Source organism: Parabacteroides gordonii MS-1 = DSM 23371 (assembly GCF_000969825.1).
Classification (GTDB): Bacteria; Bacteroidota; Bacteroidia; order Bacteroidales; family Tannerellaceae; genus Parabacteroides; species Parabacteroides gordonii.
In genome coordinates this window covers 3,862,477-4,093,162 of the sequence record NZ_KQ033919.1, presented here as the reverse complement: position 1 = coordinate 4,093,162, position 230,686 = coordinate 3,862,477, and the positions used below count along the sequence as shown (strand labels likewise).

Below are 230,686 nucleotides of genomic sequence, written 5' to 3'. Positions count from 1 at the left end.
GCCGAAATCCCAGTTTTCCTATTCCCTTTTTATGGCCTGTTACTAAATAACGTGTATAAGTCGTAAAGTCCAAATGGTCCATCCGCACAGGATCCACAGGATTAAAGACCGGTATCAAATTGGTCGTTATCCATTGTTTTTCACTAATATTTTTATGTAAAACATCCGCTTGCATATTAACAAATCCGGCTAACTCGTCTGCCATAAACCGATTCATATCAAGCATGGCATGCGGATTCGGTTTCTCCGGCAATTCCTGTTGATTCGGTAAACGGATCTGGTCAAAATGCTGGTAGCTTTCACTCCAGAAAGTATTCCCCCAGGTTGCATTCAACTGATCTATGGTTTTATACTTCCGACGGAGCCAAAGACGAAATTTCTGTTGAGCATTCTCGCTATAATCGACTAAACCATAGTGTCCCGGCTCATTATCGATTTGCCAACCTATAACTGTCGGATTTTTACCATAACGTTCCGCCAGCTTCGTGACTATATTTTTCACAAAATCACAATAACGTTCGCTACTCCATGATGCATGCTGCCGACGTCCGTGTTGAATATTTACTCCATTATCCCTCCGGATAAGAATATCCGGATATTTTTTCGACAGCCAAACCGGAGGTGTCGGACTCGGTGTACACATTATCACTTTTAATCCATATTTTCCTGCCAAGGCAACTGCACGATCCAACCATTCAAAATCGTATATACCTTCTTCCGGTTCCAGTGTTCCCCAGGCAAATTCAGCAAAATGGGTAAACCGGATTCCTATTTCCGACATTTTTTTCAGATCTCTCTCCCACTGGGAAGAATCCCATTGCTCCGGATAATAATAGGAACCTAAAGCAAACATATTCTCTTTAGGAAAAGATATTTCAACCGGTGATTGGGCATAAACCCGCCAACACAAACACAGAGATAATAATAAAATCAGTTTTTTCATTTTTCATTAATTACATATTCAACTCCTTTATAAATCACCAGTAAACTTGCCGGGGCATAGCCGAAGGGCCGTCTGTATGCAATTTACCTTCTTCATCAAAAAATAATCGGTCCATACATACAACCCGATCCCAGTTCGGCTTTTGACAAGACGCATCGGCATGGCGATGGTAAATGATATAAAGGTCTCCATCCGGAGCTTCCACTACTGAGTTGTGCCCCGGTGCTGAAATACCATTTGATATGTCGGTAGCCAGTAGCGGGTTATCTCCACTTTTCGTCCAGGGTCCCAACGGATTGTCTGCATAAGAGACTCCTACTCCGTACGACTCATATCCCGTATCATTTGCGGAATAAGTCATATAATAAGTCCCGTTTCTCTTAAATACATAAGCGCCTTCGTTACACCTGTTCCTGCCCCAGTTTACTTTCTCCCAGGGCTGAGAAGCACCGGAAATAAAAACGGGCTCGCCAACAAAACCGGAAAGATCATCTTTCAGTTTTGCACCGTAAAGTTCACCCGTAGCTAAAGTATCCTGCATGCCGTTTTTGCTGAAATAGACATAAGGGGTTCCGTCATCATCCACAAATATGTCTGCATCGATGGCCGAATATCCCAAATCGAACCAGGGAGTATGGAGGTCAACAAAAGGTCCGCCTGGGTTTTCGCTGACAGCCAGACAGGTTAGCATACGGTCATATTCTTTCACATAACAACTATACGTCATATAAAACTTTCCTTTGTAGTATTCCACCTCAGGCGCCCAAAAACCAAAACTACCGATATGATTCTCCGGCTTGCGATACAAAAGTCCTTTATATTCCCACGTGATCAGATCGGAAGAGGTGTAACAAACAAAACCTTCTCCTTCCGACAAAGTGCTCGTACCGGTCAGATAATATAAATTCCCTGCCTTATAAACAAATGGATCAGCCACATACACGTAAGTGCTGTCTGTCGTTCTCAAAGGATTCGTATAGGTTCTTTCTTTTTTGATGCAAGAGAGTAAAGGTATAATTTCGGACTCTTCTTTTATCTCATAATCTGACAAAGAATAGCGGGTTTCCTTAGAAGGAGTAGGCATAAACAAGCCTGTCCCTAACAGGTCACTGACAACAGGAGATATTTGACTTCCTTCTGATTTCACCAATAATATACAATAAGAATCCTTAACCACATATCCAATTTCGAAAAATACAGTTTCCGAATCTTCCCTACAATAGCTTTTAATTAGAGGATCTTCTCCTTTCCTGAAAAAAAGATCCAACTCGACAGCGCAATCTTTCGAAAGATCGAGTCTCAATAAACTATGCTCCCCGGATGCCAAAATTGCACCTACAGGCATCCATTCGCCAGCAATAACAGATTGATTTTCCGGCAACACAACATCATGTCTTCTTCCTCTCACCCGTTGTGCCAAAGAAACATCCAATGTGTTCAATAACCGGGAATTTCTTAACGCACAATTTACAAATGAAAAATTGCCTTCAATATCCTCACTTATAAGAGAGGGGTTTATATCGAATATTTTATACCCTTTATTTGCCACTTCAATAATACTATTAGAAACTTTTACCTGAAATGGTGTCATGGAAGACGAATCTTTATAAAGAAAGGATGTTCCGAAATTTTTCAAATAAGAATAAAATATATTTTTATCCAGAATCAAAGTAGGATTCTTATCTGCTTCAATGACTATCGATTTGTCGATTGTATCATAATAAATCTCATTAAAAACAAAAAAGCCATCACTTTCCACACGTATACCTTCCGTCCGACGATAATTATCAGTACCAAGATCCAAACCTCCTCCTGTATGCATAGAAAGAATATGTACATTATTCAATATATGTCCAGCCGATTTTGTAACGAGACCATATTTTGTACCATATATAAACGTATTGGAAATTTTACAGTCACAACAAGAATGATCAATATAGATACCATAGACTTCTTCGTTGGAAGAAATTCCTTGTATGGTGATATTGTCAATTTTAGTATCGCTACTTCCAGTTCCTTTAAAATCATCTGAGACACAAATTCTGATATGGGTTTTACGTCCTTTAAACAAACTGATATACTTTAAAGACACTAATTGTTTTAAGCCATTCACCATGATACCGTTGTCAACATTAGAACAATCGAACATGCCTCCTTCTATATAAGAAAAACGTCGATGAGTGACATCCGGTGTCGACATTTCAGAATAACCGACTTTCAGCAAAGCATCTAATCTAAAATCACTTTTGATTAACGCATTTTTATCAAATACGATATTAACATTTTTCGTATAATCGAACGGTAATACGATCGGTTCCGACAAATTATAAGTTCCTGCGGGAAAATATAACGTTTTTCCATAACTATCCTTTACCAACCGATTAAGTTCTGCACCAATAACCGAACCGTCATTTTTGATTCCGAACCGAATAACAGAAATAATATCATTTTTTATCCCGATATTTTCCATTCCCCAAAGTTGTATGGAGAAACCCAAAAGAAAAAATAATAAAAAAAAGGAATTCCCTGCTTTTTTTATCATGATGATTAAACTTTGTATTTAAATAATGGAGGAGTACCTCTAAATAAGTTTTAAACAAAATAGCAGAAGAACAAAAGAATTATAATAACAAACAAATGCCTCTGATGTATCTTCTGTTCTTCTGCCTAAAAATAAATGTTCACTTCATCGCAAACGATCTATTCTTCTTTCCTCAACAAACATTTATTCATATCCGGGATTGTTTTTAACAATACCTCCTGATTCGATAATGACCTTCGGCGGAATCGGGAACAAAGTCATATAATCCTTGGCCGGATATCCCTTACTCAAGCCATATTCAATATATTTGCCAAAACGGATCATATCCTGACGTCTCCAACCTTCAAAATAAAGTTCACGTCCACGTTCAGCCAACAGGAACTCCTTAAACTTATCCTTGCTTGTCCGAATATCTGCCGGAATCGTATGCGTGACGCCCGAACGGTCGGTAATCTGCTTCAAATATCCCAAAGCCTTATCGGTCGGTCCGTTCAACTCATTTTCAATCTCTGCCAATGATAAAATGACATCTGCATAACGGCAAACCACCAACGGTATATTACCGGCTTGCGTCTGTTCCTTCGGCAACAGATACTTGACGATAACTGCACCATACGGCAAACGCTCTCCCTGATTGCCTTCACGCGAATACAAAGTTCCGTCCGTACCGATATAGCGGTCAGCAATACCAGCCAAACGCTTGTCTTCTTTCGCATACGTATCGTAAAACTCCCACGGCATCAACGTCACCCCCCAGTAAGGCGCAACCTTTATCCCGCAAACCTCGGCACAAGAAGGAGGAATCATATAAAAAAACCATTCGTTCCCCATCTGCTGCCCACTCGGAACCGACCATATGTTTTCATTATTGTGCTCTTCGCTGAACACTTTGCTGTAATCGTCGGACAGCGTATATCCCATCTGTGTCAGGCTTTCGGCATACGGGAGTGCCTTATCGTACTGGTGATCGTTCATATATAACTTCATCAGCAGCATGGCAGCAACCCCTTTGTTCACCCGTCCCCAGTTTTCTGTATTATTGGTCTTGTCATACAGATACGGGAGTGCTTCCGTCAGGTCCTTGACCATCTGGTTGAAGTATTCTTCTTTCGAAGGACGCGGTTCATATACGATATTGTCGATTTTGGCCGGATCGGTAACAACCGGTATCGGTCCATACATATCGTAAAAGCAAAACATCATCCAGGCTCTCAAACATTTCGTCTCGGCCATCAGTTCATTCTTCACGTCCTTATCCATATCCGTCAGTTTGCTGAAAACATCCAGTATATAAGTTGCACGCGTAATATTACGACTTACCGCATAAGTCGAATAGGTATCGAACGCGCTACCCCAATTGAAGTGGATTTCCTGATGTTCGATATTAAAGATTTCATCGGTCGTCATCTCTGATAGCCCGATCCATCCGCCATAACCGGTCGTGAAGAGCGGCCAAACCCAGGCACCGTTGCTATTATCATTCACCGCACCCGAATTACATTTAAAATAGGCATACAACCCAGTCAACATAGAGCGCGCATCCTCTTCCGTTTTCGGAAAGTTCGTTTCCGAAAACGAAGAGTAAACCTTAGAATCCAAATCGCACGAATTAAACCATGCGGTCATGCACAAAGCCAATAAAAAAGCTATTATTTTCGTTTTCATGATTCATTCAAATTAAATTAAAAAGTAATATCGACACCTAAAACGACTGTAAACGGAATGGGGAGCGGAGACGCGTTTTGCTCCATTTCCGGATCCAGTCCCTCGTAATTCGTCAACAACAATGTATTCTGCAAATCCAGATAAACCGAAGCATTCGAAGCAATCTTGCTCTTTTTCATCCAATCTTTCGGCAACAAATAAGTCACTTTGATATTCTTAAAGCGCCAATAATGCGTGTTCTGCAAAGAAAAATCATCGGTTCCCGACTTATTGCTGTTTGCTGCCGCATTAGGTGCAATACCTGGCCACCAACCCGATGTATTAAACGAAGTCCAGACTTCCTTATACCGATAACTCGTATTGATCTTGCTGTCGCACAAACCACGATGTATCCACTGGTCATACGTTTTTCGTCCCAACACCCCATAGGTATCGAGATCGACCATCACATTTTTGATCCGGAAACTCGTACCCAAGCCGAAATGCATCTTAGGCTCATTGTTACCCAGCTTCACGATATCGTCATCATTTAGTACACCGTCACCGTTGATATCGACAAATTTCTTGTTTCCGGCATAAGAATCCGGTTGAAGAACCTTACCATTGGAAGTATATTGTTGTACCTCCTCTGGCGACTGGAAAATACCGTTTGTCTTCCAACCGTAAATCGGACTCAAATCATCCTTCTCCTTAATCCAAGGGGCAATGTCTACTTCCGGATTCCGTTCCACCCAGTATGAATGGTTGTGACTCATGTTCAGATAAGCCGTCCAGTCGAAGTTTTTCTTCTCCATAATCACCCCTTTCAGGCCGATTTCAAATCCGGTACTTCGTGTCGAGCCGATGTTCTTTGCCAAAGTAGCCACCATATCAGTCGCAGGCAAAGATGTAAAATCAAGCAAATCCTTCGCCGTACGTACATAATAATCGAAACTACCGCTCAAACGATCATTGAACAATCCGAAATCCAACCCGGCATTAACCGTCACATCCGTTTCCCATTTCAAGTCTTTGTTTCCTTTCTGCTTCTGAACGATTCCCTTATGTAAAAGCCCATTGTAATAATAGAATGCACCGGTCGCCATGCCATAAGTCGTCAGGCTATAGTTTCCACCCGTCAAAATACTTTCATTACCGGAAGTACCGATACCGGCTCTCACTTTCAGGAAATCTACCACCTTCTGCTGTTTCATAAAATTCTCTTCCGAAACAGTCCATGCTGCAGAAACACCCGGGAACCATCCCCATTTGTGATTGGCAGCAAATACGGAAGAACCATCGTTACGTAATGTACCACCAATCGTGTACCGATCTTTGAACGTATAATTGAAACGTCCGAAATAAGACAATTTGTTCCGTTCCCATCTCCCCGAGTTGTAAGTCGTTTCATCTACATCAGACGACAATTCCAGATAATTGTTTTCAAGTGCATCTGACGGGAAATTAAAGACGGTAACAGAATAATTGTTGCCGGATGTCACATAATATCCCGTACCGAGCACAACATTCAAACGGTGATCCCGTCCGAACTGTTTGTCGTAGCTCAAATATTCTTCGATACCATAATTATTATTGTATGCGTTAGAATAACCACCGAAGTTACGCTGTGTCTGTTGAGGTAAAATCGATTTAGTCGGTGAGAATACATCACGATTTTCGTCTGTCTTATCGACAGAAATCTGCATATTCGCTTTTAATTCCGGTAAAATTCTGATTTCCAGATTCGGAGCAAACATCAAACGTTTGGTCGTTGTCTTGTCTCTCATATAGCTCCAGGCCAACGGATTCGCCGTCATCGCATTTTCAGGCAATGTCAGGTTGCCGTTTTCATCCTCCAACGGAAGGCGCGGAGAAAAATATAAGGCTGCATTCGTTTGGTTCGCCTCATTGGCATTAGCTCTCCAATGCCCCGAAGACGGGTTGTTCGCGCTCAAGAGCGAATACATACTTGCCACATTCAATTTCAAATATTTGCTGAAATCAGCCTCCACATTGATACGTCCGCTGAAACGTTCCAGATCGTTCGTTTTCATAACCGACTTATGATCGTAGTAATTGAAGGAGGCGTAGACTTTAAACCGCTCGCTACCAGCATTGAAAGAAACGTTGTGATTATGGATCAGGCCGGTACGGCTTATTTCGTCAAAATGATCATACGACTCGGTCTGCTTCAACTGATTCTCATCATACAACACAGCCCAACCGGAAGCAGGAGCTGGTGTCGGACCATACGGATAATACTTATTGATATACAGCCATTGCTCTTTCATGCCTAAATTTGCCACGTTCATGAAATCCTGAGCATTCAGCATGTCGAAATACTTATTTACGCCTTGTACAGAGAATGAACCGCTGTATGTCACTTTCGGACGTCCGCTCTGCCCTTTCTTCGTCGTAATTAAAATCACGCCGTTTGCAGCCGACGAACCATAAATGGCCGTAGCACTCGCATCCTTCAAAACATCGATCGAAGCAATATCGTTAGGGTTCAATGTTGCCAAAGGACTACGGTCCGAACCATCTCTCAAAGCCGTACCTAACAAGCCGGACGGCCCGACCTTTGACGCTTTGTTTGATTCGGAACTGATAATCACTCCGTCGATCACATACAACGGGCTGTTAGAACCATTCGGAGAAAGTGCACCTCGAATATTAACAGACATGCCTGACCCCGGTTGTGCGGAATTTTGTGTGATACTCAAACCTGCTACTTTCCCTTGTAACAAATTATCTGCACTTACGGCATTCGGAGCTTCCAATTCTTTGGCTTTAACAGAAGAAATTGCGCCCGTTACCGTCTTTTTCAATTGTGAACCGTAACCAACAACTACCACTTCGTCCAATACCTCCATATCCTCATCAAGAGTAACCGACAGAGATTGTTGGTTGCCAACCTTTACTTCAATTGCCCGATATCCAACAAAAGATATGGCCAATACTGCATTCGAAGAGACTCTCAGAGTAAACCGACCTTCTGCATCCGTGATGATACCATTCGTCGTTCCCTTCTCCATGACATTGGCACCTATTACCGGTTCGCCTTTCCGATCTTTCACTACTCCGGAAATAACGCGACCAGTCTGTTGATCTTTTTCAGATTTTGTTAAAGGCGACAAGATGATGTAGTTATCAGAGAGTTCATATTTCAAATTCCTCCCATGTAAGGCTTCATTCAATAATTCATCAACTTTCGCTTTTTTCCTATTCAACGAAATATCAAAGTTTGATTTGATTTCACTCGTACTATAAATAATCAGATAATCAGTCTGCTGCTCGATTTCTTTAAATAATTCTTCTATTGATAAGTTTTCAGACTGAAGGTTTACAACTTTATTTTGTGCCTCACCGTTGAAAGCAAATAACTGTGAAACGAAAATAAACATACATAAAAAGGTCATCTTCATAATCCTGAATGCTTTTTTGATTAATTTAGGGCATAACTTATGCGTTAACAAAGGATTTATTTTCATATCTTTGTTTTGTTAAGTAAATACTATTTTTTTTGATCACAAATGGGTTTGCTTTTCGCTAAATCGGTAGATACGCCAATATCTGCCGATTTTTTTAATTTGTCATGGACTCATACATATTACATTTAAAGGTTAATACTTTTTTTTACTTACTCAGAACGATCTGATTCAACTCATCATCTTTTTTAATATTAAATTTATGTATCCGCTGGATCAACCGGAGTATTTCCAGCACGCCATCCCTTTGACGGAATTTTCCGACATATTCATAATTTAATATTTCCGGGTCTTTCACAATTATTTTTACATCATAATATAATTCGAGTTTCTTTATAATGCTTCCTAACTTTTGCCTTTTAAATGTATAAATACCTTGGCGCCACAACAACTCATCCGGATCCTTCGTCGACAGTTCCAGCCGTTTCCCTTTCTGAACCAGATACTGTTCCGGAGAAAGTACAACTCCTTCCGACTCTAAAGACGGGAAATAAGCCTTCACAGACCCTTGCTGAAGATAAACACCGGTATAGTCACTCCCCGGGTAACAGAACACATTGAACTGAGTACCCAAAGCCTTTACATCGATCGTTCCGGTAGAAACAATAAAAGGTACTTTTTCGTTTTTAGCCACATCAAAAAATCCTTCCCCCGATAAAAAAACCTTCCGCTCCTTTTCAAAAAAAGAAGGATAAGATAATTTCGAACCGGCATTCAGCCACACTTTCGTTCCGTCAGGCAACGTCAGTTCCGCACGTTGTCCGGGCGGCACCACTAGCTCCTGCTGAAATGCGATCAGTTCCTGTTGTCTTGAAAGATTTCCTGCAAAATAATAAGACGCCAACATCCAGGCAGACACAAAGGCGATCACTAGTATTGCTGCATACCGGCTAAACGAGATCAGCCAAACTCTTCTTTTCCGGGAATTTACCAGTCTTCTAAAGCCAGCATAGCTTTCAGAGCCCTGCTGCGCATCTATTTTTTCCGGAACCAATTCCAACAGACTATGCAAGTGCTGATAACCTATTATTTGAGATTTCAGTTCAGGTTTATTATAAGCTTCTTTTAAAAGCTGGTCCTGTTCCTGCTTCGGTAATACTCCCTGACAATATTTTATGATTCTTTCATCCATTATTCACTGTTCTTTATATAGTAAACGAACAGAAAAAATAATCCCCCTAAAAACAATCGGACTTTTTTTCAATTTTCTCAAGAAGATAAAAGGAATAAGAGTAAGGGTAAGTAGTTTTTTAATTCTTCTCTTAGCTTTTTATAAGCAATAGTCATTTGACATTCAATGGTTTTTACAGAAACACCCAGTTCTTCCGCTATTTCCTTTTGCTTCTTTCCCTCTATTTTACTCATCACAAAAATCTCCCGGCACCTTTCGGGTAATGACTCAAGAGCTTTTTCAATTATGTTTTTTATATTATCTTCTGAGAGTCCCTCCAGATTAAAAGCTTCCAACGAATCAAATTTCATACGGAAAGACAAATCAAACTCTTCCTGCATTTTAGCAGCAGCTTCCTGCTCTAGTAGTTTGCGCCGCAGATAATCAATGCACCTGTTTTTTACAGACGTGAACAAATAGGCTATTACATTTATATGGAAATCAAGCGAATCTCTCTTTTGATAGAAATCAAGAAAAACATCTTGTGTAATGTTCTCCGCCTCTTCTTCAGAAAGGACATAGTCGCGTGCAAAGTGCTTAACACGCGAGTACCATGTTATATAAAAATTCTCGAAATCCATTTATCTGTTCAATATCTCACAACAACCGCTTTATTGTAAACAAAATTAAACAAAAACACTGGATATGCAATACTGTATTTCTTTAAAACTTATATCCAATCGTTACGAACGCAGATAAATTTTTAAGAGCATTATCTTCAAGCTCTTTCATATCTATTAGATCGGAAAATCCGTCATGTATCTTAACCAGCCCCAATTGTCCTTCCAAGCCCACCACAATTCTCCGGTACTCATAGGCAATTCCCAATCCGACCCCGGCGTCAAAGCGTTTGCACCCCATATTCCCATCGGTTATACTGCCAAAAGTATTGAGTTTATATTTTTGATGAACTTTCTGAAGACCTGTACTACTCGGAATCGGCAACCATACATCGACCGACGTTTTGCCTCCTACTCCATAAGACATATAAGGACCTCCTGAAATAACCAGATTAGATGTTTCCGTAAGATGTAAGCGGGCCGACAACATAACAGGCAATTCTAGGTAAAGCATATTCACCGTAGCCTTTCCCAAATCTTTTCCATCTTCATTAGCTCCCTTTGAAGCAAAATTCAGAAATGATTGTAACGCCCAAGTCTTATTAAAACCATATTCCATACCAACACCCACCTTATAAGCGAATTTAGCATTTTCTTCTGTATTCTTACCCCACATGCTCGCAATACCTGCTCCCGCCTTTACTTGAAAAGAAACAGGAGATTGAGCATAAGCTTTAGCACTCAAGATAATAAAAACAATACATACTCTTAAAACAAACTTCATATTCCGTCCAAACAATTCATTCATATTTATACTTCTTCTATTATAGACCTTGATTATAGAAACTAAATTAATAAAGTTATATTGTCCTATAGAACTGGTTCACCCTCAATTTGATCTATTTAGTATTCAAAATATCCCTTTATTCGAAAGACATAAACATCATCGAAACAAAATTGATATTTTATTTGAAGAAAAAAGACCTTTATACAAAAAATATTTATCTATTTGATTAGGTAAATTGATCCTTTTTGATTCTTCATTATCCAAAGAGGAATCTATTTCTATAAAATCCAACATCTTATCAGTAGGTAACAAAAAAGTATAATCTCCTTTTAATATTTCAAAACCAACCAAAGAATAATAATCAGAATATTTTCCTTTTGGTTGCAAAAAGACAAGATCATCTTTTAATGTACTTAATAAATCCTGACTTATCACATCATCATCAAGAGTATCACTCTCAAGTTTTTCATATATTAAAGTATCAAACAATGAGGCATAAACAGAATACAATGCATCATTCATAACTTCATTTTCTCGTTCACTAAAATAATCTACACTATCGGGCAAAACCTCCCATACATGATTATTGGGATACATACCTCCTATAAAGACATTCCATTTCACTACAGATGAATTTTCTTTACAAAAAGTATCTGCTTTATAACAAGTATTTCTTATCGATTGTGAAAAAGAAGGCAATGAGACTGTATTTTGATATACTTTAGGGAAATAAATATATTTATCGGACAAATTATTATATGTAATTTTTAAATAAGGAATACTATCTATTCCTTTATTTCGATATGAAAAACTTATACTTTTCATCCATTCTATAGATAGTTCAACAGAAAGTTGCTGTCCATAAGACTCAGTAGTCAGAAAAAGCGTTAATATAAATGCAAGCTGTTTTATCATGATTAAGATCAATATTTTAGTTATTAAAATATAACACTTAAAGTATCAGGAACAACATTTCCACAATATAACCTATATCCATTTTTCATACCAGGGAAACAATAGAACTTCTGATCAACCTCCATTATTGTAGCATTGCAAGGAATTTTATTATAGTAAAAGACATATTCACCATGTAATATCATAAATGCTACCAAATTAAAGCAATCTATCAAAGTTTCTCCAGGATTTAAAAACACATATCTTTCAGAATCATTCACTTCATCACTTGTGGACATATTATTTTTTGAGATATAGTTAAATCCATTTTTATAAGCTATATATCTCTGAATCATTTCCACACGCATATTGTAAAAGGAATTTGACTCTACCTCTTCAGCTTCTGTATATTCATTTATATCTAATGTATACCTAAATTGATCCACTTGAACATCATATTTCCCAGCACTACAACTTCCTGCGATTTTTTGTATTATAGCATTCAATCCATTTTTATAATAATCTATATTATTGGATGGGAACTCCCAAGATAAAATTAGCGGTAATTCGTTACATCCATAAATAGTCCTTGGTATATAAATTGAATCTTGTGTAAGATTCGAATACTTTACAAACAAATAGGGATGTGATATTGTATCATACTCTGCAGAAATACTTAATTTACTCTTAGACCATGACAAGGATAAATCTACTTTCACTTCTTGTGAAAGTAGACTTTGAACACTGAATAAAAATAATAATATATACGTTTTTTTTGTCATACTAAAATGGATATTTATATTTTGCTGTTGTAGTAAAGTTAAAATTACTCCAATTCATACTTTTAAATTCAACTGGATATTGAGTCATCATCGCTGGTATATCAGCCTTAAAACCATTAAACGACTTTCCACCTAAAGTTCCTTCATAACTATAAGCATGATATTCTACTAATTTATTAAACAAATCATTCTCAAATGTTTGTGCTAACTGTCCAGCTAATGCTGCATATTGAGATACATGAACAAATTCATGCCCCATCGTATAATACAAATTCTTTGCACTTATAAAAGCAATATCTTTATTAAAATACACATTAGACATTCCAGTAAATTTCCCAGATATTTTACCTTTTAATGGCATTGTTCGTGCCCCCGCTTCGTTTATCGCCATACTTTGCTGAATATCATCAGGAACATTTTCTACTGTAAATTTTTTCACATTTTCCATTGGAGCATCCTTAAACCAAGTTTCTTGTGCTTCTTTTAAAAATTTATCACTCACTGGAAGTTTTTCCTTTTCATTTATATTCAATTCTGCACAACCCTTTCGAAATGTCTCTAACTCTTTACCATGCCGATACATACCTTGAAGCCCTCCTATTATTCCACTAATAGCACCACTTATTCCGCCTCCTACAAAACCGGCCTTTAACCCTTGTCCAAAACCAGCTCCGGCAAGCCACGCATTACCAGCGCATCCAACAAAGCCACTACTGAAACCACCTGCCATACCTGATAAACTACCCTGAACAAAACCTAGAGATGTTATTGAACCCGCAACAGCACCACCAGCCCATGCACCCGCAGCTCCAGAAGCGGCTCCTACAAACAAGCCTTTAAACATATCCCCTGCCAATCCCCAACCACTCTTATCGCTGGAAACCATTGCACTACCCATGCCGATCCATCCACCAATAATTGCAGCAACGAGGATAAAGCTTTCACCATTAGGATCTTTATACGATAACGGATTATTCAACGCATATGAATATCCATTATAAGACTGTGTAAAATCAGGAACCTGGACTATTGGATCGGGACTTAAGAAACGACCTAACACCGGATCATACAAACGCGCATTCATATTAATCAAACCAAACATCTCCAAATGTTCATGCCCCGTAAAGCCACGATCAAATTTCATCTCCGGCAGATTCGTATAATTATTCCAGTTCGAAGCATCCCGTCTACGTCCCCAGGCATTAAAGTTCAGACGTTGCACTTCACTACCCGAAGCATTCGTTATCAACCAGGGAGAACCTAAATGGTCATTATGGAAATAATACATGCCAGCATCGGATGCACCTTCCGTATAAACAGCCGCTATTTCTCCGCCGGCGTAAATATAATAATTTTTACGGGTTATAGAACCTTTTTGGATTTCTTCATAAGGACCGCAATAGTATTTTGTAAATACAGTCGAGTTATTTTCTACATATTGACTTTTTATACGACTGTTTCCTCCATTATAAGATATTGTATAGATCTTATTGTTTTCTGTAATTCTAACAGGTAAACGTACGCTGTTATATGTTACTGACAAATTAGTATTATCCAACCCCATATTATTTCCGGGAGACACTTTGTTGACTGCATGTGGATGATTTGCAGCGTACTGATACGTTCCGGCATCCGATTTGAATGTAATGTTTCCATTTTCACTATACTCAACTCCAGACGTAAGTCGATTCATTCCGTCATAGGCAAAATACTCCCCCTGCGACTTATAGAAATCATGTCTGTTTTGAATATTTCCACGGGAATCAATATCACGATAAGCGACATTGAATAAAGTCGATGTCCCTTTTACTGCTTGAATAGAAGTTGGTATTCCGATAGTATTATAAGTAAAATTATTCTGTATACTATTGCCTGAATTTACCGACAAAATCTGTCCTTTTGCATTTGCGTCACTTTTCTGCCAGACTATCGTTGTACTCGGTTGCCAAATAATTTTATAAAGATCACCATTTGTATACTCATATTTAATTGACTTTGAGTTTGGATAAGTTATCGTTTCCAATTGTCCTTTATTATTGTAACTATACGAAAATCGGAAAGATTTGTTATCGACAGTTTCCGTCTTCGAGTCTAACCGACCATAAGTTCCATAAGTACAGGTTGTTTTCACACCACCATAAGCAATAGAACTCACCAGCCCTTTATATTTAGAATCATAAGTATAGGAAAAAGATTCCCCTGCTCCTCTTTTATACGTTTGAAGACGCCCGCTACCATCATATACATATTCTTCCGCTTCACCTCTGGCATCTGTTTGCTTTTTCAGATTACCCCAACCGTCATATTCATAAGTAATTGTACCGGCATTCGGATCTTTTAGTTCAGTTCGACGTCCTAATAGATCATACTTCATAGTAGAAGAGGTTGAACCACAGACAACTTTAACCGGATCCCCCGATGGTCCATAGGTATAAGTTATCTTACCGCCCGGATCTGTTACCGATTTTAACTTCCCGGCAGTATCAGTTTCCCGGACAGTGGTATAACCTTTAGTTCCATCATTAATCGTTGTTTGATTACCAGAATAACTATAGGCTATTGTACCCAAAGGTGTCACTAACTTACTTATTCTGCCATAATTATCATATTGACTGGTATGATATTGGATTGCAGACGAAGAGCTCCCTGAGAAATAAGGTTCGGAAACTTTTATCGCACGTCCCAATGCATCATACTCTGTTGTAGTATAAACTTCTTTATTTTGAAAATTCTTATGACTGGACTGGATCTCACGTCCTAGAACATCATACCAGGTTTTGATAATTTGACCGTCTCCTGTTGTTTCTGTACGAAGTACGACAGATTTCGAAGGGTTACCATTCGTCCATGTCCAATTTGTTGAAACCTTATTTGCCGATGCAGAACTCAAAGATTGCGTCTTTATTTTACCAAAACCATCATAAGTAAAAGTCGACTCGTCACCAGCTATATCCGTTTGAGAAGACAACAAACCAGAAACCGGATCATAAACAAAAGACTCCACTTGTCCCAAAACATCTGTATGAGTTTTAATAAAACGTCCTTTCTCATACGTATAAGATTCCACTCGTGAAGTGCTACCAACTTTTTTTGTCTTTGTTGCAACATTTCCATATCCATCATAAGTATAAGTTGTTATAGATTTATAGGAAGATTGATTCGGTTCTACTGTTTGTGTTTGCAACAAACCTGTTGTATTGTTATAAGCATACTCTACCGTATTAGTCTGCGAACTACCGTTCACTGTACTCGTACTCACACTTCGGGTCAATAACCCTATAATCCAATCCGTTGTGTTGTTGTCGTATGTATTTGTTACTTTTTGTACATCTCCATTACCATAAGTCGCAGTTTGCGCCAACAGATTTCCATAGTTATCATAAGAATAATTCGTTGTAACAGATTGAATGACTTTATTTGCCACCGGCTCATAAGTTTGTTCTGTTACAGATGTAGGTTGATAAACAAATGTACCATATACATCCGATGGCTTCGTTAAAGCATTGATATAATCCGTTTGCATCAATTTTCGATTCTGCGAAGTGTATACCTTTTCTATGCTCTTTACTGCTGCCTGATAATAGGTCTCTGAAAAATCCTGCGTAATTGTTGTCTTAACAGAAGTACTCAGGTCATTCATTATAGTTCTGGTAAAGCCCAAAAAACCGCGTCCCCGTTTAAAAACCTTCGCATTCTCATAGTTATATGCAATACTATTTGTCCCTCCAATGCCATTACTAATACTTACATTTGATACCAATTTGAATGGAGCAGTAAAAGACAGGCAATCATATCCGGAAACGGCTGCAGCTCCTCCTGTCGGAGAAGTTTTTGTATATATGGAAGGATCCGCCATTTTTTTATAAGAAACAGTTGTCACATTCCCATGAGAGTCTGTAGCCGATTTCAGTAAATTTGAAAATCCGGCATTTGACATATACAATTGATACCCTTTCCAGGAATTAGATGCAGATGTTACCAAAAAGCCTAACTTACCGTCACCTCTTGTATCTAAAGGGAAAAAGTTCCATTTATCAGATCCATATGTATTTACACTTGTATATTCTTTAAAGTTACGCCCATTATCATATCCAGTAAAACATCTGAGGGAACTCATATTATCCGAAGATTTATCAACGGCAAAAAAATCATCATTCCCATCACCATTCAAGTCACAGACATAAATATCTTTAGAAAAAGTATTGAACTTTTTTGGAAAAGAGTAACTCTTAAACCCGACACCTGTTGATAATAAAGTCTGCCACTCACCCCATTCCATATTATTCCAACCTGTCAATAATATATCTATTTTTCTGTCACCATTAAAATCTCCGAAGCTCATTTTATGATTCTTATTCGGAAAAGTTCCGGTTCTGCTTCTATGTAACGAACCAGCTCCGTTATTCTCCATATAATCATAACCGCCATCATGAAAATTAATAACTTCAGCCAATCCATCACCATTAAAATCCCATACTTCCACTTGATCCCAATTCATTTCTGAAAGGATAGGGCCTGTTTTAATTGTATTAAATGCAGTTAAAGTACCAGAAGAATAACCGGACATGCATATTTTGTAATCCTGAGAACCACTCTTATTTTTATAATACACAAATAAGTCCATTGCTCCATCCCCATTAAAATCTGCGACTCTCACACCATGCGGACGAGATTCAGTAGTTATGCACGGTCCGGCTGTAAATCCACTACCCGTACCATAATAAACAAAATAATTATAATAAGTAACAGATGCTTTATCTAGCTGATCCCCCAAGGTATCTGATACCGAAACTGAGTCAACTCCATCAAGACTATTAGCAACAGTCTCTCTGCATGCCAGAAAATCAGTAATGCCATCTCCATTATAATCGCCAGGAACCGGTTCCTTAAACCTTTCCGGAAGAGTCCCTGATCCGGAATAGGTTAGTTTATTACCATCTGTATCAGCCAAAAACAATCGCCAGCCAGTCCATCCGGCATCATCCATAGGTGTAGCCAAAAGGTCTGTTCTACCATCTCCATTGTAATCACCCAGAGAAATATAAGCTTTATTTATATAATTTGTAGCACTTGACGATTGGTCATATATAACTTGTTCATGTTTAAAATCCGTATTTTTATACCAATTGAACACTATTGGTTTAAGAGTTTCATTATCTAATCCGGTAACTGTAATTTTAGATAAAAGATAAGTAAAATCATTTGCGTCAAAATTATAAGTCATTGCATATTTTCGATACAAAGAGATCCCATAGTAAACACCTATCTCACTCAATAACTTACTTTCTTTAAATTCACTACCTACAATATAGTTCAAATTAACAGCATTATTACGATTTGAATAAACAAATTTCACAGAACAATAAGGTGCAGAGCCTTCATTTCCTGTATAATCTATTTGTTTTAAACGGATTTCTCCATTGCTATCATTCTTTTCATATATATATGTATAATAATTACCTATACGATCCTTTACTTTATTAAGCATCCAAAATGCAACCTGACCTTCATGAGGAGACTGAGCATATAATTTGGAATCTGAAGTATTACCATATTCCATAATTAAACCTTCTTTTGTCCTTACCTCAAAATGTGCAGAAGAAGTATTCGGTGAGATACATTTAATCTGCGAATAAGGATTCATTTCTGTACGATATTGCCCCATTGTTACATTATACATCAAACGATTGCCGTCAAGCATATAATTATCATTATTATTGAACTTTATATCGCTAATACTACCATTATGAAAAACAGTTGTATTGGCACGGGCAATAGAAGATATAGCTGATAACGAGAAACCTTTTCCCATGATACCATCTCCCGAAAAACTATTATAAACTATTGATATATCAGGTTTTAACCCTGATATACCAGGAGGTAAATCAACCGGAATATTATATGTAGCATTTCCAACAGGACCAATATCAAATGAACCGGATATATTCGAAGTATTCTGTGCCAGTCCCAATAAAGGAACGATTAATAATAATATATGGAATATGTATTTATTCATAATTTATGTCGATATAATTAAGATTTCATTCAACAATACTAACTTGTCGCATGATTCGATTACCGGAATCATCATAGATAAATTCGAACATCAGTTGAGATTGCCCTATTTTTATATTCAATATACTTCCTAATTCTCCCACAAAAGGACCATTTAATGTAATATTTTCCGGAGCAACCAGTGTCAAATTACCATTATTAGTAATTGTCACATTCTGTACAACAAGAGTATTACATCCCTGAACAGAAACCATCGAAGAGACTGTCCGGTTTTCAAAAGTATTGACACATGAACCTGTAACAAAGACAGATATGCTATCTGAGTGTTGTTCTTTTCTTAGACTATCAGATACAATCTGATTTGAACTATCACTTAGTTCTTCCCCGTTTTTGAAATCTTTTGAAGATATGAAATCCACAAATCCAAACAATAAGAAAGGTAGCATACATATCTTTACGTATGCCATAAACATATTTTCTCTTTTCATAGAAAAATCAGTTTACAAATTTCTTCAGTGTATCCGCTTTCTGTCCATCCACATACAACACATAGATAAACGTACCCAAACCGATCTCGGTCGGATTTATTTCCACTATATCATTTGCGGTTGTCAAGGTTATTTTCTTCAACATCCTTCCTGCAATATCAAACACCTGCAAATATGCATTGGCAAAAGTAGAAGGTAATGTATAAGAAACTGAGGAACCAGCTCTGTTATATAATTTTGCACCTTCTATAACGATATTATCTGTAGAAGTTGAACGCAATAGCGACTTACTTTCCTCTGGCAAAAGGCTCTGCAAAATATCTATTTCGTTCTGCTGTGCCTGAATAGTCTGTTGCATTTCTTTGAGACTTTCTACGATCAGAGGTATAAAACCTATATAATCAATCGATTTGATTCCATTTTCATCTGTCTGTACCAGTTCCGGTAAAACCTTCTCTATATCTTGTGCCAGGAAACCGATTCTCTTGCGACTGGCATCTTCCGCTTCTTTTCTATCAACAGCATTTTGATAAAGTTTGTCATCATTCTCTTTACCTGTCAAGGCTGCATTAGAAGAAACACTTGCACTATTCTGCATATTCTGAGCTTCGGTAAACTTTGATGCATCCTGTTCGCGATATTTATTAATTTCAGAAAGTTTATAATTATAGCTAACTCCATTTAGCTGACTTACAATATTTAATGGATTTTGAAGTGTCTGAACATTCTCTTTCAACCGAGCATCGGAAGTTATATTCACACCATTTACCCGAAGATTCGTATTGAAAACAAAATTACTATTCGATGCCGGAGCATAATATGCTACAATATTATTTGCTTGACCACTTGTAGTTAAATAGATACCCCTTTTCCCATGTAACCAAAGTTGATCCGTATCATCCGACCCATATTCCCCAATAAAGACATTCCATCCTTGATTTGGGTATTGTCCAAAATCACCGAACGTTAATTTTGAACCGGAACGCATATCACCATAAGGGCCAAATACCTGCATGGTTGTTACATTCAGAGGGTCTTCTGTCGGATCTGTTCTAAGCGTCCCCACTTGGACACGACCATTTTGTAGTAATCTCAACTGAGCATTTGAAGTAAAACACAAACAAGTAATTAAAACGGTTAATAGGTAAATCTTCTTTTTCATATCAATAGAGTTTATTTATTTTTTCATTCTACAGTAAATATTCCTGTTAATTCTCCCCCCTTGGAATCTTTCAATTTAACAGTATAACTGCCATTTAATGATTCACTCAGTTCAATTAATGATTTAGAACTTTTGAATACAGATATTACTTCTGAATAAATAATCATATTTTGGTCATTAGTAATTGTAATTTCTATTTCTCCTAATACATCTAAATAATAAACCATTAAAGCATTATTTTCCTGAAAAACTTCAATTAATTTAGAACTACTTCGCGTTGTCGGAGTAGACAAACGTCCTTTCAAATATACTTTTGAAGAACTCGTCACTGTACATAACTCTTTATTGCCAGAAGCAAATACATTAGTTGGAACACAAGGCATAAAAAAAGAGCCTACTACTATTAATGTTCCGAATAGTGTTTTAGTCAGATTCATACATTTATTCTTTAATTATGTTAATCTGAAAACAAATTTAGTTACTATTCGCTATCACACTACACGCATATAACTTTTCACAGAACACAATCAAAAACAACCAACTGATAATCAAATATATAATAAATATACAATATAACTTTTCAACTAATAGAAAAGGTTTATCAATTCAATTTTTCATTTAAGAAATCTCGTAAATTAGTAAAAGCTACGATACCTAAACTTTTTCGTATAGCAGAACGTTTCATATTTATTGTATTTACACTCAAATTTAATACAATTGATATTTCCACTGTTGAAAAACCAGAATAGGTCAAACAAAGAATACGATATTCTATTTCTTTCAATTGAGGATATAATTCTTTTAACCTGATAAAAAAATCATTATGCAATTTATTCATTACATCATATAAGACATCCCAGTTCAAAGCATCCTGACCATAGATTATCTCATTTATTTTTTTTATCCAAAATTCATCTTTATGAGATACATCTTTATTCATATAAATCTTTAAACTTGACATTTTCTTTAAAACATTAAAATGTTTAACTAAGTAGGAAGTAAATGTTTGTTCCTTTTCATCATATTTTTGGGATAAAATATTCAAACTCGTTATTTTTTCTTCTAATTCTAATATCTCATTTTTATGTTTTTTATATCTTCTGAATAATAAGAATATCAAAACAATAAAAAACAATATTCCTAATATTAAACCGATAAAGATATTTGCTCTTTCCAGTTTTAAACGAATATTATGTAATCGAATCTTTTCATAATCGTATTTTTTCTGAAGTTCCAACAATCTTTTATCCTGATTAACATCAATTATCTGCAAAAGATTCTCAGCATACATTTTATAATATGTCAAAGCCTCCGGATAATTTTTAAGGAGTTCCTCTCTCTCTGAAAGAAGCTGAAATAAATTAGCCTTTACATATACATCCTTTATGCTATCTTTCCTTTGCAACAAATAGCTCATATAGACATTTGCCGAATCTCCTTGATGACTTGCAGTATACAAATCTAACAAAGACACATATATTTTTATTTGATTATCTTGATTGGATGTGTATTCCAATGCTTCTTTCAAAAATCGAATAGCTTTTGTTAATTCTCCTTTCTGAGCATATAATACACCTAAGTTTTGTCGAACGATAGATTTCTCCTGGCATAATTTTTCTCTATCAACTAAATGCAAACATTCCATATAATAAAAAAGAGCACTATCCGGTTGTTCCAAATACTGAAAGCAATCACCTATTTGAATATAAGTAATAAGTTCACTTTTCAAATTTCCAACCTGTTTATAAAAAGAAGCAGACTTTCGAAAACTTAATATTGCTCCCTCACTATCAAACTGATTTAATAAAAGAACTCCAATAGCGTTCCGAATCAGTCCCCTCAAATTTATATTACCGCCTTTTTCCGCATACCCATCAGCTTCCAGAAAACATCTCATTGCATTTTCGCCGTTTCCACACTCCTTGTAATAACAACCACAATAATATAATGCCAAAGCGATATTAGGATTATCGTTCTTTTCCAAATAATAATCCCGTACGGAAAGAATAGTCGAATCAGATGTGATATCCTGATACAATTTATATTCAGCCTGAATTTTTAATAGGATATATCGATTATATTCTTCTGCGTTCAATTCCTCAGGGTAAAGAATAGAGCCCAATATATACAAAACACTATCAGGATCTGTTTCTAAAAGTGATTCTGATTCCGAGAATATCATTTCATTTTTTCCAGATCCGCAGGAAAGACACAATAGGATCTGAATGAATAAGATAGGTAGTATATATATTTTCATAACTGTATATATTATTTGCGTTGTCCTTTTGTTTTTCCGGCATTCTCTCTAATCGTAAAATTACACAAACAAAATTACTCAAACAATATATACAGCCATTATTTTTCAATAAGATTTTATCTTTCAATCATATTTGTCAATCCTAAAAACTTATAAGTCCAATCAACCTAAGAAATTGAAATGTGATAATAAAACACATTTTCCCCACATAATAATGGCAAATACAGTAATTTATCCATTCTTTTCATCGTTCGCCAGCAAATACATCACTTTATTCCGATATCCTACTCTGACTAACACACCTTCCTCTACAAATTTTTTCAGATCGGCCTCAGCCCGGTATCGGGAGCAACCGATAGCTTCTGCATAGCTGCGAGGACTGATACTGTCCCAGATAGCAATATGACTCAACAGTTTCTTTTTACGTTCTTCCCAACTATCCGGTTTCTTTTTGTCTTTTACATGTACCAAATCGATTTGCCGCAACTTTTCACGCAAAGAAGTGGAACAGCGATAGTTGATCCCGTCTACATATACCGTATTATTATCGGTTTTTTTCTTATTCGGAACAGTTCTCAATGATGGAGAGAAATATCCCAAATCATCCAACTCGACATGACAGCCATCTTCCAGAGCCAACTCGATCACCCAGGCAAACGAATCCAGAACGCTTTTCACTTCCGCCGATGAGACAGCCGAGCGTTCGCTTATCAGCCTGCATACTTTCTCCAGATTATATGTGCCCTGGCTGATTGCACGCGCATGGGATAATTTACTTCCTTTCCGGCCATTCGGTTTCGGTGTTGAATAAACTTTAAATTTTATAGCCATGATATTATTTATTAGGTTACGTACTATTGCTACTTACATGCCATACTAATTTGAATTACTACCGCGACTAATCAACGGTTGATAACCGTCCGCCGTATGGCTCATAATTATCGGTCATACGGCTCACATCCATCAACCATACGGCCGATAATTATAAGCCATTGAATTCATCCCGTTCAAAGATACGAAAGAATGAGGGAAATTATTCTCTTGAACGCTTATTTTTATAGCATCTTTGCGTCCTTTCAGTAGAAGCATACATATCCGGTTTAATGCAATACTTATTATTTACGATATACATGAAATTCTTCATGAAAAAGTAAAAAGTTTACGGTATACATGATACTTTTCGTATATTTGCTGATTATATACGATATACATACAACTTTTATAATTATGGAATATATATCACGTCCCACATACATTGAGAAAATAAAACCTTTTATCAACAAACAGATCATAAAGGTATTAACCGGACAAAGACGTGTCGGGAAAAGCTATGTTATGTATCAACTAATGGATGTTGTTAAAGAATCAGATCCAGAAGCCAACATTATATATGTAAATCGGGAACTGGAAAATTTCTTGTGGATACATGACTATACGGATCTATTGAAACATGTAAATGAGCAACTGACAGAAAAGAAAAAAAATTATCTCTTCATTGATGAAGTTCAGGATATAAGCTCCTTTCAACTGGCTCTGCGCAGTTTATTCGCAGAAAACAAATGTGATATTTTCTGCACCGGAAGTAATGCTAATATGCTATCCGGAGAACTGGCGACTTATTTAGGAGGACGATATATCGAATTCCCTATTCATGGACTGAGTTACAAGGAGTTTCTGATCTTCCACCAATTAACGGATTCCTATGAAAGTTTGACAAAATATCTGACTTATGGCGGTATGCCATATCTGGTAAACATCGGTTTAACAAATGAACATCCGTTCGAATATTTAAAAAGTATTTATTCTACCATCCTGCTGAAAGATGTAGTGGCTCGTGAAAATATTCGTAATATTTCATTCCTTGAAAATCTGGTATGCTTTTTATCCGACAATATCGGGAGCCTGTTCTCTGCCAGTAATATCAGTAAATTTCTGAAATCGCAGCGAATTGATATATCCCCCCAACTTACACTCAATTATTTGAAAGCTTTAGGAAATGCCTTTTTTATTTATAAGGTAAACCGAGCTGATATCGTTGGTCTAAAATTGTTTGAGATCGGAGAGAAATATTATTTTGAAGATTTGGGTATTCGAAATGCAATCAAAGGGTTCAATTTGCGCTCAGATATTCATAAAATCATGGAAAATGCTGTTTTTCTGCATCTTATTCAAGAGGGTTTTAATGTGTATGTCGGAAAATCCGGTGATAAAGAGATTGATTTTATCGGAGAAAAGAATGGTTCCAAGATTTATGTCCAGGTCACTCTGCAAATTACAAATGAAGAAACAGAAAAGCGGGAATTCGGAAACCTATTGGCTATCAACGACAATTATCCTAAATATGTAGTCACTCTTAACGATCTGATAGTTGGTAGCGATTACAAAGGTATCAAACAATTCAACCTGAATGACTTTTTGCAACGAGACCTTAATAAGAATTAATAATTCTGATTATCGCAATATATTTCTTACTTTTGCAGGTTAGAAATGGTAGGAACACCATAAGAAGTAAAATGGAAAAGGAAAATAATCCCATATACGAACATAACACGCTGGAGTTTGTAACTGTAGCGCTAGAGTTTTGCACATTTGTTGAAGCAGCCGGACAAAACGGCCTTTTTGATTTTATGGACAAAGCTGTAAAGATATTGCCCTTGCTCTATCTGAAGGCAACGCTTTTGCCGGAAGTGGAATCTGATGAAGATGCCGAGCCGGAATTGTTCGTAACAGAAGACATGTACGAATCTGTTCGTACCCGGATCGCAAGCCTGTTGGGAGAAAAAGATACCTATCTGGAAACTTTCCATCCGGATATGCAGTACAGTGACACGCCTATCGCTGCATTTATCTCGGAAAACCTGGCAGATGTTTATCAGGATGTCGGTAATTTCGTATCTCTTTTCCGTCAGGGATACGAAGAAGTGATGCTTCAGGCTATCGCCTTATGCCGTACTAACTTCCGGGAGTTCTGGGGACAGCAACTCCTGAATGCACTGAAAGCTCTTCATGCTGCCCGTTACAGTGATGATGAAATTATAGAAACGAACGAGGAATGATGACACAATATACACACACAATATCAAAAGAAGAAATATCACTTCTTGAAATAGAAGAATTTCCCGGTAGGATTATCGTTATCGACACCGAAAAAGATGCAGATAAAGCGGTTGAATACCTGTTACAATTTGAGGCTGTCGGTTTCGATACGGAGACACGTCCCAGCTTTAAAAAAGGTACGCGCTATAAAATCTCGTTGATGCAGATATCAACAGACGAGGCTTGTTTCCTGTTCCGCCTGAACAGGATCGGTATTCCTCAACCGCTCGAAGACTTCATGGTAAACGACAAAATATTAAAGATCGGCCTTTCCCTGCGCGACGACTTCGGCGCCATACGGAAACGGACAGATATCAAACCGGCGAACTTTCTGGATCTGCAAAATTATGTCGGACAGTTCGGTATCGAAGATGCCAGCCTGCAAAAGATATATGCTATCCTTTTCGACAAGAAAATATCGAAAGGCCAGCGCCTGAGTAACTGGGAAGCCGATGTACTGACCGAACAACAGAAGAAATATGCAGCCCTCGACGCCTGGGCCTGCCTGAAGATATACAACCAATTGAATCAAGATAAATAATAATGAACTATTGTAAAGTCTTTCTCAAACCTAAAAAGGAAGAATCGTTGCTGCGCTTCCATCCGTGGGTGTTCTCCGGAGCTATCCAAAGCATTGAAGGTAACCCGGAAGAGGGCGACCTGGTAGAAGTGTACGGAACAAACCAGCGTTTCCTGGCTATCGGCCACTATCAGATCGGTAGTATTGCCGTACGCATTTTATCGTTCAAGCCGGTCACTATCGACGCAAAATTCTGGGAAGAACGTATACGCGTTGCTTACACTCTCCGCAAGGAGCTGGATCTGGCAGAAGTAGAGAACAATAATACATATCGTCTGATTCATGGTGAAGGGGATAATCTTCCCGGTCTGGTGATCGATATCTATTCTCATACGGCTGTTATGCAGGCTCACTCGGTTGGTATGCATTATGCCCGTCATGATGTAGCCGAAGCATTAAAGACCGTCCTGGGAGATACTTTACAGAATATTTATTACAAATCGGAAGCGACTCTTCCCTACAAAGCCAATCTGGGAAGTGAAGATGGTTATTTGTTTGGCGGTGAAGTAGAAGATATTGCCATCGAGAACGGATTAAAATTCTGTGTAGACTGGCAGAAAGGACAAAAGACAGGTTTCTTTGTAGACCAGCGTGAAAACCGTTCGTTACTGGAAAAGTATGCGAAAGGCCATTCCGTATTGAATATGTTCTGTTACACAGGCGGTTTCTCATTCTATGCGATGCGCGGCGGAGCAGAAATCGTTCATTCGGTAGACAGTTCAGCCAAAGCGATATCGTTGACTAATAAGAATGTGGAGTTGAATTTCCCGGGCGATCCCCGTCATAAGGCCTTTGCGGAAGATGCTTTTAAATATCTGGAAAAGATGGGAAGCAATTATGACCTGATCATTCTGGACCCACCGGCGTTTGCCAAACATAAAAATGTTCTTCGCAACGCACTGCAGGGATATCGTAAATTGAATGCGATCGCTTTCGAAAAGATCAAACCGGGAGGTATCCTGTTTACATTCTCCTGCTCGCAGGTTGTCAGCAAAGAGAATTTCCGCCTGGCTGTATTCAGTGCTGCCGCCCAATCCGGCCGTAGTGTACGCATCCTGCACCAATTGACACAGCCGGCCGATCATCCAGTCAATATTTATCATCCGGAAGGGGAATATCTGAAAGGACTGGTTTTATATGTAGAATAAAAAAACTCCCCTTATAAAAAAACGTATCGACACCCTACAATGTTCGATACGTTTTTTTTTACACTCCCCCTTTTTATGCACATACACCACCCAATAACTATTAGAAATTAAGAAAAAATCACTATCTTTATCCGCTACGAACTATTAATATTAAACTCTACAACGACATGAAACAATATCTAATACTCGTCGTGCCAGCTTTACTCGCTCAAGGCTGCCTAAGCTCTAAAGAAGAAATAAAAGAGCAACCATTAAAAATGATTAAGCAAATTGATTTCTCCCATGTGAAAATCAATGACAATTTTTGGTCACCCCGGCTAAACAAACATGTCTCCACCACTCTGCCCGTTTGTATCGATCAAATAGAAAATCAAACCGGTCGCATTCGCAATTTTGAAAACGCAGCAAAAGGAGAAGGAAAACACTCAGGCTTCTTCTTCGACGATTCCGACGTTTACAAAGCACTGGAAGGCATTGCTTACAGCCTGATCAACCATCCTGACCCCGAACTGGAGAAAAAAGCCGACGAATGGATAGACAAAATTGAAAAAGCACAACAACCCGATGGGTACATCAATACCTTCTACACACTTACCAACTTGGAAAAACGCTGGACAAACATGGACAAGCATGAAATGTATTGCGCCGGACACATGATAGAGGCCGCAATAGCCTATTTCCAAGCAACTGGCAAACGCAAACTACTTGACGCCAGTATCCGTATGGCCGACCACATGATGAGGCAATTCGGACCAGAAAAAGCACATTGGGTTCCGGGGCATGAGGAAATTGAACTAGCTCTCGTAAAACTCTATCAAATTACCCAAGAAGAAAAATATCTAGATTTTGCCCATTGGCTACTGGAAGAACGCGGACACGGACATGGCAGCAAGGATGGCAAAGGTACATGGGATCCGGATTACTATCAAGACAACTACCCGGTCAAAGAACTTACCGACATCTCGGGGCATGCTGTACGAAACATGTACCTCTACTGTGGTATGGCCGACATAGCTGTCTTAAAAAACAACACCGAATATATGGCAGCCATACATCGATTATGGGACGATGTCGTATTGCGAAACATGTACATTACCGGAGGAATCGGTTCATCCAAACATAATGAAGGCTTCACAAAAGATTACGACTTACCGAATTTGAAGGCATATTGCGAAACCTGTGCTTCTGTCGGTATGGTACTTTGGAACCAACGTATGAATCTAATTACAGGCGACGCGAAATACATCGATATACTGGAACGCTCCATGTACAACGGCGTGCTTGCCGGCATCTCCCTAAGCGGTGACCGATTTTTCTATGTAAATCCCTTAGAATCGAAAGGAGACCATCACCGGCAAGAATGGTACGGCTGTGCCTGCTGCCCTAACCAACTCTCCCGTTTCCTGCCAACCATAGGTAATTACATCTACGCTATTTCTGACGATGCGCTCTGGGTCAACCTTTACGTAGGTAACACGACCCGGTTTACCCTCAACGACGATAACGTCATCCTACGGCAAGAGACCAATTACCCTTGGGATGGCTCCGTTAAACTCACAGTATCTTCCACCAAAGACCTGGATAAGGAAATCCGGCTCCGTATACCCGGTTGGTGCAAAAATTACACCATAACAATAAACGGAAAGGAAGTGGGCTTATCTCAAGAAAAAGGATATGCTATCGTTTACGACTGGAAATCGGGCGACGTGATCTCGTTAGACATGGATATGCCCGTCGAAGTTGAATCGGCCGATCCTCAAGTGATGGAAAACATAGGCAAACGTGCCATCCAACGCGGCCCTCTTGTTTACTGTGTGGAAGAAACAGACATCCCCGGCCATTTCGACCAGTTAACACTTACCCCCGACACCAAATTCCAAACTTCTTTCGAGAACGATCTTCTGAACGGAGTGAAAACCGTCAATGCCAAAAACGGGCAACAATTAATCACCTTCATCCCCTATTACGCATGGGACAACCGGGAAGCGGGAAAAATGAAAGTATGGATAGATTATAAGGAATAAATATATGTCGAATAAAAAGAGGTATAATTTTAAATATATTCAAAACATTACCTCTTAAAAAAATACCTGGATTTACAAAATTTAACGTACATCCGGATATTTATATATATATTTGTGAGATTTTTATAACAAAGAGTTAATAGAATCGTAACAGAAAAGGAGAAGGCTAATACTATATTTGCAGCATTTTTAGGATGAATGTAATTTTGAAATAATTCAGGAATGTATCAAAAAGCAGATGAAATAATATGGAATCTTTGCCTCAAAGGAGATCGTAAAGCTTTTGAAGTTTTATACCGGAGGTATTATCCTATATTATATAATTACGGTAAGATATATTCAAAGGATACGGATCTTGTAAAGAATTGCCTGCAAAACTTCTTTGTCAAACTGATGTCCAATTACTCCGGTTTATCTCAAACCGCTTCCGTCCGTTGTTATCTGCTGAAAGCCTTCCGGTATGCCTTATACAATGAATTAAAGTCTGAGCAGATCCGTAATGGCATCCTTATCAGTTGCCCCGATGATGTTTTGACAGTCAAAGCTGATCAATTCTTAGATGAAGAAGATCTGTCTCCTAAAAATGTATTTATAAGTTCGGCTTTCAGGAAATTGTCATCCAAACAGCAAGAGATATTGTACCTCTATTATATCAGGGAGCTGAATCATGATGAAATATCCGATTTGCTGAACATCAACTACCAATCCAGTAAAAATCTTCTTTTCAGATCAATCGCCAAATTGAGAAGTTTACTTCTTTCCGATTCATTTATGGATGAAGAATAATGTATTGCTATCACCCTTTTTTGATATTAAATGTTAAACAAAGCGTTTAATTTGTTAAATGCATATTCTATTGAGTACCGCGGGTAGTGATGAGTTGTAATAATTATAAAAGCACAACTTGTATGGCTAAAAATAAAATACAAAAGACAGATTTTGACAACGAGATGAAACAATTTATTTCACTTGTCAAAAAGCACGAACAGGTTACCGATATGGAAGTACAGGATTCGTGGGCAAACGTGAAGGAATTGTCATCTTCCGGAAAGAGCGGGAAGAAAACGCTTCGATACCTTCTTGCCGGATTATCCGTTGCTGCGTCTATAGCCATTCTTTTTATGATCTCCATGCATTACTTCGAGCCGCAGGAAGAATCGACCTTCCTTACCGAACTGCAAAAAGTGGCACCTGTGGATAGCCTAAACGAAATACATCTGGTTATTTCTGAAAACCGGCAGGTGGTATTGGAAAATGAAGCAGTCGTTAATTATGACGAAGAAGGTAGCATAACCGTAAACAACCAATTATCAAAGATTCCTGAAGAACCGGCTACTAAAGGGAACAATCTGAACCATATTATTGTACCTAAAGGGAAACGTACATATATCACTTTGTCGGATGGTACAAAAATGTATGTAAACGCAGCCAGTCACGTAATTTATCCATCGGTTTTCGGCAGCGACAAACGTGAAATAGCCGTAGAGGGAGAAGTGTATCTGGAAGTGGCCCATAATCCGAAAGCTCCGTTCATTGTAAAAACGAAAGGATTGGATGTCAAAGTGCTGGGAACGGTTTTCAATGTTACCGCCTATGAAGAACAAAACATCTCCGTTGTATTGGTGAACGGACGTGTCGAAGTAAACTCTTCTGCAAAAGAAAAGATACTGTTAAGTCCTTCCCAAATGGTTAGTCTGAAGGATGGCATTATGAAAAAAGAAAAGGTCGATGTAACGAAATATATCTGTTGGAAAGACAATATTATGCTTTTAGAAAAGGAAACCGTATCGAAGGTGCTGGATAATTTATCCCGTTATTACGGAGTGCCTATCTGGTATGATAAAAGCATAGCCAGCCGGAAACTCTCCGGCAAGCTCGATCTTTGTGAATCTATCGATGAAGTCCTGGATATCGTAAAAGTTTCAGCTTCATTGAACGTCGAAAAAGCAGAAGGCGGAGGATATCACTTTCTGGAATAAAAGAAACGGGAGAATAGATAAATAGAGTATTAACAAATAACAGATTTGCCTATGAAGATATAAAAAAAACAAAAAAAGATCGGACACTGTTGGCGCAATTGTCCGATCTATCAAGAGATAATCCTTAGTCGTTTAAAGAATTATAATACAAAGGTATGGAAAAAAATACAGCAATTAATCGAAAAAAGATTAATTACATAAAATTAGCATGTTTATTGATATCTTTAATATCATATCCTGCGTTAACCACACATGCATCAACTCCCCATGAAATGCTAGGGGAGAAATTGACTGTCCAGATGCAAAACAAGACATTAAAAGAAGTCTTTTCATATATAGAAAAAAACAGCAAGTACGTGTTTATATATGAAGAAGCGGTAGATCTGGGAAAGAAGGTCAATGTGGATATTTTAAACAAATCCATCGATGAAATTATCAAAGAGGTCTTTTCTTCAAATGGTTTTTCTTACGTTATCAAAGGCAGACAAGTAATTGTGAAGAACGAGAAAGAGACCGCTTCAAAACAGGCACCTGTCACAACACAAAACGGTATTGCTGTCCGGGGCACCGTCACTGACCATACAGGTATGCCGCTCGTCGGAGTAAACGTAGTTGTAAAAGGGACAACGATCGGTACCGTTACAGATATCGACGGAAACTTCGACCTGACGAACGTTCCACAGGGTTCCATCCTGCAATTTTCCTACATAGGCTACAAGAATCAGGAAATGAAAGCCCAGGCTAAAGTGACCGTTGCCTTGAGTGAGGATAACGAATTGCTGGATGAAGTGGTCGTTGTCGGTTACGGTACGCAAAAGAAAGTCAACATGACCGGTGCCGTTTCTTCGGTGAAGGTAGGTGCACTCGATAACCGTCCTGTAACAAATGCCACCAATGCATTGGCAGGTCTGGCAGCCGGTCTGTCTGTAACCAATACCGGGGGTAGCGTACCGGGATTAGAAAGCCCGACAATCCGTATTCGTGGTCAGGGAACTTTGAATAATTCAGATCCGCTCATCGTTATCGATGGTATGGCCGGAGCCAGTATCAGCGATATTAATCCCCAGGATATCGAGTCTATCTCTATTCTAAAAGATGCTGCTTCATCTGCTATTTATGGTTCCCGTGCCGCTAACGGTGTTATCCTGATCACGACAAAGAAGGGAACAGAAGGGTCTGCCAGAATTACTTACAACGGGAATGTTTCATTTGAAAAAGCGGCTAAACGCTTAAACCTTGTTACCGATTATGCCGATTTCATGGAGATTCAAAATGCCGGTTTGATTGCCAACGGGCAAGCTCCCCGTTTCTCACAGGGCAAAATTGACGAATGGCGTAACGATGGAGGTAAAAATCCTACGATATACCCCAATACCGACTGGCAAGACCATATCTACCGCAGCCCCTCGGTCGTTCAAAATCACACTGTAACAGCCAATGGAGGTACTAAGTCTGCCCGTTACAACCTCTCTTTCGGTTATATCAATAATCCCGGTATGATCTATCACTCCAACTACAAACGTTATCAGATGCGTGCCAACGTAGATGTGGATATCAAGCCCTGGCTGACAGTTGGTGCCAACGCATACGGTTATGTGGATTACAATAATCCTTCTGCCGATACTGCCGGTGCCGGTGGCGATGTTATTTGGGGATACGGTGCCTTCAACACGGTGCCGGGAATGACTCTTTACGATCCGGCAACAGGATTGTACGGTGGTATTCAAAATCCGGAAGAGGAAAACGTCAGCAATGCAAACCCGTATCGCCGTATGTGGTTCTACAAAGAAGACTTCCCTACCATCTCCCGTCGTACAGTGGCCAAGATGTATGGCCGCATCACTCCGTTCAAAGGTCTGACCATCGATGCATCATATACTTATAATGCCTGGGATCGTCGTATAGAACATCATTTGACCGACCGCGATCTGTATCGCTTTACAGCAGACGGGCCGGTTTTGCTCCGGGCCGGCACGGTTCGTACTTATATCAGAAGATACAACTATCGCAATGACTTCCGGGCATCGGATATAACCGCCCGTTACGAATTTAAGCTCGATAAGTTAGATGCTTCCGTCATGGCCGGTGCCAGCCAGGAATATAATAAGTACGACCAGGATTATTACCTGAAATATGACCTTGTCGATGAGTCGCTGACAGCTCTCGATGCAGCCTCTACACTCGGACGTATTACCGGTAACTACAACGAATGGGCCATGCGTTCTTACTTCGGCCGTATCAATTTGGTTTGGGATGACAAATATATGCTGGAAGCTAATTTACGCGCCGACGGTTCTTCCCGGTTCGCTCCTAACAAGCGTTGGGGTTACTTTCCATCCGTATCTGCCGGCTGGCGTATCTCGCAGGAAAAATTCATGGAAGATTACCAGGATTGGTTGAGTTCGTTAAAGCTTCGTGTTTCTTACGGTTCGCTGGGTAACAATGCGGCATCGAACAATTATATGTACCAGTCACTTTATGCAGCAACAAATTATGTTTTGGGTAACACTATTACCGGTGGTCTGTCGCAAACAACGTTATCCAACACCCAGTTAACCTGGGAAAGTACATATGTGACCAATGTCGGTCTCGATTTCGGTTTCTTCAAAAATCGGTTAAGCGGATCTTTCGAATGGTTCAACAGAGATACCAAAGGCATCCTAATTTCACTTCCGGTTCCACTGGAACATGGTACGTCTTCTGTTCCTAACCAAAATGCGGGGGAAGTAAATAACCGGGGCGTTGACCTGGAGATCAACTGGACGGATCAGATAGAGAAAGTGGGGTACTCCGTAGGTTTCAATATGGGTTTTGTCAGCAACAAGGTAACAAAGTTCCAGGGCGATGTAGCATCTATCAGCGGAGTTAATAAGATACAAGAGGGAAAACCGATCAATCAGTATTATGTACTCAAGGTAGACCGCATTGTCCGCGACCAGTCCGACCTGGATTATGTACAATCGTTGGTTGATAAGAATCCCAACTATTTCGCGACCTATCAACGTCCTGAACTCGGAGATTTCCTGTTTTCCGACGCCAACGGCGACGGTAATCTGAATGCAGACGACCGCGTTGAAATCGGTCACGGAGACAGCCCGCGACTTACTTTCGGTGCAAATCTGGGACTGACCTGGAACAACTTCGATTTCAGTATGCTTCTCCAGGGGGTAGGCGATTATAAAGTTTATTACAACAACCAGGCTTTCCGCTTCACGACTGTTATGGGGCAATCGCTTATCAAGGATATTACAGACAATGCATGGACTCCTGAAAATCCATACAATTCCATCTATCCGCGGTTGCGTAATAATGCAAACAGCAAAAACAATATAGCCAGCGATGCGTTCATTCATAACGCAGCCTATCTCCGTTGTAAGAATATCCAGTTGGGTTACACGCTTCCTAAGAGTATCTCCCAGAAGTTCTTCGTTGAAAATCTGAAGATCTATACGAGTATCGACAACCTGTTCACCATTACCAGTTTCCCCGGACTGGATCCTGAAATTGCAGCAACTGTCGGCTATCCGGCAGTCCGTCAATATTCTTTAGGTCTTAATGTTTCATTCTAAAATCAGAGTACAATGAAAGGTAAAAATATAATTTCCGCATTTTTGGGTGCTGTTCTCCTGCTCAGCAGTTGCGAAAGCCTGGACTATACCCGCCCTGACCAGTTGTCAAGCGCAACATTCTGGAAGACAGAAGCTCATGCCAAGCAAGCAGCTGTCGGTCTGTACCAGGCCATGATGCAAACCTGGTGTTTCGGCCTGGAGTTTGCATTCGATATGTGTACTGACCTAGCTGACGGTACCAGTCCTTTTGCCGATATTTCGCGCGGGACATCATTCGCCTCAACCAGCGGAGCCGTACAAAACCACTGGCAATATCTGTATGAATTGGTTCACCGTTCGAATACGGTAATCCGTAATGTCTCCGCAATGAATATCGATCAGAACACCATTAATCAAATAGTCGGTGAAGCTAAATTCCTTCGTGCTATGGCTTACTTCCGTATGCTTAATTGTTGGGGAGGAGTACCTTACTACGATGAAACCTGTATTATCGAAGAGGAATTTGCTACGGTTACCAGTCCGCGCAGTTCGGCTGAAGAAATCCGCCAGCATGTGATCGACGATCTGACCGATGCAATCGCCAAGTTACCTGTCAACTGGGAAAGCAGTGATTATGGCCGTGTGACCAAAGGAGCGGCTTACGCACTTCGCGGAAAGGTTTATCTCTTTAATAAAGAGTGGTCTAAAGCTATTACGGACTTTGAAGAGATCGTGTACAACAAGAGCAATAACTACGGTTATGCCTTACATTCTAATTATGAGAACCTGTTCCGCCTTTATAATGGTGCACGCAGTAACGAGATGATTTTTGCTATACAGTCTATCGACGGTAACGTTGCCGGTTATGCTTTGAATATTGTCGGTTATTTCGGTAACAAAGCAACCATGCGTCTGATTGCCAGCAACTGTATCGTACCTTCAACCAAAATGGTTGACTTGTATGAAAAACCTGATGGCCAGAAGTTCAACTGGGACGAAGTATTTCCCGGCTTCAATAACGGAAACTCACAATTCCGCCGTAAATGCCTCGCTGTTGCAATTAATGATGCCAGTACCGAGATAACCAGTACATTAGACTGCGATACCGCAAAGGTTTCAGCTGTCTATAATGACCGCGACCCACGCTTATGCTGGAACGTGATCACTCCGTTCTCCCATTATCTGGGTACAGATGCCGGTTCGAATCCAAGAGACAAGCAATTTGTCATCGTAGATCCGACAAAGGGTGGTGCACCAATGGAAGCACAATCGTTCATCCGTAACTCCGAAGGCTGGAACTCCTACTTCTGGCGTAAATGGATCCCAACCGGTAACCTGGATGGTTATTGGGGGGAATACAACCGTACTCCCTATGAATTTCCATTGCTTCGCCTTGGCGATGTGATCTTGATGCTTGCAGAGGCTTACAACGAAAATGGTGAAACAGACAAGGCCATTGCAGAAGTCAATAAGATACGTGCCCGCGTCGATATGCCCGGCCTGAACTCCGGCCCTACCTGGATGGCAGTAAACAGCAAAGACGAAATGACACAACGCATCCGTGACGAACGTGCCCGTGAACTTGCCGGCGAAGGCCAACGTTATTGGGATCTCCGTCGTTGGGGAATACTCCAGTCGACTGTAAAAGATGCAACCGATATTCTCGGCGACCTGATGTATGAACGCGCTTACCAGTCACGCCACGAAATCTGGCCGATACCATTTGTTGAAATGGAACGTAATACAAACCTGATCCAAAATACGGATTGGTAACCTGATCATAGACAACACACTTTTAAACAGACCTGTGTATGATAGACCAGGTCTGTTTTTAATATGGTTCTTCTATTGATATTCAGGCTTGCACTTTTAAATTAAAAATTATGGATGGAACAACAAAAGTTTTCATGCTTGTTACTTTGCTGATAAGCTTGATGTCGGGAGCATGTACCGGAAAGAGCGGAAAAAGGGAAGTGAACGTTTATCCCATCCCCCAGAAAGTTGAATTATCGGGTGATTGGATCAAGATACCAGATACCGGTTACCGGCTAGAAGGGATCAGCCACACCGATACCGATGCAGTTAATTTGTTGAAACAATCTTTCCTGATAACGGAAAAGGCTAAACAGGCAATTACTATCCGCCCGTTGGGAAAGATGAATAATAAAATGCAACGTTCGGGGGCTTATACATTGGCTGTGACCGGAAAAGGTATCGATATAGGTATTTATGACGACCGTTCGCTTTTTTATGCAGCTCAAACCTTGTCGCAATTGACCAGAGACAATAAGAGGATCCCTGTCTGTACGATATGGGATTATCCGGATGTTGTTTTCAGAGGGGTTGTGGAAGGTTTTTACGGAACTCCATGGTCTTTCGAAAACAGGGTCGAACAGTTGCGTTTCTATGGACGTATGAAAATGAATACTTACATTTTCGGCCCGAAGGATGACCCTTACCATCGTTCTCCTTATTGGCGTGTGCCCTATCCGGAAGAACAGGCGAAAAATATCCGTGAGCTATTGGCTGAAGCTAATAGAAACAAGGTGGATTTCGTCTGGGCCTTACATCCCGGAATGGATATCCGCTGGAATGATGCAGACCGGCAAGCGGCAATAAAAAAACTGGAAAGTATGTACGACCTGGGTATTCGTGCGTTTGCAGTCTTTTTTGATGATATTGAAGGTGCCGGAACGGATGCTGCCAGACAGGCTGCCTTTATGAACTATCTGAAACGGGAGTTTGTCGATAAGAAAGGAGATATTCAGCAATTGATCCTTTGTCCCACCGAATATAATAAGGACTGGGCGAAAACTGATTACCTGGATATCCTGGGCGAAAACCTGGATCCGTTTATCCATATCATGTGGACTGGCGATAAAGTCGTGAGCGACATCACCCGCCAAGGGCTCGAATGGGTTAACAACCGGATTAAACGTCCCTGTTACGTCTGGTGGAACTTCCCGGTAAACGATTATTGCCTGGCTCATCTGTTAATGGGCCCGGTATACGGCCTGGATAAAAATACGGCTTCCGATATGTATGCCTTTGTATCGAACCCGATGGAGTTTGCCGAGGCCAGTAAAGTGGCTCTTTGGAGTATTTCCCAGTTCACCTGGAATATGGATCGGTTCGATCCGCAACAGAGCTGGAACATAGCCTGCGAGTCTCTTGTTCCCGAAGCCCCTGATGCATTCCGCCTTTTCTGTGAACATAATGCGGATATCGGCCCCAATACATGGATGTTTTTCAGGAAAGAGTCTTTCAGTTCGACTGATCTGATCGACAGGTTCGAGCAATCATTGATTACCGGGAAGTATTTGAAAAAGGAGGCCTTTGAGATTGCCGACCTGTTTATCCGGATAAAAGAAGTCCCGGGTACGATCGAAAGCAGTTCTTTGAACAAGCAATTGATAAAGGAAATCCACCCCTGGCTGACACAAACAAGAAATGTTGGAACAGCCGGTTGTGCAACCATGAGAATGTTGGATCTGGCCAGTAAACAAGATACCGAAGCATGCCAGAAAGCATATAGGGAAGTAAAAGAAGCACTGGATGCAATCGCTGTTTTTAGCCGGCCTTATCGCCGGGGAGAGCAAGACGGAGTCAGAAGCGGTTCGCAGGTTTTACTACCATTTATTCAAAGGATGTTACAGCATGTGGAGAATACCTTGTTGACGGACGAACGTCCCAAAGAACTTCCGGAAGTTCTGGCCGGTTCAAAAGCGATTGACGAGTTGGCCTGTTATTGCGAAGATGATGTAGTTGGCCTGATCCCTCATTTCCCACTGGTGACAATAGCACCCGGAGAATACTTCGGATTTCGGATTGAGAAAAGCAAACAACCGGTCGCATTGGTATATGATTTACGCAAAAGTAAATCCAAAGGACGTGCTTTACAGGGTTCTGTGGATGGAAAAGTCTGGTTTAACCTCTTGAAAACGGGAGCAGACCGGATGGATACTATTCCCATTCATGAGCCACGCGTGCGTTATATCCGCTGTATCAATCAATCACAGTCGGACATGTCGATAGGGATTGGCAGATTTGCTGTATTAACAAAAACAGGAACATTCAGTTACACACAGGAATAAAGTATTATTAAAAACTAATCACAAGATGAAAACGCTATTTTATACATTATTATGCATGGAAGGTTTCTGCGCCTCTCTATTGATCCCCAGTGGTGCGAAAGCCCAGGAAAAGAACACGATAGAAAAAAGTGCTTTCTGGGGGAACTCGGAAGCCTATCTGAACAAGCAGGCTTTCCAAATGTTCAACCTGATCGATCAGGCATTGACTGAAAATCCGCCCGTACCCGGAGCTCCGATGGTCAGAAAATTGGCTCTTTACAATCTGGATGCGATGCTGCATGAAACCAAATATGACGATAGCGAGCCGCTCAACGGATTTATCACTTCCAGGATAAATAAAGTGATAGCGGATCTTTCCTCTCCTGTTAAGAAAGGAATGAAAGTTTACAAAATATATAACGATGGTTTTATCGCCCGTACCGGCTCGGTTACTCTGGCATTCGATGTTGTCAGAGGTGCATGCAAAGGAAAGAATTTGATTTCCGATGCCTCGATCCAACAGATTGTCGACCATTGCGACGTTTTGTTCCTCACACATAATCATGGTGATCACGTCGATCCGGTAGTTGTCGACATGTTCCTGAAAGCCGGTAAACCGGTTGTTGCCCCAACAAATATATTACCGGAAAAGAAAGATATACAACATGAACGTTCTGATAAAATGATCGATAAAAAGATGAAACTGGATAAAAACAAAAATATCCGGGTAAAAATATTCCCCGGTCACCAGAGTGAGTTGATAAATAATCTTTATGTGGTAACGACCGATGAAAAGAAGACTGTCGCCCATATCGGCGACCAGTACAACAAAGAGGATATGGAATGGATTGTCAATATCAGCAAAGATATTCCTCAACCGGATGCATTGATCGTAAATTGCTGGACTCACCGGATGAGTGACCTGGTAGATGGTTTTAATCCGAAACTGGTGGTTACGGGGCATGAAAATGAAATGGGACATACAATCGACCATCGCGAAGCCTTTTGGTTAACCTTCCAGAAAATGGAACAAATCAGTAAGGATTATCTGGTCATGGGTTGGGGAGAATGGTATCAATGCCCTTAACCGGGAGGAGAAAGATGAATCAGAAATAAACAAACAAGCATAACTATAATTTATGACAATACTAAAAACAAACATAATAGGCTTGGTTGCCGCCGCTATGATCGTATCAGTTCCGGTCAGTGCCAAAATTCCGAAGCTGAAGGCAAACAATATCGACGAAGTCATCAAAGCCATGACGATCGAAGAGAAAGCAGACCTGATTGTAGGTGCCCGCATGTATCACCAGGATGAGAACGCGGCTCCCCACATAAAAGAATCGTGGAAAGTTGTTCCCGGTGCTGCCGGACGCGTTAACCCGGTTCCCCGTGTCGGAATTCCTTGTGTGGTTCTTTCTGACGGGCCTGCCGGCTGCGGCATCCTGCCTGTCGAAGGGGAGGAGAATTACTTCTGTACCCATTTTCCCATTGAAACATTACTATCCTCGACCTGGGATGTCGATCTGGTTAAAAATGTAGGGGAAGTGATTGGCAATGAAGCGAAAGAATATGGGGTAGATGTGCTCTTGGCTCCCGCTGTCAATATCCACCGCCATCCGTTGTGCGGCCGCAATTTTGAATATTTCAGTGAAGACCCGCTGTTGACCGGCAAGATGGCGGTAGCCTATGTAGATGGTGTACAAAGCAATGATATCGGTACTTCGGTAAAACATTTTGCCGCAAATAACCAGGAGACTAACCGGATGAACAATAACACGATCGTCTCTCCCCGCGCACTGCGCGAAATCTATCTGAAAGCTTTCGAAATGGTGGTTAAAGAGAGCCAGCCGTGGACTATTATGAGTTCGTACAACCGTATTAACAATGTATACGCTTCAGAAAATCCGGAGCTGATCACCACTTTACTACGTGACGAATGGGGATTTAAAGGTGCCGTGATGACCGACTGGTGGGGAGGCGCTGACGGTGCCGCCCAGATGATTGCCGGAAACGATATGATCGAACCGGGCACAAAGGAGCAGGCAGCCCATATCATCAACGGTGTGAAAAACGGTACACTCGATGAAGCGATAGTCGACCGTAATGTCAGACGCATCCTTGAACTGATCGTTAAGACACCCCGTTTCAAGGGTTATAAATACGCTAACAATCCCGATATGAAAGCTCATGCCGCCATAACCCGACAGTCGGCAACCGAAGGAATGGTTCTTCTAAAGAATGATAATCAGGCTCTCCCCTTGTCTTCCAAAGACAGAAACGTAGCTCTGTTCGGCGCTGTCTCCTATAACTTTTTCTCTGGAGGAACCGGTTCGGGCGATATCAACCGCCCTTATGTCGTATCGCTGCTCGACGGATTAAAAAACCAGCATATCGTTGTTGACGACAATATCAAAGCGATCTACCAGGCCTACAACAAACCGAAAGAGCAGGGTGAGCAAAAACGTGTCGAAGAAATGCCAATGGATACTGCCATCATCAAATATGCAGCCCAAAACAACGATATGGCTATCATCACGTTCGGTCGTATCTCCGGTGAGTATATCGATCGCGTTTCTTCCGACTTCTTCCTGTCTGAAACGGAACAGGAATTAGTCAAGAATGTAACCCGTATCTTCCACAATGAAAATAAGAAAGTAGTTGTCGTACTCAATATCGGCGGTGTTATCGAGACTCAAAGCTGGAAAGACATGCCCGATGCTATCCTGCTTTCATGGCAAGCCGGACAAGAGGGGGGAAACTCGGTAGCCGATATTCTCACCGGCCATGCAAATCCATCCGGCAAGCTGCCTATGACCTTCCCGGTTACACTAAGCGATCACTGGAGCTCACTGAACTTTCCGATCGATCAGAAGATCGACCGTCGCTGGTCGGTTAAGACAGGTTTAACCCACGACACTAAAAATGTGGATTATACTGTTTATGAGGAAGGTATCTATGTCGGTTACCGTTGGTTCGACACAAAGGACTTGCAGGTGAGTTATCCTTTTGGTTACGGTCTGAGCTATACCACGTTTGAATATGGCAGGCCTTCGGTGAAACGCGATGGCGAAAAGGTGATCATTGAAGTTGCCATAAAAAACACCGGGAAGGTAGCCGGAAAAGAGGTTGTACAGCTTTATGTGGAAGCTCCTCCCGGCAAATTAGACAAGCCGGTACACGAACTAAAGTCATTTGGTAAAACCAAACTGTTACAACCCGGCGAAAGCCAGATGATTACTCTCTCTGTCAACCCCGATGATCTGGCTTCATTCGACGAAGAAACGAGTGCCTGGGTAACCGATGGGGGTAAATATAAGTTTGTCGTAGCTGCCTCGTCCCGCAATCCCCGTGGCGATGTGATGGTTGATGTCAGTCCTTCGACACGCAAGGTTAACAATGTACTCAATTTACCTGCTGCATTTAAAAAGTAATCAGTAACCAACAGGTAATACAAATAAAAAAGGGAGTCATCCGACTCCCCTTTTTACATGACCAAATAACCACAGAATGTTCATTTGGCAAACAACTCCTTATTTATAATTCAGAATATCACTGATTACAGGATACCCTGTGCCATCATACCTTTTGCAACTTTCATGAAACCTGCAACGTTTGCACCTTTCACGTAGTTGATATAACCATCCTTTGAACCGTATTTTACACATTGTTCGTGGATAGACTTCATAATACCTTTCAGTTTTTCATCAACTTCTTCTCTTGTCCAGCTCAGCTTCATGGCATTCTGAGTCATTTCCAGACCCGATACGGAAACACCACCAGCGTTAGCTGCCTTACCCGGAGCATACAGGATCTTAGCTTCCAGGAATGCATCGATAGCATCCGGAGTAGAAGGCATGTTTGCTCCTTCAGATACTGCGAAACAACCGTTTGCCAACAATGCCTTTGCATCGTCACCAGTCAATTCATTCTGAGTAGCACTCGGCATCGCGATATCGCATTTTTCACCCCAGGGGCGAGCACCTTGTACATACTTGCAACCATATTTTTCTGCATATTCGCGGATACGTCCACGGTATAGGTTCTTCAATTCCATGATATAATCCAGTTTTTCGCGGTCGATGCCTTCCGGATCATAGATATAACCGTCAGAGTCTGACATGGTAACCGGTTTAGCACCCAGTTCGATCAACTTTTCAACCGTATACTGAGCTACGTTACCAGAACCCGATACAGCTACCACTTTACCTTTGATATCGATATTACGAGTCTTCAGCATTTCCAGCAGGAAGTAAACATTACCGTAACCTGTTGCTTCCGGGCGGATCAATGAACCACCGAACTCAATACCTTTACCAGTAAATGTACCTGTATTTTCACGAGCCAGTTTCTTATACATGCCATACATGTAAGCCACTTCACGACCACCTACACCGATATCACCGGCAGGAACATCTGTGTCCGGGCCAATATGACGCCATAATTCCAATACAAATGCCTGGCAGAAACGCATGATTTCAGCATTTGATTTGCCACGCGGGCTGAAGTCGGCACCACCTTTACCACCACCCATCGGAAGTGTTGTCAGTGAGTTCTTGAAAGTCTGTTCGAAAGCTAAGAACTTAAGGATAGACTGATTTACCGAAGCATGGAAACGGATACCGCCTTTGTACGGGCCGATCGTGTTGTTATGCTGGATACGATAACCCATGTTTGTCTGTACCTGTCCTTTATCGTCTGTCCATGTTACACGGAAAGAGAAAATACGATCGGGGATACAAAGACGTTCAATCAGGTTGCTTTTTTCGAATTCGGGATGTTCGTTATAAGCTTCTTCGATTGTGCCTAAAACTTCGGCTACTGCCTGATGATACTCGGGTTCGTTAGGAAATCTTCTTTTTAAGTTGTCTAAAACTTCATTTGCCTTCATAGAACTGTTTATTTAGAATGTTATACCATTTTGCTATTTCACGCTGTTCTTTTAACAACGTCGCAAAGGTAAGCCATTTTTTCACACCAGCAAATATTTGAAAGAAAAAATGATAAAAAAATATCATTTCGATATTTTAAGAGGACAAATGTGACTAAATGCTATTCATCCCTACGCTTTATGTTCTTATAGACAGGAACGAACACAATGATAGCTGATGCGACCAGGGCAAAGATGACATCAAAGGTTATCTTTTCACTGTATGTAAGCAGCATGTAGGCCAAAACGCCCCATAATAAAGTGAGACATACCGCCTGACTATTTGTTATCTTTCTACGAGCCATTAATTACATTTGTTTAGTTAGAGGATAGTTCTGATCCCAAAAAGATCAATAATGCCAAAAACACAGCAATAACCACCAATAAGATGACAATTTGTTTCTCCAGCGTGAAGTTCCGCAGAAAAGGGATATGTCGCGCCCATCCGGCAACGGCACGTATCTGTTCGGGTTCCTCGTCTTCTGCAGGGATATCATAGCCACCCTCCTTCATAACCTCCAGAGCACGTGGCACATCGCTTTCCAATATTTCCACACGGGCACCGCCAATATCCATATAACCGGCAAACATCTGACTACTGTATTCGTTCCTCAGATAGCATTCGATCTCCTCCGATTTGAGCAAAGCCATCAATGTCTGAGCTTCCGCCGGATATTGGAACCGGGCTATTTCTACCATCTTATCCATGAGCTTGTCTTTTGTGCAAAGAAAGTGATTTTGACTTACATAAGCAAGTTTTCAGCGATACCCGTTGCCTGGCGGATACGATCTGCCATCCCGATACCGCCTTTTATATTACCGCCCAGAATCAATCCCGGGTATTGCGCTTCCAGTTTGTCGATCGTTGCAAAACGTTCACCGCTACTCAACTCATACTGAGGAATAGCACGCGGGTGACGAAAGATACGGATCATATCCGGCTGCACATCGATCGGAAATTTCAGCATGGCATGGAACTCGTGGATGATCAATGCTTTTAGTTCATTATCTTCCAGGCGGGTAAGCTTCTCATGCTTCACTCCTCCGATAAAGAATGAAAAGAGAGCGCCCTCTTTCGGAGCACGGTCATCAAAACAGGCGGCAGGGAAAAGAATTCCCAGGACATCTTTCTGCTCACAGGAAGGAACCAGGCCACCAAAGGCGTTGAAACGGAGTTTTCCGGTATTCCGAATGCCGACACTCGCCTGTACGACCGGCGCATATTTCAGGTTGCTGATCTTATTCATATCTTCTTCCGCGATAAAAGGAAGCAGTTCCGGCAAGGCATATGCTCCGGTTGTCGTTATCACCTTATCCGCACGGATCGTTTGCTCTCCTTCAGAAGTGGTATAGGTGGCTATCCATCCTTTCTCTACCGGACGGATCGTTATACCGAAGGCAGACAGGGTTATTTTACTTTCACCGATAGCACGGGCCATTGCACGGGTCAGGTTATCCAGACCTCCGGCTGCGGAAAAGACCTTTTTGGTTGCCAATCGGTCACGGTCGGTCTTGGGCAGGCGGGCTTTCGCAATCGTTCCTTTGATAAAACCTCCGTACTGCTGCTCCAGATTATAGAGTTTGGGCAAAGCATAACGGGTGACCAACGTCATCGGGTTGCCGGCATATACGCCCGACAGGAACGGATCGACCGCATAGTTCAGGAAGGATTTACCTAACCGACGGGCGGCCAGTTCACCTACCGACTCATCCGGATTGGTTCCTTTTGCCCGGAAAGGTTCACCCAGGATACGGAATTTATCTCCCAGCGTGAACAAAGGGGTGGTAACTGCACTGAACAGGCCGGAAGGAAGTTCACGAAAAGAGTTGCCTTTCCAGATCAGGCGACGCTTGGCTTCTTCATGGGCTGTTTCCAACTGACAAGCAGGAGACAAGGCCATGAACAGCTCCGCCACCTCGGGATAAGACACCACACCGGTATTCGGCCCGCTTTCAAAAACAAAACCGTCTTCGCGGAAAGTGTGGATCTGCCCTCCCACCCGGTCGCTACATTCCAGTATATGCACCTGCTTTCCTCCGCGAACCAGATGGAAAGCCGTGGTCAATCCGGTCAGGCCGGCACCAATGATCAGTATGTCCGTATTCAATTGTCCCATATCAGACAGGTTTAGAGAATGTTTTATCAGAATGAAGCATCAGTTTATCCAGCGAAGCGGCTACGTTGCGAACGAAAAGGCTCCCTTCGGAAGTGATGCGGATATGATCGTTGTCGAACTCGATCAGGCCGTCTGCCGCAAATTCACGGAAACGGTTTTCGTCATAGGCGGTTGCAGATTTTACTTCCGTGACGGAGAGAGACAGGCGGGCGGCCAGTTCTTTCCAGTCGAGGGAGTAGTTACACATCAGTGTCTCGATCACTTCACGGGTGATCTGCTCGTTCCGGTTCAACGTGTATCCTTTGGAGATAGCAAAGGTTCCGCTTTCTATCCGTTCGATATATTGGTTGATATCTTTGCTGTTTTGCGTATAGGCGGAACTCAGCTGGCTGATACCGGTCACACCGAAGGCATATACCTGCCCTGTTGTGCGGCGGGTACAGTAGCCCTGGAAGTTACGATGCAACTGGCCGTTTTGCAAAGCGGTGTACAATTCATCGTTTTCAAGGACAAAATGATCCAGTCCGATTGTCTTATATCCGGCAGCGCCTACTATTTCTTTAGCTGAACCATACATGCGGCTTTTCTCTTCACCGGCAGGAAGTCCGGCTTTTTCCAGGATAAGCTGTTGTTTGTTTACCCAGGGGACATGCGCATAAGAGAAAGTGACCAGCCGATCGGGACGCAAGGCTACCGCTCTCGTTATCGTTTCCGAGAAACTGTCGACTGTCTGGAAAGGCAATCCATAGATGAAATCCATATTGATACGCGCCCCTTTCGAGCGGAGTATCTGAAAAATCGTCTCCACGGGAAGCAAGGAAGGACGCCGGTTGACCGTCTTCAGCACCTTCTCATTGAAATCCTGCACACCGAGACTGAAACGGTTGAAGCCCGCTTCGGTAAGCGATTGCCAGTAGGCCTCATCCAGATAACCGGGATGGCACTCGACAGCAATCTCCGGTTGTTCGATCGTATCAAAGCCGGAAAGCAAATGCTCATTCAGTTCTTTCAGATAGTGCGCCGGCATAGCCGTCGGGCTTCCTCCCCCGTAATGGATCTGGGAGATCTTACGTCCCGGAGCCAGACGTTCCTTCACTTTGTCTATTTCCTTATGCACAGCCGAAATATAACGTTCCACTACCTCCGGCTTCATCATCGGAAATGAGTTGCATCCGCAATAATGACAAAGATGGCGGCAGAACGGGATATGTACATAAAACGAAATATGCCCGGGCAGAGCCTCATTAGAAGCTTCTATAGCCGACTCATATTCCTTATTGGTAAACGCATCCGTAAAATAGTTTGCCGGCGGATAGCTGGTGTATCTCGGCACCGGCACATTATATTTTTGTAATAAATCCTGTATCATAATTATACTATTTCTTTCTCCTTTCTGAATACGATCAATATATAGATCAACGATAACGTAGCCAGGCTGACCTCAAAGAAAAACAATCCGTGATAGCCGGTATGATCGGCAATCTTCCCGCTCAATATAGCCATCAGCATTCCGCTCAGATGGGTGATTACGGTCTGTATCGTAAAGTCCGTGCCCTCGCGTCCGGGACGTACACAATCCATCGCTGTGGTATAAACCACGATCGTAGCCATTCCATAACTTCCCCAAAGCAGGGCGATACCGGCATACAACAGTTCCGTGGTCGGCGTTGTATAAGACAGCCCCAGGAAATAGAGCGTCGCCAGCAATACGAATACAGAAAACAGCAGTCGTCCCCGATGGCGTCCGATACGGCGAACGATAAACCCTCCGGCAAACGATGCCAGAAAACCACAGGAAGTCCCTACCACGCCACTCATCACCCCGATCTCTTTCATCGAATATCCCAGGTCGACCAGATAAGGTTTCAGCATAGCCAGTGTCCCGATCAGTCCCGAATAATACAGGAAAAGGAAACCGATCTGCTTCCATATCTTCTTTTGGGTGAAAAAGTAGAAGACATCGGCCTTCTTTGCCCGCTCGTGGGGTTCCTTCGGCTGGATCACGATCCCCTTGTTAAAGAGTAACGGAAGCAGAGCCACAATAACGAACAGAGCCACACACGGCAGCAGGCTGTTCCATCCCAACTGCTTAAACAACAGCAACAATACACCGCCCCCGATCATCGAACCGCCGAAGCTACCCATCGATTGCATACTGTTCGCCAGACTCTTATCTTTCCGGCTAAAGGAAAGTACCGCCAGGGCATCCGTTGCAATATCCTGCGTGGCGGAAGCGATAAATGAGATAATGATCAGGACGATGATCATATAAAAATCAGTCTTGAAATCAAGGAAAGCCACGGCAAAGATCAGGACGGCATAGATCAGTTCAGAAGAGAATATCCAGCGTTTATAATCGCCTGTCGTCACGGCATGGCGGTCTACCATCGGCGACCAGAGGAATTTCAGTATCCAGGGTAACTTGATCAGCTGAAGAAGTCCGATAGCGGACAACGAAAAATTCTCCTGCCGCATCATAACCGGGATAACGGTGGAGAAGAAACTCATCGGAATAGTCTGCGCAATATAAAGGCAGAAGAAGGTTCCGAGGTTGAATATTTTGTTTTTTTGCATCATATTAAAGTGCTATCGCCACACTTCCCCCGATCGTAAACGGCCGACCCAATTGCGCCAGCCCTTTTCCTCCCGACTCGAAATAGAAAGCGTTATAGTGGGTATTCGTGATGTTTTTAGCCCAGATTGCAAAGGTAGCAAATCCTTTGGTTGCAGAAACTTTTCCGCTCAATTGTCCATAGTAAGGCTGGGAAACTTTATTGTCTTCCTTCCAATGAATACGCCCGGTTCCGGTATAATTCAGACTGACCAGAAAACGGTCGATGTGGGTACAGGGATTCGACAGCGTGTAGTCGGCTCCGACAGCGAACGTATGCGAAGGAACCATCGGCAGGTAATTGCCGGAGTAATCGATGTTTTTCTTTTCATCGACGTATTCTTTAAATGTGGCATGCGTAAAGCCATAATTCACCTGCACCATCAGACCATTCACCGGGTTTCCCTGCAAAGTGACTTCCACGCCTTTGCTTACGCTGCGCCCGGCATTTGTCAACATCGATCCGCGACCGGAAGGGAGTGTCTGGCTGATCTGCTGGTTCTTCCAGTCGATCCAGAAAAGGGCGATCTCGGCACGCAGGCGGTTGTCCAGAAAGGGGTGCTTCCCACCCAACTCATAATTCCAGCTGCTTTCGGGGCGGAACGAACGGTCTTCTTCACGCTCGAAGGAAGTATTGAAACCACCGGTCTTGTAGCCTTTCGTCACCGTTGCATAGAGCAGGCCGGTAGAGGGGAACATATATTGCAGGGCGATCTTCGGGGTCAGCTGGCTAAAGTTCAGTTTACTGTAAAAAGCATCCGTCTGATTACTACTGCCGCCGGCATCTTTATAGGCCAGATAATCGGTTGAAGCCCGCTCATAATCGTATCGCAGTCCGAAAGTAAGGGATAGGCCGTCCGTCAGCAAGCTATCCAGAGTAGACTGGTGATAAAGGGCAAAGCCGTAAGTAGGAGTATCGTATAATTTCCGAGTACTGTATTTGGCGGAGAGGTAATCGAGCGTCACCGTATTATCGATCCCCTGCCAGAAACCGAAAGCACCGAACAACCATTTATAACGGTTGGCAGTAGTAGATTTGATATTGAACTCTTCCGATACCATCTTCTGTTTCTGATCCTGCTTGGCAAAATAGACGCTTGCCGCAGAAAAGTCCTGGTCGATCCCCTGATGATCCGAAAGATATTGGAATGCGGTTTTACTGCTCAGGCTGTAACCCTCCCCTTTATATTCAACCGTCAGGCCGGTGGTGGACATGGCTCGTTTGTAGAAACTATAATCGTTGTAATTGACATCGCCCGGCTTATGTGTCAGCGAGTCGCAAACGGCATACGGGTAGCCGCCCTGTTTGGAATAATCATACGAACTCATCAGCCCCAACGACAACCGATCCGTCGGCTTCCATTCCAGGCGGATACGGCCTGAACCGCTTTTCTGATCGTCTGCTTTCTTATCGGTAAACAGGTTGGTGAAGTATCCGTCGCTCCGGTTATAATTGGCGGAGAGGGCATACCCGAAGGTATCGCCGATCTTGGCGTAACGGGAAAGGGCATAATCGCGGTTACCATAGGTACCGTTAGAGATGAAAGCGTTCATCCCCTGATACTTCAACGGCGATTTGGTATATACGTTAATGATACCTCCCATCGTGTTGCGTCCGTAAAGTGTCCCTTGCGGGCCGCGCAGCACTTCCATCCGGTCTATCTCGGTGAAGTTGAAATCGAAAGCCGACTTTTCAAAGTAAGGGATGCCGTCTACGTAAAGCCCCACCGAAGGGGCATTGATCTTCGAGCCGATCCCACGGATATAAACGGGAGAAGTCAGCTTCGAGCCATAGTCGGGCATGAAAAGGTTAGGGATAAAGGAACTGAATTCCTTGATATCGGTAATGTTCTTATTTTGTATGGCCGTCCCTGTTACGGATGATGCCGACAACGGCTCCAACCGCAAATCCCTGTTTTGCTTGAATGATTGAACAACAACTTCGTGCAGATCGACCTGACGGACTTTCACTGTATCCTGATCTTCTGCTCTGACAGCTAAAACAGATAAGGATAAACAACAAGATAGGAATAATATCTTCATAACTTAAAACGCTACCGTAACTTCTGCCCCGATCTGGAACGGTTTACCTTTTTGTATAAATGAGTTATCGAACGATTCAAAATAGAATGCCTGATAATCCGTATTCGTTATATTGCGGCTCCATACATTCAGATTGACAGCTCCTTTACGGACACCGGCTTTACCGTTCAGCACGCCGTAGAAATCCTGGCTAAGATTATTTTCTTCTGTCCAGAAGATCTTTCCGGCTCCGGTATATTGAGCTGAAATTGTAAATTGATCGAACCAGCAATTATGAAGCAGTTTAGTATATTGAAATCCCAAACTTACCGTATGACGGGGTGTATACGGAATAAAGTTATTTTTATAATCCTTATCCACTAACTCTCCATCTTCTTTTACCTGCGTCATATAATCGCGGAAAGTAGCACGGGTAAAACCATAATTAAGATCAGCTGTTAAACCTTCAGCAAGAAGACCTCGCAAACCAACTTCAACACCATAACTATCCGCTTTACCTCCATTGGTAATCATACGGCCACTACCATTCTGAGCGAAAGTTGTCAACTGGATATCCTGAATATCCATATAAAAGAGCGTCAGCTCCATATTCAGACGATTCTTGATAAGTTCACTACGAACCCCCATTTCATAGTTCCAACTATGCTCAGGCTTAAACGACGCAACATCAGATACAGGAGGTAACTCCGGATTTTCAAACATACCACTCATTGCCGGCGGCATCATATTTTTTATTTCTTCTTTAAGATCATACTGAGCCTGTGCCTGTACCAGATCTCCAAACATCTGTACATTATACCCCCCTGTTTTATATCCCTTTGCTACAGAAACATAAGTAAATGTCCCCGGTGAACATTGATAACGCAAAGACACTTTAGGCAAAACCTGCAAGAAATCCTGAGACTCCTCTCCCTGTAAATGGGCTGTCACCGGGAAATCCTGATTAATTGCCGGCATGCCCGGAGCCATACTCGGCATAAATATATTCATCGTCATCCCCTTTACCGATGAGTCATAATTCAATTTCGCATGTTCGTAATCTAAGCGGATACCCGCCGTAACAGATAGACCTGGAATAAATAAATCATTATAAGTTGATTGATGAAATAATGCTAACCCATAAGTCGGTGTTTCAAAGTATCCAGGGAAATAAATTTGATTATTCTCACCTTTAACGGTAATCTTAGGCATAGGTATTTTATCAAATTGAGCTTGAAGGATTTCTTTTATACCATCTTCCTTAAACATCACCGGCCCATCCGTTTTCAAACTATTATAAAAACCATACGCCCCGAAGCTCCATTGATAATTCTTCTTATCGTTTGATTTAATCGCAACTTCTTCGCTCCAGGCATATTGCTTCTGTTTCTGATTCAATGTAAAGATAGATTTCTCCGTATAATCCTGATCCATCTTCATATCATCTTTCAAATACTGGTAGGCAGTAGTGGAAGACAACAGGATCTTATCTGTTTTCCATTCCAGATAAAGACTATTATTCAACATATTACGCAGATAAGAACTGGGATCGTTTATGCGGATCGGCTCAACAACACCTGATTCCTTATTATACAATCCATAGGGAAAGGCGCCCTGATCTACATGATCGTAGTTGAAAGTATATTGCGCTTTCAGGTTCGGATTGATCAGCCAGTCCAGTTTGAAGCGTCCGCCGGCCGACTGTTCCTTATCCGCACGGGTATTATCATATTCATTGACAAAGAACCCGTCATTACGGTCATAATAACCGCTGAGTGAAATACCGACCTTTTCGCTCAGTTTCCTGTAATGGGATGCCTTAGCCTTAAAAGCGCCATAATTACCACCCGAAAGAGTCAGCTTCGTCCCCTGATAGTTGAATGGCGACAAGGTATAAATATTCACGATACCTCCCATCGCATTACGTCCGTACAACGTACCCTGGGGGCCACGCAGCACTTCGATACGCTGGATATCGTTCAATTCAAAATCGAATGCACTCTTATCCAGATACGGCACATTATCCACATAAAGTCCGATCGACTGCCCGCTGCTTCGTGCACCGATACCGCGGATATAGATAGCCGAAGTCATTTTGGAACCGTAATCCGGCATATAAAGATTGGGAACATACGCACTGATATCTTTCAACGCATCGATCTGACGTCCTGAAACAGCTTGCGGGGAAAGGATAGATACAGATCCTGGCAACAAACGCAGGTCGTTCGTCTCCTTCGTCGACGAAGTGATGATAACCTCATCGATATTATATGTCTTAATAGTATCATTTTTGTTTACATTCACCTCATCGGCTTTCATCGTTTGCAAACAAAGAAAAGAGCCTGCGACCAGGACATACAGGTAGCGTTGTTTCATTGTATTTCGAACTATTAGTATTTTACGATTGCAAAGAAACGGGAAAGAAACAAGGTCCGCAATCACTAGATGTAGTGATTTTACACAGTAGTGTGACCTATTATAACACTATAGACCTACATATATCAGCACTATAGTATTAACCGAAGTATCACTATAGTCCTAAACAGAGATCACTATAATTCTATATCATCCCCCGAAATAATCCCGTTCATGATGGCATAGAAGGTAAGGCCGGAAACGGTTTTGATGCCGAGCTTGGCGGTAATGTTTTTACGGTGGGTAAGGACTGTGTTCAGGCTGATACTCAGCTTGTCGGCTATTTCCTTGTTGGTGATGCCTTTTACTATCAGTTGGAGGACATCCGTCTCACGGGTGGAAAGGTCTTTGTTGGTTTCACCGGAAAGATTAGCGGAGTTATCGTTGGTCATTAACTGCTGCAACTGCTCGATGATGATCTCCTGCGGAGCTTTTATCGTGATATGGTTGGTAGTGGAAACTCCACCTGCCCCTTCTCCCCCATCGATCAGTACGGTTGTTTTGCTACGGCGGGGAAGGAAAAAATCGGCATTCAATACCAGGGTTTCCGGTGATGTAAAATAGTAGTCGAACGTGTCGTTGCAACCCGAAGCATTAAACGCTTCGAAGGTAGGGAACCAGCATACTTCTACCGGCGGGAAATAGTCGGTAAGCAAGCTCTGAAGGCCAATGCTTTGCAAAGTATCGGATAGAATGATCGCTATTTGCCTGGTTCTGTGCATCAACAAGGATTATTTACATAATTTCTCCATCGCGGAAACCATCGGAGTAAGAATACGGTAACGGATGCGGTTGTGCTGCTTGATATCTTTCTCAAGACTGCTGATACCGAAGATCACAGCATAGCATAAATTCTCATTGTAATCGCCCGACAGATGCTTAACCATGATCCCTTTCAGGTCTGACAGCAGCGCTTCGATAGGATCTTCCAGCCGCTGCTCACCACCGAGCTGAAGCACTCCGGTTTCGCCCGAAGCTTGGCAACCGTTGATCTTTTCACTTAAAGACAGGCAATAGGGAAACCACAACTCATCGTCTTTCTGAATACGGCTGGTCAACTCTTCCTTGAAAGAGGAGAAAAATTTACCGATCAGGTTCAATGTATTGTTTCCCGGCGTACTCATAGAGATAAAAGAGGTAAGATGCCGCTCTATGTTCGGCAATTGATAACGTAAATAATACTGGTTGGTCTTGGTCAGGTAATCGATGATCTGTGATGTATGGAATGTCTGCAACTTCCGCTCCGGGAAGTACTCTTCGTTGAGGAACGTATTGATCACCGTCAGCAGGAAATCGGTATCCAGCTGATATTCATCACAGATAGTCTTCACCGACTTGTCACCCAATCCCAGACGGATACCAAACCGGTTGATCACAGGAATGAGTGAGGGATGTTCTTCCACCACCTCACTCATTTGCATATTAGGATATACTAAAGGCATAGTTTATGCTTCTTCCCATTGTTTGCGTAATAATTCAACTGCGGCCGGAAGCACCGTGTTACGGTCACCCTGGCATCCGCATTCGAAACTTACGTATTTATCATAACCTATCATCTTCAGGCCTTTGAAGCCGTCTACATAGTTATCCGCATCACCGTCTTCACCCGGCATGCTGCGTCGTTTGCGGCTTGCCACGTGTACGTGTTGGAGATAGTCGCCCGCCGAGAGGAACGCTCCCATGTCGGAAGTTTCTTCCCAGGTCATATGCCAAAAGTCACCCATGCAGCGAACACCCGGATTGTTTATATCCCGGCATACGGAAGCTGCATCGGCTACCTGACGCATATAGAAACATTCTTTACGGTTCAATGGTTCAAAAATAACGGTCGTTCCGTTCTGAACCGCATGGTTACCCATTTCGTTGAACTGTTCGCAAAGGAAATCGCGCGTTTCCTGGTTATGAGGAAGCGCCGGTACTTGTCCGTTGAAAGCAGGAACAATGATAACACCCGTAGAACCAAGCTCACCGGCTGCCGTGATGATCTCTTTCATCGTATCCATACATTGCTTACGGATAGCCGGATCGGTAGAGAGGATAAAACCTTCGAAGCCTGCACAGATGGCACTGACTTTGATATTGCGTCCGTTCAAAGCCTGTTTGATCTCACCCACACGGTCTTTCAGTCCGCGTCCGCCCGGTTCGAAACCGACAATACCCATCTTTTCCATATAGTCGAACTTCTCATTGAGGTTTTCACCCGGAGGAGTCCCTTCCTGAAAAGAAAGGTTCAGTTTCGCCTTGCTGTTACAGCAGGATTTAGTTTCCGGACATGTTTCCGGAGAAGAAGCCTTGCCGGCACAGGAGGCCAATGCACCGGTGCTTACAGCAGCTACTGCGGCACCGGACAATGTTGTTCTTAAAAAGTTTCTTCTATTCAGAGTCATATCTTATTTCTTTTGTTCAAGAGGTTTGCCAGGAACCGGAACGGTAAACGTACTCATATCCATCTTACCCAGATTCAGGTCTTTCGGAGTATAATCCAACGGAGAAGCAGTCATTGCATCCCAGGTTGTTTCAGCACCGGTATATGCCGATTCGCGTCCCATAATAGCAGCCATATTGGAAACGGCTGTTTCGGATGCCTGCTGAAGCGGTTTGTTACCACGAATACTGTTAATCCAGTTCACATGTTCCAATGTATACGGGTCAGTCTGCTTGAAGTTTGCTTTCTCTGCTTCGTAGTCGTATTTCCATATCACATTACCGGCAAGGTCTTTGATCTCCATAGTAGAGCTATCCCATGAACCTTTTGTCCCCTGAATAAATTCGCTTACATTATTCACGCAACCGTCGATCTGGCGGCACATACTGTGCATGTGGATACCGTTCTCCATCGTGAAGTCGATACTGAAATTATCATACTGGTCACCTGTAACACGACGATGGCGGGAACCGAAACCGACAGCCTTAACCGGTTTCAAACCGCTGAACCAGGTGAATACATCGATGTTGTGTACATGCTGTTCAACGATATGATCACCTGACAACCATTTCCAGTTTACCCAGTCTTTGATCATATATTCACAATCATTCCAGTCTTTCTGACGTTCGCGGAACCACAACATATTCTGGTTCCAGTAAACCGTACCACCGGTAATTTCACCGATCATACCTTCCATTACCTTCTTATAAGATTCCACATAAGGACGCTGGTGATGACGTTGTGTACCTGTGATTACACGCAGGTTCTTGGCATCCGCCTGTTTAGCAGTAGCCATGATCGTACGATAACCTACCGGGTCTACACAGATCGGTTTTTCAAGGAATGAATGTTTTCCTTTTTCCGTAGCATATTGGAAATGTACCGGACGGAACACGGGAGGAGTTGCAATGATCACAACATCTACCCCACTATCTATTACTTGTTTATAAGCATCCAAACCGACAAAACGCTTATCGGCGGGAATATCTATGTTTTTATCTTTTTTCAGCTTATCAGCCAGTTCATCCACTCTTTCCTGGAAAGTATCACCCAGTGCAACGATTGTAACACCGTTGGCGGCATTCAGGAAGTTGAAAGCTGCACCGGAACCACGTCCGCCACAACCGATAACACCGGCTTTCAGTTCCTGTCCGTCGGTTGCCAGATCCGGCAATTCGGGAACGTAGTACGTTCCGGGTTCTTTCAGCGGTTTCAAAGCATTCGCCTTGCTTCCACCGTCACAAGAAGTTAAAACACTAGCCGCACTACCTGTACCGATTGCACCCAGTGCACCAGCCATAGCCGAACTTTTTAAAAATGATCTTCTACTGATACTGTTTTCCTTTTTCATGATATAGCAAATTTAAAGAATTGATATAATTTTTACACTAGTCTACTTTACTGATGCATCCGGCTCGCATACTACACGGAAACCGATGCCGCGTATGTCTGAGTACCACCAGATACTTTTAGGTTGCTGCGGGTCTGTCTTCAACCACGCATCATGTTTGGTATAGTCGCGGGCTGCCGAACGAAGGTCTGCCGCATCCGAAGTATAGTTACCTCCGCGTACTACCCATTCCGTTCCTTCAGTCACCAATGGATTTGTAACAGCATTACCACCCTTGCTGTAAGCTTCGGGATCGTATTTATCTGCACAATATTCCATGACATTACCCAACATATTCTTTAATCCGAACGGATTGGCTTTCACCAGATCCGGTTCCTGTGTCTTATTCTTACTGTTCTTGCTGTAAATGACGAACGAACTGATACTGTCGGTCTTTGCATCGAAGAACTTACGCCAGAAGCCCTGATCCGAGAAATCTTTCGGACTGCCGGAGAAGAAGTAAGGAGTTTCCGTACCACCACGGGCTGCATATTCCCATTCGGCTTCAGTTGGCAGACGGTATTTCTTACCGGTCTTTTTCGACAGCCACTGGCAGAATGTTTCAGCCGCATAATGTGTCATCGTGATAGCCGGACGGTCGCCGCCACCCCATCCCTGGTCGGGGAATCCGAACGGAGGAGTCGGGCCGGAGATCGCATCTACATCCGGATTACTGTTGTTCGCATATACAGTTTCGGGAGGTGTACGTCCTTCACTCATCGTACTGCCGTAGAATGCCCAGTACTGATCCCAGGTCACTTCCAGTTCAGCCATAAAGAACGGGCTGACAGTTACGTCACGTACGGGTTCTTCATCCGGTTTATGGAACGGTTCTTTCGAGGTGCTACCCATCTTGAATGTTCCGCCCGGAACAGCCACCATCTTAAACGACACCGGAGTGCCGGGGATCTGTTCCTTATAATCAGCAAAAGCTGTTACCGTCGTCGGTTCTTTAAAATACAAGCTTGTATCGATCGCTCCGGAACCGGAAGCCATACCCGGAACACCCGTCATCTTCGAGTGATTGTAGTTCGGGTTATAGTGTCCTGCATCCAGGTGGCAGCTGATACACTGCAAGTCCAGTTTCTTTTCATTCTCATCATAATAAAGGTGTGCTGTGATACCATCGTTTGTAATTCCTTCCGGAAACAAATTCTGGTGACACTCTTTACATGATTCGTTAGGGATATACTTTACGGCATGTTCCAACTCTGACTTTGCATTCCAGTCAAAATCGGCGCTGTCCTTTGTCATAAAAGACCACACATCTTTCAGACCCAGCTTTGCTTTTGCCGTATAATGGTTCCAGGTGTCGTTTTTAGGCGGAAGGTGACAGTCTACACAATGTACTTTCACACCACTACCGTTATTTACGTGTTTGGACAGTTTCCAGCTATTTTCCACATGCGGGTGTACATGACACATCATACATGACTCATCGGAAGAAAAATAGACAGAAGTATTGTAAGCCAGGATCATAACCCCGGCACCAAAAATCACTCCCAAAAGAAGCATAAAAGTCTTTCCTTTAAAGAAGCTCTTCTTTTTTTGGTCTGATGAATATCGATTAGAATTTTTGTTAGTAGCCATCTGTATTTATGGTATTCAAATTTTACACTTAGTCTAAGATTAGATTTAAAAATCGGCAATAAAAGTAGTATTTTCCTTAATATAAAGAAAGCATAACCGGCCTATTTAACGTTAATCGTAAACCGATTATGCTTTTTTTAATAATTTTCAGTTTACAGGTTCGACTGGATAGGCGTCATAATAAAAGTGAACTCATAATCGCCGTAAGGCAGACGATATTTTTCCAGAGGAAGTGCTCCCCAGCTGTTCACACAACCTAATCCCATCTGTGCCTTATCGATACACAAATTCGTATAATCGACCTTTTGAACCAGTTCAGAGTGTCTCTGATCTTTCTGCACACCGTCGTCAAGCGATTCGATCGAATAATTCAATGCAGAAGCGGAGAACGGAGCCTCAGCTACGAACATCAAACCATTGCCACCCTTATTGGTTTGTTTCCACCAGCGGATATCGGTCTTTGTTCCGGTTTCCTGCGGACGGATATAAGAGTAGAACTGTTCGTCGACCGTCTGGCAGAACTTACCGAGGTCGGTTACATTATTACGGTCTGAATAGTTTTCCAACGGGCCGCGTCCGTAGTATTTGATCAGTGCCATTTCTTCCGGCATCTGCATCTGCATACCGAAGCGGAACATGTCAGATACTTTGGCCGACTTATCGGCAACCATCTTCTGTGATACTTTCACGGCACCTTCGTTGTTGATCGTATAAGTGATATACAATTTAGCGGAAACAGCATCCATTGTATATTCGGCATTTACGACAGCCTGGCCGTTTTCGATCTTATTGGTCAGCGAAGTCAGTTTCAGGCCGGGTTGTTTCCAGGCTGCATATTTGTTTTGTAGGCCGGCACCCATATCGTTATCGGTCGGGGCACGCCAGAAGTTAGGTGTCAGTTTGCCGCCTTCATCCATCATAGCCTGTCCTTTCACATCGTATTTGCAAAGGAAGCCGTCATGTTTGTTGAATTCGATACGGAAGTTCTCACCCAGTACGATCAGATAGTTGTAATCGTTTTCCTTTATAGTAGGGATAACCGTTGCGATATTTACTTTTTCAACATTGGCCAACTTCAGTTCCGGAGCTTCGTACGGACGAACTACCAGTTGATTCTTAGCAACTGTATATCCGGCAGGAAGCATTGTTTCCGCTTTCTTCAGCTTGAACGCCACATTCAGCAGGAGTTCTTTGCATTTACAAATACCGTCCGTAGTGTAATCCAGTTTAACAGACTTGGTTTGCTGCGGAGCAACATCCAGATCCTTGATCACACCTGTTTGAAGCACTTCTCCGTTAGCCAGCAATTCCCATTCAGCATAGTAACCGCTCAAATCGCGGAAGAAGTTTTCGTTGTAAACATTCACTACACCATTAGCCAGGTCAGAAGGAGTTACCCAGATAGACTGGTAGATATGGCCAACTTCGTGCATGTGAGGATTCGGTTTACGATCCGGGCTGATCAAACCGTTATCGAGGAAGTTGTTGTCTGTTGCATCATAGCGGTTGAAATCGCCACCATAACCATATATATCTGTTCCATCTTTCTTCCAACGCAAGGATTGATCCACAAAGTCCCAGATGAAACCACCCTGGTATTTCGGATACTTACGTACAAGATCCCAATATTCCTTAAATCCACCTTGTGAGTTACCCATCGCGTGTGCATACTCGCACTGGATAAGCGGTTTGTCGATATCGCCTTTGCAATATTCTTCACTTCTTTCATAACCCAGGTACATCGGGCAATAGATATCCGTGAACTCATTCGTACGGGCTTGTTCATACTGAACCGCACGGCTCTTGTCTTCGTTCTTGATCCAGGTATAACATGCTTCGAAGTTAGGGCCGAAACCGGCTTCGTTACCCAATGACCAGAAGATAATGGACGGATGGTTGAAACCACGCTGTACATTACGCTGGTTACGTTCCAGATGCGCTTTGGCATACAACGGGTTCTTAGCCAGTGTTTCTTCACCGTATCCCATACCGTGAGATTCCACGTTGGCTTCTGCCACTACATATATACCATATTCGTCACACAGGTCATACCACAAATTAGCATCCGGATAGTGACAGGTACGAACCGCATTGAGGTTGAATTCTTTCATTACTTTGATATCCTGCAACATGCGCTCACGCGATACTACATAACCGCCGTCCGGATCCATTTCATGACGGTCTGCCCCCTTGAACAGTACAGGCTGACCGTTTACCAGTATCTGACCGCCTTTCAGTTCGATCTTGCGGAAACCGACTTTTACAGGGATCACTTCCAGGTCTTTGCCGCCGTCTTTCAATGTAGCAACCAAGGTATACAGATTAGGTGTTTCAGCCGTCCATTTCAACGGATTGGCAACAGCCATATCGGCAGAAATCTTGCCCGATCCTTTCAGGGTCGTTGTTGCGACCGACTTACCATCCTTATCCAGTAATTTCACATCTACCACACCACTGCCTTTCAGGTTCAGTGCTATATTTAATGTAGCATCCTTATATTGTGCATCCAGATCCGGAGTCACGCGGATATCCTGTATCTGTTTCGGATTGCGGGCATACAGATAACAATCACGTCCCACTCCCGACAGACGCAGGAAGTCCTGGTCTTCAAGATAAGTACCGTCGCACCAGCGGAATACCTGGAATGCGATCAGGTTCTTCCCGGGTTTCAGGTATTTGGTCAGGTTGAATTCAGCTTCCAGTTTGCTGTCTTCACTATATCCTACATATTGTCCGTTCACCCACAGGTACATATTTGAGGTCACAGAACCGAAATGGGCAAAGATCTCTTTCCCTTTCCAGTCTGCCGGAACAATAATTTCTTTACGGTATGAACCGACATGGTTATTTTCTACAGGGATTTCGGGGGGATTGTTCTTAAACTGGTTTCTCCACGGATATCCTACATTTACATAGATAGGATCACCGAAACCATTCAGTTCCCAAACACCGGGCACAGGCATATTCGCCCAACCTTTGTCGTTAAAGTTCACCTGATAGAAGTCAGTCGGACGGGCATCCGCATCCTTCACCCAGTTAAACTTCCAGGTTCCGTTCAGGGTCATAAAATTTCCGGACGATTCTTTACATCCTTTCAACGCTGCATCTTCCGTTTCATACGCAAAATAGTTGGTATGCATCGGAGCACGGTTTACCTCATTAACGTTGGGATCCTTCCACTCATTCTTTTGAGCGAATGCTGTCATTCCGATTAAGGAACAACAGCAAGCTAGCATTTTTAATTTCATTTGATATTAGGTTTTCAATGTATGTGCATAATCAATCGACCCACTTCTGCCATTTCACATTTTCATTGTAGCCGGCTTCCACCATTGTTTCAATGAATTGCATACCTCTTACGCCATCGTATACGGTCGGGAAGTCCAGGCATTCTTCACATGGCTGTTCTCCTTTCTTGATGCTCATTACGGTATGGGCGAAGTTTCTGTATATGTTGGCAAAAGCTTCGATGAAACCTTCGGGATGACCGCCCGGTGTACGGGTATTCATCTTGGCCGTATCGCCTATAAATCCGTTGTTTCCCATCCGGATAACCTCGGTCGGTTTATCAGTCCATTTGGCAAACAGGGTATTAGGTTCCTGCTGTTGCCATTCCAACCCGCCTTTATCTCCATAAATACGGATACGGATATTATTTTCTTCTCCGGCAGCGATCTGTGAGGCTGTAAGTGTACCGACCACGCCATTTTCATAGCGCATAAAGGCGGCACCGTCATCGTCGATCGGACGTCCGGGAACAAAGGCATTCAGGTCTGCACAGACTTCCTGCACCTTAAGACCTGTTATATATTCACTCAGGTGCCAGGCATGTGTACCGATATCACCGATACAACCGGCTTTCCCCGAACGTTTCGGGTCAGTACGCCATCCGGCATTATTACCTCCTTGTAATTCGATGCGGTCGGACAGCCATCCTTGCAGGTATTCCACATATACACGACGCAGTTTACCCAGATCACCTCTGGCGATACGGGCTTTCGCCTCTTTTACAGCAGGATAGGCTGAATAAACATGGGTAAGAGCCAGAACGAGTCCGGTTTCCTCCACCTTCTTCTGTAATTGCTTCGCTTCCTCCAAAGAGAAGGTCATCGGCTTATCCACTACGACATGGAAACCTCTTTCCAAAGCCATCATAGCCGGTTCGAAATGCCAGCGGTTGGGAGTCACGATAGTTACAAAATCCATCCGTTCTCCTTCCGGCAAAGTCATTTCATGCTCGAACATTTCCTGGTAAGTACTGTAAATACGGTCTTCCGGCAAGAAATAAGAGAGTCCGGAACTTTTTGATATTTCAGGGTCTACGCTGAAACATCCACAAACTAATTCAATCTGATTGTCCATAAAGGCCGCACGACGATGGATAGCTCCAATAAAAGCATCGCTGCCACCGCCTACCATGCCCATTCTTAGCTTTCTGTTTTTCATGATAATACTATTTTACAAATTACGAATTGAGAGATTGCCCAAAGTTACAAAATGCTGTAATATGTACAATAAATTTCGTAATATTATTATTATATCGATCAATATACAGCTACAGATCTGCCCCTCTTACCCCCTCAATAATCGCATGCAATCTACCTGATAGAACAAGTACGTTTCACCCGTTATCTCCGACAATACTGCTGATTGACAGCAAGAATGATTACGGTGAAATGTGAATGATACAAGAGTTATTTAAAATGGGTCGGCAGCCATAAAAAATAGCTACCGACCCATTGGATAACCGATGCCTACCTTTTCGGGAAAAGCCTTAAGCCTTTTTCCGAAAAGCTCTACTCTTTACCTTATAAAAACCAGTACTACTTAAACCCGGGGTTCTGCTCCAAGGCCGGATTACGCAATGTCTCTTCCAGTTTGATTGGAGCAAAATACATTTTGTTATCCCATTTACGCTTCTCTATATAGTTCAGATTGAGGACAGTCCAGGTATAATCATATACCTCTTCATCATGTACATAAGGTAAAGTCGCCGTCTTACCGGGTTTCAGACGACCTACAATAGTAATACCCGTCAACTTCTTGCTACCCGCTTCCGGAGCGATCATCCAGCGGCGTACATCATAATAACGTGATTCCTCGTAAGCCAACTCTACACGACGCTCCCGCCGCAGGAATTCACGTAAGTCGTTTTGGTTGAATGCCTGTCCACGAACCGCCAAAGTGGCTTTTGTGTCCGGGCGACCGATACGACTACGAAGAGCATCCAGATAAGTGACTGCTTCATCCAACTTGTTCAACTCAAGACTTGCTTCAGCCGCAATCAGATACATTTCGGCCAAACGGATATACGGCATCGGATTGGTCTGGAAATTATGTTCGGTCGCAGAGACTGTGCCATCTATTAATTTCTTCTCCAGATAACCTGTATACGTACCATTCCAGTTTTCGATATTCGACATACGGGAATCTACCCCCACCATACCGTTAAAGGACTGCGTTTTGATCGGATTATTCTCATCATCCACAGATTGTATGGCATCGACTTTTGAACCACCGCTACTCAATTCGTAATAACCGAACTGCAGATTACCCAGCGGGGTGGCATCGAACACGGCTCCATCGGCAGCTCTGGGACGTCCCCACTCTGCACCGTCATAACCTATTGTAGCATAGAAGCGCGGTTCACGGTTTGCATACGGATTCACAGTCGTTTCTTCACCGGGTTTCAGCAGTTCATCAGGAAGTTTTCCGTCTTCCACCTCGAATGCCATAACCAAATCATGTGTCGGAGCAGTTCCTGCCCAGTTATGATATCCGTTCGGCCCATGCAGCAAAGCGACACGGTTGCGAACCCAGTTATCGGCATTCTGATCTTTGTTTACATACTGTTTTGCCCAGATTGTTTCCTCATTATTCGTAATAATGATATTGTGGAAGTTGTTTGCTATATCCTTAATAGTAGCTGCATTGCAATCGACCAACGAATAAGGGCCGTTATTAATCACCTCTTTAGCGGCATCCAAAGCTTGTTGATACAAAGCCTGACGGTCGCCGGTGTATTGATTACATGCCAATGTATTAACAGAACGATCTGCGAACAACGGACTGGCTACATGCAACAATACACGGGCCTTTAAAGCTTTGGCAGCCCCTTTCGTTGCACGGCCTAAGTTCGCACCCGACTGTTCTTCGGGCAATAAGCTAACAGCCTGCTCGATATCTTTCAGGATAAAATCCATAACATCTGCTACATCAGCACGCGGCAGGCTCAACTCGGAAGCCTCTTCAATAGAATACACCTTATCTACGATAGGCACACCGCCGAAGCCACGAAGCAATTCCGTATAGATATATGCCCGAAGGAAATAGATCTCCCCTTTCAGGACATTCAGGTCTACACCGGTTTTCTCAGGTACATTATCGATATTTTCCAATACCAGATTGGCACGGTAGATACCTTTGTACTGTTTACTCCACTTGAACGGACAGTCATCACGATCATAAGCCCCCAGGTTACTTGGGGAAACTGTTGCTTCATTGATATCACGGCATCCATACACATGTGTAAAGAAAGCATCGTCCGACCATGCAGAAGTATTCACCTCTTGTGCGATGTCGCATACATACGAGTAGACATCATTGACAACCGATTTAGTCAAATCTGCATCTGCCCAAACGGCTGTTTCATCATATTGGTCTTCCGGTGTCAGATCCATGAAGTCAGAACAGGAGCTGAGTGAAAGTGTCAGCCCGGCGACTGCCGAGAGGCAAATATATTTTAGTTTCGTTTTCATAATAATTACGTTTTAAAATGTTGCTTGAACTCCGAAGTTGATAATTTTTCTCAATGGATAACCACCGATACTGCCATCACGCTGTTCCGGGTCGGCATCCTTTACACCATCGATAGTAAACAGGTTACTACCATTTGCATATAAACGCAAATTAGAAAAACCTACTTTCTTCAGTCCTTCAAAACGGAAAGTGTAACCGAGTTCTGCATTTTTCAAACGGAGATAATCTGCATTTCTCAGGAAGTACGTATTATCATTGTTAATCCAGTACTGGTTTTCACGGTCCCAGGCACGCGGTCCTTCCGAATTGGGATTTTCCGGTGTCCAACGTTTTTCATAATCGCTCTTCAGATAGTTGCCGACCAGGCCCGACCAGGTTTCGATGTACACCTGAGCACCCGTTGCACCTTGGAATAACAACATAACATCCCAGCCTTTCCATTTAGCAGTCAGTGTCAACCCGGCAACGAATCGCGGCTCCTGATTCTTTTCCGGACGGACACGGTCAAGACCATCAATCTTGCCATCCCCGTTCATATCTTTAAAGCGGATATCACCCGGAACAGTATTGTCTGAATATAACAATCCCTTTGCCCGTGCCTCATCTACTTCCGCCTGATTGCGGAAAATACCATCCGAGACATAGTACAGTAGGTTACGGCTACCTACCGGCCGGCCAGTTGAAAACTGATACTCCGGTACATTCTGTACTTCATCCCAGAAAGTGATCTGGTTTCTGGCATAAGTCATGTTCAGAGCCACTCCATATTCTACCTGACCGATCTTATCCTGCCAGCTGACCAAAGACTCAAAACCACGGTTTTTCATTTCACCCAGGTTTTCACGAGGCAAGGTGATACCGGTAATTTCCGACAACGACGCATTACGCGAGATCAACATGTTCGTACGTTTATGGTAGAAAATATCCGTTTCCCAACTTAAGCGATTCTGTAAGAATTTAAGATCTAAACCGACATTGTAAGTTGTACCGACTTCCCATGTAATATTCGGATTCGGAGTACGGCTTGGATACAAACGTTTGTTCTCAATACCGCCAAATGTCGTACCGGCATTGTTGAATGCATAAGTCGTCAGATATTGGATGGAATGATCGTAGTTACCATCTGAATCCACAAGGGCGTCATTACCGGTTTGTGAGACAGAACCACGCAACTTAAAATAGTCGATAAAACGGATATTATCTTTCCACCATCCTTCTTCGGAAGCACGCCATGCCAAGGAAACGCCGGGGAAGAAACCGTAACGTTCATCTTTCGGGAAGCGATAGGAACCATCCACACGCCAAACGAACTCAAATAAATAACGTTCCAGATAGTTGTAAGACACACGACCGAAGTAATTCAGACGAGTTTCTTTCCAGGAATAGCCATTCGCCATTTGCCCTTCTTCACCACCGAGGTTCAATTCCGGTTTGCTGTCGGAAATGAAACCCTGGCGGTAAGCCAATGTTTCTTCATATTGTTTCTTCTGACCTTCCATACCGAATGTTACACCAACTGTATGTTGTCCGAATGTGCGGTTGTAGTCGATCAAGCCGTTGAGCATCCAGCCGAGTTGTTCGGTGTGTTTGCGTTCCAGTGTCGGTGCATCGATCCACTGTTTCGAAGCGCTCAACCCTTCACTGCTTTCGTTCACGCCATCCCATGAATACAGATAAACCGGTTTCTGCATTTTTCTACGATTCATGAAATGGATATCGTAAGAAGCATTACCACGCAAAGTAAGACCTTCGATCCAGGGAACTTTGACGTTGATAGAAAAGTTGTTCTGGATATACTGGTTTTTGTAATGGTCGAAACCTGCAAGATCCGTACTGGTTACTGCCGGATTATCACCACGCTCGATAGCCGGCCCCGGTTCACCTGTCGGCCACCAGGCCGGTTGATCCGGACGGGTACGCCGTGCGCTACCGAAGATATCACCGGCTCCTTTTGCCGGATATTTGGTATCTTCCAAACGGGCCGTTGTTCCAACCTGGAAATCTACATATTGACTGGTCTTGATATCCAGATTCGCACGCAAACTATACTGGTCGTAGCGGTTGGCTGAGTTTTTGTAGAGTCCATCCTCACCGTTGGCACCGAAATTAACATAGTACTTAATTTTGTCCGTACCACCGGATACACCTATATCAGCCCGATACAAAGGAGAAGCGGGTTTAACAATTTCACCGAACCAGTCGGTATCCGGATATTTCCAGGGATCAGCATGTGTGCGGAAGCCTTCGATCTGCTCATCAGAAAAAGAGCCCGGAAGCACTTCGTTCAACATGGTCGCATATTCATAGGAGTTTGTCATTTCCGGCAGGCGGGTTGGCTTCGAGAAACCGGCACTTGCATTAAATGAAACAACCGGCTTACCTTCTTTACCACGCTTGGTCGTAATCAGAACAACACCGTTAGCAGCACGGGCACCATAGATAGCAGCAGCGGCATCCTTCAAAACAGAGATAGATTCAATTTCTGTCGGATTCAAACGGTTCATACCGCCATCACGGTCGGGCACACCATCGATTACTACCAGCGGATCATTACTTCCCAGCGAGTTAGTACCACGTATACGGATTGTTGTTCCTCCGCCACCCGGTTCGTCTGCTGTCTGAAAACCGATAACACCCGGCATACGACCAACCATACCATTCGATAAGTTTGTTGTTGGTGATGCTTTCAGTTCTTCACCGGATACGCTGGCTACAGACCCCGTAACAGTTACTTTCTTCTGTACCCCGTAACCTACTACTACCACCTCTTCCAATTTCTGAGTGTCTTCTTTTAATGTTACATTGATCGATGATTGATTACCGACAGCTATTTCCTGTGTTTGGTATCCGATATAAGAAAAGAGAAGCGTAGCATTGGCCGGTACTTCCAATTGGTATTTACCATCCATATCGGTAATAATACCGATCGTGGTTCCTTTCACAGAGACATTTACACCGATAAGGGATTCACCTGAGGCGTCGATAACAGTACCCCTGATATTTTTCTGTTGTGCAAATGCAGTCGTTGTGAATAGTGCAAAAAGCAATAAGGTTAACATTCTGAATAAATTGCTTTTAGCTAGACATTTTCCTGAATGTACATCTAAAATAGATTCTTTCATTTTTGTTTGTTGTTAAATGAATATAAGGTTAAAAAACACAATGGATATAACTAAATATCCGATCTAAAGCATTGGATTTAAAAATTCATAATCATAGGCAATCAATATTAAAATGAATACTATCGAATTATAAAAAACTTAGATTTTATCATCCCCATAACTTAACAAAGTGCAATCTTTATTACGGAGAGACAATAGGAACGTTTCTTGCAAACTACCTCATCGAAAATAACCGACCCGTTTATACATATACCAGGCAATTAAATCCACAGGCAAACGCAACTCACTATATATCAATATCATATTCAGACATATTTGGTTAACAATTAGACTTAATACCGAAATGTTTCAAAACAGGAACAGACGGTCTATTAAGAGAATTAATAAAATCACAGGGGCAAAGATATTGCATTTCGTTATATTAGTAAACAAATGTGCAATTTTTTATTACGGAGATCGCTTATTTATTCAAACCACAAATGTTAAATTGCTTGTATGAATGATATACTAAGGAATATAGATGCAATTCGCAGGAACAAAGGGTATTCGCAAGAATATTTAGCTAGTCAGATTGGGATAAAACAGGCTGGCTTAAGTCTTATTATGTCGGGAGAACGGGAGTTAAAGTATAATACATTATTGCAAATGCATTACAGGAATCAGTCATAGATATTATTGCATATCCTGAGAAATACGTCCTGAGTAGAGACAATAATATATCGACGGAAACGGTATTACAAATTAAGTTGGATAACGACAAAAAAGAACAAGTATTAAAAATCGTGTTCGGGAATGAAGGGGCTGAATTATTAAGAGGGAAATAGCTCTATTTTTCCGGGATATAAATAAAAGAATCAGAGCCGGCTTCTTGAATAAATGAGCCGGCTCTGAGCATTTACTGATTACATTTTGTAATCTATCATAAATTAGTAGAACAATTAAGCACTAGAAATTAGTTATTAACAGGTTTCAGTCCCATCTTTGCCGCCCGTTCCAGCATAAACTGTTTAGCAGCTTCGTACTCATTGGGAATGAGACCATCCAGGATAGCATTTTTTATCGCCTCCTTGATAATTCCTACCGGTTGAGAAGGCGGAAGACCGAATATCTCCATAATTTCTTCTCCCGAAACCGGCGGCTGGAAATTCCGTACCCGGTCTTTTTCCTCTATTTCTGCCAGCTTCTCACGAACCAACCGAAAGTTATTCAGGAAACGCCGTACTTTCTCAGGATTTTTACTGGTTATATCTGCTTCACAGAGTTTCATCAAATCATCTATATCATCTCCGGCATCGAAAAGAAGGCGACGGATAGCCGAATCGGTCACTTCATCATCGGCCAGGACGATGGGACGCATGTGCAGGGTCACCATCTTCTGGACATATTTCATCTTTTCATTCATCGGCAGCTTCATACGACGGAAAATACCCGGCAACATACGCTCTCCGATAAAGTTATGATTATGGAATGTCCAGCCCAAACGAGGATCAAAACGCTTAGTAGCAGGTTTGCCTATGTCATGAAAAATAGCACTCCAGCGAAGCCATAAATTATCTGTCGTCTTGCTCAAACGATCCAATACCATTAAAGTATGGGCAAAATTATCTTTATGCCCGATACCTTCCTTTGTTTCTGCACCTTTCAAAGCACAGAGTTCCGGAAATATCAAAGGTAACAATCCGCATTTGTCCAGCAGTTCAAAACCGACCGAGGGTTTAGGCGAAAGAACTATTTTATTCAGTTCATCGACAATCCGTTCCTTGGATATGATAGAGATCCTTTCCTTATTACGCTCGATAGCATCAAATGTATCCGGGTGGATAAAAAATCCCAGCTGGGAGGCAAAACGGACGGCACGCATCATTCGTAACGGGTCGTCGCTGAAAGTTATATCCGGATCGAGAGGGGTACGGATAATCAGGTTATCCATATCTTCCAGCCCTCCGAAAGGATCGACCAATTCTCCATAACGCTCTTTATTCAGACAAAGAGCCAGCGCATTGATCGTAAAATCACGACGGTTCTGATCGTCTTCCAGCGTACCATCTTCCACGATCGGTTTCCGACTGTCATGGCTGTAAGATTCTTTCCGGGCACCGACAAATTCGATTTCCAGGTCACCCGATTTCACCTGAGCCGTACCGAAATTCTTGAATACGGACAGATGCGTCCGTTTACCTAACTTGCTGGCTACTGCTTTTGCTAATTCAATACCGCTGCCTACAGCAACTACATCTATATCTTTTGAAGGACGGTATAAAAAAATATCCCTGACGTAACCACCAATCACATAGGCTTCAACTCCTAATTCGTCTGCTGCCTCTGATATTAAATGGAACGGCTTTGCCGATATATGATTTAAAATATCTTCCTGATCTATATACATTCGCTTTATTTATCTCACTCATTGAGACTGCAAAGATAAAAAATATATCTTTGCAGACAGAACGAATAAGCTAAACAACATGAAGAAGTCAGCAATATGTATCGCACTTGCCGCCATCACACTGGCTGCATGCAACCAAACGGAAAAAGAGGCGCAAGCCAGATTGAACAATGCGAGAAGCATGTACGAACGGAACGAATTCTTCGCTGCAAAAAGTGAAATAGACAGTCTCCGGGCTCTTTATCCGAAAGAATACAAGGTATTAAAGGAGGGCCTGGCTTTGATGCGCCAAGTTGAATTAAAAGAAGCAGAACGAACTATTGCTTTTTGTGACAGCTTGCTCCCTATTAAAATAGAAGAGGCGGAAGCTCTGAAAAAAGGATTCAATTTTGAAAAAGACAGCGTTTATGAAGAGATCGGTAATTACATCTGGAAGCAACAAACGATAGAACGGAATGTGCAACGTTGTTACATCCGGAGCGGAGTAAACGAAAAAGGCGAGATTTATCTTGCCAGCGTTTTCTATGGGGGTGCGCCGATCAACCATACAGGAATAAAGGTCAGCACACCGGATGGCCAGTTTGCCGAAACTGCATCGATCGCTTATGATGGTGGAGTGAATTACCGCTTCAAAGATTTAGGAAAAACGACCGAAGTAGTGACCTATAAAGGAGAAAAGGGTCTTGATGCGGCCAAATTTATTTCCACAAACGCAAAAGAGCGTATCAAAGCGGAATATACCGGGGGTAAACCTTATACAATATATATTGCAGACGGTGATAAAAAAGCAATTGCCGCCACTTTCGACCTGGCAACCGTTCTTAGCGATCTGGAAAACCTGATTAAAGAAAAAGATAAATCAACAAACAGGATCGCTTATTTGAAGAATAAGTTGGAGAGTAATACGGAAAACAAAGACTGACATAACCCCATAAAAAAGAGACTGCCATTAATTGGCAGTCTCTTTTAGTTTATATCCACTCATTATCAATTCTGCGTCAATCGTATCGGATCATCATATTTTTCCTGCAACCGGAGCAATTCCTGTTTCATGTCTTTTACCACCGGTTCATATTCCTTTTGACCATACACATTATTCATTTCATGAGGATCATTCTGTAGGTCGAACAACTCCCAGCTATCAATATCGTTATAGAAATGGATCAGCTTATAACGATCGGTACGCACACCATAATGTCGTTTTACCATGTGTTCGGCCGGATATTCATAAAAATGATAATACATGGAAGTCCGCCAATCTGCCGGATTTTCCCCTTTCAACAAAGGCAACAGAGATTCCCCCTGCATATCGGCAGGAATTTCCGCACCGGCCAGCTCCAGAAATGTCGGAGCATAATCGATATTCTGAACCATTTGCGGAATATCCCCCCGTTTATCAAAACCTGCGGGCAAACGCATGATCAAAGGTGTATGCATTGATTCTTCGTACATGAATCGTTTGTCAAACCAACCATGTTCACCCATATAGAAACCCTGGTCGGAAGTATATACCACCAACGTATTCTCCAACAGATTCTTTTCTTTCAGATAATCCAGTACGCGACCGACATTGTCATCCAACGATTTAACAGTCTTGGCATAGTCACGCATATACCGTTGGAACTTCCACTCTGCCAGTTCTTTACCCTTTAAATTCTTTGCATAAAAGTCTTTTATAATCGGTTCATAAAATTCATCCCAGGCAGCCTTCTGCCCTGCGTCCATACGTCCATAATACTTTTCATACAAGCTTTTCAAACGACTGTCTTTATCCGGACGCAGCATTTTCAAATCATAAATAAGATCCATATCCTTGATAACGCTCATTTCCTGGGCTGCAGCCGCCAGACGTCCTTTATATGTATCATAATAATTGTCAGGAAGCGGGAATGTTTTATCTTCATACAATCCCAGATTACATGTATCAGCCATCCAGTTACGGTGAATAGCTTTATGGTGGATAAACAAACAGAATGGTTTACTTGTGTCCCGTTGATTCTGCATCCAGTCGATACTCATATCCGTAATAATATTGGTCACATACCCTTTTTTACGGATCGTATCATTATCTGAAGTGATAAAATCAGGATTGTAATAGTCGCCTTGTCCGGGTACGATCTCCCAGAAATCAAATCCGGTCGGCAGACTCTCCAGATGCCATTTACCTATAATCGCCGTCTGATAACCGGCTTTTTGCAACAACTTAGGCATTGTTTGCTGTGAACCGTCAAAAACACAGTTCGTATTATCAGTAAAACCATTTTTATGGCTGAACTTTCCCGTAAACATACAGGCACGACTGGGGCCGCTTAACGAATTCGTAACAAAACTGTTAGTAAACCTTACCCCGTCGTTTGCTATCATATCCAGATTAGGAGTCCGGATAAAACGGGTATCATAACAGCTCATCATTTGCGCAGTATGATCGTCCGTCATGATATAGACTATATTATAAGGCTTTTTTACATCTTCCTTCTCTTTCTTCTGAGAGCAGGAAGCCACAGATAACAAAGCCGCAGTACCTGTTAATGAATAGAATAAACCCGATTTCATATCGTTGACATTTGAAAAATTAATAATTCGAATAAGCAAAGCGGGGCACAGACCAACTGCGCCCCACCTTTATACAATTCCAGGTAAATCGACTAATACCAATGCGTTATTTAATACCCAAAATTGTTATCGGAGAAATCTATAGCCGAGTTTGTATCGATTTCGTTTTTCGGAATAGGCAACAGCAAATTCTTCTTCAGGAAGTCTTCACTTAAATCGCCGTTGTTATAATAACGATCTCTAAAATTATTCACACCTGTTGCAGTATTTGCATTATGCAATAACACCAGTTCATGATTATTATTCAGTTCCAAAGCTTTCTTCAACATCTCCGTACCACGTGAACGAACGATCTGATACATACCCGGTTCACCGGAAAATTCAAATATACGTTCAAAATAGATCTTCTCTTTAATCTGATCTTTCGACAATGAAGAATTCCAACGGGCAGGCTGTTCAGATGGTTGGCTACCCGACTGGCGTGCACGGGACAACACTTCATCTGCCAAATCGATCGCTTTGTTTTTATCACCCAATTCATTATATACGTCAGCCATCATCAACAGCATATCGGCATACCGATATATAAAGATGTTCTTATGACTGTTTTGTGCAGAAACAACCTGATCGATAGGTTTCTTAAAATAAGGCCACCCCTGGTTATCACCTGTATTTTCCGAATATTTCTTAACCAATTCATCCATACCAGCATATTTACCGGAACTCAACTCTTTGGCACTCGGGTTGGCAGGATCAGGCAATTGCTCATAAGGGATTTCAGCAACCAACAATTTTGATTTGCTCCAGCCTTCCGGTGTTTCTTTCGAATCATAAGATACCAACGGATAAGCATACGTCGTATCACGGGCGGAAGGAACCGGTTCTACCTGTGCAGCTACCTGACCATTCGCAGTATAATTTCTCCACTTCGACTGGAAAGTAACTTCCAGACGTGCATCACCCGGATAAGTTCCTCTGAAATAATCATATAAAGCTTTTGAGGCACGTATACGGCTCCAGGATTTACCGGTAGTAGAATTGGTTGGAGCAAAAAGCCAGCTACCACGGTTACGACTTACACCGGATACCGCATAGTTCATCTGAAAGATCGATTCCTTGGAGCCTGTTACATTATTAGCAAACAGATCGCCAAATTTAGGCTGCAAAGCATATATACCTTTATTATATACTTCATCGAAACAAGCTTTAGCTTTTTCCCATGCAGCTTGATCCCCCTGGGCGGCAATAGTATAATACAATTTACCCAAGAATGCTTTTGCCGCCCATTTGGAAGCAAAGCCATCTGTTGCCTTTTCCGGCAGATCATTAAAAGCATCCGTCCAGTCCTTTTCCACCTGTGCCAGTATAGTTGCTTTTTCAACACGTGGCAATGCTACGGCATCCGAAGCGGAAGGAGTTGTTTTGAAAGGAGCGTCTCCCCACGTTGTCACGACATTATAATACGCCAACGCACGCAGGAATTTAGCTTCGGCAAGCATACTTGTTTTCACACTTTCATCCAATGGACTTTCTTCCATATTAGCAATAAAAGCATTTGTTTCGCCAATAACTTTATACATGCCTGTCCATGCCATATTGATCAATGTAGAGGCCGGAATAGCACGAAGGGATGTATAATCATCCTGATCGTTACCATTTGTCTGATACCATCCGAAACCGGAAGCAGAAATCATCAGCTCTTGCCAGGCCTGTCCATACCCATTATCGTTTGCCATATAGCCATAACATCCTTGTAAGGCCATCTGGGCGCTTTCCTTTGTTGCGAAAGCCGTGTTCGTATTGATACTATATTCCGGATCTTCATCCAGCCAGGAATTACAGGCTGAAAAAGAAAGAACACCGGCAAATAATAATATATATTTCAATGTTTTCATTTTATAGCAGATTATTTAAATTAGAATGTGACATTTAAACCGAATACATAAGAGCGGGCACTTGGATACGGGCTCATATCGATACCCGGACGCAAACCGTCGAAAGCGAAGCTGTTTACTTCGGGATCATATCCGCTATAGCTTGTGATAACAAATGCATTCTTTAAAGAAGCAAATACACTAATATTTTCAAAGCCGATCTTATTAGTCCAAAGCTTTGGCAAGATATAATTAAGTGTAATATCCGAGCAACGCAAATAACTTGCATCTTCTACATAACGATCCATTACCACACCGTTCGGGATCAGATAACCAGTGCCGGGATACAGATTTGAATGATTTTCGGCCGTCCATGAATTCAGGAATGCTTCCTGCGTCAGATTTCCTGCATTAGTAGCCGGAGTCATATTATAACGAATATTCGTATTTAAACGATCTGCGCCGTAAACACCATTAAACGAAGCCGACAAAGACAGGCTCTTCCACGAAACGCGTGTTTGGAAGCCATAAGTGAAATCCGGATTCGGATCACCGATAATCGTTTTATCATTTTCATCGATAACGCCATCACCGTTCATATCCACATATTTAACGTCTCCGGCATGAGGTTTTACACTACCTGAGCTAGGATCTTTCGTATAATATTTCGTACTTCCGTCCGGTGCTGTATATTTTACCCCTTTACCATCTGCAATGTCCTCTTCCTGAACGATACCGTCGGTCTTATATCCAAAGAACAAACCGGGAGCTTGATCAACCAGGAAGATGTTGGCTATACCAAAATGGTCGCCAATAGAATTACCCAGATAACCTCTCACCTGTTTCAGGTCGCCGAAATCAGCCGGTTCAAAGCCCAGATCACCAATTGTCGATTTATTAAAACCGATATTCGCTCCAATATTCCAACTCCAATCCTTTGAATGAATAATTTCACCATTCAATGAAATTTCAATACCCTTATTTGATAAAGACCCTTGATTAAGCATCACGCTGCCAAAACCGCTGGAAGCAGGTAATGTTCTGGAGATCAAAAGATCGGTTGTTTTCTTATGATACAAATCAACCGTACCGGTAAGACGTGAATGAAGAAATCCGAAATCGACACCGGCATTCCATGAGGTAGTACGTTCCCACTTCAACCCGTCATTTTGTAATTTATCCACTCCCAAAGCCAGCAGACGATCACCTTTTGCGGTAGCATAATCGATTACACGCGCATAATCGGAAAAAGTAGAATAAGGATCGATACTCTGGTTACCCGTTTGTCCGTATCCGACACGTACTTTCAACTGATCCAGCCATTCCGTATTTTTCAGGAACTCTTCCTGTTCCATTCTCCATGCCACAGAAGCAGAAGGAAAATAAGACCAACGTTTTCCTTCACGGAACTTACTGGAACCATCGGCACGTACAGAGGCCGTTAATAAATACTTTTCGTAGAAGTTGAAGTTTACACGTCCCAGATAAGACAACAACTGGAAGTCTTTTTGTATCGGCTGTTGGTTATCCACCTTTGATGCCAGCTGCAGACCTTTTGTACGCAAGGTCTTGATCTCAAAGTCCGTCCCTTTCGTATTCTTTACTACGTTTCCGTAATCATCATACGTAACACCGACTGTTGCACCGAATGTAATATCTTTACCTATATTCGAATTCCAATTCAGCAGATTTTCTACCGAATAGTTATTTTTATCCGTATTGGTCAGCGACAATATACCATTATCATTGGCACCGAGAGTCAACTGCGTACCCCACCAACGTGAACGGTCATTTATATTCATGTTACCACCCACACGTAAATTATAAGTCAAATGTTCGATGATATTCCAGGACAGATCCAAACCGACTTTAAAAGTCTTATCATTCGTGATATCGTCATAATCATCCCGCCAACTGAATACAGTCGTTTTCAAATCGGGACTTGTCAACATATTCGGGTCATCATCCGGCACCTGATAAGGAGAATAATCCAGAGCCGTACGTGAAATAGAACTGGTAGCACCACCAATCGTGTTACCACCGGCCATCATATTGTTCTGGCGTAAAGATCCGTTCATCGTCAGGTTCAGCTTGACAGTCTTTGAAAGGTCGGCCGTCAGGTTTGTACGCAAATCTCCCTGTTTGAAACCCGTACCGACAGTAATGCCATTCACATCCTTAAAACTGGCAGAGACATAATATTTAATCTTATCTGAACCGCCACTGACAGAAGCCGAATAATTCTGTGAAAAAGCAGATTGGTAAATTTCTTTTTGCCAGTTACGATATTCCAACACACGATAGTTCTTCGGATCATTCGGATTTTCCAGATAAGTGCCTACATTGTCGGCAAACACATATCGTACTTGTCCGTCTATCAGATAAAACTGACGTGATTTTTCATCTTTCTGGGAGTTCTTGTACATTGCGCTCTGCTCCAGGGTCATCATATCGTACAAATTACGGGCATTGGCCACAGTGAAATTGGCTGTTACATTTACTTTCGGTTTACCCATCGAACCTTTTTTAGTAGTAATCAGGATAACACCGTTAGCACCACGCGAACCGTAAATTGCCGTAGCAGAAGCGTCTTTCAATACAGTGATATTCTCAATATCCGCCGGATTCAAAGAAGATAACGGATCTTGTGCAATCTGAAAGTCTCCACTCAATGCAGATGATGCAAAATCACCGGTAGAGGCCTGCGGTACATTATCAATAACATACAACGGCTGATTATCACCACGCAGGGAGTTAGCACCACGAATTGTTACCGAAGAAGCTGCTCCCGGAGCCGAAACAGAAGATGTTACATTCAAACCGGCAACTTTACCTTGAAGTAAGTTGTCTATTGAAGACGCTTTAGCCGCATCATTTGCGTCGGGACGCAAAGTCGTCAATGCACCTGTTAAATCGCTTTTACGCGCACTACCGTAAGCTACAACCACAACCTCATCCAGATTTTGCGTGTCATCTTTCAGTTTAACGGTAAGTTTCGTTTGATTGCCGACAGTTATTTCCTGTGTAGCATAGCCGATAAAAGAAAAAATCAATACTGATTTTACATTCGGAACAGTAATATTAAAATTACCATCCGCATCAGTAACGGTTCCCAACATAGTACCTTTGACCTGTACATTCACACCAGGCACTGTCTCGTTAAAGTCATCAAGGACTTTACCACTTATATTCTTTTCTTGTCCCATTGCGGAAAGGGAAGAAAAGAACAGACAGCATACCAGAAAAACTTTCCATAGGTTTTTCATAAAACTAAATTTAAATTGATATTAAAAAATTATTATTCCTTTTTGTTTGTTCTCAAAGTTTCGGAAGCAAATATAGGATACGAAAGAATATTCAAGCGTTCGATAAACTCCACGAATCATCCAAAATCTTCCAACGATCACACAATCAGCAATTAATGGACATTTTTGGAGGCTAAATAGACAAAAATGGACTTCACTATATCGATTTGACTACAACTCTGGAATGTTAACGGCTGAATAAAGTTCTTGTATTTTTGGTTATCTTCACACAAAAAATATACATTTGTTACCAATCTTATTTTTAAAATCAGCCAAATGAAAAAGCCTTTAGCATATTATATAGTAAATATCCTTTTACTTTCATTCATTATTTGCTTACCTTCACAAGCAAGTCATTATTACTTCAAGCAAATCTCATTGAAAGAGGGACTTCCGTCAACTGTAAAAGTAATCTTTACTGATTCTAAAGGGATCGTATGGATCGGAACCAGGGCGGGATTGGCTAAATTCGACGGATACGAACTGCAAAAATACCAGCACGAGCAGAACAATCCACTATCGTTACCGAGCAATACGATCATCAAGATTACAGAAGACAAACAACATACTATATGGATACTGACTGAAAAAGGATTAACCTGCTACAAACAGGATACGGACAATTTCTCTACAATAAAAAATAAAGATGGTAATCATATATTCGCACATTCCGTCTGCCAGGTCGCAGACGGAATGCTATTTGGTTGCCGCAACCAAATATACAAATATAGTTATAAAGACCAGGAGTTAACCTTATTTGCCAGGTTCAACTACCGCGACGGTTTTATGATCTCATCCTTAAGCCTTTGGAACGAGAATACATTATTATGTGCCAATCGCTGGAAAGGTCTTGTTTTACTAGACCTGCATACCGGAGAAACCAGTCCTGCCCCATTCAGTTGCGGAGACGAGATCATGTCTATGTTGATCGATTCAAAAGAAAGAATATGGATATCTCCTTATAATAAGGGAGTTCAATGTTATGATCGCAATGGAAAACTGCTGGCTGCATATTCAAACCAAAACTCAAACCTTAATAACAATGTAATCCTTTGCATGGAAGAAAAAGATTCTAAAATATGGGCCGGAACAGATGGTGGAGGCATCAATATCATAGATCTTGAAAAAAAAGAAATCCGGATTCTGGAACATATATCCGGTGATAATTATTCATTACCCGTCAATTCGGTTCTTAGCCTGTACAGGGATAACAATAATAATATGTGGGCCGGAACCATCCGCGATGGACTGATCAATATCTGCGAAGTGCACATGAAAACTTATACACATTCACTTTTGGGAAACGAAAGAGGATTGAGTGACAACACGGTATTAAGTCTCCACCAGGAAGCATCGGGAAACATCTGGATCGGGACAGACGGCGGAGGCATAAATAGCTTTAACCCGTCTACCAAAAAGTTCAAGCATTACTCCTCTACCTGGGGAGATAAAGTCGCCTCCCTAACCGATGGTTTTACGGACGAAGAGCTGCTGATTTCTGTTTTTAACCGGGGAGTATTCCGATTCAACAAACAAACGGCCGATTATCAGCAAATCGTGATTATTAACGATAGTATCAACCATCAGCTATGCCATACCGGAATGGCTGTTAACATATACAGAAACACACCCGAAACGATCCTGTTTTTATCCGATCATATACTCACATATACTATATCATCCGGCCACTTCGAGTCGGTGGAAGAAGATTTCGAAGGAGAAATTGCCAGCCTTCTCAACCCGATCTATCATAATTCTTACCTGACCTATCTGAATGATCTTTACAATATCTATGAATTCAATCACAGAACCAACAAACTTACCCGAATTTATAAATGTCCGGAAGAGACCCGGATCAATGCTGTTTCACGCGATCAATACGGGACATTCTGGCTCGGTACGAATTACGGGCTGATCAGCTACAATCCTATTATCCAGCAATCCCAAACAATACAAACCAGCTTGTTCCAAGAGGTTAATTCTGTTATCTGCGACCAACAAAACAAAGTATGGATAGGAGCCGACGGTATGTTATTCGCCCACCTGATAAAAGAAGATAAATTCATTATTTTTGGCGAATCGGACGGTGTCTTGCCCAACGAATACATGTACAAACCCAGATTGATCTCCCAAGATGGTTCTGTCTATATAGGTGGGATCAAAGGTCTATTATGCATAGACAAAGACATACCGCTTGAAACGGATGAAGTCCCTCTATTGACGCTCAAAAATATTATTATCAATGGAGAATCTGCAAATAATGAAATAAAGGGGAATCCACCTGGTATATCCGTGCCCTGGAATAATAAATCAATAACCATCAAAGTACAATCCCTGGAAAAGGATATTTTCAGAAAGAAAGTCTATCGGTACACGATAAAAGGATTAAGCGATCAGAATATAGATTCTTATAAACCAGAATTGGTTATCCGTAGCCTCCCGCCGGGCAGCTATACCATTACAGCTTCATGCAGTAAAAAAGATGGGGACTGGACTGCGTCGCAAGAGTTACTTTCTATAACAGTTATGCCTCCCTGGTATAAATCATGGTGGTTTATTTTATGTATACTGATTGTCATAGTATCTGTACTAGCATGGCTTTTCCATTACACGATCAAGAAAAAAGAATATGAACTAAAATGGAGCATGAAAGAGCATGAACAAAAAGTATATGAAGAAAAAGTTCGTTTTCTTATAAACATCAGCCATGAGTTGCGTACTCCTCTAACGTTGATACATGCACCGTTAAAACGGATCCTTCAGGCTTTACCGGAATCAGACCTTAATTTTGTTCCGTTAAAAAGCATCTATAACCAGGCTCAACGAATGAGGAATATTATCAATACAGTCCTTGATGTCCGCAAAATGGAAGTAGGAGAAAGCAAACTGCAAATAAAAAAGCACCCACTAAATAAGTGGTTACATTCTGTATCGGAGAATTTTATCAATGAATGCCTGAACAGAAACATATCCCTTACCTATCAATTGGATGAAAGGATTAACGAAATTCCATTCGATGAGCACAAATGTGAGATCATACTGACAAACCTCCTGATCAATGCATTGAAATACAGTCCAGACAATACGGAGATCAATATTTCATCCGAACTATATGAGAATAACGGAAAAGTCAGGATCACTGTTACCGATCAGGGATATGGCTTGAAAAATGTGGACACCAACAAACTGTTTACCCGTTTCTATCAAGGGAATAATGAACAGGGAGGCTCCGGCATCGGATTATCATATTCAAAAATACTGGCTGAACTTCATGGAGGTTGCCTGAAAGCAAAAGACAGGGAAGATGAAAACGGAGCCGTCTTTTTCTTTGAACTCCCAATCGAACAAACTCAAACAAATGAAGAGCAGCCATCAAAACCTTACCTGAACGAATTAATTTCTTCTTATGAAGAAGAGGATAATAAACAATCCGGCGAAAACTTCAGCACTTCAAATCATACGATTCTTCTGGTTGAAGATAACACAGAGCTAATAAACTTCCTGGACGAATCGCTAAATGGTCAGTTCAAGAAAATATATACGGCTACTGATGGAATGGAAGCTCTCCGGATTGCGAAAGAGAAGCAGCCGGATATTGTAGTCAGCGATATTATGATGCCACGAATGAATGGTTTCGACTTGTGCAAATCGATTAAAGATGATTTAGAAATAAGTCACATCCCGGTCATTCTTCTCACTGCCCGTGACGATGAGAACAGCCGTCTGCATGGATATAAAAACGGAGCTGACAGTTATTTGATAAAACCCTTCGATATCGATACATTGCAGGAACGAATACGTAGTTTGCTGGCAAACCGGGAACATATAAAAAACCGGTATCTGAAAGCCGGATTTATACCGCAACCACAGGAAAGCACATTTAGTAATACAGATGAGAAATTCCTTTTAAAACTAAACAAAGTAATTACGGATAATCTGGCAAATCCGTCATTGGATGTACCTTTACTATGTAAAGAAATCGGAATGAGCCGTTCTTCTTTATATGCCAAAATGAGAGCCATCACCAATATGCCGGTCGGAGATTATATTAATAAATTAAGGATGGAGAAAGCCATTAACTATCTGACAACAACTGATCTGAATATAACAGAGATCACAACAGAAGTAGGTTTTTCTACGGCACGTTATTTCAGTACGGCTTTCAAACAATATACAGGTAGCACTCCTACACAATACAAAGAGAATTTCAAAAACGAAGCAAAATAAAAAAAGCGGATGAAGTTATTCATCCGCTTTTTCTTATATGTTTATCTGTTATAGCTTATTACTTCACAATCACCTTGTAAGCCTTGTCACCTTCTACAGATACAATCACAACACCTCTTGTTGTCGGAACTGTAACATAATCAGATGAAACAATACGGGTAGCGATTGTCTGACCCAGGATGTTTGATACAGTAATCTTCTTTCCATGTGCATTACGGATACTGAATTCACCAACACCACCAATTACCTTTACAGTGGTAGGAGCTTCGATTTCTTCGTTAGCAACAGGAGCCGGAGCAGTTTCAACTGAGAACTCAACACCGTCTTTTGTCATAACTACAACGTTATTTATGATACCTACATATGGTGCACCTCCATCAGCACGATTCAATTCCTTCTGATTTTCTAGCAAATAGTTACCGCTTTCTGTCACTTTCAACGCAAACAAAGCAGGATTGTTAGCATTATCCTTCATTGTTTCAATTGTATCGTTTTTAATAAAGTGAACACGATAATTCTTATCTGCAGATGTATCTACTAATGAAGAATCGCGACCAGAAACCATATAAAAATAATGTCTACTAGCATTCGGATCTCCATCTACAGCCAACGAAGTCATAATGAAATACAACGGTTTTTCTGCAGTAGAAGCCTTTGATTTACTCAACCACAAGCTGAAGTTGTCTTTTTCATAAGTCGACTTAACAATCTCCTGTCCTTCCTGTTTTGCTTCTGCAAAGAAGCTCAACGGATTCATTGTTAATGACTTCAAATCTGAAGTAAATCGTTTGTTACCGGAATCGAATGTACCATATTCTGGAGCTTCCATTTCAACGAAATTGAAATAAGCGGGAGTTTCTGATAAAACCATGTTTGAAGAAGCTAAATCAGCAGTAATAAATTTACCATCATTATCACCTGTTGCTATTTCCATGCTATATTTTCCACCATCAACATTTATATTGAAGAAGAAATTAATAGCGTTAGCAGAGCTAGAAACTTTCAGGCTTTTCTTTTCTGTATCATAAGCCACATATTTATCGCTAAACTGAGACTTCAACTGATATTGCACAATAGAAACTGTATCTTTCAATGCTTGTGCACCACCGATTTCTAATGTATCAACAGCTACAATTTTAAAAATAACAGCATCTTTTCCATCTACAGATTTAACCTGAAGAATGGAGTCAGCCGTAACAGTATAAGAAGAACTTGTTTCAGCACCTGCAGGTATCAGATTTAAGGCATAACCGTTGTTTGCCATTTCTGCTGTTGTGAAATTGGCCGATCCTAAGAACTTGTCATCAAGATTTACTTTCTGAGGTTCAACAGTGATAGAATCTGCATTGCCACCGAATGTAAATGTATTAGCCATTCCCTGAACTGCAAAAACTTCACCTTTCAGCAACATAGATGTATTACTTTTACGATCTACAATGCTATACATTCCATTATCTTCTTTAATATACCACTGTCCTTCAAGTTGATTTACCGAAGGGGTTCCAGTCATTATTTTGATTTCACTATCTTTATAAGCTGCAATATACTTTCCGCCAGTGGTAGTCTTACTTGCACTCTTCAGGAAGTAAACACCTGTACCACCTTCGATTTCGGCAGGAGTTCCTTTTTCTACAGAGATAAATGGTAAAACACCTTGAGTAGGTTCTTCAACATCAGCAACAGTTAAAAGGCTTTTATTATCTAACCGTGCATAGACTATTCTTACTTTTTCTGCATTATTCACAGATTCTTTTACTCCTGGTGCATCTTTCACGTAAACAGTCAGTGAGTCATTTTTCAAATCGACTGTAAATTTAAACTGTTTATACGCTTCATTTTCCTTACCTACTGTTGTACGAATTGAATCTAATGAAAATTTAGCTCCATAAGCACCTGTCGCACCAGAAATAGATGTTTTCAATGTATCAATACCCAAATATTTCTCTTTTCCATTTTCATACGACTCATCTCCTGAAACTTGTAATTTAATATAGCCACCTGCATCAGTTGAAGCAATCAAGTCTTTCCCATCAAAGATATTCCCTTCAAATTCACCTCCAAAAGACAATCTAAAAACACTAAATCCACTACCAAGATCTTTTGGTGTTAAAGACATCTTATCATTAGGTTTAATTACTTTAAACGGTGTACCTGTTGATCCACCAAAAACAATTCCACCGGCCTTTGAGTAAGAGATTTTTATTTCCTTATCTCCTGCTATATGCGCACTTATTACATCATTTTTAAAAATCCATTTATGCACACCTTCTGCCAAAACTGGCTTTGCATTCAGAGATGCTTCAAAAGACAATAAAGCCTGTGTTTTTTTATTCTTAAACTGATAAACAACACCTGCAGTTTCAGTTCCTGCAGTAGTTATTTCCCATAAAGCAGAATCACGAGAAGCTTTTGTTAATTCATTAAACGATTTAACAACAACAGAATCCGCTTTTATTCCAGATAAAGATAGATACATATCCTTATTATCTTCTTTTTCCGTAGATTTCAAATAATAATAATTCCCTGCAGTCCAGTCTTTCGGATCAACCTCATCACCTGTTGCTGCATTTGCCGTAAACGAACTTACCGCCATCAAAGCAGCGGCTAATAGAGTAGATTTTTTATTCATATATTCTTCCTTTTGGTTTATACATATTATTAATACTAACGACAAAGATAGGATATTTTCAATTCGGAGTTGCTATAAGAAACGCTAAAGATACTTATAATCACGTATATTGTACAAAACTAGTTGTTTTAATGCCAACATGTTTCGACCGCTATTAATGCTTTCTTTATACAAACATTCAATAATGTATACACCCATTTTCCTATACTGAAGTAAAAAGATACCGCTTTCCATATAAAATCACACCGATATTACGTATCTTTCCACCCTTACTCTTTTCATTTTCCTCCCTTAGTTTTTTGTGGCTGATAATTATCAGCCATATGGTCGACAGTTATCATCCGTATGCCCGACAATTATCAACCATACGGCAGACGGTTATCAACCACTGATTAGTCGCCATAGTAATCTGAATTTGTCCGTATAGTAACTCCGATTACATCGGCATAAAAAACAATCGCGAAAGTGAATGTTTTTAATTAAGTTTCCTCCCCTGACAAAAAAGACTTACCTTAGTGCCGTAATTAACGAAATATGGTAACAGAAGAATTAAAAAGACTCTACTACGAATATACTGGTTCACAGGCAGAAGACGTGACCGAACTACCTTCATCCGGTTCCAACCGCAGGTATTTCAGAATATCGGGGCCTAAAACTTTAATCGGGGTCAGCGGATCTTCCCAGGAAGAGAACAAAGCTTTTATTTATATGTCCGGATTTTTCAGAGAAAAAGGTATTTCCGTTCCGGAAGTACATTACCACTCTGACGATCATTCTTTTTACCTACAGGAAGACCTGGGAGACACAATGCTTTTCAACGCCATAGAGAAAGGGCGCAGAAGTTGTGTTTTCGATGAAGAAGAACGCCGGTTGTTACATAAAACGATCACGATGCTTCCTTCCATCCAGTATGCAGGAGCCGATGGATTCGATTATAATGAATGTTACCCCCAGCCGGAATTCAACCAACGTTCCATCCTCTGGGATCTGAATTACTTTAAATACTGTTTCCTGAAAGCTACCGGCATGGAGTTTCAGGAAGACCGTCTGGAAGATGATTTTCAGAAAATGAGCGATGTCCTGTTGCGTGACACCTCTCCTACGTTCCTGTACAGGGACTTCCAGTCGCGTAATGTTATGGTGAAAGACGGAGAACCCTGGTTCATCGACTTTCAGGGTGGACGGAAAGGGCCGGTTTATTACGACGTAGCCTCTTTCCTCTGGCAGGCCAAAGCCAATTATCCCGAAGATTTAAGAAATGAATTGCTTGCAGATTATCTGCAGGCTTTACGAAAATATACAGATGTAGATGAAGAACATTTCTTCAGCCAACTACGTCATTTTGTCCTGTTCAGAACTTTACAGGTATTAGGCGCTTACGGTTTCCGGGGATATTTTGAAAAGAAACCACATTTCATCCAAAGTGTTCCTTTCGCGATCAATAACCTGCGCCAGTTATTAAAGAATGAGTATCCGGAATATCCTTATCTGTGTTCCGTTTTAAGGGAACTGACCGGACTGACACAGTTCAGGGACGATATAAAAAAGCGGATGCTGGAAGTTAAGATCGTCAGTTTCTCCTATAAAAAAGGAATACCCAACGATCCGAGCGGAAACGGCGGAGGCTTCGTATTCGACTGTCGGGCGATCAATAACCCAGGTAAATACGAGCGATACAATCATTTCACAGGACTAGATGAACCGGTTATCCGTTTTCTGGAAGAAGACGGCGAGATCACCTCTTTCCTCGAACACGTTTATACGATTGTGGATACCTCGGTAAAGCGCTACCTGGATCGCGGTTTCACGAACCTGATGATCTCGTTCGGTTGTACCGGCGGACAGCATCGTTCCGTCTATTCGGCACAACACCTGGCAGAGCATCTGCATGCCAAATTCGGAGTGAAAGTGGATTTGACCCACAGGGAACAAAATATAGAACAAATCTTTGACGCAATATTATGAAAGCTATGATTTTCGCGGCCGGTATGGGAACTCGTCTCAAACCGATAACCGACAATACCCCGAAAGCATTGTTACCGATAAATGGGAAACCGATGTTGGAACATGTGATCCTGAAACTGAAGGATGCCGGGTTTCACCAGATCGTTATTAACATTCACCACCTGGGAGACCAGATCATCGACTTCCTGGCTGCCAACAACAACTTTGGAGTCCAGATCCATATCTCCGATGAACGGGGATATCTTCTCGACACGGGAGGCGGGATAAAGAATGCAGCTAAATTCCTTCAGGGAAACGAACCTTTCCTGGTGCACAATGTCGACATCATGTCGAACGTCGACCTGAGAAAGCTATACAACTGCCATCTGGAAACAAATCCGATCGCCACCTTACTGGTCAGCAAACGGAATACCTCGCGTTATCTACTTTTCAACAACGAGAACCGCCTGTGCGGATGGAGAAACCATGAAACCGGAGAGGTAAAATCTTATTATCCCGATTTCGATCCGAAGCTATATAATGAATATGCTTTCAGCGGTATCCATGTATTATCTCCGCAGATATTCGACTGGATGGAAGAATGGACTGGTAAATTCCCGATCATCAATTTCTATCTGTCTATTTGTGCCAAAGCAAATATCCACGCTTACGCAGCCGAAAACCTGCGATTACTCGATATCGGTAAGCCGGAAGCTTTAGCTAAAGCGGAAGAATGGGTGAAAAGCTTGTAATATAAAAGGATGGCTTTAGCCGGAAGTATTTCATACAATTCTGACTAAAGCCATTAACAAAGGCAAATAGTCTTTCAACTCCACACGCAAGAGTTTCAATGCCTGCTGAATACGGTAATCGACCGTTTTAGAGGAGACATTCAGTTTTTCTGCAATCTCATTATAAGTCATGCTTTGGAAACGGTTCATTTCAAAAGCCTCCCGATAGGTTTCAGGCAGGCGGGACAAGGCGTTTTCAATGTTCCGGGTGAGTTCTTCCACAATATAGAAATCCGGATCTTCATATTGCGATTGCTGGTTTTCGTACATGGAACTGACTACCCGTTGTTTCAGCTCATTACGGTTTATCAATGTCAGGCATCTGTTCTTTACCGCTCTGAACAAATAGTTTTTAGGAGAAGACTCGATCACCTGCATGCTGCTGTTTTCCCAGAACCAAACCATCACATCCTGTACAATCTCCTGTCCGTCATCAAAATCGACAAATTGTTTCGCATAAGCACACAACAGAGGATAATAACGCATAAACAGGACATCAAACGCTTTCACATCACCAGCCTGGATCTTTTCAAAAAGAACCTCGTCAGTTATAATATCTGTGATTTTTGAAAGCATCTGGTAAAAAAGGATTAAGTTCTAGTAAGACTATGTCAATTATGCATGTTAAATTCACGTTTTTGCACTTTACAGCCTATTACCAATTGATGTAGTTTTTATTCAAATAAAAATCATGCCTTTATAATATGTTGTAATGTGGAAAAACAGGCAGTTTGCATACATTTTTACCATAGTCTTACTAGAACTCTTTCACTTCATTAAAAAAATTATCTCAAAAAAACACTTTTTCATTTAGGAGGTATCTCTGTTCGTTAGTCTTTAATATAAAGAGACAAAATGGACATGCAAAAACATATAGACGAACATATACTTCTACGTTATTATACCGATTCACTTTCCGCTGATCAAAAGCAGGAAGTAGAGCAATGGCTACAGGAGTCTGAAGAAAATAGAAAACTAGCCCGGGATGTTCAGTACATCTATATGGCGACCGACACTCTTAATACAATTAAAGAAGTAAATTCAGCAGAAGCGTTAGAGCAAGTAAAGAAAAGATTCCGCAAACCGAACAAAACGAATTATCTTGTCTGGTTTCAAAAAGTCGCAGCTATCCTTATTCTACCTTTACTGCTCAGTACTATTTATTTCGTTACTAAAAAAGAGCCGGTCGAATATATTGAAATCAAAACAAATCCCGGTATGGTCGCAGCCTTAAATCTGCCGGATGGCAGTAAAGTGTGGTTAAACTCCGGATCTTATTTAAAACATCCCCAGAAATTTACCGGCGACACCCGCACTGTCGAACTGGATGGAGAAGCCTATTTTTCCGTGCAGAAAGATAAATCAAAGAGATTTATCGTAAACACGCCTTTCGACCTGAAAGCTGAAGTGCTGGGCACAGAATTTAATATTGAAGCATATAAAGAAAGCAACCAGGTGACAACCTCTTTGATTTCCGGTTCGGTCAAACTTTCTTTCCGAAACAAGAAGAATGAAGAAGAGTCGTTTATTATGAAGCCGGATGACGAAGTGGCTTATAACATAAAAACCAAGGGAATCAAGACAAACGCATCTTATCTACCGACACAAATAGCCTGGAAAGATGGTTTGGTTGTTTTCAGAAACACCTCTTTCGAAGAGGCTTTAAAAATACTGGATAAGCGTTTCAATACCCAATTTATCGTAAAAAACGATTTGTTGTATGAAAATTCTTTCACCGGAACTTTCAGTGGGCAGCATCTTATGCTTATTCTTGAACACTTCCGGTTATCGTCTGGTATTCAATACAAATTCATAGATCCGGAGATAAACCCGGACAAAAACAAAGTATCAGAAAAAACAATTGTCGAACTATATTAATTTTTTGTGTAACCTAATAAATACAGTATGAAAGCAACAGAACCTCCTTAAAACAAAACATACGGAAAAATATTGGCGTATTTTCCCGTATGAAAACCAACTGCAGGCTTGTTTGGCGACAAGCTTAGCAAATGAATTTTTTAACTCTAAAATCACTTACAAATCTATGACAAATTATTTTAGCATCCAACATTTCAGGATGGTGAATTCACCGTTTATTATCCTGAAGAAAATACCATTATGTATGAGACTCACCGCAATAATGCTATTTGTATGCATTGGATTGGCGTATGCCTCCGAAAGCTACAGCCAGTCGGCTACATTGTCCCTGAACGTTAATAACAAAACAGTACAGGACGTATTAGATGAAATAGAAAAACAATCGGATTTCCATTTCTTCTATAACAACAAACAGGTAAACACCAACCGTGTTGTTTCCATCAAAAGCAACAAGAAGAATGTTTTTAATGTATTGGAACAGCTGTTCAATGGAACGGATATCAGTTATAAGGTACTGGATAAGAGCATTATCCTTTCACCGAAGGAAGTACTTAGTGAAGCAAAAGTACAACAATCCATCAAAAATATCTCAGGAACAATTACCGATGCAAAAGGAGAACCGATTATCGGTGCTAATGTAGTGGAGAAAGGTTCTACCAACGGAACCATTACAGATATAGACGGAAAATTCAGTTTATCCGTGCCCAACAAAGCTGTATTGGTTATTTCCTACATCGGATATGCCGGCAAGGAAATCCAGGTTGGCGAACAGTCGACGATAAATGTCATTTTATCGGAAGATACAGAACTGCTGGAAGAAGTAGTAGTAACAGCGTTAGGTATCAAACGTTCGGAAAAAGCATTGGGTTATTCCGTCCAGAAAGTCGGAGGTGATGAATTCACAACAGTAAAAGGTGCCAACATAGCCACCTCCCTTTCCGGTAAGATCGCGGGAGTTTCTGTGATCAATACAAATGCATTTAACGAAAGCTCAACGATCTTATTACGTGGTGAAAAACCACTTATCGTAATTGATGGTATCCCGTTTGAAAACACCGGGCTAAGCGATGTTGCAGCTGATGATATCGAATCGATGAGTGTATTGAAAGGTGCGACTGCCTCCGCCCTCTATGGAGAAAAGGGAGCTTCAGGAGCCATTATGATAACAACAAAGCGCGGAACGAAAGAAGGTCTGGCAGTCAGTGTAAACAGTAATACGATGTTCAATGCCGGATATCTGGTATTGCCGGAAGTACAATCATCCTACAGTAGCGGTTCCGGAGGTAAGTATTTACAGGAGTTGAGTGAATATGTCTGGGGAGATAAACTGGACATCGGAAGAAATGCCGTCCAATATGACCCTAACACGTATGAATGGAGAGAGATGCCATTGGTATCAAAGGGTAAGAACAATTTCAATAATCTTTTGGAAACATCTTTCGTCACCAACAACAATGTGAATGTAACCTACAAAGGCAAGAACGGCAGTTTCAGAACCTCATTGACACATGTCTACAACAAAGGACAATTTCCTGGAAACAAATTGAATGATTTCACTTATACCGTTGCAGGAGATATGAAGTTCGGTAAATTTTCCCTGGATGCCTCTATCACTTACAATGGTAGCTACAGTCCTCAGTTCAGAGGAGAAGGATATGGCTGGGATGGTTATCTTTACAATATGATCGTATGGACAGGTACCGAATTCGATATTCGTGAATTCAAAAATTACTGGAAAGAAGGAAAAGAAGATATCGAACAAAACTGGTTATACAAATACGATTACAATAACCCTTATTTCCTGGCAAACGCAGCAACAAAATCACAATTAGAAAACCGCGCCAATGCACAGGCTACTCTCAATTATGAAATTTTAGATTGGTTGAAAGCGACTGCACGTGTGGGGTCTGATACTTACTCTAGAAAATTTGAATATAAAATACCTCTTAGCGCCCGTAATAGCCAGACTGGTAAATTTGAGAAATATGAACGCAGAGGGTATGGTATCATAGGCGACGTTCTGTTGATCGCTGATAAAAAGGTGGGCGACTTCAATGTTGGCGGAATGTTAGGTATGGGATTAAACTATTACCAAAAAGACGAGTTCGATGCCAATACAAACGGAGGATTAACTGTTCCCGGATTTTATTCGCTAAAAGCATCGAAGGATCTTCCATCTGTGTCAACCACTGTAAAAACAAAACAGACAAACAGTGTTTACGGTAAAATCGATTTATCTTGGAAAAATGCGGTTTTCATCGAAGCCACAGGTCGTAACGACTGGGTTTCCACACTGGCTAAATCAGAACAATCCTACTTCTATCCATCTGTATCCGGTAGCGTTATCCTTTCGGAACTGGTCGATATGTCCGACTACCTGAGCTTTTTGAAATTAAGAAGTTCATGGACTATCACTAAAACAGCTGCCGATATATATGATATCAATAAAGTATACAAGATCACACAGAATGTATGGGACAGCAAATCTACTGCCGCCTATCCGACGATGATCCGTGATGCTACACTGGTTCCTCAAAAGGCAACTTCCTTTGAAGTGGGTGCTGCCGCTCATTTCCTGAGTAATCGTTTACGTTTCGATGTAGCTTATTATACCAAGTTAATGACTGATATCCAGCATGAATCTCCTTTAAGCTATACTTCCGGTTTTGAGAAAACGTTGAACAATTACGATGAAGAACGTATCAAAAAAGGATGGGAAGTAACCGTATCCGGTGATATTATCAAAACAAAAGACTGGAACTGGACTTCTTCTTTCAACTGGGGACGCGACCGCTACTATTATCATAAGATCGACGAGACTTATTCAACCGACAGACCTTGGGTAAAACCGGGCGAACGCTGGGACTGGTTTGAAGTATACGATTGGGAAAGAGATCCGCAAGGAAACATTGTACATAGCGGTGGTCTGCCCGTATTGAGCGATTATCCTACAAAAGCCGGTTTCGAACGTCCTAACTGGGTATGGGGTTTCACGAATCATCTGAGCTATAAAAATTTCACTCTTGATGTTTCTTTCGACGGACGTGTCGGAGGTAAGGCTTACAACCGTCTGGAACAAGCCATGTGGAATTCCGGAACACATATCGATAGCGATAATCAATGGCGTTATGACGAAGTCGTAAACGGAAAGACTAATTATGTAGGCCAGGGTGTAAAGGTTGTTTCAGGTTCCGTAAAATATGATTCTTACGGAAATATTCTGGAAGATACACGTGTATTCGCTCCCAACGACGTTGCCGTGTCTTACGAAGCCTATACAAAGAATTACCAACCCTGGAATGGAAGTAAAAGAATCCAGAACATTCATGACCTGACATTCCTGAAATTACGCGAATTGTCTATCGGATATAAATTGCCGGGAGAGGCTGCTCAAAAGATCGGTTTCGATAATATCCACGTCTCTCTGGTAGGACAAAACCTCTTCATCTGGTGCAAGGACTTCAAATATTCGGATCCGGATGCTATCACAGAAGATCACGAAGAGTTGCTGAATGCTCCTTCCATGCGTTATGTTGGTTTGAATATTAAACTTGATTTTTAAAAACTGAGTGATTATGAAACATATAAATAAATTTCTGTTATTATTCACAGCACTATCCATATTTACTGGTTGTGATAATTTTGAAAAACTTAATACAGACCCGGATACGGCAACAACAGTGCCCTCTTCTATGTTGGCAACCAAAGTTATCTACGAGGTTGTCCGTAAAGACCGCACCGTAAAGGAATATGTAAACGACGGTGTGCTGGCTAAACAAATCGTATGGAACGAAGGCGTTTCAGATTTGCAATACAACAATATCGGACGTGGCGATTTCGACGGCTTCCTACAGGTTGTCAATTGCAACGATATGGTAGCTAAGTCGCCCGGACAAAAAGGTTACGAAGGATTAGCCCTTTTCTCTAAAGCTTATCTGCTTTATTATATTTCTCTAAATATAGGAGATATTCCATACACCAACGCCGGTCAGGGGGAAGAAGGTAATCCCCGCCCAAAATACGAAACTCAGAAAGAAGTAATGCTGGGCATTCTCAATGATCTGGAAAAAGCTTATCAATGTTTCTCCGAAGCAGATGATATGGCATTCGAAGGCGATATTATTTTTAGCGGGAATAAGGAAAACTGGAAAAAAACAGTGACTGCATTCCAGTTGAAAGTATTAATGAACCTTTCCAAAAAGGAAAATGAGTCTGACCTGAACCTAAAATCCCGTTTTGCCGGAATCGTTCAGAATGGTTCTTTAATGACATCCAATGCGGACAACTTCCAATTGGTTTACAAAGACCAACAGGGGATGAAATATCCTTTCAACGATTTGACTTCCAACCAGACAAAATATGCAATGATGTCATCTGCACTGGTTGATCAAATGACAGAATACGGAGATTACCGTTTGTTCTACTACGGAGAGCCCTCTATTGCCAAGATAAACGAAGGTAAAGAGGAAAGCGATTTTGATGCCTATGTCGGTGTCGATCCGTCTCTCCCCTATGGAGATGTATCGAAAGCACATGGAGCCAATTTATTTTGCCGGCCGAACCTCCGTTACATTTCCGAAAGTCATGTAGAAGGTGAACCGCTGATACGTTTGGGATACAGTGAACAGCAATTCCTTTTGGCAGAAGCTTGTCTACGTGGCTGGATTAGTGGGAATACCAGTGAGTATTATAAAAAAGGGATCGAAGCTCATATGAAATTTGTCAAAGATTATACACCGGAAGAATATGCACACGGACGTGTCATCACTAACGATTATATTGCATCTTACCTGGCTAATGATAAAATACAACTGACAGGTTCTTTTGAAAAAGATCTGGAAAAGATTATTATCCAGAAATATATTTCATATTATCTGCAACATACTTACGAAGCTTATTACGATTATAGAAGAACCGGTTATCCTGTATTGCCGATCAATCCGGAATCAAGTAAAAACGTAACAGCTCCGGATCGTATCCCTGTTCGTTATATGTATCCCGAAAGAGAATACAACTACAACCGTGAAAATCTGGAAGAAGCACTGAGTCGTCAGTTTGGTGGTAGCGATAATATCAACGACATAATGTGGATACTGAAATAAAACAGAAAGAACGTTATATTCTACCTAGAATAATAGACACTAACATTCTTTCCTCTATATCATGAATTATTATAAGGGATAGGAGAAATCCTATCCCTTTTTCACACAAAATGGTTACCTTTGGAGATACAAAAACACATCACATTAATATCATGAAATATCAGTATTACAAACGGCCATTCTTAGAGAAGGCATGCTTCTTTATTCTATTTCTACTCTGCTCATCCGTCACCCAGTCGATAGCCCAGTCTCCCGGCCAGAATCTCGCCTTACATCTCGATGGGAAAGATAACAATGTAAAAACGGGGATCCGAATCCTCGACGCACCCTTTACACTTGAAACATGGATCAAAGGGGATGATACATCCTGGAAAGATCAGGAAATTATTTTTGGAGGAGGTGAGTACAGCCAACTGAATATAACCGATTATCTCCCGCTTGTCATAGAAAAAGGGAAACTTCATAGCACCCGGGCCGATCTATGGTCGAAGGAGACACTGGATGATCAATGGCATCATGTCGCTCTTACCTGCGACGGGACTGTCACCAGATTATATCTGGATGGCGAAGTGGCAGACAGTAAACCGGTTGCCGTTTCCGTATTGCCCGGAGCTCTGGGAATAAACGAAAGCGATACGACATCTTTCGGTGGCCTTATGGACGAAGTACGTGTCTGGAATTCTGCCTTGTCTACCGAAATGATACGGGAATGGATGGGTAAACCGCTTACTCCCACTCATCCTCAATTCAAAACATTAATCGCTTATTACAATTTTGATGACGGGATAAATGATGTTTCCGTCAACTGGGTCGGAAAAGGAGACCAGGCCTATCATATACGCAATGGCCGGGTAGATTATAAAGGTACGATTCCTATGGCATATACCGTAGTAAACGACAATCCGAAATTCAGCTACACAGCCGATATAACCCAGGAATTATTTAATGCAGTTGTAATAGACAGCGAATGGGATGCAGACCAAGGCACCCGTGACGATCAGATCCTGAAAGTAAGAATAGCAGTTACCGGTAATCAAGCACCATTATCCCTAACCGAATTGTCACTGGATCTGTCGGATATGACTTCCCTATCTGATATCTCTCGCGTACATATATATTATACTGGCAAAAACGCCCGTTCAAATACACGGACAGAGTTATTCGGGAACGGCAAAGCTCCTAAAGAGAAAATGACATTCAAAGCTTCCAAAGGAGAAATAAAATTGACACCGGGAATTAATTACCTATTGGTGACCGCCGATATTTCCGACAAAGCCACTTTCAGTAATAAGATAAAAATAAAGGTTCCTTCTTTTAAACTGGATAAAACGAATTATATTCCGGAAATAAGTGAAGGACTGATAGAGAAAAGAATCACCTGCAACAGCAGCAATAATCCCAACATTGTCAAAATCCTGCAATGGAATATCTGGCACGGAGGCCGGCATGTCGGAAATGACGGGCAAAGCCGGATCATCGACTTGTTAAAAGCTTCCCATGCGGATATCATAACCATGCAGGAAGGTTACGGCGGACAACAACGTTTTAAAGATTCGCTTAACTACAATATGCAGACTCCGGCATTAGACGATAACCTTGTACTCTTCAGCCGCTATCCGTTGGAAAAGATACCCACCGATAAAACATTCAACTCCAATCCGGGAAAAATAACATTGCCTAACGGACGTCAACTGCTCGTTAATGCTTGCTGGTTGCGGTATGCCTACCGTCCCGAATACTCCTGCAATTATCCGAATAGCGGACATGATCCGCGTATCTGGGTAGCAGAAGACTCGATCCGAGCTCTGGTCGACATGAAACATATTCTTGAAAAGGATACCAAACCTTATCTGACAGACGACGAAACTCCCGTTATTATTGGAGGCGACTTCAATTCATGCAGCCATCTGGACTGGACAGCCGCTGCTGCTCCCTTGCATTATGGATATGGCCCGGTTCCATTCCCTACCACTATCTATATCCAAAGCGAAGGTTATAAAGATAGTTTCCGTGAGATCAATCCGGATGAAGTAAGCCGCCCGGAAGGCACATTCGCCGTTATCTACGGACAATTGCGGGTTAGCCGGATCGACTTCCTTTTCTACAAAGGGAAAGGAATAAAAGCCATATCTTCAAAGATAGTCAAGACGACTCCGGAGATAGACGATGTATGGGCTTCCGACCATGCTGCCGTTCTCACCACTTTTGAAGTGTCTCCGTCATCCCATTAAAATCATATCATAAAGATAAACACGTATGAAAAAAAGACTTATTCTATCGATCGGTATCCTGCTCAACCTATTAACGGTTACCGCCCAGGTACAACCTGTACAACCCCAGTTAACGGATAGCAAATCATTCTCCATGATCCTGCTCCCCGACCCGCAGAGTTACACCAAATTCGATGTAAACCAGCCCTTATTCGAACTGATGACCGCCTGGACGGCCAACAACAAGGAAAGGCTGAACATCGAAGCCGTTCTATGTACAGGCGACCTGGTTGAACAGAACGAAATCCGCATACCTGACGGAGTAAACGGCAACCAAACCAGCGAAGAGCAATGGAAAGCGGCCTCACAGGCTTTTGCCCGGTTGGATAATAAATTACCTTACGTGATCTGCACCGGAAATCATGATTACGGATACGAAAAGTCAGAGAATCGTTTATGCCGTTTTCCTGCCTATTTCCCTTCGGAAAGAAATTCCTGCTGGAGAAAATCATTAGTAGAAGTAGGGAACAACTATCAGGATATCCCGACACTTGAAAATGCAGCCTACGAATTCGAGACCGATACCTGGGGCAAAATACTTGTCGTATCCCTGGAGTTTGCCCCTCGTGACGAAGCCATCGAATGGGCAAAGACCGTCACCGAAAAGCCGAAGTATAAAGACCATAAGGTCATTATACTGACTCACTCTTTCCTGGCATGGAACGGAAAACGTCACATAAAAGAGAACTACAAAGTATCTCCTGCCAACTACGGGGAAGCGATCTGGCAGAAACTCGTTTATCCTTCTTCCAATATCTGCATGGTCATCTGCGGACACGAATGTGAGATCGCCCCGTTCAAAGATAACGTTGCTTTCCGCGTGGATAAGAATGCGGCCGGAAAAGAAATACCACAAATGATGTTCAACGCCCAGACTGCCGATGGTTTCTGGCATGGCAACGGTGGCGACGGTTGGTTGCGTATCATGGAATTTATGCCGGACGGTCAGACGATCAAGATAAAGACTTTCTCCCCGCTTTTCGCCATTTCGCCGACAACTGCCGATAAATCCTGGAGAACCGAGTCGTATGACCAATTCGATATCACTATAAAATAATAATAAAAGAAGCTATGCTAATTGGGTAATCGTCCCTATTTTACATACCTTTGAGGTACTAATACAAATTAAACACTTATCATGAAACAGAGAAACTTATTACTTATTCTGGTTTTAACCATTTTCACAATCAGTTCGGCTTTTGCCGCCAAACCAAAAGCTAAGCACGTAGTCTGGATCGGTCTGGACGGCTGGGGAGCTTATAGTGTAGAAAAAGCAGAGATGCCTGTCACCAAACAATTTATGAAAGAGGGTTCCTATACGTTGAAGAAACGTTCCGTACTCCCTTCATCCAGTGCAGTAAACTGGGCATCCATGTTCATGGGAGCAGGGCCGGAGATTCACGGATACACTGAATGGGGATCAAGAACACCCGAACTGCCTTCACGCGAACTGAACAAGCATGGTATTTTCCCGACCGTTTTCCAATTACTGCGCGACGCCCAGCCGGATGCAGAAATAGGTTGCCTTTACGACTGGGACGGTATCAAATATCTGGTGGATACCTTGTCACTGAGCTACCATGCACAAGGCCCGGACTATAACAAACAACCGACCGTATTGTGCGAAATGGCCGTTAAATACATCACCGAGAAAAAGCCGACACTTACCATGATCGCTTTTGACAACCCCGACCATGTAGGACATGCCGACGGACACGACACTCCCGCTTATTATGCTAAGATAAAAGAACTGGACGGCTATATCGGTCAGATTGTAGAAGCAGTGAAAAAAGCCGGTATGTACGACGATACGATCTTCATTATCACAGCCGATCATGGTGGTATCAATAAAGGACATGGCGGAAAGACCATGCAAGAAATGGAAACACCCTTTATCATTGCCGGAAAGAATATCAAAAAAGGATATTGCTTCGATAACATCAGCATGATGCAGTTCGATTGTGCCTCAACTGTTGCCGAAATCTTCAACCTGCAACAACCGCAAGTATGGATCGGCCGTTCGATGCCTGTTTTTAAATAATAAATCTACGAGAAGATGAAACAGTTATTTTTTTGTATCATATTCCTGCTGGTCGGCCTATTGAACGGCAACGCCCAACAGCCGTCACTGAAATTCAACAAGGACGGTAAATTTAAGATCGTACAATTCACCGATGTACATTATATCCATAACAATCCGAAGTCGGCCATTTCGATCGAAAGGATCAATGAAGTGCTGGATGCAGAGAAACCGGATCTGGTGCTTTTCACCGGTGATGTGATTTATGGTCAACCGGCCGAAGAAGGTATGCGTACCATACTTAACCTGGCAGCTAAACGTCAGATACCTTTCGGCATGACATTCGGTAACCATGATAACGAACAAGGCCTGACACGCACACAGTTGTTCGATATCATCCGAACGATCCCTTACAACCTGACAGATTCTGTAAAAGGTGTATCGGGAGCCAGCAATTATATTCTTCCGATCAAATCATCGAATGGAAATAAAGATGCTGTCGTGCTTTATTGCATGGACTCTCACTCTTATTCCCAGATAGAAGGTATCGGCGGATACGATTACATCAAGTTCGACCAGGTGCAATGGTATCGCGATAACAGTGCCAAATTCACGAAACAGAATGGAGGAACACCTGTCCCTTCCCTGGCTTTCTTCCATATCGCCCTGCCCGAATATAATCAGGCAGCTTCGGATGAAACAGCGATCCTGGTAGGAACACGTAAAGAGAAAGCCTGCGCTCCACAACTGAACTCCGGACTGTTTGCTTCCATGAAAGAAATGGGAGATGTTCAAGGTGTCTTTGTCGGCCATGATCACGATGACGATTATGCCGTTTACTGGAAAGGAATCTTATTAGCCTATGGCCGTTACACCGGAGGCGACACGGTTTACAACAACCTGACAAACGGTGCACGCGTAATCGAAATGACTGAAGGTGAAAACGGTTTTAAAACCTGGATCCACCTGAAAGGTAACGAAATCATTAACAAGGTAAATTATCCTTCCGACTTTATTAAGAAGAAAGATTGATCCTTTTCCTATACAAAACAAGAAGCCCTCTTTGCTTATATAGCGGAGAGGGCTTTGTTTTCTTCATTGCTCAACTAACTCCGGAGAGCAAGGAAACCAGGCCCAAAAGGTAGATCCGACACCGGGAGTCGAAGTAAATCCAACCTTTCCCCCTGCTGATTCAACAATCGCTTTGGAAATGGTTAACCCTAATCCTGTTCCCTGTGCAAACTCATTGAGCTTCTCGAACCGGGCAAAGACCTTATCATGTTTTTCTTCGGGAATACCGACTCCCGTATCTTCCACATAGATTCGTATGCCTCCCCCTTCAATCGAATATCCCATTTTTATATATCCCGCTTTCGTACACTTCACGGCATTGGTGAGAAAATTCATCCATACCTGCTTGAGCCGGCTTCTATCCAAGACAACCAAACAATCCGGAAAAGAATCGTCCATACTGAACTTGACAGCCGGATTTATTATCTTTGGTAACACCGTCGTATATAATTCACCGGAGACTTTTGCCAGGTTAAACCGCTCGCATTTACGATCGATAACACCCGACTCTATCTTGGATAGATCCAGAATATCGTTGATCAACCGTAACAACAACTCATTATTTGATTGGATAATACCGGCATACTCCTCTTTTTCTTCCGGATCATCGCAGGTTGTCAATAGTTCGGAGAAACCGACAATAGCATTCAAAGGAGTGCGTATTTCATGACTCATATTGGCAAGGAAAGCCGATTTAAGCCGGTCGGAAAGTTCCGCCTTTTCTTTCATTTCCTTCAGCTCCTGGATCATCTTTTCCCATTTCGTATTATTGATCGTTATGCCGGTATAGCGGGTAACGTGCCCTTTCAGATCTCTCTCAACCTGAATACCGGTGACCAGTAAAGTCTGCCATTCATCATCCCATTTCGTCTTAGAGCGATATTTCAAATTAAAATCCTTGTCAACACCCTGACGCATATGATTGATATAGTCGCAGACACAATCGATATCATCCGGATGGGCTACTTTCAGATATTCATCAGCCTTAATTGTTTTTTCCGAATGATAGTCATTTACCGGATCGTTGAAAGCTCTGAACATATCGCTCTTTACATCAAAATCCCAATAAGACATACCTACCGTCTTGAAGGTAAGTTCTATTCTATAATTTCTTTCTCTAAGTTCCCGGTTTAATTTCTGTAATTTGGGAATGTTTTGCCTGAAGCCTGTAAAGCGTATGATATTCCCCTCTTCATCACGTTCAAAAGGGACGCCTATAATGTCACAATATTGCCAGGTGTCATCATATTTGGTTTGCATACGGCATGTGATATTAAAGGTATGGTCTCTTCCTTCGGTCATAGACTGTACAGTTGCTTGTACCGAAGGACGGTCTTCCGGATGTATAACATCCATATATTCTGAAACAGCCAACAAACGGTCGCTGACATAGTCGTTGACCGGATCATTATACGATTCGAACTTTTGGTTCCGCACATCAAAATCCCAATGGACGATATTGCTGACTTTCATGGCCAACTCACGTTTTGCAATCAGATCCTGTGTCTTCTTTGCCATTTGTATTCTTTCCGTCACATCCAGTTGTGTCCCGATAATCTGCAACCTTCTCAGATGCTCGGAGGATAACCGCATACGGCTTTCATAGAAACGATATTGCTGCTCCTGCTCATTATAAAAGCGCAATGTGATCTGTCCCGTTTGAATTTCCTTATTTATCAGTTGTGAAAAAAGCAGCTTCAAGGGAGCATGATCCTGGGGATGCAACATCTTCAGTGCATTCTCGATCGTCATAGTCTCACCCGATACAGTTTCCCCATACAGCGGAGTAAAAACTTCCTTGCGTACATCATATATCCAGGAAGCCATATTAGCGGCATCCATAGCCATTTCCAGATTTTTCTTGGTTTCTTCCGTACGGTATTCCGCTTCTCTCACAGCCGTTACATCATTGGCCAGCAATATATGCCCGATAATTCCTCCTTTTTTACCCCTTATAGCAACAACCTGTACGTTATAAATCATCGTACTCTTATTGCTAGAAGAAAAGTATGCGTCGCTATTTATCTGGTCAAAATCATATTCAAACTCCAAAGAGATTTTCTCTCCGTTTTTTACCTGAGCCTTAAGAGTATCGTCCATATAAGGACTGTTAAACAAGTTGACCGTCCCTACCACCGTTGCCCGGTCAGCTATGCCGTACATACGTAAAGCATAGTCGTTGACGCTACGCAAAAGACCTTCTGCATCATATATTTCAATACCTATTGGCAGGTAGGCATAGATACTTTCCGTGAACAGATATTGATCTTCTATTAATTTGGATATTTCCTCCTCAAAAAAAGCCTGCTCATCTTTACCTGATTCCGTTTCATTTTCTCCAGCTTGTCCCATTCGTCCCTTCTTTAGTCTATTCTGATACACAAATGCGTATATTAATCCGCCTAATTATATACGTTTTAATTTTCATGCGCTATAAGATAGTTACAAATGTATATGAATAAAATAACACAAAAAAGCCCTGAGAAGAAAATTGTTGAAAAACAACAACTTTTTCTCATTCCGGCTTAAGTACCACGCCTAAACTCTTCTTTCCATCCATCTTGATAACGATCGGTTTATCAAAATGAACATGCCGCAGATACTCCGTATCCTCGACAGCCGGCAAGGCATTCAGGTAGGCCTCATCGAACCAGCCGTCTCCCTTGAATGGATTGATAGTGAAATATCCGACACCGAAAGAGGTCAGGTTCTGGAAGAAGTGCGTTCCCTGGCTCGGATCGACACGGTAGTTCTCAAGACCACATTCCACTATTACGCGGGCATTGCTGATATGCGGCCACTTCACCGGAATACCCAACCAGTGGTCGCTGCTTCCCCAACGTCCGGGGCCGACCAGTACATAGTTCTTTTCCTCTTCGGTAAAGCGCCGGTTCAGTTTCTCTATTTCATAAGCGATCAGCTGATTGTTCGATGAGTTGAAAGCCCCGCTTTTCACATAGATAATATCCTGTACATCCGTTACGATGCCATGTCCGAGCACGCTGGTAGACGACAGGATCGTCTCTTCGTTCTGCACCTGCGTCAGATCCTCATCCATAATCTCCTTATTATCTACGATCGGTCGGATCTGAAGGAGATAGAAGGTTGCCTTATCGTGATTATTCGGATCGACATTGACGGCGAACTCGATCTCGACGGGACGTCCCATCTCTTTCTGTCCGATACTGAGTAATTCATCCAGGGTCTTGGCCAGAGGGAATACATCATGTTGCAGGATATTGACGAAAGACAGGATTTTCCGTCCGCCGGAATAATAACCGTCGCGGATAATCTGATCGTAAGGATCGTAAGTAGAAACAATATATTTCAGGGAACCGTCTGCGTCGGCCTCCTTCAAGCCCAGGCGCGTCAGGTTGAACGAGTCGTCGATAGAAAACTGTTCCGCCAGGTTCTTCAGGTCGAGCGCATAAAAACGGGTTTGCGTTTCCCGAAGGGCGAAATCCATCGTACTCATTTGCAGGATATTGTGCGGGTGACGCGGGGAGAAACGCAATGTCTGTCCGCCATCCACGATATATTTACCCAGTCCGAGGGCGATATTGGCAATGCCATCTTCCGCCTTCTCGTTACCGATCGGGTAGAAATTCAGTGAACGGGCCACACCGGAAATAGTCGGATAGAAATGATCGTTGTAACGGTTTCCTACCACCTCCTGCAACACGACCGCCATCTTCTCCTGGTCGATCAGGTTGGATGTTGCCATCATATACGCCTTACTATCACGATAAAAGACGGAAGCGTACACCGCCTTGATGGCATCGCTCAGAATACGCAGCATCTCATATTTATCTTCCATGCGGGGAACCATATAGGTAGAATAAATTCCAGCGAACGGTTGATAATGCGAATCTTCGAGCAGGCTGGACGAACGGACGGCAATCGGGCTCTTCACCACATCGAAGAAAGCCATCAAATCGTCGATCAGGCTGGCCGGCAGACTGGCACGAAGGAAGTATTTAAGGATCGTCTCATCGTCCGCATCACTCAGGGCGATGGGCAGCAACTCGTTCGTTTCCATAAACTCGTCGAAGATGTCGGTACATATCACGACCGTCTTCGGTATGTTGGTATTGAAGTTCTCCGTTTCCAGTTTGGGGTAACGTTTCACCATCGCCCCCATAAAGGCCAGGCCTCTACCCTTTCCTCCCAGCGAACCTTCGCCGATACGGGCAAAGTTACTGTATTCGTCGAAGCGGTCTTTCTGGTAGATGGCTACTACACCGGAGTTCTTCATCCGGCGGTATTGCACGATCAGGTCGAATATCAGTTTACGAGCCTCATCCATATCTTTATAGTCGCTCACATCCACCCGCTTCAACACCTCTGCGGGCGGAAACATGGCACGCGAATAGAAGAAGCGAGAGAAATGGTTGCGCGAAAGATGGTAGACCAGCGAATCGTCGGGGATCTGGAAGACTTTCTTCTGCAAATCCTTCAGGTCTTTGATACGCATAATCTCTTCCTTTGTCTGCGGATTAAGGATCACGAAGTCGCCGAACCCGAAACGTTGCATGATCTTCTTACGGAGATCCTGCGGGTAACTCTTCGAATTCTTATCGATAAACGAAGCTCCCAACTCTTTCGCATATACCTTATTGCACGACTCGGACGACTCCAGGACAAAAGGAATGATCAGCCCCGTCTTACGGACATACTGCCCGAACTTATACCCGGCATAAGGATCTTTCACCCCGTCGTGCATGAAACTCATATCCGAAACGATACCGAGCATATTATCCCGGTACTGGTTAAAAATGCGGACAGCTTCCTCATAATTACGGGCCAGCTTGATCTTTGGACGCCCACGCATACGCAAGGTACGCTGATGACCGTTCAATGCTTCCTGGGCAAACATCTGGCTTTGCTCCAGCACGAATTTATATAAATGTGGTAAAGCCGAAGAATAGAAACGGATAGAGTCTTCCACCAGCAGGATGATCTGCACGCCGACACTCTTCGTATCGTCGGGCGCATTCCATTTATCCTCTATCAACTTGATGATGGCCAGCAACAGCTCCGCATTACCCAGCCAACTGAACACATAGTCGATCGCGCTCAGGTCTTCGTTGGCAATACGTTTGGAAACTTCCTTCGAGAAAGGTGTCAGCACCACGATCGGAATATTAGGATAATGCACTTTGATTTCTTTGGCCGCCGCAAAGATGTCGCGGTTATCCATATTAGGCATACAGATAATCAGTTCAAAGTTGCGGTCTTTCAGCTCGGCAAGTGCCTCTTCTTCCGTTGTCACCTGGGTAAAACGGGGTGGATAACGAAGGCTCAGCGAAGTATATTCGTTAAATATCTGTTCGTCTACCCGCCCGTCGTCTTCCAACATAAAGGCATCATATTTAGTGGCGATAAGCAATACATTATATATACGCTTATTCATTAGATTGGCGAAGGATGTGTCTTTAAACACAAGGTTCTTAAAGTCCGGTATTCCGCTCATAATGATTTTATAGAGTTATATACGCCCAAAAGTAAGGAAAAAATCAAATCCGATGCAGAGTATTAAGATTTTTCTCCCGACATTCTATTCTTTTCCTCTCTATTCACTAATATTTTTCTCCTATATTTTTTTTCTTTTGAGCATGCTGAAAATTAATTTTGACCATGCTAAAAATCAATTTCGAGCTAGCTCAAAATTAAATTCATGCTAGCTCAAAAGTATAAAAATACATATGTTAAAGATTAGAATATGCCTGATAAACAATTAGTTTCCCGGCACTTTGATACTAGTTGGACGAAGGGTAACCGAAAACGTCTGCAATATATGCATCAATAACATATCCTGAACTGTCAAAAAGAAAGCAAAACGCTTGGTCAATCCGTAGAATTCCCTACATTTGCCTACATAATGTTATTCCTTAAAAAGCAATAAACGCTATGAAAACAGAAGTTATTTTATCTGCACTGGAAGCAAAGCACCCGGGTGAAAAAGAGTACTTGCAGGCCGTGAAAGAAGTTCTTTTATCAATAGAAGAGGTTTATAACCAGCATCCTGAATTCGAGAAAGCGAAGATCATCGAGCGTTTGGTTGAACCGGAACGTATCTTTACTTTCCGTGTACCCTGGGTAGACGATAAAGGTGAAGTACAGGTTAATTTAGGATACCGCGTACAATTCAATAATGCGATCGGCCCGTATAAGGGGGGAATCCGTTTCCACCCGTCTGTAAACTTATCCATTCTTAAGTTCCTGGGTTTTGAGCAAACATTCAAAAATGCGCTGACTACATTACCGATGGGTGGTGGTAAGGGCGGTTCAGACTTTGCTCCCCGCGGAAAGAGCGATGCAGAGATCATGCGTTTTTGCCAGGCTTTCATCATGGAGCTGTGGCGTAACCTGGGGCCTGACCGCGATGTTCCGGCAGGTGATATCGGCGTAGGGGGCCGCGAAGTAGGTTATATGTACGGAATGTATAAGAAACTGGCACGCGAAAACACCGGTACATTTACTGGTAAAGGTATGGAATTCGGCGGTTCTATCCTTCGCCCGGAAGCTACGGGATATGGTGCCCTTTACTTCGTACATCAGATGCTTGAAACTCATGGTATCGATATAAAAGGAAAAACAGTGGCCGTTTCCGGTTTCGGAAATGTGGCCTGGGGAGCAACAAAGAAGGCGACAGAACTGGGTGCCAAAGTAGTTACGATCTCCGGCCCTGACGGATATGTGTATGATCCGGACGGTATTTCGGGCGACAAGATCGAATATCTGTTGGAATTGCGTAACAGCGGTAACGACATCGTGGCTCCTTATGCTGAGGAATATCCCGGTGCAACCTTCTATCCGGGTAAGAAACCCTGGGAACAGAAAGTGGATATCGCCCTGCCTTGCGCTACACAAAACGAACTGGATGCAGACGATGCCCGCAAACTGATCGAGAATAAGACTTTGTGCGTTGCCGAAGTGTCCAATATGGGTTGTACGGCCGAAGCTGTCGATCTATTTATCGAACACAACCAGTTGTTTGCTCCGGGTAAAGCCGTTAATGCCGGCGGTGTAGCTACTTCGGGATTGGAAATGACACAGAATGCCATGCATATCTCCTGGACTGCCGCTGAAGTGGATGCCAAACTGCACCAGATCATGAGTGCGATCCACGAACAATGCGTAGAGCATGGTAGAGACGGTAAATATATTAACTATGTGAAAGGTGCAAACATTGCCGGCTTCATGAAAGTGGCCAAGGCGATGATGGCACAGGGTATTGTATAAGCTATACATTATTAGATAGAAAAAGTCCGGAATATGCGTTCCGGACTTTTTTATGTTATACAGGAGAGATCGGCTTTACTTACGGACTTTATCGGGGTTCTTCGCGAGGAAATCCTTCCAGCCGGAATATTTCTTTTCCGAGATCGGGTTATTCGTCTGGAAATAATGGCAAACGGCGGCCGCCAATCCGTCGGTGGCATCCAGTTGCGGCAACATCGACTCTTGCGGGATATGCAGGAAACGTTGTAACATTCCGGCAACCTGTTCTTTGGCTGCGTTACCGTTACCGGTGATAGACATCTTGATCTTCAGCGGGGCATATTCGAAAATAGGGATTTCGCGTTCAAGGGCAGCCGCCATAGCCACGCCTTGTGCCCGTCCCAACTTCAGCATACTCTGCACATTCTTTCCGAAGAAAGGGGCTTCGATAGCCAACTCATCGGGATGATACTGATCGATCAAAGCCAATACCCGCTCAAAGATCTTTTTCAGACGAATGTAGTGATCTTCATACTTATTCAGTTGCAGCACGCCCATAGCTTCGAGCTTCGGCTTATTCCCTTCGATCTTCAGGACACCATATCCCATCACGATCGTTCCGGGGTCTATACCAAGTATGATACGGTCTTTGATCATAGATCCAGTGCTATATCTTCCAGTAGCGTACTGAAACCGACAATCTTAGGCCCAAAACGTTGCACCAGCTCCTGTTGCAGGGCACGGCCTTCATTCTGCAACCAGTATTCCAGTGTCTCATAGTTCTTTACATGGAACTGAACCGAGTAACTGGAAGCCTCTTCCGTTTCATCCTGCAGGATACGACGCAGATAGGGAGTCATCAGAAAACCGCTTGCAGCAGCTCTGGGAATATAGTCTTTCTTGAGATAATCCACGCATTCGGCAAGGATATCATTCTCTATATTAAATGTTGTATTATAAATAATCATCGCTTTTCGTATAAAATTCTTATACAAAGATAGTGCTAATATCAGGAAAAGCCCTATATTTGCACTCGAAAATAAACAACGGGGGATTAGCTCATCTGGCTAGAGCGACAGACTGGCAGTCTGTAGGTGATCGGTTCGAGTCCGATATTCTCCACATGAACACCATTAGAAAGCGACATTGCTTCTTATGGTGTTTTTTTATATCCCTCAGCCCTTGCTTGCAACTAAAATATAGTTACATTTGTGAACAGGGCGGCAACCTGATAAATGCGGCATAAACAAATGAATACATTAACTTACAAAGGCTATATCGGTTCTGTGAACTTTAGTGAAAAGGACAACGTCTTTTTCGGTAAAATAGAGGGTATAAACGGACTTGTGAACTTTGAAGGCGAAAGCGTAAAAGAACTTACAGCGGCTTTTCATGAAGCAGTAGATGATTATTTGGCTTACTGCGAAGAAGAAGGGATAAAGCCTCTTAAAAGTTTTTCCGGCTCTTTGAATGTTCGCATATCTCCTGAGATACATAGCCGGATTGCATTGCTTGCCAAACAAGCCGGGGTATCTATCAACGCATTCATTAAACAAGCTTTGGAAAAGCAAATAGCCTCTATGCTATAGATTGAACTAAAAGTCGATCATACGAAAAAAGGCTGCTCCTGAATTATCATGGAACAGCCTTTATTATTTTACCTGTCTATATCTATCAGCTTTTTGCCAATTCCGACTCTATCGGGTCGTCATACTGCTTCTGTAGTTTGTGGAGTTCATCTTTTAGTTGTTTGATGATCTCTTCGTTGCCCGGTTCGTTATAGATGTTCTTCATTTCCATCGGGTCGTTCTGCAGGTCGTACAGTTCCCATACATCGATGTCGTTGTAGAAATGGATCAGTTTGTAACGATCCGTACGAACTCCGTAATGGCGTTTTACCATGTGCTCTGCCGGATATTCGTAGAAATGGTAATACAATGAAGTACGCCAGTCTTTCGGATGTTCGCCTTTCAGCAGCGGCAGGTAAGAATCTCCCTGGATATCTTCAGGTACCGGAGCACCGGCCAGTTCAAGGAACGTAGCCGCATGGTCGATATTCTGAACCATTTCAGGGATATCACCCTTTATGCCTCCCGGATAACGTACCAGCATCGGCGTGCGGAAAGACTCTTCATACATAAAACGTTTGTCGAACCAACCATGTTCGCCCATATAGAAACCCTGGTCGGACGTATAAACGATGATGGTATTATCCAGCATATCGTTCTTTTCCAGGTAATCCAGTACGCGTCCCACGTTGCGGTCTACCGAATGGATCACACGGATATAATCATGCATATACTGCTGATATTTCCATTCGGCTAACGCCTTATCGCTCAGCTTTCTCTCTTTGAAATCCTTGATGATCGGGTCGTAATGTTTATCCCAGGCAGCTTTCTGATCGGGATTCATCCGGTTATACATTGCACGACCGGCCTTTTCCAACCCTGTCTTGGTATGGATTTCGTTCTCTTTATCGGCCAGTTTCAGGTCATAAACAAGATCCATATCCTCGATAATGCTCATTTCCTGCTCGGAAGCGGCAATGCGGCCTTCGTACTTATCGTAGAAAGTTTCGGGGATAGGGAATACAACGTCGTTATACAGATCCAGGTCACAAGTATCGGGCATCCAGGTACGGTGCGGAGCCTTGTGATGCAGGAGCAGACAGAACGGTTTATCCTTGTCCCTTTTCTGATCCAACCAGTCGATAGCCAGGTCGGTCGTTATATTGGTGGCGTATCCTTCAATCTGTTTCTTTTCCCCGTTATCGATGAAATACGGATTGTAGTAATCCCCTTGTCCGATCAGGATGTTCCAGTAATCGAATCCTGTAGGATCGGAAGTAAGGTGCCACTTACCGACAATAGCAGTCTGGTAACCGACTTGTTTCAATAACTTCGGGAAAGTCTGCTGTTCGCCGTCGAACGTCTTTGTGTTGTCGGTAAAGCCATTCTTATGGCTATGCTTACCGGTCAGCAGGCAAGCGCGGCTCGGCCCGCTTAACGAGTTGGCTACAAAGCTGTTTGTAAAACGGACTCCTTCTTTGGCGATACGGTCAATATTAGGCGTCTCGATGAACCGGTTATCGTACGCACTGATTGTCTGGTACGAATGGTCATCACACATGATGTAGAGGATGTTCATGGGCTTCTTGCTCTCCTCCTTTTCCTTGCAGGAGGGCAGCGATGCCAACATCGCTGCTCCTGTCAAAGAAAATAATACTGTAGATCTAACGTTTTTCATATATCTTGCTTATATAAATGAGTTTACCAACCCGGGTTCTGCTCCCATTTACCTCCTGTCAATGACAACATACGAGGTTGAATAGGCAACAGATAGTCGCGACCGACGTTAAAACGCCATCCTTGCTCATAACCGGCCGGATTGCTGGGCACTACATAACGCAGTGCGTCGCCCGGTTTCCCTGTCAGGAAAAGGTTATTACCGGAAGACTGGTCGTAAACCAGTTTACCGTCGTATTCGGGATGCTCTTGCAGGTTGCTTCCTACAAAAAGTGCCCCTTTCGGCCACTGACCGACAATAAGCTCTTCTGCAGCAGCCCAACGCAGGATATCTTCCAGGCGACGGCCTTCGCAAGCTTTTTCAATACGACGTTCACGGCGGACAGCCTGAATATATTTATTTAAATGACGGAAAGGATAATCAGATTCCTGATTGTACTCCCGATCAAAGTCAACGGCAGGCATACCAACGCGATCACGTAACGGTTGCAAAGCTACAATAATATTCTGAGAATTGGTTGCTCCATCCAACTCTGCTAACGCTTCGGCATAATTTAACAGGATATCGGCATAACGGAACTGTATCGCCGGAGTCGCTCCTTTGAATTCAGCATCCAAACTACCGGTATAGTCGATCTGCACATGCTTCAGCAAGGAATAACCTGTCATATTCTGGTTATAGGCAGAAGAACCGATCAGCGGCGGCACCTGATAATAAGGAGCGGTATCATCCGGACGCAATTGCTGTCCCGGGGCACAAATCGTTTGTACCAGACGCGGGTCGCGTACAGTCGGCAATAGTTCGTTTCCGAATACTTTTTTGGCTTCTATACGTTGCGTTCCGACAAAAGGTTTCCCATCGATAGTCAGATAGTCGTCTACCAGAGACGAGGTCACTCCGACTCCACCGCCACCCTGGTTCAGGTAACGGTTCACGTTGTTACCTACCTGGTCGCCGTCATACATCTTAAACCAAAGCACTTCCGGGTTATTCGACAGATCGGTAGTCTGGAACACTACGCGATAATCGTTCGTAGTATTTCCGGTGGTATATATCTTCCATACGCCACGATCCATCACCTCTTTAGCGGCAGCGGCAGCCTGGGTGAAATAGCTCTTTATCTTTTCGTCCGTCACAGAAGGATCGAAGAACTTATCTCCTTTTGCCTTATGGTATTTCTCCCACGTACCTTCAAACAAAGCGACTTCGCTTTTCAAGGCACGGGCCACATCCCTGTGTACACGCATAGACGCGCTGTTGTTCTGTTCTTTCAGATACATGATCGCTTTATCCAGGTCAGCCAGGATACTATCGGCCACAACTGTACGGCTATCGCGGGCCAGTTGCATGGCCTCTTCGTTCGGGTCGAGCGGCTCACTTATCCAGGTAAGCGGGCCGTAATCCACAAACATCTTATAATAGTACCAGGCACGGAAATAATAAGCTTCCCCTACATACTGATTATAATCGGCACTTCCTTCTTCCGCACAGTTGCCCAGGTTACAAAGCAGGAAGTTCAGATTGCGGATACCTGTATAGTTTGCCAGCTTGGAAGCACCGCTTAACGTGGTCTCCCCTGCCAGACGGGTACTTACCGAACTAGACGACATATTATCGCTATGCGTATCATACCCGGCAATATTTCCTCCACCACCGGCACCGAAGTCCTGCGCACGCAAACCGCTACCATAAGCCGCACCGGTCTGGTAGAACTGATCCAGATAGTTTCTCATTTCCCCGGTGCTGCTGAAAGGCTGTGCAGTAGAAAGCACACCTTCCGGCATTTTATCCAAATCAAAGCAAGACGTAAGGCTGAAAGCCAGGATCAAGCCTAAAAATATATTTCTTTTTTTCATAACAACTCTAAATTATAAATTAACAACCAAACCTACAGACAGAACACGGTTCATCGGATAGTTCTTACCACCTTCACTGGTATAATCATTTTTTGTATAGATCGATTCAGGGTCGAACATGCCTTTCAACTTTGTAAAAGTCAGCAGGTTCTCACCGGAGAAGAATACCTGAGCCTTCTGTAATCCGACTTTATTTGTCCAGATAGTAGGCAGATCATAGCTCACTGTCAGGTTTTTCAGGCGGCAATAAGCACCGCTCTGGATATACCGGTCGCTGGTAGTCATTGTTTTATCGCGGAACGGAACAACGCCACCTGCCGTATGGATATAAGGCTTCGGATAATAAGCTCCAGGATTGGATTCACTCCAGTAATCCAGGTGTTCCTTGAATACGGTAACCTGTGCATACGGGCCGCTCCCCCAGAAATAAGCACCTGTACCCGGGTTCCAGTCGCGTTTGCCGACTCCCTGGAACATCATGCTCAGGCTAATACCTTTCCAGCTGATAGAACCGTTCACGGTATATTGATAACGCGGGGTCGTATTACCGATCACCGTCATATCACCCATATCGTCTAATGTGTTGGTACCGTTGTTCACTTTGTTGTCGCCATTCAGGTCGCGGTATTTAACATCACCCGGTGTCCAAGGCTTACCGCTGATAAATGACAGGTCGTATTTTTCATTATAAGCATCCGCTTCTTCCTGTGTCTGGATCAGACCGTCGGCACGGTAGCCCCAGATCTCACCCACCTTCTTGCCGGTGTACCAGTTATCTTTGGGATTCGTTCCGGTCGGGTTGGCATATTCGGTTACTTCCGAAATGGCATCGGAGATTGAACCGCCGACAGAGTACTGGATATCAGAACCGATCTGTCCGCGATAGTTCAATGCCAATTCCCAACCCCGGTTACGCATACGTGCGTTATTTGTTTTAGGAGCATCGGCTCCGAAGAAATCAGGGAAATCGACTCCCGGGCCTAACATATCTTTTGTATCGCGCTGGAATACGTCGAGCGTACCGGTCAATGTATTTCCTAAGAAGCCAAAATCGATACCGATATTCTTACTTTCTACTTTTTCCCAGGTCGTATTCGGATTCACTACCCCCGGAGCTTTCGTAAAGACATGACGTCCGTCGGAGAAGATATAATTACCCAGACCATCATTCAACGCCATCGTTGCAGCAAACGTATAAAGGGCTGCACCGGCCTGGTTACCCAGCAAACCATAAGAAGCACGGAGCTTCAGGTTCGATAATACATCCGTCACAGAGCTCATGAACTCCTCGCGGGTGATATTCCATCCCAGTGAAACAGAAGGGAAGAAACCCCAGCGGTTGCCGGAAGCGAAACGGGAAGAGCCATCGTAACGGCCATTCAGTTCCACCAGGTAACGTCCGTCATAATCATAATTGATACGTCCGAAGAAACCGCGGGTAGCCCAACCGTTGCGGGTATCGACCACCGTTTTGTCGCCTGTTCCCATACCGACGTTCGGATTAGTGGTTGAATACAGTCCTGTAATAGAGTTCTTCATCAGGCTGTAGCTGTAATCTTCTTCCTGAAAACCGGCCATCAAAGTGAAGTTATGCTTTTCGGCCAGTGTGAAAAGATAATTTGTATATAAGTTAACCGACTGATAACGTGAACGGTCATAGCTGCGGGTAAACTTACCGTCGGGCGACATGCCTAACTCCGAACGTACTCCCAGGGAAGTGCTCACACCGTCGGCACCATAAATAAGCGGGCTGACATTCAGCGCTTCATATTCCTTATTACCCATCTTATAGGTATAGTCGAAGAATATAAACCAGTTCTTTAGCGGATTGATTTCGAGACCGGCTGTGATATTCATGTTGTCGCGCTGCGTATTCGTATAAGTACCGCTTTGCAGATAAGGGATCATAGTCAGCTCCGTAAAGTTTCCGTTCGGGTCGACCGGAGAAACCGTCGGACGGAAACGCGCCAGTGAATGATAGAAACCTTCGCTGATACCGCCATCACCAAACGGCGTATTCTGGTCGGAATGCATGAACTTGGTATTCACTTTCAGCTTCATCCAGTTGGTCAGCTGCGAAGTAATATTGGCTGCGAAATTATAACGTTTATAATCCATATCGGCATAACGAAGGATTCCGTCTTCCGAATAGTATCCGCCCGAGATATAATACTGTGCCGCTTTACCGCCACCGCTCAGGCTGATATTATGGTTCTGCTTAAACGCCCAGTTCTTGTAATGCAAATCGAAATAGTCCACATTACCTACACCTGACTCCGAGTTCTCGAAAGCCGGGTTCATATTTGCATTGGGAGACAGTTCGAACCAGGGATCTATGCTGCCGGGATTATTGATATACTGTTGCAGCATACCCAGCTTCTCATCACTGTATAAACGGGGTGAACCGGCATTTACAGCACCTGCATTCCAGTACTGTGCAAAATCGTACGAATTAACCATATCCGGCAAAACAGTCGGAGAGCTCCAGCCCACTGTCCCCTGATAGTTGATACGCATCTTTCCTTCCTCCCCTTTCTTGGTAGTCACCAGGATCACACCATAAGCTGCACGCGCCCCGTAGATAGCACAAGCCGCCGCATCTTTCAATACCGAAATGTTTTCAATATCGCTGGGGTTGACATCCGAAAGGCTCATTTCCACTCCATCGACAAGGATATAAGGTTCAGCATTATTATCAAGGTTTCCCTGTCCGCGCAAGGTCAGAGAACCGGTACCACCGGGACGGCCTCCGCTGGAATTGCTCACCAGCAACCCCGGAACCATCCCTTGCAGGCTCTGCACGGCATCAGCTACCGGGCGACGTTCCAACACCTCGCCTTTTACCGAAGAAACCGAACCTGTCAGATTCACTTTCTTCTGAACACCATAGCCTACAACTACTACTTCACTTAAATCCACTGCGTCACTAACCATTTTAATTGTTAAATTCGACATGCCTTCCTTCACAAGTATTTCCTGCGGGATCAGGCCGATATACGATACCAACAAAGTCTCTCCGGGCGATACGGTAATGGAAAACTTTCCATCCGCATCGGCAATCGTTCCGTTCAGGGAATTTTTCACCTGAACAGCGGCTCCGGCCAGGGGCTCCGACGTTGCCTCTTCGAGCACAACGCCATTCACGTTTTGCTGAGCAAAACCAACAAAACAACATAACATCAATAAGAATGTTACAACAGATTTTTTCATAAAATCAAATTTTAAATAATAAAATAAAGTTCTCAAGACGGGTAACTACCCAGTGGTTTACCTCATGTAAAAAATCAACTCTTACTATACCATAAGCGTTTATAATTAGTTAACTATTCACAACGCAAAGTTGCATTTTCCGTCACATCCCGATGTCAAAAAGCGTACTTTTCATGTCAAAATTCATCCCGAAGTTCTAATTAAGTCTGCTATTTTCAAGTTCAGATTGCTTTTACTACATTTGCAGTAGTTAGAATGAGATATGATGGAAAGAACCTCTGTTACACAAACTTTATACTTTCTGATTTTACTGTTTTTTTGCACCGGATCTATGAAAGGGAGCAATCCCAGTTATTATTTCCAACAACTGAGCCTCGACAAAGGACTCTCGCAGACAACAGTAAACACCATCCTCGCCGATAACAAAGGATTGATCTGGATCGGGACGGCTTCGGGACTGAATTGTTTCGACCGTTACGATATGAAAAGTTATTTCCATGAGAAAGACAACCCTCATTCCCTCCCCGGAAATACGATCTATTTTATCACCGAAGATTCCCTTAACAACATCTGGATATCTACCAACAACGGGTTGACCCTGTATGAGAAAAGTAGCGATTCTTTTCTACCCGTAGAATATGAAGGGAAAATCATCTCCGTCAATTCCTTCCATCTTGTGGAAGGAGCTATACTTTTCAGCACGAACGGCGGACTTTATATATATGATTATAAAGAGAAAAGCCTTCGTAAGAAGCCTATCATGCAAGCCGATTCCTCCCCGTTCAATCCATTTTATATGTTCCTCTGGGATGAAGACGAGCTGTTGCTGGTTTCGCCCAATGCCGGGACATTGCGATACAACTTCGTCACCGGAACCGTCACCCCTACGAACTATCCGCTTCAGACAAACCTGAATGCGGCCTGGCTCGACAGTGAAAAGAAGCTTTACCTTTCCTCTTACAAAGAAGGGATCGTCTGTTATGGTACGGACGGGAAACAACTCTACCATATCTCCACCCAAAACTCAAAGCTGACGAACGATGTAGTACTCGACATCACAGAAAGAGAGAATAAGCTGTGGATCGCGACCGACGGCGGCGGCATTAATATAATGGATAAGAACGATCCTTCCGACATATCATCCATCATGCACACGCCGGGCGATATGAACTCCATCCCCGTCAACTCCATCAAATGCATTTATCTGGATAACCAGGGTAACATCTGGGCCGGGACTGTCAGAGGCGGTATGATAGGCATCAAGGAAGTCTTTATGAAAACATACAAGGATGTCCCCCTCAACCGTACCGGCGGGTTGAGCGAAAAGTCCGTGATCAGTATCCATGAAGATAAAAAAGGACGGTTATGGATCGGGACAGACGGTGGCGGCATCAACCAGTATAATCCTTATACGGATACCTTCAAACATTATCCGTCCACTTACGGCGACAAGGTGGTTTCCATCACCGACTATTCGGACACTGAACTATTGGTTTCCTTATACACGACAGGCATCTTCCTTTTCAACAAAGAAACGGGCCAATCCCGTCCCTTCTATATCATAGACAAGGAGACAACGATTGACCAATGTTTCAGCAGTTACGTCAACCTGGCTTACCAGGTTACGGACGAATGGTTCTATTTTATCGGGAAGAATGCCATCAGCTACAACAGACGTGCCGGAAAGTTTTCTTTCTTGAAAATAGACGGGAACAGGCTCGCTGTGGGTGCCATGAAAATGGTTTGTGCGGATGAACATGCCGCCTATATCATCCAAAGCAATAAACTGTACGAAGTGCGTCACGGGAATGACACGCTGCGAGTGTTGCTCAGTATCGGGCAACATGAAACGATCAAGGCCGTTGCCCGCGACAAGAACGGTATTTTCTGGATCGGGACGGAGTATGGTTTCGGCTATTTCGACTCCCATACAAAAGAGTTCACCAAGATCGAAACCAAGCTGTTCAATAGCGTATCCACCCTCCTGCTGGATGAACAGGAACGGCTTTGGATCGGTGCACGCAACATGTTGTTCACTTACGACCTGAAAAAGAAACGGTTCGCTTCGTGGGGAGAATCGGATGGCTATACGACTAACGAATTCATCTATAAGTACCAGGTATCTTCCATCTCCGATTATATCTATCTGGGGGGAGCTTCCGGTTTGCTGCGTATCAACAAGAACATTTCGACCAAGGAAGAACCATTGCCCGAAGTCAGGCTGATGGATGTCTTGCTGGACGGAAATTCCTGCATCGACAAAGTACAAACCAAAGATAACCGGATCACAATCCCCCACACCCACAGCTCGATAGAAATAAAGGTGATCGCAATGGAAAAAGATGTGTTCAGAAACAAGCTGTACCGCTACACGGTGGTCGGGCTCGACAACCAGTACACCGAAACATACAGCCACATCCTCTCCCTGCGTATGCTGGCTCCCGGCAACTATTCGATACAGGTTTCCTGCAACTCGAAGAGCGGTGAATGGAGCGAACCGGCCGACGTGCTTCATATCACGGTGACGCCTCCCTGGTATCAGCGCCCTTACGTATACGCCATTTTTATTATCCTGTTCGTCCTGACGTTGCTCCGGCTCGATTACGTTTCTCGCCGCCGCAGGAACAGGAAAATGCAATGGAAGATACAGCAACATACCAATAAGATAAACGAAGAGAAAGTCCATTTCCTGATCAATATCAGCCACGAACTGCGTACCCCGCTGACACTGATCTATGCCCCGTTAAAAAGGATACTCGACAAAAATAGCTGGAACGATCCGGATACACTGAAAGGCCAGCTGGGCGGCATCTACAAACAGGTACTCGATATGCGTAACATCATCAACATGGTACTGGATATGAACAGCCTGAAAGAAACAAAGAGCCCGCTGCATAAAACACCCCATGCGCTCAACGAATGGATCGTCTCGATAGCCAAAGACTTTGAAAGCGAGTTAGAAGCCCGGAATATCCGGATAGACTACCATCTGGATGACAGGATCAGTCAAGTTACCTTCGACGGTCAGAAATGTACGACCGTCCTCTCGAACCTGCTGATGAATGCGTTGAAGTTCAGTTCATCGAACACAGTCATCACCCTGTCCAGCCAACTGCGGGAAGACAAGGTATATGTCAGCGTTGCCGACCAGGGGATCGGGCTGGGCAATCTGGATATCACGAAGCTATTCACCCGCTATTATCAGGGCAACCATGAGAAGTCGGGAAGCGGTATCGGCCTGTCTTTCGCCAAAGTATTGATCGAACGCCACGGTGGAACGATCGGAGCGATGAATAATGCAGACGGTGGGGCTACCTTCTTCTTCGAACTGCCTCTCGACACAGCCAATGATGATCCATCGAACGAAGAAAACCAATACGACACCTGGCAGCCGGTCGAAACACCGTCGGAGCCGGCAGCGTTCTCTACCGGCAACTACTCCGTCATCATCGTTGAAGATAAGAAAGAGTTAAGTTCCTTCCTGAAAGAGTCGTTGCAAGAGTCGTTCAAGAATGTTTATGTAGCGGCTAACGGAGAGGAAGCTTTGGAGATCATTAGCCAGAAACATCCCGACATCATCGTCAGCGATATCATGATGCCGAAGATGAACGGCTACGAGTTATGCAAAAAGATCAAGGAAGACATAGCCACCAGCCACATCCCGGTAGTGCTTCTCACGGCAAGGGGCGATCTGGACAGTACCACGATGGGTTACAAACTGGGAGCGGATGCTTACCTGGCCAAGCCATTCGATATGGAGTTGCTGCTGGCCGTCATCACCAACCAGTTGAAGAACCGCGAAGCCATCCGGCAGAAATATAAGGAAAGCCATCTGCATCTGGCAGAGGCCACTGTCGCCCCGACAAACAACCTGGACGAAGAATTCATGCTGAAGCTGAACAAGCTGATCTATGATAACCTCTCCTCCCGCGAACTCGACGTCAAGTTCCTGACCACCCAGATGGGCATGAGCCGCACCCCGCTTTACGCGAAGCTCAAAGCGTTGACCAACATGGGAGTAAACGACTATATCAACATGATCCGTATCGAAAAAGCTTCGCAACTACTGACAGGATCGACTCTAAATATAACGGAGATATCCGAAGCCGTCGGCTTTGAATATCCCCGTCATTTCAGTACCCTGTTCAAACAGATTAAAGGGATGCCACCATCGCAATACAGGCGCTCTTAAAACGCGTACCCGAAACCGATATTCAGATAAATCGGATACATGGCGAAAGTGATCGTATCGAAGTCTTTCTTAAAGATATCATTCAATCCCCAGGTCAGATCGGCATACACATTCAAGTGCTTGAACGCTTTCCACTCACCGCCGAGCTGCATCCCCCACTGGAAGCGGCGCAGGTCTTTCGAGAAATCGTAAGGAGCACTTTTGCCGTCTTCAAATATCACCTTGTTTCCTGTCGGATCGTTCTCGCGCAGGTAACCATCATACACGCTTCCGGTAAAGTCACCCTCCAGGCGGTAAGACACGTACGGGCCGAGATTCAGTTTCCAACGGGGAGAGACACGCCAGGCAGCCAACACAGGAACAGTCAGGTAGGAATTGCTAACCTTGGTCTTTACCTGTCCCGTCCAGTACCCTTTCATCAGCTCGCCGCCATCACCGATAATCTCCATCTTATAATTCTTCACACGCGCATCCGTTTTCATCCCCTTCGTTTCGAGACGCAGGGCAACCATAACGCCCCAGGTGCGGGCAGGATCGAGCCATTTCGTTACATTCCCCTCGATAGCAACCTGCAAGGTCGGATTATAACTGTCGATAGAACGTATCTCTTCAGGCAACGGAATCGGAGCCGTACCACCGATACTCAAACCGGCTTTTACTTCATACTCCAGACCGATCAACGATGATTTGATGATCCCCTGATTCCGGTCTTTCTGAGCCGAAAGAGTGACAGACACTAATAATAACAGACTCAGAATACTTATAAATCGATTGTTTCTCATATTTCTATCAGGTTTATTCTTCCACGGAATGGATCAGTTCAACTTCATCTATATATAATGTACTACCTACCGCACCGTTAAACAAGTCGCCTTCTATACTTGAAGAAAAGACGATGGCCACGTTATACTGTCCGGCTTCCAGCTTCGCTTTATCTACCGTCTTACCCGGAAGTGTTTTAAAAGGAAGATAGAATTGCGTCCATTCATCCGTTTCCTTAGCATCTTCGATACGTGCAATCGATACCAGGTTCGGATGCGAAAACTTGTTGGTTCCGTCGAGCGTCCTTACCGTTTCGCTTGTTTCATAAAAGATAGCATATATATCGAACATATCATGTTTTCCCTGTACGATCTTGCCCGACTCCGACAACTCTGTTCCTGCCTTATACTTATAATATCCGGTCAGATAAGTCGGCACATGTTCGAACGGCATACCGAATTTCGTCGCCTTCAAAGGATCTGTAATAGCACTTAGCAAATCAAATGTACCCATGAATAAGTTTCCGGCAGCGATCGGCATTCCTACATCTGCTCCGAATTTACCGGTCGAACGGGTCACCAGCATGGCACATTTTCCTTTATAACCGTCATTCGACGACATCGTAGGATAATTCTCACGCGGAGCACTCATATCCGTAAAGGCAAAGCCGCCGTTACCGCTAGACCAGTCCATAACACTTCCGCCGTTACCGTCAGATTCATAGAATATATCATAACCGGCATTACCGCCATGTTTCACATCTTCAAAATGATATTCCGTACCGATACCCGTAACGATATAAATTACTTCATACCGTTTTTTCCATCTTCCGTCCTCGGAAGTAACGGTATAATACTGGGGTGAATTAAAATCGAGAGTCGTACCGCTGGCCGGCGAAATTGTAGCCCCCGGTGTCAGTGTAAACTCGGGAGACTGCTTCGACAAGTCGGTATTGGCTTTAACCATCAAGGTTATTTTATCGTTATCAATGATCGGTTCGCGTCGTAATATCTCTGCCGGAACCGTACAAACCACGATATCGGCTTCCGCATTAGGAGCTTCGTCCTGTATACAGGACATCCCCATAACACATAATAAAAGACAGGTTAATAAGCGTGTCAGCTTCATTTTGTTTCATTTTTAGTGGATACTCTTTACATCGCTCTCTTCTGAAAGCAGACGCAAATTTACTTCCCTTTTTCGGATTTGTACTCTATATTATATTTTTATTACATATTTTATTGGGGAAAACCGGGCTTTATTCCTATTTTTGGTGTCGAGCTAACAAGAGTGTATCTTTACTATTAATTCATATAGACCATGACAACACGCAGAGATTTTATCCGGCAGGCAGCTATCCTGGGAGCCGGTATTTCTATCAATCCTTTCTTTATTAAAGCCGGCAATAACCCGGTGGGTGCCAACGACAAAATACGTGTCGGCCTGATCGGTTGCAAAGGGATGGGCTATTCCGATTTGCAGGCTTTCCTCCGTAATCCGGAAGTAGAATGTATCGCTTTATCCGATATTGATAAAAAAGTGTTAAACGACAGGGCTGCCGAGACGCAAAAGCTGACCGGTAAGAAGGTAAAACACCTCTACAAAGACTGGCGGAAGCTGATCGACAACAAAGATGTAGACGTCGTTATCGTCGGTACACCCGACCATTGGCACTGCCTGCAAATGGTAGCCGCCTGCGAAGCCGGTAAAGACGTTTATTGCGAAAAACCGCTGGGTAACAGCATCGAAGAATGTAACATCATGGTGCGCGCCGCCGAAAAATACAACCGTGTCGTACAGGTAGGCCAATGGCAACGCAGCGACCCGCACTGGCAGGATGCAATGGCTTTCGTGCATAGCGGAAAGCTGGGCAAGATCCGTACCGTACGGGTTTTCTCTTACCAGGGATGGTGCCCGTCGATCCCCGTTGTGGCCGACGAACCCGTTCCGGCAGGTGTAGATTACGATATGTGGCTCGGCCCGGCTCCCCTGCGTCCGTTCAACCGCAACCGTTTCCACTTCACTTTCCGCTGGTTCTGGGATTATGCCGGGGGACTGATGACAGACTGGGGCGTCCACCTGCTGGATTACGCACTTTACGGTATGAACGTGACGGCTCCGAACTCCATCATGGCTTCGGGCGGCAAATTCGGTTACCCGGATGATGCCTGCGAAACACCCGACTTGCTTCAAACGATTTACACTTTCGACGATTTCACCGTGATGTGGGATCATGCCATCGGCATAGACGACGGTGCTTACGGACGTAACCACGGGCTCGGCTTCGTGGGTGAGAACGGTACATTGGTTATCGATCGCGGCGGCTGGGAAGTAATTCCCGAAAAGGTAAACGGCAAAGCCCGTATGGAAGCCGTCGCCCTCAACAAAGCTTATGGCGAAGGCGGCCTGAACCTCCATGTGAAGAACCATCTGGAGTGTATCAAATCGCGCAACCGCAACTGTAATGCAAGTATCGAGATCGGCGCCCATATTGCCAAATTCTCGCAACTGGGTAACATCGCCTATCGTACCGGAAAGAAATTATCATGGGACGGAACGAGCTTCCACGATACGGAAGCAGATAAATACTTATGCAAGGAATACCGAGCTCCGTGGGAATTACCGAAGATATAAGAAGATATAAAGAGGTACAGATAAAAGGCGGGCTCTCACGAGTCCGCCTTTCCCTGATAAAATTTAACCTCAATCAATACAATCTATAGTATCAAACTGATCATTGATGCTCAGACCGTAATAAGTCATTAACTGTTTTCACCGGGTTGAATGTTTCGATAGGCACTTCTACGAAGATCGTGTTCCAGTCGCTCATCGCACCGTTCCACAGGCCGGGCAATTCCAGCGCTTTCAGATCGCGTCCGTCCTTACTCTTGTAAGAGATAAAGCCGGTATTCTTATCTACATATTCCGGTAAATCATATTTTTCTCCTTTATGGTTCTTCAAAGCACATACCAAGTCAACCGGGTTGAAGTGGGTGCCTTGCTCGAACATGGCTTTCTTAACAGGGTCTTTCAGGTCGATCTGGGAACTTTCCAGGATCTGCAAAGAGACAGTTCCGTCGGGGTTGACTGCCAGGAACGGGCCACCGCCCGGTTCGCCTACATTCTTCACCATACCGCAAACGCGCAACGGACGCAACAGCTTACCTTTAATATAAAGGATCAGTTCGGCATCTTCCAGCAGTTTCATTTCCGGGTTCTTCACACAGAGTTCGTTCTGAAGGAACTGGATCATTTCTTCTACCTGGTCGTGTGTGTATTTACCTGTCTCAATCAGGTTTAGATAGTTGAAAATGCGATCCTGCAACGTTACCAATACGCCGGCAATCACTTTCTTGAAGATAACAGTCGAGCATTTGAAGCTGTCGGGAACTACATTATCGATGTTCTTAACGAATACGACATCGGCGTCGATATCGTTAAGGTTTTCGATCAGTGCGCCGTGGCCACCGGGACGGAACAAGAGTTTGCCGTTCTTGTCGCGGAAAGGATTGTTCTCCATATCGGCGGCAATCGTGTCGGTGCTCGGTTTCTGCACGCTGAAAGAGATATCGTAAGCAACGGAGAATTTTTCTTCGTATTCGTGTTTCTTTTCATTGACCAGTTTCTCGAACAAGGCTTTATGTTCGGGAGAGACAGTGAAATGGATATTGACTTCACCGGCATTGTTCTTGGCATACATGGCACCTTCGGCCAAGTGTTCTTCCATAGAGGTACGTACCTTGTCGGCTGTCTTATGGAAAAGGAGCAAGCCTTTGGGAAGTTGTCCGTAGTTCAACCCTTTTTCTTCCAGCAGGTTGGCTACGACAGCTTTATAATTGCCGGCGGCTACCAGGGCGGGGATATCTTTCCCTTCATTGGCCACGCAAGCGGCATTCAATTTTTCATAAAAGGCGAAACGGGTGATTTCGTTGAAGAACTTCTTTTCAAAATCAGTGGTCGGCACATCGTAGGCAGCAGACAGGAACTCATAGAGGTTCTTGAACATGCGGCTGGCAGCACCCGATGCCGGAACGAACTTAAGGATTCGTTTATTTTTAGCCAGGTAAGCGTCCCAGGCTTCCATATAAGTAGCCTGATCTTCCTGTGATACAACCATTATTCCTTTTTCGACTGAAGCCGAGGCGGAAATACCCAAATAAGGAAAGCCTTTTACGAAACAGGCTAGCTGTTCTTCAATCTGCTGTTCGCTGATTCCTTTGTCCGCCAGCTGTTTTAAATCGTTTGCGTTTAACATAGCATATCTTTTAAAATTAGTATTCTTCTTTTATTCATGGCCTTTCGGCCTATGCTTCTCGCAAATGTATAAAAATACCATTAGAATAGCATTGATATTCGGAGAAAAAAGATACTTTTACAGTATGTTTTACGGCCTGTCCTCAAATGGGCAGTAAAAAAAGAGACGCAACTATGGATATACAACCGTTCTTTACTAACGAGGAGAGAAAAGATTTCTTCTCGAAATACAGACAATTATTACGTAGTCTTTATTCTTTCTTGCAAAAAGAAGATATACGGAAAATGAAAGAGCTGATGCAGCGTGTTGTCGCACTCGACTGTTACGGGAGAGACAAGAACGGCATCAACGGCTTGATACGAAATATAAATACCGCCCTGATCGCAACCACGGAGATCGGTCTGAAACGGACTTCCGTGATCGCGCTCCTGCTCTATCGTCCCGTACTGAAAAAGATCATTACCTGCGAGGAGGTCGAAAAGACTTTCGATGCCGACGTGACGCTCATCATCCGGCGATTGCTGAAGACGGCCGACCTGTATGCACGCAATACGGCCGTCAATTCCGAGAACTTCCATCACCTGCTTTTCTCGTTTGCCGAAGATGTGCGGGTGATCCTGATTATGATTGCCGACCGTCTTTGCCTGATGCGCCTGGGCAAGCAGTTGAAGGACGACGACCGGCTGCGGCTGGCTACCGAAGCGTCGTACCTGTACGCCCCGTTGGCTCACCGCCTGGGACTTTATAAAATCAAGAGCGAACTGGAAGATTTGTCGCTAAAGTATACCGACCGTAAGCAATATGATTTCATCAAAAAGAAGTTGAATGAAACAAAGCGTTCGCGCGACATCTATATTGCCGAGTTTATTGCGCCTATCAAGAAGAAGTTGCAGGAGCTCGGTTTGCAGTTCGACATAAAAGGGCGTACCAAGTCGATCCATTCCATTAATAATAAGCTGAAAAAGCAGAAGATCGAATTTGAAGGGATATACGACTTGTTTGCAATCCGTGTCGTACTGGATACGCCGCTGGAAAAAGAGCGTTCAGAATGCTGGCAGGTGTATTCGATCATTACCGATATGTACCAGCCCAACCCTAACCGCATGAAAGACTGGATCTCCATCCCGAAAACGAATGGATACGAAAGCCTTCATATCACGGTGATGGGGCCGCAGAATAAATGGGTGGAAGTACAGATACGTACCCGCCGCATGGACGAGATCGCCGAGCGTGGCCTAGCCGCCCATTGGAAATACAAGGGTGTGAAAGAGGAAAGCGGCTTGGATGAGTTCCTCAACACCGTACGTGCCGCCCTGGAAGAGAAGGAGAATAATCCGTTGGATCTGATGCAGGATTTCAAGATGGATCTCTACAAAGACGAGATATATGTCTTCACTCCTACCGGCGAACTGATCAAACTGGCCAAAGGGGCTACCGTGCTCGACTTTGCCTTTGCCATCCACTCGAAGCTGGGAAGCAAATGCGTTTCGGCCAAAGTAAACGAAAAGAATGTACCTATTAAATATGTACTGCATAACGGGGATACGGTTTCGATCGTCACCTCCCCTACGCAATCGCCGAAACGTGACTGGCTAAATATCGTCGTTACCTCCAAAGCCCGCGTGAAAATCAAACAGGCTTTGCGCGAAGAGACGGCCAAGGCGGTCGACTTTGCCAAGGAGATGTTGCAACGCCGTTTCAAGAACCGGAAGATCGAGATGGACGAGCCTTACCTGATGCGCTACATCAAGAAGAAAGGTTTCAAGACCGTCACCGATTTCTACATCGAAATAGCAGAGGAGCGCCTGGATGCCAATAACGTGATTGACGAATACCAGGAGTATGTTCGGAAGGAGACCGAAGCAAACGACCGTTCGGAAGTCCGCAGTGCGGAAGAGTATATCAAGACTACCGAAGTGGAAGAGATATCCACCAACAAGGATGTGCTTGTGATCGACAAGAACCTGACGGGTATAGAATACAAGTTGGCCAAATGCTGTAACCCGATCTATGGGGACGACGTTTTCGGGTTTGTTTCCACGCAAGGTATCAAGATACACCGTCTGGATTGCCCGAATGCGCAGGAGATGTTCAGCCGTTTCGGTTACCGTATCATCCGTGCCAAATGGAGCGGAAAGGGGGACAATGGCTATATCGTCACGCTGCGTGTGGTGGGACGGGATGATATTACGATCGTTACCAATATCACCTCCGTGATAGGAAAGGAAAGCAGCGTCACACTCCGTTCGCTGAATATCGACTCGGTAGACGGTATCTTCCAAGGGAACTTTGCCGTGCTGGTAAGGGATACCAACTCGCTGAATATGCTGGTCAAAAAAATAAAGGCCGTCAAAGGGGTCAAGACGGTAGACCGCCTGAACTCATAAACACCATAAGAAAAAAGGCTCGTCCACAATGGCGAGCCTTTTTCATCTTTTCATAATCAATAAATTAATACTAAAGTAATAAAATAAAGTTCTTAATATTTTTACCTTAAAAACGTTCTATAGTTATTTATTTTCACAATTTGCTAGACAAAGATAAATCTTTTTGTTCAACTATTTAACGTATTATTAGCCGCCAAACAAACCCCGATGGTTATTGAACAAAAAGATTTATTTCGAGGACAAAATCAGTTTTTTACCTGATGCACCGTCAGTTGCGGGAACGGGAAACCGATGCTTTCCGCATTGAATGTCTCATAAATAGCCTTGTTGGTATCGAAATACACGCCCCAGTAATCGGAACTCTTCACCCAGACACGGACAACGACATTCACGCTGCTATCAGCCAATGCGCTCAAAGCGATAAAAGGTGCGGGGTTATCCAATACACGTGATTCTTTTGCCAGCACGTTTTCAATCACGCTTTTAACATGGTCGAAATCGCTGCCGTATTCTACGCCGAACGTCCATTCCACACGGCGGGTAGGTTCATTGCCGATATTGGTAACGACGCCGCTACTCAACGAGCCGTTCGGGATAAAGATATTTTTATTGTCCGCAGTCAGCAGGATCGTATGGAAGATCTGTATTTCCCTTACGGTTCCTCCTACGCCTTGCGACTCGATATAATCGCCCACTTTATAAGGCTTGAAAAGTAATATGATCAGCCCGCCTGCGAAGTTCGACAGGTTTCCGCTGAGTGCCATACCGATGGCGACACCGGCAGAAGCCAGCAGCGCAGCGAACGAAGTGGTTTGTACCCCCAGCGCACCGACCACCGAAATGATCAACAGCACCATCAAGGTCACATTGACCAGGCTTCCTACGAATGTCTTTACCGACGGATCGAAATCGCGCTTGGTTAAGATACGGCGGACAAGTTTATTTATCATCCGGATAATAAACCGTCCTACTACAAATACAATTACCGCTTTAATGATTGTCCACCCCAAATGACTGCCCTGCTCTATCAGGGAATTGATAAACCCTTCCAATCTCGGATTGGACGCCAACACATCTAATAATATCATAAATCTATCATTTTTAATTAAACACTTTTACTCATATAACAACCTTTACCCTGAAAAGTCTTATAAAATGTGGCAAAGGTATAAAGTTTTTTTAATCCGTCCACCGAACAATATATTTGAGTAGCTTTGCCGGACATTCCAAATAACAGATAAATACAACAGTATGAGACTACTTCCGATATTCATTCTCTTCCTCCTGATGGCAACCGGCAGTTATGCCCAGTCATACGAAGAATTTATAGAAAAGAGTTACGATTTTCTGGACAAAAAAGACCTGGTATCTGCAGAAGAAAGCCTGCGTTCGGCCATGCGCAAAGAGCCGGGCAACCCGATGAACTATGCCTTGCTCACCAACCTGGGAAGTATCCAGCGCCGGCAGGGAAAGTTGGAAGAAGCTTTACTTTCATACACGGCCGCTCTAAGCGGACGCCCCAACAACCCGACAATTCTCGAAAACCGTGCTTCGCTATATTCCGAAATGGGCGAAACGGAAAAGGCTTTGAACGACTATAACGCCCTTCTGATCGAAGAACCGACAAACGAAGAGGCGCTCTATTGCCGTGGATTGATCTACATACAAAAGAAGAATTATATCTGGGCCGAACAGGATTTCGACAAGATCATGGAGATCAACGAGAAATCGGTACGTGCCCGCCTGGGACACGCCATTCTCGAAAAGATGCGTGGCAATTATGACGAGAGCGAAAAGATATTCAATTACCTGATCAGCCAGATGCCCCGCGACTGGCTCTTGTATGAAGGCCGTGCAGACGTTTATTTCATGATGGGAAAGAATGCCCGCGCCATGGCGGATATCAACAAGGTTTTCACTGAAAGTACTCCGAGTGCTTCGTTATATGTATTAAGAGGTAAAGTAAAACTGGCTCAATACGAAAAGACTTCCGCCGCCGCCGACTTCCAGAAAGCCCTCGAAATGGGATACGACCAGACGGTTATCGATGAACTGATGAAGATGACGAAATAAACAGGTTGGATACAAAAATAGCACTATAGTGCCAGGGTATGTAGCACTACTGTGCTAACTACCTTGATACTATAGTGCTGGTATACTTGATACTATAGTGCTATTTCTTTGCAATATATTCAGCAATCCAATCCCCTACTTCGCTGGTCTTGTAAGCCTTGCCGTTTTCTGCGATATCTTCCGTTACGATGTTTGCATCCATAGAGGCGGCAACTGCTTCGCGGATCAGAGCGCCTTCTTCCATCAGATTGAAAGCATATTCGAACATCAGGGCGGCACTCAGGATCGTTGCCAGCGGGTTGGCAATGTTCTTACCGGCAGCCTGCGGGTAAGATCCGTGGATCGGCTCGAATACCGAAGTATGCACACCGATAGAAGCGGAAGGCAACATACCGAGTGAACCGGTTATTACAGAGGCTTCATCCGTCAAGATATCACCGAACATATTCTCCGTTACCATCACATCAAAGCTCTTCGGCCATTGAACCAGACGCATAGCGGCATTATCCACAAACATGTACTCGGTTTCCACATCCGGATATTCCTTTTCGATCTCCTGAGCCACCTGGCGCCACAGACGGGAAGTAGCCAGTACGTTCGCCTTGTCGACAACCGTTACTTTCTTACGGCGTTTCTGTGCATACTGGTAAGCCAGGCGAACGATACGTTCGATCTCCTCGCGGGTATAAACACAAGTATCGTAAGCCGTGTTGCCATCTTCGCTTCTACCCTGCGGACGACCGAAATACATACCACCTGTCAGCTCACGGATACACATGAAGTCCGCACCTTCGATCAGTTCGGCACGGAGCGGCGACTTATGCAGCAACGACGGGAAAGTAGTTACCGGGCGGATATTCGCAAAAAGTCCCAGTTTCTTACGCATTCCCAGCAATCCCTGTTCAGGACGTACCTTGGCTGACGGGTTATTATCGTATTTCGGAGAGCCGATCGCACCGAAATAAACAGCATCGCTCTGCATACAGAGTTCGTGTGTTTCGTCCGGATACGGGTTACCTGTTTCATCGATAGCTACGGCTCCTACCAGAGCGTGTTTATAACTTAGTTCGTGACCATATTTTTCACATACGGCTTTAACGGCTTTCATGCCTTGTTCTACAATCTCGGGACCGATACCGTCGCCGGGAAGGACTGCGATGTTCAATTTCATTTCAGTTTGTTATTTTAGTCTCTTTTAAATAGCACATATTTGGGCTCGGTGGGGACATAATTGTCGTCGTCCCACAGGGTGCTCGTAATCATCAGGTCGGCACTGTAACGGTTACAAGCAATAGGCACGTTATGAACACGGCACTGGCGAAGCAACATCTGGATGTCGGCTTCGTGCGGCTGCGGATTCAGGTCGTCGATCAGGAAGATCGCCAGATCCACCTCCTTGCGTACTACCATTGCTGCAATTTCGGCATCCCCGCCCAACGGCCCGGAATGCATACAAGTTACTTCAGCGCCAACGCCTTTCTCGTCAAAGGCATTGCGTATAAGTCCTCCGGTTGTACCGGTACATACCAAGTGATGATGGGAAAGGAACTCTGCATTGTGCACTGCCCATTCTACCATGTCTGCCTTACGATTGTCGTGCGCTACCAGCGCAATGGTCAATTTCTTGTTCATAACTAATACCTCCTATAATTATTGTTCAATCTTATTCAGCATCTTCAGCGTTGCCTTGATGGCAGCTTCTGTCTGGTCGGCATCAAGACCGCGGGTTTTGAAATCCACTCCGGCATAATTCCAGCTGATGATCGTCTGCACAAAGGCATCGGTACGACCGCCCGGGGGAATGGAAACGGAATAGTTGGTCAGCATCGGGAAGGGACGTCCCAGGTCGGAATAGATCTTACGAAGGGCACGGACAAACGCGTCGTACTGTCCGTCGCCGCAAGCCGATTCCTGGTAAGCTTCACCGTCGATCTCTATCTTGATGGTTGCTACCGGCCTCAGTCCCTGCGCCAAAGATAAGGAATAATTTAATATACGGATGCGTTGATCAGTCATTGTATCATGGTGAAGAACATCACTGATGATATATGGCAGGTCTTCGGTCGTCACCATTTCTTTCTTGTCGCCCAGCTCGATGATACGCTCGGTAATCTTACGCATAGAGTCGTCGTCGACATCGATACCCAGCGACTCCAGGTTCATGCGGATATTCGCTTTACCGGACGTCTTGCCGAGCGCATACTCGCGGACGCGTCCGAAACGTTCGGGAATCAGGTCGTTGCAATACAGATTGTTCTTGCTGTCGCCATCGGCGTGCACCCCGGCACATTGCGTAAAGACATGTTCGCCGATGATCGGACGGTTCGGGGCGATATGGATGCCTGAATAGGTTTCGACCAGCCGGCTAGCTGCATTGATCTTTTCCTCCCGCACACTGGTCTGACCGTTCAGATGGTCTTTGATTACTGCGATCACACTGCTGAGCGGGGCATTCCCTGCCCGTTCGCCCAACCCGTTGATCGTGGTATGCACACCATGTACCCCGGCCCTGACAGCCGAGTAGACATTGGCAACTGCCAGGTCATAATCGTTATGGGCATGGAAATCGAAATGCAGGTCGGGATAACGGTCGAGCATCTGCTTACAGAACTCGTACGTATTGCCCGGGTTCAGGATACCCAGTGTATCAGGCAGCATGAAACGGCGGATCGGCAGGTCTTTCAACGCATCGATCAGTTGGAATACATAATCGGGGGAGTTTTTGATCCCGTTCGACCAGTCTTCCAGGTAAACATTAACCTCAATACCTTTTTCGGTAGCCAGCGATACAACAGAACGGATATCTGCAATATGCTGTTCAGGCAATTTGCGGAGTTGTTCGGTCACGTGTTTATACGAACCTTTACAGAGAAGGTTTACCACGCGGCAACCGGCCGATTCGATCCAGTTGAGCGAGGCGTCGCCATCCACAAAGCCCAATACTTCGAGCTTATGCAGATTTCCGGTACGTTCGGCCCAGGCCGCCACGCGCTTCACGGCTTCGAACTCTCCGTCCGATACGCGGGCAGAGGCAATCTCCACGCGGTTTACTCCCAGATCGTTCAACAACACTTGCGCGATATTGAGCTTTTCGTGAGCCGCAAAAGAGACACCAGATGTTTGTTCCCCGTCCCGAAGGGTTGTATCCATTATTTCTACCATCTTACTTTCTGTTTGCTTCGTACGATTCTATTTTCGACTTATTAGCCAGCAGGTAATCGATATCGTCCAGACCGTTTACCAGACAGTCTTTCTTATATGCGTTGATGTCAAAGGATTCGCTTTTGCCTGTTGCATTGTTGGTGATCGTTTGCGCAGGCAGGTCGATTGTCAGCGTCGCTTTCGGATCAGCCTCGACAGATGCGAATATCTCTGCCAGAAACTCAGGAGAAACAACAACCGGAACAAGGCCGTTGTTCATCGAATTGTTCTTGAAGATATCGGCAAAGAAGCTGCTGACCACCACCCGGAAGCCATATCCGGCGATCGCCCAGGCAGCATGCTCGCGGCTGGAACCGCTACCGAAGTTCTTTCCGGCTACCAGGATCTGACCTTTATAGGTATCCTGATTCAGCACAAAGTTGGGATTAGGGTTACCGGCCTTGTCATAACGCCAGTCGCGGAAAAGATTATCGCCGAAGCCTTCGCGTGTGGTGGCTTTCAGGAAGCGGGCCGGGATGATCTGGTCTGTGTCTACATTTTCCAGCGGAAGAGGGACACAGGTGGATGTTACTATATTGAATTTCTCTTTCATTTGATTTATCTTATTTGTTTACTATTTCTATTTGCTACATCAGGCAAAACACCTTTGCCCGGTAAGGCAAATTACATCAACTCACGGGGATCGGTAATCTTACCTGTTACTGCTGCTGCCGCTGCTACCAGCGGGCCTGCCAGAATAGTACGTGCGCCCGGTCCCTGGCGACCTTCGAAGTTGCGGTTTGAGGTAGACACGGCATATTTACCGGCCGGAACCTTATCATCGTTCATAGCCAGGCAAGCCGAGCAACCCGGCTGACGCAATTCAAAACCGGCTTCCGTCAATACCTGATCGATACCCTCGGCACGGATCTGGCGTTCAACTTGCCAGCTTCCCGGAACCAGCCATACGACCACATCGTCGGCCTTCTTCTTTCCTTTCACCAATGAAGCGAAAGCACGGAAGTCTTCGATACGTCCGTTCGTACAACTTCCCAGGAAAACATAGTCGATCTTCTTACCCATGATCGGTTCGCCGGCAGTGAAGCCCATGTAGTCAAGAGATTTTTTATATGAGATACGTCCTGCTTCGTCTACGCTCTCCATAGCGGGGATGCTTTCGCGGATACCCATTCCCATTCCCGGATTGGTTCCGTAGGTAACCATCGGGTCGATATCTTCGGCATGAAAAACGATCTCTTTGTCGAACTTAGCATCGGGATCACTATACAACTCGCGCCATTCAGCCAGTTTCTTTTCCCAGGCTTCGGCACGGGGAGAAAACTCACGGTCTTTCAGGTAATCGAAAGTAACCTGGTCGGGGGCGATCATACCGCCACGGGCACCCATTTCAATCGAAAGGTTACAGATGGTAAGGCGTTCTTCCATCGTGGTGTTGCGGATAGCTTCACCGGCATATTCCACAAAGTAACCGGTAGCACCGCCCGTTGTCATCTTACTGATGATATAAAGGGCGAAGTCTTTAGCCGTTACGCCCGGCTTACGTTTACCGTCGATGGTGATGCGCATCGTTTTCGGTTTGCGCTGCATAATACATTGGGTAGCCAGTGTCATTTCTACCTCGCTGGTACCGATACCGAAGGCGATTGCGCCCATTGCACCGTGGGTAGAAGTATGAGAGTCACCGCAAACGATCGTCATACCCGGCTGAGTCAGACCGGTTTCCGGCCCTACCACATGGATGATACCGTTCTTCGGATGTTGCAGACCGTAATAAGTCAGGTTGAAATCCTTGGCATTCTGCTCCAACGTATCTACCTGGTTTTTTGATACCGGATCTTCGATCGGTTTTTCCTGGTTCAATGTCGGAATGTTATGATCCGGCATACAAGTGATCTGCTCCGGACGGAAGGGTTTCAGGCCACGGGCACGTAATCCGGCAAAAGCTTGCGGACTGGTCACCTCATGGCAGAACAGACGGTCGATGTAAAACTGGATCGTTCCGTCGGGCAGTGTATCCACCACATGTTTCTCCCAAATCTTTTCAAATAATGTCTTGCTCATTGCTAATTATGTATTATGTTATTTTACGAACTTATTGATTGCATCGATGAAGGCTTCAACCGAAGCAGCGATGATATCGGTGTTGGCGGCAAAACCGTAGTAGTTGTTTCCGTCATATTCCACCTGCATATGTACCTTACCCATATCGTCGCTACCTTTATTAATAGCCTGGATGAGGAACTCCTGGATGGTCATCGTACGGTGAATAATGGATTTAACAGCTTTAATGGCTGCATCGACAGGACCGTTGCCGGCAGCGGCAGCCTGAAATTTCTCTCCGGCAATATCCAGACAAACACTGGCAACCGACTGTAAGCCAACGCCCGATGTCACCTGCAAGTAATCCAGTTTGATACGGTGCATAGCCGTGCGGTCTTTTCCGGCCAGCATCAACACGTCGTCGTCGTTGATATCTTTCTTACGGTCGGCCAGCTTCAGGAATTCCTGATATACCTTATCCAGTTTTTCCTGGCTCAGTTCCACACCTAAAACGCTCAAACGATGTTTCAGGGCGGCACGTCCGCTACGGGCAGTCAATACGATGGCACTATCGTCGATACCAACGTCTTTCGGATCGATAATCTCGTAGCTCTCACGGTTTTTCAATACACCGTCCTGGTGGATACCTGAAGAATGGGCAAAGGCGTTACGTCCGACGATCGCTTTGTTCGGCTGAACCGGCATGTTCATCAAGCTGGAAACAGTGCGGCTGATACCATAGATCTTGGTTGTATTGATATTGGTTTCAATTTCACGCTCCTTATGGCTGCGGAAGATCATCGCCACTTCTTCCAGAGAAGTATTACCGGCACGTTCGCCGATACCATTGATCGTTACTTCCACCTGGCGGGCACCGTTCAGCACCCCCTGTACGGTATTGGCCGTTGCCATACCCAGGTCGTTATGACAGTGGGTAGAGATGATTGCATTATGAATACCATCCACATGCTCCATCAGGTATTTGATCTTCGCGCCATATTCGTCAGGCAGACAGTATCCGGTCGTATCCGGGATATTCACCACTGTTGCACCGGCTTTGATCACCGCCTCAACGACACGGGCCAGATAAGCATTGTCCGTACGTCCGGCATCTTCGCAATAAAATTCAATATCTTCCACATATCGTTTGGCATATTTGGTTGCAGCGATAGCACGTTCCAGGATTTCATCCTGATTGGAGTTGAATTTATGACGGATATGGTAATCGGAAGTACCTATACCTGTATGGATACGTCCTCGTTTCGCGAACTTCAACGCTTCGGCTGCCACATCGATATCTTTCTCGACAGCGCGGGTCAAGGCACAGATAGTAGGCCATGTAACGGCTTTCGATATTTCAACCACACTGTTGAAGTCGCCCGGGCTGGATACCGGAAACCCTGCTTCAATCACATCCACTCCCAGTTCTTCGAGTGCTCTGGCAACCTGGATCTTTTCAATACTGTTCAACTGGCACCCCGGCACTTGTTCACCATCTCTCAATGTGGTGTCGAAAATAAATAATCTGTCTGACATAATCTTATACTCTTAAATTTGTTTATACTCTTGTTTGTATCCATAAAAAAAGCCCTTCTCACAAGGAAGTGAGAAAGGCTCTTTTATATCTTCATGCATCAGAAAAGCACGTACAGTCTCACTTCCTATCCCGTTCCCAGAGTAGAATAATGTTTAGAGAAATAATGAGACTATTTGCTATGTTCTGTTTCATTGTCTTTTCTTATTTAACGCTGCAAAGATACAGCCTTTTTCTAAACCACCAAATATAAAACGATATTTTTTACACCTATTTTCTTATAAAATGAAAGAGAAGATAGAATGTAACCTATAAATCATTACACAAAAGTAGGTTTAGAGACTGGATAGATACGTTATTACTTATTTATAATCAGCTTATCCATCTCCTTGCCGTCCTGGTCGAGTATCTTTATGCTCAGTTTATTATTCATAACTTCGGCTTTCAACAGTGTATTATTGGAATTTACAATGACAGGGAACTTCACGCCGTCTTTCGGTTCATTCCTCATATACCGGTGCAAGTGTCCGCAAAGCATCACATCCACATCGGCATTATTTAACAGCGGGATAAATTTCTCTGCCACTTCCAGTTCTCCATGCCAACCACCGAACGGGGGCATATGGCATACCACGACTTTGAACGGGGCTTCTTTGTATTCCTTACTTTCCAGCACCTTCTTCAACCATTCTGCCTGCTCCGTGCGATACTGGTCATACACGGTTATACCGGCATATTCGAGATCGGTATCCGGTTTATCTTCTCCACTATCCAATATGACGAAACAAACCGGCCCCTGACGGAACATATAATAAATATGCTCTTGTCCCGGAGAGAAATAATCCTGAAAAGAGGTGGCAAACGATCCGCGTGTTTCATGGTTTCCACGGGTATAATACATCGGCAGTTCCGAAGCAAAAAGTTCTGTCGCCTTACTCATAAATCCGTCGAATATCTCTTTCTCGCTATTGAAGATAGACACCATATCTCCGTTGAACAGAAACAGGTCGGTCGCTTTCAGGTCACAATGTGAAACCAATTTCTCCAACATATCGCTCTTACCATGTATGTCGTTTACCATAGCAAAGTTCACCGTTTGCATTGCATGGTCGCTTGTCTTAAAAACCAGCGGCTTCTGGCCGTACACATCGGTAGCGGCCACATTTCCATAAATAACCTTCCAACCTACATGGCTCAACACTTCCTGCGAATATACACGATAGCGGTAACGCGTTCCGGGCTCCAGTCCTTTCACATGGACACTATGAACCGTAGAAGTCAGCTTTATTCCGTTCTTCGCATTAAACACTTTGGGGCGTTCCGTCCGATAGAAATGTGTTCCGTCGTCCGGTGCCAGTTCCACCCATCCGACCGATGGTTTATTAACCGTCCAGACGATTGTTACTTCATTCTCACCCAGGTTTTGCAGATACGGGGCATGGGTGATCTTGATGTCTTCCTGGGCAAAGAGAGGGAGAGTAGTCAACAGACAAAAGAGAAAGAAAAGGTTGATCTTATTCATGGTATTATTTTAAGTTATTAATGATTTGAATACTACAAAGATATTCAGTTCATTGCTTCTTTACAAGAAAAAAGGCATGCCTTTACAGACATGCCTTATTACTTTACTTATTTTACCAACAAGTTAGTTTCCTTTAAACGGATTCTGTTCCGATTCACTGATCTCTGTATTTTGTGTGAATTCCAACTGCGGGATCTGATACAAGAAGCGGTAGTCGTTGGATGGAAGATAACCATAAGGAGCTTTGTCGGTCGGGTTATAGTTATCCAGGAAATTCAATCCTAAAGAGAAATGACCTGCCGGATCTTCGTTGGTTGCAGCATAGCGATAAAGCGGTTTCTGCAAACGCATCAAGTCGTACATACCAGTTACACCTTCACCCAACAATTCTTTACGGCGCTCTACATAAATAGCTTCCAGAAGTTCATCTTTACCGGTAGCAGTAGTAGGTTTGGCTACTTCACGGGCATTCTGCAAAGTATTCAGATGAGATAAAGCAGCTCCTACGTTATTCAGGTTAGCTTCAGCTTCCGCCATGATCAGCAACATTTCAGCACTACGCATATAGCAGAATTCAGGATAGGAATGTCCCTGAGGAGAACCATTGGCATCACCATAATATTTGAATTTGTTATATGCCCATTTAGCCCTTGTTTCTTCATTACCGTTAGCAGTACGGTGCCAGAACATTACAGGCTTTTCATCGGCATCCGTCACACCTTCCGTTTTCGTACATTTGCTACCACGGAAATCTGTTTCGTCAAACAATTGTACATATTTGGAGTCTACGAATAAGTTGATGAAATTATAAATAGGGCCATCCGTCATACCTTCACCATAACTAGGATCCTGGTTATACCAGTAGTTGAACTCTGTATTAGAGCTGATATTAGACAGGTTTGTAAACTTAATACCCCAGATAACTTCCTTGCATCCGTCTGTAATCAAATTATCAAAACCACTGCACCATTCCGCTTTAGTCATCAATGAAGAATGGTTGTCATACACCTTCTTAGCTTCCGTCAATGCATTATTCCAATCTCCCATCACCTGATATACACGAGCCAGATAGCCTGTTGCAACTTCTGCATTCAGGCGCCACTCTTCGATACGGTCGAAAGAAGCCAACAGAGATTCTGCTTCTTTCAGGTCTTTAACCACCTGTTGATAGCCCTGTTCCACTGTTGAGAAAGGCATAGAGTCCGGATCTTCGGAAGAAAGGCGAAGAATAACACCGCGTTTATCTTTGGCAATGGCATAGGTCTGCTGATAGTTCAGAAGCAAGTTGAAATAAGCAATACCACGCATAGCCAAGCACTGCCCCTTCAATTCTGCTTTCTCCGCCTCAGTTCCTGTTGCTTCGGGGAGTGCATCGATAATGATATTTACCTGGTTGATGATTTTATACATATTCGTCCAGATACGTTTTGCATAGTCACCGGCTGACTGTGTACGACCTTCGCTGAAACGATAGTGATCTTCCACCGAACCACCGTAATTCTTTGTACTTAAGATATCTGCCCCCAGAAGGTCATATCCCATGCAAAGCCCGGTAACACCGGCATAACATGCATCGTTCTGACTACCTGCTCCGGATTCACCCAACAATAAATATTTATAAGTACCAGTCAACGACATGTTCAATCCCGTCGTACTGGAGAGGATGGTTGATTCATCCACATCCGTCGATGAATTGGTAGTCAACTCCCCCGTACAATTGCTCAAAGAGATCGCCAATAAAGCAATTGCTGTAAATTTGAATGTTCTATATAATCTTTTCATACTTCGACTTAATTAAAATGTTACCTGAATACCTGCCATATAAACTCTTCTCGATCCCTGAACACCATTATCGGTTTCCGTATTACCATTGTAGTTATTACCCAACACACCGGTTTCCGGTTCACTATGACGTTTAGCTGCCGGTCCGAATGTACACAGGTTATCGCCAGTCAGGTAAACGCGGGCATTCGAAATACCCAGTTTCTGAGTCAACATTTTCGGAATAGTATAACCTAATGTTACATTTCTCAAACGCAGGAAGTCATTGTTGAACAAGAAGAAATCCGTACGTTTCACATTCAGACTGGCATTTGCAGAGGACAGACGGGAGAACTCGGCCTGATCACCCGGTTTTTCCCAACGTTTTCCTTCCACCAGATCCTGGATCATACCTACACCGTCCAAACCAGCCGTACGTTCCAACCATGTATAATCGTACATAGTAGATCCGAATGAAGCATAGAACATGAATGAGAAGTCAAATCCTTTGTAATTGAATGTATTAGTAATCGATCCGAAAGCAGTCGGTATAGCCGATCCGCACCACTGGTAATCATTCATGGTTACATCAGAATAATTTTCTGTTGTCTTCCATCCACCGTTGCCATCTTTGATCAGATACAGGCGGTTACCGTTTTCCGGATTCACACCGGCATGCTTCGGCATGTAGAATTCATACAGTGAATGTCCTTCTTCCAACTTATAAGTAGCACCACGGTTGGCATAAGTATAAGCACCACCCGGCAGATAAGTCACTTCATTATCCAAAGTAGAGAAGTTCAGGTCGATATTCCATTGGAACTCTTTATTCTTGATGGCCGCAGCGCTTAAAGATATTTCAAAACCACTGTTACGGACATTACCTAAGTTGGTATTGTAACCGGCTGCATCTCCCACCTGGGCTGACAACGGTAGATCCCGGTAATAAAGCAAATCTTTAGAACTACGTGAATAATATTCGATTGTTCCGCTCAAACGGTTCAGGAAGGAGAAATCGACTGCGATGTTATACTGTTCGTTACGTTCCCACTTCAGGTTGGGAGTAGCCAGTGTCATCGGTTTGTAGCCGGCTGATCCAAACAGATTCTCTTTCTTATAATAAGCCTGATAAGCATACAGAATTTCATCTCCGGCCTGTCCGTTACCTGCATTACGCGGATACAGCTTATCGTTACCCGATGTACCATAACTACCACGGAGAGACAAGTTATCCAGCCAACTGCTTGTACCTTCCATAAATTCTTCCTTAGAAATTCTCCAGGAAGCACCAAAAGAGAAGAAGTTACCCCAACGGCTCTCTTTGCTGAAACGAGAGGAACCGTCACGACGGAAAGAGCCCGACAAATAATACTTGTTCTGGAAATTATAATCGGCCTTACCGAAGAACGACAGCAAAGAATAACGGTTACGATAAGAATCTACTTCCCAGTTGGTTGTTGTAGAAGCCATTTCAAACTGTCCCATCTGCATGATACCTTCACCGTAGCTCTTATCATATTGCCGGTTGTAGTGGTAAAACTCATGTCCTAACATCAAATCCAGGTTATGTTCGCCAAACGACTTATTCCACGTCAACAGGTTATTCCATGTAACGGACTGAGTTTTATAGTTTTCACGTTGAGCCCAACCACCATTTGTCAGCACGGTAACGCCATAAGGTTGTTGTTGTCCCTGTCCGTGAACAGCCGAACCATACTGGTAATACGTTTCCGTAATATCATCCAGGTTGACATTCGTCTTGAATTTTATATCGAAGGGAAGATTCACACCTGCGAAATAATGGGCTGTCAACATACCGCCTTCTTTATTATTGAAGTCGTCATCGTTAGGGTTATCCCAATAGTCACCGGAGTTGGCCAAACTGTGGATACCGAAGAAGTTCGCTGAATTCTCACCAAAATCATAGATACGCTTTCCGGTCTTTTGGGAAGTATACCAGGCTGTGTTATCTTCGTTACGCAACCACGGTGAGTTCAGCGTATTAGTATATACTGTGGCACGGGTCGCACCGGAGATATTCTGGCGTGAATAGCTATAAGCCAGGCTTCCACCCATATTCAGCCACTTGGTCAGTTCAGTTGTGACGCTGGCACGAAATGAATAACGTTTATAGTACTGGTTATTAGCATAACCTTTATCATTCAAATAAGATAAAGAGGTGAAGTAGTTGGTTTTGCCATCCTGTGTAGCACCACTGACATCAATACCGTAATCCTGACGCAGTTTGCGTGAGAACAAGGCACCATACCAATCATAATCGCTCTCGTCCCACACCATTTCCAGATCCGGGTTTGTCCAACAATTACCGGCACCATCATGCATTACATAATTGGAAGCATCACCCGTCCATTTAAACGGAGTGACATATACTGTTTCCCCTTTTGAATTGACACGCGGATTGACGGCACGCGAGAGCAGGTTGGCTGAAGCATAATCGCCCGCAGTCTTTGAGTCCAGCCCTTCTACATAATGTTTGTCATTATAGATACCACGCCATAAGTTAGTTAGCTGTTGGTAGGGGTCTGCCTTTTTAGGATTTGCTACGGCGTTATCGGAAGTACCCCAGGCACCACGGAAGTTTATAACCGGTTTACCCGCTTTACCTTTCTTGGTCGTAATCACCACAACTCCGTTTGCTGCACGCGATCCGTACAGTGAAGAAGCTGCCGCATCCTTCAAAACCGTCATCGACTCGATATCGGAAGGTGAAATAGAGTTTATACTACCGTCATAAGGCATACCATCCACCACATACAACGGGGTTGTCTTACCTGACATCGAACTGATACCACGGATCTGGATACGGGTTTCACCGCCCGGGTTACCTTCGTTGTTAGAAACATTTACACCGGCACTCATACCCTGCAATGCTTCTGTGAAGCTAGTGGCAGAAATCTTTTCCAGCTGATCGGATTTTACCACTGAAGCCGATCCGGTAAATGAGGACTTTTTGGTTGTACCGTAAGCTACTACCACTACCTCATCCAAATCTTGCGTATCACTGGCCAACTTTACATTCAGAGTGCTTTGTCCGTTCCAGACAATCTCCTGGGTTGTCAGACCGACAAATGAAACAACAAGTACAGAACCTTTCTTTAGACCATCCAATGTAAATTTACCATCCATATCCGAAATAGTACCGTAAGAAGTACCCTTGATAGAGATAGAAGCACCAGCTACAGGACCCATATCGTCTGTTACGACTCCTGTAACTTTTCCATTCTGCTGTGCGATCATAGCACCTGCTGAGGTGGGGATCACTGATGCATTGATAGTCCCGGCTGTACCAAATACAGTTGCAAGAACTAATGCTTTAACCAGTTTCGAGTTTGTCAACATAAGCTAAAATTAGAATTAAACAATTAGACACTTTTAACCACTTCGGAAGGCTTAAGTGGGGAGCTCAAGAGTACTAGTGAAACTCATTGACACTGTGCACCTTCCATACTGAAACTGAAATACCTGGTATACATAAATTAGCCCGGCAGTTTAACATTAATACCATAGTTTTTGTAGAACTCACGTATTTCACGGGGACAAATATAGTAATATTATTTAAATTGTGCTTAAAAATACAGCATTAACGTTACCAAATAAGAATTTTAACATAATAGACTGCAATAAGAAATGTGGCTAAAGCCAATAATACCCCAATATCTTGACCGTCGGTTGAAGCAGACGGCAATCGAACTCAGGTTAAAGCCATGAAGGGCATGAGTTCTACAAAGACTATGGTTATACAAAGCATAAAAAAGAGACCATATCATCGGTTATCGGGTGATATGGCCTTTTTGTATGTGATCCCGTGCCGGGTACAAAACGATACCATTTTATTCCGTCAGCAAGTACTTTGCATATTTCTCAAAGGCAATATGACAGAAAATATAGAACCTTTCCCAACTTCTGAGGACACGGATAAAACCCCATTATAATGCTCTACTATATTCTTACACAGATTAAGTCCTATACCTGCCCCTTGGATCTCATCATGCTTTTTATAGAAGCGCTCAAATATTAACGCCTGATCTTCAGGAGAAATTCCTATCCCAGTATCAGCAACTGTTATATAGACATTCTTGTCATCAGAAGTATAACCGACAGTTATGCTTCCCTCATTTGTAAATTTAACAGCATTGTTGATCAGGTTAGTGATCACCTGGTTCAACCTTAGCGTATCAACGACCAGGCAAACCGACTCTTCCGGTAATTGGCAAATCAGCCGCAGGGGTTTTTGCAAAATAACTTGTTGGGTAGTCATTACTTGTTTGATAAGGCTGTTCAAGTTACACCCCACATCAGTATATACCATATTATCAGAATCTATACATGCCAAATCAAGTATATCCCTGAGCAAAGCGAGCAATAAATCGCAATTCGACTGTATGGTATTAATAAACAATTCGTAATCTTCAGCATCATACTCATCATTGCCGGCTATCAACTTGGCAAAACCAATAATGCCATTCAGCGGCGTACGGATCTCATGGCTCATATTCGACAGGAAAGCAGACTTAAGCTGTTCCGACCGATATACATTATCGCGAGCCTCCTGCAATAAAGCCTGCTTGTTTTTATAATCCTGGATATTAATACAAAGACCGTACAACTGCGGCAATGTGTCCTCTTCATTCTGGTGATAAGACATACGAACTTCCCAATACTGCTCGCTTATCCCATTCAGGTTCATGCGTACCTCACGAGTAACACGCACATTATTGCTGAAACGCTTCTTCTCATAAAAAGATTTCCACTCTTCAATATCCTCAGGGTTCAGAAAACTCAAAACAGTTTCTACCGACAGCGTATGTGTCCCGTCATCCTCTATCCCCCAATTCGTAAAAAAGGCAGGATCCACCAAAAAGCACTTCTTATGGAAATCGAACCACCAGAAGAACAATTGCCCGATATCCGTTGTCAGCGACAAATACTCACCGGTTGTAAACTCATCCGTACGGTCAGAAAAAACACAGATAGCCCCTTTTACCTCTCCATTAATGATCAGCGGGGCAAGCTCCCCGTTTACCAAAAAGTAATAGCCATTTTTCTTTGACTCTATACGCGCCATCGGAGAAAAGCGAACCGACTTTTTCGCCTTCAACTGATCGTAGAATATCCCACCCGCCTTTTCTCCAAGCGCAGGATCGGAAATTGTCACCCAATCGGAAAAAGGAGTATCCAGGATATTACTTTCCACACGCAACAACATTTTAGCCCGAAGATTAGCTGAAGCTATCAGCCCATGCTCATCGACAGTGATGACCCCTTCGTTAATCGAATCCGTTATAACCTGCAGGTTGTCGCGTTGTTGAACCAGCTTGCGCTCATTCTCTATGCGCCGGTTCTTGGACAATCTTATTTTATAAATAGCAAAGACAAACAAGATTGTAAATAGCACGACCCCGATAATGCCTATTATTTTCAGTTGCCAATTATATTTTATATGGAAAGGGACATTGATAAACTCCATATTGTTCAGCGAACCTTCAAACGCATAATTAAACCTATCATAAACCTCCCAGTCTATCCACAATTTCTTTTGACTTTCTTGTATCCTGTTGCCTATCTTCTTCCGTGTTAATATTTTCGCGGCAAGCTCCGCTCCGTCATAAGCTAAATCGTAAGAAGAGGTAAAATATCCTCCTAATATGCCCTGTCCGAATCCTTCATTGCTTACCGCGACAAAAGGGGTAAACGAATCTTTAACAAACATGCCGACAAACGAAGTCCACACTGGCAAAATACCCAAAGTCTGAAAATGATCATCAATAACCCTATAATACACATCATGATAACTCCAGTCACTTGATATCGTATCTACATTAACCGCTATAACCGTATGGCTTATTTTTTGTGCCTGGTTCTTTATTTCCTTCAAAGCTATTGATTCCAAATCAGTGCCAAAGAAAGGCACATACAAGTTTTTCCTTGTCAACATAGTACCTAGCCTATACACATCACTGATATTCAAACGGGTAGTAAATCCGGCCACATGTGAAAACCCTGGCTTAGACAACGGCAGCGAATCCGGATAGTCTACACCGCAGAAAACGATAGGCGCCCCATTTGTTTCTTCCGCAAAAGAATGATTAGAGTTCAAGACGGCGGCAGTAGCCAAATCGTTTACAGTCAAAATCAAATCAGGTTTCTTCATCCTGTTCATATAACTCACAGCCGAATCCACACACTGTCCTTTCGTATAACGAGAATTCAGATAATCAACATGCAAATTCACCTTTACATTGTTATCCTTGAAGCCATCGATGATTCCCTGGTTCATATCCTCCATCCAAGGAGAACGCTCTTTATAGGAGTGAAGCACCCACACGTCGAATCCTTCTTCTTTATCAACATGCAACTTGCACCCTATCGCCAATACCGAAAAAAATGCCAATAAGCAAATACAATAATATGCAGTCCGTTTCATAACTATTCTATTTTATTGTTGCACCTGATGAACCGGAAGTTCGACAAGCACGCAAGTACCTTTCCCATGAAGCCCGTCGGTTATCCGTATCGTACCGTTAAAGCGTTGGGTAATCTCTTTGCAAAGCGACAACCCCAGTCCTCCGCCCGATGTAAACTTATCCAATTTATAAAAGCGTTCGAACGCGACCTCCCGGTCTTCCTGCGCAATGCCGATACCGGTATCACGAACATAAATCGTAACAGAGCTGTCGCTTTCCTTATACCGGTAACCCAGCGTGACCGACCCTTCAGACGTAAAATTACAGGCATTCTTGATCAGTTGCACCAGCAACTGTTTCAGGCGGAAAAGATCGGTCTCCATAATGCATTCTTCTTCGGGCATCTTGAGGAAAAAATTGACATTCGTCTGTTCAAACCGGGGCAACTCCTCAGACCATAGTTCAGAAAGGAACCTTTTCAAGTAACATACCTTATACTGGAATGGATATCCGCTTTCGACCCTGGATATATCCAAAATATCATTGATGGTCTGTAACAGCATATCACAATTCTTGCTGATCAGCTCAAGGAACTGGCTTCTCTCCTCCTCTTCCACCTCATTGATAATAGAAGAGAAGCCGACAATCGCATTCAGCGGCGTACGGATCTCATGACTCATATTAGCCAAAAACTCCGATTTGATCCGGTTGCTTTCTTCCGCCCGTTTCAGTATATTCTGCATATCTGCTTCCGTCTCTTTCTGCTTCTGTATGCTAAGGCAGATCCCGAACAGGCGAATATCTTCCGGGTTATTGACACCACCGGGCATGGAAGTGATGCGGAATTCAAACCAGACATAACCGGCGGGAAGCTTCATCCTCAACTGAACCTTCGATTTGTTGATATCCGGGGTTCGCAATAATCTCTCCAACCCTCCGTTCTTCAGCTCGCTGTCATCGGGGTGCAACATATCCAAAAACTCCTCCTTGCTGAGGACCGGCACATCCCGGTCGATCCCGTTGGTTACGAAAAACGACTCATGGAATATAACCTGTTGCTTTTTCATATCCACCTGCCACGTGTACACATCGCCTGCCGCCATACAAAACTCAAGGAATTGCTCTTTTCGCAGCTTGTCCGTGCAATCGCGGAAGGCCAGAAGCGTCCCGACATGCTCTCCGTTCACATACAAAGCCCGGACGCTGCCCGTAACTTGCAAGCTCCTGCCATCATACAGTTCAAGCAGGCTACCTTCCGGCAGGCACTCCCTTTCGTGCGTTTCCACCGACCTGTTAACGAGTTTCTGCAACCAGAAAGCATCATGTTTATAGCGGGGAGAAAGCTTCACGAGCGAACAAAAGTGTATCTCATTCAGCTCCTCGTTTTCCTGCTCCACTCCCAAAAGCCGCCGGGCCGCCGGATTGATCGAGACGATCATTCCCCGGCAATCCATCGAGATGATAAAATCGCTGATGGTATTGATCATCCTCTGCATCCGTTCCTGCTCTTCGTCCAGCTTCTTTTGCGAAGAGGTACGTCCGAAGTTGGCATTTCTTGTAATTCGTATCAGATAAATTATGAATAAGGTTATCAAAACGATCCCGAAAATTCCACCTGCGATAAACATCTTCTTATATTTTTCCATAAACGGTCTGTTTACCACCATACTGCCATCGGGCAATTGAGATTTTGAAATACCCCAGTGCTGCATCAACTTCCAGTCAAAGACCGGGGTACGCACCCCGGTGTCGATCGGGATCGATTCAGCGGGTTCACCTTCCAAGATACGGAGAGCCGTTTCCACCGCCTTTTCTGTCTGAGGTTCCACCCGGTTAAAATACCCGCCTATCACCCCATGCGGCACGAGATCGGCAAAACCTTCGTCCGAGAAATAGGCATTGGTAACCCCTATGAACGGGTGCAACTGATAATCCAGAAAATCAACATAGATATATTCTCCGCGTGCCTTGATACCAAAATGGCGAATAGGGGTATTGTTTTTGTAATACCGGTAAAACTGGTCGTACTCCCAAACCGTCGGAAGGTCGAAAGCCACAGTCAGCGGCCGGCCAATCGTATCTGGATCCCGGATCGTGTCTATCCGTGCTCCCGCCGGGCCATATTGGTAAAAATTACGTACAAAGGCACATTCCGGGATGTCGGCCAACTGCTTTCGGGCGGTATCGATCAGCAGATACTCTTCCCGCTGGAATCCGTAGGCGACCTGCACTTCTTCCACTTCGCCGAACAGTTGTTTTCCCAGTTCGTAAGCCTGCCGGTAATCGATCGTTTCCAATTGCCCGGTGATCAGCGGGTATTTATCAAGCGTATCGGCAGGCAATATGACATTACTGAAGACAATCGGAGTCTGGCGTGCAATAGGATGTCCGGACTGGATCAAGTACCTGAGGGCATCATCGTTAAATGCCAGTATGACATCGGGCGGAGTTTCCTGATAAGTGTCGAGGTTTTCTTCCAGCAACTTCCTGATATTCTCCACCTGTACATCGTGCGTCCGGAGAAAAAGATAATTCAAGCTGATCGGTATATCAGCCTTATCAAAAGCCTCCTCCACCAACAACCTTCTTTTTTTCTCAATCTTAGGATTTCCTGACGACTGGATGCATAAAACCCTATACTCTTCTTCTTCCAGGAATGGTTCGGCGAACACATTACTAGGCAAAAGACTTTCCAGCATCCCCAATAAAAAATATATACACTTATGTTTCATAACAATAAATAGTATGCCATCCACCCGTTTGAATGGGGTATCATCTAGCCGTTTAAAGGGGGTACCATCCCTTCTGTTTGAATGGGGAGGTATTCACGGGAAGGAATAGTACCTCATTCAAACGGTTAGATGATACCCCATTCTTTTATTACTCGATGACCGGACGGTCATCCTCCCCTTCCCCCGATTCAGGCGTGCCGTCGGTAGCCTTAAGAGTGATGTTGCTAAAATTAATACGGGGTGTCTTTAACATCCGAGCAGTTGCCGTGCCCGAACCTGCCTGTGAAATATGCACCATACGGTATATGGAGCCGTTAGTTAGTCCGGTAGGCACCATAAACATCAGATGCTTGGGTTCGTTTGTTAAGAGAAGGGTTACTTTGATGCGTTTCTCATCGGTGTCGCCCTCTTTTTGCAGGTAGATACCTACGGAAGGGTCGTCGCCTTTGATGGAGAGGTTCACGCCACGAACGTCGAGCACCTGTCCGGAAGTAACAGTCTTGTTCACTTCACCGTTGACCGTGTTGATGAATGTTTCCATCTGTGCGAAATTCTGTGCGGGCCCCATGTTTTCAACCAGAGTTTCTTTCATGGCTTTCTGCACGTCGGTTCCTACGCTCATATAAGCCGTCACCTCATGCTTGGAGCGCGTAAAAGGTTCGTTAGGCGTATCGAATACTCCCTTGACACCGAAGCGGAGAGTGAAATATTCAAAATTGATGTTATTGCCCATAAGCCCCATTTCAATGCCTTTTTCAGCCATCAGGCGGAAACCATCAACAAGCTGATCTTCACGCAACAGGGTTATACCACTTTTCACAAGCAACTGGGCCAAGTCACTCAATCCGTAGCTCATACCGCCGATGATGTTGAGCGTGCTGTCGTTCTCATCTTTAGTTAGCTTGTTCGGATAAGTGTTGCCACGGAGCTTGCCGGGTTTTACATTCTTTGCCATAGATTTATAGTTTAAAATGAATACTAATGAATTGTTAAAATACTAAGTGGCGATCTAAAACGGTCGTTTTTTCTAGTCATTTTTGCAAAGGTATGATTATTCTTGAAAAGAGCAAGATAATCATACGTGAAATGGCAGTAAGATGCAATAAACCTACTATTTAGGGCTGTTTTATGCAATGTTGGAGCAGGCTTGTTATACATGGGCAGAGCGTGACTAGAAAAAACGACCGTTTTATTTAGTCACACCATATTCAATCTAACATCCTATAAATCATAACGCAAGTAGTCGTTTTGGCCAATTGTTAAAACGCAAAAAAGGCATGCTGTCACGACATGCCTTCTTCTGTATTATATGTAGGAATATGTATTAGTTGTTTTCCGGACGCAGTTTGCGAACAACGGCACCTGCACGCCACATTTCGCTTTCACGAAGGGCTTTCAGTTCTTTTTCCAGACCTTCACGGTAGTCAGGCTTGCTGTTAGTGTCGATAGAACGCTGTGCTTCGTTACCGCAGGCAACTTCGCTATACAGCTTCTGGAATACCGGTTTCGTTGCATCGTGGAACGGGCCCATCCAGTCCAGAGCACCGCGCTGTGCAGTGGTTGAACAGTTAGCGTACATCCAGTCCATACCGTTTTCAGCGAACAGCGGCATCAACGACTGTGTCAGTTCTTCTACTGTTTCATTGAATGCTTCTGAAGGTTCATGACCGTTTTCACGCAATGTTTCGTACTGAGCCAGCAACAATCCCTGGATGGCACCCATCAAAGTACCACGTTCGCCTGTAAGGTCGGAATATACTTCTTTCTTGAATGTTGTTTCAAACAGGTAACCAGAACCTACACCGATACCCAATGCAACTACACGATCCCATGCACGGCCTGTTGCATCCTGGAAGATAGCGTAGCTTGAGTTCAGACCACGGCCCTGCAGGAACATGCGACGCAGTGAAGTACCCGAGCCTTTCGGAGCTACCAGGATTACGTCTACATCAGCAGGCGGGATGATGTTTGTACGTTCTTTGTATGTGATACCGAAGCCGTGTGAGAAATACAATGCCTTACCCGGAGTCAGGTATTTTTTGATGCGGGGCCATACTTCAATCTGTGCTGCGTCTGAAAGCAGGTACTGGATAATTGTTGCTTTTTCGCATGCTTCTTCAATATCGAACAGTGTTTCGCCCGGTACCCAACCGTCTGCAACGGCTTTTTCCCAAGTCTTACCACCTTTACGTTGTCCTACAATTACGTTAAAACCGTTGTCGCGCAGGTTCAGGCTCTGGCCCGGGCCCTGTACGCCATAACCTATAACGGCGATAGTTTCGTCTTTCAATACTTCTCTTGCCTTTTCCAACGGAAATTCTTCGCGGGTTACTACGTTTTCGTCAACGCCGCCAAAATTCATTACTGCCATTTTCTTTTTACTATTAAAATGAATGTATATAAAATAATTTATTTCTATGTGATGGGCGGGCAGACCCCGCCCCTACGGTTATGTCCAGGTGACGGCGGCGCGGCTGATGGCTTTGCCTTCGTGACAGATGGACATGTTATACTTTCCGGGGGAAACTTCCTGGTTATGAAGGGTTAGCTCCATACCGTACTTTCCTTCGGATTGGTAAGCTATTTCGAAACGGCTTATCTCTTTTTCACGAAACAGGCTGATGTCGAACAGGTCGAGCAGGTGTTCCATGTATTTGATGCTGTTGAGATGGCCGTTTACGTCGAGGTCGCTGTACTTCACACGGTAGGGTTCGCCGGAGACGTTGTTTTCTACCGGGGCGATCTTGCCGGGTTTCTCGATCGGACAGGGACGGTCGGTGACGTAAGCACTCAGCCCTTCCACATCAAGCAGGGTCGGACGGCGTGTTTCCATATCGATGGCTGCCCAGATGGAACGGGCGAAGCCGAAGGTTTTGCCTTCACCGTTCACCAGTTCGAAACAACGGCTGGTGAATAGCTTGCCGACTTCGTCTACCCAGGTGTATAAGGTTACGGATTCCGACATAGCAGGATAGGATGTCATTTCGATTGCCAGACGGGAAAGTACCCAGGCTGTATGCCTTTCGGTCATGTCGTTATAACCGAACCCACGGTCGGCGGCATGACAGGAAGCTGCGTGCAGCAAATAGGTTCCGATCATCGGGATGGTGATGCGGCCCCGGAAGTCCATCAGATAGGACTCGGTGACGAAATGAAATTCTCCTACTTTGTTCTTCTCCATAATCTTCTTTTTATACCTTACGTTAATTATTAATGTTTGTCCTGCAACTTCTTTTCCATAGAGGAAAGCATGTCGCTCAGACGTTCCACTTTACTCTTCGTAATGGCGACACGGCCGGAACGGATGAATTGCAGTACACCGATCGTTTCGCTCAATTCTTTGAACAGGGCTTGTGTCTCGTCGTAGTGACCGCTCTTTTCGAGCACGACACAGGTTTCGTTCACTTCGAGGATACGGGCGTTGTACTTGCGGATCAAGTCCTCTACCGTTCTCATCTTGATGAAAAGCTCGGTACTCAGTTTGTAGAGGGCGATTTCCTGATACACCAGGTCTTCATCCGTATTGTAATAGGCTTTCAGAATATCCACACGTTTGTCGATCTGTTTTACCACCTTGTCGATCATATCTTCTTCGGCAAAAGTAGTGATCGTGAACTTATGTATTCCCTTTATAGCAGAGGGGGAAACGGAAAGCGTCTCGATGTTCAGCTGCCGGCGCGTAAAGATAATCGTAATCTGGTTCAGAAGACCTACTGTGTTCTCTGAAAAGATAATAACGGTATATAATTTCTTTGTTGTCATAGCTTGTCCTCCTTACTTATCACCTAAAATCATGTTCGTAACGCTTCCTCCGGCCGGAACCATCGGATATACCATACCACAGGTTTCAACGTTGGCTACCAGCAGGTAAGCTCCGTCGTGGTTCAGCATTTCCGCTATTGCATCGTCCAGTTCTTCGCGGTTGTCGACTGCGCGGGATGCGATGCCGAATGCCTTGGCAATGGCTACAAAGTCGGGGTTCTTCATGATCGTATTCGAATAACGTTCGTGGAAGAACAGTTCCTGCCACTGGCGTACCATGCCGAGGAAGTTGTTGTTGAGCACGATGATCTTTACGTTCAGGTTTTCCTGCATGATGGTTCCCAGTTCTTGGATGGTCATCTGGATACCACCGTCGCCGGTAAAGAAACAAACGGTGCGGTCGGGAGCTCCCAGTTTGGCACCGATAGCGGCGGGAAGGCCGAAGCCCATCGTTCCCAATCCACCGGAAGTAACCACGCTGCGGGTTTGTTTGTATTTAAAGTAACGGACACCCATCATCTGGTTCTGGCCTACATCGGTCACCAGAACAGCGTCGTCGTTGGTTGCTTCGGAGACTTTACGGACTACCTCACCCATCTTCAGCTGGCCGCTGGTCGGATAAAGTTCTTTTTCGATCACCTTGTCGTGCTCTTCCTTCGCATCCGGTTCGAACTCGGCATTCCATTCCGGACGCTTGCGTTCTTCCAGCAGGGCGGTGATCATAGGAATGGTGTGTTTGGCGTTACCGAGGACTTTTACGTCTACCGGAACGTTCTTTCCTATTTCCGAATTGTCTATATCGAGGTGGATGATCTTCGCTTGCTTGGCGTAAGTCTTCAGATCACCGGTCACACGGTCGTCGAAACGCATACCGATGGCGATCAGCACATCGCATTCGTTTGTCTTGCGGTTAGGGCCTACATTTCCATGCATTCCCAGCATACCTTTATGCAACGGGAAGTCGGATGGTAATGCGGACAGACCTAAGACGGTAGAGCCTGCGGGTATATCGTTCTTCAGCAAGAAGGCTTTCAATTCTTCTTCAGCCCCGCCCAGGATAACGCCCTGGCCTACCAGGCAGAAGGGTTTCTTTGCGCTGTTGATCAAAGCGGCGGCGGCTTCTATACGTTCTTCCCTGATATCCGGTTCCGGTTGGTAACTGCGGATATAATCTACTTTCTGATATTCATAATCGACCAGGCCTACCTGTGCGTCTTTCGCCAAGTCCAGTACAACAGGGCCCGGACGGCCGGTAGAGGCGATATAGAAAGCACGGGAAACGGCCCAAGCTATTTCTTCGGGTTTACGGATCTGGTAAGCCCATTTCGTGATAGGCTGTGCAATGCCGATCACATCAACTTCCTGGAAAGCATCGGTTCCCAGCAGCGGAGACGGAACCTGTCCGGCTATTACTACCATCGGCGTACTGTCCATCAATGCATCGGCAATACCGGTGATGGTATTGGTTGCGCCGGGGCCGGAAGTGACGAGCGTTACCCCTACTTTACCGGAGACGCGGGCGTATCCCTGAGCCGCATGTGTCGCACCTTGTTCGTGGCGTACCAGAACGTGTTTCAATTGATCTTTGTAGTCATACAAACTATCGTAAATAGGGATCGCTTGCCCGCCCGGATAACCGAAGATAGTATCTACTCCTTCAGCGATCAGCGCTTTCAGCAAAGCTTCCGAACCGGTTATCTTTTGTTTATCCATCTCTAAATTATAGTGTTTGGTGTTTTATTAATCTTCTACTATTCGTACACCGCCTTTATCGGCCGAAGCAACCATCTTGGCATATGCTTTCAGGGCTTTCGATACCGTACGCTGGCGGAAAGGGGGTGTAAAGGCTTTTGTTCCGCGGGCTTCTTCTGCCTGACGGCGTTCTGCCAGTCCGGCGTCGCTTACCTTTACATTTATAGTTCGTTCGGGGATATTGATTTCGATTATATCGCCGTCTTTCACCAGGCCAATCGCTCCGCCTGCTGCTGCTTCAGGAGAGATATGTCCGATTGACAATCCGGATGTTCCACCGCTGAAGCGTCCGTCTGTGATCAGCGCACATTCTTTTCCCAGGTGTTTGCTCTTTATATAAGAGGTCGGATACAACATTTCCTGCATACCCGGGCCACCCTTGGGACCTTCATAGGTGATAACGACGACATCGCCGGAGACGACTTTGTTTTGAAGGATACCTTCGCATGCGGCATCCTGCGAGTCGAATACCTTGGCAGGGCCGGCAAAGCGGAAGATGCTTTCATCTACTCCGGCAGTCTTTACCACACAACCGTCCTGGGCGATGTTTCCGTAAAGGACGGCCAGACCGCCATCTTTTACATAGGCGTGTTCTACATCACGGATACAACCGTTTGCACGATCCGTATCGAGTTCCTTATAATAGCTTTCCTGTGAACCGAGCACCAGGTTGAAACGGTGCGCCGGAGCACTCTTATAGATATTTATTGCTTCATCCGTTACATTTACGGAAGTAACGCTGTATCGATCGATAGCTTCTGACAATGTCATACCGTCCACGCGTTTTACCGAACCATCTACCAGGCCGGCTTTTACCAGCTCGCTCATAATACCGATGATACCGCCTGCACGGTTCACATCTTCCACATGGTATGAACAGCTGGGTGCAACCTTACAGATAACCGGGGTTTTACGTGAAAGCATATCGATATCCTTCATGGTGAAATCAGCTTCTGCTTCATGGGCGACTGCCAGCAGGTGAAGAACCGTATTGGTAGACCCTCCCATCGCAATATCGAGCGACATGGCATTCAGGAATGCCTGACGGGTAACGATGCTGCGCGGCAGAACCGAGTCGTCGCCATCACGATAATATTTATAAGCATTATCGACAATCATTTTAGCCGCTTTCTTGAACAGGCGGGCACGGTTGGCGTGTGTTGCAACAACAGTTCCGTTTCCGGGAAGGGCCAGACCGATGGCTTCATTCAGACAGTTCATCGAATTGGCGGTAAACATACCAGAGCAGCAACCGCAGGTCGGACAGGCTGAACGTTCCACCTTTTCTACTTGTTCGTCGCTTATCGAGTCATCGGCAGCTTCGATCATGGCATCGATCAGGTCGAGTGCACGGCCATCCAGGTTTCCGGCTTCCATCGGGCCTCCCGATACAAATACAGTCGGGATATTCAAACGCATCGTTGCCATCAGCATACCCGGAGTGATCTTGTCGCAGTTACTGATACAAACCATAGCATCTGCTTTATGGGCATTTACCATATATTCCACGCTGTCTGCAATAATGTCGCGTGAAGGAAGGGAATAAAGCATTCCGTCGTGTCCCATAGCAATACCGTCGTCGATGGCAATCGTATTGAATTCGGCGGCAAAGCAACCGAGCTTTTCAATCTCCGCCTTTACCTGCTGACCGATCTCGTGCAGATGCACATGTCCCGGCACAAACTGGGTAAATGAATTCACAATGGCTATAATTGGTTTACCGAACTGCTCTTCTTTCATGCCGTTGGCACGCCACAATGCACGGGCTCCGGCCATGCGTCTGCCCTCTGTGCTATATGAACTTCTTAACGGATTCTTCATCATATTTGTTTTTATCTTTTAGTCAATAAAAAAGCCCTTCTCTATATGGAGAAAGGCTTAAGAAATATCATTTACGACTTCACAACTTCTTACACACCTTTCTCCTTACCTACTAATGACTAGAAGGACCACCACGAGAATAATATGTAATACATTGTTCATCATCTTTTCTTATCGTCTTTATTTTGTTTGACGCTGCAAATGTAGAATAATAATTTATACGAGCAAAGGATTTAAAAGAAAAATGTTGCTTTTTGTTTCATTTATCAAGAAAAGAGGGTAGTCATCTTGCATTTTAACAGATAACCAACCCTCAATTCATTGAATTCTTATTTATGAGCACCTGTTTGCTTCATATCCGATAATTTCCAGCCTTTACTCTTCGCTGATACGTTTGTTCAATTCCTTCAATAAGGCATACGATTTCGGAGAGATTGTTCCATCCTGATAGATCCGCACATTAATCATCGGAAGGTTCTTCCGTTTATTGGATTCTTTTACGACCTGCGTCAATTCATCGATAGAAAGAACAGGATCGCCGATAATGGAGTCTTTATAAATATGTGTCCAGTCCCCCGGCTCCAGAGTGCCCGAGAAAGTAGCCTGTAAACCATCCTGAGCTCCTCCGTGGAACAATCCGTCACTATTCAACGGCAGACAAGGATCATCAACACCTGCACTAGCTAAAGACAAGCCTAATTCCCCGGCATAATAATCCTGGAAATCTGTCAACTTCGGCAATATCCAGGAGTTGAAACAGATAGCCAGATCCTTATTTCCGCTTTTGGCTGCTTTAGCAATCCTTTCAAACGAGGCCCCGTTAGGATAATAGCCTATACCGTCATCCATCCATAAACCGGCCAGGCGATTTCCATACCTCATACTGATCTCTCCTACTATTTTTTCCACATTTGTAAACAGGTCGCCGGCATTATCACGTGTATAATGCTGCTTCTCCCACCATTCTTTATCGCCATGACCGACATGGTAATAGAGTATCAGAGGAATACCGTATTTTCCCAATGCTTCGGATAAATCTGCCACTAAATCTCTTTTTGTAGTACGCCCCGGTAAAATAGAATCGATCGCCTGTATCGGAGCCGGGAAATAATATTCTGCCCATGAAGTAGTAAAAAATATCAATTTGCCGCCACATTCATAAACAGTTCGGGCAAAACGGTCTACATCAAAATTGTTGACTGCATCTTCGTAGGCTAACGGTTCTCCTGACTGCGGCATACTTTTTGAATTCCAGTGGAAGAAAAAGCCGTAAGGCAAATCCGCCATCCAGGATGTATTGCTGCGGAGTGATGCTGCTTCAGCCTGCAACCGGTCATAAGCATCCGGCCTGGTTACTTCCAACGCATATAGATATACATTGAAATCATCCTTTTTACCCGGCTTGTTGATCTTTAGGGATAAAACAGATGTTCCTTTATCAAAATGCAACGGACGAGGGAACCGGCAACGCTGCCATCCGATACTATTTATAGGACAACAGATGCTATCCGTTCCATTGGAAAGGATCAGTTCTGTCTCTTCACCTTCCTCCAGATTATTTGCACAGACTATCATTTCCGCCAAATAGTCTTCTCCATTCGTATTAACTTTCCAGGAGACCGACTGATCCGGACTGTTCCAATTCTCTGCCCAAAATGCCTTATAAGGTTCTTCCGGATAAAGTTGTTTCACACCATTATTCAATTCTCCACGAAAAGAGATCAACCGGTTAATGTTTGCCGTATCCAGGTTTAATGCAGCAGGATCAACCGGATTGCTACAAGCGACCAGGCTTGCAACACATATAAATAAAAAGTAAACAAATCGCTTTTTCATTTCTTATATATGGATATAAGAAGGGCCAATCCAGAAAATATTTCAGACCGGCCCTTCATGTATTCTACATTAATTATCTGTAATCCAGATTCTGAGAAATGTTATTATTCAGAATTTCGGTATCAGGGATCAACCAGGTATTGTTGTAAGCACCAATAGGGACATTCAATCTGCTACCACGTGCTTTCTGTACCTTGTCGAATGTCTGGGTACGTTTCAGATCGTACCAGGCAAAACCTTCTTCATACAATTCATGCTGGCGTTCCAGCAGCACTGCTTCCCGGAACTGATCCTGAGAAAGCCCACTCAGATCAGGCACATTTGTCGGGTCACTCTGATCGACACGGGCACGTTTACGGACAGCATTGATATATTGATAGGCACCGGCCGGCCCGTTTATCTCATTTTCAGCCTCCGCAGCAATCAGATACATTTCAGCCAAGCGGATCAATTGAGTCTGCCAGGTCAGGATATTGGTATTTGATGCGGGTAATTCCTGTTCCAGATATTCTTCATTGATATACTTATTATAATATGTACGTGCGATGACTTTATTCCCTTTCGCATTTACATATTCAGGCTTGATTCCCCATTCTTTACGCATATCACCTTTATCGAAGCTGGCGATAAAAGCATCTGTCGGCAAATACAAGGCAGTCTGGCTACCGATCGGTGAAGATTCATTATGCATACCACTATAACTATCGGGAGCTGAGAACAATTGAGCCCAAATAGTTTCCGCCGTATAACGTTCCGTCTTAAAGACTTTATCGAACGTAGGCATCAAAGAATATTGACCACTGTTGATCACTTCGAGCGCTTTCTCTTTGGCTTTTGCATAATTTTCCTTCTGATTCATCGGAAAGCCGGCAGAAGTCAGATAGATACGAGCCATAATAGCTTTCACAACCAATTTATTTACACGTCCCATTTCCTGTGCTTCTTCCGGAAGTTTTTGTTCCGCATCCAGAATATCATCAAATATAAACTTGTAGATTTCTGCCTGCGGCGTACGATCTATCGCCACATCAGCATCACTGGTCACAACCTTATCCCGCAAAGGTACATCGCCAAAGAACTGAACCAGCGTAAAGTAAGACCAGGCACGCAAGCATTTTGCCTCCCCGATGATACGATTCTTGGTTTCGGCAGTAAAATCCTTATCTTCTATCGATTCCAAAATCATATTAGCATTCTTAATCGTACTGTATGGCCCAGACCAGGCATTTCTAAAGGCATAAAAACCATATCCCGGATTATTGGCCCAAATATCACCGACCTGTTCTGCGGCTTCCGGCTTATCATTATAGTCGGCAAAAACCTCTGTTAGATTCAGGTTTTGTCCCTGAGGATACAACCCTTTCAAAGCTCCGTCAAAATCTTCCACCGTTTGATAGAAGGAAGAAGGAGAAATAAACGTTTTCGGATCTTCTTCCAGCCAATCGGTACAAGAAGCAGATAATATAACCGGTACTGCCAGTAATATATTCTTAATCAGTGTTTTCATTCTTTTTATACGTATTAAAATTTAACCTGTAAACCCAAAGTAAATGATTTTGCAGACGGATAAACCCCTCTATCCCATCCGTTCACGGCTGAAGAAGTCCAGGATGCTTCCGGATCATAATGAGAATAGCTTGTAATCGTGATCAAGTTCTGTCCGCTCAGATAAACCGAGATATTGGGTTTACGTGATCCTGCAAACCACTGCGATGGCAATGCATAAGCCAGTTTGATATCTTTGAAACGCAGATACGATCCGTTTTCCACCCAAACAGAGCTCGGGTCTCCGAAGGCCAGATAATCTTTAGTGGCAGCAGATGCGCGTGCATACTTGGCATTTGGATTTTCAGGTGTCCAATGATTTTGCCAAACATCTTTACGGACATTCCATGTTCCGCCGATATTGGTGATACTTTTATTAAACTCATTTACAATATCGCCACCTACACTTCCGATCACCAGGAATGACAATTCAAAATTATTCCAATTAATAACATTTGTCAAACCGAACGTAAACTTTGGTTGCGTATTTGCGATAATTGTCTTATCACCTGTTGTTATACCGGCTTTTCCATCTGTGTCTTTATAACGGTAATCACCAGCCTTCTTTGTTGCCTCTCCATTCTGACGGGCTTCCTCATCCGTTTGATAAATCCCCTCGATCTCATAACCATACAACTGGAACGGAGCTTTACCGACAAACAGCGGGAACCAGTTTCCACCACCGATAGGAGCATCTATGCGCTGAATCTTATTGCCATACACATCCGAACCCAAATCTTTTACTACCGACTTATTGGATGTTATATTTAAGTTAGTCGTCCAGTTCACTTTCCCTTTCATATTGATTGTATTGATAGAGATTTCAAATCCCTTATTATCGATACGTCCTAAATTTCTCAACATAGAAGAATATCCAGAAGAAGGAGGAAGAGTCGCTTTATACAACAGATCTCGCGTTTGTTTCCAATAATAATCAAAACTTACGCTCAAGCGGTTACCAAAGAAACCCATATCCACACCTATATCCGTCTGCGTAGTTGTTTCCCATTTCAAATCGTCATTTGCCATAGAAGATAAACCAAAACCAATATCTTTACCACCTCCGAAAATAGGGCTGGAGGTTCCTAATTGAGCAAATGTCTGATAGGGATCAATCGATTGGTTACCTGTCTGGCCGACACTACCACGTAGTTTCAGATTACTCATCCAGTCGATATCTTTCATGAAATCTTCTTCCGAAACACGCCATGCCAACGCTGCTGAAGGGAAAAAAGCAAACTTATGATTCTTACTAAATTTGGATGAACCATCATAACGAGCTGTAACAGTAAGTAAATATCTTTCCATCAGATTATAATTAGCACGTCCCAGAAAAGATACCATCCGATAATCACTAAATCCTGAAGCCGGAATTCCCGGAGTCGATGCCACTCCCAAATTATTGGTTTCATAAACATCTCTTAAAAAGCCTGTTCCACTACCTTTCAGCTGGTTCCACTGGTATGTTTGAAAAGTAACACCACCCATCAGATTCAATGCATGATTTTTATTGAATTTCTTGTCGTAAGTCAAGATGTTCTCATTGATGATAGTATAATAATTTGCTTTTTCTTTGGAGGCGTCTCCATCCAGCTTTCCACCAGCTGATAAACCGATCGGAATATAACGATCCTTACTTGCTGCATTTACTTCTGCTCCGGCATTCACACGGAAAGTTAACCCATCAATAATATCGTAGATAAGAGACAAGTTCGCTAATAAACGGGAATTGACAGTTTTATCTTTATACAATTCTGCCATACCGACAGGATTCGTTCCTCCCCAGGGAGTTCCCGAGAAATTTGTATACTTTCCATCGGCATCCTTTATTTCCTGTATAGGAGACATAACCATTGCCGTATAAGCAATTGCGCCCCAACCGTCTGCATTACTGTTAGCCGTGTTCTGGGTTCCATATGAATAAGCGATGCTGGCATTCAATGACAAGTTTCTTGCTAACTTCTGATCTCCATTGATACGCAAAGCAAAACGGTTATAATTAGAACCTTTGATAATACCTTCCTGGTTCATATAGTTCAGAGAGGAATACAACTTCGTCTTATCCGTACCTCCCGAAACAGAAACCTGGTGACTGTGTGTCAAAGCAGTCTGATAGGCTAAATCCTGCCAATCGTTATTCGGTAGTGAAGCCGCCTGTTCCGGTGTGATAGCAATACCGTTTCCGTCATTTTGGGAAACCTCATTTACCATAGCTATATAATCGTCTTTTCCCAATAAGTCCAGCTTCTTTCTTAGTGAAGAAATACCTACATAACCATTATATTCCAGGACTGTATCACCCGTGCGACCTCTTTTAGTCGTAATCATAACGACACCGTTCGCACCACGCGAACCGTAGATAGCTGTAGAAGATGCATCTTTCAATACCTCCATCGACAAGATATCTTCCGGGTTGATATCCGAATTCATCTTTTCTACCGGCATACCGTCTATTACATAAAGCGGTTCGTTACCACCAGCCAGGGAATTGCTACCACGGACACGGATCATCATCGATTCACCCGGCTGACCGGTTCTGGCATTTACCTGTACACCGGCTATTTGCCCCTGCAATGCACGGTCGGCACTGGTTATACCCACCTGGCTTACATCTTTCATCTGTACGGAACCGACAGCACCTGTCAAGTCGCTTTTCTTCACCGTACCGTAACCGATAACAACGACCTCATCCAATGCTTCGGAATCTTCGCGAAGTGAAACATTTACTACATTTCCGCTTCCGACCTTCACTTCCTGGGTGTTGTAACCGATGTAAGATATCTGTAACGTACTACCTTCAGGAACACTCAGACTATACCGTCCGTTCATATCTGTAACCGTTCCGTTCGTCGTTCCTTTTACTACTACGTTCGCTCCGATAACAGGCTCACCTCTTTCATCTTTTACAATACCCGATACATTCTTCGTTGTTGAAGCAACCCGGTCTTGCTTGTTAATAATAATATGCCCGTTACTAAATGTTATCGAACAACCGGAACCTTCCAGTAATTGCTCCATAACCTCTTTCACATTACTGTTTTTGGGTAACTTTGTCAGGACACGTGAGTCATTAACTTCCTGGGTATTATAGTCGACAAACAGTTTAGTCTGCTGCTCAATCTGTTTAAAAGCAGTCTTCAACGTTACATTACTCCCAGTCAAGCTCACCTGTTGGTGTTGCGCATAAGAATATAAACTATTGATAGACAAAGCTGTTATAAATAACAGCTTGGATATACTTTTTCCGTTATTTATAGGTATTAGATTAGTTAATTTCATATATTTGTATGTTTGAAAATTGAATATTAATAAAATCTGACGATTTACTCGTCAATACAAAGATGTTCAATGATCGATTTCGAATTCCGGAAAGAGGGATTTTCGCACTTTCTGTCTTTCCGGTTTTCTTTTGTTCATACCTGTTCTCTCCTATATTTTAGTTTATAAATACCACATTCCCTTTTATTTTATAATGTATACCAACCAATTGTTGCAAAATATTCAGCACATCTTCCAGCTTTTCATCCGGTGAGAATTTCACATTATAATATTCCTCAGCAAACTTCTGGGAATTATAATGGATCGTTACATTGAACTTACGTTCCAAAGAAGCCATTAAACGATTGAATGATGTATTTTCAAATATCAGATAACCGTTTCTTTCCATATTATATAAGGAAGCATCGATAGAATGAACCATTACTGTATGTTCCGAATGTGAATAGACTAATTGCTGATCCGGCTTTAATATGGTTGGTTGAATGTTCTCATCCCTTACGGACACCAGCACACTTCCCTCTTCCAATGTAGCCATGGAACATGAATCGCTCGGATAAGCATCCACAGTAAATACGGTACCCAAGGCTTGGACATCGAGGTAAGTCGTCTTTACAATAAACGGTTGCTTCGGATTTTTCCGGACAGAAAATGAAGCTTGCCCGGTCAGGTAAACCGTTCGTGTATCGGTATCGGTAAAATCTTTCGGATAAACCAACAGCGTACCGGCATCCACCCACACCTTCGAACCGTCAGGCAATACCACCTGCTCACTTTCTCCGTAAGGGACAAATATCTGTGCCATTTCCACATGACGGGCCGGTTTAAAATTATCGGTTGTCCAATAGGTTATTCCGGCGGTCATAATCAGTAAAGCAATAACGGCAGCATACTTTAACCATTGACGATACAATGGCACCGAACGTTCCCGGACAGGAGCGACGGAAAGATGCCTTTGCAGGATTTCCCAGTCGCTATGAGTCGAAGCGGTCACTTCCGGCTGCGACTTCTCCCATAAATCCTGTAGCATTTCCTCCTTTTCTATTTTTCCATCGTCCGCCTTCAACCAACGTCCAAACAAGATACGTCCATACCGGGAAAAGTGTTTTCCGAAGTACAGTCGCATCAATTGTTTTGTATTGTTGTTTTCTTCCATAAAATATCCGTCTTTATAAGGATGTAGGTTAACCGGACGGATACACACAATCAAAATATTTTTTTTCTGAAAGTTTCAATCATTTCCTTTAGTTGAAACATTTGTTCCACCTAAGTGAAACACTTGTTTCTTTTAAGTGAAACAGTTGTTTCTCCATAGTGAAACTTTTATCGGATATAAAGACTTTTATTCTATACAAACGAGGAAGAAAAGATAAAGTACCTTCCGAAGAATGGCTAATGCTGCCGTCAGATGGTTTTCTACAGTTCGTTTACTGATATTCAGGCGGGTGGCAATCTCATCATTAGACAGACCTTGTTCACGGCTCATTTGGTAAATCAATTTCCGCTGGGGAGACATCTGTTCGACCGTACGGCTGATAATACTTTGCAACTCACGCGCAAACAGCGCTTCTTCTTCCGATTGGGAGACGGAAGCTTCCAACAAAAACTCATTCGTATACTTTTCCGAGACGGCAAGACGGTCGAAATAATCGTAGACGGTAAAACGTGCCATTTGAAATAGATAGGAAGAAAAAGAACGAACGTCTTTCAGCTTTACCCGGTCTTTCCACAACGTAAGAAACAAATCCTGGGCTATATCGCGACTGACTTCCTTGTCGTGCGTCAGGCCGACAAGGAAATATACCAACCTAGGTTGGTAACAGAAAAAAAGCTGTTCGAAAGCTTTTATATCCCCTTTTGCGATCTCCTTTAAGATATGTTGTTCCTCTGGTAATTCCATAACTAGTGCGAAGTAGCGAAAAATATCAGAAATATCAAAATAAAAAGAATCAGATAAAATAATTTGTATCTTTGACCCCGATCAATCGACAAACTAAGAAAAACTGACTGAACTAAGATAAAATGAAACAATACAACTTTGACGAAGTAATTGAACGCCGCGGAACCAATTGCGTCAAATATGATGCGATCAAAGAGCGGTACGGCAATGAGAATCTTACTCCTCTATGGGTTGCCGATATGGATTTCCGTACACCTGACTTTATTGTCAATGCGATAAAAAAACGCTGTGAGCACGAAATATTCGGTTATACTTTCGGTTCAGACTCTTACTATCAAAGTATTATCGAATGGGTAGACTACAAACAAAAGTGGAAGATCAAACGGGAATGGCTTAGCTATATTCCGGGTATTGTGAAAGGAATTGGCTTCGTAATCCAGTGTTTCACCAAGCCGGGAGATAAAGTTATCATACAACCTCCTGTATATCATCCCTTCCGTATCGTGCCGGAAAGCATGAAACGTGAAGTGGTAAATAATCCGTTGAAATTGGTTGATGGTATTTATGAAATGGACTTCGACCAACTCGAATCCGTGATTGACGAGCAATGTAAAGTCCTGATCCTTTGTAATCCTCATAACCCGGGCGGAATTGTATGGAAAAAAGATACACTGATCAAACTCGCTGAAATCTGTGCAAAGCATAATATCCTGGTCGTTTCAGATGAGATACATGCAGAAATGGCTTACCCGCAATTCACCCATCATCCGTTTGCCACCGTTTCGGAAGCTGCCGCCAATTGCAGTATTACTTTCATGGCGCCAAGCAAGACATTTAATATTGCGGGCATCGTAACTTCCTACTCTATCGTTCCTAACGAAAGGATAAGAAAAGAATTTTACGAATTCCTGGAAGCCGGAGAACTGGGTGACGGTACGATCTTTGCTTATACGGCAACTGAAGCGGCTTATACATACGGAGCCGAATGGTTACAACAAATGCGAATGTATATAATGGAGAATGTCCGTTTCGTAGACGAATTCTTCAAAACAAAACTGCCGAAGATCAAAGTATATCCTCCACAAGCCTCCTTCCTGGTCTGGCTGGATTGCCGCGATTTGAAGTTAAGCCAGGAAGAACTGGTTAAACTATTTCAGGAGAAAGCCGGCTTATTGTTGAATGATGGAAGTATGTTCGGCCCTGGCGGAGAAGGTTATATGCGACTGAATATTGGTTGTCCACGTTCCGTTCTGGATACAGCATTGAACGCATTGAAAAAAGCGATCGACAAGAAATAAACCCCTATAAGCCGGTTCTCTCCAGAATCGGCTTTTTTATTACTTAACAGCAACTATATCAGTCCTTTTATTCAGATCATGCCGATGTCCCAGATAATCGTACCGGATAATCATATCTGATATTTCCCAAGCTTTCTTAGCCATATAAATATCCTCTTTAGAAACTCCCGCCGTATCTCCCAGAACATTCAACTGGGGATCCACTTCAAAACCCGGTCTATGAGGATCTAGTATGCTTTCTCCCAATCCTCGCCACCAATAATCATTCAGGCCTAACAAATCCAATAAAGTCGGATATACATCCACCTGCCCCATTACCTTCCCATAATATAAATTGAAAGGTGCATTTAGTATGATCAAAGGAACAAATGACTTATCTGAAACGATCTGCTTCCCTACCGGATCATCGCAGAGTTCTTTTCTTACTGTGCCTAACGCTTCATGGTCTCCCATGATCATGATCAACGTATTTTCAAAACGTTTATCAGCACGAAGTTGTGCGATGAATTCACCGAGAGCCCGGTCTGTATAGTTGGCCATCGTCATATAGTTATTAAGTACTTCGGGTACTTCGGGAGAAAAGAATACCTTTTTCAGAGAATCCGGCAAGAGGAAAGGATTATGCCCCGAATAAGTTACGCATTGCAGAAATGTATTTCCCGATTCATTCCAGACTTCATTATTCCGAATCTTCTTCAAACACTGACGCAGAAAGGCACGATCGCCCACTTGTCCACGCGATCCGACAGGCTCCTCTTTTATAAAACATTTCTTTGAAACCAAGCTATCATAACCCATGGCCGGTGTTATTACACACTGATTCCATACCATCGGTTTATCAATAGTCAGACTATACGCTTCAGAGTCTTTATACTTTTCTTTAAACGCTTTTGCCAGTGAAGGATAATATGAGTCCGGGAATTTTATACTATAAGGCCCGGAGTTTATAGGTAAAAGACCTGTATTTACCAGTAATTGCGCATCGATAGAACGGCCGCCTTTTACCTGCGATAATACATGAGGAGCATAGATTACGGATGAATCCCTTATTATCCGGTTCAGATTCGGCGTTATCTCCTGCCCTTCGACTGTCTTTTCGAGTACCCAACTTTCCAGAGATTCAGCTAAAATAATAATACAATTATCCCTTGAATAAGTCTTTGGGAGAACGGATTTCCAATCCGTTCTCCTGGTTAACCAGGAGTCAATGCGATCCTTTATTTCCGGACTGTATGTGATATTACTACATGAATAGTCATAATAAAGAGAACCGAATATCGTATACATCGGGATATTGCATGTATGAAGATAGGCATCCTGCAATTTCTCGTAGGCTGTTTTAAAGCCATTCTGGCTCCAAAGCCGGATCGCAGGAAACAAAGAAACAAGTAATATCAGACAAATATACCGGACAAAGGCTAAAGGCATTTTACCCCCTTGAACTGTTTTAATATCTGTTCCTTTCCGGTAGTTGAACCACCATAAGAGACCGACCACCAAAGTCGAGAGCGGAAATAAAGTATCTACTATCCGTAGTGAGTCAAACACACTTCCTGAAAACTCAGTCAGGTTGGCTGCCAACGAATAGCTATCCAATGGGATTGCCGTAAAATAAGTACGGAAATACATCAGGTTGGAGACAAACAAACAGTCCATCAACACGAAGATTACCAAAGTAACCTTTACCGCCCGGAAACAGACCAACGGCAATAATAATAACAAGGCTACCAGCAGAGTATCCAGATAGGTCTCTATCTTTGAAAACGGAGTAAACGTGGATAACATGCACCAGAGCAAATTAAACCACATAAACTTCAGGATCAAACAGGAAAAAAACAGACTTACTAACCTTCTGTTATCCATACAACAAGGAAAGAAAAAGTCCCTCAATTTAGAAAACCACATGTGTAACTACAACTTTATTAACCTATCGATAAACACTATCTACTCACTGCTAAAATATATAATTTGTAGATTTTTGTTTCAGCCGACAAAGATAAGTATATTATAGATTAAAACATTACATATCTTTATTTTTAAAAGAATAACCTGATTAACTCGGAAATTATACGTAAATTTGTCTCGTTTTATTTATTACAAATACAATTAAAAATGAAAATTACAGCAAATAAGTTCGTTGCGGTTACATACGACCTGAACGTAGGAGAAGGTGAAGAGCGCGAGTTGATGGAAAAAGCAGTGACAGAAGCTCCTTTAAAATTCATCTTTGGAACAGGCGCCATGCTTCCTGCTTTCGAAGATGCTTTGAAAGGTCTCGAAGTAGGTGACAAATTCGACTTCTCTATCGCTCCTGCCGACGCATACGGAGAATATGTGGAAGATCATGTATTGGATCTGCCGAAAAACATTTTTGAAGTTGAAGGTAAATTTGACTCGGAAGTGATCAAAGAAGGTAACACAGTTCCTATGATGGACTCGAACGGTAACCGTCTGAACGGTTCTATCCTTGAAGTTAAAGACGATGTGGTTGTTATGGACTTCAATCACCCGTTGGCTGGTGAGACTTTACACTTCAGCGGTGAGGTTATCGATGTTCATGAACCGACAGCAGAAGAAATTGCAGCGTTATCAGCTCCGGCTGGCGGATGTGGTTGCGGATGCGATGACTGCGGAAGCGATTGCGGTGACCACAATCACGAAGGTGGTTGCGGATGCGGTAGCTGCCACTAATAAATAAAAAGAAAGATGCAGAATGGGGAATGAAGAATTAAAAGAGATTCTGCATTCCTCATTTTCATTTCCAGACTCATTCTTAATTCTCCACTTTTTCATTTATCAAGTATGAATACATTCGGAAATATATACAGATTAACCTCATTCGGCGAATCACACGGCCCGGGTATCGGAGGTGTTATCGATGGATGTCCGGCGGGCATCGAACTGGACACAGAGTTTATCCAGCAAGAATTGAACCGACGTAAACCGGGACAATCAAAAATCACGACACCCCGTAAGGAAGACGATGAAGTACAGTTCCTTTCCGGTATCTACGAAGGAAAGACTACAGGTACACCGATCGGATTCATTATCTGGAACAAGAACCAACATTCGTCGGATTACGACAATATGAAGACGGTTTACCGCCCTTCACATGCAGATTATACTTACCAGACGAAGTATGGCATCCGCGATCCTCGTGGCGGTGGACGTTCTTCTGCCCGCGAAACGATAGCCAGATGCGTTGCCGGTGCAATTGCAAAACTGGCATTGCGCCAGAAAGGAATCAATATACAGGCATTCACCTCTCAGGTCGGCCCTATCAAGCTGGAAGGCAGTTATAAAGAATATGATCTCAACCTGACAGAAGAAAATGCAGTAAGATGTCCTGATCCGGCTAAGGCTGCCGAAATGGAAACATTGATTGCCGAAGTGAAATCAAAAGGCGATACGATCGGTGGAGTGATCACTTGTGTGGTAAAAGGCACGCCTGTCGGTCTGGGAGAACCGGTATTCGGTAAACTACATGCAGCTTTAGGTCATGCCATGCTGACGATCAATGCAGTAAAAGGGTTTGAATACGGCGATGGATTCGATGCTGCCTTGTATCGTGGTTCCGAACGCAACGACCGTTTCTTCAATGACAACGGACATATCAATACACGTACCAACAACTCAGGCGGTATTCAGGGAGGAATTTCCAACGGACAGGATATCTATTTCCGTGTTGCCTTCAAATCTGTGGCTACGATCCTGATGGAACAGGAAACCATCGATATGGATGGAGAAGGTACCATCTTGAAAGCTCGCGGACGCCATGACCCGTGCGTACTTCCCCGGGCTGTGCCTATTGTCGAGTCAATGGCAGCAATGACGTTACTGGATTATTTATTGATACAGAAGACAAGAGAGTAATAATGTGACAATTATACAATGTGCCGATATGCCAATTAAGAGAATGCTAATTCTATTCTTTAACTGGCATATCGGCACATTTCTTACCTTAACACATTACTTTTATTCGTGATGATAAGGTTCATTATTCAATATGGTCATCGCCCGATAGATCTGTTCCACGAAGATCAGGCGGATCATCTGGTGCGAGAAAGTCATCTTACTTAATGAGATCTTTTCGGAAGCGGCCTTGTAAACAGTTTCACTAAATCCGTATGGCCCACCCACAACAAAGACCAGCCGCTTCGGAACTGTATGCATCTTCTTTTCTATATAGGCAGAGAACTGTACAGATGTGAAATCCTTTCCTTTTTCATCCAATAATACTAAATAGTCTCCAGCCTGTAAAGTCTTCAATATCAACTCACCTTCTTTTTCTTTCTGTTGGGTTTCCGATAAGTTCTTTACGTTCTTTATATCCGGAATCACTTCCATTTCAAACGGGATGTAATGGACTAAACGGTTCTTATATTCATTGATTGCCTCTACAAAATAACCGGCATCCGTTTTGCCTATTACGACCAGTGCTATTTTCATTCGTTTACATTTTAAGTGTTGAAGGCGCTAATTTACAGGAAAAATACATACCTTTGCCTCAGAAAACTCATAAAAAGAGGAGATAGCTTATGAAACGATTATTACTTACATTGGCATTGATACTCTCATTTTTGAGCGTCATGGCAGCCGATATTACTCCTATATCAAATGCCTTCAAAGGAGGAAATGCCTCTTCACTAACAGGAGCAATGGATCAGGAAGTAGATATGGCCATACCCGGCTCATCTAAGAAGTGCAACGGAAGCGAGGCCGTAAAGATGCTGTCTACCTTCTTCGGAAGCAATAAACCCACAGGCTTTTCAGTAGTACATCACGCGGATAAAAAGGACGCAGGTTTCTTTGTTGGAAAACTTCCGACAGCTTCAGGCGAATACCGTGTAAACATCACTTATCGTGCCGATGGGGATAAAGCGATTATACAATCAATCAGAATAGAATAACAAATGGATCAGTTAATCGACGACTTAATTAAATTATCGTTTGCCGAAGATATTGGCGACGGCGATCATACAACATTATGCTGCATTCCCGATACTGCTATGGGAAAAAGCCAGCTTATCATTAAAGAAGATGGCGTACTGGCCGGCGTTGAAATGGCTAAACGTATCTTCCACGACTTCGACCCGGAACTGAAAATGACAATCTTCATCAATGACGGTGCAGAGGTTAAGAAAGGCGACATCGCTTTCACCGTAGAAGGTAAAGTGCAGTCATTATTACAGACAGAACGCCTGATGTTGAACGTGATGCAGCGTATGAGCGGTATTGCAACGACAACCCGCAAATATGTCAAGGCACTGGAAGGTACTAAAACCCGTGTGCTGGATACCCGCAAAACAACTCCGGGTATGCGTATGATGGAAAAGGATGCCGTAAAGATCGGTGGTGGCGTTAATCACCGCATCGGATTGTTCGATATGATCCTGCTGAAAGATAATCACGTAGACTTTGCCGGTGGTATCGAACAAGCAATTACCCGTGCACAGAACTACCTGAAAGAAAAAGGTAAGAACCTGAAGATCGAAATCGAAGTACGCAACTTCGACGAACTGCAACAGGCCATGAACGTGGGCGGCATCGACCGCATCATGCTGGATAACTTCAATATCGAAGACACAAAGAAGGCTGTCGAAATGATTGGCGGACGCTTCGAAACCGAATCATCCGGCGGTATCACTTTCGATACATTACGCGATTATGCTGAATGCGGCGTAGACTTTATCTCTGTCGGAGCACTGACCCACTCGGTCAAGAGCCTCGATATGAGTTTGAAGGCTTGCTAAGAAATATTTATAAGGCGGATAGTTGACTATCCGCCTTTCTTTTTATATATTTGCCACAGTATTAACAAAACAACTATAAACTATGAAAAATGCTACGACAATCCGTAGGCCTAAAAAGCCCGATAAACTAAAGTTTCTCACCCGAATAAGTAAGAAAACACAAAAGGCTGTTTATCTGGAAGCCAGCAAATACATTAGCGATCTTACCAAGTTGATATTCGGCGGCATCATTTTAACGAACATATTAAACTTTAATATTGATAAAGTGATTATCTTTGTAGTAGGAACAATCGCAATTATAGGTTTTGTCATCCTGAGTTTATTATTATTTTTAAAAGGAAAGGAGTAAATTATGGGATTTCTTTATTTATGCATAACATGTATTGTTATATCTGCAGTTTTCTTTATTTGGCTTATGACTCCAAGTGGCCAAAGATGGTTAAATGAGAAATAACGACTTACATTAACTAAAATATACCAAAGGCGGAGTCACTTCCGCCTTTTCTATTTTTATCCGATACGGGTTACCTCATTATCCTTCAACTGATACCTCTCCCCGCTTTCCGGGCAAACCGCACAGCCCTTCCCGTCAAAATACAGCCGATGACCATACTCGCTCACCCAACCGATCTGTTTGGAAGGATTGCCAACCACCAGCGCATAAGGCGGAATCTCTTTAGTGACAACCGCACCGGCACCAATCAAGGCATACGCACCGATATTATGTCCGCAAACGATCGTCGCATTTGCACCGATCGTAGCCCCTTTGCCTACATGCGTTTTCATATATTCGTCTTTACGGCAAACGGCACTGCGCGGGTTGATCACATTTGTAAATACACAGCTAGGCCCCAAGAAAACATCCTCTTCACAAGTCACGCCGGTATAGACAGAGACGTTGTTCTGCACCTTTACGTTATTACCCAGCACCACTTCAGGCGATATTACGACGTTCTGCCCGATATTACATCGTTCACCAATCGTACAACCAGTCATAATATGGGAGAAATGCCAGATGCGGGTATCATCGCCAATTGTACAACCGGGGTCGATAACTGCTGTTTCGTGTGCCTGATAAGTTGCCATAACAGATTATTTATAGATTAAGAAAATAGTCGGTTTCTTGCTCAGGTCGGGCACTTTCCCTGCCCAATCCTTTACCGGACGGGTATGGATATATTCATCTTCGCAGGTGATATCCGACGCAATACATAACTTGGTAGAAGGGCGGCAGGTACGGATCAGCTCCTCAGCCAGCTTATTGTTGCGATAAGGCGTTTCGATAAAAAGCTGCGTCTGGTTCTCCGCATAGATACGCCCTTCCAGCTTCTTGATCGCATTGGTACGTTCCGACGCATCGATAGGCAGATAGCCATGAAAGGCAAAACTCTGTCCGTTGAAGCCGGAAGCCATCACCGACATCAGTATGGACGACGGCCCTACCAGCGGCACAACCGGATAATTCTTCCGCTGTGCTATAGCCACCACATCCGCCCCCGGATCGGCAACCGCCGGACATCCCGCTTCGGAGATAACACCTACATGCTCTCCCTTAGCCAACGGAGCCAGATAACCGGCCACATCCTCCGCAGAGGTATGTTTGTTGAGTTCATAAAAAGTCAGGTCGTCGATCACGATAGACGGCTCCGTCTTTTTCAGGAAACGGCGGGCGGTACGTATATTTTCTACAATAAAATGTTTAATCTGAAGAATGATCTCACGATTATATTCAGGAAGAACCCGACGATGTTCAGTCTCCCCCAAAGTAACCGGTATAAGGAAAAGCGATGCTTGCATACTGTTAGTTTTCTGCAAAGTTAGTATTTTTGCAATCTATATTGAATATCAGGAACTTATAAAATTGGTTATTTACTACCGTTCTTTTACAAGCCATTCCGACACCGCGAATATAATAAATATTGTACATTGTACGAGTATATCTATCAATTAAAATTTTAGACTTTAGAAAGTAACCAGCCGTGGAAAGTTGGGAGGAGTGTGGTTACTTTCCATTTCCCTCTAAAATATTACCCCATACCCCTAAAAAGAAGAAAGCCCAGCTACCACTAGGATAACTGGACTTAAGAATTAAATAGAACTTATTTATTTAAGAATCGTTCTATAGTACCATCTTTCTGCTGTTTCAGTATTCTTTTAGACATCTTATCTGGATCTAACTTAGTATAGGCTATAAACAAATCTTCTAATAGGTCTGTATTATGAATCCATACTTTATATAAGTCTTTCATTTTATCGTCTATTGCTAGCTCTTTATCTTCTAATTGGCAATATAAAGCAGCATTAGATATAAAAATGATCTCTTGTACATCTTCTACACTAGTTATATTTCTACTGGTAAATTCATCTCCTAATGTGTCTTTACTAATAATAAAGCCAAAGTGCTCTAATACACTCTTTTTATCCAAAGCATAAAATTCTTCTAAAGAATTTACTTGTATATCACCCAGTTTAAAAGATAATTTAAAATTGTTAGGTATCTGCATAATATTGATTATTAATGTAATTCTATAACTTCATCGAATAGATCACTAAAATTATCAGCCTTGCATTCTTCCATCAATTTCTTTGCCTTTTCACCAGTCATAGATTCTTTTACACATTCTAAGATCTTATCTACTGAATATTCCTGTAGAACCCAGTTAATGATCCAATCAATAAAGAATCTACTAGATAAGAAAGTATGTGTAAAACCAACTTCTATTCCTGTCTGTATTATCTTCTCTGCTCTATCTACTTTGATAGATTCAGGCAATTTCTTATTTGGATTATTTGCCATCCTATAAAGATAGTCCTTATTAATGGCTGAACTCAAAGTGAGATACTTAGATAATACAGATAGTCCATAACCATTATTGGGAAGATTATCAGATTGTTCACCTTTTTTAGTCCTCTTGTGTCTTAGCTGCATATACTGATCTATAAATGCTAATCCTTTATCTTCTGATCTTAATTTAGCCAATACAGAAATATAATTATCATTTTTCCAATTAATAGCAGTAGTATTAATTTCCATTATTAAAGTAGATACGGCAACTTCTCTATTAAGCGGATACATCAGCCAAATATCATAATACTTATCTTTCTTATTCAGTTCTTTAATAGCTGTATATCTATGCTGTCCATCTAAGATTACTAAATAGTTCTCTGCATTATCAGCATCTATTACATCAGTAGGGTTGTTGGCATCATAAACAGTAATACCTTTTTCTATAACATCTTTAGCATCTACTACGGTTATAGGTGCTAATAAGCCAAATTCTTCAATAGACTTCTTTTTAGAATTAACTATACTTCTATTGATCTGTCTATTTACATTGGTAAAAGCCAATATCTTTCCACTACCTTCTAATGTGAATAACTTTTCTTCTTTCTTCTCTAACTTTTGATCTGTCATAACAATTGTATTTAATGATTAAACTGGTGGCAATGTATGGATAATAAAATGTGAATTTAATGCAGTTAAATATCTTTACTATAGTGATTTCTTAATATATGTTTAATTTAACAAGTAGACTAATTTGCCCCACACCCAATAAACCAATAAAAAAAAGAAAAAGCCCACTGCATTTATTAACACAGCGGGATTTAAAATATCTATAATTTATCTACAATCTTCTTCTTATATGTGTAATCTACTCCAAATAAAGCTCCAGCAAATGCGCTGATTTCTCCAAAGGCTGTTAGTATACTACTATGTATAATTCCCATTGGAACAACACAGAAGCCAGCTATAAGTAATCCTATACCCAATGCTACTAATACACAGGCCACTACTAATTGTACTATCAAATGTTTACTATTCATTATATACTATCTGATTTCACGTAAAATGCAGCCTGTTCGTTACTTACACTCACATATACACCATTAAACAAATATTTGAAATTAACATTACCTCTCATCGTGACACCATCAGGATTAGTATTAGACGTATTATTATAATTCCATCTTATCACAATTTGTGCTGTTCCATTAGGTGGAATGCTAATACTACTACTTATAATAGAGCCAGATGTATTATAAAATGCAACTGGGGACTTTTGAAACGCTGCACCCCACCAGTTTGAAGAATTTCCTAATAAATTGGTTAAAGGAACTTGATACGTTCCACTTGTCTTATTTGTCATTGTGCATAATAAATAAACATCACCTGCAATATTCAATTGTAATGCATTATTTGATGAAGCATAATTACTAACAGAACTATAACTATTTAATGTTTTACCGATTGAATCAATTCTTATTGTAAACATAGAATCTTCTTTAACCGTAAAACCTATACTTGTTTTATTTGTTGAATCAGAATACATACAGTACTGAATATCTTGTATTATCCAGCTTGTTTTCTGTGCAAAATAATCACCACAGATGAAAAACCTAGCTGTCATTTTTTGCCCTATCATATTAGAGCTAAAAGAAGATAGATTTACTGAAATTTTAGGGTAATTTCTGATAGTACTTGCTGAACAGGCATATACAGTATATCCATTATAATCAATACGTACAGCAACATAACAATCACCTAGCTTCTTACCACCTAAACTAATATCATCTAAACTTAAATTACTACTATCTGCATTAGTAATAATATTAGGGTAAAAGTCCCAAGTTGAATTAGAACCACGATTGACAGTTATATCATCAATTAAATTAGTTGAAACTAAAGGTTTGGCATTATGGTTATACCCTCTAAAATCCCCCAATCTAAAAGGTGCTCCACTTCCGCCACCTGGCTTTTGTCTTGTCCACGTAGATGTATCAATTATATTAAAGTTAGAACCTAACGAAGGTATTTCAATCCCGCATTTTCCGTCTGTTGCTTTATACCAATTAGGGTTATCATCTGTTGTATTTGAATGCCAGATAACAGGTTTATGCTTTGACCACATATTCACATTATCGCATATACATAAAGTTCCTAAGTCCATACTAGGATAACCTAAACAGTTCCTTACATCCATTATGCTTATATTGTTATTTGGTAATATCATAGTTACTCAATTTTAGTTTTATAACATACTATATCTTCTGTTGCTTCTATAGTGCCATCTACTAGCAAATTACCATCTAAAGAGATACTACCAGATAACTTATCTTCCAATGGTTTATAAACTACCTTTTCCTTATAAATAATCTTTTCTACTGTAATATTAGCCTTAAATACTTTGGCTAGCCACTTTATTAGTTTCTTCATCCTTTAAATGGTTTTAGTTTCTAGTTCAACCAATCTACTTTCTAATTCTTCTATCTTTACCTGTTGATTCTTAATGATTTGATAAAGCTCTTTACTACCTTGTATTGCTACAGTTGCTCCTAGTCCTGCATAATCAACCCCTAAAATCTTATCTGTATCTTCATTAGCGACAACACTAACGAACTCAGGAAAATATTGTTGAACATCTTGCGCTGACACACCGATTCTTGCTAAATTAAATTCATCATCCTTCATCGTAAAATGGAATACATCTAAATTGTCTATTATATCTAATACACCTGTTACGTTATCACCTCTATTCTTCAATCTAATATCAGATGTGTTAGCGTAAGCCCCAGCTCCACAACACGCGTTTGTTGAAGTACCGTGCTTTGTTATCTTAAAACGATAGTAAGGTGAAGATTGTGCTGAACCAGTACCACTTGAATTGTTACAGTTAAATAGCATATCACCGTTTGCAACTTGTGAACCACCTAAGTCGATTTGCCATTTATAACCCTGACCTGATAAAGCTCTATTATACATATTAATTGAAGCTGATTGCCACGTTGAATTATAACCATTTAACACCATTCCCGCCATCCCGCTATTCTGAATAGTAATACCGTTTGATATAGTTCCACCATTAAAAGTTGGGCCAGCAGGGCCTTGTGCTCCTTGTGCACCTGTTGCCCCACGTGCGCCAGTGTCACCTTTATCACCCTTATCTCCTTTGTCACCCTTCGCACCTGTCGCACCTTTAATGTTGACAGATGTAGGTGTAGATTCAGATGTGCTATTACTCCAGCTAAGTACACCTGTACTTGATACTGTTGGCCGCCAGTACTTAAATGGTGCAGAAGATGCACCTGTACTATAAGCTACAATATCACCTGTAGCAGTAATATTACCGCCATCAAACTCAACTCTATTACTATAATTATTTCGTGCCTGTATTATAAATTTCTTACTACTTTGAATAACACCGCTTGTATCAGATGTATTTGTAGTAGCAAATTGTGCCCAATCTCCAGCATTATTCGCTACTGTTAAATGTGAATAATTACCAGATTTGATACTTAGATCACCTGTTAACGTACCCCCAGATAAAGGTAAATAAGAATGCGTATGGTTGCTAAGTGAAATAGCAGTACCATTAACAGTCGGTGTCTTTGAGAATGCAGCACTTTGTGTAACCTTTAAATCTTCCTGAATAGTAACATAATTACCATTACTTGCATTACCAATTGTTTTATTTCCAGAAGAAGTTGCTTGCGTATTCCAATCGGTCAATGAATGAGTATGACCTGTTGATAAAACTGATATTAAACCTTCACCATCAACATTAATACCTGATCCAATTTTTACTACTCCTTTATTAGAAGTAGAAGCCTCCAATACTAAAATAGTCCCGTCATTTTTGTAACCTATATTTGAGCCAATCTTAACCAATCCTAGTTTAGCTTCTGTGGCAATATCATAAGAAGGAATAGTCGGTTTATTAGTTAGGTCATTATAATTACCAGAAGTTGCTACCGTTGCAAAGTTAGGCTTATTCTCTATAATACTCCAATCAACTTCTGTAATACCACCGCCAGCATTAGCATCCAGTGTACCATCTTCCCTGATAGAAAGGTTATTACCAACTTTAACACAACCTAAAGCATTAGTAGAAGCTATAGGAAAAGATTCAGTATAATCACCAGTTGTATAAGCTACAACATCTGCCTGTCCTATTATTGACTTCGTAAATGTTTTCTTTCCTGTTATTGTTTGGTCTGTATCTAACGTCACCCCTGTAAAATCTGTAATATCTAACATCTTATGTGTATGATCTTCTGGCTTAAATGTTGTTGGTTTTTCTGTTACCTGTTCCCAAGTAGAAGGAAATATAGATGGTTTATCTGTAAGATCATTCCAACTACTTACACCACCACCAGCATTAGCATTTACCGTACCATCTTCTGTAATGGTCAAATTCTCACCTATTTTAATACAGCCTAAAGCATCAGTAGAAGCAATAGGTAGCTTAAAATCTCCTGCTTCTGGATTGGTCTGATAAGCTACTATATCACCTGTTGCACCTACAGAACCGTCTATGATCTGGCTGATTTGTCCTTTTAGCTTTACAAAGTTAGATGTATCTATATTAGTTCCACCACCATTTAAAGAGTAAGAACTACCTGTATTATATCTGGTGTACTTACTTCTGGGTGTAGCTGGTATTCTATTACTAATTATATCCATAGTTAATTTAGTTCTATCATATTGCATTCTATACTATTATCTTCGTAATTAATAGTTCCACCAGTAAACAGGAACTTTTTACCAGATAGATAGCTATCTGTGATAATGGAATAAGGGAATATGATTGGTTTTACAATTTGGGTTAGTTTGATCTTTGGCTGTTGATACTGGTTAATGATTCTCTGTATTAATAACTTCTCTGGTTTATCACTACTATTATAAATGGTATTAGCCAGCTTATCCAGTATAGAACTGCCTGTTATAGCTTTACTAAATGATAATTCACTATCATTCTTAGAGGTAATCTTAAACTCTATATCATCCAAAGCGTTAATATAGTCCCCATTTACTACATTCTCATACTTGGTATCTTCTTTATCATTATCCTTTGCAACGGTTGAATAATTGATCTTTTGGCTATCAATTGTTATATCTTTTAGAAAGAAATAAGTAACTGCTGTTTCAAATTTGGGATTGTAAAGAACTAATTCCAAATCACCTACTATTGTTCTATCGAAGTTAATTATTGTTCCTTCCAAGTCGTTTACCCCTTGCGTAAAGTCATTTGTATTCCTTGCATTAAACCATTCACCAACTACATTCTTTCTTGTTATATCAGTATATAGCTTAAATGAGTTATTAGAGTTTGTTGTCCAAGTTGTTCCGTTATACCAATAATCTCCACACCTTAGACGTGCTAATACATATACACCATCTAAATCAAAATTATCTGTACCACCAACTTTATAATTAAAATCTCCAATAATACCATTTAAATCATCAGCTAAAGGATAGATCTGGAAATTGATAGCCAACTTAATTGAAGGATCAAACACTAGTGTAGACGAAGGTGTCTTAGTTTTAATGACTGGATATTTAGCCAATATAGTTGAATCTGATTGTCTACATAAGTATTTATCATAACCGACTGTTTCATAGTCATCTTCATATTGCTTTATTTCAATCATTTTATCCCAATTCAATTTATTTGGCATATTATCAATTTCATAATTCGATTGTTGTACAGCTATTGAACCAGCTAATTGTTTACCAACATTGTTAAACATACTATCAGATGTTGATTCATAACTATTTGATGAAGTATTATATTTGAATGTTGAGAAATTAAATGCGGTTGAATCATAATATTCTTTTTGATACCTTTTTCCTCCTTCATCTAATACAGAATGGTGTAATTTTGTATCATTAGCAAATTCCAGTTCTGGATATAGCTGATCTTTATCTGCTTCATAATCACTATCTATGATAACAACTTTATTATATCCACCTAAGATAGATAATAAGTTACTGCTTCCTTTAGATGGTATTGCTTGTAAGTTAATGGTAGAAGATAATATAACAGATGTATTAGTAAGCATATTAGTGTATGCTGTTTTACCTGCCTTTATGTAGTCTACATCTATGAAATAGACACAACCGTCATATTCCGTTACAGTCCAGTTGAGAAACTTACATACTTCTTCCAGACATTCTTTTAAAGTCATAGCTTTACCATCTTCATCAATGAAGTTAGCAGTACTAACAGTAATCCCATCTAAAGAAGAAGTATAGGTCTTGGGAATATAAACGGCTCTAAAATCTCCTTTGCTTTCAGTAATACATTTCCTAATCAATCCAAGTAAAGAGATAGTAGATCCTTCCTGTTTATAGTCTATATATTCTAAAGTAGATAAGGCTGATATACATTCTATTTCCAATTCAAACAGGCTGTTATCATAATCCTGTGAATATAGTTCTGGCGTTATAAAGCCTGTCCAGATAACAGAACTGCCTTTAATCAGATTTACTTTGAACTTCTGGTATTGTGTACTAAACAATCTTTGTAGGTAATCACTTCCAACCAGCTTTAATGTAGCACCGCTGAATCTGGTTGGAGTATATAAAAAATCTTCATCGTTTACATCTACTATAAATGGTGGCGTACCACCTGTAAGTTCTACAGGTAATCCAGTTCCACCATCTTCCAGTATTTGTACAGTTAAGGCTTCACCATCTACATTAGTAAACGGCACTGTATATATTAGGTTATACATTGATTATTTGTATTTATTTGTCTTACTTGCTTGTGCATTCAAAACACCTACTAGTTCTTTACCTTTGAGTTTAAATTCAACTGTTCCACCATTTAAAGAAGAAACTCCACCTTTGCCATCTAAGAGATTAAACAGGTTCTTCTGTTGTCTGTTGTTCAGAATCATTTCACCGCTATTTACTCTGGCTATCATATTATCCCCTATAAAAGAATTGCCACTAAATATACCACCACCAGCAAACTTAGGAATCGAAGCCATTGCAGCAATAACAGAAGCACCAGCAGCTAAAGCCATAATCCAACCAACAAAAGGTATAGAAGCTACAGACGACATAGCACCAGTAACGGCAGCTTCACTATTGGCTGTAGCTTCTGCTTTCTTTGTTACGGTTAATGTAGCAATAGCAGGTATAGCAGCAGCTATAGCAGTGAGTATATTAGCTCCCCAACTAATCCAAGCAGCAGCACCTTCATTTGTCAGATTGGTTATTGATCCCATTATAGAACCAATAGCATTTAAAGAATCAGCATAGCTATAATTTGATTCTATTATACTGTTGTCGATAGGCTTAATATCCAATGCACCACTTTTAATATCCTCCTTAACATTCTTCCCCTTTACCGATAGTGTTGGGATCTTCTGTTTATTAACTAGTTCCTTTAAATCACTGGCTTCGCCATATTTTACTTCTACATTTAGATGTGCTTTCTGTTGGCTGATCTCCTTTACCATCTTATCAGCAGCTAATCTGGCTTCTAAAGTAGTTGCTTCATTAAATTTCTTTCGCCATTCAGCCAATTTCTTATCCAGTTCTGCTAATGAACCTTCTGGTATTATTTCTTTCGCCTTAGTAGTCTTTCCAGAATTATTAACCGTTCTGCCTGTTTCATCCGTTCTCTTTTGTAGACTATATATCTCACGCTCCATAGCATACTGTTCTTTCAGCACATTCAATGTAGCTACTCTTTTGTCGTCTACTTCTTCCAGCAAGACAGATTGTGTCCTTATAAACTCATTCTGTTTATCATACTGCTGTAATGCTTCCTTTCCTTCCTTACTAAGAGTAGATATAGTAGTAGCACCAAAAGAAGAAGGAACTGTAGTAGTTGTAGTATATTTACGTTCTAACGCTGCTCTCTCTTTCTTATACTTATCTATTTCAGACAATACACTACCATCTGATTTATTTGTATGCTTAAAGAAGTAATCCAATGTTTCTCTATCTACATCAACTCCATAATTAGCTTTATATGTTTTAGATAGTCCTTCTTCACTGGACTTTATATAATCAGCAGTTTCTTTAGACAGGTGCTTTACAGCCATTGCCATCTTTTCAGCAGCTATTTTTCTTTCATCCAGACTTTTATTAGTGTCTTTGGCTACAGTCTCGTATTGCTCGATCTCTTTTAAATCCTCTGCTTTAATATATGACAGGGATAACTTTTTATCTGCCAGTTCATCCATTAAAGCAGATAATTCTTTCAGGTTTGTAAAGGCTGCAATAATACCATTACTAAATACGCTCCAGTCACCAGTAGTTAATGATCTAAAGAAAGCATCTACTGAATCTCTGGCTGCATTCATATTGTTATCGAACATATCGCTGGTAGTCTGATTGCTGCGCATCATCTTATTGAGTGCTTCACCTGCACTAATTGCTAATCCAATACCACCTGCAAACTTAGTAAAAGCACCAATAGCACCACTGGAAAATCCTTGTATCTTCTGCTGGAATCCCTGTATTTGCTTACTGGATTTACCTATATTCTGATCGAACTGCTGTGTATTAAGTATTAGCCTTGTAATTAAATCAGCCATTATTATAATAGTGTTAAGGTTTGATTTGCTTTATCTTTTAATCGCTGTACATCTTCATTAGTAATAATAGTTTCTTTACTAACATCTTCTGGCTTATCCCAAGTAAAAGTAAGTATATCGGTTGGTTTCAGTTTCTTTGTATTATTAACCTGTGCAGTAACATAACCGATAAATCTAGCCTGTTCCCAACCTGCCTTATTTTTATTTTCCAGACCATTTAAACAGGCTTCTATTTCATACCATTGCATACGATCCAGAAAGTAATCTGGCTGGATTCCACATTCTACTACTATGATACTATACAGGTCAGTTATGGCTATTACTTTTTTTTTGCTGTATCTTCTTCTTTAAATGGTTCCAGTTGTCCTTGCTTCTGAAATTCAGTAGTAAGATAATTCTGAATATCAATTACCAAAGCAGGTTTAGAATCACATTCATCTATAAAATCATCAAATAGTAAACTACATTCTGGATTATTAGCCAGTATCATAGAATAGTAGAATATATACCAGTCCATCAAATTCTCCAGATTGAATATTTTACCGGTCAACTTCTCAAATACAAACATTGCTCTAATGCTGTACTTCACTTTATATGTGTTGTCTTTAATTGTTATTTCCATAGTCTATATATAAGTAAAGCCCTTACACCCCTATAGCAGAGATATAAAGGCTTTAGAAATTAAAAATTAAGCAGATACTTTCGCTAGTGCTCCCACACCTTCAAAAGAAGCTGTAAATGTTGCGTTATCTCCATTAGGTGCATTTAGTTCCAGACTGGTAATAACTACCTTTCCTTTATATTGTCCAGTAGTTACAGGTGTCCATCCTCCTGTTGGTACTTCATCCGCTTTACTAGCGTAATCTTTTTCCAGACTGAATACTACATCTATTTCCTTTCTTCCTGTCATTAGATCAAACAGATCATCATAAGTAGAACCTTCTCCATCTAAAGAGAATAAGTTATCTGTACTCATATTCCAGCTTAGTTTACGTACTGCCTTAGATACCCATTTACCACCAGTATCTTTAGAACTTGTTTCTACTGTTTCTGCAGAAAGAGAAAGTTTATGGCTAGTGGCAAAAGCTATAGATTTATAAGTCACAGAAGCATCGCTGCCAGTACCTAAAAATAGCATTAGGTCACTACCATTAATTGGATTTCCCATAGTTATATTATTTGTTTATAGTTAAATTAAAACTTAATGTTTGTACATAAGCATCGTCTATAAAATCTTCATCTGCTGATTCCAGTTTAATGCTTTGTATATCCTTTGTCCTTTTATCTTCTAATATATCTCTTACAATCTCTGCTATTTCTATCCCTTGTGCATAGTCATTAGAAACACAGATAATATCTATTATTACATTGTCTTTTAAATGGAAGTCCTTTGTATAGTCTGGAATAATATTACTTCTTTTATAGACTATAAAAGGGTAAGTTGTTTCTTTCTCTACTATGATAGGATAGATTTTATTTTCTACTAAAGTTGTTAATCTAGCATCACCATTTAAAAGAGAATAGATTTCTTTACCTACCTCTAAACTTTTCATTTACTTTCTGTATTGATTGAGTAATTATATTATTCATACTGCTAGATATTTCGGTTTCTTTTGCTTCTCTAGCTCTCTTAAAAAAGTAGCTGGCTGTTATTTTTCCTGTAGTAGCTCTTACTGTACGCTTATAACGTACTTTAGTCCCAAGCTCAAAGAATTTTAGTCTAAAGTCTCCCAGTATATGTACTTTACCTTCTGTAACTTCCTTATTGATACTGGACTTAATACCAGATGAAAAAGTTTTACCATTCCATCTATTACGGCTGTTTGGCTTTTTTACTACAGTTCTAAAGTTCTTTCTAACTTCTTTAAGCAGTATGCCTGTTGCTTTCTTTAATGCATCCCTATGTACTTTCTTCTGGCGTTTGGAATCCAGTTCAGCAAACATTTGAAGGACTTGCTTTGCATCTACATTACTCATTTATCAGTTCTCCTATAATAGTAGTAGATTGCCTATCCTCATTAATAGACAGGATTCTATACAGTCTCTTATTATATAGCACTCTCATAGATTCATCTATCTTATGATAGCTTCTAACAGTGAATATTACTGTATAGGTATTAATGATTTCCTGATTCTCTATAGCCCTGTTACCTGTATTATACTTTACGTTACCTCTGGTTATAATATAGTTTTCCCAATATGTAACTTCCTGTCCATACTCATTTTTCGTAATAGTAGCACGTTTGAAAGTAACAGGTTCTGTTAATAGTCCTGCTCTCATTACTTGTAGTTTTTATATAGTGATATAAGGTAATCGAAAGTATAGGGTACTTTATTTACAGAAGTATAGGCTACAGGTTCTCTATTAGCATATAAGTTACCAACCAATAAAAGAATAGCAGCTTTTACAGCAGGTGGTAATTCTCCACCTACTGTAATGCTGGCTAGCTGAACATTTAAGTTTATAGCTACAGCATCTTCTGCTACATCAATTAAAGCTAGTATATACTCATCATCCTGATTAAATGAATAATCAATAAGTAAATGCTTCTTTGCTTCACATAGTGTTATATACATAGCTTATATAGTTAAGTTTACGCTTTCAGAACTTTAGTAACGAATGCTTCCTCTCTACGTGGTTTAGCATCAAAGTAAGCATTGATAACCAATCTTACTTTACCTTTAGCAGCCTGTGTATATGGATCTACAGTTAAGTCGATACCTCCCCACTGACCAATTACGTAATCAGAGAAATTACCCATTACTACACCTTTACCAGCTACAGCAGAAGTACAAAGAACTGGATAACCATTTACTTCGTTTCCTTCCATCAAATACTTACCTGTATCAGTTCCTTTATCTGTAGTTTTAAGATCTGCTTTAGCAGATGGAGATACGATATATTTAATATCACCTCTTACATTTGCATCTTCTAGTTCAGCTTCCATAGCTACAATATCCTTATAAGTGATAGCAGCAGTATCAGCAGTTACGCCATTTAGTAAACCTTTAGGTTCATTAGCCGATCCTACACCAGTACCTAAAATAGTTGCTTCCAGTTTATTAGAAATAGCTGCTACAATATCACGTTTCAACATTTCTTCAGCAGAATTAGAATCCTGAATAAGGAACTGTTTTGATACGTCAATATAAGCGGTCAATCTTTTAGGTTCTAGATTTACTTCACTAAATGTACCTGCACCTTCTGTAGCTTCTGTTACTTCACCAGCCCAAGTAACATTAGAACCTGAATAAACAGGAATAGATACATTACCAATTAAGCCAGTCATATAAGAAGCACCAGCTTGTACCAGTACTAAATTTGCTCTTAATGGCTCTAGGATTCCTAATTTATCTTCTGCTACATTTTCCAGTCCAGCAGTAGCTACTGTAGCCTGAATGTCTGCTCTTTCTTCGATAGGTAGTACAATTTGTCCGCTGTAAGACTGTCCTGCTTTGCGCATTTCTGCAACACCTGTAGATACAACTTCCTGTGCTCTCTCGTCTAGTTGTCTGTTGTTGGCTACATCATTAATAGCCTTTAACAATGAAAATTTTTCCATAGTTTTAGTTTGTGGTTTATAGTTACGTTTTGTTTCTTCTTCTATTTGTCTGATCTGGCTTTCTAAATCTGCAATCTCTTTCTTAATGGAAATAAGTTCACTTTCTTCTCCTTCATTCAGCTTTCTTAATTCCTTTTCAGCACCAGCAATTAACGCTTCTGCTTTTTTTCTTAGTTGTTCTTTTTGGTCTATTAAAGTCAATGTGTCCATTATAATCCTTTTCTAAGGTTTTGGTAATAGTCCTTTAATTCTTCTGAATCCAGTTCTTGCATCTTTCTACAAGCTACAGAAGTATCTGGATATGCTTCTTTATACACAGGGGAAACATCAAATAGTTCTTTAAACTTAGTGATCCGTCTTAGATACTTACCGTCTGTTCTCTTTTCCCATTTATCACCTTCAATAGTAAAGGCAAATGAAGAAGTAGTAATATCACCTCTTTTAAGTCCTTCCAGTAGTTCATCCCCAAGTGCTGTATTGGGTGCTTCAAATCTATATTTTAAACCAGTACCATCTACAGATAAAGTAAGTGAGCCTTTGCCGTATTTTGATCTGGCTAATACTCCTCTTTCTTCATTATGATTAAGCAGACAAAGAATATCAGATTTATCTAATATACCTTCTAATGCTTCAGGTTCTATAATCTCTGTAAATCCACCTAGATCCCTAGATTCTTTATTGAATACTAAAGCATAGCCTTCAACTTGTCTGGATTCTGGTGTAGTGGTTCTTATTTCATAGTTACAGTTTCGTAGTTCTTTCATTATTTATTTTCTTCTGCTTCCTGCTCTATCCTTATCTGTTCAGCTTCTGAATCTGTAATTTCTTTCCAATTAGCAGGACTATCATTTACTGCTAGAAAGATCTTTTTTGAAAGTATTCTTTCTGCTATGGAAACATCTGCTGATTGTGTTAATGTATGTCCTTCTGTTGGTTCTAGTATTAATACTGTATAATTGCTTTGTATCATAGTTAAGTTATTGTATATCCTTTAGCTGTTATTGCCGCTATATCCGAATCAGTAAGTTTAGCTTTAGTTGTAGCATATAAAGCAATAGATAAATTCCCTTTAGGGTGTGTAGTTCTATCTACACTATGATCTAGTAAAGTATATATAAGGCTATCATAGCTCCAAGAAGCCATTGAAAGTAAACCAGAGTAACTTTTAACATTTGCTTTTCCTAGATTATTTAGAAAATAATCAACATCATAATTGCCATTACTACTATTACTGCCAGCATAGTAACCATCTAAAATACTATCTAAATCTAAGTATAATTTGAAATTTGGATTAATATCAGAAAATAGATAATTTATAGAAGTTACATTAGGCGTTTTTAATCTTACCGTACCTAACTTCTTAGCAGACATAAAATTTTGCATCTTAGTTGCTTTTGATAAATCTAATGTGATATTACCGGTGATATTACTACAATCATTAAATATTTTATCCAAGTTACTTAGATTTTCGACATAAGTGATTACTTCATTAGGAATTGTTGCCCACGTGCTATTACCAAACTTTGTACCATCTGGTATATTAAATGAACTACCGTCAGATTCTATATTAGCTATCTTATTTGGATAGCTAGCGAATGTATCTGAATCAGCAATAACAACACCTTTATCTAATATAGCTTGCCTAATAGCAGCTTTAGTGTTGATTATTGTTTGTAATTTATCAGCCGTACTCATACAATTTCACCATTTATAGAATCTAAAATTGTATCTATATTTCCTAACTTACTTCCTATTTCTTCTTTGGTATATACATCAGCAGAGTTAGCTTTACTTTCTATTTCTTTTTTAGTCGCCAAACCATCTAAAGATAAAATATCAGCCTTTGTAGCCAGACCTTCTGTTAATTCTGTTTTAGTAGCCAGTCCAGTAATATCAGGAATTTTAGTCGTATCAGGAAGTGCGCCAACTTCGTTAGCTGTATATGTAGGCTTATTTGGCTGTTTAGCCCAATCAGGAACTGTAGGATCTGTTTCTGTAGTCAAATAGGCTTTACCTTCTATTTCTTCTTTAGTGTAATAAGCAGTCAGATCGACACTACCAGAATCGGTTATTTTATTGTCAACTTCTAGCTTAGTATAAGTATCTGATTTATCGGCTTTACCAAGTAAAGAAGAAGATAGATCTGTTTTACTAGCCAGATTAGAAGTATCTGGAATATCAGATTTATCGGCTTTATCTAGTTTCAATGATTCTATATCTGTCTTTACTTGGGTATCATTGTAAGGTACAGGAATAGATTCTTTTATAGAAGATAATTCATTTTGTAAATCTTTCTGCTGTGTAATATCACCAGTAATAGCTCCCCATATTGTATTAGAACCACCTCCAGATCCAACTACTATATTAGCCCTTTTCAATTCTAAATCATATACTTTTTTTCTAGCTTTATCCATACTATAGGTACTCATTACAGTTTAGTTTTGATTTTATATATAAATCTGTTTGACCTTTAACTGTTTCATCATAAAAGCCATCTTTAAAATCTGAATTTGCAGTTCTAATAGTATAAACGTAGTTTAATATACCATCATCCAGCTTTTCTAAATCATCTGCATTTAAAGCCATATAATCAGTTATATCACCTTCAATAATATCTGAGTATTCACCAGCCATATAATGACCTTCAATAGAATTACTAGGATTAGTAGTAAAGAATTTAATACTGAACCCATTAGTTGTATTAATTCTATATGGTGTTCCTTCAGCATCTTTTAGTGACAGTTCAATCATTAAATCAGAACCCTTATATACTTTCTGTATCATCTTCACCATTTAAAAGGTTAGTATCTGCATTATCTTTTACTGCATTGTTTAAGGTCTGAACATTCACCTGTACAAATGTATGATCACCATTTTCTATAGCTTCTAAGTCTAAAGCCTTTCTAATTTCATTTGGAGTAATAACCCCGATCTGGAATAAGGTATTATAGTAATTTGCCAGACTAGCCTTATCTGCCCTAAGCAATACAGATGTATCAAAGCGCACATCTATACTATTTCTTTCAGATGGTTTATACAGTTTTCTTTCAAATTCCAGCTCTATCTTTTCTAATAAAGGTGCTAGTGTATCAGTAAGGAATGCCAGTTGTGTGGCTTCTACTGTACTGTAGCTACTTTTACTTAGGTCAAATGCTTTAACTGGTGAAACTCCAAAGAAGCGACAAATGTCTATTACATTAAACTGTCTAGTTTCTAATAGTTGTGCATCAGATGGATTAACTGTTATTGGTTGAAAGTCCATATTACCTTCCAATACGGCTATACCATTAGGTGTTCCTGTAATTGGACTGAATGTGCTTTGCCAACTTTCTCTAATATCCTGCTTCTGCTTTGGTGTTAATGAAGATTGTACTTTAATGATTCCAGCCAAGTTTGCACCACCTTTAAAGAACCCTTCTGCGTGTGCTTCACTATCTGTAGCTAGTCCTAAAGTATTTCTAGCGTGTTGCAGTGTACTGATCCCAGTAATACCATCATAGCTGAAGTTCAGAATATGGATCATATTTACAGGTTCTACCAGTTGCTTAAATCCTACAACATTGTACATTATGTTGTCATTCAAATTAGATACAGTAACTAATTCAGAAGGAATTAATTTCAATGCTACTGCATCCCCTTTATCATCTCTTTCTATATATGCGTAGCCATTACCATCTAAGAGAACACTGGTAATTAATGTTTTCATAAAAGTAAATCGGCTCATCTTTCTGTTTGGTTCTCTATTTAGTAAATAGTAAGAAGGGTGTTCTGTAAACTTCCTTTTGTAACCATCTTTATCAATAAAGTAAGGTTCTAAAGGCAATTGGGCTACAGAATCTCCAATAACATCTACACATCTATAAACTGTAGATAATAGCATAGCTTTATTATTGCTGTAGCTGGAATTGGAATTATATATCAGACTATTCAACCCATAAGGTGAATAAGTCCTTTCTTCTTCTATTACTTGTTTTGGTTTCTTCCAAAAATCAAATAATCCCATAGTTAAGGTTTTATGTTATATCGTATTTGAATAATGTGGTGTAAGTAGATAACCACCTAATGCCTGTATCATAGCAATTACACCATCTATTTTCTTTTTATCCTGCTGTTTTACTGGTTTTACATTACCACAGTAATCAGATTTAAGTACTACATTCCTAAAGCAGTTTCTGGTTATATCGTTATTATCTATTACTGCCTGTCCTGATAGTATAAGCCTTTCCAGTTCTTTAGTAGGTCTATTGAAACTGCCTAGTGTTTGTGGATATTCTTCTAACGGTAATCCCTGTTCTGTACAATTGATAGCCCATTGAGTTGCATTGAATTTATCATAGCTAACTGATACTATATTAACAACTTCTCTAGCTTTTAATATATCACGGGTTATATAGTCATAGTCTGTAACATTCCCAGGCGTAACAGTTAATAGTCCTGCTCGCTTCCATAACTTGTATAATTCTTTATCAGTCTTTTCTTCCAATGCTGATTCTGGTAAATAGTAATGCGTTTTGAAGTAATATTTATCGCCATCAACAAGTAAGAAGGACACAGCAGTTAAGTCGCTGGTAGCACCTAAGTCTACACCTATATAGCAATCTCCAGATAAAGATGAAAAATCAACCACATCACTACATTTCACTATATAGTCTTCTGGAATCCAAACAGTAGCAGAATCACACCAGATATTTAAGGTTTTAGTTTTAACTCCAACTTCATCACTGGGATTATTCTTAGCCTGCTGTACCTGTTCCTTGATATACTTCTTAGTAACTGTTACACCTAAATTTGGAGCACATTTACACCAGTTCTTTTCATCCTGCCAATTATCACTACCATCTAAAGAGTAGATAGCAATAAACATACTATCATCTTCCTTTAAATGGTTCAGCACTTCGATAGCTACAGTTCTAAGTTGGTAACAAGGTAATGATTTATCAAATCCAGCAGTAGTAATAGTACATAGATGTGGATTTTCACGCATTCCCATAGAGGACTTAATAACGTCTCTCACTTTACTATTTGCAGCAGCGTGGTATTCATCCAATAAACCAAAACTGGCATTAAATCCATCTAGCTTGCTATCATCAGCAGCCAGTACTTTCAGTTTTGAATTAGTAAGGCTAAATAGAATATCTGCCCTGTAAGCTGTAAGAAATTTCCCTTTAGGATCTAGCCCTTTACTAAATTTACTGCACATATCAAAAGCAATCTTAGCTTGCTCTTTACTGTTTGCAGCCAGTAATACTTCAGCACCATCTTCGCCATCAGCTATTAAGTAGTACAAACATAGTGCAGCAGCTAAAGCAGTTTTACCCTGTTTTCTACTTACTTCTATATAACTACTTGTATAGCGTCTAGTTCCTGATTCTTTCCAGTACCAGCCTACTATATTAGCTATTATGAACTGCTGCCAGCCTTCTAGTATGAATGATTTACCAGAATGTTTACCTGTATAGTGTCTAAGAGTAGAAATAAACTGAATAGCCCGGTCTACTTTATCTTCTATGAATACCAGATCATCCCTTTGAAGATCGTTCTGGAATCTCTCACAGGCTAGTTTAATATATTCTCCAACTACAATACTTCCATCTAAAACCTTACTACAATAATCGTAGTATAGTTTCATTAGCGTACCTCTTTAGCAGTCTTTACAAATTGTTCTAGTGGTGAATCTTCTTCCTCTTTTTTATCTAGTTTAGGTAGTCTGGTTCTGGCTTTAGCTGTTAAGCCAAATTCCTGCATAATTTTTACAGCCTGTACTTGTGCATCTTTGGCAATAGTTACAGCAGGATGTTTCACTATATTTCCCTGTACATTAGTGATAGTAGCACCTTCGCGCTCGATCTGTTTAGAAGCAGCGATAAACATACTATAGTTTCTGGCTAGCATATCTAGTGCAGCAGTATCTACATTTTCCAATACTCCTGATTCTTCCAATCTTTGCAGTACGTCATTCATATAGTCCTTCGCTTCTTTACATATATCAGAAGGTATTTTATAATTTCCCATAAATAGTTAAGATTTTGGTTATTTCTATATTGGAACCAGCTATTTGTCAGACTTTTTACTTACATCTTTCTTGTATTCATTAAGTATATTTTTAATAAGTATACTAGGCTCTACACCTCCTTCTTTAGCGAATTTCAATATTTTCATATCTTCCTCATATAGATCTTTAAATACTGCAAAATCTTCTAGTAATTCTACCATCTTAATACCAGATCGACTACTAACAGCATTAAAGACCCCCAATGCTAGTTCATATCTGGATAGCTGTGCTCTGAATAATTCTTTGTAGTTCTTCTGATCAGAGAAGTTATTAATAGTATCCATTACATAGTACATATTACGGAAGTAGTGCCCTAATATGTGTCCATATTCTTTATACATAATATCTGCTACAAACTTTATAACTTCGTATAAATAAGAAAAATCTTCTTCCTGCACTTTTCGAGAAATTATTGGTTGAATATTAAAGGCAAAATTCTTAGGCATATATATGCAATCATAAAGAAGTTCCGATTTTACTTTTTTCTTAAAATCATCAAAGTTTTTTACACTATAATCAAATTTACATTTAGGGAAATGAGTTGAAAATAATTTTTTATAACCGCCACGTAATTCATCATTTATATCCTCCGTATCCTTTATATTTATAAGTTCTTTGATTAAAATATAAATACTTAAATAATCACTAGCTTTAGCATAATAGGACTTAAATGCTTCTGAAGCTCTATCATCTTTAAAAACAACAGAATCTACTTTCTTAGTGTGTAATCCCAATAATTGAAAGAAAATAGTTCGTTCATTATCAATTCTCGATCTATTTTCAGCATCAATCTCTTGTTCTCTATTCTTCCTTTCTGCATCTTCTGCTCTTAGCTCTGACAAATGAGAAGTATATAAAACAGCTCCAAAAGCTAAAAAGCCAGTTATTGAACTAAAATAACATCCAAAAGCACTCCATTTATCAGACTCACTGGATAACCCATTATTGAACTTTGTTATATATAATATAAACATTATTAAACATATAGTAAAAACTACTATTGCACATATAAGTAAAGGATGTTTACCAAAGTATTTATACACTTTTTTCATAATACATTTGTTTTATTAGTTAGTTTTTTGTATCTTTATATATTGTAAATCAATTACCCCAATGAAACCAACCTCAAAATCTACACGCGTTACTGTGAGATTGGATGAAGAACTAGACCTTAACCTATCAATTCTCCAACAAGCGACTTCCACAGACAAATCTAAGATAATTAGAATGATTTTAAAAGATTTTTTTGATAATAATGAAGAACTACTAAACAAATACTATGAAAGAGCTAAGACTAGATAGAGAAACACTGCTACAATACATTTATGACTATGGTATAGATCGAACAAGTAAGATACTACAGATAAAGCTAGAAGATATAGAAGCCATCATTAACCCTTCACCAGAAACTTACAGCGAACACAAATTTAATTATCCTGCTTTAGAAACTAGTGCAGTAGTAGCAAAGGTAATAGCTAACAACTATGAACGTTTAAGAGCTAAATATGTGGGTAATACTACCTATCTGGAATTATCCCAGACAGATGAAGATATATTTCATAACACCTTACTCAAAGTTATATCAGAAGGAATAGAAGATAGTATATTAGATCATATAGAATATAGAATTAAGATGTTACGCTACCAAACTAAGATGGATCACAAACAACTGAAAAAACTATTCACAAATGCCATACCTACAGAAACCTGCCAAACAGAAGAATAGACAGATAAATAGAGAGGATAGAAGGAAGATATATGATACTAGCCAATGGCGTAAACTTAGATCTGCATATTTACAGCAGCATCCACTTTGCCAACTCTGCCAGCAAGAAGGTAAAATAGTTCCTGCTGTAGATATTCATCACATCATTAGCTTTATGTCTACTAATGACCATCTAAAGAGATTAGCATTAGCATATAATCCAGATAATCTAATGTCCCTCTGTAAAGAATGTCACCAGAAGGTACATAATCAGCCTTAAAGATAAAAATTTTGATTATCAATAAATTATCTAGTTTATGAGTATCTAAAGTCCATAAATTAGGTAGTTGGGGGATTTTTCGAGGCTGGGTATATAAAAGTAAAATCTTCTAAAAATCCCCCAGCTTCCAAAAAACCGAATTATTTTGGCTATATTCTCTTTACCTGTAGATTGCGAAAAGCCAGCCTACCATAATTTTGACTTCAGATATATACCAGTTTAAAGTTTTAAGAATCAGATGATTATATTTTGCAGATCAGTAAAACTTCCGTATCTTTACAGTATGAAAATTAAGGGATAGCAACCTTTATAATTGTAACGAAATTTGCTGCTGTAGTAATAAAACTTGTGCCAGAGATAATATTACTACGAAAATAAAGCCAGATCAACTGGTTTTATTTTTATATCCAGTGTCCGCTATGCACTTAGTGGTAAAATCAAATTTTATAGGCACTTCTAGTAGTGTCCGCTATAATCAAAGTCCGCGTCCGTCTCAGTCAAAATCCGCGTCCGCCTGTACCATAATATACTAATACCTATATAACTAATACCTACTAGACTAATACGCTACTTACGTTTTTGCCTTCTGCGAAGGCTCAAACGATCCTAAATTTTTCAACTTTAGATCAATATTACTTTTAAACATCTCCAAGTAAAGTGAGAAATATAAATTCATTACAACTATGTTAATACACAAACCAACTGGAAAAAAGTTCATTAATAGAAAAGAAGCCAAAATGTTTTTTGGGACTACCAGATTTAATAGATTATATAGAGAAAAGCAGTTCATTTTAGAAAAAAATGGAGATAATAAATAATCACAATTCAAATTCATTTGCTAACTATGAATTACAGAAGAATAACAGAAATGATCGGTAAATATCTAAATTTAACAGAAGCATATACTTACTTTTGTCTAGCAATAAAATCAGATAGAGAATCTTTATTCTCTAAAATAAAACAAGAGACTTTAGCTAATTATATTTCAGATAATGGATATACAGATAAAGATATAATTTCAGTATGGACTGTAAGAGATCATTTGAAAAAGTTTAAAGATTGTGGTCTGATTACCAAAGAAACTAAAACTACAGTTAATGGAACACAAGTTACTAAACAGAATACATACCAGCTAACAGATGAACATTATGTATTAATAGATGAAGCCATAGTAAAAGAACCTATATCAAATGAATTGAAGGGTTTCCTGATACTTTTGAAGACTAGGTGTATAAACTCTACCAACTTGTGTAAGTACTCCATTAGAGAGCTTGCTGATACTCTAGCAGTCGGAAAATCTACAGTAGGCAAATACTTAAAACAAGCAGAAGAAGCAGGATATATCAAAAGAGATTCTAATGGTATTACTTTATTGAACGATAATATCTTCATCATAACCAGAGAAACACAGATAGCAACTATGAAACGTATTTATGAAGAAGCTATTACAGATGAAGATTATGCAGCAGATAAATTTCTAAGTTAAACAAGTTCTAAAACGTATTGTTCAGATTATCAACAATTTACTTGTTTTCATCTTAAAAAAGTAGTAAATTTGTATTATAGAAATATGAGATAAACAACTGATAACCAAATCATATAAAACACATCGAATGACAATATTTGTTATACTCTGCATCCTAGTAGCTGCTATTCTAGCTGTATTACTTATCAAATCCGTGGTAAATGAGATCAAAATACATATAACCAAAGAAACTAATCGTATTATTCAACATATAAACAACAATGGAATCAGTAACACTATCTGTTAAAACAGTACAATCAATCCTTAACTATCTGGCAATTCAGCCATATAATGAAGTAGCCAGCTTAATAAATGCTATCCAGATGGAAGTAGTAACAAAAGAAGATCTACCAAGTAAAGAAGATGCTATAGAATAAAACCTACTAGCCTGTATGTTAATGATAAGGCTAATGTAAATGATAGTGTAATAAGCTACTACTTGTAGCTTTAACAGGCTGGTGAAATAAACCAGCGATATGACAAACAACCAAGACGGATATCAAATAAAAGAGAATGAAGGAAGAAAGCTATTAGAAAGCCTACTTATTCAGACAAAGAATGCTAGTAATTGGCGACCAACTACAGGTAAATATGACCACGTAGATGGATTCTTTAATTTAAACGATAAAAAGATAGTAGTAGAAATAAAGACCAGATCAGCTAAATATGCTGATTATTCTACACATTTAATGGAATTAGATAAATATATGAACCTTACCAAAGCTATGATAGATAATAAATGTTTTACTGGATTCTATGCCTGCTTCTTTGAAAATATTCTTTATTTGTATGATCTTAGAAATATGAATACCATAAATTGCAGAGTAATAGAAAAGTATGTAAATTGTACCACTGTTGAAGATAAAGGAAAAAGAATGAAGAAGTTTCTGGATATTCCTATTAAACTAGCAAAGGTGTTCAGAAAAGATAATGATAAATGGAAGAAAGTAAATTAAATAAATAATATGAAGAAAATAATATTCACATTGGCTATCTTAGCAACTATGCTAACAAGCTGTAATACCCCACCTTATGAAAGAGCTATTACTAATCATTACAGAACTACAAAATTTACAGCAGGTTTGACTCCAATCAAAGATTATAAGCCTATTAGTGTTGGTGAATTAAAACCATTTATCCATCAAAAAGGTTACTATTTTAAGATCCAGCCAGATTATTATACAGTTCATACTTATGAATGTACTTTAAGGCTTACAGCTATATTTAAGTCAATAGAGAATTATACACAAACTGATACAGTTTACTTGCATAAAAAGCCAGAAGGTACTTATGAAGTATGCGATAGATACACTCTGAATCAAAGATAAAAAGAAGCCCTGCTAATTCACACTAGCAGGGCTATTTTAGTTGACAAATCTTTATCTCATAGAAAGACTATCTTACTTCTTCGTAGGTGTACGTTTCCGTCCAATCAACTTCTCCGTTTAGATAGATAATAGCTTTAGTAACATAACCATCTTTATCTATTTCATAATTAAATGTATAAATTTCATTTTCATTAGACCTCTTTGCTTCTTTAGGTAGATACTTAGGTGCGTTACCCAGTAATGAAGCATACTGTAAACGACTATATTCAGTAGCTAAAACATCATCCGCATAGGCAAGGAAAATTCCACCTAAATTAGGTATATCGGTATATGTAATTCCTTTATCAAATACATTGTTTCCAGTCATTAACCCTTCACCGTTAAAGATGTATTTATCATCAACATCTGTTTTTCCTTTATATACTAAAGTCGCAGAAGTCAAGTAATTACCAGAATAGATAAAACTCCAAATACCACTATCAGTTTCTTCACCTTTTACAATAAATCCATCGTTGTTCAATGTGTAATTAGTTGTTTTTGTGAAATTACCTTCATCAGTGTTTTTAATATCCAGACTTTCTTTAACAGCATTACCAGTATAAGTATAATTGGAAGTCCAAGACATTTCATAACCAACCCTTTTATATGTTTCAGTTGTTTTAGAAACTTTACCATCTAAACGTTCAATATCCAGTGAACCTTTGCCACTATTGTCCTGATAGTTAATAGTAGTCAATCTCTTAACTGCTTTTTCTGGATCAGTGCCACCATTATCGTCATCATCACTACAAGAAATAAAATTAAAACACAAAGCCATCATCAAGACAGCTGAATACAATCTGTAAGTTTTCATATTAATAAAAGTTATGTCACCTGTTCCCTCCCCCAAATGACTATTATAAAAAAAAAGAAGCGTGAGGAACTGTAAACTAATATCCTATTCTGAGGCTCTGGTAAGCCCTTATAAGTAGATATAGTCAACAGCCCTCACGCCTATAACAATAGACGTGAAGCACCTGTTGCTATTATCCTACTTATAATTGAATTTACCAGATTCCAGAATAAGGATAATAACTTAACGCTTCGTTTATTTACTAATTATGTCCCTTCTAAGAGGTTCAACGCTTTGAGCTTTAGAAGTTGGTGCAAATGTAAGTAAAGTTTCTAATACAGCAAAGCCCACCAGCCTAAACTAGTGGGCTTTTTTACTATGTTTGTTGCATTATCTTAAAAGCCTTATTTATCAAATGTTCTGATTGATTGTATATTCCCGTTATATCCACCCAATCAGTTTGACTATATTATGGCAATGTCATAATTTGAACAATTTAGTTATTTGTGTTTATGTAAATTGTTGATCCCCTATTTTAGCTATAAGACCTAATGACAGTAATTTAATTAATATCTTCTTTACTTTTAAAGATGGCAATCCTACACTAAACCTTTCACTTGTTTTATTTACAAATTCTATTTCCTCTTTAGATAATATGGACTTATCAAAAGTATTTAATAGCTCCATATCTATTTCATAGACTGCATTACTAATACTATAATCTATTCTATCCTGCTTGATTATTATTTCTTTATTTGTTTCCTGCTTATCTGCATTAAATAAACTATCTCCAATTTTATTAGATATGGCTTTCTTTATCTTATTTGATTTGTCCTTATCATTTAGATGTTCATATACTTCATCTATCATAGTAGTATCATTGTGACCAGTTGCTATTATGATAGTATCTTTAGGAACATCCATACGACACATAATAGTAATAAATGTATGTCTAGCTGTATGTGTATGTATTAATTCATATGTAGGCTAAGCACCCAGCGCCTTGTCATATTTCTATGGTAGGTTTCCAAATGCTCGCCCCCGAACCGGACTTACACCTCTCAGCGTATCCGGCTCTCCACTAATTTTAGTCTATCTTTCCGTCATGTATCTTTTTGTGACAACTCCTGCACACGGCAATCGTTTTGCGTTTGCGGGCAATCATGTGTCGTTCCCAGCTTTCCTTACCCTGCAAGTTCTTTAGTTTCCTTACATGGTGCATAACAAGGTCGTCTGTCGCTCCACATAATTCACACTCATGGGCTTTCAGCCTTTCAACAAGACTTGTCCGCCCCGCAGTATAAATTGTTCGTGGCATGGTGTCACATTCCGATTTATAGGTGGGCTTCTTGCGTTTGAAGCCACCGTCGTAAAAGTATCTTTCCTTTACACCTGTTTTAGTCATGTGCTTTATGATAAACCTACCGTTCTTACGATATTTCTTGTTTACCTTGCGTGTGCGGCACTTATATTTGCCTGCAAACGTTTTGTACATGCTGTATTCCATGATGTACTTGAAATTATTCAAGGCATGGGCACAGTTGTTGGCTATGGAGTAGTAATTATAGAAACCCACGATTTCCCGATTATAGCTATCAAGGATTTCAAGGTCGTCATTGAATATCAGTCCCGATTTACATTTCGGTTTCCATATTTCCTTTCCGTTACGGTTTGTCATTTCCAAGACTCCCCAATCGAACAGTTTTTTACGGACAGTTTCCATACTGACATTCAAGCAGACCCTTTTACCATAGGTTCTTCTTAATCTACCCCGTTTATCACGTCTTTGGTCGTTGGACTTTCTTACAGTAATTTCATATCCGAGAAACTTGGCAGGTCTTTCGGTATGGGTGACAAGTGTCTTTTCATCAGACAGTTCCAATGCCAGTTTATCAGCAAGGAAGTTTTTAATATCTCCCTTTATCTGTTGCGCATCTTGCTTACTTCCGATAATTCCCACGAGAAAATCATCTGCATATCTCGCATATTTCATTCTCCTGTAATCGGCATCCATTTCTTCGCCATTGGGATATTTAGCCCGTCCTTGTTCTATTGCTTTCAGTTCAAGGATTAGCTTTACCCTTTGCCTTTCGTCTTTTACGGACTTCAATCTTCGCACAATACGTTTTCTTGCATTGCCGAAGTCCAAACTTTCTCTACTGAATTTTCGTTTCTTCCCTTTATCGAATTTGGCTATGTATTCCTTTATATACTTATCCAGCTTGTCAAGGTATATATTAGCCAATATCGGGCTGATGATACCCCCTTGCGGTGTGCCACTGTAAGTATTGTGGAATTGCCATTCTTCGATATATCCCGCTTTCAAAAACTTGCGTACTAAGCGTATGAAGCGTTCGTCCGCAATGCGCTCCTTGAGTATGTTTATTAATACATCATGGCTTATATTATCAAAGAAACCTTTTATATCTCCCTCTACAAACCACTTTGCACCGCTAAACTCCTTTTGGATGTGAGTTAATGCAGTATGGCAGCTTCGATTGGGTCGAAACCCATGCGAGGTGTATTCAAAATTTCCCTCGTATATGGCTTCCAATACCATTCTTACTACTTCTTGTATTAACTTGTCATTGAAAGTCGGTACGCCAAGAGGTCTTTTCTTACCGTTTTTCTTCGGTATGTACACCCTCTTTGACGGTTGGGGCTGGTACGTTTCATCTTTTAACGTATCAATCAACTTTTCAATTCGTTTCAGGCTCATGTTGTCAATGGTCTGACCGTCCGAACCTTTAGTCATGTTGCCCTCTTTGGCGTAGATGTGCTGATAGGCAACATAGAACATTTCCTCATTGAACAAAATTCTGTAAAGACGTTCAAACTTGTAGCTTACATCCTTACTGTGTTCTGATAGACTGTTTAATACTCTTTCTGGACTTCTCATAATGTCTCTCACATTTTCCGTTAATTGTATTAATAATTAGCTGCTTCCCTTCGCCATGTACAAGGCGTTACCTTGCTCGGACTACTATGGAAGCTCCGTTACCACTCCGAATTTTCATAGGTCAAACCTAATAGCCTTTCGGCACTTCGGGATAGGTAATCCCCGTTTATTACATCGTAACTGTTGGCATGATAGATTGTCGGATACGACTTCCGTCCTTCACTCGCTTACTGCGGTTGTGTCGTGATAAGTTCTTGCTACATTCATACCTATACACTGAAGTAGTATCACGATATGGCGATTGATAGTTACCTTACGCCATAGCCTAAAGGGGAACCACTCGGACTATCGTTTAATCAATTCGGACTTTATCCTCATATCTATCTTTTCATCTCGCCATTCAGTCGCAGTTTGGTAACTAACTGACTTATGACTTTTCCGACATGCTACACTCCCTGCTCGGTTAAGTTTTCCCGAAAACAGATAAGTCGGCTGATGATAGGTTATTTTCAAAGAACACTTTCCTAATCTCTTGCCAAAGAGATGTTTACGATGCAACCTTTACGGGCGCACAAAGGTGCTTTAAGTATTCCTACATTAGCTCCCTTTTGTTCTTGATATTCTATTTCTTCATTAAGTCCAACATCTTTACATATTGCTTTTATAGCCCTATTATATGTTGGTGAACCTTTTCTTTCTAATATTTCTGGATATTTTAAACCATCTTTATATTTAGCTAATATCTCTTTAGCTTCATCAAATAATGGTATAATAGCCAGTTCACCTGTTTTCTGTTGTATAATGGAGATAGTATTATGTTCAGTATCTAATTCATATTCTCCATTTAAGAACTTTGACATATCAGATATGCGTTGACCTACTAGACACTGTAATACAAACATATCTTTTATTTCAGTTTCTTTAGTAGCGTTTCTTCCTTTAAGAGTATAGTTATATATATCTTTTACTTGTTCTATTGTCAAAGCTACTTTCTTTTCATTCCTCTTAGTCTTATTAGTTTTATCTTTTATAACGTCAAAGCTATCTATGTTACTATCAGACCATTTAAAAGGAATATCCGCACGTTTATTTGCCAACCTTAATAAGGTTTGAATATGAGCAAAATAATTTCTTATTGTATTAGGACTTTTATTCTCTGATATTAAATAATTCTGGAACTTATTCAATGTATCACAATTCATATTATCCCAACTATCAGATATTTTATTTTCTTTAAGAAACGAAGCGAGCCTCTTAATTGCCCTAGTTTGTTCTGTTTTACTACTATCTTCAATATCTATTCGTTCTACAATAATATGTTGCATTCTTGTTGTAGCTGATATATCCTGTGTTTTTATCATACGTCTACTAGTGTTATCTTTATAAATTCTACCCTTTAGTATTTCAAGGCAACTATCCAGCTTATCGGGATTGTCACAAAGGTACTTCTTGTATTCAGAAAAATAAGCTTTCAGTTCATTTATTTTATTATTTGCAATCTCGTTGTTTCTGTTGTCCAGTTCTGATAAACGGAAACTTATATATGCTTCCTGTTTACTCTTATTCCAGTGTTCTGGGTACACTTTTATGCCAGTAGATAACTTTACTTGCTTACCTTGTACTCTGCATACCAGATATACATTTGTTGGTTTATTTGCTTTCGGCTTACGTAAATTAAACGTTGCCGACATTTCATTAATAAATATCTGCTGTCCCATCGTTGTTCTTTAATTTCGTTCTTTGACTTTGTTCTTTATTCTCGTTCTTTTTCGTCGGATCGGCTCGATTACGATATTTGCAACTACTTCATTTACACGCTGATATTCATTATTTTACATTCTCCTTGTACCTATCTATCATAATTAGTACTTTTGCGCCAAACAAACAGAATAAGATGGCACTTCCTATCGATTTTATCACACGCACCCGTGCCTTGTTAGGCGACGAATATGAGAAACTGGAAGCCGCATTGCAAGCGGATGTTCCCGTAAGTATCCGTATCAACCAAGAAAAAGGGACGAAAGCTCCGGAGACATCTCCCGTAGGCTGGAGCGATACAGGTTATTATTTACCCGAGCGCCTGTCGTTCACCTTCGATCCACTGTTCCATGCCGGAGCTTATTATGTGCAAGAAGCCTCTTCGATGTTCCTCGAACAAGCCATCCGCAACTTCGTTACGGAGCCCGTCAGATGCCTCGACCTGTGTGCCGCACCGGGCGGAAAATCCACCCATCTGTTAAGTACCTTGCCCGAAGGTAGCCTGTTGGTCAGCAACGAAGTGATCCGCAGCCGCAGTAATATCCTGGCTGAGAACATCACCAAATGGGGCAATCCGAACAACATCGTAATCAATAATGATCCCGAAGAGATCGGCCGCCTCACCCATCTGTTTGATGTGATCGTCACCGACGTGCCCTGTTCCGGCGAAGGAATGTTCCGCAAAGATACCGACAGCACCGGCGAGTGGAGCGTGGCGAACGTCAACCTTTGTGCCGCCCGCCAGCGACGCATCATCCACGATATATGGGATGCTCTGAAACCCGGTGGCCTGCTTATTTACAGCACCTGCACGTACAATACGGAAGAAGACGAGGACAATATCCATTATATTATAGAAGAATTGGGAGCCGAAGCCCTGACCATCCCCGTGAAAGAAGAATGGCAGATCACAGGCGCACTCCGCCACGACCATCCGGTATACCGCTTCTTCCCCCATAAAACCAAAGGGGAAGGTTTCTTCCTCGCCGCCCTGCGCAAAGCACCGGGTGAGACAGAAGAGATCCGTCCCCGGAATAAAAGCAAGAAAGAGAGAGGGAAAGCGGCGCCCGTCCTCCCTTCCGTGGTAAACGACTGGATAGAGGAAGCCGGCAAGTTCCGCTTCGAACTGATCAACGACACGATACAGGCCATCCCATCAGCCCATCAGGAAACATGGCAACTGATTGCAGGCCAGTGCCGGATCGTCACAGCCGGAATCCGCGTCGGCGAGATAAAAGGGAAAGATATCCTCCCGGCACATTCGCTGGCAATGAGTACGTCACTGAACAGAGAAGCCTTCACCACCGTTGAAATCAACTGGGAAGATGCTGTCAAGTACCTGAAAAAAGAGGTTTTACTCTTGCCCGAAGAGACAAAGAAAGGCTATGTACTGGTCTGCTACAACGGCTTCCCGCTGGGATTTGTCAAGCATCTGGGCAACCGGGCTAATAACCTCTATCCCCAGGAATGGCGTATCCGCAGCGGTTATCTGCCGGACAAAGTGGTCTTATATCCCGAGAGCTAAGCAGGAAGGTCGTTACATCTAAGGATCTTCCTCCTTACTATTAAGCATTTTCCTCCCTACTTTGAATAAAGGAAGGCAGACTTTACATAAATGCAAAGCGAGCATTACATAAAAGAAAGGCCACTATTACATATACGTAAGGCAAGCCTTACTTTTACAAAAGTGCGGACTTGGATGCTTAATTGTCCGGAGAAAAGAGCTTAATAGTGCAGACCTATCGGCTTAGTATTCGTATAGTCAATACGCCTGGACTACCAGCGGTTTAGGGATATTCACCGTATAAAGAGCCGCTTCGATCTTACGTATCAGGTTTCGTTTCGTTGTTTCGGGAGCGAAAACAAGGCCTTCCGTCACAACAATGCGCTGACTCCTCTCATCCAGGAAAGCATGGCTGACGAACGGGCCACCCATCTTATCCCCCACCATCTTCCATAGTCCGCGCAAGACTCCGCAATACTGATTATCGAGGGTTATCGGTTCGTAAGAGAGTGCGGCACGTCTTTCTGTCGCCATGTACGAATCCGGGAAAGCACCGGGAAGGTTCACTTTCAGAACGGAGTCGCGTTTGGCTACCAGATAATCTTCGGTGAATGTATTCTCATCCGTATAAGGGAAAGAATAAACCAGTAAGTCCACGCGCCCGGTCTTGGCATTGTTGGAAACCCAAAGGAAGTCGGTCGTATCTTTGTAATAGGTCATATCATTCGGGGCATAGAGCTGGATATCAAACTTCTCGTTTACTTTTTCCATTGCCAGTTGGCTGTAATCCTTTTTCAGGATAGCCACACGGCGTTCTCTTTCTACTTTGGAAAACTGATTAACAATATCGGAATCGTGGAAAAGGAGATAAGTTACCAGTTCTTCTGTTGAAGGGGCATTTAGCTTTATTACCTCCTGGTTGGTAGCCCACTCGTCTTTGCTGGTTTTCATAGATACCGTTGTATATTTTGCCGGATCTATATCTACAAGGAGAATGTTGCGGACGTACCTTAACAAACCGTTGAAGGTTTCGACCGGAGCGTAAGTAATACGCATGGAAGGTTCGATCTGGGGAAGTCCCGCAACCGGGGTATTCAGCTGGGCTCTTACCAGCTCGCCGACCTCACTGTCGTTAACTTCCTTAGTCATTACCACCAGGACTTCATAAGGCAGTCCCGTTGCCCGTTTCTCGACAATAGATGTATTGCAACCGGCTAATGTAAGGAGTCCTAACAAAAAAAGGGTGAATAGATGCTGTGTTCTCATAAGCATTATTTGTTTGTGTATTATCAGAGTTAATTATTTACTCCGACAAATGTACGGGAGAAAAGGGAAAGGGAGAAAGATTACTGCCGGACAAACGAGGACAGACATAAACCAATAAAAGCCAACACTATAGCTTCGCTGAAAATAGTATTTTACGTATTTGGCAGGACATTCTGCACGGACAGATCTATTAATAAAGACGAATAAACTGATCCAAATCCGTCTTTTCATCCAGTTGCAAGCGTTTCTTCAGACGGCTCTTCGACTTGGTCAGGGCGTCGGTGGTATTATTGAAGACAGCCATTTGATCCTTACGGGAAAAGTTCCATTTAATCAGGCAGCAGATCTCTTCTTCGTGCCGAGTGATGCCTGATTTCTCCTTCAGCTCCGTGAGGAAGTTGTTAAAGAGAAGGTCGGTGGTATGCAACAACTCCGTCCATTCCTGTTTGGTCAGGTTGGTGCGCACGGGGTCTTTCTTCAGTTGCATCAGCAGAGAGAAAGCATCGGGGGGAAGACGCAGGGTATCTGCCGTTTCGGACGAAAGGCGTTCGATGATCTGTTCGCTCTCACGAACTTTCCGTTGGTAATATTCCAGGTCGGCGACGCGTTCCTTGTAGAGCTCGGATTCTGAAGTCAGGTTATGCAGCTCTTCTTCGAGACGATTGATCTGCTCGATATAATCATACTTTTCCTTCTGGTAGTGATAAATGGCCACCTTATTCTTCCTGATCTTTTCCTTTACCAGCCGGTGGCGCTCCTTATTGCGTGCCATCCGGATGCCGATAATGTAGCCCAGCACCGCACCAGCTATCAGGGCTACCCAGCAAAAGCAGAAAAGGAAAAAGGTCAGGGAAGAAGGATTATCCATATCAGTTCATTCACGATTTGTTTTTCAGGTACTCATAGATTGCCAACTGCGAACGAACCTTTACGGAGGAATCATCCCGCTTAAAGTTGTTATGCAGCTGTCCGTCGATCTGGCAGGCCTTCACGTTATCGCGCATCTGTATCTTGAGGATGTCGATGACTTCCTGTTTGATCTCCGGCACCAGTATCGGGAAGGCCGTCTCGATACGGCGGTTCAGATTACGGCGCATCCAGTCGGCCGACGTCAGGTAAAGGTCTTCCTTACCGTCATTATAGAAGTACCAGATACGGGAATGCTCCAGAAACATATCCACAATACGGGTAATCCGTATATTGGCACTGTAAGGCTGATCGGGCACCAAGCAGCAAATACCGCGGACGATCAGATCGATCTCCACGCCACATTCGCTGGCATGATAGAGTTCGTTGATCATATTCTGGTCGTGCAGGCCGTTCATCTTCAATACGATCCGTCCCTTGCGTCCCTGCTCTACATGCTCGATCTCACGATGAATCATACGGATCAGTTCGGGCACCATATTGAAGCGGGCAACCAACAGGTGACGGAAGGTTGGCCCGGTCAACTTCCCTTCCAGCACGGCAAAGACTTTATTTATATCGGTTATGATCTCATCATTGCATGTCAACAACGCCATGTCCGAATAGACGCGGGCTGTCTTTTCATTGAAATTGCCGGTACTCAGATACGCAAAGTCACGGCGTTTATTACCGTCCTCCGAGTCTTTCCGGATAATAACAGCTACTTTGGCGTGTACCTTCAATCCGGGGATACTATATATAATACGTATGCCCGCCTGCTCCATCCGCTCGGCGGTACTCATATTGTTTTCTTCATCGAAACGGGCTTTCAGTTCCACGAATACCGTCACTTTCTTCCCGTTCTGCGCCGCACTGACCAACGTATTGATCACTGCCGAATTCTCCGCCACCCGGTATTGGGTGATCTTTATCTCATCCACCTTCGGATCGAAAGCCGCCTCCATCAGGAAACGGATCAGGTAATCGAACGACTGATAAGGGAAGTGCAGCATGATATCTTTCTTCTTCACCGCACGGAACACGGAGCCTTTCTCATCCAGATAAGGAATACGCATAGGAGAAGGTATCTGCTGCTCCAGCTCTTTCCCTTTCGGGTTAGGCAGTTTGGCCAGGTCTTGCAGATTCAGATAACGGCCACCGACCACCAGGTCGTCACCGGTAATACCGAACGCATCGCAGATAAAGGCCAGGAAATCGTCCGGCATAGCCCGGTCGTACATGAAACGGCTCAGGTCGCCGATCTTCCGTTTCTTTACTTTCTTGCGGATACTTTCCACGATATTCCCCTTTTCGTTCTCCAGGTAAATATCGGCATCGCGAGAAATCTTAATGCTGTAACAACTGTCGATAATGTATCCGGGGAATATATTTGCCAGATTGGCACGGATAATATCATCGATAAACATGATATAGAACTTTCCTTCATGCTCCGGCAACTCGATAAAACGGGGCACCTTGGCATAGGGTATCTTCATCATGGCATAATGATATTCGGGCGCCTGTCCCTCCTCCGGTTTACGTTTGCTCTTCTTGACCATACGGATCACCAGGTACAAACGGCGGTCGCGGATAAAGGTGCGGATATCCCCCGCCTGTATCATAACAGGCGAAAGAAAAGGAAAGACCTCTTCATTAAAGAAGTTATGAACGAACTCTTCGTGGAAAGGTTCGGGGTCGCTATCCTGATACAAGTAAATATTCTGCCGGTGCAGTTCGGGCAATATCTTTTCGGAAAAGATCCGGTAATATTCACGTTGCTGGCGGTTTACTTCATTGGTTATCTCGGTCAACACTTCTTCGGCCTCGGCACCGCTTTCTTCGGTGTAATTCTTTTTCATGATCACTCCGCGATGCTCGGCCACACGTATTTCGTAAAATTCTTCCAGATTGGAAGAATAGATAGACAAGAATTTAATCCGCTCATAAACAGGCAGCGTATCATCTTCTGCTTCCAGCAAAACCCGGTAGTTGAAAGAGAGCCAACTAATGTCGCGTTTAAAGTATTTATATGAATTCTCCATCGTATTCTATTCTTAGATGCGTAAATATAGATACTTTTGTAGAATAAAAGAAATTGTTATGATTAAAGTTGGACTTCTCTCGGATACTCACGCCTGGTGGGATGATAAATATGCGGAATACTTTGCAGAATGTGATGAAATATGGCATGCAGGAGATATCGGATCGGACGGACTGGCTGCACGTCTGGCAGCCCTGAAACCTTTACGGGCGGTATACGGTAATATAGACGGGCAATCACTCCGGCTGGAATATCCCGAGGTCGCTCATTTCACTGTGGAAGAAGTAAATGTGATGATGACGCATATAGGCGGTTACCCGGGACGATACAACCCGGCTATCCGCAAAGAACTGTACGATACCCGCCCGAACTTGTTCATAGCGGGGCATTCGCACATTCTGAAAGTTGCTTTCGACAAATATCTTAATTGTTTATATATCAACCCGGGAGCCGCTGGAAAAAGCGGCTTTCACCAGGTTCGCACATTAGTACGTTTCGTTATCGACGGCAAGAATATTAAAGACCTGGAGGTAATAGAACTTGGTATCCGATAGATAATTCGTTACTCTCCGCAGCAGAAACTTTCAGCCAGCAATATCGTATTTTGAAGATAAGAGAACTCCTGCTCAAAGTATTCACTGAATACACCCGATTGCAGGTTTTCTTCTATTTGTTTGGCAGTCCATAACTTTCCGCCTGCCTTTTTACACTGGCTCAATTGTTCTTCTGTACGCAAACAGATCACATAAAGCGAAACCAAGTGTTTAACCTTCTCGTTTTCGAACGTATAACGTATCAGGAAACGAGGTGTAATATCCTCCTGTTCGGCCAGTTCACCGACGGATTCGCGCACTGTACTTTCAATACTATGCCTGAACAGTACATAACTATGGAAAGGATAATCGATCGTATCAGGAGATACGAATGCATCTTTACTCCTTTTCATCAAATAAAGCATGCCGTTATGAATAACAGCTACCCGGACGATCGGATGATAGTATTTCTTCGGCAACGTACGGCTCACCGAACGTGCAATACAACCAATCACCTTTCCTCCTTCATTCAACACTGGCAACCACATCTCTTTACGCAAACTACCTTGCATCAACGACAGGCGTATCTGTTCATACAGAATAATCAGTATACCTATCAATACCCCCAGCTCCCTGTAAAGGAAACGCTCCGTACGCACACTCTGCATCGTATCCGGCAGGATACTGTACACCAGAATGGCAAACAGGTGCAATGTATATATATTCTGAACGAGCTGAGCAATGAAATAAAATTCATTCAATGTTGTTCGCATTAAAGTCCGCTTATAAGTCGGATGCGTTGATGTTCGTATTTTCTTCAGTACCGAGCGCCGGCTAAAACCGATAAACGCAAGTACAACTACCAACAACACCTCCGTGATCAACGGAGAATAAATGAACAATACCGGCTCTAGTTTCAGGCAGAGAAAAACAGAATACAAGACCAATGTTATTGCCGAAGGCAACAGCAGGAATTGATACACTTTATCTTTACTCAAAACCTGATAGAGAAAAATACATACAAAACAAAAGGTAACGCCGATGATGAAAGACAAGAGATAAGAAAAATAGTTGTCCAAAAACATAAACAACAGCAATGGCAAAAGACCAATGGCTTGGTTGTCCAATCCTTTCTTAACTTTGTTCATACCCTTTCCCCCTTTCTTCGCACTTTAAATATATAACAACCCAATTTGTTAAATGTTTTCGTTATTAAACATGCTTTTCAGCGTGATAAGAGGAACGAACCAGCGGAGCGCTCTCCACCATACGGAAACCTTTTTCCAAAGCGATTGATTTATAAGTAATGAACTGTTCGGGGGTAACGTATTCGGATACTTGAATATTTTTTCTCGATGGTTGTAAATATTGTCCAATTGTTAATACCGAAGTACCTGTTGCAAGCACATCGTCCATCAGGCAGCAGACTTCTTCCGGGGTTTCCCCCAGGCCGACCATAATGCCCGTCTTGGCTGTTGCACCTTGTCCGGCAATACGCGACAGGACAGACAAGCTGACATCATATTTGGCTGCACTACGAACTTGCGGACTGATACGTCGCACGGTTTCCATATTATGTGAAATAATTTCAGGCCCAGCAGCAACTATCAGATCTACCAGATCGAGACGTCCCTGAAAGTCCGGGATCAGCACTTCGACGGTGGTTCCCGGATTAACCTCCTTGATCGTTCGGATGGTTTCAACCCAATGCCCGGCTCCCATATCCGGCAGGTCATCCCGGTCGACCGATGTTATTACCGCATGTTTTAAATTCATCAGGCGGATGCTTTCAGCTACATTGGCCGGTTCTTTCGGATCCAACGGCAACGGCTTGCCTGTAAGTGTATTGCAAAAACGACAGGAACGGGTACAGATCTCACCGGCAATCATAAAAGTGGCGGTTCCACGACTCCAGCACTCTCCCATATTCGGGCATTTGCCGCTTGTACAGATCGTGTGCAGACAATGAGACTCAACAATACTTTTAGTCCTCGTGAACTGTTCGTTCCCTCCCAGCCGGATCTTCAACCAATCCGGCTTTCTCAAATGTTCTGACATTATAAATTATCAAATAAGAAATTAGACATCGAAGTATACAGATGATAACGTGCATTTCCTCCGTAAATACTATGATTATAATCTGGATAAATCTGCATTTTATAATCTTTACCAGCTTCTATCAACGCTTTTGTATAGGCTATCGAATGCTGGATATGAACATTATCGTCTGCTGTTCCGTGGATCAGCAATAACTTACCTTGTAAGTCTTTTGCCAGACGAACCGGAGAAGTAGCAGCATAACCGGCGAAGTTTTCCTGAGGTGTACGCATATAACGTTCGGTGTAAACCGAGTCATAATATTTCCAGTCTGTCGGAGGAGCGACAGCAATACCGGCCTTGAATGTACCGTTACCCACGCTCATAGACATCAATGTATTGTATCCACCGAAGCTCCAGCCCCAGATAGCAATACGACCGGCATCCACATACGGCAATTTACCTAACGCCTGTGCAGCTTCCACCTGGTCTCTGGATTCCAAATCGCCCATCCGCAAGTATGTACATTTACGGAAAGCTTCACCACGTGCACCGGTTCCACGACCATCCACACTAACTACGATAATACCGTTGGCAGCCAAATAGTGTTCCCAGTCAAAACCATATTTATCCAATACTTGTTGCGAATTAGGCCCGCTATATTGAACCATTAACACCGGATATTTCTTCGATTCATCGAAATTAACAGGTTTGACTATCCAGGCATTCAACTCATAATCAGAAGCTGTATGCACTTTGAAGAATTCTTTTTTCGAGAAGGATGTATTTGCCAGTTTTTCTTTCAAAGCAGCGTTATCCTGCAATACCCGTAATTCCTTTTTAGTCTTTGTTTCGTTCACTGTGATCTTTGCGGGGGTGTTCGCATTCGACCAGGTATTAACAAAATAAGCATAGTTATCGCTGAAGTCGGCACTGTTCGTTCCTTCTGCATCCGTCAACTTCGTTTTTACACCTTTTGCGTCTATCTTATAAACGGAACGGCGCAACGGGCTTTCTTCTGCAGACTCGTAATAAGCGACTTTAGTTGCATCATCATATCCGATCAGGCGGGTAACATCCCAATTGCCTTTCGTTACCTGACGCTGCATAACTCCTGTCGGTGAATACAGATAAAGGTGGGAATAACCGTCCTGTTCGCTTACATAAGTAAAACCGGAAGGGAAGAAATGGATGGAAGTCAACCATTCGGAGTCTACATAGCATTTATTTTCGTCACGAAGGATCAGACGCGATACGCCGCTCTTCGGATTTACATAATACATATTGAAAAGGTTCTGCTGACGGTTCAAAGTCATCACAGCCAATTGATCGGAATTAGTCGTGAAAATAATTCGCGGGATATAACTGTCCGGCTCTACCGGGACTTTCAATTCTTTGATATCTTTTGTCGCTACACTGTAAGAATGAACCGATACTTTCGAGTTGTTCTCTCCGGCTTTCGGATATTTAAAGTTGTAATAGCCCGGATATAAACCGTTGCCCCACATCTGCATAGAATACTCCGGCACTTCTGTTTCGTCAAAGCGCACATAAGTCAGGTATTCGCTGTCGGGCGACCAGGCCATCAGGTTTGTCACGGCAAATTCTTCTTCATAAACCCAATCGGTAACACCGTTCAGTATTTTATTCAGTTCGCCGTCTTTGGTTACCTGCACTTCGGTATCGTAATCAAATTTACGAACCCATATATTATTATCCACCACATACGCACACATACGTCCGTCGGGCGAATAAGTCGGGATCATCTGTTTGTTCTTCGAATCGGATAAAGGCTTTACATAATTACGACGCACGTCATAATCGTAAACCATAGCCTTGAAAGAACGGCGATAGATAGGCTCAGTCTCTCTCCAGACCAGAATATGATGGCCGGTAGCACTGATATCGTAGCCGTCGAAGTCGTCGAACGTCGATTCGCGGGCTGTGCGGGCATTAAACAATGTGTCTACCGGATTACCTGTACGGTATGAATATTTTATAATCATACTCCGATCTTTGTTCATTGCCGTATAATGCTCACCATCCGGCAGCGACCGCATTTCTCCGATAGCAGTTACCTGACGGTATTTACCATCTGTAATTTCTTTTAAATCTACACGTTTGCTCCCGTTCTGAGCAGATACGCTTCCAACTATCGCCAATGAAAGCAAGAAACCAACACCCAATCGTTTCATGAATACTTTTAATTTTATATTGAATAGCCCGCAAAGTTAGCATTTTATCGTGGTAAACCCTTAACCGTTAAAGGTAAATTATGTACTGAAGCTGTGATGTCCTGGCATTTTATCATTAAATTAACCACCGGACATTGGTCATTAACCATTATAAATTACCTTTGCCTTATGGAAAACGTAAAGCCTTATAATGATTTCGGAGATTTCCTGCGGAAAGTATTCCCTCATAAAGTACAGAAAATCTCTATCAACGCCGGCTTCACCTGTCCTAACCGCGACGGTTCGAAGGGATGGGGAGGTTGCACTTATTGTAATAATCAAACATTCAGTCCGGAATATTGCCATACGGAAAAGAGTGTATCCGAACAGTTGGAAGAAGGAATACGTTTCTTCTCCCGCAAGTATCCGGAGATGAAATACCTGGCCTATTTCCAAGCATATACCAATACGTATGACGAACTCGATTCATTAAAAACCAAGTATGAGGAAGCATTGTCTTACCCCGGTGTAGTCGGCCTGATCGTCGGAACACGCCCGGATTGTATGCCGGAAGCTCTACTGGATTATTTCACTTCCCTTTCCAAAGAAAAGTTTGTCATGATAGAATACGGACTGGAAAGCACATTGGATAAGACATTGATCCGTATCAACCGCGGACATACGTATGAAGAGTCGGAAACAGCTATCCGCCGGACAGCCGAAAGAGGCATCTATACCGGGGCACACCTCATCCTGGGGTTACCGGGAGAAAGCCATGAAGAGATATTGCAGCATGCCGACCGGTTATCCGCTTTGCCGATTACTACCCTGAAATTGCATCAGCTGCAACTGATCCGGAATACCCGCATGGCCAAGGAATACGCCGAGCATCCCGAAGAGTTCCACCTCTATACGGCCGACGAATATATCGATCTGGTGATCGACTTCATAGAAAAATTAAACCCCTCTATTGTGGTAGAGAGGTTTGTATCGCAATCCCCGAAAGAGCTGCTGATCGCTCCCGACTGGGGACTAAAGAACTTTGAATTCACTGCTAAAGTCAATAAGCGTATTGCCGAAAGAAATGCACGGCAGGGACGACTGTTCACTCCTCTTTCTTAGGAGCCAGTTCCCCGTAAAACGTGATATTCTGTTTATTCACAGGTGTCACATTTATAGTTGCGGAACCATTCGAGAATACCTGTACACTAAAAGCATACGTATCATCGTCGGTTCGGGCACGAAACTGTATTTGAGCGGTTCCCTTTTTATTAAAAGAGGTTTGATAATCGGTAATTGATTTTTCAAATCGCAACCCGTCACCGCCACCATAAGGGGCAGTATAGGCTCTTCCGAAATAAGGGAGATAAGAGATAGCCGAGTCGCCGCGCATTTCCAGAGAATAGGGAGAGGTCAGATTGAGAGAACGCCCTCCCATAGGTATCGCACGATCCACATTTATTGTAAACCGTTTACTTTCTATTAATTCTTTTACTTCTTTTTCCTTTTGTTCTTTCTTTTCCTTTTTGGTTTGAGCACAAAGGGATTGCCCTGCTATAACAAGGACAATCCCCAGTAACCAGAATAACCTAACATTCTTCATAACCTTAAATAAATAACACACTGTTTGCCTTTTATATATAAGACAATTACAGGAGCTAAAAGTTTATGGCATATCCGTTAATTTAACGCAATAAAAGGTTAACAAAGTATTACTCAATCAAAGACTTAGCCAAGCAGAACAAAATAGAGGCAAACCATAGCCTCAGCACTATAGTGACAGGGGTATCAGGACTATAGTACTGCACCTGTCAGCACTATAATGTGACAGGTACTCACACTATAGTGCTATCCTATTTAAATGCATATACAGAATCTTTATTTATTCTTTTATCAATTAAGAACTAAACCCCTTGCGTATGTCCGTCAACTTTACGTAATTTGCTGTACATTATAATTCTGAATTGGAATAAACAAATTTATGGAGAAAAAACATCAGTATCAGGGCTTAACCAAACAAGAAGTTGAAGAAAGCAGGCGCCTTCATGGCGAAAACATTCTCACACCTCCCGAGAAAGCCTCTCTCTGGAGTCAGTTCCTCGAAAAGTTCAATGATCCGATCATTAAGATCCTGCTGGTAGCATGGCTCTTATCGATGATTATCGCCGGCGTGCATTGCTGGGGGCCGGAAGCGAAAGGCTTTACCGCATTTCTCGAACCTATCGGTATATTCTTCGCCATCATGCTGGCATCGTGTGTCGGCTTCTTTTTTGAATTGAAAGCCAACAAGGCATTCGATGTCTTGAACACAGTGAACGACGATACATTTGTAAAGGTGATCCGGGAAGGGAATATCTGTCAGATCACAAAAAAAGAAGTAGTAGTCGGCGATATCGTTGTACTGGAAACAGGGGAAGAAGTTCCCGCCGACGGCCATCTGCTGGAAGCCATCTCTTTACAGCTCAATGAGTCTACCCTTACCGGCGAACCGATCATCAGCAAAACAACCAATGAAGCCGAGTTCGACCACGAAGCGACCTATCCTTCCAACGTGGTCATGCGCGGAACAACCGTAGTAGACGGACACGGAGTGATGGAAGTCGAACTGGTAGGCGACGCCACCGGATACGGAAAAGTATACGAAGGTTCCCAAATAGAGAGCGACATTGAAACCCCGCTGCAGATACAATTGAAAGGACTCGCAGGCGTGATCAGTAAAGGCGGATACACCGTAGCCGGACTTACTTTCATCGCCCTGCTGATAAAATTGTTCCTATCCTCTTCCGGTATGCCGGTAATGGATCTGATCTCGCATATACTGAATATCTTTATGATAGCAGTAACGCTGATCGTTGTATCCGTCCCCGAAGGCTTGCCGATGAGCGTAACCCTCAGCCTTGCCCTGAGCATGAACCGCATGCTTAAGACAAACAACCTCGTTCGTAAGATGCATGCCTGCGAAACGATGGGGGCTACCACCGTGATCTGTACCGACAAGACCGGGACATTGACACAGAACCAGATGCAGGTCTACCAGACTAATTTCTACAACTTGAAAGACCAGCAACTGGGCGACGACGAACTAAGCAACCTGATCAAAGAAGGTATCTCGGTAAACTCTACCGCTTACCTCGACTTCTCGGAAGATAAAGTAAAAACATTAGGTAACCCGACCGAAGCGGCCTTATTGCTCTGGTTGAACAGCCAGAATCAGAATTACCTGACATTAAGGGAAGAAGCTCCGGTTGTGGATCAGTTGACCTTCTCCACCGAACGGAAATATATGGCAACGGTAGTCAAATCGCCGTTGCTGGGTAAAAAAGTATTATACGTTAAAGGTGCCCCCGAAATTGTTCTGGCCAATAGCCAACGGGTAGCTACCGACGGTACTTACAAACCGGTAGATGCCTGCAAAGCCGGTATCGAAAAACAACTGCTGGATTATCAGAACCAGGCTATGCGTACGCTCGGCTTTGCATACCAGATCATTGAAGACGGACAAGACGAGTCGTTCTTCGTAAACGGCCGTCTGCACAATACCGATCTTACTTATTTAGGCATCGTCGCCATCTCCGACCCGGTTCGTTCGGATGTTCCGGCAGCCGTTCAAAGCTGTTTGAATGCAGGGATAGATGTAAAGATCGTAACAGGTGATACACCGGGAACAGCCAAAGAGATCGGCCGTCAGATCGGCACATGGAAACCGGAAGACACCGACCGTAACATCATTACGGGCCCGGGCTTCGAAGCATTGACCGACGAAGAGGCACTCGACCGCGTATTGGATCTGAAGATCATGTGCCGCGCCCGTCCTACCGACAAACAGCGTCTGGTGCAGTTATTGCAGAAGAAAGGCGCCGTTGTTGCCGTAACCGGCGACGGAACCAATGATGCCCCCGCCCTGAAAGCAGCCCAGGTAGGTCTGTCTATGGGAGACGGAACATCGGTAGCCAAAGAAGCCAGCGACATCACGATCCTTGACAACTCTTTCGGAAGTATCACGCGTGCCGTTATGTGGGGACGCTCTCTATACCGCAATATCCAGAAGTTCCTGCTTTTCCAGCTGACTATCAACGTGGCAGCCTGTCTGATCGTATTGCTGGGCTCCCTGTTCGGAACCGAATCACCGCTTACCATCACCCAGATGTTATGGGTGAACCTGATCATGGATACGTTCGCCGCCGGTGCACTGGCTTCACTTCCTCCTAACGAACGGGTGATGAAAGACAAGCCCCGCCGTAGCGGAAAGGATGGTGACTTTATCATCACCCGCCCAATGGCTTACAACATCTTCGGAGTAGGTATTGCTTTCGTGCTGATCCTGATGGGAGTATTATACTATTTCCATGCACAGACGGGATTGACTCCACACGACCTGTCCTGGTTCTTCAGTTTCTTCGTCATGTTACAATTCTGGAATATGTTCAATGCCAAAGCATTCATGGAAGGCCGTTCGGCATTCGCCAACCTGAAAGAGAGCAAGAGCTTCCTGTTCGTTGCCCTGCTGATCCTCATCGGCCAGTACCTGATCGTCACATTCGGCGGAGAAATGTTCAATGTCGTACCGCTGTCACTGAAAGACTGGGGGATCATTATCGGCTCCAGCTCACTGGTTCTTTGGATTGGTGAGATTGCACGCGGAATTAAACGGTTGACCTCCCGATAAGAAGCTTTTATAAAGGTAGCTACCTTGTGCTACTTAAGCCAGCACCGGCCAAAGGTGTCGGGAAATAATTAAAACGCTTACAAAAAGTAGTACAAATAACAGGAATAATATTTACATTTGCTTACTTTGCAAACAGAGCAAACACATTGTAATATGGAAATAGAAATAAAACATGGAACAGAGACAGTAATCTGCCTTTCCGGACAATTGGACACGTTAAGCTCACCCGATCTTGAAAAAGAGATCACAGCGATTCTTGAAGGTGATGCAAAGAAAGTAATACTGGACGGCAGCAAACTTACCTATATCAGTAGTGCCGGTTTGCGGTTGCTTCTCATTCTGCAAAAAAGAATGAGTCAAAAAGGAGGTAAATTCGTGTTGAGGAATATCCAGGACAGTATTATGGAGATATTCAGAATAACCGGTTTCATCTCTTTCCTTACCATTGAATAATAAGATTCAAACTCCGGTAGAATGACCAGCACATTACATATTAAGAATGATCCGGAACAACTTGCGCTCTTGTATGATTTTCTGGAGCAGCAAGCTGGTAATTGCGGATTTGATGCAGCACTGCTCATGCAGATAAAGCTGGCAATGGACGAGGCTGTAACAAATGTTATTCAATACGCATACCCCGGTTCGGAAGGAGATATATGCATCGATATGGGGTGCGATAACGGACAATTGAAAATAGTCATAACCGACAACGGCATCCAGTTTAATCCGCTGGAAAAACAAGAGCCGGATATTACACTTTCATTGGATGAACGCCCGATCGGCGGACTCGGTATCTTCCTGGTAAAACAGCTGATGACGGATGTCAGGTACGATCGCTCCGAAGGAAAGAATATATTAACAATGACCAAAGAAATTCAGTAATATGGCCGACTTCGATATCAAAGAAATAGCTTCCCTCAAAAGACAGTTGCGCATCATAGAAAAGTTGACGCTGGTTGGCTGGATCCTTATAATTGCTGGTCTCTACTACGATTGGGAGACGGTCCCCGGCCTGGCTATCGTCGCAGAGATCGTACTTTATATCCTGAAAGGACGCCTGCGCAAAAAACTGAAGCAAAAGGAATATCTTGCCAAGATAGTGGAAGAACGTACCATCGAACTACGCATCCAGCGGGATCAGGTACTGAAAGAATCCGAAAAACTGTCGAAAGCACTGGATGCTCTTGCCGAAGCACAGGACGAACTGGTACGGAAAGAAAAGCTGGCTACCGTAGGACAGCTGACCCAGGGACTGGTAGACCGTATCCTGAATCCCGTTAATTACATCAATAATTTTGCCGGCCTGTCAGCAGACCTGATCAAAGAGTTGAAAGAGAACATAACGGACGAGCAGGCCGTTATGACCAAAGAAATCTATGAGGACAGCGTCGAAATACTCGACATGATAGAAGGCAATCTGCAAAAGATCAATGAACATGGCTGCAACACCGTGCGTATCGTCAAAGCGATGGAAGAACTGCTGAAAGACCGCCGTGGCGAAGCTACTCCAACCGATCTGGGCGATCTGTGCAAGGTCAATGTAGATGTCCTCAACAAATTATTCAAAAAAGAAATTGAAGAGAACCGGATACAGATAAATATAGAATCTCCGGAAAAGCCGCTCATAGCAGAAATCGATATCGAACAAATGAACAAAGCGCTGGGCAGCATTCTTAAAAACAGTATCTATGCGTTGCTCCGGAAGTTGCAAAAACAAAGTTTCTCCCCCGTTATCACGATAAAACTGGAGGAGAGAGCCAACAACACTGCATTTATCAGTATATATGACAACGGGATCGGTATCGAAGACAATATCAAAGACAGGATATTCGAACCTTTCTTTACCACCAAGCCCTCCGCCGAAGCAGCCGGTGTCGGGTTGTATCTCTGCCGCGAAGTTATCCTCAACCACCAGGGTTCGATCCTGGCAAAAAGCGAGAAGGATAACTATACAGAATTCTTAATTACAATTCCTATCAGTCAAAAAAGGATCAACAATGAATGAGAACACCCAAAAAGAGATTGAAAATCTGAGGAAACAGATCAGCCAGCAGGAAAAGATGGCTTCCCTCGGATTATTGAGTGCCGGCATTGCACATGAAATACAGAACCCTCTTAACTTCGTGATCAACTTCAGCAAAGTCTCGCAGAAGTTGCTGAAAGATATGCAGGAAGTGTTGGACGAGCTTGGAGACGTATTGCCGGATGATTCAGTTGAAGAGATCAAAGAGATCATGTCTGACCTGGAAGGTAATATGAGCAAGATCGAAGAGAACGGCAACCGTGCTTCGAGTATCGTGCGCGGCATCCTGCTCTACTCACGCGGCAAAGACGACGAATATATCCCGACCGACCTGCAACAACTGACCAAAGAATATGTCTGGCTTTCCTATCATGCAGTCAAGGCAAACAACAAAAGTTTCAATGTCTCCATACAGGAAGACTATGCCAACGGCCTGCCATTGGTGAAGATCATTCCGCAGGATTTCAGCCGTGCCGTGCTCAACCTGATGAACAACGCGTGCTACGCCGTATTCAGTAAATCGAAAGAGGCGACCGGCACAGCCTATCAGCCGACTATCAGGATATCCTTGAAAAAAGAGGGCGACCGTATCAACCTGGCGATAGAAGACAATGGACAGGGTATTTCGGAAGAGATCAAAAAGAAGCTCTATACACCTTTCTTCACGACAAAGCCGATCGGTGAAGGTACCGGCCTCGGATTGTCGATCACTAAATCGATTATCGAACAAAAACATAACGGTACGATCGAGATGGATACCCGTCCCGGCGAATATACCCGTTTTACTATTTCTATTCCTATCCAACAATAAGAGAGACAAAAGTCATGGCTATAAAAATATTAAGTGTAGACGATGAATTAGACCTGGAAAGGTTGCTTACCCAATACTTCCGCCGCAAGATAAAGAAGGGAGAATATGAGTTCTATTTTGCGCACAACGGACTGGAAGCACTTCAAATGATGCTTGTCCAACCGGATTTCGATGTGATACTAAGCGACATCAATATGCCGGAAATGGACGGACTGACGTTGCTTGCCAAAATAAACGAAATGCAGAATCCGGCTCTTAAATGTATCATGGTTTCAGCTTACGGGGATATGGAAAATATCCGTAGCGCCATGAACCAGGGGGCCTTCGACTTTACGACTAAGCCGATCAATCTGGAAGACTTGGAACGTACCATCGAAAAGGCTGCCGAACAGATCTCTTTTATTAAAAAGGCACAACAGGAACATACGCAACTGGAATCTATCCGCAACGACCTGCATATCGCCCAGGAGATCCAGCAAACGATCCTGCCGAAAACATTCCCCCCGTTTCCCGAACTGAAATCGTTCGAGATCTATGCCTATATGAATGCGGCTAAATATGTAGGGGGCGACTTCTACGATTTCTTCCGCATAGACCAGGATCGTTTGGGCTTCGTTATTGCGGATGTGGCAGGCAAAGGTGTTCCGGCAGCTATCTTTATGGCGATCAGCCGGACGGTTATCCGGACAATAGCCTTGACGGAAAACTCGGCAGCTATGTGTATGCAGCGTTCTAATGCATTCCTCTGCCAGGAAAATACCAATGAAATGTTCGTGACTGTATTCTACGGAATTCTGAACCTGAATACCGGTCTTGTCACCTATTGCAATGCAGGCCATAATCCGCCTATCCTGATGAAAAAAGATAATACGGTCGTATCTGTTCCGCTGACAAACGATTTCATTCTGGGAAGCATAGACAATATCACTTATCACGAAAAAACGTTACAACTATCGCCGGGCGATAACTTACTGCTCTATACAGACGGGATAACAGAAGCTATGAATACCCGCCACGAGCAATACAGCGAACAGCGTTTACTGGAAAACTGCCAGGAGCTGATTGGAAAAAGCCCGAAAGAGATTGTTGATAAAATAACAGAAACGGTAGGTAAGTTCGTTGTCGGAGCGGTGCAATCGGATGATATCACCTTGTTATCTATTACCTATCAGGGATAAATAAGATTTTACAGAGTATAAAAAAGGAGATGTTCCAATCGGAACATCTCCTTTTTTGCTATACATTATATATATGTACTTATTTCAGTAAAGCATCACGGATACCCATGATCTCTGCATTAGCAGCTCTGGCTTCCTGGATAGAACCTACTTTTGTCTTCAACGGGCTGAGGATTGTACCCAACTGTTGCAGGTCAGGATAGTAAGAAGCCAAGTCGGCTACTACTTCTTCCAGCATAGTCACACGTTTCAGCATATTCTCAGAAAGTCCGGCAGATGTAGCATCTCCTTTAACAACCAATGTAGGATTAGCCAGCAGGCAAGCATATTCGGCAGAAGATGCGCCCAGGATTTCAATCTGTACATCGATCTTATTTTCTGCAGCCATCTTGTCGATGATCTTATCTTCCTGTGCATTCATGAAAGCCTGCAATTGCTCTTTAGTTGCATCTTTCGGAGCCTGTTCTTTCAGGATATCCAGAACGAAAGAAACATTCAGGTCGGTAGCCAACTTAACGATGGCTCCTTCTACTTCTGCTGTAGACTGACCGATGGCTTTCAATACGTTGTAATCAGCCATATACATACCGAGTGCACGTGCTTTCAGAGTGGCTGTGCTCAGTTCTGCAGCTTTGGCAACGGGTAACATATAAGTCAAATCCGCCACTTTCACCTGAATTTCACCGCTGGACAAACGATAAGGAATTTCCGACTCCGGCATATCAGCCAAAAACTTAACAGTTTCCTGTTTTACTTCCTCTGTTAACAAATCTTTGGGAGCTTTACCGGCTATAACGGCAGCTTCTTCCGTTTTCTCGGCATCATTCGATTTCTTAGCACCATTGCAGGAAACCATGCCTACCATTAATGCGGCTATCGCAAGCACGCTTAATACACTCTTTTTCATGTTACTTTATTTAATAATTTATATTCCAGCTTTTTTATTCTTCTTTCATGAAACGTCCCGGAAACTCTGCGAATATAGCGATAATAGCTAATAATGCAAAGAAACCTATAATCAATAAATTAAAATTATAGGTAGAAATTAATATACCGCCCAGATTTTTCTCATAAGCATAGAAAGGAGCCCTGCCATACGGATTGTCCGGCATAACATAAATCTGTCCGATTGCAGGGTAAATACGATGTCCGTACTCCTTATAAAAACTACGGCCTCCGGCTCCCATCACCAAGTCTTCGATTGCCGAATTATGATGCTTTTTCTTCTGGTCGGTGATCCATTCGGCCCCTTTATCACGTATATCTTCCTCTTGCACCTGATCCAGGTAGGCAGTAAAGTTATGCGCACGCTCATGTAGAGCCTTATCCACCTTATCCAGATACGACAGGTAAGTTTCTCCTTTAGCACGGGGAGCGATACGGGCGGCACGTCCCAATACGGCAAGTTCGTTTTCTACCGTCAGACGTTTATCCGGATCATCTTTCCCTTCCAGTTGTTCAGCCAGGCGACGTACCTCTTTCGAATGTATATTTTCGTAATACTGTGCCAGATATTTTTCCCTCTCTATCGGAAAGTAAGCCTGATTATAGGTATTATCGGCAAACTGTTCTACCATCAATGCTTCGAAAGCCCAACGCGAAGGGATCATCTCTCCGATCAACGGCACCTTATTTTCTTTCGAAGCACGGGTATTCAGATCATCAAACTTGATTACCAACCCGCAAAGCAATATCTGAGGGATCAGCAGAAGAGGGATCGTTATATAAATAGCCACCACCGAATTCATCGACTGCGACAGGATCAACCCTGTCAGGTTGGCCAGAAAAGAAGTTGCCCAAAGGATACTCCACCAAACACTGAACATCTCCCATCCTACCCCCATAATCGTATTTCCTACCAAAATGAAAAGCAAGGATTGAAGTCCCGATACTCCCAACAGATAGACCATCTTCGACGTAAGGTAACTGCTACGGCTCAACCGCAGAAAATGCTCCCGTTTCAGGACAGGCCGGTCTTTGATGATCTCTTCGGCACTTATACTTAATCCCATAAAAGTGACTACGATAACCGACATGAAGATGTAAGACACAAAATTCTTATTGGCAAGCAAGGTATATTCGTCACCATCGACATAGCGGGTAAGCAGGGCAACAATCAACGCCAGTAAAGGAGCTTCCAGCAGCATAATGGCCAGATACTGTTTATTAACCAGCTTCGTCCGGACATTCCGTTCCAGGAAGATACAGAATTGTTTGAACCAGGTAGGCTTTTTCTGCTTACTATCCGGCAACTCCTTTTCCTCGACCGCCCCATAAGAGGGACGCGAAGATACATATTTTTCATGCCATTCTTCGGGGGTAAACTTCCGGATATTCGTCTGGTTACCGGAGTCGTCGATCTTCTTTGAGTCGATAATATTCAGGATCAGCTCCGGATTTACATTGCCGCAGGTACTGCAAACGCTGATATCCGGATCGGTATATTTAGCCGCTTGTTTGAAATAGATTATCGCTTCGATCGGATTACCGTCATAAATAGGATAACCGCCCCTATCCAGCAACCAAAGGCGATCGAATAACTTATAGATTTCAGACGAGGGCTGGTGGATATTTACAACAACCAGCTTTCCCCGGTGCGTCTGTTCCTTCAACAGCATGATAACCTTCTCGGAGTCGGATGAAGATAAGCCGGAAGTCGGTTCGTCCAGATACAGGATAGCCGGCTCACGGATCAGTTCGAGGGCTATATTCAACCGTTTTCGTTGTCCACCACTGATCGTTTTGCGGATAGGGGAACCCACTTCGAGGTCTTTTATTCCTTCCAGGTCTAACTCCTTCAGCACATCATCGACCCTTTCCTTGATTTCCGTATCTGAAAGGCGGGCAAAACAGAGACGGGCCGTAAACCAGAGGTTCTGATAAACGGTAAGTTCCTCTATCAGCAAGTCATCCTGCGGAACAAAACCGATCAGTTGACGGGCTTCCGGGGCATCCAGCGGATAACCGTTCACGGTTATACTACCTTCGTCCGGATGAATATTCCCGTTCATGATACCCAGCAAAGTGGATTTCCCCACTCCGCTTCCTCCCATGATGGCAACCAACTGTCCCGACTCCAGATTGAAGGAAAAGTTATGTAATCCGTTACTGCTATTCTTAAAAGTAAAATTCAAATCTCTACCGTTCAGATAGATCGTTTCTTTCCGTTCATTCTTATTATAAACAGTCAGCAGGTCACTGTAATAGACCGGAAGAAACAAAGGCCCTTTCAGCACGCTACTATGTTGCCAGGCATAAAAGATACCCGGCGACAAAGGAATATCGTTCATGAAAACGACTCCCGTACCGTAGTAAGTAAAGATCTGCTTATCAAACCGCCGGATAAAAAGGACACGGATAAAACCGTCCATTCCCTTGCGGGTGATATGATTTTCAGTCGTCGTTTCTTCCCCGCTGATAGTAAGCAAAGAAGAAGAGGGCTTTCCGGTAATAAAGGCCAGTATGTCGTCAAACTCCTCCTGCGGGATAGCAAAAATCTCCGCTACAATATGAAAGAGAGGTAAATGATTCTCAAACTCTTCACTGTTCGAATAGGCAAACTCCACAAACCGGACCAGAAGAAGCAGTTGCTCTTCCGCCATCAGCTTCACCTTCATCTGTTCGCAGATATTGCGTACCACACTCTCCTTATCTACAGGAAAAAGCGAGTCGTCGTACAGACTGCGCAACTCACTATATAACTCGATATACTCTTTATGGGAACGAACACCGAAATGGCTGGATAAATAAAAATGAACCGCACGGCTTGCCTGCTGCTCCTCGATACGCACAGCCGAAGCAAAAACAGCAAACAGATTCAACAAACCGTTCAGAATGGTTTCATTCATATATTCATAGATAATGATGATTTACAGGACAAAGATAAAAACTTTCAGGCATACGGAAATAAAAAAATGATCTATTGACGGAATTAATAATGAATGATGTCCACAATTAGAAAAAACTGAGCTATCTGATTAGTGACTGATGGTAACCAGCTCCCCTCTTGAGAGGGGGTAGGGGGTGTGTAAATGCCAGTAAATAAAACCGGCAAAAAACATATGTATGGCTTAAATATATTAATGTGTTATTAATTAAGGCCCGTTTATAGGCAGTATTATAACACACCCCCTTCCCCCTCTCAAGAGGGGAGACAGTTACAACCGGTCGCTATTATCAAAGACTCAAAACTGGCAATATGTGAAATACTCATATCATCCTACTTTTATATAATAAAAACCATTCACCCTTCACTAATAAGGATAAAACATTATATATATCAACGCATAAAGTTTCTATTTTTGAGTGAATGGTTTCCTGAAAAGGTGAATAGTTTGTATAAACCCTTCACCATAGTCTCTTTTAGATTAGTTACTTTAATGACTTATACTATTGATTACTAAATAAAGAGCTACGACCGATTAAGCCGGATATTACGACTCATTTACTTAACGACATAGGTCACAATGCGTAACGATGATGCTCTCCGGATTTATAAGTAATAACTAAAGAGTTAGTTTGTAATAGGTTTGATGGTAATGGATAATAAGGGGAAAGATACTATTTAAGTTACCGGAGACATGCTATATACAGAAAGGTGAAGGGTTAGATTAAACCATTCACCTTTCTATTAAACCATTCACCCTGCACACTCATTATTAAATAAATAATAATCAATAGATTACCATATAAAAAGTGAAGAGTGAAGGGTATATTACCTTATTTTACATGATTACCTCGGCGATAGGCCATTCGTGTAAAACTGATAGCTTTCTTCTATTATTTCAGGTGTATCAGCATCTAATGCATACAAGATTTCACGGCAGAAATCCAATGGAGCGGTACCATTGGCAGTCACAATATTTCCGTCTCTTACAGCATGTTTGTTTACATAGCCGGCTTCTCCTGTATATTTCTCTCCTGCATATTGTTTCAGATAATCCAATCCGTTGCTTGTATGCTTTACATTGTTTAGAAATCCGTTTGCCCCAAGAAATACCGAAGCATTGCATATTCCGGCAACCAATTTATTCTCCCTGATTGCTTCCTCGACAAGCGGAACGATTTGTACTGCTTCGGGCGAGAACCAACGCATGCCGCCAATCAATATCAATCCGGAATGATCCTTTGGCATATCATTTACGTCGTAATCGGGCAATACTTTAAAGCCACCTATCGACATAACAGGGTCTTTCGTTACAGACATTGTCTTTACTATATAGTTGACCGGGCTTCCGGGCTTTACTCCCAAATTCAGACAGGTAGCGATATAAGCTCCTTCCCAATCGGCAAACTCATTTAAGAGTACGAAAATCACTTCTTTTTTATCCATTTTGTTGTATTGATTACTTTAAAATCGTAATTAGTAGAAAAATGCAGGTATAAACAAACTGCGAAAAGCACAGAAAAGCAATAAAAAAAGCAGTTATCTTTCCTGGATAACTGCCTGAGATTGTGAGCCGAAAGCCGGACTTGAACCGGCGACCTACGCATTACGAATGCGTTGCTCTACCAACTGAGCTATTTCGGCAACATTGAATATATATTCTTTGTTACTTGTTTTTCAATTCGGGCACAAATGTAAAAACTCTATTCGACATCTGAAAGAAGTTTGGCTAAAAAATCATCTAAATCTGCATCTAAATCTTTCAACAGCGGATCGTCGGCACGCAAAACTTCATCGTCAAGAAAGAGAAGTTCCTCTATTACAACGAAATCCTCATCTGTTAAGCTTACAGAGAAAGGTTTCGTAATATGAGGACTGTCAAAAATATTTTTTGCCACTAAAAGAGTCAGCACAGATTTCAGGGTGTTGGCTACCTGTTTATTGAATTTATCTTCATCACAGGGACAGTCTACCCAGTCGAATACGATTGTCTTGTCCAGCAACCGCTCTTCTTCATCATAGATTTGCAGCTCCCCGCTTTCAGGGTCTGCCTGGACATATAGATCACTGTGATAGCTATTGGAATCGTCGGCAGTCAGTTTTCCGATAGCGGAAGTAAAGGTTGTCTCCAGGACAGACTGAATCTTTGCATTATTTGCACTCATAACTCTTTTTTTATTCTTTTTGAATCGTCTGTCAAAAGTAATAATAATTCGGAGAATATATGATATTATTCTCCAAATTGCATATTAAGTTTTTTATCGGAGCGTATCCGGTTCATCAAAGCCTCTACGTAAAGGTATAAAAGACTGGCATTCTTACTCTCGCCGCCTTCGTTCTTTTTAAATAACTCATGCGACTTCTTAGCCCATTCATATGCCTCCTTCAGTTCACTTTTCATCTCATATCCCAAAGCGATGTTCGATGCAGCTTTCGCCTGCGTCTTCCAACTATTGGAATTATTGTATAGATGTTCCCACCGCTCGGCCGCCTTATCCCACTTCTCCGTCCGGGCATAAGCAGTGGCTTCCTTCCAGCGTGCTCCCATGCCGGAATAGAACCAGCGGGTTTCCTGGGTCCAGTGAGGAACAAAATTAGGACTGGTTCTCATACCGATATACTCGGCCGACGTACGTACGGCACTTTCCATCGTTGGCAACATCTGATCCAACAGGATCTGATTATAAGAACTTTCCGAAAAGAAAAGGCTGTCGGTCACATAAACAGTCGCCAGAGGATTAGGCCTGTTACGCAGATAAGCACGTATTACTCCCGACATCTTCACACTGATATCTCCGGCCACATAGCCTTCCGCAAATGCAACGACATCTTTTGCAGACTCGAATAACATACGATCCAGCGATACTACCGCATCAGCTCCCGTTTCATCACATAAAGCATCGACCTCCTCCTGAGTCAGTTTCTTATCTTCATAATAAACATCATCCTTGCGGGTTGCATCCTGATAAAGAAGCACATCATTAAAGAAAGAAACGTCGACCATCGCTTTCCCCAATCCGCGACAAGCATCAAACAAGGCGCTGTCGACCTTTACATGACAGGTATCCTGCTTTGTACCGAACAAGCTTAGCTGGCAGCCTACATCATCGGGCTGAGGTACTGCATTATTCACTACCAGTATCTTACCGACATTCCCCGGGAAAGTTATTTCGGCCGGATTGTATGTTTCAATCGCCATATAGTTGATCGAACTACAAGATGTCAACAGGCAAATTGCCAACAAATAAAACGCACTTCTCATCACTCTTCTGTTTAAAAGAGGGCGGAACAAAGTCCGCCCCTACATTATACAATATCGCTCACCGCCTTGAAATAGCCGATCGACTCTGCGATCCCGAGGAAAGGATCTTTCATATCCTTCTCGTATTCCAGGCTGCACATACCGGTATAGTTCACTTCGCGCATCATCTTCATCAATGCCGGGAAGTCGATCTTTCCGCGACCGATCTCTATGCCTACACCCGCTTTCGACGAATCCGTTACATCCTTAATATGCATATCGAACACCCGGGTATGATATTTCTTCAGGTCGGTAACCGGGTTACAGCCGTTACGCAGATCATGGCCAATATCCAGACACATTCCGATACGCGGATCCAGGTCTTTCGTATGCTCCCATACATCCGTTGCATCCGGATAAGTTTTAATATCGGGCCCATGCAAATGGATCGCATAATGGTAATCATACTCCTTTACTTTCTTGTCCACGTAAGGAAGCAATTCGTAATTGGGTACGCCCACAATCAACTTCACCCCTACACGTTTCGCATACTCGAAACCCCGGTCGATTTCCTCTTCACTCTTCATATAGATAGGCCCTACGGCATATCCTGTTACTTTATGGGCAGCACATTTTTCATGAAATGCCTTGATCTGCTCATCCGTACTATCAAACGGCAAATGGAAATCCTTGATACAAAGATAATGAATATCGAGTCTCTCCAAAGTCTTTAGTGTAGTATCCAAATCAAAATTAACAAATGTATAGCCCGCCATCCCCAGATGCCAGGGATTTACAGACTTCGCAGCCTTGGGAATGATCCTGTCCGGTAAGCCGGCTTTTACTACACCTGCCGACCCTAACAATATGGCTCCGGCAAGTCCTTGTCTAAAAAAGTTTCTTCTAGAATTCTTCATGGTATAATTAATGTAAATAATATATTACGGTTTCTTCAGAGGCAGCACAACCGTAAAAGTGGAACCTTCACCAAACACGGAAGAGACACTGATCGTCCCACCCATCTGAGTAATAAGGCCTTTACAAATTGCCAACCCCAGTCCTACCCCTTTACTCCAGTCATTCAACTGAACGAAACGGCTGAATATCTTTTCCAACTTATCTTCGGGAATACCTTCTCCCGAATCTTCCACTGAAAAGATAATATCAGTTGCGGTTACCTGATAACCAAAGCGGATAAAACCTTTTTC

The 230,686-nt window shown here is 42.3% G+C and carries 169 protein-coding genes and 2 tRNA genes (2 of these 171 running past the window's edge); 52 read left to right on the top strand and 119 right to left on the bottom strand.

Translation table 11 applies throughout. The features are described from left to right. The 15 genes from HMPREF1536_RS15395 to HMPREF1536_RS15325 all read right to left on the bottom strand — a co-directional run. Positions 1-943: the beginning of a beta-galactosidase gene (locus HMPREF1536_RS15395; protein ID WP_028726137.1), read on the bottom strand. Its footprint begins 1,151 nt before the window's first position; 943 of the gene's 2,094 nt are visible here — the first part of the coding sequence; it begins with the start codon at positions 941-943; its stop codon lies off the left edge, out of view. Positions 944-977: 34 nt separating this feature from the next. Then, on the bottom strand, positions 978-3,413 hold the full coding sequence (locus HMPREF1536_RS15390; protein WP_225607920.1) for a family 43 glycosylhydrolase: 2,436 nt from the start codon (positions 3,411-3,413) through the stop codon (positions 978-980). Between the two features lie 255 nt (positions 3,414-3,668). Continuing rightward, positions 3,669-5,150 carry a RagB/SusD family nutrient uptake outer membrane protein gene (locus tag HMPREF1536_RS15385; protein WP_010802308.1) on the bottom strand — a complete coding sequence of 494 codons (1,482 nt, stop codon included), beginning with the start codon at positions 5,148-5,150 and terminating at the stop codon, positions 3,669-3,671. Between the two features lie 17 nt (positions 5,151-5,167). Then, the gene (locus HMPREF1536_RS15380) at positions 5,168-8,554 is read right to left on the bottom strand and encodes a TonB-dependent receptor (RefSeq protein ID WP_225607921.1); all 3,387 of its coding nucleotides are present in this window, start codon (positions 8,552-8,554) and stop codon (positions 5,168-5,170) included. Positions 8,555-8,765: 211 nt separating this feature from the next. Beyond that, on the bottom strand, positions 8,766-9,749 hold the full coding sequence (locus HMPREF1536_RS15375; RefSeq protein ID WP_028726134.1) for a FecR family protein: 984 nt from the start codon (positions 9,747-9,749) through the stop codon (positions 8,766-8,768). A gap of 77 nt (positions 9,750-9,826) precedes the next feature. Beyond that, entirely contained in the window at positions 9,827-10,369 is a 543-nt protein-coding gene (locus HMPREF1536_RS15370; protein WP_028726133.1) for an RNA polymerase sigma-70 factor, read from the bottom strand. Between the two features lie 82 nt (positions 10,370-10,451). Next, complete coding sequence (locus tag HMPREF1536_RS15365; protein ID WP_052349757.1) at positions 10,452-11,156, bottom strand: porin family protein; 705 nt, start codon at positions 11,154-11,156, stop codon at positions 10,452-10,454. Positions 11,157-11,291: 135 nt separating this feature from the next. Continuing rightward, a complete protein-coding gene (locus HMPREF1536_RS15360; protein WP_028726131.1) occupies positions 11,292-12,050 on the bottom strand; it encodes a hypothetical protein in 759 nt (252 codons plus the stop codon). Positions 12,051-12,073: 23 nt separating this feature from the next. Then, positions 12,074-12,811 (bottom strand): hypothetical protein, encoded by a 738-nt coding sequence (locus HMPREF1536_RS15355; protein ID WP_028726130.1) that lies wholly within the window; start codon positions 12,809-12,811, stop codon positions 12,074-12,076. Between the two features lies 1 nt (position 12,812). Beyond that, positions 12,813-18,827 carry an FG-GAP-like repeat-containing protein gene (locus tag HMPREF1536_RS15350; protein ID WP_081693235.1) on the bottom strand — a complete coding sequence of 2,005 codons (6,015 nt, stop codon included), beginning with the start codon at positions 18,825-18,827 and terminating at the stop codon, positions 12,813-12,815. Between the two features lie 25 nt (positions 18,828-18,852). After that, positions 18,853-19,314, bottom strand: a complete 462-nt coding sequence (locus tag HMPREF1536_RS15345) for a hypothetical protein (RefSeq protein ID WP_081693234.1) — start codon at positions 19,312-19,314, stop codon at positions 18,853-18,855. Positions 19,315-19,321: 7 nt separating this feature from the next. Continuing rightward, positions 19,322-20,476 carry a tail fiber domain-containing protein gene (locus tag HMPREF1536_RS15340; protein WP_028726129.1) on the bottom strand — a complete coding sequence of 385 codons (1,155 nt, stop codon included), beginning with the start codon at positions 20,474-20,476 and terminating at the stop codon, positions 19,322-19,324. Positions 20,477-20,499: 23 nt separating this feature from the next. Continuing rightward, positions 20,500-20,913 (bottom strand): DUF3244 domain-containing protein, encoded by a 414-nt coding sequence (locus HMPREF1536_RS15335; RefSeq protein WP_028726128.1) that lies wholly within the window; start codon positions 20,911-20,913, stop codon positions 20,500-20,502. Between the two features lie 164 nt (positions 20,914-21,077). Then, positions 21,078-22,733 carry a tetratricopeptide repeat protein gene (locus HMPREF1536_RS15330; protein ID WP_028726127.1) on the bottom strand — a complete coding sequence of 552 codons (1,656 nt, stop codon included), beginning with the start codon at positions 22,731-22,733 and terminating at the stop codon, positions 21,078-21,080. 231 nt (positions 22,734-22,964) lie between these two features. Further along, positions 22,965-23,564, bottom strand: coding sequence for an HU family DNA-binding protein (locus HMPREF1536_RS15325; protein ID WP_028726126.1), 600 nt, complete (start codon positions 23,562-23,564; stop codon positions 22,965-22,967). 393 nt (positions 23,565-23,957) lie between these two features. Here HMPREF1536_RS15325 and HMPREF1536_RS15320 point away from each other — a divergent pair, with 393 nt between their 5' ends. From HMPREF1536_RS15320 to HMPREF1536_RS15265, 12 genes are all read left to right on the top strand, one after another. After that, positions 23,958-25,175, top strand: coding sequence for an ATP-binding protein (locus HMPREF1536_RS15320; RefSeq protein WP_087880984.1), 1,218 nt, complete (start codon positions 23,958-23,960; stop codon positions 25,173-25,175). Positions 25,176-25,246: 71 nt separating this feature from the next. Continuing rightward, positions 25,247-25,789 (top strand): DUF5063 domain-containing protein, encoded by a 543-nt coding sequence (locus HMPREF1536_RS15315; protein WP_028726124.1) that lies wholly within the window; start codon positions 25,247-25,249, stop codon positions 25,787-25,789. After that, positions 25,786-26,370 (top strand): 3'-5' exonuclease, encoded by a 585-nt coding sequence (locus HMPREF1536_RS15310; protein WP_028726123.1) that lies wholly within the window; start codon positions 25,786-25,788, stop codon positions 26,368-26,370. Before HMPREF1536_RS15315 ends, HMPREF1536_RS15310 begins: the two co-directional genes overlap by 4 nt. A 2-nt stretch (positions 26,371-26,372) precedes the next feature. Next, the gene (locus tag HMPREF1536_RS15305) at positions 26,373-27,557 is read left to right on the top strand and encodes a class I SAM-dependent rRNA methyltransferase (protein WP_028726122.1); all 1,185 of its coding nucleotides are present in this window, start codon (positions 26,373-26,375) and stop codon (positions 27,555-27,557) included. A 167-nt stretch (positions 27,558-27,724) separates the two neighbouring features. Beyond that, positions 27,725-29,581 (top strand): glycoside hydrolase family 127 protein, encoded by a 1,857-nt coding sequence (locus tag HMPREF1536_RS15300; protein WP_028726121.1) that lies wholly within the window; start codon positions 27,725-27,727, stop codon positions 29,579-29,581. 222 nt (positions 29,582-29,803) lie between these two features. Further along, the gene (locus HMPREF1536_RS15295) at positions 29,804-30,367 is read left to right on the top strand and encodes an RNA polymerase sigma factor (RefSeq protein WP_028726120.1); all 564 of its coding nucleotides are present in this window, start codon (positions 29,804-29,806) and stop codon (positions 30,365-30,367) included. 122 nt (positions 30,368-30,489) lie between these two features. Next, positions 30,490-31,560 (top strand): FecR family protein, encoded by a 1,071-nt coding sequence (locus HMPREF1536_RS15290; protein WP_028726119.1) that lies wholly within the window; start codon positions 30,490-30,492, stop codon positions 31,558-31,560. Between the two features lie 356 nt (positions 31,561-31,916). Further along, positions 31,917-35,129, top strand: a complete 3,213-nt coding sequence (locus HMPREF1536_RS15285; RefSeq protein ID WP_157395703.1) for a TonB-dependent receptor — start codon at positions 31,917-31,919, stop codon at positions 35,127-35,129. A gap of 12 nt (positions 35,130-35,141) precedes the next feature. Next, positions 35,142-36,881: a RagB/SusD family nutrient uptake outer membrane protein gene (locus HMPREF1536_RS15280; RefSeq protein WP_028726118.1), complete on the top strand. Its 1,740-nt coding sequence runs from the start codon at positions 35,142-35,144 to the stop codon at positions 36,879-36,881. Positions 36,882-36,991: 110 nt separating this feature from the next. Beyond that, on the top strand, positions 36,992-39,202 hold the full coding sequence (locus tag HMPREF1536_RS15275; RefSeq protein ID WP_052349755.1) for a glycoside hydrolase family 84 protein: 2,211 nt from the start codon (positions 36,992-36,994) through the stop codon (positions 39,200-39,202). A 25-nt stretch (positions 39,203-39,227) separates the two neighbouring features. Then, positions 39,228-40,268 (top strand): MBL fold metallo-hydrolase, encoded by a 1,041-nt coding sequence (locus tag HMPREF1536_RS15270; protein WP_225607922.1) that lies wholly within the window; start codon positions 39,228-39,230, stop codon positions 40,266-40,268. Positions 40,269-40,320: 52 nt separating this feature from the next. Then, positions 40,321-42,615, top strand: coding sequence for a glycoside hydrolase family 3 C-terminal domain-containing protein (locus tag HMPREF1536_RS15265; protein ID WP_044191278.1), 2,295 nt, complete (start codon positions 40,321-40,323; stop codon positions 42,613-42,615). A gap of 125 nt (positions 42,616-42,740) precedes the next feature. Here the strand turns inward: HMPREF1536_RS15265 and HMPREF1536_RS15260 are convergent, their stop codons facing one another. The 17 genes from HMPREF1536_RS15260 to HMPREF1536_RS15180 form a co-directional block, all read right to left on the bottom strand. Then, the gene (locus HMPREF1536_RS15260; protein ID WP_028726115.1) at positions 42,741-44,072 is read right to left on the bottom strand and encodes an NADP-specific glutamate dehydrogenase; all 1,332 of its coding nucleotides are present in this window, start codon (positions 44,070-44,072) and stop codon (positions 42,741-42,743) included. A 161-nt stretch (positions 44,073-44,233) separates the two neighbouring features. Continuing rightward, complete coding sequence (locus HMPREF1536_RS28180) at positions 44,234-44,416, bottom strand: hypothetical protein (protein WP_028726114.1); 183 nt, start codon at positions 44,414-44,416, stop codon at positions 44,234-44,236. A 13-nt stretch (positions 44,417-44,429) separates the two neighbouring features. Continuing rightward, a complete protein-coding gene (locus tag HMPREF1536_RS15250) occupies positions 44,430-44,819 on the bottom strand; it encodes a putative signal transducing protein (RefSeq protein WP_028726113.1) in 390 nt (129 codons plus the stop codon). 35 nt (positions 44,820-44,854) lie between these two features. Continuing rightward, positions 44,855-46,228, bottom strand: a complete 1,374-nt coding sequence (gene hemG, locus HMPREF1536_RS15245) for a protoporphyrinogen oxidase (RefSeq protein ID WP_028726112.1) — start codon at positions 46,226-46,228, stop codon at positions 44,855-44,857. 1 nt (position 46,229) lies between these two features. Beyond that, positions 46,230-47,597: an oxygen-independent coproporphyrinogen III oxidase gene (gene hemN / locus HMPREF1536_RS15240; protein WP_028726111.1), complete on the bottom strand. Its 1,368-nt coding sequence runs from the start codon at positions 47,595-47,597 to the stop codon at positions 46,230-46,232. Between the two features lie 2 nt (positions 47,598-47,599). Further along, positions 47,600-48,805, bottom strand: coding sequence for an MFS transporter (locus HMPREF1536_RS15235; protein ID WP_028726110.1), 1,206 nt, complete (start codon positions 48,803-48,805; stop codon positions 47,600-47,602). Between the two features lies 1 nt (position 48,806). After that, positions 48,807-50,882 (bottom strand): TonB-dependent receptor, encoded by a 2,076-nt coding sequence (locus HMPREF1536_RS15230; RefSeq protein ID WP_028726109.1) that lies wholly within the window; start codon positions 50,880-50,882, stop codon positions 48,807-48,809. Positions 50,883-50,885: 3 nt separating this feature from the next. After that, a complete protein-coding gene (locus tag HMPREF1536_RS15225; RefSeq protein ID WP_028726108.1) occupies positions 50,886-53,237 on the bottom strand; it encodes a TonB-dependent receptor in 2,352 nt (783 codons plus the stop codon). 176 nt (positions 53,238-53,413) lie between these two features. Continuing rightward, complete coding sequence (locus HMPREF1536_RS15220; protein WP_028726107.1) at positions 53,414-53,998, bottom strand: response regulator transcription factor; 585 nt, start codon at positions 53,996-53,998, stop codon at positions 53,414-53,416. A 9-nt stretch (positions 53,999-54,007) separates the two neighbouring features. Then, positions 54,008-54,697: a hypothetical protein gene (locus HMPREF1536_RS15215; protein ID WP_028726106.1), complete on the bottom strand. Its 690-nt coding sequence runs from the start codon at positions 54,695-54,697 to the stop codon at positions 54,008-54,010. 24 nt (positions 54,698-54,721) lie between these two features. Then, entirely contained in the window at positions 54,722-55,663 is a 942-nt protein-coding gene (locus tag HMPREF1536_RS15210) for a TIM barrel protein (protein ID WP_028726105.1), read from the bottom strand. A gap of 3 nt (positions 55,664-55,666) precedes the next feature. Next, positions 55,667-57,052 (bottom strand): Gfo/Idh/MocA family oxidoreductase, encoded by a 1,386-nt coding sequence (locus tag HMPREF1536_RS15205; protein WP_028726104.1) that lies wholly within the window; start codon positions 57,050-57,052, stop codon positions 55,667-55,669. Between the two features lie 42 nt (positions 57,053-57,094). Then, on the bottom strand, positions 57,095-58,681 hold the full coding sequence (locus tag HMPREF1536_RS15200; RefSeq protein WP_028726103.1) for an SUMF1/EgtB/PvdO family nonheme iron enzyme: 1,587 nt from the start codon (positions 58,679-58,681) through the stop codon (positions 57,095-57,097). Positions 58,682-58,833: 152 nt separating this feature from the next. After that, positions 58,834-61,929: a beta-galactosidase, LacZ type gene (locus HMPREF1536_RS15195; RefSeq protein WP_028726102.1), complete on the bottom strand. Its 3,096-nt coding sequence runs from the start codon at positions 61,927-61,929 to the stop codon at positions 58,834-58,836. A 31-nt stretch (positions 61,930-61,960) separates the two neighbouring features. Continuing rightward, entirely contained in the window at positions 61,961-63,127 is a 1,167-nt protein-coding gene (locus HMPREF1536_RS15190) for a Gfo/Idh/MocA family protein (RefSeq protein ID WP_028726101.1), read from the bottom strand. Positions 63,128-63,504: 377 nt separating this feature from the next. Next, complete coding sequence (locus HMPREF1536_RS15185; protein WP_028726100.1) at positions 63,505-65,439, bottom strand: RagB/SusD family nutrient uptake outer membrane protein; 1,935 nt, start codon at positions 65,437-65,439, stop codon at positions 63,505-63,507. A gap of 12 nt (positions 65,440-65,451) precedes the next feature. After that, positions 65,452-68,499, bottom strand: a complete 3,048-nt coding sequence (locus HMPREF1536_RS15180) for a SusC/RagA family TonB-linked outer membrane protein (protein WP_028726099.1) — start codon at positions 68,497-68,499, stop codon at positions 65,452-65,454. A 558-nt stretch (positions 68,500-69,057) separates the two neighbouring features. Here HMPREF1536_RS15180 and HMPREF1536_RS28435 point away from each other — a divergent pair. Continuing rightward, positions 69,058-69,231 (top strand): helix-turn-helix domain-containing protein, encoded by a 174-nt coding sequence (locus HMPREF1536_RS28435; protein ID WP_225607923.1) that lies wholly within the window; start codon positions 69,058-69,060, stop codon positions 69,229-69,231. Positions 69,232-69,514: 283 nt separating this feature from the next. Here HMPREF1536_RS28435 and HMPREF1536_RS15170 read toward each other — a convergent pair whose 3' ends face one another. Continuing rightward, positions 69,515-70,948, bottom strand: coding sequence for a CCA tRNA nucleotidyltransferase (locus HMPREF1536_RS15170; protein WP_028726098.1), 1,434 nt, complete (start codon positions 70,946-70,948; stop codon positions 69,515-69,517). 79 nt (positions 70,949-71,027) lie between these two features. Between HMPREF1536_RS15170 and HMPREF1536_RS15165 the strand changes: the two genes are divergently transcribed. Continuing rightward, a complete protein-coding gene (locus HMPREF1536_RS15165; RefSeq protein WP_028726097.1) occupies positions 71,028-71,870 on the top strand; it encodes a hypothetical protein in 843 nt (280 codons plus the stop codon). Between the two features lie 65 nt (positions 71,871-71,935). On the opposite strand, the gene HMPREF1536_RS15160 is transcribed toward HMPREF1536_RS15165, so the two are convergent. From HMPREF1536_RS15160 to HMPREF1536_RS15150, 3 genes are all read right to left on the bottom strand, one after another. Next, complete coding sequence (locus HMPREF1536_RS15160; protein ID WP_044191272.1) at positions 71,936-73,501, bottom strand: sulfatase family protein; 1,566 nt, start codon at positions 73,499-73,501, stop codon at positions 71,936-71,938. Between the two features lie 110 nt (positions 73,502-73,611). After that, a complete protein-coding gene (locus HMPREF1536_RS15155) occupies positions 73,612-75,396 on the bottom strand; it encodes a RagB/SusD family nutrient uptake outer membrane protein (protein ID WP_028726095.1) in 1,785 nt (594 codons plus the stop codon). A gap of 20 nt (positions 75,397-75,416) precedes the next feature. Further along, the gene (locus HMPREF1536_RS15150; protein ID WP_028726094.1) at positions 75,417-78,641 is read right to left on the bottom strand and encodes a SusC/RagA family TonB-linked outer membrane protein; all 3,225 of its coding nucleotides are present in this window, start codon (positions 78,639-78,641) and stop codon (positions 75,417-75,419) included. Positions 78,642-78,956: 315 nt separating this feature from the next. Between HMPREF1536_RS15150 and HMPREF1536_RS15145 the strand changes: the two genes are divergently transcribed. Then, positions 78,957-82,907 (top strand): hybrid sensor histidine kinase/response regulator transcription factor, encoded by a 3,951-nt coding sequence (locus HMPREF1536_RS15145; protein WP_028726093.1) that lies wholly within the window; start codon positions 78,957-78,959, stop codon positions 82,905-82,907. 58 nt (positions 82,908-82,965) lie between these two features. On the opposite strand, the gene HMPREF1536_RS15140 is transcribed toward HMPREF1536_RS15145, so the two are convergent. Continuing rightward, complete coding sequence (locus HMPREF1536_RS15140; RefSeq protein WP_028726092.1) at positions 82,966-85,536, bottom strand: DUF6383 domain-containing protein; 2,571 nt, start codon at positions 85,534-85,536, stop codon at positions 82,966-82,968. A gap of 534 nt (positions 85,537-86,070) precedes the next feature. Here HMPREF1536_RS15140 and HMPREF1536_RS15135 point away from each other — a divergent pair. Together HMPREF1536_RS15135 and HMPREF1536_RS15130 are read left to right on the top strand one after the other, a co-directional pair. Continuing rightward, the gene (locus HMPREF1536_RS15135; RefSeq protein WP_028726091.1) at positions 86,071-87,501 is read left to right on the top strand and encodes a RapZ C-terminal domain-containing protein; all 1,431 of its coding nucleotides are present in this window, start codon (positions 86,071-86,073) and stop codon (positions 87,499-87,501) included. After that, complete coding sequence (locus HMPREF1536_RS15130) at positions 87,498-88,232, top strand: nucleotidyltransferase family protein (RefSeq protein ID WP_028726090.1); 735 nt, start codon at positions 87,498-87,500, stop codon at positions 88,230-88,232. The genes HMPREF1536_RS15135 and HMPREF1536_RS15130 overlap by 4 nt, the downstream gene beginning before the upstream one ends. Positions 88,233-88,262: 30 nt before the next feature. Here HMPREF1536_RS15130 and HMPREF1536_RS15125 read toward each other — a convergent pair whose 3' ends face one another. Next, positions 88,263-88,847, bottom strand: a complete 585-nt coding sequence (locus tag HMPREF1536_RS15125) for an RNA polymerase sigma-70 factor (RefSeq protein WP_028726089.1) — start codon at positions 88,845-88,847, stop codon at positions 88,263-88,265. Between the two features lie 279 nt (positions 88,848-89,126). On the opposite strand from HMPREF1536_RS15125, the gene HMPREF1536_RS15120 reads away from it, so the two are divergent. The 7 genes from HMPREF1536_RS15120 (at position 89,127) to HMPREF1536_RS15090 (ending at position 100,573) form a co-directional block, all read left to right on the top strand. Beyond that, a complete protein-coding gene (locus HMPREF1536_RS15120; protein WP_028726056.1) occupies positions 89,127-90,149 on the top strand; it encodes a FecR family protein in 1,023 nt (340 codons plus the stop codon). 244 nt (positions 90,150-90,393) lie between these two features. Then, complete coding sequence (locus HMPREF1536_RS15115; protein WP_028726057.1) at positions 90,394-93,711, top strand: SusC/RagA family TonB-linked outer membrane protein; 3,318 nt, start codon at positions 90,394-90,396, stop codon at positions 93,709-93,711. Positions 93,712-93,724: 13 nt separating this feature from the next. Then, on the top strand, positions 93,725-95,251 hold the full coding sequence (locus HMPREF1536_RS15110) for a SusD/RagB family nutrient-binding outer membrane lipoprotein (RefSeq protein ID WP_028726058.1): 1,527 nt from the start codon (positions 93,725-93,727) through the stop codon (positions 95,249-95,251). A 152-nt stretch (positions 95,252-95,403) separates the two neighbouring features. Beyond that, positions 95,404-97,482 (top strand): BNR-repeat neuraminidase N-terminal domain-containing protein, encoded by a 2,079-nt coding sequence (locus HMPREF1536_RS15105; RefSeq protein WP_044191359.1) that lies wholly within the window; start codon positions 95,404-95,406, stop codon positions 97,480-97,482. A gap of 25 nt (positions 97,483-97,507) precedes the next feature. Next, on the top strand, positions 97,508-98,578 hold the full coding sequence (locus HMPREF1536_RS15100; RefSeq protein ID WP_028726060.1) for a metallophosphoesterase: 1,071 nt from the start codon (positions 97,508-97,510) through the stop codon (positions 98,576-98,578). A gap of 81 nt (positions 98,579-98,659) precedes the next feature. Continuing rightward, the gene (locus HMPREF1536_RS15095) at positions 98,660-99,562 is read left to right on the top strand and encodes an alkaline phosphatase family protein (RefSeq protein WP_028726061.1); all 903 of its coding nucleotides are present in this window, start codon (positions 98,660-98,662) and stop codon (positions 99,560-99,562) included. 15 nt (positions 99,563-99,577) lie between these two features. Continuing rightward, positions 99,578-100,573, top strand: coding sequence for a metallophosphoesterase family protein (locus tag HMPREF1536_RS15090; protein WP_028726062.1), 996 nt, complete (start codon positions 99,578-99,580; stop codon positions 100,571-100,573). 63 nt (positions 100,574-100,636) lie between these two features. Here the strand turns inward: HMPREF1536_RS15090 and HMPREF1536_RS15085 are convergent, their stop codons facing one another. After that, positions 100,637-102,964 carry a PAS domain-containing sensor histidine kinase gene (locus HMPREF1536_RS15085; protein WP_028726063.1) on the bottom strand — a complete coding sequence of 776 codons (2,328 nt, stop codon included), beginning with the start codon at positions 102,962-102,964 and terminating at the stop codon, positions 100,637-100,639. A gap of 163 nt (positions 102,965-103,127) precedes the next feature. Then, positions 103,128-106,085 (bottom strand): PEP/pyruvate-binding domain-containing protein, encoded by a 2,958-nt coding sequence (locus HMPREF1536_RS15080; protein ID WP_028726064.1) that lies wholly within the window; start codon positions 106,083-106,085, stop codon positions 103,128-103,130. A 437-nt stretch (positions 106,086-106,522) separates the two neighbouring features. Between HMPREF1536_RS15080 and gdhA the strand changes: the two genes are divergently transcribed. Then, complete coding sequence (gdhA, locus tag HMPREF1536_RS15075) at positions 106,523-107,857, top strand: NADP-specific glutamate dehydrogenase (protein WP_028726065.1); 1,335 nt, start codon at positions 106,523-106,525, stop codon at positions 107,855-107,857. Positions 107,858-107,932: 75 nt separating this feature from the next. Here gdhA and ruvC read toward each other — a convergent pair whose 3' ends face one another. Both ruvC and HMPREF1536_RS15065 read right to left on the bottom strand, forming a co-directional pair. After that, positions 107,933-108,493 (bottom strand): crossover junction endodeoxyribonuclease RuvC, encoded by a 561-nt coding sequence (gene ruvC, locus HMPREF1536_RS15070; RefSeq protein ID WP_028726066.1) that lies wholly within the window; start codon positions 108,491-108,493, stop codon positions 107,933-107,935. Then, positions 108,490-108,804, bottom strand: coding sequence for a DUF4286 family protein (locus tag HMPREF1536_RS15065; RefSeq protein ID WP_028726067.1), 315 nt, complete (start codon positions 108,802-108,804; stop codon positions 108,490-108,492). Before HMPREF1536_RS15065 ends, ruvC begins: the two co-directional genes overlap by 4 nt. A gap of 80 nt (positions 108,805-108,884) precedes the next feature. Here HMPREF1536_RS15065 and HMPREF1536_RS15060 point away from each other — a divergent pair. Then, positions 108,885-108,958, top strand: a tRNA-Ala gene (locus HMPREF1536_RS15060). A 128-nt stretch (positions 108,959-109,086) separates the two neighbouring features. Further along, on the top strand, positions 109,087-109,425 hold the full coding sequence (locus HMPREF1536_RS15055; protein ID WP_028726068.1) for a type II toxin-antitoxin system HicB family antitoxin: 339 nt from the start codon (positions 109,087-109,089) through the stop codon (positions 109,423-109,425). A gap of 85 nt (positions 109,426-109,510) precedes the next feature. On the opposite strand, the gene HMPREF1536_RS15050 is transcribed toward HMPREF1536_RS15055, so the two are convergent. The 3 genes from HMPREF1536_RS15050 to HMPREF1536_RS15040 are packed head-to-tail and all read right to left on the bottom strand — an operon-like array spanning position 109,511 to position 116,148. Next, positions 109,511-111,082: a sulfatase family protein gene (locus HMPREF1536_RS15050; protein ID WP_028726069.1), complete on the bottom strand. Its 1,572-nt coding sequence runs from the start codon at positions 111,080-111,082 to the stop codon at positions 109,511-109,513. Positions 111,083-111,105: 23 nt separating this feature from the next. Beyond that, on the bottom strand, positions 111,106-112,938 hold the full coding sequence (locus HMPREF1536_RS15045; protein ID WP_028726070.1) for a RagB/SusD family nutrient uptake outer membrane protein: 1,833 nt from the start codon (positions 112,936-112,938) through the stop codon (positions 111,106-111,108). 12 nt (positions 112,939-112,950) lie between these two features. Then, positions 112,951-116,148 (bottom strand): SusC/RagA family TonB-linked outer membrane protein, encoded by a 3,198-nt coding sequence (locus HMPREF1536_RS15040; protein WP_028726071.1) that lies wholly within the window; start codon positions 116,146-116,148, stop codon positions 112,951-112,953. A gap of 331 nt (positions 116,149-116,479) precedes the next feature. On the opposite strand from HMPREF1536_RS15040, the gene HMPREF1536_RS15035 reads away from it, so the two are divergent. After that, the gene (locus tag HMPREF1536_RS15035; RefSeq protein WP_225607924.1) at positions 116,480-120,340 is read left to right on the top strand and encodes a hybrid sensor histidine kinase/response regulator transcription factor; all 3,861 of its coding nucleotides are present in this window, start codon (positions 116,480-116,482) and stop codon (positions 120,338-120,340) included. On the opposite strand, the gene HMPREF1536_RS15030 is transcribed toward HMPREF1536_RS15035, so the two are convergent. Beyond that, positions 120,337-121,122 carry a porin family protein gene (locus HMPREF1536_RS15030; protein WP_028726073.1) on the bottom strand — a complete coding sequence of 262 codons (786 nt, stop codon included), beginning with the start codon at positions 121,120-121,122 and terminating at the stop codon, positions 120,337-120,339. The two genes, HMPREF1536_RS15035 and HMPREF1536_RS15030, sit on opposite strands and share 4 nt — an antisense overlap. Before the next feature lie 13 nt (positions 121,123-121,135). Then, positions 121,136-122,230, bottom strand: coding sequence for a PCMD domain-containing protein (locus HMPREF1536_RS15025; protein ID WP_028726074.1), 1,095 nt, complete (start codon positions 122,228-122,230; stop codon positions 121,136-121,138). Positions 122,231-122,422: 192 nt separating this feature from the next. Here HMPREF1536_RS15025 and HMPREF1536_RS15020 point away from each other — a divergent pair, with 192 nt between their 5' ends. After that, the gene (locus tag HMPREF1536_RS15020; protein ID WP_028726075.1) at positions 122,423-123,736 is read left to right on the top strand and encodes a Gfo/Idh/MocA family protein; all 1,314 of its coding nucleotides are present in this window, start codon (positions 122,423-122,425) and stop codon (positions 123,734-123,736) included. Between the two features lie 100 nt (positions 123,737-123,836). Here HMPREF1536_RS15020 and HMPREF1536_RS15015 read toward each other — a convergent pair whose 3' ends face one another. Further along, a complete protein-coding gene (locus HMPREF1536_RS15015) occupies positions 123,837-125,357 on the bottom strand; it encodes a DUF4301 family protein (RefSeq protein WP_028726076.1) in 1,521 nt (506 codons plus the stop codon). Between the two features lie 173 nt (positions 125,358-125,530). Between HMPREF1536_RS15015 and HMPREF1536_RS15010 the strand changes: the two genes are divergently transcribed. Next, on the top strand, positions 125,531-127,744 hold the full coding sequence (locus tag HMPREF1536_RS15010; protein ID WP_028726077.1) for a RelA/SpoT family protein: 2,214 nt from the start codon (positions 125,531-125,533) through the stop codon (positions 127,742-127,744). Positions 127,745-127,989: 245 nt separating this feature from the next. Here the strand turns inward: HMPREF1536_RS15010 and HMPREF1536_RS15005 are convergent, their stop codons facing one another. Then, entirely contained in the window at positions 127,990-128,832 is an 843-nt protein-coding gene (locus tag HMPREF1536_RS15005; protein WP_028726078.1) for a mechanosensitive ion channel family protein, read from the bottom strand. A gap of 163 nt (positions 128,833-128,995) precedes the next feature. On the opposite strand from HMPREF1536_RS15005, the gene HMPREF1536_RS15000 reads away from it, so the two are divergent. Next, complete coding sequence (locus tag HMPREF1536_RS15000; protein ID WP_028726079.1) at positions 128,996-129,817, top strand: tetratricopeptide repeat protein; 822 nt, start codon at positions 128,996-128,998, stop codon at positions 129,815-129,817. A 100-nt stretch (positions 129,818-129,917) separates the two neighbouring features. Here the strand turns inward: HMPREF1536_RS15000 and leuB are convergent, their stop codons facing one another. From leuB to HMPREF1536_RS14890, 22 genes are all read right to left on the bottom strand, one after another. Further along, positions 129,918-130,988, bottom strand: a complete 1,071-nt coding sequence (leuB, locus tag HMPREF1536_RS14995; protein ID WP_028726080.1) for a 3-isopropylmalate dehydrogenase — start codon at positions 130,986-130,988, stop codon at positions 129,918-129,920. Between the two features lie 14 nt (positions 130,989-131,002). Continuing rightward, positions 131,003-131,449, bottom strand: a complete 447-nt coding sequence (locus tag HMPREF1536_RS14990) for a methylglyoxal synthase (protein ID WP_028726081.1) — start codon at positions 131,447-131,449, stop codon at positions 131,003-131,005. A gap of 18 nt (positions 131,450-131,467) precedes the next feature. Further along, complete coding sequence (locus HMPREF1536_RS14985) at positions 131,468-132,979, bottom strand: alpha-isopropylmalate synthase regulatory domain-containing protein (RefSeq protein WP_028726082.1); 1,512 nt, start codon at positions 132,977-132,979, stop codon at positions 131,468-131,470. Position 132,980: 1 nt separating this feature from the next. Then, on the bottom strand, positions 132,981-133,571 hold the full coding sequence (gene leuD / locus HMPREF1536_RS14980) for a 3-isopropylmalate dehydratase small subunit (protein ID WP_028726083.1): 591 nt from the start codon (positions 133,569-133,571) through the stop codon (positions 132,981-132,983). 71 nt (positions 133,572-133,642) lie between these two features. Further along, positions 133,643-135,040: a 3-isopropylmalate dehydratase large subunit gene (gene leuC, locus HMPREF1536_RS14975; protein ID WP_028726084.1), complete on the bottom strand. Its 1,398-nt coding sequence runs from the start codon at positions 135,038-135,040 to the stop codon at positions 133,643-133,645. Between the two features lie 18 nt (positions 135,041-135,058). Next, positions 135,059-136,555: a 2-isopropylmalate synthase gene (locus HMPREF1536_RS14970; RefSeq protein ID WP_028726085.1), complete on the bottom strand. Its 1,497-nt coding sequence runs from the start codon at positions 136,553-136,555 to the stop codon at positions 135,059-135,061. A 356-nt stretch (positions 136,556-136,911) separates the two neighbouring features. Next, complete coding sequence (locus tag HMPREF1536_RS14965) at positions 136,912-138,075, bottom strand: purple acid phosphatase family protein (protein ID WP_028726086.1); 1,164 nt, start codon at positions 138,073-138,075, stop codon at positions 136,912-136,914. Between the two features lie 123 nt (positions 138,076-138,198). After that, complete coding sequence (locus HMPREF1536_RS14960) at positions 138,199-139,857, bottom strand: RagB/SusD family nutrient uptake outer membrane protein (RefSeq protein ID WP_028726087.1); 1,659 nt, start codon at positions 139,855-139,857, stop codon at positions 138,199-138,201. Positions 139,858-139,869: 12 nt separating this feature from the next. Continuing rightward, on the bottom strand, positions 139,870-143,196 hold the full coding sequence (locus HMPREF1536_RS14955) for a SusC/RagA family TonB-linked outer membrane protein (RefSeq protein ID WP_028726088.1): 3,327 nt from the start codon (positions 143,194-143,196) through the stop codon (positions 139,870-139,872). Between the two features lie 499 nt (positions 143,197-143,695). After that, positions 143,696-146,281 (bottom strand): sensor histidine kinase, encoded by a 2,586-nt coding sequence (locus tag HMPREF1536_RS14950; RefSeq protein WP_028728699.1) that lies wholly within the window; start codon positions 146,279-146,281, stop codon positions 143,696-143,698. Positions 146,282-146,293: 12 nt separating this feature from the next. Next, positions 146,294-148,993, bottom strand: coding sequence for a sensor histidine kinase (locus HMPREF1536_RS14945; protein ID WP_081693366.1), 2,700 nt, complete (start codon positions 148,991-148,993; stop codon positions 146,294-146,296). A gap of 148 nt (positions 148,994-149,141) precedes the next feature. Continuing rightward, positions 149,142-149,948: a DUF4469 domain-containing protein gene (locus tag HMPREF1536_RS14940; protein ID WP_028728701.1), complete on the bottom strand. Its 807-nt coding sequence runs from the start codon at positions 149,946-149,948 to the stop codon at positions 149,142-149,144. A gap of 369 nt (positions 149,949-150,317) precedes the next feature. Further along, positions 150,318-151,364, bottom strand: a complete 1,047-nt coding sequence (gene ilvC, locus HMPREF1536_RS14935; RefSeq protein ID WP_028728702.1) for a ketol-acid reductoisomerase — start codon at positions 151,362-151,364, stop codon at positions 150,318-150,320. A gap of 78 nt (positions 151,365-151,442) precedes the next feature. Next, entirely contained in the window at positions 151,443-152,174 is a 732-nt protein-coding gene (locus tag HMPREF1536_RS14930; protein WP_044192800.1) for an acyl-[acyl-carrier-protein] thioesterase, read from the bottom strand. Positions 152,175-152,203: 29 nt separating this feature from the next. Next, positions 152,204-152,755, bottom strand: coding sequence for an acetolactate synthase small subunit (gene ilvN / locus HMPREF1536_RS14925; RefSeq protein ID WP_028728704.1), 552 nt, complete (start codon positions 152,753-152,755; stop codon positions 152,204-152,206). Positions 152,756-152,767: 12 nt separating this feature from the next. Next, positions 152,768-154,468 carry a biosynthetic-type acetolactate synthase large subunit gene (ilvB, locus tag HMPREF1536_RS14920; protein WP_028728705.1) on the bottom strand — a complete coding sequence of 567 codons (1,701 nt, stop codon included), beginning with the start codon at positions 154,466-154,468 and terminating at the stop codon, positions 152,768-152,770. A gap of 27 nt (positions 154,469-154,495) precedes the next feature. Continuing rightward, positions 154,496-156,328, bottom strand: a complete 1,833-nt coding sequence (ilvD, locus tag HMPREF1536_RS14915; RefSeq protein WP_028728706.1) for a dihydroxy-acid dehydratase — start codon at positions 156,326-156,328, stop codon at positions 154,496-154,498. A gap of 375 nt (positions 156,329-156,703) precedes the next feature. Further along, on the bottom strand, positions 156,704-158,164 hold the full coding sequence (locus tag HMPREF1536_RS14910) for an alpha-amylase family protein (protein WP_028728707.1): 1,461 nt from the start codon (positions 158,162-158,164) through the stop codon (positions 156,704-156,706). Positions 158,165-158,237: 73 nt separating this feature from the next. After that, positions 158,238-159,671, bottom strand: coding sequence for a RagB/SusD family nutrient uptake outer membrane protein (locus HMPREF1536_RS14905; RefSeq protein ID WP_044192802.1), 1,434 nt, complete (start codon positions 159,669-159,671; stop codon positions 158,238-158,240). A 14-nt stretch (positions 159,672-159,685) separates the two neighbouring features. Beyond that, positions 159,686-162,988 (bottom strand): SusC/RagA family TonB-linked outer membrane protein, encoded by a 3,303-nt coding sequence (locus HMPREF1536_RS14900; protein WP_044192804.1) that lies wholly within the window; start codon positions 162,986-162,988, stop codon positions 159,686-159,688. 157 nt (positions 162,989-163,145) lie between these two features. Continuing rightward, positions 163,146-164,141 (bottom strand): FecR family protein, encoded by a 996-nt coding sequence (locus tag HMPREF1536_RS14895; RefSeq protein WP_028728710.1) that lies wholly within the window; start codon positions 164,139-164,141, stop codon positions 163,146-163,148. A 186-nt stretch (positions 164,142-164,327) separates the two neighbouring features. Further along, entirely contained in the window at positions 164,328-164,885 is a 558-nt protein-coding gene (locus HMPREF1536_RS14890) for an RNA polymerase sigma-70 factor (protein ID WP_028728711.1), read from the bottom strand. A 122-nt stretch (positions 164,886-165,007) separates the two neighbouring features. On the opposite strand from HMPREF1536_RS14890, the gene HMPREF1536_RS14885 reads away from it, so the two are divergent. After that, positions 165,008-166,183, top strand: coding sequence for a MalY/PatB family protein (locus tag HMPREF1536_RS14885; protein ID WP_028728712.1), 1,176 nt, complete (start codon positions 165,008-165,010; stop codon positions 166,181-166,183). Positions 166,184-166,222: 39 nt separating this feature from the next. Here the strand turns inward: HMPREF1536_RS14885 and HMPREF1536_RS14880 are convergent, their stop codons facing one another. Further along, a complete protein-coding gene (locus HMPREF1536_RS14880; protein ID WP_233426409.1) occupies positions 166,223-167,992 on the bottom strand; it encodes an LTA synthase family protein in 1,770 nt (589 codons plus the stop codon). A 303-nt stretch (positions 167,993-168,295) separates the two neighbouring features. Here HMPREF1536_RS14880 and HMPREF1536_RS14875 point away from each other — a divergent pair, with 303 nt between their 5' ends. Together HMPREF1536_RS14875 and aroC are read left to right on the top strand one after the other, a co-directional pair. Continuing rightward, on the top strand, positions 168,296-168,874 hold the full coding sequence (locus HMPREF1536_RS14875; RefSeq protein WP_028728714.1) for an FKBP-type peptidyl-prolyl cis-trans isomerase: 579 nt from the start codon (positions 168,296-168,298) through the stop codon (positions 168,872-168,874). Positions 168,875-168,985: 111 nt separating this feature from the next. Next, on the top strand, positions 168,986-170,056 hold the full coding sequence (gene aroC, locus HMPREF1536_RS14870) for a chorismate synthase (protein ID WP_028728715.1): 1,071 nt from the start codon (positions 168,986-168,988) through the stop codon (positions 170,054-170,056). A gap of 102 nt (positions 170,057-170,158) precedes the next feature. Here the strand turns inward: aroC and rlmH are convergent, their stop codons facing one another. Next, positions 170,159-170,632 (bottom strand): 23S rRNA (pseudouridine(1915)-N(3))-methyltransferase RlmH, encoded by a 474-nt coding sequence (gene rlmH, locus HMPREF1536_RS14865; RefSeq protein WP_028728716.1) that lies wholly within the window; start codon positions 170,630-170,632, stop codon positions 170,159-170,161. An 89-nt stretch (positions 170,633-170,721) separates the two neighbouring features. Between rlmH and HMPREF1536_RS27480 the strand changes: the two genes are divergently transcribed. The 3 genes from HMPREF1536_RS27480 to HMPREF1536_RS14850 all read left to right on the top strand — a co-directional run bounded on the left by HMPREF1536_RS27480 (position 170,722) and on the right by HMPREF1536_RS14850 (position 172,285). Further along, on the top strand, positions 170,722-171,093 hold the full coding sequence (locus HMPREF1536_RS27480; protein ID WP_028728717.1) for a DUF4783 domain-containing protein: 372 nt from the start codon (positions 170,722-170,724) through the stop codon (positions 171,091-171,093). Between the two features lie 3 nt (positions 171,094-171,096). After that, complete coding sequence (nadC, locus tag HMPREF1536_RS14855; protein WP_028728718.1) at positions 171,097-171,936, top strand: carboxylating nicotinate-nucleotide diphosphorylase; 840 nt, start codon at positions 171,097-171,099, stop codon at positions 171,934-171,936. Between the two features lie 82 nt (positions 171,937-172,018). Further along, the gene (locus HMPREF1536_RS14850; RefSeq protein ID WP_052349867.1) at positions 172,019-172,285 is read left to right on the top strand and encodes a DUF6722 family protein; all 267 of its coding nucleotides are present in this window, start codon (positions 172,019-172,021) and stop codon (positions 172,283-172,285) included. A 161-nt stretch (positions 172,286-172,446) separates the two neighbouring features. On the opposite strand, the gene HMPREF1536_RS14845 is transcribed toward HMPREF1536_RS14850, so the two are convergent. From HMPREF1536_RS14845 to HMPREF1536_RS14715, 27 genes are all read right to left on the bottom strand, one after another. Next, positions 172,447-173,022: an acyltransferase gene (locus HMPREF1536_RS14845; protein ID WP_028728720.1), complete on the bottom strand. Its 576-nt coding sequence runs from the start codon at positions 173,020-173,022 to the stop codon at positions 172,447-172,449. 6 nt (positions 173,023-173,028) lie between these two features. Further along, positions 173,029-173,733 (bottom strand): SAM-dependent methyltransferase, encoded by a 705-nt coding sequence (locus HMPREF1536_RS14840; protein WP_028728721.1) that lies wholly within the window; start codon positions 173,731-173,733, stop codon positions 173,029-173,031. Positions 173,734-174,035: 302 nt separating this feature from the next. Further along, a complete protein-coding gene (locus tag HMPREF1536_RS14835; RefSeq protein WP_028728722.1) occupies positions 174,036-174,440 on the bottom strand; it encodes a hypothetical protein in 405 nt (134 codons plus the stop codon). An 11-nt stretch (positions 174,441-174,451) separates the two neighbouring features. Then, the gene (locus tag HMPREF1536_RS14830) at positions 174,452-175,351 is read right to left on the bottom strand and encodes a ParB N-terminal domain-containing protein (RefSeq protein WP_028728723.1); all 900 of its coding nucleotides are present in this window, start codon (positions 175,349-175,351) and stop codon (positions 174,452-174,454) included. 200 nt (positions 175,352-175,551) lie between these two features. Beyond that, complete coding sequence (locus HMPREF1536_RS14825) at positions 175,552-175,761, bottom strand: hypothetical protein (protein WP_028728724.1); 210 nt, start codon at positions 175,759-175,761, stop codon at positions 175,552-175,554. Continuing rightward, the gene (locus HMPREF1536_RS14820) at positions 175,761-176,948 is read right to left on the bottom strand and encodes a hypothetical protein (RefSeq protein WP_122146146.1); all 1,188 of its coding nucleotides are present in this window, start codon (positions 176,946-176,948) and stop codon (positions 175,761-175,763) included. The genes HMPREF1536_RS14825 and HMPREF1536_RS14820 overlap by 1 nt, the downstream gene beginning before the upstream one ends. Positions 176,949-176,950: 2 nt before the next feature. Further along, positions 176,951-177,151, bottom strand: a complete 201-nt coding sequence (locus HMPREF1536_RS14815) for a hypothetical protein (RefSeq protein ID WP_028728726.1) — start codon at positions 177,149-177,151, stop codon at positions 176,951-176,953. A gap of 3 nt (positions 177,152-177,154) precedes the next feature. Further along, positions 177,155-179,398 carry a tail fiber domain-containing protein gene (locus tag HMPREF1536_RS28360; protein WP_147337512.1) on the bottom strand — a complete coding sequence of 748 codons (2,244 nt, stop codon included), beginning with the start codon at positions 179,396-179,398 and terminating at the stop codon, positions 177,155-177,157. A 2-nt stretch (positions 179,399-179,400) separates the two neighbouring features. Next, complete coding sequence (locus tag HMPREF1536_RS14805; protein ID WP_028728727.1) at positions 179,401-181,452, bottom strand: hypothetical protein; 2,052 nt, start codon at positions 181,450-181,452, stop codon at positions 179,401-179,403. Positions 181,453-181,455: 3 nt separating this feature from the next. Next, complete coding sequence (locus tag HMPREF1536_RS14800; protein ID WP_028728728.1) at positions 181,456-183,270, bottom strand: hypothetical protein; 1,815 nt, start codon at positions 183,268-183,270, stop codon at positions 181,456-181,458. Between the two features lie 2 nt (positions 183,271-183,272). Continuing rightward, a complete protein-coding gene (locus HMPREF1536_RS14795; protein ID WP_044192809.1) occupies positions 183,273-183,518 on the bottom strand; it encodes a hypothetical protein in 246 nt (81 codons plus the stop codon). Positions 183,519-183,589: 71 nt separating this feature from the next. Next, a complete protein-coding gene (locus HMPREF1536_RS14790) occupies positions 183,590-183,892 on the bottom strand; it encodes a hypothetical protein (RefSeq protein WP_028728730.1) in 303 nt (100 codons plus the stop codon). A gap of 66 nt (positions 183,893-183,958) precedes the next feature. Next, positions 183,959-184,438: a phage tail tube protein gene (locus HMPREF1536_RS14785; RefSeq protein WP_028728731.1), complete on the bottom strand. Its 480-nt coding sequence runs from the start codon at positions 184,436-184,438 to the stop codon at positions 183,959-183,961. 7 nt (positions 184,439-184,445) lie between these two features. Next, positions 184,446-184,823: a tail completion protein gp17 gene (gene gp17 / locus HMPREF1536_RS14780; protein ID WP_028728732.1), complete on the bottom strand. Its 378-nt coding sequence runs from the start codon at positions 184,821-184,823 to the stop codon at positions 184,446-184,448. Next, positions 184,801-185,247: a hypothetical protein gene (locus tag HMPREF1536_RS14775; RefSeq protein WP_028728733.1), complete on the bottom strand. Its 447-nt coding sequence runs from the start codon at positions 185,245-185,247 to the stop codon at positions 184,801-184,803. The genes gp17 and HMPREF1536_RS14775 overlap by 23 nt, the downstream gene beginning before the upstream one ends. Further along, on the bottom strand, positions 185,240-185,551 hold the full coding sequence (locus HMPREF1536_RS14770) for a phage head closure protein (protein WP_028728734.1): 312 nt from the start codon (positions 185,549-185,551) through the stop codon (positions 185,240-185,242). The genes HMPREF1536_RS14775 and HMPREF1536_RS14770 overlap by 8 nt, the downstream gene beginning before the upstream one ends. After that, a complete protein-coding gene (locus tag HMPREF1536_RS14765; protein WP_028728735.1) occupies positions 185,551-185,847 on the bottom strand; it encodes a head-tail connector protein in 297 nt (98 codons plus the stop codon). The genes HMPREF1536_RS14770 and HMPREF1536_RS14765 overlap by 1 nt, the downstream gene beginning before the upstream one ends. A 17-nt stretch (positions 185,848-185,864) precedes the next feature. Next, positions 185,865-187,043, bottom strand: a complete 1,179-nt coding sequence (locus HMPREF1536_RS14760) for a phage major capsid protein (protein ID WP_028728736.1) — start codon at positions 187,041-187,043, stop codon at positions 185,865-185,867. Beyond that, the gene (locus tag HMPREF1536_RS14755; RefSeq protein ID WP_028728737.1) at positions 187,043-187,597 is read right to left on the bottom strand and encodes an HK97 family phage prohead protease; all 555 of its coding nucleotides are present in this window, start codon (positions 187,595-187,597) and stop codon (positions 187,043-187,045) included. Before HMPREF1536_RS14755 ends, HMPREF1536_RS14760 begins: the two co-directional genes overlap by 1 nt. Further along, on the bottom strand, positions 187,597-187,803 hold the full coding sequence (locus tag HMPREF1536_RS14750) for a hypothetical protein (protein WP_028728738.1): 207 nt from the start codon (positions 187,801-187,803) through the stop codon (positions 187,597-187,599). The genes HMPREF1536_RS14755 and HMPREF1536_RS14750 overlap by 1 nt, the downstream gene beginning before the upstream one ends. Positions 187,804-187,805: 2 nt before the next feature. Beyond that, entirely contained in the window at positions 187,806-188,528 is a 723-nt protein-coding gene (locus HMPREF1536_RS14745) for a hypothetical protein (RefSeq protein ID WP_028728739.1), read from the bottom strand. Next, positions 188,525-189,247 carry a hypothetical protein gene (locus HMPREF1536_RS14740; RefSeq protein WP_147337511.1) on the bottom strand — a complete coding sequence of 241 codons (723 nt, stop codon included), beginning with the start codon at positions 189,245-189,247 and terminating at the stop codon, positions 188,525-188,527. The genes HMPREF1536_RS14745 and HMPREF1536_RS14740 overlap by 4 nt, the downstream gene beginning before the upstream one ends. Before the next feature lies 1 nt (position 189,248). Then, on the bottom strand, positions 189,249-189,617 hold the full coding sequence (locus HMPREF1536_RS14735; protein WP_028728741.1) for a hypothetical protein: 369 nt from the start codon (positions 189,615-189,617) through the stop codon (positions 189,249-189,251). Further along, a complete protein-coding gene (locus tag HMPREF1536_RS14730; protein WP_028728742.1) occupies positions 189,598-190,836 on the bottom strand; it encodes a phage portal protein in 1,239 nt (412 codons plus the stop codon). The genes HMPREF1536_RS14735 and HMPREF1536_RS14730 overlap by 20 nt, the downstream gene beginning before the upstream one ends. 15 nt (positions 190,837-190,851) lie before the next feature. Continuing rightward, on the bottom strand, positions 190,852-192,462 hold the full coding sequence (locus HMPREF1536_RS14725; protein ID WP_028728743.1) for a terminase large subunit: 1,611 nt from the start codon (positions 192,460-192,462) through the stop codon (positions 190,852-190,854). Further along, positions 192,462-192,845, bottom strand: a complete 384-nt coding sequence (locus HMPREF1536_RS14720) for a phage terminase small subunit P27 family (protein WP_028728744.1) — start codon at positions 192,843-192,845, stop codon at positions 192,462-192,464. Before HMPREF1536_RS14720 ends, HMPREF1536_RS14725 begins: the two co-directional genes overlap by 1 nt. Before the next feature lie 39 nt (positions 192,846-192,884). Then, positions 192,885-193,937, bottom strand: a complete 1,053-nt coding sequence (locus HMPREF1536_RS14715; protein ID WP_028728745.1) for a putative phage abortive infection protein — start codon at positions 193,935-193,937, stop codon at positions 192,885-192,887. Between the two features lie 227 nt (positions 193,938-194,164). Here HMPREF1536_RS14715 and HMPREF1536_RS14705 point away from each other — a divergent pair, with 227 nt between their 5' ends. From HMPREF1536_RS14705 to HMPREF1536_RS14685, 6 genes are all read left to right on the top strand, one after another. After that, positions 194,165-194,611, top strand: a complete 447-nt coding sequence (locus HMPREF1536_RS14705) for a hypothetical protein (RefSeq protein WP_028728747.1) — start codon at positions 194,165-194,167, stop codon at positions 194,609-194,611. Beyond that, a complete protein-coding gene (locus tag HMPREF1536_RS14700; protein ID WP_028728748.1) occupies positions 194,574-194,870 on the top strand; it encodes an HNH endonuclease in 297 nt (98 codons plus the stop codon). Before HMPREF1536_RS14705 ends, HMPREF1536_RS14700 begins: the two co-directional genes overlap by 38 nt. An 844-nt stretch (positions 194,871-195,714) precedes the next feature. Beyond that, on the top strand, positions 195,715-196,356 hold the full coding sequence (locus tag HMPREF1536_RS14695) for a replication/maintenance protein RepL (protein ID WP_044192816.1): 642 nt from the start codon (positions 195,715-195,717) through the stop codon (positions 196,354-196,356). 260 nt (positions 196,357-196,616) lie between these two features. After that, the gene (locus HMPREF1536_RS27905; RefSeq protein ID WP_157395723.1) at positions 196,617-196,772 is read left to right on the top strand and encodes a hypothetical protein; all 156 of its coding nucleotides are present in this window, start codon (positions 196,617-196,619) and stop codon (positions 196,770-196,772) included. Positions 196,773-196,871: 99 nt separating this feature from the next. Then, the gene (locus tag HMPREF1536_RS14690; protein ID WP_028728750.1) at positions 196,872-197,351 is read left to right on the top strand and encodes a hypothetical protein; all 480 of its coding nucleotides are present in this window, start codon (positions 196,872-196,874) and stop codon (positions 197,349-197,351) included. Between the two features lie 9 nt (positions 197,352-197,360). Beyond that, a complete protein-coding gene (locus tag HMPREF1536_RS14685) occupies positions 197,361-197,723 on the top strand; it encodes a hypothetical protein (RefSeq protein WP_028728751.1) in 363 nt (120 codons plus the stop codon). A 67-nt stretch (positions 197,724-197,790) separates the two neighbouring features. On the opposite strand, the gene HMPREF1536_RS14680 is transcribed toward HMPREF1536_RS14685, so the two are convergent. From HMPREF1536_RS14680 to HMPREF1536_RS14665, 4 genes are all read right to left on the bottom strand, one after another. After that, on the bottom strand, positions 197,791-198,576 hold the full coding sequence (locus HMPREF1536_RS14680) for a DUF4595 domain-containing protein (protein WP_028728752.1): 786 nt from the start codon (positions 198,574-198,576) through the stop codon (positions 197,791-197,793). 489 nt (positions 198,577-199,065) lie between these two features. Beyond that, the gene (locus HMPREF1536_RS14675) at positions 199,066-199,479 is read right to left on the bottom strand and encodes a hypothetical protein (protein ID WP_028728753.1); all 414 of its coding nucleotides are present in this window, start codon (positions 199,477-199,479) and stop codon (positions 199,066-199,068) included. Between the two features lie 163 nt (positions 199,480-199,642). Then, positions 199,643-201,454 (bottom strand): reverse transcriptase/maturase family protein, encoded by a 1,812-nt coding sequence (locus HMPREF1536_RS14670; protein WP_046151773.1) that lies wholly within the window; start codon positions 201,452-201,454, stop codon positions 199,643-199,645. 524 nt (positions 201,455-201,978) lie between these two features. After that, the gene (locus HMPREF1536_RS14665) at positions 201,979-203,172 is read right to left on the bottom strand and encodes a tyrosine-type recombinase/integrase (protein WP_052349864.1); all 1,194 of its coding nucleotides are present in this window, start codon (positions 203,170-203,172) and stop codon (positions 201,979-201,981) included. A 176-nt stretch (positions 203,173-203,348) separates the two neighbouring features. Between HMPREF1536_RS14665 and HMPREF1536_RS14660 the strand changes: the two genes are divergently transcribed. Further along, positions 203,349-204,737, top strand: a complete 1,389-nt coding sequence (locus HMPREF1536_RS14660; protein ID WP_028728517.1) for a methyltransferase RsmF C-terminal domain-like protein — start codon at positions 203,349-203,351, stop codon at positions 204,735-204,737. Between the two features lie 237 nt (positions 204,738-204,974). On the opposite strand, the gene HMPREF1536_RS14655 is transcribed toward HMPREF1536_RS14660, so the two are convergent. From HMPREF1536_RS14655 to HMPREF1536_RS14645, 3 genes are all read right to left on the bottom strand, one after another. Continuing rightward, positions 204,975-205,982, bottom strand: coding sequence for a DUF4837 family protein (locus HMPREF1536_RS14655; protein ID WP_028728516.1), 1,008 nt, complete (start codon positions 205,980-205,982; stop codon positions 204,975-204,977). A 190-nt stretch (positions 205,983-206,172) separates the two neighbouring features. After that, a complete protein-coding gene (locus HMPREF1536_RS14650) occupies positions 206,173-206,850 on the bottom strand; it encodes a hypothetical protein (protein ID WP_028728515.1) in 678 nt (225 codons plus the stop codon). Between the two features lie 10 nt (positions 206,851-206,860). After that, positions 206,861-208,930, bottom strand: a complete 2,070-nt coding sequence (locus HMPREF1536_RS14645) for an RNA degradosome polyphosphate kinase (RefSeq protein ID WP_028728514.1) — start codon at positions 208,928-208,930, stop codon at positions 206,861-206,863. 58 nt (positions 208,931-208,988) lie between these two features. On the opposite strand from HMPREF1536_RS14645, the gene HMPREF1536_RS14640 reads away from it, so the two are divergent. Next, on the top strand, positions 208,989-209,483 hold the full coding sequence (locus tag HMPREF1536_RS14640) for a metallophosphoesterase family protein (protein WP_028728513.1): 495 nt from the start codon (positions 208,989-208,991) through the stop codon (positions 209,481-209,483). 8 nt (positions 209,484-209,491) lie between these two features. Here HMPREF1536_RS14640 and HMPREF1536_RS14635 read toward each other — a convergent pair whose 3' ends face one another. From HMPREF1536_RS14635 to HMPREF1536_RS14625, 3 genes are all read right to left on the bottom strand, one after another. After that, complete coding sequence (locus HMPREF1536_RS14635; RefSeq protein WP_028728512.1) at positions 209,492-210,610, bottom strand: NUDIX hydrolase; 1,119 nt, start codon at positions 210,608-210,610, stop codon at positions 209,492-209,494. 64 nt (positions 210,611-210,674) lie between these two features. Beyond that, entirely contained in the window at positions 210,675-211,520 is an 846-nt protein-coding gene (lipA, locus tag HMPREF1536_RS14630; RefSeq protein ID WP_028728511.1) for a lipoyl synthase, read from the bottom strand. Further along, positions 211,520-213,694 carry a S9 family peptidase gene (locus HMPREF1536_RS14625; protein WP_028728510.1) on the bottom strand — a complete coding sequence of 725 codons (2,175 nt, stop codon included), beginning with the start codon at positions 213,692-213,694 and terminating at the stop codon, positions 211,520-211,522. The genes lipA and HMPREF1536_RS14625 overlap by 1 nt, the downstream gene beginning before the upstream one ends. A gap of 168 nt (positions 213,695-213,862) precedes the next feature. Here HMPREF1536_RS14625 and HMPREF1536_RS14620 point away from each other — a divergent pair, with 168 nt between their 5' ends. Continuing rightward, positions 213,863-214,795, top strand: coding sequence for a tRNA modification radical SAM protein MnmL/YtqA (locus tag HMPREF1536_RS14620; RefSeq protein ID WP_028728509.1), 933 nt, complete (start codon positions 213,863-213,865; stop codon positions 214,793-214,795). Here the strand turns inward: HMPREF1536_RS14620 and HMPREF1536_RS14615 are convergent. Further along, positions 214,779-215,276, bottom strand: a complete 498-nt coding sequence (locus tag HMPREF1536_RS14615) for a DUF4251 domain-containing protein (protein WP_028728508.1) — start codon at positions 215,274-215,276, stop codon at positions 214,779-214,781. The genes HMPREF1536_RS14620 and HMPREF1536_RS14615 overlap by 17 nt on opposite strands. 378 nt (positions 215,277-215,654) lie before the next feature. Between HMPREF1536_RS14615 and HMPREF1536_RS14610 the strand changes: the two genes are divergently transcribed. The 6 genes from HMPREF1536_RS14610 to HMPREF1536_RS14585 all read left to right on the top strand — a co-directional run bounded on the left by HMPREF1536_RS14610 (position 215,655) and on the right by HMPREF1536_RS14585 (position 222,351). Continuing rightward, positions 215,655-218,339: a calcium-translocating P-type ATPase, PMCA-type gene (locus tag HMPREF1536_RS14610; protein ID WP_028728507.1), complete on the top strand. Its 2,685-nt coding sequence runs from the start codon at positions 215,655-215,657 to the stop codon at positions 218,337-218,339. Positions 218,340-218,492: 153 nt separating this feature from the next. Continuing rightward, positions 218,493-218,792 carry an STAS domain-containing protein gene (locus HMPREF1536_RS14605; protein WP_028728506.1) on the top strand — a complete coding sequence of 100 codons (300 nt, stop codon included), beginning with the start codon at positions 218,493-218,495 and terminating at the stop codon, positions 218,790-218,792. Positions 218,793-218,813: 21 nt separating this feature from the next. After that, positions 218,814-219,221 (top strand): ATP-binding protein, encoded by a 408-nt coding sequence (locus tag HMPREF1536_RS14600; RefSeq protein ID WP_028728505.1) that lies wholly within the window; start codon positions 218,814-218,816, stop codon positions 219,219-219,221. A gap of 1 nt (position 219,222) precedes the next feature. After that, on the top strand, positions 219,223-220,344 hold the full coding sequence (locus tag HMPREF1536_RS14595; RefSeq protein WP_028728504.1) for a sensor histidine kinase: 1,122 nt from the start codon (positions 219,223-219,225) through the stop codon (positions 220,342-220,344). Next, positions 220,337-221,173 carry a sensor histidine kinase gene (locus HMPREF1536_RS14590; protein WP_028728503.1) on the top strand — a complete coding sequence of 279 codons (837 nt, stop codon included), beginning with the start codon at positions 220,337-220,339 and terminating at the stop codon, positions 221,171-221,173. Before HMPREF1536_RS14595 ends, HMPREF1536_RS14590 begins: the two co-directional genes overlap by 8 nt. A 14-nt stretch (positions 221,174-221,187) precedes the next feature. Next, positions 221,188-222,351, top strand: a complete 1,164-nt coding sequence (locus tag HMPREF1536_RS14585; RefSeq protein ID WP_028728502.1) for a PP2C family protein-serine/threonine phosphatase — start codon at positions 221,188-221,190, stop codon at positions 222,349-222,351. Between the two features lie 79 nt (positions 222,352-222,430). On the opposite strand, the gene HMPREF1536_RS14580 is transcribed toward HMPREF1536_RS14585, so the two are convergent. The 8 genes from HMPREF1536_RS14580 to HMPREF1536_RS14545 all read right to left on the bottom strand — a co-directional run. Then, positions 222,431-223,258: a hypothetical protein gene (locus tag HMPREF1536_RS14580; protein ID WP_028728501.1), complete on the bottom strand. Its 828-nt coding sequence runs from the start codon at positions 223,256-223,258 to the stop codon at positions 222,431-222,433. A 34-nt stretch (positions 223,259-223,292) separates the two neighbouring features. Further along, positions 223,293-226,199 (bottom strand): ATP-binding cassette domain-containing protein, encoded by a 2,907-nt coding sequence (locus HMPREF1536_RS14575; RefSeq protein ID WP_028728500.1) that lies wholly within the window; start codon positions 226,197-226,199, stop codon positions 223,293-223,295. Between the two features lie 884 nt (positions 226,200-227,083). Further along, positions 227,084-227,683: a type 1 glutamine amidotransferase family protein gene (locus tag HMPREF1536_RS14570; RefSeq protein ID WP_028728499.1), complete on the bottom strand. Its 600-nt coding sequence runs from the start codon at positions 227,681-227,683 to the stop codon at positions 227,084-227,086. 125 nt (positions 227,684-227,808) lie between these two features. Beyond that, positions 227,809-227,881: transfer RNA gene (locus tag HMPREF1536_RS14565), tRNA-Thr, on the bottom strand. Between the two features lie 59 nt (positions 227,882-227,940). Beyond that, positions 227,941-228,402, bottom strand: a complete 462-nt coding sequence (locus tag HMPREF1536_RS14560) for a hypothetical protein (protein WP_028728498.1) — start codon at positions 228,400-228,402, stop codon at positions 227,941-227,943. A gap of 65 nt (positions 228,403-228,467) precedes the next feature. Then, positions 228,468-229,499 carry a DUF6340 family protein gene (locus HMPREF1536_RS14555; protein ID WP_028728497.1) on the bottom strand — a complete coding sequence of 344 codons (1,032 nt, stop codon included), beginning with the start codon at positions 229,497-229,499 and terminating at the stop codon, positions 228,468-228,470. Positions 229,500-229,543: 44 nt separating this feature from the next. Beyond that, on the bottom strand, positions 229,544-230,395 hold the full coding sequence (locus tag HMPREF1536_RS14550) for a sugar phosphate isomerase/epimerase family protein (RefSeq protein WP_028728496.1): 852 nt from the start codon (positions 230,393-230,395) through the stop codon (positions 229,544-229,546). Between the two features lie 24 nt (positions 230,396-230,419). Beyond that, a protein-coding gene (locus HMPREF1536_RS14545) for a sensor histidine kinase (RefSeq protein ID WP_225607926.1) crosses the window boundary here: on the bottom strand, positions 230,420-230,686 show its 3' portion. The gene runs 1,617 nt beyond the window's last position; only the last 267 of its 1,884 coding nucleotides appear in the window; its start codon lies off the right edge, out of view — the gene reads right to left on this strand; it ends in the stop codon at positions 230,420-230,422.

Bases quoted from the DNA above. Each gene is read 5' to 3' on its own strand.
- HMPREF1536_RS15390 (WP_225607920.1), bottom strand. From the start codon at position 3,413: ATGGAAAATATCGGGATAAAAAATGATATTATTTCTGTTATTCGGTTC.
- HMPREF1536_RS15385 (WP_010802308.1), bottom strand. From the start codon at position 5,150: ATGAAAACGAAAATAATAGCTTTTTTATTGGCTTTGTGCATGACCGCA.
- HMPREF1536_RS15380 (WP_225607921.1), bottom strand. From the start codon at position 8,554: ATGAAGATGACCTTTTTATGTATGTTTATTTTCGTTTCACAGTTATTT.
- HMPREF1536_RS15375 (WP_028726134.1), bottom strand. From the start codon at position 9,749: ATGGATGAAAGAATCATAAAATATTGTCAGGGAGTATTACCGAAGCAG.
- HMPREF1536_RS15370 (WP_028726133.1), bottom strand. From the start codon at position 10,369: ATGGATTTCGAGAATTTTTATATAACATGGTACTCGCGTGTTAAGCAC.
- HMPREF1536_RS15365 (WP_052349757.1), bottom strand. From the start codon at position 11,156: ATGAATGAATTGTTTGGACGGAATATGAAGTTTGTTTTAAGAGTATGT.
- HMPREF1536_RS15360 (WP_028726131.1), bottom strand. From the start codon at position 12,050: ATGATAAAACAGCTTGCATTTATATTAACGCTTTTTCTGACTACTGAG.
- HMPREF1536_RS15355 (WP_028726130.1), bottom strand. From the start codon at position 12,811: ATGACAAAAAAAACGTATATATTATTATTTTTATTCAGTGTTCAAAGT.
- HMPREF1536_RS15350 (WP_081693235.1), bottom strand. From the start codon at position 18,827: ATGAATAAATACATATTCCATATATTATTATTAATCGTTCCTTTATTG.
- HMPREF1536_RS15345 (WP_081693234.1), bottom strand. From the start codon at position 19,314: ATGAAAAGAGAAAATATGTTTATGGCATACGTAAAGATATGTATGCTA.
- HMPREF1536_RS15340 (WP_028726129.1), bottom strand. From the start codon at position 20,476: ATGAAAAAGAAGATTTACCTATTAACCGTTTTAATTACTTGTTTGTGT.
- HMPREF1536_RS15335 (WP_028726128.1), bottom strand. From the start codon at position 20,913: ATGAATCTGACTAAAACACTATTCGGAACATTAATAGTAGTAGGCTCT.
- HMPREF1536_RS15330 (WP_028726127.1), bottom strand. From the start codon at position 22,733: ATGAAAATATATATACTACCTATCTTATTCATTCAGATCCTATTGTGT.
- HMPREF1536_RS15325 (WP_028726126.1), bottom strand. From the start codon at position 23,564: ATGGCTATAAAATTTAAAGTTTATTCAACACCGAAACCGAATGGCCGG.
- HMPREF1536_RS15315 (WP_028726124.1), top strand. From the start codon at position 25,247: ATGGAAAAGGAAAATAATCCCATATACGAACATAACACGCTGGAGTTT.
- HMPREF1536_RS15310 (WP_028726123.1), top strand. From the start codon at position 25,786: ATGATGACACAATATACACACACAATATCAAAAGAAGAAATATCACTT.
- HMPREF1536_RS15305 (WP_028726122.1), top strand. From the start codon at position 26,373: ATGAACTATTGTAAAGTCTTTCTCAAACCTAAAAAGGAAGAATCGTTG.
- HMPREF1536_RS15300 (WP_028726121.1), top strand. From the start codon at position 27,725: ATGAAACAATATCTAATACTCGTCGTGCCAGCTTTACTCGCTCAAGGC.
- HMPREF1536_RS15295 (WP_028726120.1), top strand. From the start codon at position 29,804: ATGTATCAAAAAGCAGATGAAATAATATGGAATCTTTGCCTCAAAGGA.
- HMPREF1536_RS15290 (WP_028726119.1), top strand. From the start codon at position 30,490: ATGGCTAAAAATAAAATACAAAAGACAGATTTTGACAACGAGATGAAA.
- HMPREF1536_RS15280 (WP_028726118.1), top strand. From the start codon at position 35,142: ATGAAAGGTAAAAATATAATTTCCGCATTTTTGGGTGCTGTTCTCCTG.
- HMPREF1536_RS15275 (WP_052349755.1), top strand. From the start codon at position 36,992: ATGGATGGAACAACAAAAGTTTTCATGCTTGTTACTTTGCTGATAAGC.
- HMPREF1536_RS15270 (WP_225607922.1), top strand. From the start codon at position 39,228: ATGAAAACGCTATTTTATACATTATTATGCATGGAAGGTTTCTGCGCC.
- HMPREF1536_RS15265 (WP_044191278.1), top strand. From the start codon at position 40,321: ATGACAATACTAAAAACAAACATAATAGGCTTGGTTGCCGCCGCTATG.
- HMPREF1536_RS15260 (WP_028726115.1), bottom strand. From the start codon at position 44,072: ATGAAGGCAAATGAAGTTTTAGACAACTTAAAAAGAAGATTTCCTAAC.
- HMPREF1536_RS28180 (WP_028726114.1), bottom strand. From the start codon at position 44,416: ATGGCTCGTAGAAAGATAACAAATAGTCAGGCGGTATGTCTCACTTTA.
- HMPREF1536_RS15250 (WP_028726113.1), bottom strand. From the start codon at position 44,819: ATGGATAAGATGGTAGAAATAGCCCGGTTCCAATATCCGGCGGAAGCT.
- hemG (WP_028726112.1), bottom strand. From the start codon at position 46,228: ATGGGACAATTGAATACGGACATACTGATCATTGGTGCCGGCCTGACC.
- hemN (WP_028726111.1), bottom strand. From the start codon at position 47,597: ATGATACAGGATTTATTACAAAAATATAATGTGCCGGTGCCGAGATAC.
- HMPREF1536_RS15235 (WP_028726110.1), bottom strand. From the start codon at position 48,805: ATGATGCAAAAAAACAAAATATTCAACCTCGGAACCTTCTTCTGCCTT.
- HMPREF1536_RS15230 (WP_028726109.1), bottom strand. From the start codon at position 50,882: ATGAAGATATTATTCCTATCTTGTTGTTTATCCTTATCTGTTTTAGCT.
- HMPREF1536_RS15225 (WP_028726108.1), bottom strand. From the start codon at position 53,237: ATGAAACAACGCTACCTGTATGTCCTGGTCGCAGGCTCTTTTCTTTGT.
- HMPREF1536_RS15220 (WP_028726107.1), bottom strand. From the start codon at position 53,998: ATGCACAGAACCAGGCAAATAGCGATCATTCTATCCGATACTTTGCAA.
- HMPREF1536_RS15215 (WP_028726106.1), bottom strand. From the start codon at position 54,697: ATGCAAATGAGTGAGGTGGTGGAAGAACATCCCTCACTCATTCCTGTG.
- HMPREF1536_RS15210 (WP_028726105.1), bottom strand. From the start codon at position 55,663: ATGACTCTGAATAGAAGAAACTTTTTAAGAACAACATTGTCCGGTGCC.
- HMPREF1536_RS15205 (WP_028726104.1), bottom strand. From the start codon at position 57,052: ATGAAAAAGGAAAACAGTATCAGTAGAAGATCATTTTTAAAAAGTTCG.
- HMPREF1536_RS15200 (WP_028726103.1), bottom strand. From the start codon at position 58,681: ATGGCTACTAACAAAAATTCTAATCGATATTCATCAGACCAAAAAAAG.
- HMPREF1536_RS15195 (WP_028726102.1), bottom strand. From the start codon at position 61,929: ATGAAATTAAAAATGCTAGCTTGCTGTTGTTCCTTAATCGGAATGACA.
- HMPREF1536_RS15190 (WP_028726101.1), bottom strand. From the start codon at position 63,127: ATGAAAAACAGAAAGCTAAGAATGGGCATGGTAGGCGGTGGCAGCGAT.
- HMPREF1536_RS15185 (WP_028726100.1), bottom strand. From the start codon at position 65,439: ATGAAAACGAAACTAAAATATATTTGCCTCTCGGCAGTCGCCGGGCTG.
- HMPREF1536_RS15180 (WP_028726099.1), bottom strand. From the start codon at position 68,499: ATGTTAACCTTATTGCTTTTTGCACTATTCACAACGACTGCATTTGCA.
- HMPREF1536_RS28435 (WP_225607923.1), top strand. From the start codon at position 69,058: ATGAATGATATACTAAGGAATATAGATGCAATTCGCAGGAACAAAGGG.
- HMPREF1536_RS15170 (WP_028726098.1), bottom strand. From the start codon at position 70,948: ATGTATATAGATCAGGAAGATATTTTAAATCATATATCGGCAAAGCCG.
- HMPREF1536_RS15165 (WP_028726097.1), top strand. From the start codon at position 71,028: ATGAAGAAGTCAGCAATATGTATCGCACTTGCCGCCATCACACTGGCT.
- HMPREF1536_RS15160 (WP_044191272.1), bottom strand. From the start codon at position 73,501: ATGAAATCGGGTTTATTCTATTCATTAACAGGTACTGCGGCTTTGTTA.
- HMPREF1536_RS15155 (WP_028726095.1), bottom strand. From the start codon at position 75,396: ATGAAAACATTGAAATATATATTATTATTTGCCGGTGTTCTTTCTTTT.
- HMPREF1536_RS15150 (WP_028726094.1), bottom strand. From the start codon at position 78,641: ATGAAAAACCTATGGAAAGTTTTTCTGGTATGCTGTCTGTTCTTTTCT.
- HMPREF1536_RS15145 (WP_028726093.1), top strand. From the start codon at position 78,957: ATGAAAAAGCCTTTAGCATATTATATAGTAAATATCCTTTTACTTTCA.
- HMPREF1536_RS15140 (WP_028726092.1), bottom strand. From the start codon at position 85,536: ATGAATAAAAAATCTACTCTATTAGCCGCTGCTTTGATGGCGGTAAGT.
- HMPREF1536_RS15135 (WP_028726091.1), top strand. From the start codon at position 86,071: ATGGTAACAGAAGAATTAAAAAGACTCTACTACGAATATACTGGTTCA.
- HMPREF1536_RS15130 (WP_028726090.1), top strand. From the start codon at position 87,498: ATGAAAGCTATGATTTTCGCGGCCGGTATGGGAACTCGTCTCAAACCG.
- HMPREF1536_RS15125 (WP_028726089.1), bottom strand. From the start codon at position 88,847: ATGCTTTCAAAAATCACAGATATTATAACTGACGAGGTTCTTTTTGAA.
- HMPREF1536_RS15120 (WP_028726056.1), top strand. From the start codon at position 89,127: ATGGACATGCAAAAACATATAGACGAACATATACTTCTACGTTATTAT.
- HMPREF1536_RS15115 (WP_028726057.1), top strand. From the start codon at position 90,394: ATGAGACTCACCGCAATAATGCTATTTGTATGCATTGGATTGGCGTAT.
- HMPREF1536_RS15110 (WP_028726058.1), top strand. From the start codon at position 93,725: ATGAAACATATAAATAAATTTCTGTTATTATTCACAGCACTATCCATA.
- HMPREF1536_RS15105 (WP_044191359.1), top strand. From the start codon at position 95,404: ATGAAATATCAGTATTACAAACGGCCATTCTTAGAGAAGGCATGCTTC.
- HMPREF1536_RS15100 (WP_028726060.1), top strand. From the start codon at position 97,508: ATGAAAAAAAGACTTATTCTATCGATCGGTATCCTGCTCAACCTATTA.
- HMPREF1536_RS15095 (WP_028726061.1), top strand. From the start codon at position 98,660: ATGAAACAGAGAAACTTATTACTTATTCTGGTTTTAACCATTTTCACA.
- HMPREF1536_RS15090 (WP_028726062.1), top strand. From the start codon at position 99,578: ATGAAACAGTTATTTTTTTGTATCATATTCCTGCTGGTCGGCCTATTG.
- HMPREF1536_RS15085 (WP_028726063.1), bottom strand. From the start codon at position 102,964: ATGGGACAAGCTGGAGAAAATGAAACGGAATCAGGTAAAGATGAGCAG.
- HMPREF1536_RS15080 (WP_028726064.1), bottom strand. From the start codon at position 106,085: ATGAGCGGAATACCGGACTTTAAGAACCTTGTGTTTAAAGACACATCC.
- gdhA (WP_028726065.1), top strand. From the start codon at position 106,523: ATGAAAACAGAAGTTATTTTATCTGCACTGGAAGCAAAGCACCCGGGT.
- ruvC (WP_028726066.1), bottom strand. From the start codon at position 108,493: ATGATCAAAGACCGTATCATACTTGGTATAGACCCCGGAACGATCGTG.
- HMPREF1536_RS15065 (WP_028726067.1), bottom strand. From the start codon at position 108,804: ATGATTATTTATAATACAACATTTAATATAGAGAATGATATCCTTGCC.
- HMPREF1536_RS15055 (WP_028726068.1), top strand. From the start codon at position 109,087: ATGAATACATTAACTTACAAAGGCTATATCGGTTCTGTGAACTTTAGT.
- HMPREF1536_RS15050 (WP_028726069.1), bottom strand. From the start codon at position 111,082: ATGAAAAACGTTAGATCTACAGTATTATTTTCTTTGACAGGAGCAGCG.
- HMPREF1536_RS15045 (WP_028726070.1), bottom strand. From the start codon at position 112,938: ATGAAAAAAAGAAATATATTTTTAGGCTTGATCCTGGCTTTCAGCCTT.
- HMPREF1536_RS15040 (WP_028726071.1), bottom strand. From the start codon at position 116,148: ATGAAAAAATCTGTTGTAACATTCTTATTGATGTTATGTTGTTTTGTT.
- HMPREF1536_RS15035 (WP_225607924.1), top strand. From the start codon at position 116,480: ATGAAAGGGAGCAATCCCAGTTATTATTTCCAACAACTGAGCCTCGAC.
- HMPREF1536_RS15030 (WP_028726073.1), bottom strand. From the start codon at position 121,122: ATGAGAAACAATCGATTTATAAGTATTCTGAGTCTGTTATTATTAGTG.
- HMPREF1536_RS15025 (WP_028726074.1), bottom strand. From the start codon at position 122,230: ATGAAGCTGACACGCTTATTAACCTGTCTTTTATTATGTGTTATGGGG.
- HMPREF1536_RS15020 (WP_028726075.1), top strand. From the start codon at position 122,423: ATGACAACACGCAGAGATTTTATCCGGCAGGCAGCTATCCTGGGAGCC.
- HMPREF1536_RS15015 (WP_028726076.1), bottom strand. From the start codon at position 125,357: ATGTTAAACGCAAACGATTTAAAACAGCTGGCGGACAAAGGAATCAGC.
- HMPREF1536_RS15010 (WP_028726077.1), top strand. From the start codon at position 125,531: ATGGATATACAACCGTTCTTTACTAACGAGGAGAGAAAAGATTTCTTC.
- HMPREF1536_RS15005 (WP_028726078.1), bottom strand. From the start codon at position 128,832: ATGATATTATTAGATGTGTTGGCGTCCAATCCGAGATTGGAAGGGTTT.
- HMPREF1536_RS15000 (WP_028726079.1), top strand. From the start codon at position 128,996: ATGAGACTACTTCCGATATTCATTCTCTTCCTCCTGATGGCAACCGGC.
- leuB (WP_028726080.1), bottom strand. From the start codon at position 130,988: ATGAAATTGAACATCGCAGTCCTTCCCGGCGACGGTATCGGTCCCGAG.
- HMPREF1536_RS14990 (WP_028726081.1), bottom strand. From the start codon at position 131,449: ATGAACAAGAAATTGACCATTGCGCTGGTAGCGCACGACAATCGTAAG.
- HMPREF1536_RS14985 (WP_028726082.1), bottom strand. From the start codon at position 132,979: ATGGTAGAAATAATGGATACAACCCTTCGGGACGGGGAACAAACATCT.
- leuD (WP_028726083.1), bottom strand. From the start codon at position 133,571: ATGAAAGAGAAATTCAATATAGTAACATCCACCTGTGTCCCTCTTCCG.
- leuC (WP_028726084.1), bottom strand. From the start codon at position 135,040: ATGAGCAAGACATTATTTGAAAAGATTTGGGAGAAACATGTGGTGGAT.
- HMPREF1536_RS14970 (WP_028726085.1), bottom strand. From the start codon at position 136,555: ATGTCAGACAGATTATTTATTTTCGACACCACATTGAGAGATGGTGAA.
- HMPREF1536_RS14965 (WP_028726086.1), bottom strand. From the start codon at position 138,075: ATGAATAAGATCAACCTTTTCTTTCTCTTTTGTCTGTTGACTACTCTC.
- HMPREF1536_RS14960 (WP_028726087.1), bottom strand. From the start codon at position 139,857: ATGAAAAGATTATATAGAACATTCAAATTTACAGCAATTGCTTTATTG.
- HMPREF1536_RS14955 (WP_028726088.1), bottom strand. From the start codon at position 143,196: ATGTTGACAAACTCGAAACTGGTTAAAGCATTAGTTCTTGCAACTGTA.
- HMPREF1536_RS14950 (WP_028728699.1), bottom strand. From the start codon at position 146,281: ATGAAACGGACTGCATATTATTGTATTTGCTTATTGGCATTTTTTTCG.
- HMPREF1536_RS14945 (WP_081693366.1), bottom strand. From the start codon at position 148,993: ATGAAACATAAGTGTATATATTTTTTATTGGGGATGCTGGAAAGTCTT.
- HMPREF1536_RS14940 (WP_028728701.1), bottom strand. From the start codon at position 149,948: ATGGCAAAGAATGTAAAACCCGGCAAGCTCCGTGGCAACACTTATCCG.
- ilvC (WP_028728702.1), bottom strand. From the start codon at position 151,364: ATGGCAGTAATGAATTTTGGCGGCGTTGACGAAAACGTAGTAACCCGC.
- HMPREF1536_RS14930 (WP_044192800.1), bottom strand. From the start codon at position 152,174: ATGGAGAAGAACAAAGTAGGAGAATTTCATTTCGTCACCGAGTCCTAT.
- ilvN (WP_028728704.1), bottom strand. From the start codon at position 152,755: ATGACAACAAAGAAATTATATACCGTTATTATCTTTTCAGAGAACACA.
- ilvB (WP_028728705.1), bottom strand. From the start codon at position 154,468: ATGGATAAACAAAAGATAACCGGTTCGGAAGCTTTGCTGAAAGCGCTG.
- ilvD (WP_028728706.1), bottom strand. From the start codon at position 156,328: ATGAAGAATCCGTTAAGAAGTTCATATAGCACAGAGGGCAGACGCATG.
- HMPREF1536_RS14910 (WP_028728707.1), bottom strand. From the start codon at position 158,164: ATGAAAAAGCGATTTGTTTACTTTTTATTTATATGTGTTGCAAGCCTG.
- HMPREF1536_RS14905 (WP_044192802.1), bottom strand. From the start codon at position 159,671: ATGAAAACACTGATTAAGAATATATTACTGGCAGTACCGGTTATATTA.
- HMPREF1536_RS14900 (WP_044192804.1), bottom strand. From the start codon at position 162,988: ATGAAATTAACTAATCTAATACCTATAAATAACGGAAAAAGTATATCC.
- HMPREF1536_RS14895 (WP_028728710.1), bottom strand. From the start codon at position 164,141: ATGGAAGAAAACAACAATACAAAACAATTGATGCGACTGTACTTCGGA.
- HMPREF1536_RS14890 (WP_028728711.1), bottom strand. From the start codon at position 164,885: ATGGAATTACCAGAGGAACAACATATCTTAAAGGAGATCGCAAAAGGG.
- HMPREF1536_RS14885 (WP_028728712.1), top strand. From the start codon at position 165,008: ATGAAACAATACAACTTTGACGAAGTAATTGAACGCCGCGGAACCAAT.
- HMPREF1536_RS14880 (WP_233426409.1), bottom strand. From the start codon at position 167,992: ATGTGGTTTAATTTGCTCTGGTGCATGTTATCCACGTTTACTCCGTTT.
- HMPREF1536_RS14875 (WP_028728714.1), top strand. From the start codon at position 168,296: ATGAAAATTACAGCAAATAAGTTCGTTGCGGTTACATACGACCTGAAC.
- aroC (WP_028728715.1), top strand. From the start codon at position 168,986: ATGAATACATTCGGAAATATATACAGATTAACCTCATTCGGCGAATCA.
- rlmH (WP_028728716.1), bottom strand. From the start codon at position 170,632: ATGAAAATAGCACTGGTCGTAATAGGCAAAACGGATGCCGGTTATTTT.
- HMPREF1536_RS27480 (WP_028728717.1), top strand. From the start codon at position 170,722: ATGAAACGATTATTACTTACATTGGCATTGATACTCTCATTTTTGAGC.
- nadC (WP_028728718.1), top strand. From the start codon at position 171,097: ATGGATCAGTTAATCGACGACTTAATTAAATTATCGTTTGCCGAAGAT.
- HMPREF1536_RS14850 (WP_052349867.1), top strand. From the start codon at position 172,019: ATGAAAAATGCTACGACAATCCGTAGGCCTAAAAAGCCCGATAAACTA.
- HMPREF1536_RS14845 (WP_028728720.1), bottom strand. From the start codon at position 173,022: ATGGCAACTTATCAGGCACACGAAACAGCAGTTATCGACCCCGGTTGT.
- HMPREF1536_RS14840 (WP_028728721.1), bottom strand. From the start codon at position 173,733: ATGCAAGCATCGCTTTTCCTTATACCGGTTACTTTGGGGGAGACTGAA.
- HMPREF1536_RS14835 (WP_028728722.1), bottom strand. From the start codon at position 174,440: ATGCAGATACCTAACAATTTTAAATTATCTTTTAAACTGGGTGATATA.
- HMPREF1536_RS14830 (WP_028728723.1), bottom strand. From the start codon at position 175,351: ATGACAGATCAAAAGTTAGAGAAGAAAGAAGAAAAGTTATTCACATTA.
- HMPREF1536_RS14825 (WP_028728724.1), bottom strand. From the start codon at position 175,761: ATGAATAGTAAACATTTGATAGTACAATTAGTAGTGGCCTGTGTATTA.
- HMPREF1536_RS14820 (WP_122146146.1), bottom strand. From the start codon at position 176,948: ATGATATTACCAAATAACAATATAAGCATAATGGATGTAAGGAACTGT.
- HMPREF1536_RS14815 (WP_028728726.1), bottom strand. From the start codon at position 177,151: ATGAAGAAACTAATAAAGTGGCTAGCCAAAGTATTTAAGGCTAATATT.
- HMPREF1536_RS28360 (WP_147337512.1), bottom strand. From the start codon at position 179,398: ATGGATATAATTAGTAATAGAATACCAGCTACACCCAGAAGTAAGTAC.
- HMPREF1536_RS14805 (WP_028728727.1), bottom strand. From the start codon at position 181,452: ATGTATAACCTAATATATACAGTGCCGTTTACTAATGTAGATGGTGAA.
- HMPREF1536_RS14800 (WP_028728728.1), bottom strand. From the start codon at position 183,270: ATGGCTGATTTAATTACAAGGCTAATACTTAATACACAGCAGTTCGAT.
- HMPREF1536_RS14795 (WP_044192809.1), bottom strand. From the start codon at position 183,518: ATGCAATGGTATGAAATAGAAGCCTGTTTAAATGGTCTGGAAAATAAA.
- HMPREF1536_RS14790 (WP_028728730.1), bottom strand. From the start codon at position 183,892: ATGGAAATAACAATTAAAGACAACACATATAAAGTGAAGTACAGCATT.
- HMPREF1536_RS14785 (WP_028728731.1), bottom strand. From the start codon at position 184,438: ATGGGAAATCCAATTAATGGTAGTGACCTAATGCTATTTTTAGGTACT.
- gp17 (WP_028728732.1), bottom strand. From the start codon at position 184,823: ATGAAAAGTTTAGAGGTAGGTAAAGAAATCTATTCTCTTTTAAATGGT.
- HMPREF1536_RS14775 (WP_028728733.1), bottom strand. From the start codon at position 185,247: ATGAGTAATGTAGATGCAAAGCAAGTCCTTCAAATGTTTGCTGAACTG.
- HMPREF1536_RS14770 (WP_028728734.1), bottom strand. From the start codon at position 185,551: ATGAGAGCAGGACTATTAACAGAACCTGTTACTTTCAAACGTGCTACT.
- HMPREF1536_RS14765 (WP_028728735.1), bottom strand. From the start codon at position 185,847: ATGTATATAACACTATGTGAAGCAAAGAAGCATTTACTTATTGATTAT.
- HMPREF1536_RS14760 (WP_028728736.1), bottom strand. From the start codon at position 187,043: ATGGACACATTGACTTTAATAGACCAAAAAGAACAACTAAGAAAAAAA.
- HMPREF1536_RS14755 (WP_028728737.1), bottom strand. From the start codon at position 187,597: ATGAAAGAACTACGAAACTGTAACTATGAAATAAGAACCACTACACCA.
- HMPREF1536_RS14750 (WP_028728738.1), bottom strand. From the start codon at position 187,803: ATGATACAAAGCAATTATACAGTATTAATACTAGAACCAACAGAAGGA.
- HMPREF1536_RS14745 (WP_028728739.1), bottom strand. From the start codon at position 188,528: ATGAGTACGGCTGATAAATTACAAACAATAATCAACACTAAAGCTGCT.
- HMPREF1536_RS14740 (WP_147337511.1), bottom strand. From the start codon at position 189,247: ATGGATAAAGCTAGAAAAAAAGTATATGATTTAGAATTGAAAAGGGCT.
- HMPREF1536_RS14735 (WP_028728741.1), bottom strand. From the start codon at position 189,617: ATGATACAGAAAGTATATAAGGGTTCTGATTTAATGATTGAACTGTCA.
- HMPREF1536_RS14730 (WP_028728742.1), bottom strand. From the start codon at position 190,836: ATGGGATTATTTGATTTTTGGAAGAAACCAAAACAAGTAATAGAAGAA.
- HMPREF1536_RS14725 (WP_028728743.1), bottom strand. From the start codon at position 192,462: ATGAAACTATACTACGATTATTGTAGTAAGGTTTTAGATGGAAGTATT.
- HMPREF1536_RS14720 (WP_028728744.1), bottom strand. From the start codon at position 192,845: ATGGGAAATTATAAAATACCTTCTGATATATGTAAAGAAGCGAAGGAC.
- HMPREF1536_RS14715 (WP_028728745.1), bottom strand. From the start codon at position 193,937: ATGAAAAAAGTGTATAAATACTTTGGTAAACATCCTTTACTTATATGT.
- HMPREF1536_RS14705 (WP_028728747.1), top strand. From the start codon at position 194,165: ATGAAAGAGCTAAGACTAGATAGAGAAACACTGCTACAATACATTTAT.
- HMPREF1536_RS14700 (WP_028728748.1), top strand. From the start codon at position 194,574: ATGCCATACCTACAGAAACCTGCCAAACAGAAGAATAGACAGATAAAT.
- HMPREF1536_RS14695 (WP_044192816.1), top strand. From the start codon at position 195,715: ATGAATTACAGAAGAATAACAGAAATGATCGGTAAATATCTAAATTTA.
- HMPREF1536_RS27905 (WP_157395723.1), top strand. From the start codon at position 196,617: ATGGAATCAGTAACACTATCTGTTAAAACAGTACAATCAATCCTTAAC.
- HMPREF1536_RS14690 (WP_028728750.1), top strand. From the start codon at position 196,872: ATGACAAACAACCAAGACGGATATCAAATAAAAGAGAATGAAGGAAGA.
- HMPREF1536_RS14685 (WP_028728751.1), top strand. From the start codon at position 197,361: ATGAAGAAAATAATATTCACATTGGCTATCTTAGCAACTATGCTAACA.
- HMPREF1536_RS14680 (WP_028728752.1), bottom strand. From the start codon at position 198,576: ATGAAAACTTACAGATTGTATTCAGCTGTCTTGATGATGGCTTTGTGT.
- HMPREF1536_RS14675 (WP_028728753.1), bottom strand. From the start codon at position 199,479: ATGGATGTTCCTAAAGATACTATCATAATAGCAACTGGTCACAATGAT.
- HMPREF1536_RS14670 (WP_046151773.1), bottom strand. From the start codon at position 201,454: ATGAGAAGTCCAGAAAGAGTATTAAACAGTCTATCAGAACACAGTAAG.
- HMPREF1536_RS14665 (WP_052349864.1), bottom strand. From the start codon at position 203,172: ATGGGACAGCAGATATTTATTAATGAAATGTCGGCAACGTTTAATTTA.
- HMPREF1536_RS14660 (WP_028728517.1), top strand. From the start codon at position 203,349: ATGGCACTTCCTATCGATTTTATCACACGCACCCGTGCCTTGTTAGGC.
- HMPREF1536_RS14655 (WP_028728516.1), bottom strand. From the start codon at position 205,982: ATGAGAACACAGCATCTATTCACCCTTTTTTTGTTAGGACTCCTTACA.
- HMPREF1536_RS14650 (WP_028728515.1), bottom strand. From the start codon at position 206,850: ATGGATAATCCTTCTTCCCTGACCTTTTTCCTTTTCTGCTTTTGCTGG.
- HMPREF1536_RS14645 (WP_028728514.1), bottom strand. From the start codon at position 208,930: ATGGAGAATTCATATAAATACTTTAAACGCGACATTAGTTGGCTCTCT.
- HMPREF1536_RS14640 (WP_028728513.1), top strand. From the start codon at position 208,989: ATGATTAAAGTTGGACTTCTCTCGGATACTCACGCCTGGTGGGATGAT.
- HMPREF1536_RS14635 (WP_028728512.1), bottom strand. From the start codon at position 210,610: ATGAACAAAGTTAAGAAAGGATTGGACAACCAAGCCATTGGTCTTTTG.
- lipA (WP_028728511.1), bottom strand. From the start codon at position 211,520: ATGTCAGAACATTTGAGAAAGCCGGATTGGTTGAAGATCCGGCTGGGA.
- HMPREF1536_RS14625 (WP_028728510.1), bottom strand. From the start codon at position 213,694: ATGAAACGATTGGGTGTTGGTTTCTTGCTTTCATTGGCGATAGTTGGA.
- HMPREF1536_RS14620 (WP_028728509.1), top strand. From the start codon at position 213,863: ATGGAAAACGTAAAGCCTTATAATGATTTCGGAGATTTCCTGCGGAAA.
- HMPREF1536_RS14615 (WP_028728508.1), bottom strand. From the start codon at position 215,276: ATGAAGAATGTTAGGTTATTCTGGTTACTGGGGATTGTCCTTGTTATA.
- HMPREF1536_RS14610 (WP_028728507.1), top strand. From the start codon at position 215,655: ATGGAGAAAAAACATCAGTATCAGGGCTTAACCAAACAAGAAGTTGAA.
- HMPREF1536_RS14605 (WP_028728506.1), top strand. From the start codon at position 218,493: ATGGAAATAGAAATAAAACATGGAACAGAGACAGTAATCTGCCTTTCC.
- HMPREF1536_RS14600 (WP_028728505.1), top strand. From the start codon at position 218,814: ATGACCAGCACATTACATATTAAGAATGATCCGGAACAACTTGCGCTC.
- HMPREF1536_RS14595 (WP_028728504.1), top strand. From the start codon at position 219,223: ATGGCCGACTTCGATATCAAAGAAATAGCTTCCCTCAAAAGACAGTTG.
- HMPREF1536_RS14590 (WP_028728503.1), top strand. From the start codon at position 220,337: ATGAATGAGAACACCCAAAAAGAGATTGAAAATCTGAGGAAACAGATC.
- HMPREF1536_RS14585 (WP_028728502.1), top strand. From the start codon at position 221,188: ATGGCTATAAAAATATTAAGTGTAGACGATGAATTAGACCTGGAAAGG.
- HMPREF1536_RS14580 (WP_028728501.1), bottom strand. From the start codon at position 223,258: ATGAAAAAGAGTGTATTAAGCGTGCTTGCGATAGCCGCATTAATGGTA.
- HMPREF1536_RS14575 (WP_028728500.1), bottom strand. From the start codon at position 226,199: ATGAATGAAACCATTCTGAACGGTTTGTTGAATCTGTTTGCTGTTTTT.
- HMPREF1536_RS14570 (WP_028728499.1), bottom strand. From the start codon at position 227,683: ATGGATAAAAAAGAAGTGATTTTCGTACTCTTAAATGAGTTTGCCGAT.
- HMPREF1536_RS14560 (WP_028728498.1), bottom strand. From the start codon at position 228,402: ATGAGTGCAAATAATGCAAAGATTCAGTCTGTCCTGGAGACAACCTTT.
- HMPREF1536_RS14555 (WP_028728497.1), bottom strand. From the start codon at position 229,499: ATGAGAAGTGCGTTTTATTTGTTGGCAATTTGCCTGTTGACATCTTGT.
- HMPREF1536_RS14550 (WP_028728496.1), bottom strand. From the start codon at position 230,395: ATGAAGAATTCTAGAAGAAACTTTTTTAGACAAGGACTTGCCGGAGCC.